Here is a 230,686-nt window from a genome sequence, read left to right as displayed (position 1 = left end):
GGGAAATTTAAAAAATCAGTGACTACAACAGACTTAAGTAATCAAAAAAATAAAGTGAGAGAAGAAGAATATCTTTATTTCAGTAAATTTTCAGTAATTAAAAAAAGTATAATAGAACAAAACATATAATATCTATTTATTATAAGTGTAATATCACTAAAAAAATATATTAAATTCAGTAAAATTTAGTTGCAAGCGGATTCACAGTGTGATAACATGTTAAAAGATCTGAAATACAAGGCCTTTTTTAAATTTATTAAGGAATTCCGAATTTTAAATGATTTTTTCAAGTAAATAATTTACTGAAAAGGAGAAGGGTTATGAAGAAAATATCGATGTTGCTTGTACTAAGTTTTTTATTAATCATTATTGTGGCTTGCTCTAATGATTCAAATGGAGATGGGGGAGCAGGTGAGGATGAAAATGTAGAATTAACGATGACAGCATACGGAAATCCTCAGGAACAAGAAATATACCAAAAAGCAGTAGATGCTTACATGGAGGAAAATCCTCACGTATCGGTAGAACTGATTCCTGCTCCAGGTGATACGTATAGACAACAATTATTTACTCAACTGCAAGGTAGTCAGGCGCCAGATTTGTTTTATGTAGGTGCAGAATACATGGGACAGTTAGCTCAAACAGATCGACTGGTTGAATTAGGAGAATTTTTAGAGTTAGAGGATAGTTACGTACAGAAAGACGAGTTTGCGGAAGGGCTTTGGGGTGATGCACAGCAAGAGGATGGTTTATATGGTGTACCTGTTGACTCGAATCCGATGTTAATCTATTATAACAAAAATGTTTTGGAGGAGTCTGGAATCGATCCAAATGAACCTCAAAAGTTGTATGAAGCTGGGGAATGGGATTGGGAAAATTTCCAACAATTAAATGAACAAGTGACTGAAGCAGGGAATTATGGTTTTGTAGCTGAGAATGGACAATTACACTATTATAGCTGGATGTGGTCTAATGGTGGGAGAGTATATGACGAAGAAGACAACATGATTTTAGGTGAAAACCAAGAAGCACAAGAAGCCCTTGGGTATATTGCAGACAACATTGCTGATGGTAACTTCACATATGCAGGCTCACTTCCCGAAGGACAAGGACCAGATGCGATGTTTATGTCAAACCAAACGGCATTTATAGCAGCTGGCAGATGGTTAACGCCAATGTTTAGTGATAATGATAGCTTTGATTTTGACTATATCCCATGGCCAACAAATACAGGCGAGGAATTAGAAATGGGTGGAATTGCGGCAGCCTACATGGCGATTGGAGAACATTCAGACAATGTGGAAGAAGCTCAAAAATTCCTATCCTATTATGTCTCTGAACAAGGACAAAGAGATCGATTGGAAGAAGGAGGAAATGCTGTTCCGTCTGTAACAACCGCAGATGATATTATTGAAGGTGTTGAAGTCCCAGAACATTCTAATTATTTATTGGATGTTAGGGATGTCGGTGTTGTGGAGCGGACGGTTGTACCTGGTTTAGATGAACAAATCAACGATACATTAGATCTATTATTCTTAGGGCAAGAAGATTTAGATACGACTGTAGAACAAATTGATCAAATCGGGAAAGAAATGATAGCAGAATATCAGAATGGAGAATAATTGTGCAAATAGGGTGAGTGATTTCACTTACCCTATGTTTATACTAAATAAATGAAGGGTGGAAGTGAACGTGCAAAAAAATAATGCAAAATGGTCACTCCTTTTTTTGACACCACAATTGCTCGGTTTAATTGCATTTGCCATTATACCATTGATTTCTGCATTTGTTATAAGCTTTATGAAATGGGATGGTTTTAGTCAGAGGACTTTTGTAGGGATTAGCAACTATGTTAATCAATTGAGCCAATCAGACTTTTGGACGGCTACCTATAATACTATTTTATATACGATTTTAACAGTACCAGTGGGATTATTGTTATCGCTAGTTCTTGCGGTGGCTTTGAATAAAATAAAGGGAAAAGAACTTTATCGTTTGTTTTTCTTTATGCCAGTGGTTACTAGTTCCGTGTCCATTTCAGTAATATGGATGTGGATTCTGAATGGTGATATTGGTATTTTGAATCAAATGCTTGCGATGATTGGTGTTGAAGGGCCGAATTGGCTAACAAATACAAGTCTTGTTATGATTTCAATCGCTGTACTAAGTATTTGGTGGCAATTAGGTTATAATATGGTTATTTTTCTAGCTGGTTTACAAGGAATATCAAAATCTTATTATGAAGCAGCGGAAATTGATGGAGCATCAAAGTTTCAACAGTTTTATAAAATTACATTGCCTATGTTATCTCCGACCACCTTTTTTTTAGCGATAATGGCGCTTATAGGTTCTTTTCAAGTGTTTGATCAGGCATTCGTACTTACACAAGGTGGACCAGGCAAGGCAAGTTATACAATGGTATATCATATATATCAAAATGCCTTTGTTGACTTTCAATTTGGAATGAGTTCAGCAGCTGCGATGATACTGTTTGTGGTTATTTTAATTATCACTTTGATTCAGTTTACATTGCAGAAAAGGTGGGTGTATTATGAAGACTAAGTTGACGTACGGAAGAGTTTTTTTGCATATTTTCTTAATTATAGGCTCCTTTCTAATGGTCTTTCCATTTTTATGGACGATCGGAAGTTCTCTGAAGGATATGACTCAGATTTTTGCTATTCCGCCGGTGTGGATTCCGGATCCAGTTGTTTGGCAAAATTATATTGATTCTTTTCAAGCGATGCCATTTGGGCGAGCCTATTGGAACAGTTTTTATATTACGGCTATTGCTGTTATAGGGCAGATATTTACTGGTTCCATGGCAGCGTACGCATTTGCTAAATTAAGATTTAAAGGTTCGGGATTCTTGTTTATTTTATTCTTAGCAACGATGATGATCCCAAAACAGGTAACTATGATCCCATTATACTTAATTATGGACTGGTTAGGTTGGTTAGACACCCACTTGCCTCTTATTATACCGGGAGCCTTGTTTAATGCATTTGCTGTGTTTTTATTACGACAGTTTATCCGAGGGATACCAAAAGAGTTAGAGGAAGCGGCTATTATGGATGGGGCAAATCCAGCTAGAGTCTACTGGAGTGTAATATTACCATTGATTCGACCTGCATTAGCTGCTATGTCTATTTTTATCTTTATGCAGACATATAATAACTTTATCGATGCATTAATCTATTTGTCCACACCAGAGAATTTTACAGTACCATTATTACTAAATAATTTTAAAGGTTTATATGTTACGAACTGGGCGTATATGATGGCGGGTGCGACTATTTCCATAGTGCCAGTCATTATAGTTTACCTGTTTGCACAACGACATATTATTGAAGGTATTACTTTAACAGGGATTAAAGGGTAATATTAAAAAATGACCTATAATTATTTCAGTAACCTGCAGTAGTTTACTCTACTGCAGGGCTTGTAATCAAGTAATAGAACAAAAGATATGTGAAAATATACCTGATTAATGCTCTAATAGTATCATCAAAAATAAAGAGGTGTTATAATAAAAATGAAGAATATGATGAACGGAATGGAATGGATTGCTAAAATTGCTTATCTCAATATTCTTTGGCTTGGTTTCTCTCTATTGGGGGCGGTTATCTTTGGTGTTTTTCCTGCAACTGTAACAATGTTTATCATTTTACGGAAATGGCTTATGGGGAATATAGATGAGTGGAATATAAAGATGTTTTATACTATTTACAAAAAAGAATTCATAAAAAGTAATGTATTAGGTTTAACCATAACAGTCACCCTCTTTTTATTCTATGTTAATATTCAATACATGTCTTTTTATCAAAATTCCTTTCATGATTTGATTAAATTTCCATTGACAATGGTTATGATCGTTGTAGGGCTTACGTTATTATATGTTATCCCGGTGTATGTACATTATCAGATCTCTTTAAAAGAAGTCTTTAAATATTCTTTCTATCTAATGTCTACTCATCCATTAATAAACTTAGGGCTGCTCATTTGTATAACGCTCACCATAGCTTTTCTGTTTGTCCTGCCAAATGCTATATTCTTTTTTTCAGGTAGTTTAATCGCTTATATCATCATGCGAACCTGTTTATTTGTCTTTAATAGAGTAGCAGAAAGACAAAAAATGCATAAACTTCGTGCAAATTATTAATCCCTTGCTCTATGGGGATACATAATCATATGAATAAAATAAATGGTGGAGTATGTATTTAGAAAGGAGAACAAAAAATATGACAACGATAAAAGATATTGCGCTAAAGGCCAATGTATCTCCTACAACGGTATCTAGGGTACTGAACAATGACCATACTCTATCGGTGACGGATGAAACACGTCAACGTATTATGTCCACAGCAAGAAACTTGAATTATAAAACGGTTCAACTTCGAAAACAAGAAGCAGTAAAGGATAACAAGTCATATCAAGTGGGTGTTTTTGTATGTCAATCGCTTGAAGAGGAGTTAAATGATCCTTATTTTCTGGCATTAAGAAAAGGGATAGAGAACCAATGTATTAAAATGGGCATGAGGACAACTGTTATATACAGAGCTGATAATTTTACTCCTGATCAGCTAAGTCAGCATTTAGATGGTCTTATTATGATAGGACAGGTAGATCCTAGTTTGGTTGTTTCATTAAAAAACAAGGTTGAACATGTAGTTTATGTTGATTATTCACCAGACGAAAGTCAGTATGATGCGGTGGTGCTCGATTTTCGAAAATCCACTAATTTGGCCTTGGAACACCTTTTGCAAAATGGTGCTGAGACTATCGGTTTTTTGGGTGGTTATATTGTAGAATACAGGGATGGTCAAGAAAGACAATTTGCGAAAGATGATCGATATGCAACGTTCGTAGAAAAGATGAAGGAAACGGGTAAATATAATGAAAAAAATGTACACCTAGGTTATTTTACTATGGTAGATGGTTATCGTTTAATGAAAGAAGCCATTGTACAAGGGAATATGCCTGATGCCTATTTTGTTGCTAGTGATCGAATGGCTGTTGGAGCATTAAGCGCGCTTAGAGAAGCGAAGCTGAGTGTTCCGAACGATGTTAGGATAGTAAGTTTTGATGATGTAGAATTAGCTCAATTTGCTAGTTGTCCATTAACTTCGGTACACGTACCTATTGAAGAAATGGGGATTACAGCTGTAAAGCTCTTGATGGATCGATTGAAAGGAAGAAGTATTCCTTTAAAAGTAACAGTCCCTACCCATCTAGTTGTAAGGGAGAGTTGCGGTGCAAGAAACGTCGCTACCAAATAATAAAACCACTATCTCGAACAATCGATATAGTGGTTTTTGATGTGTATATATGAAAGTCTAATTTATACTTGCTGAAATGATGCCTCTCTTGAATCTTAAATTGTCTGCACTTGTGTACTTCTGATGTAAGGAGGTTGAAGAGTTGTATTTTATTTATTCCGTGTTATTCAGAAGCAAATGAGAAAACTCTTTGTTTAAGAGGATGATAGACATTGTATAAGAGATGATAGCTACGGTACAAAGGGTATTCTGCTATTTCAACTGTCTAACAAAAAATCGAATAAACATTAATGAATGCGTTTTAATTGCTGTGATGGACAAGGAATGAAGTCATACCAGCAAAAAAGTATGTCGTGTTTATACCAATTATATTCTCGATTCTAATCATTGCTTGTGTTTATATTTGGAACGATTATCAGTTCGCGATCTTCTTCCTGCAGGATAAATCCGTACAGACGATGACGGTAGCTTTGTCCAGCTTCTTCGGGGAAAATGCGAATAATTTAAATCTAGTAGCAGCTGCTGCTATTATTGCAACCCTTCCGATGGCATTGTTATTTTTGTTCTTACAAAAATATTTTGTCAAAGGATTGGCAGCAGGCTCAGTCAAAGGTTAAAACAGATGCTCCGTTTGGTTATACATTTACCAAACGGAGTGTTTTTTATTACTAGGTGTTGACATATTGTCAACACCTAGATAAGATGGAGCTATTCGTAAAAAAGGAGGAAGCCGGATGAAGGAAACCTATCAAACGGTTATCAGACAAACATTGGCGGAGCAAAATATCAGTATGCGTCAGCTCGCAAAGCAAACTAATATTAACGTGTCTACCATCTCTCGTATTATCAATGGAAAACGTCAAGCGACATTGCAGCATCTTCAATCGATAGCTGCTGTTTTGGATCTGCCTTTAACGGATTTGGTTGAGAAAAAACCAGAAGAGGCGTTTATTTCTTTAGCGCATGTACGTGGGATTATTTATGATATGAAATTACCAGTAGAGGATATTTCTGAAGAGCGCCTGAAAGATACCATCACCGAGTATCAACAAAAAAGTAATACACCACAAGGGAAAACAAAAATATTGCAGCAATTTAAAGAAAAACTATCATCCATACAGGGGCAGGGGCCTATGGTCGAGCAACTGGAATCTATGTATATTGCATTTAAAGAGGGGAAAAGGCCCAGAAGTGAGCTGTTATTAATGGGTAGCGCCCTGTTTTATTTTATTACATCGATAGACATTCTCCCTGACTATTTAATTCCAGTCGGATATCTAGATGATGCATTAGTGATTCAATATGTGCTGCAATCGATATCTGTGAAATAGTGAGGGAAAACGATGCTTAAAAAGCCGGCAGGAGATTACATCATATGGATGATTTTAATTGGGTTGTTCCTCATTAGTGTCACGGCTGTATATAGCGGTACGGGACAGTATACTGGGGGAGAGTCTTTTTATTTTGCAAGCAGGCAATTGATTTGGTATGTCATTAGCGGTGTCTTGATGTTGGCTGTCGCCCAATTTGACTATGAGTTGTTAGAAAAGTGGGCACTTTATTTATACTTGGCAGGCCTTGCCTTACTATTGTTTGTCCGTTTCTTTGGTATAGAGCGTAATGGATCACAAAGGTGGATCAATCTTGGGTTTATGGAGTTGCAGCCTTCTGAATTAATGAAGATCATCCTTGTTATTTATTTGGCAGCTATTTTTCAAAAGGCAGGCGCAGAGAAAATGTCATTTCTTCAAAGCCTTCCAGTGATAGGCAAAGCGCTGCTTTTAATTGCCTGTCCCTTCCTATTGATTCTGGTACAGCCGGATTTGGGATCAGCTCTTTTGATTGCAGTGGCAGCTTTTACTATTATATTTACATCCAATATGAATAATAAGCTGCTAACTGGTATGACCTTGCTTATAAGTGGTGGCATGGTTTTCTTGTGGTATTTGTTTCAAAACCATCAGGACATCCTTTCTACCTTTTTGAAACCTCATCAATTAGGCCGTATCAACAGCTGGCTAGATCCTACTGAGTACTCCATGAATTTTTCTTATCAGTTAGATCAAGCCAAGTTGGGTATTGGGGCAGGCCATTTCACAGGTTCAGGTTTCAATCAAGGTTTTCAAGTGCAGAGCGGACGTGTTCCTGAGGCGCATACTGACTTTGTTTTTGCCGTGATTGGAGAAGAATTTGGTTTTATCGGCGGCAGTTTGTTGATCGTATTGTATTTTCTATTAATTTATCGCATTATTGTGATTGCCTTAAAAGCGAATGATCGTTTTGCTGTTTATATTTGTGTTGGAGTTGTCGCTTTGTTTGCCTTTCAAGTATTTCAAAATATCGGTATGACAATTGGTTTAATGCCTGTAACAGGCATTGCACTGCCGTTTATTAGTTATGGTGGGAGTGCGCTGATTACCAATATGCTGGCATTAGGTTTGGTACAAAGCATTTATTTACGCACGAAGAATTATCTATTTTCTTCAGAGAATGGAATGGAAACGTAAGGAGGGGGAAGATTGGGACAATGGCGAAAGGTAGATATGCCGTTATTGGTGGTACTTATATTGTTCCTCACTTTTGGCATAGTGATGGTCTACAGTGCCAGTTTTCCTTATGCTTATCTACGTTTTGACAATGCCAGCCATTATGTCAATAGACAATTATTCTGGGCGGGCGTTGGTTTATTATGCTTGTTATTAGCGTTGCGTATTCCTTATCGAATATATGGGAAGTTGAGTCCTGTACTATTGCTCGTTACCCTCCTTTTACTGGTGTTGGTGCTGATTCCACAAATAGGTATCGAGCGTAATTTTTCTAGAAGGTGGTTGGGGCTCGGCGGTTTTCAATTTCAGCCTGTTGAAATAGCCAAAATAAGTCTGCTCATCTATTTTGCTTATTTTTACAGCCGTAAACAGGCGTTGATTAATCATTTTGGTAAAGGGGTAATACCACCTCTAATCGTGTTAGTAGTCGTCTTTGGATTGATATTGGTACAACCTGATTTAGGTTCCGCAACGCTGATTGTCTGTTCCTGCAGTGTCCTGCTTTTTTTTACCAAGGTTCGGTATCGTTACCTGTTGTTTTTAATGTCTTTCGCTGTAACAGGGTTTATATTTTTTGCGGTCCGATCTTCTTATCGTCTGGAAAGACTCACTTCTTTCACCAATCCATTTGCTGATGCAGATGGGGCTGGTTATCAGCTGGTGAATTCCTATATATCGATTCATACTGGCGGCGTATGGGGACTAGGCTTAGGGCAAAGCGTACAGAAGCTTGGTTATCTGCCCGAAGCGCATACCGATTTTATCATGTCGATTATCTCGGAAGAATTAGGTCTTTTGGGGGTTTTGATAGTAGTAGGTTTTTACCTATTCTTAATGATGAAAGGTGTACAAATCGGTCGCCGTGCCCCAGATTTATTTGGTAGATTACTTGCTATTGGGCTCACTTTTCAGTTATTGATGCAAGCCATTATTAATTTAGGAGCGATCTTGGGTTTGCTTCCGATAACCGGCATTACATTGCCATTCGTTAGCTATGGAGGATCTTCATTAATGATTACGATGATAGAAGTAGGCATTCTCTTGAATATCTCGTCATATTCGCAAAAAAGTCTATCACATAACCGAAACAACAGAGAATCTAAGGATAGAAAACGATATAAGCAGTATAGGAAATCGTCTCATGTGGCAGAGTGGGGATAAAAGCGTTGGAGCTATTGCTTACTTTGCCGTTCTTGAATGCTATGATTAGTCAAGTCTTTGAGGATTTGCTATACTAGATTAGAATGAGTGAAAAGGGTTACAGTTAGCTCATGGTTAGCGAATATAAATAGGTAACTTACATAAGGAGTGGAGGAATAAAATGTTAAATGTAGCCTTATTAAGCAGATGGCACGTGCATGCCAATGATTATGCACAACAGGCAAAAGCAAATGATGGTATCCAGATAAGCGCCGTATGGGATGAAGAACCGGGACGAGGAAAGCAATGGGCAGAAGAATTAGCGGTGCCTTTTTATGAAGATTTGGATGCGTTGTTGTCGCAATCAGATATTGATGCAGTAATCGTTGATACCCCAACTAATATGCATAAAGAAGTGATTGTCAAGGCAGCGCAGTATAAGAAGCATGTGTTTACGGAAAAAGTGTTAGCGATTACCGTAGATGACTATCAGGAAATCATGAAAGCCATTGAAGCAGCAGGTGTAGAGCTGATGGTTTCCCTGCCAAGGTTAACAGAAGATTACTATTTACGTGCTCAAAAGGTGTTAGACGAAGGTCTTTTAGGTACACTCACCACTATTCGTTGTCGATATGCTCATAATGGGGCTGTGCCATCGGAGAACAGTGCAACAGGCTGGTTACCTCCACACTTCTTTGATAAAGAACAATGTGGTGGCGGGGCGTTAATTGATTTGGGTGCCCATGGCATCTATTTAAGTAATCGTCTGGCAGGACCAGCTCGATCGCTATCTGCTGTATTACAATCAACAAGCGATCAGTATGAGGTGGACGACAATGCAGCAGTATTGGTAGACTACCAATCTGGTGCGATCGGTATTTTAGAAACAAGCTTTTTGTCCAGCGGCAGTCCCTTCTTGTTAGAGTTATATGGTACAGAAGGAACGTTAATAGTAGAAGATGAATCGGTACGCCTGCGCGCAGGTGGAGAGTGGAAAGAGGTAACAGACCCGGTTTCGGCACCAATGCCAATGGAGCAATGGGTACAGGCTATTAACAAAACGGCCGAACCAAGCCTGAAACCAGAGGATTTCTATAACCTTACCGTGATGAATCAAGCGGCCGCAAAGTCCAATGAAACAGGTGAAAGGGTATTGTTGGAAGACATCATAACGAAATAATGATAGAAGGAAGCAGGGGGGAGATCCTTGCTTCCTTTTTGTACCATTTCAGACTCTCTACGCATTTATCGATCTATTCCTCGCGCACCTTTTTTCGTGTCAGATAATAGGCACTCATTGCAGCGGCAATGGGTATAACCGCTGCGACCCCTGTTCCAGAGATAAGTATCGTAATCATCTCATCACTAAACACCTTGGCGTTCACGATATCTCCAATCGAGTAATCCAAGTCCTTAAACCAAATAATTAGTCCCATGTAACCGCCGAAAAAGGCGAAGAATAACGTATTGGTACTCGTGCCTAAGATGTCTCGACCAATCCGAATGCCGGCCAAAAAAAGATCTTTTCTAGAAATATCTGGGTTTTGATCATGGATTTCCCGCATAGGTGACGTGATGGAAATGGCCGTATCCAAGATGGCCCCGATCGTACTCATGATAATAACCGAGGCCGCTATTTGAACGAAGTTAAGTCCAATGTGCACAGAGAAAATAGTCAGCGATTCGGATTCTTCCTCGCCAAAGCCTTGTATCATTGACTGCTCTGTCAACAGAATAATAAAGAATAACAACGCCACAATCGTGACAATCGACGCAAAAAAAGCAAGCACGGTTTTGTTATTGATCTCATTGATAAAAAAGAGACTGGTGGCACTGATCAATCCACATGCGACGATGGTTAACAAGACTGGGTGAGCATCAGGATCATTCATCACCAATACCGTTGCGATCACAATCAGAAAGTTAATAAATAAGGCGCTGAACGACTTAATTCCTTTCTTCCCGCCAACCCATGCCATTAAGAAAAATAGGATGATCGCTAGCAATACTAATACATTCATGATAGACTCGCCTGCTTTCTTTTGATGAAGAAGATCGAGATATAGATGGCAAGTGGAATGGTTATCACGATACCAATCCCCCCAGCCAATGCCCGAGCTAATTCAAGCGATAGATTCATCGTCAGGGTAAACCCTAGTGGCGATTCATTTTTGAGATAGAGTAAAAGCATCGGAATCGATCCACTGATATAGACAAAAAATAAAATATTCGTCATGGTTCCCATAATATCTTTTCCAACTTCAAATCCTGCTTTTTTTAAAGTGGCGATCGAGGTGCGCTGATTCTTCTCAAACATCTCGAAAATGGAGGCAGATAGCGTGATTGCCACATCCATTACTGCCCCTAATGAGCCGATCAACAGGCCTGCCATAAAGACCGTGTACGGATTACGAGTGAGAAACGACATCTCTTCATAACGCAACCCCTGCTCGCCTGTTACACGCAAGGCAATATAGGTAATAAGCAACGAGAGAAAGGTGCCAATTAGTGTTGTAATAATTGCTGTATAAGTTTTTTCATTGAAACCCGTGGCCATCAACAAAGATAATATGGTGAAAATCACGATGCTAATCCCGCTGATGACAAATAGGCTCAGGTTGCCATTTTGCAAGTAGATATCTAAAGAAACGGAGAGGATAATTGCATTTACTGCCAGACTGATCGCAGACAGAGCTCCCCTTGATTTACCTACTGCCAATAATATAAGCAGGAACGCCCATGCCGCCCAGAGTAAGTATTTATCCCGTTTAATATCACTAATAGAGCTGCCATCATTGGCCAAAAAAATCTCGGTGCCAGCAGATAGTTGATATTCAATCCCGAGGGATTCTGAATAGGTATTGGTCAGTTCTATGGTTTCGCCTTTTTCTTCGCCATTACGGATTTCTCCCGTTATTTGTTGTGTGACACGAATATCTTTGTTGTCATATTCATCTGTCGTTTCTTCTTGGCTGCTTTCCGTCACATCTGTTACCTTGACGATGGTGCGATCATAAAAATCGTGGTTATGATAGACAAAGATAAGTGATGCAATACAGCTGATTAACAAAAGGCAAACAGTTATAAGTTGTGTTTTGGTTCGTTTTTTTAACCATGTATACAATATAATCACCCTAACCGTGGTATGATGGTAGAGACTATTCGATATACTATCATAACATTTTTGGAAGTGGAGTGAGAAATAAATGTCATCTGAGCCATTAAAAGAGGTCTATAATCATGCTTTTTTGGTACAACTGATGGAAAAAATAACACAGGTTTATCCAAGCTTTGACCAAGCAGGGTTTCTTGCTGCTGTTTATCATACAGATTGGGAGACGCTTGAATTGAAACAGCGTATGCGTCGGATCACAGAGAGCATAGGTGAACATTTGCCCGCAGACTATGCAGAGGCCATTACTATTTTGTTGGGGATAGCTCCGCAATGTACAGGTTTTCCTTATTTAATTTTCCCAGATTTTGTAGAACGATTCGGTCAAGATCATTGGGAGATTTCGATACAGGCACTAGAGATGTTTACACAAGGTTCCAGTGCGGAATTTGCTGTAAGACCATTTATCAAGAATGATCCAGATAGAATGATGGCACAGATGCGGCAGTGGTCGAAGCATGATAATGAGCATGTGCGTCGTTTAGCCAGTGAAGGATGCCGTCCCAAATTGCCTTGGGCCGCTCCATTAACCTTTTTCCGTGAAGATCCCTCGGCCATTCTGCCTATTCTGGAACAGCTCAAAGCAGACTCCTCCAAGTATGTCCAGAAAAGCGTCGCTAATAATCTCAATGATATCGCCAAGGATCATCCAGACTTGGTTCAGACAATTGTTCAAAAATGGCGTGGCAAGCGGGAGGAGACGGATTGGATTTTGCGCCATGGCAGCCGGACTCTTCTAAAGCAAGGCAAACCAGAGGTGTTATCGCTATTTGGTTATCTTGACGCGGAGGCGATGGTGGTGGAAGACTTCCGTTTATCAAGCGAGGAATTGACCCTAGGAGAGACACTGACTTTTTCATTTCGAGTAATTAATCCGACTGATACAGTGCAAAAGCTGCGAGTTGAATATGCCATTGATTTTGTCAAAGCAAATGGGAAACAAAGCCGTAAAATTTTTCAATTATCCGATAAACTTTTTGCACCGGGCGAAACAGAGATCATTCGCAAGCAAAAGTTTGTGAATCTTACCACCAGAAAACATTATGCTGGTCTCCACCGGCTAACGATACGAATAAACGGTAAAGACAAGCAGAGCCAGGAGTTTCAGTTAACTGTCTAAAAGGCTTGCTTGTCATAATAAGCAGTAGGAGAAAGGCAAATAACGAATCTCACGGACAAAAAACCAGCAAACCGCAAAGTTTTGTCCGTAAGAATGGATGCACATGCATCTGTCAAGTAGACAAACGAAATTGTCCGTCATTTTTTCTTACCCTGATGATACGTAGGCCGTTTATCCGCCATCCTTGCCAGCTATTTGGGGTCGTGGTGAGGTAGGCATGTCGAATCGGGAAAAATAAAGCCTTTAAGGGCTGTCGATTCGCGCATGCAGCGTACCATGACCCATCTCTTCTAAGCTCTCGCTGGTCGGGTCCCGGGTCCCAACACAGCGAATCGCTAAGAAGAGGCATAGCTGGCAAGGACAAGCAGCTACGCTGTGGCTTTCGCTGTTCCTCTTGTGCCCCATTGACCCTCCCATCGCTCGATAAAGTGCACAGGATTTGTTTGTAATTTGGTGTGGATTCGTTTATGATTGTAATAGTGAATGTACTCGGTTATCGCGTATTGCACTTCAGATGCTGTCTTTGCGTCTTCAAAGAAACAGGCCATTTCACATTTTGCGTGACTGAAGAAGTTTTCAATACATGCGTTATCCCAGCAGTTGCCTCTGCGGGACATGGATGGTGTGAGACCCATCTCTTGGACACGCATTTGATAACCAGCGTTTGTGAATTGTGTGCCTTGATCACTATGTAGGATGGCGCCTTTCACAAACGTTTTTTCTTTTAAGCCCTCTAAAGCCTCATAGACCAATGCCATGTCTTGACGAGGTCCCACGGCATGAGCTACCACCTCATCATGAAACAGGTCCTTAATGGCGCATAAATAAAGAAATTTATTAACCCCTTGTTGGACAGGCAAGTAGGTGATGTCAATGGCAAATTTGCATCCTGGCTTTTCCGCATGAAAGTTACGATCCAAGATATTCGCTACTTTATGATGGCTGTCATGACGTTTCACATAGCGCTTTTGTCGAATCTTACAACGCAAGCCATATTGTCGCATGATACGAGCTACACGCATTTCTCCCGCCTGAATATCATAGGTTTCCTTCAGAGCTATTTTCATTCGTTTTCTCCCCAGTGTCCCACGATGCTCCTGATGCAACTTCCATAAGTAGCTATACAATTGTTCATCTTGATTCGCTTGCATACTGCCGCCTCCACGGTTTTTCCACTTATAATAACCTGCCCTCGATACATCGGTTAGCTCCACTAAGTCCGTCACCGGATAATCCTTGGCATTGGCTTCAATAAAAGCAAACTGTAGCTCTTTCTGTTCTCTCACCCCCTTTCCAACTCCAAAAGCTTTTTTAATAATTCAATCTGGAGCGCCTGACGCTCGAGTTTTTCGTCTTTAGTTAGCTCTTTCTTTTTCGCTTTTGTCTCCAGGTTTTTCCTTTGTTTGTCACTAGGTTGCTTCTTGTTTGTAAGCGCTTCATAACCTCCCTCTCGAACTCTTTGTACCCAACGTCTAGCCACTCTTCCATCACTAATATCATATGTTTGTACTAAGTCTCGAATGGCATGTCCTTCAAAATATTTCCCCACTACTTCTTTCTTCAATTCATAACTATAAGTTCTCATCTGTTCCGCCCACTCTCCTGTTGATTAAATTCCCTATTATAGTGGACATGTCTCGAACTTGTCTACTCTACTAATACAATATCAATGAATCTCACGGACAAAAAACCGCCAACCTCCGAAATTTTGTCCGTAAGAATGGATCTAATAGTCAACAAATCAACAAGAGCAGTTTTTGTACCGAGCTAGGGGAGCCTATCATACGTTCATCATCCTAGCTATCAGCGCTTTTCCAACCGGTTAATCCCATACGTAAGGTTTTTAGCAAAGTCATTTTTGTGGTAAAGTAGTTAGCAGGAAGCAGTAGAAAGGATTGTCTATTATGAGTAAAACAGTCGTAATTGCAGAAAAACCTTCCGTAGGCCGAGACATTGCCCGTGTTTTAAAGTGCAGTAAAAAAGCAAACGGCTTTATGGAAGGTTCGCAATATATCGTGACATGGGCCTTGGGTCATCTAGTAACATTAGCAGATCCAGAGGTTTATGATCAAAAATATAAAACATGGAAACTGGAAGAGCTGCCGATGCTGCCAGACCGCTTGAAATTGGTAGTGATTAAGCAGACAGGTAAGCAGTTCCAAACGGTCAAGAATCAGTTGATCCGCAAAGATGTGAAGGACGTTGTTATTGCAACGGATGCTGGTAGAGAAGGGGAATTAGTAGCTCGTTGGATATTGGATAAAGTTCGCGTCCATAAACCGGTCAAGCGACTATGGATTTCTTCCGTCACCGACCAAGCAATTAAGCAAGGCTTTCAAAACCTAAAACCGGCCAAGGACTATGAAAACCTTTATTATTCAGCGGTGGCACGTTCAGAAGCAGATTGGTATGTAGGACTTAATGCTACGAGGGCATTAACGACCAAATTTAATGCGCAATTATCAAGTGGACGGGTGCAGACACCAACGCTTGCTATGGTTGCTGCGCGAGAACAAGAGATTAAGGAATTTAAGCCGAAGAAATTTTATCAAATAAAGGCTCGTACCAAGGACAATATAAGATTAACTTGGCGTAAAAGTAATGGAGAGACTCGTCTATTTAACCATGATCAGGCGCAAGAGCTTCTTCATAAATTACAAAACCAAGATTTAACCGTTACGAAAATAGAGAGAAAACAAAAGAAAAATTATGCGCCAACCTTATATGATTTAACTGATTTACAACGGGATGCCAATAAGATATTTGGTTTTTCAGGGAAACAAACCTTGTCGATTATGCAAAAATTGTATGAGCAGCACAAGGTGTTAACCTATCCAAGAACTGATTCCAAATACATTTCAACAGATATCGTACCAACCTTGAAGGAACGTTTAGATGGTTGTGGCATAGGACCCTATGCCAAGGCGACGAATCAAATCAAGAAAAAACCGATTAAAGGCAATAAATCGTTTGTCGATAATAGCAAGGTATCGGATCACCATGCGATTATACCAACCGAGGAACCTGTCTATCTGTCCAATTTAACCGATCAAGAGCAAAAAATTTATGATCTGGTTATCAAACGTTTCTTGGCGGTATTACTGCCGCCTTATCAATTTGAACAAGTCCAGCTAACCGCGCAGATGGGTGGGGAAGTGTTTACCGCTTCTGGAAAAAATGTGATCGATTTAGGCTTCAGAGTGCTATACAACGAGAAAGAAGATAACGAAGAAGAACAGAAGATTAATCATATTAAGGAAGGTCATAGCTGGCATGGTGTCAAACTCACCTTAAATGAAGGAGAAACACAACCACCAGAGCGTTTAACAGAGGGAACCTTATTGTCTGCTATGGAAAATCCAGCGAAGTTTTTAGACGGAGAGGATAAAAAGGCGACCCAAACACTGAAGGCAACAGGTGGACTTGGTACAGTAGCTACCAGAGCGGATATTATTGAGAAATTATTTAACACCTTTTATATGGAGAAAAAAGGGAAGTATCTGTACCTTACATCGAAAGGAAGGCAGTTATTAGAGTTGGTTCCGGCAGAATTACGTTCTCCAATGTTAACTGCCCAGTGGGAAGAAAAACTACAGCAAATTGCGAATGGAAAATTGAAGAAACAGGCTTTTATTAATGAAATCAAAGGATATACCAGAGAGGTAGTTCATCAGGTGAAAAATAGTGGTGCTACTTACAAACATGATAATATGACTGGTACGAAATGTCCGAAATGCGGTAAGTTGATGCTAGAGGTCAACGGTAAAAAGGGGCGCATGCTCGTTTGCCAAGATCGGGAATGTGGTGAACGCAAGCCAATCGCCAAGAAGACGAATGCCCGTTGTCCGAATTGCCATAAGCGGATGGAACTGCGTGGTCAAGGTGACAGTCAAACCTTTTCTTGTGTTTGTGGTTACCATGAAAAATTATCCTCTTTCCAAAAACGAAAAGAAAAACAAGGGAAAAACAAGGCAACGAAACGAGATGTGAATAAGTATTTAAATAAGCAGGATGAAGGCTTTTCCAATACAGCCTTGGCGGATGCTCTAGCCAAGCTGAAAAAAGATGAATAAATAAAAAGGTGACATCACTTGGTGTCATCTTTTTTTTATGGATATGGTGTTTTGTGTCACACCATCCGCCTATGCTTTCATATAATAGAATGAATGAAGCATAAAGGGGGAGAGTGTACATGAATCCATATCAATATCCCTACTATTCAAGTTATGCCTATGATATGCGTCAGCAAACCATAGCTGGTCAGGCAACTTGGACAACAGGAGGGACAACAACAAAATGTAATATACCATGGTCGTATAATCAGCATATGACGGTGGCGGTAAGTAGTCTGTCGCCTTATCAATGTGGTCAGTTGATCAAAGTCACTAATCCGCAAAATGCTCGAGAGGTATTAGTAACAGTGGTTGATTCTGTGCCAAATGTGCCAGCTAATCAGCTGAACTTGCATCGCATGGCCTTTGAAGCGTTGGGTGTTAATCCTTCAGTAGGTGTAATCCCGATCCAATTTCAGCCATCTCCAGATCTTGCCGAGGAGAAATGGGGAAAATATCTGTTGGAAGTCATCCAAGTAGCTTATCCAAATGCTCGAGTGACGGACTATAGTTTGGTAGAACGAAGTCAGCCAGAAAACAATCAAGTGAAAGAGGTATATGATTTTGTGCTACAATCCAATCAAGGGCAATTAAATCTACGCGGCACGGTCATCTATAACCCGGTTACCGATAGAGTGATATCTTTTGATTTTAAAGAGAGATAAGAAGAAAGCACTCGTGATGGGACGGGTGCTTTTTTGGTGGCATATTATATATATTTGAATCTTACGGACCGAGGAGCAGAAATTGTTCTACCCAGACCATAAGGTTCGATCTATAGGCGCACGAAAACCACTGCCAGTTCTAATCGCCATTATGACTCCCGCCACTCTGTCACTGACTTGCTCCATCAACTATTCTGTCTCCACTCCCACAAGTCCTACCCACCCTACGCCTCCAGTCCTATTGCAAAATATATCCACAGCCCGTTTTGAAAAGCCTTGAAACCAGCTATCATATAAGTATGGAAGGAGGCAAAGCAGATGAAAACATTTTTAATCGTCAGTTTAGCGATTATCGCCGGTATTGTGTTGCTAACCAATTTAGGATCCATAATCATGCTTGCCATCAGTGTGTTAATTGCTTATTACGGAGTGAAGAAATTCATCCTGGCAGACACAACCGGTAGTAAGGTTGGTTGGGCAATCGTAGTGTTAATCGGTGTATCGATGTCACTATCCAATATCCCAGCCTTGATCGGTATCGCTGCCTTGGTCGTTTTGTATTATGCCTATAAGAAATATCAAGAAGAAAAACAGTCAAAAGACTACTTAGAATGGGAAAACATTTAATAAACTCAAGGAGGAATTTACAATGGCAAACTTATTTACTCGTATTAAAGACACCGTGATGGCAGATTTAAATGACGCTATCGATCGTAAGGAGGAAAAGAACCCAATAGCACACGTTAATCAGTATATTCGTGAATGCGAGCAAGAAGTTAAGAAAATCAAACACCTTATGGACAAGCAATATGAGATCAAACATGATATTGATCGGGAACGAAATCAAGCGAAAACCATGGTAGAAAAACGTAAGCGCCAAGTGCAGCTAGCAGAGGAAATGAATGAAACAGATCTGTTAGCAGAGGCAAAAACGGAGTTAGAACAGTTCGAGGCACGTGTAGTCCATTTGGATGAAATGTCTGATAAGTCCATTAAAGATTTGGAAATGCTCGAAACAAAATATATCCAAATGAAACAGAAATTGAAGGATCTCTATGTAAAAAGATTGGAGCTTCGCAGCCGGGAGAATGTTGCTCGCACCACACAAGGAATGAACAAGGTGTTAGAAACGGAGCTTGTTTCCAAGAGCGCTTCTAAATTTGCCGAATTGGAAAGTTATATTGAACGCATTGAGCAACGCGTCCGTTCCGACTATCGTTTACACACGTTAGACGCCCGTTTTCAAGAATTAGAAAAAAAGGCTACAAAATCAAGCTAAAAACATGTTATTCTATAATCATGGATGATGTCATGATCGGAAAGGAAAAGGTTGTTAACAAGGTGCAGCATATGCGCTGCGCCTTTTTCCTTCTATCAGAAAGGAGTATGATAATGATAAAAAGAGTGACCATGGTTGTATTGACGCTCCTGGTGGCGATTGGTCTTATCTTAGCAGGGGCGAAAAATCCAATCGGAACAAATGCTAATTCCTTCGATGAGCCATGGGGATTATGGCTAGCGATTGGGGTAGTTGTCTTTTTCTTCTTGCCCCCTGTCATATTGGCATTTTTTAATCATATTGTTGTCAAGATAGCTTCAGCAGTATATCAAGGATTTATCGCGATGTCCTTTATCGTGTTGATACCAGTAGGTTTTTTTGTTGAGGATGGTACGATGATAAGTGCCGCTGGTGTGTTAGGGGCAGTTATAAGTATTAGCAGTATCGTGGTGACTATTGTAGCGGGAACAACCAAGCCAGTCGAGAAAACCGCCTGAGCTTACCCCTATTACATAAAGAACAATCATACATAACAGGCAGTTTATTAAATAGACAAAGGGGAAGGAGGCGATCTATATGTCCAAGAAAAACAACCGCGATGTATTGCAGGTACTCATCATTGTAGGTGCCGTTTTCTTGTTATTTGAAATTTTATTTATAGATCCAGGCCTCCTTTTTTTGATTGCACTTGGGGCTGTGGGAATCTACTTGGGAAGAAGATCTTTTCATACGATGACAGGAAAAACGATCTTCTGGGGCGGAGTTGTTTTTATTTTTATTGCCGCGCTAAACACTTATGTACTAAGGCTGGTTATCTTCGCTGTGGTGATCTACTTTGTCTGGCATTGGTACCAACAAAGACAGAAAGAGGCAGAACCGGAGCCCAAATATCTTAACATCGATGAAGAATCCTTATATGAAGATCGAGTGATACAAACGGAGTGGTTCGGTAAGTATCATACCACCGATCAAGGTTTTGTCTGGCAGGATTTGAATTTTCAATCGGCCATAGGAGATGTGGTGATTGACTTAAATAATACCATGCTACCTGATGATGACGCCGTTATTGTGATTCGGCAACTAGCTGGAAAAGTAACGATTATTGTGCCTTATGATGTCGAAATTATCCTGGATCATACCGTACTTTTTGGTGACATCTATGCATTCGAGCATGAAGAAAAAAATGCCTTCAATCGACATATTCAAGTGCAGACAAAAGACTTTGAGATATCGGATCAACGCGTCCGAATTTTCACCCAAATGATAGCTGGAAAGTTTGAGGTGAAAAGAGGATGAAATTATATACACGCATGATTTTTTTAACCTGTTTATTCGCCTTTTTGTTATTGGGTATGCTGGGGTCTATTTATTATATTGCTTTTCCGATTGAGGATTGGAGTGATCTGTGGACAAATAAGGTATTTGAGATCCCGTTTATCGTGATGCTACCCATGATTACCATTCTTTTCGGGTCCGTAATTGGTATTGTGATGACCATTTTCTGGCAGCGTCGACTACAATATGTAGAGACAAGCTTGCACCATATCTTGAAAAATCAATCCTTCTCTGATCCAGTTTCTTTTGAAGAGATGGATGATGTATTAGCAAAGTTAAAAGAAGTTCAACAGTATATTCAGGAACAAACGAGACGTACGCAGAAATTGATTGAAGAACGTGCAAGTGACCAGGAAGAAACGATTAATCAAGTGATCTCGGAAGAACGTAATCGCTTGGCACGTGAGTTGCATGATTCCGTCAGTCAAGAACTATTTGCCGCCTCGATGTTAGTGTCAGCCGTGATTACAGCCAATAAGGGACAAAGTGATAAGATGACTAAGCAATTACAGCAGATTGAAGCAATGATCCAGCAGTCACAGCTGGAGATGCGGGCGTTATTACTACATCTAAGACCTGTACAGTTAAAAAATAAAACGTTAAATGAAGGTGTGGAACAATTACTAGCAGAACTCCATGCTAAGGTCCCAATGGACATCACCTGGCAATTAGAAGATATCACCGTAAGTAAAGGGATTGAAGACCAACTATTCCGTATCTTACAAGAGGCTATTTCCAACGCTTTGCGTCATGCTAAGGCTGATAAACTGGCTGTTTTGTTAATCGAACGAGAACACTTCCTCATTTTACGCATAACTGATGATGGAATTGGATTTGATGTGCAAGATAAACGAGACCGATCCTATGGATTGACGAATATGTATGAAAGGGCGGCTGAGGTCGGTGCCAATTTGCGCATGGTAAGTATTAAAGGACAGGGAACGAAGGTAGAAGTACGTGTACCACTAATCAGTGATGGAGGTGAAGAAACATGATCCGCGTTTTATTTGTTGACGATCATGAAATGGTAAGGATTGGAGTAAGTGCTTATTTAGACACACAGGAAGATATTGAAGTAGTAGCAGAGGCGGATAATGGCAAGAAGGCAGTAACGCTGGCCCTTGACTTAAAACCGGATATTATTCTAATGGATTTGGTTATGGAAGAGATGGACGGAATTGAGGCAACACGTCAAATCAAACAACAGTGGCCAGAGGCAAAGATTCTTATTGTGACTAGTTTTATTGATGATGACAAGGTGTATCCTGCATTAGAAGCCGGGGCAACCAGCTATTTATTAAAAACATCCAAAGCCGATGTGATTGCTGGAGCTATTCGCGACACTTATCATGGCGAATCGGTATTAGAAAAAGAAGTGACAGCAAAAATGATGCAGAAATTTTCAAGTGGCAGTAAAGAGTCTCAGCATGATAGTCTAACAAAACGCGAGATGGAAATTCTATTGTTGATCGCACAAGGGAAAACAAACCAAGAAATTGCTGATGAATTGTTTATCGCTTTAAAAACAACCAAGGTTCACGTCAGCAATATCCTTAGTAAATTAGAAGTGCAAGATCGGACACAAGCAGCTGTCTATGCCTATCAAAATGGATTGATCAGCTAAGGGAAGACAGCCTGTTATAGCGGTTATTGTGCGATTCCCCCTACAAACCCAATGTTTTGTTAGGGACCTTAATCCGGAAACTGATGTTATCATCTTCCAAGTTAATTTGTTGTGCCTTGACGCGAAAGTTACTCCTAAGGTTCATTTGTGTAACGGCAATGTAGATAGATTCATCCTTCGGGCTGATCGTAATCCATTCAGGTGTTCTAATTCGACTGTTCACGTATTGGAGGATACGATCCTGTGGTAATCGCAATAATCCCAACGACATACCGGTTGACTGTAATAAGATATCGCCATTCTCTTGGACAATCGGCTCAAAGGTAATATTAACAGGAACCTCTTGGGAGAAGGCCTCCACCGATCCCATCAAATGTACTTCTTCATCAAACTTTACAGCATATTGTATGTTTTCTTGTTTAGGCAGTTTATCTAAATAGGCATTGACTAGTTCATTCAAGTTTTCTTTGCTGGAGCGGATCGTGAATTCAGCCCCCGCATCATCCTCAATAAACTGTTTATCAGGCGGTGTTTCCCCAGGCACAGGCCAGAAGATGAACAGAATAACACCGAAGATAAGCACGGCGTTTACCGCTAACAATGTGATAAATAATTTTCTCCAATTGGTTAATTTTTTTTCTTCCATTATGGTCATCCTTTAGCCTTGAGCATCTTGTAAATCATTTTGTAAATAGGTAATAACGCGTTCTGCCATCAATTGGTATCCACGGTGGTTTGGGTGGAAATTATCCTCTGAGAATACTTCTTCATCCGTGTACTGAAAGATATCCTGCATCGGAATATAGTGTACCTGCTCAAAGTTATTGGTCACTTGCAGGCTGGCATTATTCCACCTGGTAACAATTTGATTGAGTTCCTCGATATCACTGAAATAGGATTCAAACGGGTTAAAGAAACCAAGTAAATAGATATTAGCATCTGGATTGGTTTCCATGATCTTTTCGAGAATCTGTCTTAGTCTATCGCTGTATGGTTGTCGTTCTTCGATAAAAGGTTCTTCTGTAAGATTCATAAAGTTATCTTTCATAATCTGCATAATATCATTGGCACCAATCGTTATTAATACCATATTAGCGTCCTCTAATGAATCGGTAATCTCCGGATTATCTTCTAATCGTCTTAACAAGTGGTCTGTTCGATTACCTCGCACACCAAAGTTATCAAAGGTTACATGGATGTTCTCCTCATCTAACTGATCTTCTAATATACCTACATACCCACCATTATCGTCTTCATCACCAACACCTTGTGTGAGCGAGTCACCAATCGCAACAATATGAGTATCACTTTGCAAAAAATTAAGTGCACCTATGACCCTGTCACGGACAGTCTGAGCAAGCGATTCTTCTTCCTCTTGCGGTTCATCCTCTGGTGTTTCTTCTTCTGTCTCCTCTTCGGTAGAGGGAGGGTTTTGCTCTGGTTGTCTCTGCTCGTTCTTATCTGGTTGTAAAAAGAGAAACAAAACTATTCCGATCACTACAATGATGATGAACAGCATAATTAATCTTTTTTTGCTCATCTGCATACACCCACAATACATAATCTCATTAATATTTTATACCCTTATCTTATCAATATTAACATGGCGGTGCACATATGCCATAATATTCTGATTTCCTACTTCAAGGATTCGTTTGAACGAGGAGACTTGTAACCGTGATCGATTAATTGAATGAGAAATATACGTTTTTTTGTGGGTGAGTGTCTGAAGCTTTCAATGATAAGAAGAATCAATCGCCTGTTTTCTTATTCTTAAAAAAACGGGCTAAAATCCGTCCGGCCCTTTACCGACCACTCAAAGTAGATACAGAACTACCGATAGGATTATGTAAAGTAGCTATGTCATTATTTTGAGAGATTGTGTGTGCGTGACAACGCTCCAGCCAACCACTTCGCTTTCCGCAGGCACGGCTTCAGCTAACTTGAAAAAGAAAAGCACTTTTTAGTTAGCTGAAGCCGGCCCCATGGAAAGCGTAGCCTATTCCTGGAGCGTTTGCTTCGCACAGATAAAACGATCAAACTCACCACTAAGGAAAGTGTGCTACTTAACATAATCCATCTTATCGGTACTCTCGTTCAAGGTCAAAATCATTCCAAGTCCTGTTATACCAAAGATTATATGCTTTCTTATCTCATTTAAAAAATAACCGCAATGATTATCTCATTACGGTTATTCTTCCTATTTTTTTGCTTGTTGCGTCAAGGTGATGAGACTAGACAACGATTATTTTCCGCGACGTAATCGATCTGCTTCTTCAAACGGACATTTATCTTCAACCACAATTTGACCGTTGGCCTCTGCCTTTGCTTTGACATCGGCGTCTGTTTGTCCTGCTGCAAACCAGACAATCTTTGCCTGATCGCTGTAGAAGTCCTGAGCTTGTCCACTATCTGTAATAAACAATAGATCAATCTCTTCTTCTGCTTGATTTGCTGCAGTGACATGGTAGCCAAGCTTTTGAAGTTTAACGGCGGCAGTCGAATGATCGATATCACCAGCTACCAGAATATTTTTCGGACGAATGTCTCCGCCTTCACGATCGAAAGGGGAAGATAGGGCCCATTCGATTGCTTGTTCCTTACTGATGTGAATAGTTGGCTCACTGTTGGTTGCCTTGGCAATCGCCTGGTCTAAATCGGCGATGATATCATCTGGAGCTTCTAAACCAACAGATAATCGGACGAGCTCTTCTTTTGTTCCGGAAGCCTCTAGTTCCTCTGCACTTAGCTGCTGCTGAGTAGTGGAAGCAGGGTGGATAATCAATGATTTGGCGTCGCCTACATTAGCCACATGAGACCATAGGGTAATGTTATCAATCAATTTTCGGCCTGCTTCTCTTCCGCCCTTAATACCAAAAGTAATCACAGAACCGTAATGGTTACGCAAATATTTCTGTGCAAGCTGATGAGAAGGGTGTTCCTCCAATCCTGGATAAGCTACCCATTCTATTTGTGGATGTTTCTGGAGATACTGAGCAACGGCTTGGGCATTCTCATGGTGACGTTCGACCCGTAAATGTAAGCTTTCTAATCCTTGTAAGAAATAGAAGGCATTTTGCGGACTTAAGGCAGGTCCGATATCACGTAATAAGTGAACCCGGAATTTCAGTGCAAAAGCAGCCGCACCAAGATCAATACCATAGCGAATGCCATGATAGGATTCATCCGGTTTGATAAAGCCAGGGAATTTTTCGTTATTCCAGTTGAAACGTCCACCGTCAATCATGATACCTCCAATTGTAGTACCATGTCCGCCAATCCATTTTGTTGCAGAGTGAACGACAATATCCGCTCCCCAACTAATCGGTTTGCAGACATAAGGTGTCGCAAAGGTATTATCAATGATTAGCGGAATATCGTTCTCATGAGCGATATCAGCCACTGCTTCAATATCGAATACATTCAAGCTTGGATTAGTAATCACCTCGCCGAAGACGGCCTTTGTTTTTGGTGTGATCGCCTTACGGAAGTTTTCTGGGTCTGCTCCATCTACAAAAATAACGTTAATGCCATAGTTCGGCAATGTATTTCTAAACAGATTATAGGTTCCGCCATACAGGTTGCTATCGGTTACAATTTCATCCCCCGAATTGGCTAGATTTAAGATTGCGAGTGTAATAGCAGACATCCCAGAAGCTGTAGCTACGGCGGCTACCCCATCTTCTAATATGGCCATCCGTTGTTCGAATGCGTCTACTGTAGGATTCATGATTCTGGAATAGATGTTACCAGTCTCTGCTAAGGCAAATAAGTTTTGGGCATGTTCGGCGTCATTAAACACATAGGATGTCGTTTGATAGATTGGCACTGCCCTGGCATTTGTCGTTGGATCTACCTGCTGTCCAGCGTGAAGCAAGTTTGTTTCATTTTTCGGAAATTGAAATGGATTTGTCATTTGTAAAAACCTCCTTGTATTGGATAAATTATCATGCCGTAAAGATTGGTTCTACTCCCCACTGTATGGTAGTGGAAAATCATTGATGTCTTAGTGAGCTCTTGTTTGTATGTACTCTCAGCATAACATAAAAACGTCCCACTAACCTTGTGAAAGGTAAGAAGGACGTATGCATTCATCAGACCTTCTCTTATCTTTCAGGTTATACCCTGTAGGATGTAGCACCATGTCAATAAAGACGGTTGCTGGGCTTCACAGGGCCTATTCCCTCAGCCACTCTCAATAAGAGCTTGTACGAATATAGAATTGATCTTAGTATACGTGAAGAACTGATGGTCGTCAACTAAAATATTCATTGATTTTCATGACTTTATACTTACTTATATCAAGAAATGAATCATAGCGCCATAGTCGAATAGAAGACAAGTGTTTAAATGGCAACTTCGTATCATTGCATTTTAATCAATAGATAGAACATGTGGATACCTTATTTTTGAAATATTGAAACAAAAGCCATTGATCATGCGTATAAAAGGGTATAGCTATATTAGGAAAAGGAGGTGCTTATCATGAAAAAAGGCACCATGATTCTAGGTTTTTTGCTGGTTATTTTTTTAACCGCTTGTTCGGAGGAGGATACATTTACGATCGATAAGGTGGACATGGACGCACATATTACAGACGATGGTACGATGGAGGTGCGTGAGCTATATACCTATACCTTTGACGGCTCTTTTGAAGGAATGACAAGAACGATCGAATCAGATGACCATCATTTTCAAGCGTATTTGGCCAATGGAGAAACGATCGATGCCGACACAAATAACCTGCAGCCATTAGAGGTGGAAGAAGATGACGATACGTGGAAAGTGCATACACCCTCCCAGAATGAGACCAAACAAGTATTATACACCTATGAGGTTGACGGTTCGGTTACGAAGTATCAGGATGTCGCCGATCTGACTTATGCATTCTTTGACGATTCCAATGAAACGGATTTTCATGATATTTCGATCCAACTCCATCTACCTAACCAAAGTGCAGAGGATTTCCATTATTTCTTAAAGGACGATGCAGATGGTGAGTTGACGGAGACAGAAGATGGTATCACCTATAGCAATGATCTAGTCAAGGCAGGAGATACCACCCAATTTCGTTTGGTTTTCCCGGCTGATCAACTCAACGCAATGGAAACAGATCAAGCGGAAATGATGGAGACTTCCATTTTGGAAGAAGAGGCACAGTTGGCGCAAAGGGCGGAGAATCTACCGGAAAAGACAGCTCCTCTTACACCAATCGTTGTGGTAGGATTGCTGCTTTTACTCGGTGTGACCATAGTCATTTATCGAGTGCATCCTAATCGTTACCGCGGATCGAAGGATACAGATCCATTAATTCGGATAGTGGAGGAAGCAGATCCATTATTACTTAGTTATATCCACAGGTGGTACAATATCGACGTCCATAGTATCAACGCTGCCTTATTTTCATTGCGTAGACGTGGAATCGTCGATTTCCAGGAAGTACCTTCCGAGAAAAAGAAAGAAGGCACTACCTATCGTTTTACATGGCACAACAATCAAGCCAACCATAGTTGCTCCGATCAACAATTACGTGAATGGTTATTTACGGAGAAGGACGAACAGGGGGAATATTTTTTACTGGAGTCGCTGCAAGATGACCCAGATATGCCGGAAAAAGAAAAAAGTCAACAGGCGAAGCAGCAATATGAACAATTTTCCGAGTGGAGCAAACAGGCGAAACAAGAAATGGAAGCAAACACTGAGCGAAAACCTGTAGCCTTTTATTCCGTGTTGTCACTAATAATGAGCTTACTAGTGGCTGGTATGTTTTATTACCAGCTAACGATTCAACCGCTGACATCGACTACCCAGCTTGTATTGACAATAATATTAGCAGCAATGACCGTGGTTAGTCTTATTTTTCATCGTCAAAAGTTCGTCTTTCCTTTGTTGTACTTGTTTGTGATCTTCGCTTCGTTAGTTGGATTTACACTGGATGCTGGAACCGTTTGGACGATTATCTTTTATCTGATCAGTTGCCTTGTGCTTGTGTTGGTACCATCGAATTATTGGGGGCAGGAAATAAGACAGCTCCGCTATGCCGTTAAACAGGCAGGTGATTTGTATCAAGAAGGCCGCTATCCAATAAGCAGTGATCAAGCTTTACTTGAAAAAAGAATAGAGAATGCGATCGTGTTAGGAAAAGGAGAGGTATTTGAACAGAAATATCAGGCGGATGTAACCCTTGCCCCTTTGTTGGTGACGATGTCTGCTCTTCCGGTTGCCTCTGCCTTTGATTCTAGTCACTTTATCCTCTATTCAGCAGCTGCCAGCTCTACTGCCGGAACAACCGGTAGTTCCCCTGGTGGAGGTGGAGGAGCGGGGGCCTTTTAAAAAAAGGCTTTTGCTCCCTTAAGGAAGGGAATGGAGATGACATGATTTTTTCTATAGGACACAAGCTCATTTTTTTGGTTGCTGCATAAACTGATATGGATACATTTATATAGGGGGTGAGCCTATGTCAGAAGACAAAAGAATGTCCGAATGGGGGGATGATTTGATTCGAAGGTTAGACGCTTTACTATACGAGAAGCCTAAGCGAAATGTGATGGAGACCATTGATCAATTCTTTGAACAAGCTAATCTTCCTCGACGTATCCCAGTAGATGTTGCCGAAACAGATCGTCAAATATTGATCCGGGTAGATTTACCAGGTCTGAAAAAAGAACAAGTACATGTGCAATTGACAGCTCCCAGTCAAATCACCATTATGATGGATTATCAAGAAGCAACCGAGTCTTATCAGGAAGAGATCCACTACCTTTACAAAGAAAGACGCAGGCAGCGCAAAGAACGGATTATCACGTTGCCTCAACCAATTGATAAGCGCACAATAAAGGCCAAATTTCGAGATGGAGTATTAGAAATTAGCGGTAATAAAATAGACAAAGAATATGATACGATAGAGGTTGAGTGAAGCGGTAGTGTTTACTGTCCGGCTGTGGGCAAGTATGCTATATTAGAAGGGATGCAAGTTAGCAATATGTAACTGAATTCCTTTTGTTTGACCGTGTTTTGGGAGGGGGGTAACATAATGGCTATTACACAAATGATTATAACCGCTGTTCTTATCTTTAATATCATCTTATCCATGGTTATTATTTTTCTAGAACGAAAAAGTGCTACTTCCTCTTGGGCATGGATACTTGTATTAACTTTCATCCCTTTAGTAGGGTTTGTGCTGTACCTTATCTTTGGCCGTCAGCTCAGTAAGAAGCCGATATTTACCTGGGATACGAAAAGTAAGCTTGGGGTCAAGACGGCTGTTCAGCACCAGCTGCGGGAATTGGAAAGTGACCAATTTGTCTTAGAAGATACTAGGCTTAATGAATATAAGGATTTATTTTATTTGCATCTGCGAAATGGTGACGCGATTTATTCTCATGATAATGATGTGAAAGTCTTCACCGATGGTAAGCGTAAGTTCCATTCATTACTGGAAGATATTGCGAACGCCAAGGATCATATTCATTTACAGTATTACATAGTCCGGTCTGATGACTTAAGCAAGCGCATCACGGAGGCATTGTCAAAGAAGGCGCGAGAAGGTGTAGAAGTTCGCTTCTTGTATGATGATTTAGGTTCACGGAGTTTTAGAAGAAAGTTAATCAAAAAGATGCGTCAGGCTGGGGCAGAAGTAGAGGGTTTCTTCCCGCCATTAATTCCAAAAGTGAACTTAAAAATAAACCATCGGAACCACCGGAAAATTGCAGTGATTGATGGTAAAATTGCTTATATTGGCGGCTTTAATATCGGGGATGAATATATTGGTAAGGTGCAGAAATTTGGTTATTGGCGAGATACTCATTTGCGTATTACCGGCAGTGCTGTGAAACATTTACAGACTCGTTTTATATTGGATTGGAATCAGGCTTCTCGTCATGATATCGAATATAATGAACGTTATTATGCAGCACAGCCAACTGGAAAAATCGGGATGCAGATTGTATCGAGTGGACCGGACTCGGAATGGGAGCAGATCAAGCATGGCTATATGAAGATGATCATGTCTGCCAAGGATTATGTCTATATTCAAACGCCTTATTTTATACCGGATGAGAGCTTGTTCGATGCCGTCAAGATTGCCTGTTTATCCGGGGTAGATGTGCGTATTATGATTCCTAATAAACCGGACCATCCTTTTGTATATTGGGCAACCTATTCCTATATCGGTGAGCTGTTGAAGTCCGGTGCTACCGTGTATACCTATCAACAAGGATTCTTGCATGCCAAAATGATAGTCGTAGACAGTAAGATTGCTTCCGTTGGTACGGCAAATATCGATGTGCGGAGTTTTCGATTGAACTTTGAAATCAATGCCTTTCTCTATAATGAAACATTAGCGGAGATGCTAGTAGACGAATTTGAAAAAGATATGGAACACTCGACAAGGCTTACCTATGAACTGTACCAACAACGTTCGGTGATGATCAAGGTGAAAGAGGCGGTATCAAGATTGATATCCCCGATCTTATAGCGTATTTGCTTGCTATGGATACATAGAACTGGAAAGGAAAGATACCATGCGTACGATAAAAGTAAATCATCTCGTCAAAACATATGGAGACAAGCCATTGCTTCAAGATATTTCTTTTTCCATATCGGACCATGATCGAATTGGTTTGGTTGGAGTGAATGGAACCGGAAAATCCACCCTATTAAAGGTGTTGGCAGGTTTAGATCAAGCAGAAAGTGGCAGCTTGGAACATCCAAATGATTATAAAATCGAATACCTGGATCAAACGCCATCACTAGCCGAAGAAGATACTGTGCTAGATCAAATTTATTATGGACATACAGCTATGATGGTTGCCTTAAGACAATATGAATCCACTGTGTTAGCTCTGGAAAAAGAGCCTAATAATGAGACGTTGCAGCAACAACTTATTCAGCGTCAAGAAAGAATGGATCAATTGGAAGCATGGGAAGCCATGACCGTGGCCAAAACGATTCTGACAAGACTGGGTATTCCTGCTTTTGATCAGCAAGTGAAACAGCTATCAGGAGGTCAACGTAAACGTATTGCCATTGCTAAAGCGCTCATTCAGCCAGCGGATCTGTTGATCTTAGATGAACCTACTAACCACTTAGATAACGATACGATTGAGTGGTTGGAAGAGTTTTTACCTTCCTATGATGGCGCGATTCTACTCGTTACCCATGATCGTTATTTTCTGAATCGAATGACCAATCGTATGTTTGAATTGGATAAGGGCAACCTATATCAATATGAAGGCAATTACCAGATATTTCTGGAAGAAAAGGCTAGGCGAGAGGAACAGGAGGTGCAAGCAGAGCAAAAGCATCAGAATATCCTGAAGAAAGAAATTGCATGGTTGAAATCCGGTGTGAAGGCACGAGGAACGAAACAGAAAGCCAGAGCCGATCGGGTAGAAGAAATGAAAGGGAAGACGTTTGCTACGAATAAGCAGTCCTTGGATTTTCAAATAGGAGCCAAACGACTAGGCAAGAAGGTGATCGAAACACAGGGGCTAAGCAAGTCTTATCAGGGTCATTTGTTATTCAAAGATTTGGATTGTTTGATTCAGCCAGGAGATCGCATAGGGATTGTAGGGGCAAACGGAAGTGGGAAAACAACCTTGCTGAATATTTTGGCTGGATTTGTCAAACCGGATAGTGGTACGATAGATATTGGGGAGACGGTGAAGATTGGCTATTATACGCAGGAACATCCAGCCCTAGAAGAATCGGTAAGGGTCATTGATTTAGTGCGCGAGGTTGCTGAAGTGGTTACCACAACAGATGGGCAGACGATTACCGCAGAACAAATGCTGGAACGTTTTTTGTTTCCGCGTTCTCAGCAGTGGACCTATGTCCGCAAACTCTCAGGTGGGGAGCGCAGACGTCTATACTTACTGACGGTATTAATGGAAGAGCCTAACGTACTTTTTCTAGATGAACCGACCAATGACTTAGACACAGAAACCTTAACCGTACTTGAGGATTATATCGAACAATTTCCTGGGGTAGTGATTACGGTTTCGCACGATCGTTATTTTCTCGATAAAGTGGTGGATCAGTTAATTGCCTTTACTGGGCAAACCACGCTGACTACTTTTTACGGTAATTATGCAGCGTTTCGGGAGATAGAACGTGAACAGCCTAAAGAAGAACAAAAGTTGTCCCACCATCCGAGACCAAAGCGTACTAGGAAAAAGTTGTCCTTTTATGAACAGAAAGAGTGGGATATGATCGAGGAAGATATTACCTCATTGGAAGAGGCGTTAGAACAGGTGACTGCAGAAATTGAGCAGGCAGGTAGTGACATTGACAAGATTCAACCACTGTATGAACAACAAAATCAATTAGAGCAAGAACTAGAAGAAAAAATGGAGAGATGGGAGACCTTATCCCTGCGAATCGAAGAAATCAAGGAGGAGTCATAATGGCAGAACGTGAATTAATGGAGAAATATGCCGAATTGGCCTTGAAAACAGGTGTCAATTTACAAAAGAATCAGGCATTAATGATTAATGCCTCGATTGAAGGAGCAGATTTTGTGCGAATCGTTGCACGAAAGGCATGGGAAATGGGGGCAAAAAATGTCCATATCAATTGGTCGGATGATGAATTGTCTTTATTGAAATTCCAAAATGCTCCGGAAGAAACTCTAACCAACATTCCTGACTGGCAGATTGCCAAACAATTATCTTTTGCAGAAGATGGAGCAGCGTTATTATCGATTAGTTCCGCCAATCCAGACTTGTTGAAAGATGTGGATCCATCCAGAATAGCTAAGGCAAACAAGGCAAGTGGCGAAGCCTTGAAAGAATTCCGTAAGTATATTATGAATGATCGCATCCCGTGGTCGATTATTTCCATACCAACGAAGGTTTGGGCAGAAAAAATATTCCCAGATTTACCAATGGAAGAAGCGGTGGAACAATTATGGGAGCAAATCTTTCATATTGTTCGTGTGGATCAAGAAGATCCGATTGCTGCTTGGGATGAACATAACCGTACTTTGAGTAAGGCTTGTGATTATTTGAATGGCAAGGCTTATCAGGCATTAGTCTTCAAATCTGAGGGTACCGACATCCGATTCGGTTTACCGGAGGGACACATTTGGAAGGGTGGCGGAGCCGTGATTCCAAACGGTAATCATTTCAATCCGAATATGCCGACAGAGGAAGTCTTCACTATGCCGAACAAGTATCAAGTAGACGGCAAAGTGACCGCCACCAAGCCGCTGGTATATGGTGGTAATCTTATCGATGGTTTTAGTCTCACTTTTAAAGATGGTAAGGTTGTCGACTTTGAGGCAGAGCAGGGATACGAGACCTTGAAGCATTTATTGGATACCGATGAAGGGGCTCAACGATTAGGAGAATTGGCACTCGTTCCACACGCTTCTCCGATCTCACAGTCTGATTTGATCTTTTTCCATACACTATATGACGAGAATGCCTCTTGTCATGTTGCCTTAGGTAAGGCATATCCAACCAATTTACAAGGTGGGTCAGATATGGATGAGCAGGAGCTGGATCAGCATGGTGTTAATGACAGCCTTGTCCACGTCGATTTTATGATTGGTTCAGCGGATTTAGATATTGATGGAGAGACGGCAGACGGAACCTTAGAGCCAGTCTTTCGTCAAGGCGCTTGGGCGATTTCATTTGATTAAAAGAAAAGATCATGAGGGAGTTATTGTCCTCATGGTCTTTTTTTACAATACAAGGAAGTTAGGTAACGTTTACTAGAAATACAACATGTTCAAGTAGATTCTTGGGAAGTGAGGGTAGTAATGATGGAAGATGAGCCGATTACATATACAAACTCGATGGAAGGAAAAAGCAAAGTCCCTGCTTTTATTACTTCTGGTATATTTGGGGTCATTTCTTTGGCCTTTCTAATCGGTGGTATTTATGTGGTTATGGATAGTGGGTTATGGCCGTTGTTATTGTTATTCTCATTCATTGGATTGATAATGGGTGCTTTGGCGTTTGTGTTTTATCCGTCGAAAAAACAGACGATCTATAGCTTTGAATTAGACAACGAGGGTCTCCATCAATACTGGGAAAATACATCCAAAGGGATAAATGACGAGAATCACATACCGTTTGAAAACATAGATCATGTGTTGATAGGAGTTTTTACATATCGAATGCCGGTACCCCAAGGGTGGAATTATTTTCGGTTCGGTTCTCTAATGATCATTATGCATCAAGGCAACTATTTTTTTAGACAATTTGAATCAAGAGATGAATGGCAGAAATGGATGAGGCGTATAGAAGATAAGGTCCCCCTTGTCACTTATACAGGCTACGATTTAAGTGAAGCACTAAGGGCACAAGCCTACAGTGAAGTGGATTTTTCAGAAGTTGAGGGGACTCGTCAGGATATCGTTAGTGAGTATATCGGAGAAAAAAGCTATCGTAATCCTTTTCAGATCTGGATGCCAGAAGAGGTAAAGGAAGAAGTTCGATCTAAGACAGAGAGAAATGTATTATGGATTTTATTTGGTTATGCGCTATTATTCGGAAGTATAATTATGCCGAATTCAGCAACAGATAGTGAAGGGATCGTCGAGATGACAGATATTATATTGTTTGGCTATCTCGGCATCAATCTATTGATTCCGTGTGTTTACGTTTTTTGGCGACGGTATACAAAGTGGTATAATCTGCTTCTCTATGCTGTAGTAGTGACGGCTGGTACTAGTATTGGTTTATTTGTTGCCTCTCTTATCATGGAAGTACCTTCTTTATATGGGTCTGCCCTTCTTTTAAACATGATGAATATACTTTTCTGGACGGTCGCTTTAATCATTATAAAAGTAATCTTAGTGATTTTCCGGTTTTGGCATAAGTATAATGTGTAAAACGAAAAGACAATGCTTTTTAAGAGCTGAGCCGAGGTGTGGATGTTCAAATAGTAGATCTGTATTTGGAGAACACAAAAAACGGTCATCCAAGAAATGACGGCCAAAATCCAGCGACGATCCGGAAAAATAGCCGTCCTCCAAGAAATGACGAGTCAAGTCCATATTATTGTGTAAAATACATTTACATGTTTTTATCCGGTTAGGGTATGGTGAATGTGTGGAGGAAGGAGGGGGTACCCCCTCCTTCCTCCACACATTTTCGCGCCGACGCTGGCGGGCTTTTAGGTACCTTTCAAGTATATTCGATTGCCTCGGTCTAATTGTTCTTCGATATCCATGAGGACGGCCCCAATTAACCGAAAAGCGGATTGAGTGTTAGGAAATATGCGAATCACTCGTTCTCTTCTTCGGACTTCTCCATTGATTCTTTCCACATTGTTGGTGGTCCGTAACTGCACGTGATAATCAACGGGTTCGTTCATAAATTGAACCGCATCATCAAATCCTTCTTCTAACAATTCTCCTACTTTCGTAAATCTTGGCTGATCTTCATACGCCTTCAAAAACTGATCTTTTAACGCTCGCGCTTCCTCTACACTGCTCGCGTTAAATACACGTTTGATCCATCTCTTGGCCTCCTCTCTCCCTTTTTTCGGCAAGGTATCGAACAGATTCCGTTTGAAATGGACCGTGCAACGCTGCCAACTCGTACCAATGAACCGTTGTTGAATGGCTTGTTTTAACCCTTCATGGGCATCCGAAATAACCAGTTTGGGCGACTGGAGACCTCTCGATTGTAAACTTTCCAAGAAACGGCTCCAGCTTTCCTTCGACTCGGCATGCTGAACTGTCATCCCGATGATTTCCCGTTTCTTTTCTTCGTTGACCCCTACCGCAATATACACCGCTTTAGAGACCACTTTATGATGCTCTCTTACCTTGATATACATGGCATCGGTATAGATATAGGGATAATACTTCACATTCAACGGGCGATTGGTCCATTCCATGACCAGGGGATCCAATTTCTTGGTGATATTCGATACCATGGATTTAGACACCCCTTCTCCACAGAGCGCTTCCATGATATTGGTGACCTTTCGAGTAGATACCCCGTTCACCACCATTTCCAGCATCGATAAGACCAAGGATTGATCGGAGCGTGTATATTTTTCAAACAAGGATGGGGAAAATTCCCCTTTCCTCGTTCGGGGAACATGTAATTTTAAGGTTCCCACAGGTACTTTATAATCGCGCTCATAGTAACCGTTGCGATAGTCCTTACGCCCTTCGGTTCTTTCGTAAGATGCTGCCTCTAGGTAGTCATCCCGTTCTTTCTCCATGAACGAATTCAGCACAATCACTAACGCTGATTTCATCACATCTTCTAAATCCGATCCTAATACTTTTTCTTTTAATTCTTCAAAATTCAGTTTAAAATGGATATGGGTCATCGTTCATTTCTCCTTTATAAGTTTTTAGTGGGATAAAAACATTATAACAGGAAATGAACGAGGCCTTTTCCTTTTTACACAATTATATGGGCTTAATCAAATGACGTCCAAAATCCAGCGAGGATCCGGAAAAATGGCCGTCCTCCAAGAAATGACGTCCAAAATCCAGCGAGGATCCGGAAAAATGGCCGTCATCCAAGAAATGACGTCCAAAATCCAGCGACGATCCGGAAAAATAGCCGTCCTCCAAGAAATGACGTCCAAAATCCAGCGAGGATCCGGAAAAATGGCCGTCATCCGAGAAATGACGTCCAAAATCCAGCGAGGATCCGGAAAAATGGCCGTCATCCGAGAAATGACGTCCAAAATCCAGCGAGGATCCGGAAAAACGGCCGTCATCCGAGAAATGACGTCCAAAATCCAGCGACAATCCGGAAGAACGGCCGTCCTCCAAGAAATGACGTCCAAAATCCAGCGACAATCCGGAAAAACGGCCGTCATCCGAGAAATGACGTCCAAAATCCAGCGACAACTCGTAAAAACGGCCGTCATCTCCATTTCATGGGATAGAACGCTGCTTGTCTTAAAAAACCACGCTGTACATTTACTAGCTGCCTAACGGTTGTTGGTTAGTGTCTTCGCTGGTGAAACATTCCATAAACAACGAACCATATTGTTCAAACTTACGCTCGCCAACCCCATGAATCTGTAACATAGCTGACTTGGTTGTTGGCTTAACATTGGACATTTCACGCAATGATTTATCAGAAAAGATTACATAAGGAGGCACTGCTTGTTCATCTGCCAGCTGTTTTCTTAATTTTCGTAACTCTTCAAAGACGGCAACATCATAATCGCCAGCTTCTGTCTTCTTCACTTTTGCTTCATAAACGAAAACCGTCTGTTCGCCCTTCAGAATAGATAAGGATTGTTCATTAAGTTGCAGAGTCGGGAATCGTCCACCGTAAGAAGTGACATAATCTTCCGCAATTAAGAACTGGATAAACGCAAGAACTTGTTTTTCCGTCCATTTACTCAGTAATCCGTATGTAGATAGCTTATTAAAACGAAATTGTTTGACTTTTTGATCGTTCGCCCCTCTTAAAACCTTGGCAACCATGGTGGCACCGAACCTTTGATTCATTCGTTTAACACAGGAAAGCACCATCTGTGCCTCCTTGGACCGGTCGATTTTTTCTGCATCTTTTTGACAGTTAGAGCAGCGTCCGCATGGCTGGATAGAAGAAATCTGATCATTAAAATAATGGAGGATATACTGCTGCAGACATTGCTCGGTATGACAATAGTTAATCATCGCTTGCAGTTTTTTATATTCCTCTGCTTTTTTGTCTTCTTCCATTTCCGATTGGTCGATCAAGTATTTCTGCATACTGATGTCCTGACCGGAAAAAAGGATGATACATTGGCTTGGTTCGCCATCACGACCAGCCCGTCCCGCCTCTTGATAATAACTTTCCAGATTCTTCGGTAAGGCATAATGAATCACATAGCGGACATTGGATTTATCAATGCCCATTCCAAAAGCATTCGTAGCAATCATTACCTTGGCATTGTCATAAATGAAGTCATTCTGGGCTTGCTTCCGTACTTCTTCCGACAATCCGGCATGATACTTACTAACGGAATAGCCCTTCGTTTCCAGGGCGTGATGCAGCTGATCCACTTGTTTTCGTGTAATCGCATAGATGATTCCCGTTTCGTTCTTATGTACATTCAAAAAATCGGCGATATAGTGGTTTCGATCTTGCCCTTTCAGTACGTCAAAAGTAAGATTCTCCCGAGCGAATCCGGTGTTGACAATATGTTGATCCTGTACTGCTAGGAGCTTCTTGATATCCTTAATCACCTCCGCCGTTGCCGTTGCAGTAAGCCCGACGATAACAGGAAGTCTGTTTAATTGCCGTACGGATTCAATGACCGTTCGATAGCTGGGGCGAAAGTCGTGTCCCCATTGAGAAATGCAGTGAGCCTCATCAAAGGCAATCAAGGAAAGTTCGATTTGATTCATCGCTCGAAAAAAAGATGGGGAGTCAAAACGCTCTGGTGCCACATACACAAAGGTATAGTGTCCTTGGCGAATCTGAGCTAGTCTTTCTGCTTGTTCTTCCGCTGTGAGTGAACTGTTTATATAAGTTGCCGCAATTCCTAAGGTATGTAAGGCGTCAACTTGGTCTTTCATCAAGGAAATTAACGGAGATATCACCAGCGCTGTACCTGTTTTCGCGAGCCCAGGAATTTGGTAACAGATCGATTTTCCGCCACCTGTTGGCATAATGGCTAGTGTATTGTGATTATCTAAAAGGTTCTGTACAATTTGTTCTTGGCCGGAACGGAATTGATCATATCCATAATAATTTTGCAGTAGTTCTAAAGCGTTCACGGTTTTTCCTCCCTTATAAGTCTGTTCCTAGGCAAAAACAATGGTTGGTCATTAAACGACGGTGGCAAACCTGACCTAACAAATACTATAACTGGATCTGGCCCCGCGCAAGGTGTAATAGTAAGTAATGAGTTACGAGGGGTCTCGTTACCAGTATCCTACTGAAATGGTTCAACTAATGCTTAAGCTGTATCGATTTATCTTTTTGTTTGTAGTTGTTTTCGAAGTGCCGCCACCTGTTTTTCAATTCGTTCTAATTCTTTTTCATTTCCCGTTGTGTTAGCTCCTACGTATACCAGCTTTTCCAAGTCTGCAGATAATCTAGCGTAGTCTGCTTTCAAATCTTCTATCTCTCTTTCTATCTCCTGTCTGTCCATTTATCATCACCTCAATTAGCTTTACGTTTAGCGTAATAGAATCAGGCACTTTTCGCAAGTCACAAATTCTCTATTTCCATTGTTTAAAAAAAGAATAATATCAGATGATTTAGGCCTCCTTTGAGGATTTTTGATTATTTTTAAGGATGTGCCATTATATATCAGAGATTTCTGCCCATTTTTTGTATTCCCGATAATTTGTCGTTTATTTACGTGTAATCAGGGTATAGTACATTTGAGTGCGTTGCAATCTTTCTGTAATATAGAAAACAACTGTTTAACAGTAAAACAGTCCTTGATTAAGGAGGAAAAACGTTGAAGGTATTTCAATGGATTGATAAGATTGTTACCAAAATAGAAGAGTTTATCCTATCCTTTGCCATTATCTTAATCACTGTCATGATTGCTGGTAATGTCATTGCGAGAGAGGTATTTTCATCCGGTGCCTTCTATTTTGCTTATGAAGTTAGTAAATTTGCTATTGTAATCGCCACCTTTATGGGCATTGCCTATGCCGCAAGAAAAGGTCGACACATTAGTATGTCGGCGTTCTACGATTTTGCCCCATTTAAAGTGCGTAAAGTGATGATGATTGTTATTAATTTCTTTACAGCTATCTTTATGTTCGTCATGGCATACTTTTGTTACAGCTTCGTGATGTTTGAATACAATACCGGAGCAATTACTACCTCGCTAGAACTGCCAAGATATTTGATGGCGATCTTTATTCCAATTGGATTTCTTTTGGCAGGCGTTCAGTTCTTACGTAATACGTATATTAATTTTACGGCTAAGGCAAAAGACAAGGTATACTTAGGCACAGATGCCGTAGATTACAACGATGACAAAGATCAAGATGTCAAATTAGAAGACATCTCTGTGTAAGAAGAAAACGAGTGGAGAGGAAAAGCCTATGTTAGCGACGTTATTATCGATAATGGTTATCTTATTACTGTTGAATTTTCCAATGATGATACCATTAATGCTGGCGCCTGTTGTGGTCATGCTGATTTTTAATCCGAATGTAAATATGGATTTATTAATGGGGCAGCTGTTAACAGGGATTGAATCCCCAGTATTACTATGTGTTCCATTGTTTATTTTTGCAGCAGATATTATGACATCTGGAAAAACATCTGAAAAACTATTAGATTTTATTGGCTCTTTTGTCGGTCACATTCGTGGAGGTTATGCTGTCACAACGGCAGCTGCTTGTTCGATGTTTGGTGCCATCTCAGGCTCTACACAAGCAACCGTTGTAGCGATTGGAAGGCCCATGAGAGAGCGTTTGTTGAAATTAGGGTATAAGGATTCAAATGCAATGGCATTAATCATTAATTCTAGTGACATTGCTTTATTAATTCCGCCAAGTATTGGAATGATTATTTATGCATTAGCGGCAGGTTCCGGTGTTTCAGTCGGAAACTTGTTTATTGCAGGTATTATACCTGGTTTGATTGTATTCTTGGCATTTTCCTTATATAGTGTGGTTTATGCGAAGATAAAGGATATTCCTTTAGCAGATAGAGTTAGCTGGCCAGATCGTTTTAAATATTTATGGAAATCTATCTTGCCTTTAGGTTTTCCCGTGTTAATTATTGGCGGTATTTATTTAGGGATTTTCACGCCGGTAGAGGCATCAGGTATTTCCGTGCTTTATGCACTTATTTTAGAGGTATTCATTTATCGCACGATTCCGTGGAAGCAGATACCAAAGATTGCTCTTTCCACTGGACTCGTAACCTCTGCAGTTTTTGTACTAGTTGCAGGTGGTCAATTGTTTACTTGGGTGATTGGATATGCTCGTATTCCACAACAAATTACAGAAGCGGTTTTAGGTACAGATCCAAGTGCAACCTATGTATTGATTATTGTTAGTATTTTCTTCTTTGTCGGTTGTATGTTTGTCGATCCGATCGTAGTTATTCTAGTATTAACACCGATCTTTGCACCGGCAGCCGAAGCAGCAGGGGTAGATTTAATCCACCTTGGTATTATTATCACCTTCCAAGCTGCATTAGGTTCCGCAACACCACCGTTTGGGGTCGATATATTTACCGCTAGTGCCGTATTTAAAAAACCGTATTTAGAAGTAATTAAGAGTACACCACCGTTTATTATTATGTTGTTGATTATTGGGGTATTGCTAATATTTTTCCCACAATTGTCATTAGTATTAATTAATTAATTAATTAATAAGGCGGGTTTTCTCCCGTTTTATATAAAATCTTTAGGGGGTAATGATTATTATTTTTAACAAGAAGCTTTTATTCATGTTTGTCTCTATCTTAGCGCTTAGCTTTGTTTTAGCAGCGTGTGGTGGAGATGATTCCGGCTCAGATGATGGTGGAGGAGAAACTGCAGATGGTGAATTCGCAGAACAAGAATGGCGTTTTGTTTCTGAAGAGGTACCAGGTGAAGTGCAGTATGAGTATACCGCTGAGTTTGCTGATCGTATTAGTGAGAAAACAGATGGTGCAATCACCATTGAACCTATTGAATATGGCGGACTAGGTAGTGAGGTAGACCAAGCACAAATGCTACAGCAGGGTGCCGTAGAATTTGCGGTCATGTCTCCAGGTTTTACAGGTGGGCAAGTACCGGATGGTCAAATTTTCTCTTTACACTATTTCTTTCCATCTGATCAAGAACAAGTACAGCAAATTTTGACTGATAGTGAAGCACTAAACGAGGATTTGCGTGCTAAATATGAAGAGCATAGTATTACGCCACTTTCCTTCTGGACAGAGGGAGCGATGGCTTGGACAAGTAATGTAGGAATTGAATCACCTTCTGACTGGGAAGGACTTAACACACGTGTGCAGGAATCACCGTTAATGCGTGAATCGTATGCAGCTTATGGTGCAACTGTTCAATCCATGAGCCAGAGTGAACTGTATACGGCATTAGATCGTGAAACCGTGGATGGTCAGGAAAACCCGCTATTTTATATTGAATCAGCCAGCTTTAATGAAGTTCAAGATACCTTAACGATTTCCAATCACAATAATTATGTGGCGATGACTACTGTGAACACAGAATGGTATAATGGACTTGATGATAGTGTCAAAGAAGTGATTGATGAGACCGTTGCTGAAATGCAAGATTGGGTATTCGAAGAGCAGCAAAGCAGTAATCAGGAAGCTTTAGATGCCATGGTTGATGATACCGAAAACCCAACGGAAGTTATTGAGCTGACAGAAGATCAAATTGCTGAATTTAGCGAAGTTGCTGAACCAGTTCACCAATACTATCGCGATGAAGTCGAGGGTATTGACCCAGAACTCTTCGATAAACTGCAACAAGAAATTGAAGACGCAACTGGTGAATAATAAATAATCGAAACCACCTTTAACTTATGGTTGAGGGTGGTTTTTTATAGGATACACCGATACGTCGGGTTATGTAAAACAGCCAAGTTTTAATTTTGAGAGTATGTATGTGCCTAACAACTTTCCAACCATCTCCTTCGCTTTTACCCTCAGGGCATAAATCTACAAGCGAATTCGTAAATACCATAAGAAAATTTGTTTCAATCTTTTGTGGACAGGGAAATAATAACACATAGGGAGTGAGAAATATATGAGAAATAAAACCTTATACAGTTTCGTTGTGCTCATATTGCTAAGTATGCTAATGGTAGCCTGTCAAGAATCATCATCAGAAACAGCACCGTCATCAGAACCGGCCCAGGATAGCTCAACAGAACAAGATAAAGATCAGGCAAATACAGATTCTCAAGCAACAGACAATGATGAAGAAAATCAGCCTAACAATAATCAGGAAGAAAGCAGTGAAGAACAGGCGGTAGCGTCTGATAAGGAAGAGAATGAGACAAAAACAGAACCAAGCAGTCACGATTCCTCTCAAGAAAAGCAAATACACGAAACAAACTATGCAAGCGAGCAAAAGGCAATGAACAGGTTAGGGCTAGAATCATATCGTGAAGTGGAGGACACCAATATAAACCTAGGGCATGGTATAGAAGGATTTGCCGAAGGGGCTGCTGGACACACTTATATTTCATGGAATGAAGGAAAATGGTTAATCGAGGTCGATGCTCCGACAGATCCATCCTATATGGTAGCAAATTATGAGGATGATGAAGCCCTGGCAAAAGCGGTTGTTGACTACTTAGAGGATAACTATCTACCCGCGCCAGATCAACGTGGTATTATAGAAATAAATGCTTTCAATGAGCACCCACAAACAACCATCAAATGGCAAAAGGGAAGCACTGTTTATATGATTGATGAGAAAGTACCGGATCCATTAACTGCCTTGGAAATTGCGGTTAATCAAGGATAATACTGCTATTAAAAAACATGGCTTATCGCATGAATCATAAGCGAAAGCCATCGTTTTTCTAATCAATTTTTATAAGTCGTTGACAGCCTTTATGTCCATCATGAAAACAAAACTGAATTCGTTTTCATTGACTTATAGAGTATTTGCTAATATACTAAAATCAAGGTACTTTCACATTTTTTGCTAAGGAGATGATGCTGTGAAAACGACTATCAGAAGGTGTACGTTAGATGACCTGCAATTGTTGCAGCAAATTGGAACGGACACGTACAATGAGACATACAGCCACTTAAACACACCGGAAAATATGAATGAATATTTAGAACAAGCCTTCAACCTGGACCAACTAAAAATAGAATTATCCAACCCATCTTCAATCTTTTTATTCCAATATGTAGACGACGTCTTAGCAGGCTATATAAAATTAAATCAAGGAGATGCACAGACTTATCAAGTTGGAGAAGATGCCATGGAGATTGAACGAATCTATGTAAGAAGCCTTTTTCATGAACAAGGTTTAGGAAAAGAGTTGCTTTTTACAGGAATTGATACAGCAATAGAACATCAGAAAAAGGAAATATGGCTTGGTATTTGGCGCAAGAATAAAAATGCCATCGATTTCCATAAGAAGATGGGCTTTGAAGCAAGAGGCACCTATTCGATTTATATAGGTGACGAAGAGCAAACAAATTATGTGATGGTAAAAGAATTAAACAATTAGATAGTATAGAACGAGCACCAGCGGACTTGTATGATGGATGCTTGGCGCAAAGCCAAGCTCTTCTAACATTAAGGTAACAGGGCTTTCGCCAATTGCTGGCGTAAAGCCACAGTAACCTTAACCTCCTTCTTTTAAAACAAATCCGGATCCTCTTCCGGCTGTTTTTTCTTCCATTCGTGATAAAAATGACTAATCGTTGTCTTGACAACTGCATAAGCAGGGATAATAAATAGCACTCCAATAAATCCTGCAATACCACCAGCCGCCAAAATCAAAGTGATAACGGTAAGTGGATGGATCGATAATTTCTTCCCCATGACATTAGGCGAAATAATATTACTTTCAATTTGTTGAGCTATCACCATAACAACCGTTGCCCATACTGCCAAGATTGGTTCTTGGAAGAAACCCACGATGATAGCTGGGATCGCTGAAAGAAAAGGTCCAATAAAAGGGACGAAATTCATAACCAGTCCAAAGAGTGCTAAAGAAAGGGAATAACGTAAGCCGATGAACGAATATCCAATATAAAGCATAATCCCTACACATAAACTTACGATGAATTGTCCTTGAATAAAGGAAGCCAGCGTGTGATTGACATTATCACTCAAAGTGCGAAAGCTTTTTGCTTTAGCAGGACTTAAAAATTGTGATACAAAAGGCACAAACTTATGACCGTCCTTAAGCATAAAAAATAAGAAGAACGGGATCAGAAAAATCGAGAATACAAAACCGAATATGCTCCCAATCGTTCCGATAATTCCTGTTGTGATAGCTTCAGCGTATGTATTGAAATTATTAGTGATACTTTCAATGGTATCATCAAATTGTGAAGGGATCACATTTTGATTTTCTTGCCATAAGTCAAATAATTTTTGTGCATTATCGAACATGTCTGGAATATTATTAATCAAGTTGGTGAATTGTCGTTGTACAATTGGCGCAATAAACATAACGATCACTGTAATAACCGCAATGACCAGTAGAAAAACAATACCTATACCGGCTAAACGAGGAATTCTCTTCTTTTCTAACCAATTAACGAACGGATTGGAGATATAAAAGATAATCCCTGCTCCGATTATAGGGACAGCAATGGCCGCCAGATAAGCAGAAACTGGTTCGAAAATAAACTTGGTAATAGAGATCAGGTAAATTAAAGCAAAAATAAGAATAAAGGTGAAAAGAATTTTATTTATTTTCTTTTCAAACACAATCATCATCCTTTCATAGGAAGCTAGTATTTGCATTTTACCACAGGTTGAATCCGGGATGATAGGGTTAACAGCTAAGCTAGTAATAGAAACATGAAAATGACTATGCTACTATGGTAGATAGTAAGTATGTAAGGAGGATGACATATGGACTGGAGAAACAATGTAAAAAAGTGGAATGCATTCGACGAGATGGAGGAACCGTTAAAACAGCAGTTAACAGAGATGATGAACCATAAGAAAGAACTAGAGGACGCCTTTTATACGAACCTAAGTTTTGGCACGGCGGGTATGCGTGGGATGTTAGGTCCTGGAACCAATCGAATGAATATTTATACGGTTCGTAAAGCAGTAGAGGGCTTGGCAAACCATATCGTGAAATATAGAGACAATGCAAGGGAGCGTGGAGTGGTTATTGCCTATGATTCACGTTATATGTCACAAGAGTTCGCCATTGAAGCAGCCAGAGTGCTAGGTGTTCATGGGATCAAGACGTTTGTTTTTGATTCGCTGCGGCCGACACCGTTATTATCGTTTGCGGTTCGCTATTTACATACTGCAGCTGGAATTATGATTACAGCTAGTCATAATCCGCCAGAATATAATGGATTTAAGGTGTATAATCAGGACGGCGGGCAAATGTTGTCTGAAGAAGCAACAGCCCTGATTGATGAGGTGCATGCTGTATCTGATGAACTGCAAGTACCAGTGAAACCTCAAAAGGAAATAGAAGCAGCCGGATTGCTCGAATGGGTAGGTGAGCAAGTAGATCAGGCTTATTTACGTCAATTAAAGGGGATTCAAAAGCAAGATCAGGAGAAGTCGTTACAGATTGTCTTTACTTCTCTGCATGGAACTGCACATGATTTGGTGATGAGAGGCCTGAAGCAAATTGGGTTTAACAATGTACACGTGGTAAAAGAACAGGCGCAACCTGATCCGGATTTTTCCACCGTTTCTTCACCGAATCCAGAAGAGCATCAGGCATTTGAAATGGCAATGGAACAAGGTAAACTGATTGGTGCAGATATTTTAATTGGTGCTGATCCCGATGCTGATCGATTGGGGGTTGCCGTCCGACGACAAGATGGAGGCTACCAAGTGTTGACAGGTAATCAGCTGGGTGCCTTGTTATTGGATTATACCCTGTCTCAATTGAGTGCTCCTCAACGAGAAAACGGTGTATTTATAAAAACGGTGGTAACTACGGAATTAGGGCGAGCAATTGCTGATTATTATCAAGTTGAAACAGTGAATACCTTGACCGGCTTTAAGTATATTGGAGAGAAGATCAAAGAGTTTGAGACAGATATCAGACACTTTTTGTTTGGCTATGAAGAGAGTTATGGTTATTTGATTGGTGATTTTGTTCGTGACAAGGATGCTGTTCAAATTGCGGTGGCTGCTTGTGAAATGGCGAATTATTGGAAACTGAAGGGTGAAACACTCTTAACTGCCTTGGAGGCTTTGTATCAACGTCACGGCTATTATCAGGAAGAATTACAAGCATTGACGCTAAAAGGGAAAGATGGTGCTGCGCAAATTGAATCGATAATGGAGGACGTTCGTCGGCAGCCATTTGAACAATTAGCGGGGTTAGAAGTTATAGCAGTTGAAGATTTTCATAGCAGCCAACGAACACAAATCCGATCAGGTGAAGTGACAACCATTGATTTACCTCAGGCCAATGTCGTGAAATTTTTGTTAGAACAGGATGCATGGGTATGTTTCCGTCCATCAGGAACGGAGCCAAAGATGAAAAGTTATTTTGCAGTCAAGTCGGATAGCAAAGAAGAAAGTGAACAGCTGTTAAAGCAAATACAAGAAGAAGTTAGTGTAAGAATTGATCGAGTTATTGATGAGAAATAAGAATAATTCACAAGAAAAACCCACGATAGGATGTTGTGGGTTTTCCTTTGCATGTAAAAATTCTTTACTTCAAAAACTTTCTCTCAATATGTTTGGGAGCTTCGACTTAAAGAGGTAAAAAAACAATTAGTTGAGACCAGTGTACCGATTAAGGAAATTATAATTGAAATCGGGTATATTGATCCTCCTAGCTTTACAAGGAAATTTAAATCATCAGTAGGTTTAACACCTAGTGAATATCGTTATACGTATCAAAAAAAATCATAATACTTACATGTTATGTCCTAAATGCTACGGAGGTAGACCATATATATTCTGATCGAGTTCGTTTGGGCTTTTTTAAACAGTATTGTCTCTTGCATTATATTGGTTCAAACAAAATGAATGAAATAAATTGGAAATGTTTAAACCATATAAGATATTCCAAAAGCCATTCTCGGTACTGTTTTGTTCCAATTATAATTTTTTGAAAATATACCTTACCAATTTTTGCTATGTTATTACTTTGTTGATTTCTTTGATGTTATGAGATAAACGTCTTTGTGCTTTAAACCAAAATGGATATAAGTGTGGTAATATTAAAAATGAAATGGTAATGATTAAGAATGATAAGAAAAGAATCTATCTCTGTAAAGGAAGGATGACATGCCTAAACATCATTATTTTCAACCTCGCCTGGTATATCGGTATATTATATCTTATATTCTTGTTTTTCTGATTCCTTTTGTTTTTATGAGTTTGTATGTTTACTACCAATCTTCTGTCAGTCTGCGAGAAGAAATAGAGAGTTCGAATGTCAATAAACTAGAACAGATAGAGAGCATTACGAATGAGCGCATCAAAGAATTAGAAAATACTGCTTCAAAAATTGCCTTTTCTCCACAACTTACCCCCTATAAGATAAGTCATAGATACTATGGAGGGGAGGCAATTGAAGAATTAAGTAATCTTAAAGATAATAATGCGATTATTCATGAACTTTTTATTTACCTTTATGAACAAGAACAATTGTTGTACTCTTCTCAAGGACCATATAGTTTTTCTGAGTTGTTGCAGCGAAGCTACCGTTTTGAAGAAGTTACTGAGGAAGAACTCAAAGTTTACTTGAATAGTGATATACCTACCGTAATGTCACCCAAAAAAGTGGAGTTTAAGAATGGTACCGAAGATAAAATGATGGCTTTTACATATCCAATTTCTCCAAGTAACCCCAATCCATACGGAGCCATTATGTATTTTGTGGAGGAATCTATGTTAACGAATTTAACAGAGAATACATTAGGTGATTTTCAAGGTAGTACGTACATAGTTGATGAAAATAATCAGTTAATTGTCTCTGCTTCAAATGGAGAGGAGGTTTCGTGGGAACAATTGAATCAGAAGTCGTTTCAACAGCAGGGTGTTCGCACGATAACAATAGATAACCGTGATTATTCTGTTTCTTCGATAACTTCTGAGGTGAGTGGCTGGACATTTATTACGGTAATGGATGTTGAACAATTTACGGAACGAGTAGTTCAACGAGAGACTTTTTTTGTATTATTAATAGTTATTTTATTCATAGTAGGTGTGATTCTTGCTATTATTATTGGGCAGAACCAATATCGGCCGATTAAACGATTGGCCTCTCTAACACAAGTAAGTAAGAATCGTTATACCCAGAAGGGGCAGAATGAAATAGAAGCCCTTCATCAGTCCATCACTGATATATTAAACGACCGGCAGCATTTAACGGAAACATTGGACCTACAAGAACCGTATGCAAAAGATCAATTGTTATCACATATCTTAAAAGGAGACATTGAACGTGAGGATACAGTTGAGCAATTAATAGAGACCTTATCGATGCCATTTGCCCATGGTCCGCATTTTGTAATAGTGGTGGAATTTATAGAAGAGACGATTCCAAAACATAAAGGAGATATATTTTCCTTATCAGACTTTAATTTATCACAAGCAACAATGAATGGGGTTGAATTATTTAATCCATATTTGTTTGCATTTATCGTAAGTTTGAGGACGGAAGGAAACAACCAAAAAAAGAGGAAGCAAATCACTAGAATTATTCAGAAAAAAATCCTTCAAGAACGCAAAATTAATATAAAGGTGATGGCAGTTGGTAACTATTATGAAAAAATAACACATATTAATCGTTCCTTTATAGAAGCGATGGCATCCCTAGAACATAAATTGACGGTTTCGCAAGGTAGCACAATTTATTTTGAAGAATTAGTTTCTAATCATCAATCAGAAGGTGGATATCCGCAAGAATCGCAAATGAAATTGTCACAAAGCTTAAGAGAAGGTGATGCAATCGTTGCAATCGAAACGCTTAATTTTATTGTGAATAGTTTAAGAGAAGCAGAAGTTTCGATGAATACATTACGGTATATCTGTTTTGACATTATTAACACGGTTATCAAAACAGCTATGGAGCTTGGTTTGACCAAGAATATTGATGATTTTAAAGCGATTGGTGATTTTGATTCCATGGAACAGATGCAAGAGTCCTTGCAGATGGTGATAATAGAAATATGTAATAGAGTGCAACAAAGAGAAGCTAGTCACACAGAACGCTTAATAAATGATATTCTCACCTATATACAAAAGCATTTTAAGGATTTTGAACTTAGTTTAGACGGTTTAGCTAATCAGTTTCACTTATCAGTCCCTTATTTGAGTAAGTTTATTAAAGATCAGACAGGGGTTACGTTCACTGAATATGTTTTTCAAATGCGTATCGAGGAGACGAAAAAACTACTAAGAGAGACAAACCATCCAATTAAACTAATTGTTGAAACCGTTGGGTATAAGGATGTATCGAATTTTACCAGGCGTTTTAAACAAGTAGAGAGTATGACGCCAGGTCAATATCGCAAACTTTTTCAATGAAATTTGTTCAAAAAGCTAATAAGATCCTTCTGACATCACAATATCAAGTTTTACATATTTATTAAATAAAACATATTTTGTGTTAACAAAAGCCTCTATTGCAAGCGTTTTTATGGGGAAGTTATCTTATATTTGTACACTCATTAAATTTCACATATTGTTTACAATACCTCATCTCCATAGAATGAAGGTTAAGTGAAAACGCCTTCAACGAAAGCGATATTCACTTACCATCATAATTATAGTAAAGAAGGAGAGGGGAAATGATGAGAGGTAATATTAGCAATTTTCTATTTGTATTAGTATTAATGAGCATCTTTTTATATGGATGTGCTTCAGGGGAGGAAGAGGAAGAAGCATCCTCATCAGATCAGTCAGATCAACCAGAAGTAAGTATTAATGAAGATGGTTTTCCAATAGTAGATGAATCGATTGACATGACCATGATGGCTCCTGGAACAGGGAAAGCAGAGTGGAAGGATATGGTTGTGTTGCAAGAGTATGAGGAGATGACAAATGTACATTTTGCATTTGACACGCCACCTTTAAGTGATTTTCAAACGAAATTGAATCTGGCTTTTGCTAGTGGAGATTTAAAAGACGTTATTTATGGAGCGGGTTCTGATAATTTGACACCAGGTATGGAGGTGGATTACGGACAACAAGGGATATTGTTACCACTAGAAGATCTCATTGAAGAACATGCGCCGAATATTCAACGACTGTTTGAGGAAGATCCAAATATTAAAAAATCTGTGACCACCGTTGATGGACATATCTATTCCTTACCTAGGGTTTCCAGAGGCCCGACTAATGCATGGGCATTGGGGCCGATGTGGTATAATGGGGAATGGTTAGATGCCTTAGGTGTAGAAGAACTTCCGGAAACAGTTGATGAGTTTTATGAACTATTAAAGCGTTTTAAAACAGAAGATCCTAATGGAAATGGAGAGGCAGATGAAATTCCTTTAAGTGATACAAAAGAGCGATATACTCGTTTATGGCTTATGGGTGCCTTTGGTTTGAAAGAGTGGGGAATTGAGGAAGTTAATGGAACAGTAAGGTATACTCCCATTACGGAAAATTATCGAGAATTTCTAGCTTTTATGAATAAATTATATGAAGAAGAATTATTGGACCCGGAAACCTTTGCGCAAACTGGTGAACAAGAAACGGCAAAAGGACAAAGTAACCGATTAGGTGTATTTCAAACGTGGTTTTCTTATTTTGCCACGGGACAGTCACCATCAGAAGCTGTTAATAATCCAATGTTTCAACCTTTAACCAGTGAGTATTCGGAGCAACCAGTTATTACACGAAATCCAGCCATTTCCCGAGGAACATTCGCTATTACCAAGGATAATCCGAATCCAGAAGCTGCGATCCGCTGGGTTGATTATTTCTATTCTCAAGAAGGCTTTGATTTCTTGGCACAAGGTCCTGAAGGATACCTTTGGGAATGGGAAGATGAAGAAGCAGGAACAAAAACATGGTATGATGAAGCGCCGGAAGGCTTTGAATCAACGGAGGATTATCGGGGTACGTTAACGCCGAATTTCGGGATTTCAGCACCGGGCTTAGTCGTTCCTATTACTGGAAAAGAGGAGAATGAGTTCGATCAGTTTGTCAGGGAAGAGACAGAAACGAAGATTGAACCCCATGCAGAAATACCGTTTCCTCTTGTGTATCTTACAGAAGAAGAGCAGGCTGAAATCAATACAATTGAGGTCGATCTAGAGTCCTATATTGAACAAATGGAGGCAAAGTTTATTACAGGTGTTGAACCATTATCAAATTGGGATTCTTATGTAAACACCATTGAAAACATGAATGTTGATCGATATGTCGAAATTCATCAGACGGCTTATGACCGCTGGGCAGATAGTTAATAATGGCATGATTACAGACTGAGTAGATCTTTTACACTATTCAGTCTGTAATCCGCTATCATTCAATAAAACATCATTTAGAATCGTGACCAAGGAGGATACATATGTCAAAAAATCAACCCAATATACTTTTTATTTTAACGGACCAACAACGAGTAGATACGCTTAATGCATATGGAGGGGAGGTATGTCAAACACCGAATATTGATCAATTAGCAGAACATAGCGTGGTGTTTGATAATGCTTATGCCAGCTGCCCGGTTTGTACCCCAGCACGGGCATCGATGCAAACGGGGTTGTTCCCGCATAATCATGAAATGAGAAATAACACTTCAGAACCTGGCTGTAGATACGATAGATTGCCTAATACGGACCGACTGTTAAGCAACCAGTTAAAGAAGCAAGGCTATCAAATTGGCTATACGGGTAAATGGCATCTCGGCTGGGGGCCGACAGAAGTTGGCTATCAGGGGGATGATTTTCCAGGCCATGGTGCGGGAGGTCATGGTTATGAGCAATATCATCAATATCTCAAAGACCACCAATTAGAAGTAAAATATGCAAATAAATTAACGGGGCATTACAAAGGACATTATGCAGCAGAAGTCGTTTCACCAGTAGAAACAACCGTTGAATATTTTCTGACAGAACAGGCAATTGGCTATATCGACCAATTTCGTCAAGCAGACCAGCCTTTCTATTTTCAATTGAATTTCTGGGGACCGCATGAGCCGTATATTGCTACTACCAAACATTTGGATCTGTATCGGGATTTGGATCTTGAACCATGGGGTAATTTTATTGATTCGTCTAATAATAAACCAGCTATCCATGATGTCAAGCGTTCCAAAAACAGAGATTGGGAAACCTTTGAACCTTACGTCAAGCATTACTTTGCTAATGTAAGCTTGATTGACGAACAGGTTGGACGCTTAATCGCATATTTGAAACAGCATGATTTATATGATAATACCATTATTGTTTTCTCAGCAGACCATGGGGAATCGTTGGGTATTCATGGTGGCTTATGCGACAAAAATTTCTTTATGTACGAAGAAACATGCCATATTCCATTGGTGGTGAAACCATTAGAGAAACTGTCAAATACTCGTCGGGAGGAGAAGTTTGTTGGTACTTGTGATTTATATGCCAGCTTCTTGAATTGGTCAGGTATACCAGAAGATGGCATTACAGGTGATGGCCGCTCTCTGGTGCCACTAGTGAATCATCAGCCTGTACCGGACTGGCCGGAAATAGCGGTAACAGAAGGTAATGGTTTAGCGGAAATTCTTTATACACAGCGAATGTTGCGCTATGGCAAGATGAAATATATCTTTAATTGTGGGGATACCGATGAATTATATGACTTAGAGCAAGACCAGTATGAGCTTGTGAATCAGATCGACAACACCGATTATCAAGAGATGTTAAGTCATATGCGGAACCTGCTGGCAGAATGGATGAAGAATCATCAGGATAGGGCATTAGAGCAATACCAAGACATGCGATTTTAAGAAAGGTGGGAAAGATGATGAGTAGACCGAATTTTATTGTGTTTTATTGTGATGATTTGGGATATGGCGATTTAGGCTGTTATGGATCGGATCAGATCAAGACACCAAATATTGATCAATTGGCGGAAAACGGTGTTCGATTTACCGACTGGTACTCGAATTCCCCTGTTTGCTCTCCGTCAAGAGCGGCATTACTTACTGGGAAATATCCAATGCGGACAGAAGTGGATCAAATTTTGAGCGGGCAAAGGGGTGCCGCAGGATTATCTCATGGTCATGAGAGTTTACCTTCGATTGCTAAGCAGCATGGTTATCGAACAGCTATGTATGGTAAATGGCATTTGGGCACAACATCAGAAACGAGTCCTAATGCTCATGGCTTTGACGAATTCTTTGGATTTCATGCAGGTTGTGTCGATTATTTCTCTCATATCTTTTACTGGGAGGGAGTACCTGTTCATGATTTATGGGAGAATGAGGAAGAGGTCTGGAATAATGGCGAATACATGACAGAATTAATTACCGAGAGGGCGGTTCAATTTATCCAAGGACAGGGCCAGGATAAAGGGGAGGATCAGCCTTTTTTCCTCTATGTTCCTTATAATGCGCCACATTATCCAATGCATGCCCCGGCCAAATATATGGAGCGTTTTTCTCATTTGCCATGGGATCGTCAAGTGATGGCAGCAATGATTTCTGCAGTGGACGATGGTGTCGGAGAAGTGATCAATGCCTTGAAACGATCTGGACAATATCAAGATACCATGATTTTCTTTTCCAGTGATAATGGTCCTTCTACCGAGGTGCGAAACTGGTTGGATGGGACGCCTGACAAGTATTATGGTGGTGATGCAGGGATATTTAAAGGACATAAAGGAAGTTTGTTTGAAGGTGGTATTCGTGAACCGGCTATCTTTAGTTATCCGGCTCAAATACAAGGTGGGCAAGTTGTAGAAGAAGCAGGTATCATGATGGATATCCTGCCTACCTTTATGGAGTTTGCTGGCATACCTGTTGCTGATCGTGCTATAGACGGAAAAAGCATGGTGGATATGTTAACGAGACAGTCAAATCCCCAGTCTCCTCATGATCAATTATTCTGGGAATATAATGATCAATTGGCCATGCGGCAAGGAGATTGGAAGCTGGTTTGGAATGGAAAGCTTGATTTTGATGAGACAGCAGAAGATGTCATTCAATTGACTAATTTGCGGAAAGACGCAGGAGAGCGCCATAATGCAGCAGATGAATATCCTGAGTTAACCGAGCAGATGAAGACAGATTTACAGACCTGGTATCAGGAAATAACTGGTTCTTCAAAAGAATAAAATAATCGTTGTGCGGCCATACTAAAAGATGACTTAATTCCAGAAGTCATCTTTCTTTTTGTTACATAGTAGAGAAGCTACAGTGGGTGTTGCAGAAATGGCCTTTTCGACTTAAGAAAGCCAAACCAATTACAAGTTTTTTCAAAAAGATGATTGACAGGCTTCACAAAAAGGCTTATAGTTATAACATCAATAAAGGGGAGTAGCTGCACAATAAATGTCGTCATTTCGAGAGACATCTCCGGCATTATTGGCAACTCAACGTTGTTAGCGAGACCTTTACCACTGTTGTTGGTAAAGGTCTCGTTTTTTGTGATCTTTGCCAACTGGTGGAGATCACTTTTTTATTCCAAGTAGATGGAGTGAAAAAGCACAATTAGCGCCGAAATATCAAAGGAGATGGGACTAGTGGAGTTACTTTTAGAGTACGGTTGGGTATTACTTGTGTTAGTCGGTTTAGAGGGGATTCTAGCAGCGGATAATGCATTAGTGCTAGCGATTATGGTCAAGCATTTATCGGAGGAAAAACGGAAAAAGGCACTCTTCTATGGATTAGCTGGTGCCTTTGTGTTGCGATTCGGTTCTTTATTTATTATTTCTTTTCTTGTTGATGTTTGGCAGGTGCAAGCAATTGGAGCGGCTTACTTATTAATTATATCGATCAAAAACCTTTACGACAAGTTTGGTAAAAAGGAAAAGTCGGATGACCAAGTGGAAAAGCGAAAGAAACAACGAGGCAAAGGCTTTTGGGCGACGGTTATTAAAGTAGAGCTGGCTGATTTGGCTTTTGCGGTAGACTCTATTCTGGCAGCTGTTGCACTGGCCGTAGCATTACCGGCGACAGGTTTAGGTACGGTTGGTAGCTTAGATACTGGTCAATTTATTGTGGTACTGGCAGGTGGGATGATTGGTTTAATCATTATGCGATTTGCTGCCAATGTATTTGTGAAATTATTGCATGATCGTCCAGGGTTAGAGATTGCCGCCTTTGTGATTGTTGGCTGGGTAGGGGTTAAATTAGTGGTTAGTGTACTGGCTCATGAAGATGTCCATATCCTTTCCCATGATTTCGCTCATTCTTTACCTTGGAAACTGACTTTCTATCTTATTTTAGTAGGGATAGCGTTAGCAGGATGGTTTCTTTCAGGGAATAAACGAAAAAAAGAAGGGCGTATGGTTTAACGTCATCAAGCTAAGCCATTATAATAAATGGTGAAGGAGTGATAAGCATGGCACGACACCATTTTACCTTAGAGGCTTCTTGGCCTGGAGGCAGAAATCAGTCAGGATATATAAAAGCTGGTAATTTAGAGACACAGATTTCCATCCCGCCAGAAATGGATGGTCCTGGGATTGGGACAAACCCTGATGAGATGTTATTAGGGGCAGCTTCGACGTGTTATTTGATTACGCTTGCGGCTATGATAGAAAGGGCAGAGCTACCACTTCAACATATGGAATTGAACTCGGTAGGCGAGGTCGATGTTACTAATGGTGTGATCACGTACAAACGAATTATCCATAAGCCGATCGTAATCTTGCAAAAAGGGGCGACGGATAAACAATTACAGCGGCTGCAAAACATCATCAGCCAGGCCGAGTCATCGTGCATGATTTCTAGAGCAATTAAGGGGAATGTAGCCGTGGAATTGGAAGAAAACCTGTCTGTTTCAGGGGTATGATGTGAAAACCATTGTATTTTGTGGGAGCAGAGATAATCGTCAAATAAAAGACCAACTCTTTTCGGAGTGGTCTTTTTTATATGTAAAGACAGTAAATAATCCTTGGTATAATAGGGCTTGGAATGATTTTGACCTTGAACGAATCAAGGGGAATAAGACGTCTTATGTAAAGTAGCCAGTCCATCTATTCCATGTGGTAAAGTTGATCGTTTGTCGGTGCTAGATGGCGCAGATAAAACGATCAAATGCACCAATCCGTAAAAGGCGCTACCTACTTAACATCACCCCTCCTTATCGGTAGTCAGTATGTTCTTTTGATGATTAAGGTGAATGAAATCATTTCTCATGGATTGGATAGGTGCTCTTGATCCATTTACAAGAATGGAACAAACAAAGTATTATCAGGAAATAATGCGAGCAAAGGCTTGCTTGTCAAACGTTTTTCGTATATTAGGAAATAGTGGGGTGAAAAGGTTATTGTGGGAGGGAAAAGAAAAACACAATCATCGACAAAATCAAATCATTCATGTAAGATGGTCACTATTGTAATTTAATGTATGAAGGAAGGAGCTCAAGAAAGTGCAATCATTTAATAAAACACCTATCATTATCGTACTTCTGACTGGTGGGTTTATTTCTATTTTAAATCAGACAACAATGATTACTGCAATTCCGCCAATTATGGAAGAAATGGATGTTACTGCAAATACGGCGCAATGGCTGACGACGGTTTTCATGCTTGTTAATGGCGTAATGATCCCTGTTACGGCGTTTTTAATGGAGCGATTCACGACAAGACAGTTATTTATTACCTCGATGATTGTGTTTGCTGTCGGAACCGCTTTTTCTGCCCTTGCGCCAAACTTTGGTATGTTACTCTTAGGCAGAACCATTCAATCTACTGGGGCAGGCGTCATTATGCCACTAATGCAAACTGTATTTTTACTACTCTTTCCAATTAGAAATCGAGGGGTGGCAATGGGGCTTGTAGGACTTGTGATTTCCTTTGCTCCGGCGATTGGCCCGGCTTTGTCTGGCTGGGTCATCACCGCTTATTCATGGCGTGCCGTTTTTCTTATCATCCTGCCTATTGCAATTATTATCATTATAGTTGCTGCGAAAGTGATGAAAAATGTGACGGAATTAACATATCCAAAACTGGATATATTATCGATTATCCTATCATCTTTCGGTTTTGGCGGATTTTTATATGGATTTACAAGCGCGGGTAACAACGGCTGGGAGAGTATTATCACGATTGCTACATTAGCTATTGGCGCTGTGTCTTTAGCATGTTTCATTGTTAGACAATTACGTATGAAGACTCCTATGCTTGATTTCAGAGTATTTAAAAATCCAATCTTCACCTTGTCGACGATTATTCCTATGATTGCGTTTATGGGACTGATTGGTGCAGAAACACTGATTCCGCTTTATATGCAAAATGGTCGCGATTTTACAGCGATGGAAGCAGGAATCGCACTTCTTCCCGGTGCACTTGTGAATGGGATGATGTCGCCAATTACGGGGCGCATATTTGATCGTTTCGGTGCAAGATGGCTTTCCATTATCGGCTTAACGATTATCACGATTGCTACTCTTGCCTTTTCTAATTTAGGTGCTTCTACATCGATGTTGATGATTATGATTTTGTATGCCATACGAATGTTTGGTTTGTCTATGGTCATGATGCCAGTGACAACGGCCGGTTTAAATCAGCTTTCTCGAGAGTTGCTTCCACATGGTACTGCGATGACCAATACCATGCGCCAGGTTTCAGCCTCGATTGGAACAGCTATCGTTATTACAGTGATGACGACAACGGAAGTAGCTGCAAAGCTTGATCCAGATATAGCTTATCCGATGATTCACGGTGTCAACCGGGCTTTTATGGTTATTACTATATTGTCACTTATCGGAGTTGTCATTAGCTTCTTTATCAAGAAAGATAAGAAACTTGCCAATGAATAAAAGTCCTATGCAACGCGAATAAAATAGGATTTAGAACGGCGTCAAAACTATATTTGGCGCTGTTTTACAATGAGTTGGTGATTTTCTACTTTGCTGGGAGAGGGTTTCAAGCAAGTTAAGGAGGATATACTTTTTATAAACTAAACCGTAATAAATCATTATTCGTTCCTATTTTCAATATCAGTTCATATAATTGACATAAGGTAGTAATGGTAGTAATATATCCATAGTAATCTTATCGGATTTATCAAACTGGTGATTTGGACATCATTTCATAAAAGGAATAGTAGCAATAATAAGTTTTAAGCCTTTGATAATTTCGAAAAACAAAAAAAGGAGGGAATACATTGGATACCTTATTTATTTTAATTAACGTTGCTATAATGCTTGCATTTATAGGTATTCTTATTTTTATGCAGCGAAAGCACGTGTCATTTAGTAAGCGTGTTTTCACTGGTTTAGGTTTGGGAATTTTATTAGGTGCCTTTTTGCAGTTTGCATATGCCGCAGACTCTGAAATCGTTAGTGCATCATCGGATTGGTACAGTATTGCAGGGAGCGGTTATATCAGGCTCTTAATGATGATTGTTATTCCACTCGTCATGGTTTCGATCATCCAATCGATCATTAACTTGGAGAAATCATCGGATTTGGGAAAAATATCGGCATGGGTAATTGGTATATTGGTTACAACTGCCATGGTTGCTGCCCTGGTCGGGGTAACCAGCGCTTCGATTTTTGATTTAAATGCCGATCAGATTGATGTTGGTCAAGAGGAGCAGGAGCGTGGCTTAGACTTAGAAGACCGATTGGGTTCTGTAGAGGATATGACTACGCCTCAGAAGATTTTAGAGTTTATTCCATCGAATATTTTCTTGGATATGACGGGTGACAGGGCAACATCTGTTATTGCAGTAGTCATATTCTCCATGCTTGTCGGTGTTGCCGTATTAGGTGTGAAAAGAAAACAGCCAGAGCAAGCCGATAAATTTATTGATCTGGTTAATACCATTTATACCGTAGTGATGCGGTTAGTTACCATTATTTTGCGTTTAGCACCATATGGTATCTTAGCATTAATGGCCAATACCGTAGCGCAGACGAATGTTGCTGGTATTATAGAGCTTGGTAAGTTTGTTGGTGCCTCTTATGTGGCCTTGATCATCATGTTTATCATTCATATGATTATCCTGGCTGTGTTCAAGTTAAATCCATTTACGTATGTTCGAAAAGTGCTGCCGGTATTAGGCTTTGCCTTTACCTCACGTTCCAGTGCAGGTACGATTCCACTATCTATCCAGGTCCAGCGAGAAAGTTTGGGTGTGCATAGCGGTACAGCCAACATGGCGGCCTCATTCGGTGCAACGATTGGTCAAAATGGTTGTGCAGGTATCTACCCAGCTATGTTGGCGGTGATGATTGCGCCAACGCAAGGAATCGATCCATTATCACCAAACTTCCTGCTATCTCTAGTTTTAATCATTGGTATTAGTTCATTTGGTGTGGCAGGTGTCGGAGGTGGTGCAACCTTTGCAGCCTTGATCGTACTTTCATCGATGAACTTACCAGTTGCATTGGCTGGTCTGCTTATTACAGTAGAGCCGTTGATTGATATGGGGCGTACAGCGTTGAATGTCAATGACTCGATCTTGTCCGGTACGATTACATCAAAGATTATGAAAAAATTAAACATTAAAACGTATAATGACAAAGAGGCGATTAACAAGGATATCGCTCTTTAATAAGAAACCCCATCAGCTTTGACCACTGATGGGGGTTTCCTTTTTATAAGTAAAGTGTATAAAACTTGGTATAATAAGACGTTGGGTCCTATACTGTTACCTTTCAGTAGAGCTCAAGGGCGTGTGAGTGGTCATTCACACGAATGGATCAAACGAGGTATTATCAGGAAATAATGCGAGCAAAGGCTTGCTTGTCACACGTTCCTTAATAAGATAAACATCATCATATCGCAAAATGGCTAACAGGTAGCGTATCATTATTGATCAGACACTTTCCTCGTTCTGCTTCTCTGTTTTGTCGCTATATACATCGCTGGCAATAATAACAAGGTTAACACAGTGGAGAAAATAATACCTGCTACAATCGAAACCGCTAATGGCGTGAATAAAACATCGCCCATGATTATAATAGGCGTTAAAGCCGCGATAGAAGTAAGGGCGGTCAAGGTAATCGGTCTTATTCTGGCGCGACCTGCCTCAATCACTGCTCTTGTCAGATCCCCTTGGTATACATCTTTGTTTTGTTCAATAAACTCGATAATAATAATCGAGTTACGTACAACCACACCAGATAAAGAGACAATTCCTAAAACCGCTAAGAAACTCAAAGGCTGCCCACTAATAAATAAACCAACAATCGCACCTGTAATTGCTAAGAATATCGTACTTGCGATTAAAACGGGTGTTAGTAAGGAATTAAACTGAATAGCTAATGTAATGTAAATCAGGAATAACACAATGATAAACAATTTGGCGACTTCGACAAAGAAAGCTGTTTCGGCACTTGCCTCTCCATCTGTCACTAGTTGGTATTCTGGACCGAGTTGATTACGAATGTCTTCTATAACCGTTTCTGTTTCGCTATGAAAGTGTTGATTCCCCTCTGCCTCATACACAGAAACAGTAATGGTGCGTTCCCCGTTCTCATGGGTAATGGCAGCCATTTGTTCCTCTGTGCGGGAAGAAATAAAGCTGTCATAACGAAACACTTCCCCTTGATTAGGCGCTACAGCAGTCAAGCTTTCAAGATCAATCCCATCTGTTTCTCCTTCATCCAGGATAAGCTCCATGTCTAGTCGATGGTTATCAACCTGTATTTCCGTCAATGGAATAGCAGCATTGGCTAACTGTAAGGTTCCGGTTATTTGATTTAAAGGAATCTGTTGTTCTGCAAGAAAGTTCTGATCGATCTGGTACGTTTTGACAGGCTGGCTGGAACCGGTATTTCGTGTTGCGATCTCCACTGTGTCTAGTTCATTTAGCTGTTCACTAAGTAGAGTCGATTTTTCGAGCAGTGTTGCTAAATCAGGTCCTTTTAGCTTCAATTCTAGTGCAGCAGACGGTGGTGGGCCAGAAACAATCGTTTCGAGAAAAAGGTCCCCATCTGGGAAGGTCTCGCGCAATGATTGCTGATAATCGGAAATATAGGCTGCAGCAGAGGTGTGATCACGATCAATGCGAATCGCAATTTGCCCTGTATTTTCTCCAGATCGATTCAAAGCCGAGTTGAAAATATTTGGTAAACCACCACCGGTATACCTTACTGTTTCTTTGACATGATCGGTTTCTTCCTGAATATACGCTTCTATTTCTGCTAATTTCTCATCGGTTGCAGCAATAGGTGTTCCCTCATCCAAGGTGAAGGACAAAGTAACCTCCTCACGGTCAGCCGATGGGAAAAATTCAAATGGTACCTTGAAAACAAGCAGGATCAGGAGTATACAGATAAGAAAACCTAATATCGTCGTAAGCCAAGGTTTTTTAATCATGTTGGGTAAAATCTTGTCGGCATAACGATTCGCGATCCATTCAAAAAAATGTGCTAATAAACCAGTCTTTGGTTTTTTTTCTCGATCTTTTGCCTTTTTGCGCACGTATTGCAAGGTAGGGATGACAGTCAAGGCAACCAAGGTGGAAGCGATAATACTTCCCATTAAAGCAATAGGCAAGGCGCGAATAAAATCTCCATTACTCCCAGACAAAAAGGTGAGAGGGAAAAAGCTGAAAATAATCAGCAAGGTAGAGGTGATAATCGATACCCTCACTTCTCTTGCTCCTTTTTGAATCCCTGCTACAGGGCCATCCCCTAACTGATAACGCCGCATAATATTATCATTCATTACGATGGCATCATCGACTAATATACCAATGGCCACAATAATTCCAATGATAGAGATCTGGTTGAGATCTACCCCAGCGTAGGGCATGGGAATAAGTCCGATAAGAATAGAAACTGGGATAGCCAAGGCAACCAAAATAGCAGAAAATAGAGGTAACCCAAGCACCATAATGATGATCACAGAGATAAAAGATAAGACAAAAGATATTAATAAACTGCGATAGACCTCATCAATGATTTGACTCTGTGAATAGTATTTCTCTGTTGATATATGGTCTGGCAGTTCTTGCGTCAGCTCTTCTATCTGTTGATCAATGTTATCTTGTAGGCTGGTAATATCGGTGCCGTCTTCTGCAAAGACAGTTACCGATAAGGCAGCATGGTTTCCGACTGTTATTAGATCTTCTAATGGTTCCTCTTCTACAGATATAGTGGCAACATCGGATAATTGAAGGGATGCTTCATTTGCTCCTGGCAAATAAATTTCTCCCAATTGATCGAACTGATTCACTTCTTCCACATGTAATAAAATCTGCTGCTCTTCATTTTTCTCTACGCCTAAGGGAGATGGGCTTGTTGCTTGTTGAATCGCCTCTATTACTTGATTTGGCTGAAGCTGAGAGGCCATTAAATCCTCTTGCTGGAGAGATACGACTACCTTTTGTTCCGGGAGCCCTTTGATAGAAATCGATTGTACCCCAGGGTTCGTCGTTAATGTGTCTTCCCAGTTCGTCAGCTGTTCTCTTAATTGCAAGAGTTTTTCTCTGTCGTCGCTTTGTAAATGATAGGTAGCAACACTAGATGATACCAAATCCGTGTCAACGGTTGTGGAGACCACCTCGTCAGGGAAATCCTGCTGAACATCTTGTACGGTCTGTCGAATAATGGCATAGACCGCCTCGGTGTCGGTTTGATCAGCTAAAGAAATGGTGACATTAGCAAATCCATTGGTAGAAGTGGAATTCACCTGATCAATGCCAGCCAAATCGACCACTTCCTCTTCGATAGGATTAGCAATTGTTTTCTCTACCGTTTCTGGATTGGCTCCAGGGTAGGCAACGGAAACAGAGGCCATATGCTGCTCTATTTCAGGAATATCTCGCTTGGGTGTTTGTAGGTAAGTGAACAGACCGACAATAATAAATAATAGAACAAATACCCAGACGATTTTTCTGTATCGAATCACTCTTCTCAATACGACCACCTCGCTTGTCATGAATTGATGTCACGTTTATTCTTATCTCTGCAGGACATGTCTCGCCTAAAAGTCCTCTGTTTATCATATCATACATTCATCATTTTCATTACAGCTTTACTAATAATTGCAGCTTGATAACAGTACATTTACAAAGTGATAACAATCGGCCAAAACGCTTTTGCTTCATTTAAAAAGGGGGTATCATGAAGAAGAATAGTTAAAAGAAAGAGGGCGAATGGGATATGAAACGAGAGGTTTATTTTGATAATGCTAAACTCTTGTTTATCTTCTTGGTTGTGTTTGGACATTTGATTCAACCTTTAAAAGATAACATTGAGGTAGTTGGTGCTTTGTATCAATGGATATATTTATTTCATATGCCAATCTTTATCTTAGTCAGCGGTTTCTTCGCAAAAGGCGCAGGAGACCGTGGTTATATAATCAAACTAGCAAAACGAATCTTACTACCATATTTTATGTTTCAAGTTTTTTATTCTGTTTATTTTCTTACAATTGGGAAAAGCAGCTGGGATCAAGCAGTGTATGATCCACAATGGGGGTTATGGTTTTTATTGAGCCTGTTCAGCTGGCATATGCTGTTAATTGGTTTCAAAAAGATCCAGCCAGTTATTGGTATTCCACTTGCCTTTTTAATCGGAATCGGGGCGGGTTACTTACCGTTTATTGGTCCGGATTTTAGTTTGTCGAGAACATTTGTATTCTTTCCATTTTTCTTGATTGGGTATTGGCTCCATTCTGCGCAGTTATATAAATGGCAAACGATTCCAAAGAAAGTAACAGCGGCTGGATTATTATTTGCCGTATTTGCAATAACATATGTGACGCCAAGAATACCGGTACAATGGTTGTTTGGATCGCAATCTTATAATGGAATGGATGTTGCCATGACCGGTGGACTTTACCGAGCGTTGTTATATGGAGTCGCTCTTTTAATGGTGTTTGCGGTACTGATGTTAATTCCTCGTAAAAGCTTTGGTTTTTCCAACCTAGGTCAAAACACAATGTATGTGTATTTGTTGCATGGGGTGATCATTCAATATGCACGAGAGGCAAACTTGTTAGCAGTAGATCAAAACTTAGATGTACTAGGATTGGCTGTCATTGCAGCTTCGATTGTCTGGCTATTAGCCTCCAAATGGGTGGTTACTTTTGCACAACCGATCGTAGAAGGGAAGAACGATCTAATGCAAACATGGCTGCAAGAGCGAAGAGGACGGCAAAAGGCATATCAAATGAAAGAAAAATCATCTTAATCAAGTCAGATCAAAAGGGCTGTTGCGCTAAAAAAGGCAACAGCCCTTATTTAGTAAGGTAGGAAAGTTTATAATTCTTGATATTAGCATGTGCAAGCTTAGCTATTTATCAACATAACGCTTGAGAATTCGGTCGACACTGCCCCCATATCCTTCGCCAAAGATATTCAAATGGACCAGTAAATAGAACAACTGATAGAGAGGTTTAACCTCCTGATAATAATCTTCTAATGGGAAAATATCCTGATAATGATGATAAAAATCGACCGGGAACCCGCCAAATAGTTCGGTGAAAGAAAGTTCAAAGAGATGATCGCCATAAACAACGGAAGGATCGATGATATAGGGTCTGCCATGTGGACCGGTCAGCCAATTTCCTCCCCATAAATCTCCATGTAATAAGGAAGTTCGCGGATGGCTTGGCAGATAATTCTCCAATTGATCAATTAGCGCCGTCAATCGAGATCTTCTTGCTTGAGGCATTCGGTTTTGCTGGACAGCCAATTCCATTTGTGGCAGCAACCGCTTTTCGCGATAATAATCCACCCAGTTATCGTACCATTGATTCAATTGTGTTAATTCCCCAACAAAAGTAGGTTGATTGTACCCATATTGAGCAGTGTTCTTGGCTAAATGCATAGCAGCTAGCTGTTCACCAAGTTGTTGACTGGTAGCTGTGGTTTTTTCACCATCTATCCATTCCATAATCAATACCATGTCCTCGTCTGTTGTTTTTTGATCATAATAGTAAACATCGGGAACGGCGATGGTTTGTGTAGCACGGATGCGTTCTAATCCATCGGCTTCTATCTGGAAGAAGTTACTGGACACCTTTCGATTTGCCTTAATGAAATAGTCTTGTTTCTCCGTTGCGACATAGTAGGCTTGATTAATATCACCGCCAGATACAGGTTGAATCTTGCGTATTGATGTGTCGTCACCTAATTGTCTTAATTTCTCTTCCATGTTTATTACCTCCCTGTATTTCAGTATATCATGGTCACGTTTTGAAAAAAATAATCGACTTTAGTATACAAGAAGTGGGTTTGTGTTTTGCAACGGTCTACAACCATTGTATAATGAGTGGAGAGAGGATGAATTCAATGGCTATTACCAATCAACAAATATTACAAAAAATAATCGCCGAGTGTGAACAGGCGTTACAAAATGAAACAAAAGTACGAGAGCATGCCAGGGCGGTTCAGACATTGACAGATTTATTACTGGAACATGATGCGCCAATCAGCTCTTCTGTTAAAAAAATTGAGGATATGGAGTGGCAGAAGATGGTTGGACAACCTGCGCCACCACCCATCACTAAATCAACACAAAAGTCAGATGATGAAGCAGGCACCAGTGATTCGTTATTAGATTTTTAATAAGGGAGTGTACCAAGAAATGAAATTGTTTTTATTATTAGGGGCGCTAAATGGTTTTATCGCCGTTGCATTGGGTGCGTTTGGCGCACATGGTTTGGAAGGTAAACTGTCGGAGAAGATGATCGACACATGGAATAAGGCGGTACAATACCAGATGTTCCATACGGTGGCATTGTTTGTAACAGGGTTGCTGATGCAGAAAATCACGGCAGGGAGTATCGTGTCTGCCGGCTGGTTTTTCTTGGCGGGGATTATCCTATTTTCCGGCAGCTTATACATTTATTCTACGACACAAATCAAGACCTTTGCCATGATCACACCATTGGGCGGAGTAGCCTTTTTAATCGGTTGGATCTTATTAGGTTATGCTGTAATGAAATATACTTAAAGCGTGAGAGGTAATGTAACAGACTAAAAAAGCTAGTGCATTCACTGCGAATGCACTAGCTTTTAAATAAAGAGGATCAGCAGAATTGTCCCGATCAAACCTAACCCCCTTACAAGCGATTGTGAAAAGAAGTACGTATTCCCTTGCCGCCATTCTTTAAAGGCATCGATAAAAAGGTTAATGCTCAAACTAGTAAGAGCGATCATGGCCAACAGCATAGAGCTGTAGACCCAGGCAATCATAATGAGCGCTAACGTCATGCAAAAACAGGCGATGTGTATGTCGTCAATCGTAGCTTTCATCCGTGTCCTGCCTTATTAGCGAGGAGAATTGTTAGCCATATTATAAGGGTAGTCATAGGCAATTTCTTCATCAAATGTAATGTAATCCAAATAAACCATTAATAGAATGTATCTTTTTCCTGTCTCCGTGTCACTTAAAATAATGTGATCCCGCCCAGCTGCCTCAATAATTCCTTTAAATATTTTGGCATTCCAACGGTCATTATTTTCGAAGGTCATGTAAACGGTCGCCTGTTTGCCTCTATTAAGTCGCAAAATGTTTTCAATATAGGATTGTTCGACGGGCAACATCCCAGGAGGATTTAGCGATTGTTGCTGCTGTTGCTGTTGTTGCTGTGTCATCGGAGCTGTCTGCTGATTTTGCATAGGAAATTGCTGCATGCCATTACCATTGTTATAAAAGTTTTGCGGGTAAAAAGGCTGTGCCTGAAACTGGCCTTGGTTATCATATTGATTCATCCATAAAACCCCTTTCGATAGTCAAGCATCGGTCTGCTAACTTATCTATATGCAACGAAAAGGGTGAACATTCCAATAAACTAAAACTTCATGCAACAGGTGGTTTTTCCACTGCAGATTAGTAGAATCCATCAAAACCAAAAAGCCGGCTTAGGGTCTCCAAGCCAGCCATTTCACTTATTATACTGCTAGATAAGCGGGTACATCCTCCGTCTTGAGGATATTTCCCACATAAAAGGAACCAAATTCACCATAGCGTGCACTAACGACATCAAAACGCATTTCATAGACTATTTTCTTGATTTGTAGAACATCTTTGGCGAAGAGCGTTACACTCCATTCCCAATCGTCAAATCCCATAGAACCGGTAATAATCTGCTTGATCTCGCCTGCATACTTCCTGCCGGTGAAGCTATGTTCATACATAAGCTGACGACGCTCATCAAAAGGAAGCATATACCAATTGTCATCCCCTTGTCGACGCTTGTCCATTGGATAAAAGCAAATGTGATCCCATTGTGGTAATTTTGGTGCTAGTCGTGCACGCACACCAGGGTTATCTTCAGGATTATCATTCTCTTTTGACATATATTTCGATAATTCCACAACAGATACATAAGAATAACTAGGTATAGTGAACTCAGCGAACTTGGACTTGTTGAATGTTAATTCAATGTCACTGAGTTCCTGCATAGTAGGGCGTAGGATCATCAAGATAATATCAGCCTTTTGCCCAATAATGGAGTAGAAGGCATGACTGCCATCCCTGTCTTCAGCTACCGTCTCCCATTTGCGCAACATGTTTTGTAATTCTTCTACTGCTTGTTTGCGTTCTTCTTCGGTTGCCTTTTTCCACTTGGTCCAATCTATTTTGCGTAAATCATGTAAACAATACCAGCCATCCATCGTTTCTACCGCTTCTGGCATAAGAATTCACTCCTTTTTTTCATTCCTTTGCTTTACTATAACATATTGTAGGAAAGGTAAGCACGAACCTACTATGTAAATTGACTAATAAATCCCAAAAAAATGAATAAATAAAGAACCTTTTCTGAGTAGAGATTGGCAAGAGTGGAGCAAGTAAAAGCGTTTTAAGTTGAAGGTATTAGGGAACGATAGTTATGTATTGTCTAAATATTTGATTGGAAACGGATATCATATTTACTTTTCATGTTACACGAAATAGTGTATCATATAATACAGATAATCAAATGGAGGGTTATATGCATGAGCGATTTATTTGCAGATATTAAGAAGAGGTTGCAAGGAAAGTCTAACAGAATCGTATTACCAGAAGGGCTTGACGAACGAATTATCACAGCAGCAAGTCAATTAAAAAAAGATGAACTAGTCGAACCTGTACTAATTGGATTACAAGAAAAAATAGAACAGAAGGCGAAAGAAATCAATGTTTCTATCCAAGATGTGGAAGTGATCGATCCAAGTACTTACCCAGCGTTTGAAGAAATGGTTACAGCTTTTGTGGAGCGTCGTAAGGGAAAGGCAACAGAAGAAGACGCGCGAAAAATGTTATTGGATGAAAACTATTTTGGAACGATGCTGGTTTACATGAATAAAGCTGATGGGTTGGTAAGCGGGGCTGCACATTCTACAGCAGATACGGTAAGACCAGCTTTGCAGATTATTAAAACGAAACCAGGGATTAAAAAAACATCTGGCTGTTTTGTGATGGTGCGTGATGATGAGAAATATGCCTTTGCAGATTGTGCCATTAATATTGCGCCAGATAGTCAGGATTTAGCAGAGATTGCCGTTACGAGTGCTAAGACGGCTGCTTTGTTTGACATCGATCCTCGGGTAGCTATGTTAAGCTTTTCTACTAAAGGATCTGCCAAGTCAGAAGAAACGGACAAGGTGGCAGAGGCAGTAGCGATCGCTAAGGAAAAGGCTCCAGAATTAACGATTGATGGTGAGTTCCAATTTGATGCCGCATTTGTCCCTTCTGTAGCGGAGAAAAAGGCACCAGGTTCTATATTAAAAGGGGATGCCAATGTCTTCGTCTTCCCGGGTTTGGAAGCAGGTAATATCGGATACAAAATTGCTCAGCGCCTTGGCGGATTTGACGCAGTAGGTCCGGTCTTACAGGGATTGAATAAACCAGTAAATGACCTATCAAGAGGTTGCAGCAGTGAGGATGCCTATAAATTGGCTCTGATCACCGCTGCCCAATCTTTAGACGCACAGTGAATTTTGCTGTGCGTTTTCTTATATATGAAAGCATGTCATCTCTGCTACAATAGATATTGGAATGGTCTTGATCTTGAAATAGGCGATGGCGACCAAAAAGCAGTGACATCCTGAGAAAACGGTCGTCATATTGGTAATGACGACCAAGATCAAGCGGAATTTCAAAAAAATAGTCGTCATATTGGTAATGACGACCAAACGGAAAGAAAGGACTATCTTATGACGCTATCATTCACCAAGCTTCGTCTCTACCGTCAGGCGCTACCACTGAAACACCCATTTCAAAACAGCTCCACCATTGTAACAGAAAAAGACGTACTGTTTGCTGAACTCATCGATCAAGATGGTCTGCGAGGATATGGGGAGTGTGTCGCATTTGATTCACCATGGTACACAGAGGAAACGGTTGAGACGGCACAACACATGATTCAACAACATTTGTGGCCGCTGCTCCAATCACAAGAGATCACCCACCCACGTGAGTTGAATCTCGATTCGGTACAGCGCCATCATATGGCAAAAACGGCACTGGAGGGAGCGGTTTGGGATATCTATGCAAAAAAAATGAAGCAGCCGCTCTATCAAGTGTTAGGTGGTAAAACGAACCAAGTAGCAGTAGGTGCAGCTATTGGCATACAATCCGATCTACCAACCTTGTTAACAAAAATAGAAGAAGCACTTGCCAGCGGCTTTCAACGAATAAAATTGAAAATAAAGCCAGGGTATGATCTGCATGTATTGGAGCAAGTGCGCCGTCATTATCCCGATATACCGCTTATGGTAGACGCCAATAGTGCATACACCTTACAAGATACGGCATTGCTTCAGCAGATAGATCGTTTTAACTTATTGATGATCGAACAACCATTGGGATCGGATGATTTGCTTGATCATAGTATCCTGCAACAAGAGCTAAAGACATCTATTTGCTTAGACGAAAGTATTGATACGCTGGCAGATGTTCAGGCTGCGTTAGCGCTGAAGAGCTGTCAGATCATCAGTATCAAGCTTGGAAAAGTAGGGGGATTCAATCAGGCGCGTGCTATTCATGATTACTGTCAAGAGCGCGGCGTGCCGGTATGGTGCGGCGGGATGCTGGAAGCAGGCATCGGCAGGGCACAGTCTTTGGCGCTAGCCACTTTACCTAATTTCTATTATCCTGCCGATCCAGGGCCATCGAACCGTTATTGGCAGCGAGACATCATTCAACCGGAAATCGGCATGGAAAAAGGTATGATCACGTTACCAGAACAACCTGGTATGGGCTATCAAGTTGATTTATCTACAAGTGAGCAGGTGTATAGCAGTTAATATCAACTAGCGTTGGATAAGAAAATAACAAACTTATCATCCCATTGTTTTATTTTGAGCAGATGTAAAAAGAATGAATCAAGATAACTCAAAAACTGACGTTATCGGTCCGATTGGTAAAAAGCAACCGTAGTAGCTGCCATTTTAAGGATTTTATGGTGCAATTCTTTCGGCTTCCTCACCTTGATTTGATCGGCAAATCCTAGTATATATCCCTTTGCCTCTTCTTCTGTATCAAAAGAGAGCGTAACAGGTATCCAGCCGTCTTTTTCGCTGTTTCCTATTTCTATAATCCGTACAAAACGTCCGCTGAATTGCAGTCTTGGCAAAATAGAGGCTGTAACCAATATGTTGACTTCGTAGCTGGGTAATTTTTGGACAAAAGCTTTGGTTGAGTCCCTCCAGTATTGTGCTAGGGAAAATTGTTTCGGTCTTGTAAACGTTTCGGAAACTGGAGCGGCTTCTTGGATTCGAGTAATCCTATAATTGCGCACCTTTCCATTTTCTTTAGAGGCAACTAAGTACCAATTCTCCCCCTTAGCAACCAATCCGAGCGGTGCTACGAGGTATTCCATGACTTCTCCATCAGCACGCTGATACAATATATTCAATTTAGTATCTTTCCAAATGGCCTGTTTTGTTACGTCAAAGACAGCCATTTTTTCTTTTGGTTTCCGCCACGAACTGGTGTCAATATGGATTCGGTTCCAAACATCCTTCGCATTTTCCCGATATATGGATGGAAGAGAGGCGATGAGTTTATTTCTGGCGTCCTCGGAAGTATGACTTAGCCCTAAATCCTCGAGTACTTGGATAGCAGGTGAAACCAACAGGGAATGTATTTCGGTTTCTTTCAACCCGGTTAGCTTTGTCTGGTAGTTTTCCAATAAGGACCATCCCCCGTTCGTACCTCGTTCTGCCATGATGGGGATACCTGTACCGCTCAACGCATCCATATCTCTGTATATGGTTCTTTCCGAGACTTCTAATCGTTCTGCCAATTGTTTGGCTGTCATCTGTCCATGTGTTTGCAACAATAACAAAATGGATATCAAGCGATCTCCGCGCATCTTACATTCCTCTTTTCTTAAAGTGGCTAGTTTTTCAATAGGTGCATATTTCTTATTTTAACAGAAAGGACATGCAAGCATTCTTTATTTCTTGAAATATGACACTTGTTGTCAAGAATGGTTCGGTATAATCACGATAACTCATGTAGAAGGGTAGGAAAAGCGATGAAACCACTTGAAGGAAAAATAGCACTTGTAACAGGTGCCAGCAGAGGAGCAGGAAGGGGGATTGCTATAGAGTTGGCACAAGCTGGGGCAACGGTGTATCTGACGGGGCGCAGTACTAAACATAAATCCATTAATAATTGGCCGGGGACGATTGATGACACAGCTTCTAAAATAACATCTGATGGCGGAAACGCTATTGCTGTTCGCTGTGACCATACAAAGGATGTAGAAACAGAAGCCGTTATTGATAAAATCCGACAAGAGCAAGGCAAATTAGATATCCTGGTTAACAATGTGTGGGGGGCGCATGATCTAGGGGTAGAAGCAAAACCATTTTGGCAGTTATCTTTGAAAAATTGGGAGACAATGTTTACAGCCGGTGTACGGGCACAATTAGCAACCAATTATTTTGCTGTACCATTGCTTCGCAAAAGTGAACAAGCTTTGATCATCCATACCACCTTCTGGGATGATAATAAATACACTGGGCAATTTTATTACGATTTAGCAAAACAAGCATTAATCCGCATGTCCTATGGACTATCTATAGAACTAAAACCGGAAAATATTGCGGTTATTGCTGTTTCACCAGGGTTTATGAGGACGGAGTTAGTTTTGCAATATCATGCATCAGATGAAGAAAATTGGCAGGAGGCGGAGGATTTAAGCAGAACGGAAACACCGCATTATGTTGGAAAAGGAGTAGCTGCCTTGGCAGGTGATCCAACCAGGTTGGAGAAGACAGGTCGGGTGTTTAGGAGCGCTGATTTGGCAAAAATGTATCAATTTACTGATATAGATGGACGGTTTATTCCGCCTTTCACCCTATAAAAGTCAATGGAAAAGGGTGTATCGCAAGCCCCTTTTCCATCATATAGAATGCATTTTACCCAAGTGCCTTCCGATTCCGCTCGATCATTTGTTTCATCCGCCGTTCAAAAATAGCAAGCTCCTCTCCAGTAAGATCTGACTCAACCACACGGCCCAGTTGTTTTAACACACGTTCTATCGCATTCTCTACGGTCAAATCCGCACCAAGCAATTCCGACAACGACCGCATGGTGTCGGGTTTAATAATCGGGAATTCAAAACGCTTGTCTGTTTTGGCTTTCCCGGCTTGGTAAAAATCACGAATCAATTCCGCTCGTTTGGCGCCGCTGCCACACATGCATATATATATTTGCACGGCAATCCCTTTTTTTACCCGTCGTTGTGAGATGCCGGCAAATTTTTTCCCGCCAATACTCAAGTCATAGTCACCTGGGCAGTATGAGCCGGTGATTTCATAGGCCTCGATTTCATCGGTTAAATCACGGTACATATCCTGGACAAATGCCGTCATTAGCTGATAGCCTGAGTGAATCCCCAGCTCTGGTAGATCCGGCAAAATAAAAGAAAAATTAAGGACATCCCGATCCAATGCAACCGCTAAGCCACCGGAATTCCGCACGATCACCTCATACCCTTGATCTTGTAAAAAGGAGACAGCGTGCTCGATCTCAGGCAGTCTGGTATCAATGATTCCCAGCACAACTGTCGTATCATGCACCCAAAAACGGCAAGCTACCTGATCTATCGTACCTCCAATGGATTCACATAAGGCGTCATCAACGGCAAAAGAAGCCATCGCTGTCGTCAGCACCTGTGGATCACGATGGTCCACGAGCCGAATATGTTTATCTGCGAAAAAATATTTCCAATCGTTCATCAAGTTTCCTCCAGCTTCTTACATCACGAAATTTTGAAGATCGTTCTGAACTATATTATACTAATAGAAAGTAAAAAGAGGAAGGTATTTGCCATGGCTTATAAAGATGAACAATTATATGAAGAGAAGGTGTTTAAAGACCCGGTCCATCGCTATGTCCATGTTCGAGATCTCGTCATCTGGGATTTGATTGGCACGCGGGAATTTCAGCGGTTAAGAAGGATTAAGCAGTTAGGCACTACCTTTTTAACCTTTCATGGCGCCGAACATAGCCGATTTAATCATTCATTGGGTGTTTATGAGATCGTCCGGCGTATTTTGATTAACTTTGAGGATCGCCCCAATTGGAATCGTGAGGAGCGGCTGCTTTGTTTATGTGCCGCATTACTGCATGATTTGGGGCATGGTCCATTCTCCCATTCCTTTGAAAAGGTCTTTAAGCTCGACCATGAAGAATATACAAGGGCGATTATTTTGGGGGATACCGAGGTACACCAAATTTTGGCCGAAGTAGGAGCAGACTTCCCGCAAAAAGTAGCAGATGTAATTAATAAAACCTATCATGATAAATTAGTGGTTAGTCTGATTTCCAGCCAGATTGATGCCGATCGAATGGATTATTTACAGCGTGACGCCTATTTTACAGGGGTGAGTTATGGACATTTTGATATGGAGCGTATTTTGCGCGTGATGCGCCCGCTAGAGGATCAAGTGGTTATCAAGGAATCCGGGATGCACGCGGTAGAAGACTATATTATGAGTCGATACCAGATGTACTGGCAAGTGTATTTTCACCCGGTGACAAGAAGCGCCGAAGTGATCTTGACGAAAATTCTTCATCGAGTGAAGGATTTATATCGTGAAGGGTATCAGTTTCAAGTGAAGCCAACCCCGTTCATCTCTTTCTTCGAGGAGGATGTTTCCTTATCGGACTACATACGACTGGATGAGGCCGTTGTCGTCTACTATTTCCAAATGTGGATGGAGGAAGATGACCCGGTCTTAGCCGATTTGGCTGATCGTTTTATGAATCGTCGTCTATTTAAATATATTGAATTTAATCCCAATCTACAAATGAAGGCATGGATGGAGCTTTATCAGCTTTTCCAACAAGTAGGTATAGACCCAGAATATTACTTGATTGTCGACTCGTCATCGGATTTGCCTTATGATTTCTATCGGCCAGGTGAAGAAGAGGAGAGATTGCCGATTCATTTGTTGATGCCAAATCAGGAGTTAAGGGAACTATCACGGCAATCCGACGTGGTGGAAGCTATTTCTGGTAAGAAACGAACGGATCATAAACTTTATTACCCGAAGGATGCTATCGAACAGTTAGCAGATGATCGGCCAGAGAAACTCAAGATACAAAGAATACTAGAACAATAACCATTAGGGGAATAACTGTTCAAAAAAAGTTTGATAAATACAAACGCTAGGATTGTTTTTGAACTGCCTCTTAAAGAACTGGAGTGTTTGCATTGCTAGATAACCATGCTAGATTAGTGGAAGTCATCGCTACGGCAGATGGAATCGTAGGACGTAAGAAATTGCAGAAAATGATTTATATCATGAAGCAGTTAGGATTCCCTTTTGAGGAGAAGTATACCTTCTATTTCTATGGACCTTATTCTGAGGAACTTAGCCTGCGGATCGAAGAACTTACTAACCTAGGATTCGTCTCAGAAGTAAAGGAAAAGCGAAGTAATTACTATCAATATCGCTATCAAGTGACACCGGAAGGGGAAGATTTTCTAAAGCATTCTCAGGCAAAACTTTCGATTGCCTCTACCTTGTTGCAGGATATGAAACAGCGGAGCTCACGTTTTTTAGAATTGGTCGCAACGCTGCAGTATTTTGATCATTTAAGTGAAGTAGAGATAGAAAAGAAAGTCGCAGAAGTGAAAAAGAAATCTAACTATACGAAAGAAGATATTACGGAAGCGCGGACGTTTATTCAGCATTTAAGACAAGCCATATCTTAATTTGGCAGGGTCTACTCATCAGAAAGGGAGAAAAACATGAAAAATTCATCCTATTTCTATTTAAAATTGGAGACACATCGCTTAACTATGCCTTATAAAAACGAAAAACGACGTATCCGTGTTCTATTGCCAAAAGACTATCAAGTGGAAGAGGACACCCACTATCCCGTTGTATATATGCATGATGGACAAAATGTTTTTTACAGCAGTGAGGCCTACAGTGGCCATTCATGGAAAGTGATTCCGGCGATTAAGCGCAACCCTGATTTACCGAAAATGATCGTGGTAGGCATAGATAATGCCGAACAAGATCGAATCGATGAGTATACCCCGTGGAAAATAACGGAAAGCCCACTTCCAGAAGATATTGCATTAGGCGGTGGTGGTGCGGAATTTGCCGAGTTTGTCATCGATGTCGTCAAGCCGTTTATCGATCAACATTACCGTACGAAACCAGATAAGTCACATACCGCCATGATTGGCAGTTCGCTAGGTGGTAATATCACCGCCTTTATGGGGATTGCCTGTAAAGACCAAATTGGTGCATTGGGTGTTTTTTCACTGGCCAATTGGATTGCCAGCGCACCCTTTGACCATTATATTACAAAAGAAGAGCTGGATCCTGAGCAACGGGTATATATTCAAGTTGGGACACAAGAAGGGGATGAGACCGATCGGCAATTGATGTACGGTAATATGAAGCAAGCCTATATTGATTGCTCGCTTGCGTATTATCGGCAACTTCTACAAGGAGGCCTTCCAATCGATCAGCTTCGTTTGCGTATATTTGCTGACGAAGAGCACGATGAAGTAGCTTGGGCGAAGCATTTGCCGGAATGTTTACGATTTTTAAGTGAAGAATGGCATTCATAAGAGCTGAAAGAGGAACGGTAGAATATTGCGTCTATTATTGTCAGATTTTTTCGAAAATTTAGATTGATTTTCTGTTGGTGTAATGGTATTTTAAAGGTAATATGAACCCTTTTTAAAAAGCTGCGAGAGGAGCTCTCTGATGAATTATATATTAATTTCTCCCTATTACCCTCGCAATTTTCAGCCATTTGCTACGCGTTTAAAAGAGGCTGGTGTCCATGTTTTAGGCATTGGTGAAGAGCCATATGAGCAGTTAGACGCGGCTTTACAACTGGCGTTATCTGAATATTTTCGCGTGAATGATCTAACTAATCTGGATGAAGTGAAACGCGCCGTTGCTTTTTTGTTCTATAAACATGGTCCGATTGACCGAATAGAATCAAATAATGAGTACTGGTTAACGTTGGATGCGACTCTGCGTGAACAATTTTATGTGTATGGGAATAAGCCAGATGATTTGAAAAAGGTAAAATATAAATCCGAAATGAAAAAACTGTTTAGACAAGCAGGGGTTCCAGTAGTAGATGGCAAGGTGGTACGCACGAAAGCGGAGTTAGCTCAGGCTGTTGACGTGTTAGGTCTTCCAGTCATTGCCAAGCCTGATAATGGTGTGGGTACGGCAGCTACCCATAAGCTCGATACAAGAGAGGCTGTCTCCCGTTTTGAAGAAAAATGGGATGAAACGGTTGTTTACTTCTTGGAGCAATATGTCGAAGGCAAGCTTTGTACCTTCGATGGATTAGTGAATCAGCAAGGGGATATTGTCTTCCAAACAAGCTTCACCTATAACGTCCCCACACTGGAACTGGTTACAGGCCAGCTCGACTTAGCATATGTCATTCAGAAGGAAATCGATCCCAAGCTTGAAGCGTATGGCAAGGCAATAGTACAGACTTTTGGCATGAAGGAGCGTTTTTTTCATATTGAGTTCTTTCAATTAGCCAATGGTGATTATGTGGCACTTGAGTATAATAACCGTTTGGCTGGAGGTTATACGGTTGATATGTATAATTATGCGTATTCAATCGACTTATTTGCCCAATATGCTTCCCTTGTAACGGGTGGTTCATTCCGCGAGCCTGAGGTTGATAATCAGTTTTGCGTTGGTGTCACACAACGTGATGTGTACGTCTATCAACATGATACAAAGGCGATCTATCAACGTTTTGGTGCTAAAGTGAAATTTGTCCAGCGTATACCAGAGGCATTTGCTGAGCTCCAAGGGAATCAATTTTATGCGATTAATGCCGATTCGCAGGAAGAAGTTGACGATATCGTTCGATTTGTACATGCACGAAAAATTCAAGGATAGGGGTTTTCGTTATGTATATGGAACAGCTGAGTCATTGGAGTGGGGAATTAGGACGTGAAATGCCAGTAAACAGGTATGGCCATAGCGGTATGCCGATTGTGGTGTTTCCTTCATCCGGGGGCTCGCATGTGGAATATAGTGATTTCGGAATGATCGATGCTTGTCATGATTTTATCGAATCAGGGCAATTTCAATTTTTCACCTTAGCTAGCATCGACAGTGAAAGTTGGCTGGATGATGGGAAATCACCACATGATCGAGCAAAAGCCCATGAGGCATATGATCGTTATCTGATATCAGAGGCAGTTCCGCTTATAAAGCACCAAACAGGCTGGTTTGATCCGATGATGACAACGGGGTGCAGTATGGGCGCATATCACGCGGTCAACTTTTTCTTGCGGCATCCAGACGTCTTTCAAACAACGATTGCCTTAAGCGGGGTATACGATGTACGGTTCTTTTTTGGGGAGTACGGCAATGATCCGCTTGTCTATGAGAATTCGCCTAGTGACTACATTTGGAACCAGCATGACGGCTGGTTTATCGATCGCTATCGTTCCGCCAATATTATTGTTTGTACCGGGTTAGGAGATTGGGAGCAGGATGGACTTCCCTCCTATTTTACGTTAAAAAAGGCCTGTGCTGAAAAACAAATCCCTGCATGGTTTGATGAGTGGGGAGATGATGTCGCCCATGATTGGGTATGGTGGCGTCGTCAAATGCCCTATTATTTGGGGAAAGTAGCTGAATCATTCTAAAAGACACCATAGACTTGGTGTTTTTTTATGAAGAAAAAGAATGGGAAACTTCATCATAGAGCAGTGAACAGCGTGATTAACCATTGCGACTTATAGATTGAAAACAAATGATGGCCAAAATCGAAGGGAAAATCGCTGAAATGGGCGTCATCACGGAAATGACGGCCAAAATCGGAGAGGAAATCGCTGAAATGGGCGTCATCACGAAAATGACGGCCAAAATCGGAGAGGAAATCGCTGAAATGGGCGTCATCACGGAAATGACGGCCAAAATCGGAGAGGAAATCGCTGAAATGGGCGTAATCACGAAAATGGCGGCCAAAATCCGAGGGAAAAGCACTGAAATGGGCGTCATCACGGAAATGACGGCCAAAATCGGAGAGGAAATCGCTGAAATGGGCGTCATCACGGAAATGACGGCCAAAATCGGAGAGGAAATCGCTGAAATGGGCGTCATCACGGAAATGACGGCCAAAATCGGAGGATAAACCGAAAAAACGGTCGTCATTCCTAAGGAGACGGGGGTTCCACGAGAAAAGGAGTTCTACAGCTAACCAGACAACTCCCATCAAAAGAGCCGAGCCGAGATCAATCTACAGAACACGGAAAAGCCATTATTTGCAGATGAGGATGTATATCATGTAAAGTAAAAGGTGAACATAGAAAATGAAATGTAGAAAATAACGATGCTACAATAAGAGAGAAAATTAGTATGAGGAGGAACTTGCTCATGAGTGATAATAAACCCAAAAAATCGAATCAATTTACGATTATGAAGGATGATCCTAACGACGGTCATGGCGGCTATGGTGTTGGCTCCATCAGTCTGGAAAACATTTCTCCCGTTATTATCGATCCAAAGGAAGATCGTGCCTTCATTGACATAGGAGCCATGCATGGCAGAAGTGAAGTGGAGCGACGAGTGAAATTTCTGCCAAACAAAGACGAAGTACCTAATGGCAAACTATATTGGATTGTCTGGGTTACGGTAGAAAAAACGGAAAAAGGTCCATTCTATTATGGCGTAACTGCTTGTGAAATTATCGTGGACCGCCCGATTAAACGCGCCTATAAATCGATGCCAGAGCATGTTAATCGTATGGATAAATCGATGAAGGGCCATGTGATTGTGGATCATATGGATGAAAAGTCTAAACAACTATTAGGAGATTTCCTGCGAGAGTTTGATGCTAGCATGTGGGAACTTTCATCAGATGAATTAAAGCAGGCATTACCGGAATAGCAACATATCACCAAGCATTTTAGCAGTGAATTGTGCAGAAAGAGAATATGAACATTTTATGAACTTTTAATAAAAGGGCAAATTAGACTTGTTCTTAGCGTTCAATATTAATAGAATAGATACAAGGTAACTCTTAGTTACTAGGACCGTAAGAGGGCTGGGCATTGTGCTCAGCCTTTTTACGTTAATCCAACAGTCACCTTCGATATAAAATTACTCTTCACCGGTCCAAAGCCACTCCCACCAGTTCTCTAACAAATGATCCTCAGGAATAGTCTCCTTTTCAGAGTCCTTATGGCAATATTCGGTCGGTTCCGTACCACGGACGAATAGCATGGTATGGCTTGGTCCGCAGCCCTCCGCTGCTAATAGTCCTGTTTCTAAGTCGATCTCCGCCTCTGTGATATTATCCGGTTTTACCACATGTGTATCAGCATGGCCGGTGTGGGCTTTTTCCATAAACTTGGCCCAGACTTCTTTGGCATATTGCTGATCCTCAGTACTGACAATTTCTCGGTTATCATCATAGCCAACCCAGAACCCCGCAGCCAGAGCAGGACTGTAGCCGACCATCCAATTATCGACATTGGTTGTGCCTGATTTACCGGCATACTCATGAGTTAATTCATCGGCAATCGAAGCGCCGGTTACTCGCATATATCCATTCAATGACTCATCAAACATACCTTTCATTAAATCGCTAAGAATATAAGCGTAGCTTGGATTTAATACTTGCTTATCGTCTTTTTTACGAAGAATATTCCAGCCACTTGTCTCTTCCACCGCTTTCTCTCTTTCATATAAAACAGTGCCAAAGCCATCGGTTACCTTGGTGATCGTATGAGGATGAATCTTTTCACCGCCATTTGCAATGATACTGTACCCGGTTACCATCTCTTTGATGGTAACGACCTCTGTGCCCAATGCCAGGGAAGCGACAGGGTCTAAATCGCTGGTGAATTGAAATTTTTCTTTGGTTGCTTGGGCAAAATGCTCTGGAGTGACAAACAAATTCGTCTTAACAGCAAAAATATTATCCGATAATGCCAATGCTTGTGCCAAGGTAATCGGCTTATTCGCATAGTAATCGTGATAATTGCTTGGCTGATAACTTTTTCCATCCTGCAATTCAAAGGTAGTCGGCTTGCTCATTAGTGCTGTAGCAGCTGTCATTCCACCCTCCAAGGCATTATAATATAAAAAGGGTTTAAAGGCAGATCCCGGCATTCGCTTTGCCTGAGTAGCACGATTAAAAGAAGAATCCTGATAATCTTGTCCGCCTATTAAGGAGGTGATTGCTCCGGATTCGGGGTCCATAGCCATTCCACCAATCTGTATTTCCTGATTGTTGATAACCTGCTCCGCCGTTTCCTCTAAAAATTGTTGCTGCTGGGCATCTAGTGTGGTGTATACCTGATAACCGCCAGAACGGATCTCTTCTTCGTCCACGCCTAGTAATTCTTCCAATTCATGGCTGACCACATCTTGAAAATAAGGAGCAATCGCTGCTGTCTGGTTTTCTTCTTGATTTGCAAAAGCCAGTGATTCGTTGATCGACCTTTGGTAAGTCGCTTGATCAATCACTCCTTTGTCGTTTAAATTTTTCAAGATCCATTCCTGTCTTTCCTTTGCGCGTTTCTCGTTATGAAAAGGGGAGTAATGGGACGGGCCATTCGGGATGCCAGCAAGCATTGCAGCCTCTGCCCAGCTGAGATCATTGGCCGATTTATCAAAAAAATGTCTGCTGGCAGCTTCAATGCCATAGGCACCATGTCCATAATAGATCGTGTTTAAATAACCTTCTAATAATTCGTCTTTATCATAAAACATTTCTAAACGAATCGTATAAAAAGCCTCATACAGCTTGCGTTTCCATGTTTTTTCATGCGTTAAAAAAAGATTTCGTGCATACTGCTGGGTAATCGTACTTGCACCTTCTTTTAAGGACAAAGTGCGAATATCCTTCCAAATCGCGCTTAATAGTCGTTTGAAATCAAAGCCAACATGCTGATAGAAATGCTGATCTTCTGTCCAAACGGTTGCCTTTTCTAATTTGTCATCAATTTCAGGTAATTCCACCCAATAACGTTTTTCCGAGCCGGATGTTTCCCCGATTACTTCCTCGGTATTACTGAAATAGATGGTATTCTGTGATCGATCCAGTGAAGGGGGACCAAGCAGAAAACAAGCAATCATCAACACAGTAAAGCAAGAAATCATCATCATTAATAGAAAAAAAAGAACCTTCGCCAGGCGTCGCATTGCTCTCCCACCCCATTCTCTTCATTACTAGCAGTATGGCTTAAAAAACACATAATAAACATGCATTTTTTGGGAATTTAACACCAAGAAAGTGTGGAATAGAGCTATCAGATGAAAAAGTTTCAATTAAAACGATTGCTTTCATCCCAACCTGTGTCATAATATGATAAAATGTTGTATAGTAAAAGAATTGCACAAACATACTTGTAACCTCTAGACAGTCATTTAGTAAAAAAAGATTAGGAGATATTCTATGGAACGTAATACAATTGTGGAAGACTTTAAGTTGAATAAGAAGGAAATACCGTTGTATGCCGTCTATCGTCAACTAGAAAATCAACCTAATGAATTACGCGATATGAGTGAGATCTGTTTGGCGAGTGAGCAAGCAGTAAATCAGTGTGTCGCAATGGAGTACTTATATATAAATGGATTATACGAAGAGTTAAGGCAGCTATTGGAGAAGGTTCGTCAAACTGATCAATCCTTCTGTCGAAAAGTAGCCAAGATCTATCAAATCATGTACGAGCGCAAAACATTAGGGAAAAAACAGCTTAAGCCAGATGCGCCAGTCCAATATTTGAAGAAGCTACATCGTATGAAGATGCAGGAAGAGGATTATTTTCTGAGGATATTGAGTGATCTTGTCCATATTTATTGTTACTTTGATATGTACCAATATGGCATGATTGGCACGTTTAACCAAACCATCAAACAACATTTAAGCAAGATCAAAGATCCATTATTATATCGGTTGCTTGATCTCCGTTTGCAAGAAGCTTTGTTTATTTATCATTGGAAGCGTAATGAGCTAATTCTTTCCCGCAAGTATGGCTATCAGTTATTACAATCGATTAATAACCCTAGGAAGAAAATTGATATCCACAATATTTTGGCGCAAGGGTACATTTATGAGAGTTATGATCAAGCCATTCATCATATTCATACAGCATTCAAGATTGCCAAAGATATTGATAATGAACGAGCTGTTTACGGTTTGAAGAATTATACCTTGGCGTTTATCTCCGCCTATCATGGGAAAAACGATGGTATAGAGACGGAGGACAAGGCAGAGCAAGCTCATCTTGCTTTAGCGGATAACCGAAATGAGGAATGCATTGAGATACTGAATAGCTTTTCCAGTTTAACCCCTTTTCAACAATATTATTTGGGCTTGGCGAAAAAGGATAAAGAATTGTTGCGGGCTTCTTATCAACGATTTATCGATGAGCGGGATGATTATTTTTACGCCAGATTACCATTAGAAGCACTAAACAGACTTGATAAATAAAAGGATGCATGATAACGTGAATAAATCTATCGTGTCCGTCAAGATGACGATGGAGATCATTGACCAGGATCAACAAGAAGTAACCGTAGTAGAAGAAGAGGGTCAATTGATGGAAAGAGGTAATTTGACTGTGTTAACCTTTCGTGAACAGCATCATGAGGAAGAACCGATTGATTCCCTCATCACGATACAAAAGGACAAAGTAACCGTGAAGAGGAACGGGGGGATTTCCATGGTTCAGCGGTTTATCGCAGGTCAAATAACCGAGAATATATATAAACACGCGTATGGTTCTATGCATATGGAAACCACGACTGAACAAGTTTACTTTGACCGTCCTCTAGGGGAAAAGACGGGTAAGCTGTATGTAAACTACCAAACGAGTTTAAATGGCGAGGAGCCGAGGCAGCATAAGCTCACCATTTTATTGAATTATAGAGATTAGTGGAGGTAACCAATATGAACGTGATGCAAGAGCTACAAGAGAAAGTAAAAGCGGAAATTAAACAGGCCGTAGTAAAAGCGAAGTTAGCGGCAGAAGCAGAGGTGCCGGATATTATTTTGGAAAAACCAAAAGACAAGGCACATGGCGATTATGCCACAAACATTGCCATGCAGCTTGCCCGTATTGCCAAAAAGCCGCCACGTCAAATTGCGGAAGAACTGACAGCTCAATTGGATACAGCAAAGGTATCGATCAAACAAGTGGATATTGCAGGGCCGGGTTTTATCAATTTTACGATGAATAATCAATATCTGGCGGAGTTAATCCCAGCTATTTTAAATGAAGGTCAAGATTATGGCACTTCTGATTCTGGCGCGGGACAAAGGATTCAGGTGGAGTTTGTCTCAGCGAATCCAACGGGAGATCTCCATCTTGGTCATGCCCGTGGTGCCTCTGTAGGGGATTCGTTGTGCAATATTCTGGATAAGGCTGGTTACAAAGTACAACGTGAATATTATATCAATGATGCTGGTAACCAAATCGATAATCTCGCGCTATCCATTCAGGCACGTTATATGCAAGCATTAGGTAAGGATTTTCCTATGCCTGAGGACGGCTATCATGGACCAGATATCATCCAAATTGGCGAGACTTTGGCAGAAGAGCATGGTGATTCCCTTGTAGAGAAAGCAGAACAGGATCAACTTGTTTTTTTCCGTACTTACGGCTTGCAAGTTGAATTGGATAAATTGGCACATGATTTAAAACAATTTCGCGTGCCTTTTGATCATTGGTTTTCCGAAACGTCACTATATGATGAGAATAAAATTGTCCCAGCGATCGAGCTATTAAGAGAAAAGGGATATATCTTTGAAGAAGATGGTGCAACATGGTTTCGTGCCACTGCATTTGGGGATGATAAGGACCGTGTACTAGTTAAACAGGATGGTTCCTATACTTATCTCTCACCAGATATTGCCTATCATAAAAATAAACTTGATCGCGGCTTTGACAAGCTGATCGATATTTGGGGAGCTGATCACCACGGCTATATCCCAAGAATGCATGCGGCGATTCAAGCATTAGGCTATAACGCCGATACCCTTGAAGTGCAGATTATTCAAATGGTCAATCTATTTGAAAATGGTGAAAAAGTGAAAATGAGTAAACGGACAGGAAAAGCAGTCACCCTGCGTGAGCTTATGGAAGAGGTAGGCATTGATGCGATGCGTTATTTCTTTGTAATGCGCTCTGCCGATTCTCACTTAGATTTTGATATGGACTTGGCAAAATCGCAATCGAACGACAACCCAGTTTATTATGTTCAATATGCCCATGCGCGGATTTGTACGATGCTAAAACAAGCACAGGAAAAAGGGATCGACTGGTGCGATTATGATGCGAGCTTATTGCAATCGGAAAAGGCCGTAGATTTACTGAAGAAGCTCGGTGAATTTACTCAAGTGATTGCCGATGCCGCAGAAAACCGTACACCGCATCGCGTCACACAGTATGTGTTCGATCTGTCTGCCCAGCTCCACAGCTTCTATAACGCGGAAAAAGTGATCAATCAAGAAGACCTGATGGCGACTAAAGCCCGTTTAGCCTTAATGGAATCGGTGCGCATTACCATCGCCAACGCCGCAACATTAATTGGCGTTCAGGTACCAGAAAGTATGTAAAACAATCCCCTCTTCACCAATAGCGTGAAGGGGGATTTTTTACGGCGCTTCTAGTTGACATAATACGAAACTGACCGGAAAGGAGCTGAAACCGTCCGGAAAGAGCGCAAAACTGTCCGGGAAAAGTCTCGAACCGTCCGGAAAGAGCGCAAAACTGTCCGGGAAAAGTCTCGAACCGTCCGGAAAGAGCGCAAAACTGTCCGGGAAAAGTCTCGAACCGTCCGGAAAGAACGCAAAATCGTCAGGAAAACAGCTAAAACTGTCCGGAAACACTTCATGAATCTGATCGCTACCTACTTATAACAGGCCTCGAATTGGAACAGTCAGCCAAGCAAGCAATCTTAAATAGAGCGGTTGATGCTTCAACCAGCCCTTCGTCAAGCTTTTGCTGATCAGGACGTCTTGCCAAAAGGCATGATAAAGCTTGTCATATAAAGAGGACGTACTAGGCGCGATGATATTCAGTTCCTGGTTAAGCTGCCAGCTGCGTCGATCAAAATTTGCGGTGCCAGTGAGGCAGAACTGTTCATCAATAAAGATTACTTTTCCATGAAAAAAGCCATCCTTATACAATCGAATGATTGCCCCTTGTTGCGCCATACGCCGTAAATATGGTAGAGCCGCTGCTTTTGTTAAGGGATGATCGGCCTTGTCAGGGATTAAAATGGTCAATTGGACTCCTCTTTGTAAGGCAGTAGTGAGTGCCTTTTCTATCATACGGCTCGGGATGAAATAGGGGGAGCCAATATCAATGGAATGCTCACTGTTTTCGATATAATGCAGTAGCAGCTGTTCTAAAGTGGTTGATTCCGAAGCTAACACCTCTATATCTCCATGATCACTTACCATTGCATGTTCGCTGTCTTTTTTCCAATCATTAAGAAAGCTTTCCTGTAGTACATCGACTATATCTCCAGTTACACGGATGTGATAATCACGCCATTTGCCTAATGCTAAATCCTTGCCCAGGTATTCATCACCCAAATTAAAACCACCAGCATAACCGATTTGACCGTCAACAACTAATACCTTGCGATGGTTGCGGCGCTGCAAATGATAAAAAAGTGGGAAGGCAGGACCATTCCGTTTTTGAAAGGCGAATTTATCTTGCAACCATTTTTTGCGAAACCGAATGCTCCCACCCCAATCGGTTAAAAAACGTACCTTAACACCTTCTGCTTGTTTTCGTGCTAACAGACTGTAAACTTGATTGCTCAGCCGATCATTACGAATAATAAAAAATTGAATATCAATGGTATGCTTGGCCTGTTCTATATCGGCACAGATTGCCTTGAATAGATTGTTTCCTGTTGTGAACACCTCTACATCCTTAATCGATGTTTGCCAGCTTTTACTATGATTTTGTCCTGCTGCTAGTCGTTTCCCTAATTGAAAATCGAGCCAAATAAGTAGCAGCAATAATAGGATCCATAACATGCCATATCCCCCGCTTTTTATCTTAGAATGCCCAAAAATGATAATTTATTAATCAAGAATTCCATTTTCACAGCAGAAAAAAATCGGAACAAGTCTCGTCTATAGCTTGATCATACAGAAAGGAATAATTAGATAAACTTCCCTTTGAATCCTAGTTGCTGAGAATCATAGCGACATGCTTATCAGCGCGTGACCTATAAAAGCCTAGTATATTTCTTGTAACCATATTAAATTCCCAAATATTATGATAGTATGGAAGCTGTTACATCATGTCAGGGAGGTGATCAAGCGTGGAATTATCCATTTCATTCCTCATAATTTCCGCTATTATTTTTTTCGTATTATTGTATATTGTGATAGAAACAGCTGTAAGAAGAGGGATAGACGCATCGGATACGAAACAAATCATTGAAAAAATATATCAAAATGAAACCGACAGGTATTAACTCACCATTTGAAAGGTTTTCTGGCATGTGTCAGCTGTGCTCCTCGATATCAAGCATATTACGTCCACTATGATCAGGGGGTATCTCTGCTATTTACATTTTCGAGATGTGAAAGCTGAGTAACATAAGGGGTGCGTTTTTGTTCAGAATACGTTAACATATTAACAGAAGATAAATGTAGAAGAGGTGTAAACTTGTGCAAAGATTAGTTTTTTTTGTAGGTGTAGCAGGGACAGGAAAATCAACAGTAGCAGAGGAAGTTGCAAAACATGTCCCTTGTGCTTTTTTGGATCGTGATACCGTAGGAGGACGTTTTGTTGAGCGTTTTCTGGAAATGAATGGGGAGGATCCCAATGATCGCGATTCCCAGTTTTATAAAGAAAATCTGCGGGATCTAGAATATAATGCAACGAAGGATGTATGTATGGAGAACTTGCGGGTTGGACAAAATGTGTTTATGATTTCTCCTTTCACGACAGAACTCAAAAGCCAAGCGTGGTTGGATGGAGTGATTGCGGCAAGCGGTAAGACAAGAGCAGAGATCGATATCAAGGTTATTATTGTTACATTGCAAGATGTTGAACAACAACGTAAGCGTATTGAAGGGCGCGGTACCGTACGTGATACATGGAAGCTTGATAATTGGGATTCTTATGAAACTAGGGTAGACTTTATCCCGACCATTAATTGGGATATCCCATCCAAGCATATTCATGTGTTTGAAAATTCGGGGGAAATAACGTCAGACAAAGTCGAGCGCCTAGTCGATTTTATTAAGGCATAGACGGACTTGAGGAAACTTGACAATCAATCAAACACTGAGTATTGCATTTCCATGAACAAAGCCATATAATATGGTGATAGACTACATCATCATGTGCTTGGATTTACATATAGAAGCTATTTAAAAAGGGTGTTCACCAAGCTTTTTTGAATACGCACATAGAGATGGATGAAAAAAAGGAGTGCTTAGCTGTGAAGTTACAGGATTTATCTAAAGAACAGATAGATGAAATGGCTATGATTGATATTGCATCAATGATTTTAGAATCCGAAAATAAAGCATTAGATTTTCGCGATATATTTGATCGAGTGGCAGAATTGAAAGGTTTCTCGGAATCCGAAAAAGATGCCTGGATTTCTCAATATTATACCGACTTAAATATTGATGGACGCTTTTTGACAAAAGGGTCTAACCTTTGGGGATTGAAGAAATGGTACCCTGTAGAAGACATCGATGAAGATATTACGGTAGCACCAAAAAGGAAAAAGAAAAAAGCCAAGAAAAAGAAAAAGCAAGAAGAAGAAGAGGTACTGGATGAAACCGAGGATCTTGACGAAACGATCGTTGGTGCAGTTGAGGATCTTCATGACCTTGATGACGACGATGAATTAGTCGACGATGATTTAGAGGATGACGATTTCAATCTGGACGATGAGGAAGACGAAGAAGAGATCGAAGGCGACATCGATGATGAGTTCACTAATGACGACGATTTAGAAAAATAGTTCTGTTAGGCACTTGACTTTCGAGAAGCTTCTAAGTAAAATTTTTATTGGGCTCTATTCATAATAGAAATACATAGCGTTCCCTGCTCAAGGGGAGCGCTATTCTTTTTTTGTGTTATACGAACAATAATAGACACCTTGTGGGCTAGATCTAATATAGAGTGATTAAAATATAGAAAGAGGGATATAGTGTGACCAAGTATATTTTTGTAACTGGTGGTGTTGTTTCTTCCATTGGAAAAGGTATCACGGCTGCGTCATTAGGCCGATTGCTAAAGAATAGGGGATTGAAAGTGACGATCCAGAAATTTGATCCCTACATCAATGTAGACCCAGGGACGATGAGCCCTTACCAGCATGGAGAAGTATTCGTAACCGATGATGGAGCTGAAACGGACTTAGATTTGGGTCATTATGAACGGTTTATTGATATCAATCTGAATCAATATAGTAATATTACGACAGGAAAAATATACTCCACCGTTATTAAAAAAGAACGTCATGGTGATTACTTAGGAGGGACCGTCCAAGTCATTCCGCATATCACAAATGAAATTAAAGACAAGGTTTTTCAGGCAGGCAAGCAAACCAATGCCGATATTGTTATCACAGAAATCGGTGGCACGGTAGGTGATATCGAGTCTTTACCATTTATAGAAGCTATTCGTCAAATCAAGAGTAATATTGGCAGGGAAAATGTCATGTATATCCACTGTACCTTGGTTCCCTATATTCAAGCGGCTGGGGAATTAAAGACGAAGCCGACCCAGCATAGTGTGAAAGAATTGCGATCCTTAGGTATCCAGCCTGATGTCATTGTATTACGGACAGAACACACCATCAGTCAAGAAATGAAAGAGAAGATTGCCTTATTCTGTGATATAGACGAGAAGTCCGTCATCGAAGCGGGTGATGCAGATACGCTTTATCATGTACCGCTTGATTTACAAAAGCAACATCTTGACCAAATTACGTGTGATCATTTTGGCCTGGACTGCGGTGAGGCTGACATGACGGAATGGAATCAATTAGTCCAGCGTGTCTTACAGCTTTCTAAGAAAATAAAAATTGGTCTGGTCGGGAAGTATGTTGAACTGCCAGATGCTTATATTTCAGTAGTAGAGGCGCTGAAACATGCCGGATATGCGCATGATGCAGATGTAGATATTAAATGGATTAATGCAGAAGGAATTACTAGCAGTAATGTGTCGGATGAATTAGCCGATGTGGAAGGATTACTAGTACCAGGCGGATTTGGTGATCGAGGAATCGAAGGGAAAATCGCTGCGATTCGTTATGCTCGTGAGAATCGACTTCCTTTCTTGGGCATATGTTTAGGTATGCAGCTGGCAACTGTTGAATTCGCCCGCAATGTAGTTGGATTGACTGGAGCCAATTCCTTTGAGATTGATCCCAATACACCACACCCTATTATTGACTTGTTACCAGAGCAAAAGGATATTTCTGACCTTGGTGGTACCTTGCGCCTTGGAATTTATCCATGCCGTCTGCAAGAGGGAACAAAGACCAAAGAGGCATATGGCGCCGAAGATATCGTTTATGAACGTCATCGTCACCGTTTTGAGTTCAATAATGTATATCGAGAGCAAATGGAAGATCACGGCTTTGTATTCTCTGGTACAAGCCCGGATAAGAAATTGGTAGAAACGATTGAACTAAAAGATCATCCTTGGTTTGTTGCATCTCAATTTCACCCAGAATTCAAATCAAGACCTACTCGTCCACAACCATTATTTAATGGATTTATCCAGGCGGCCGTTCATGCAGAATAGCAGAAAAGGCACCGTAGTTCAGCTGAACTATGGTGCCTTTTTGTGTTTTTGTATATGAAAAGGATATTAAAGGTTTGTTTAAAGGAACGAAATTGCTATTAATAATGTAAAAAAAGTGAAAATGATGCAGGAATTTCACCGGAAATAGCGAATTACAATATATAATTGTCGTTAAATCTTTGACTATTTTTAGACAATGGAATCAACTAGACGAGAAAACGGTAGAAGGGGATAATGAACATGACAAAAACAGTGTTAGTGGTAGATGATCAAGTAGGGATACGCCTCTTATTAGAGGAAGTGATCACGCAGGAAAGCTATCATGTAGAACTTGCCGTCAATGGTAAGGAAGCCTATGAAAAGATAGTAGACAAACAGCCAGATTTAATTATGCTCGACTATAGGCTGCCCATTATTGATGGCCCGAGATTGATTGAAATGTTAGCGGAGAAAAATTATCAGATCCCGATCGTGATGATGAGCGGTTTACCGGATAAGGCGAGGGAAGGGGTAAAAAATATTGATATGGTTTGTGAAATTGTGGAAAAGCCCTTTCAATTAAACGATATACGGGAGATGGTAAGCAATATCTTGAAATAATCAGTCATTCGCCATGATAAACATCTATCCAGCGAAGAAGATAAAAAAGCGTTCAGATAAGGGTTTTCTTATGCAAAAATAAACGACATTGTAATGATTAATAAGATGGAGAACGACACAACTGGCTAAGGAATGGCTGAATAACGTTCGGCGTTTATCCTTCAATATGAAAGAACTCTCAATTCCAAATTTGTTATAAAATGGAACAATGAGCATCTTTTAGGGACTGCCAGTACTTCGAATATATGGCACTTCCATACGCAATATAAAATAATCGAAAGAAATCGCATAAGAAAGCGGTTCACTGAAAAGTTTTGTTGCACCTTTCTGTCGGAATTGGTATTCTATATATTAGGTACAATCATTCACAAACGAACGAATGTTTATATCAACAGAGTTTACATACTTAAAGGAGGAAAAAAGAATGCCATTAGTATCAATGAAAGAAATGCTTATTAAAGCAAATCAAAATAGCTATGCCGTAGGCCAGTTTAATCTTAATAACCTGGAATATGTACAAGCTATTCTTCAAGCGGCAGAAGATGAACAGTCCCCAGTTATTTTAGGTGTATCTGAAGGTGCAGGACGTTATATGGGTGGCTTTGGTGTAGTAGTAGCAATGGTAAAAGCAACAATGGAAGCACAGGGTACTACCGTGCCAGTTGCCATCCATTTAGATCATGGTTCTGGCTTTGAAGCTTGTGCAAAGGCTATTCATGCTGGATTTACTTCGGTAATGATCGATGCCTCTCATGATCCATTTGAAGAGAATATTGCCGTGACTTCTAAAGTAGTGGAGCTTGCCCATTTCCATGGTGTATCTGTTGAAGCAGAGCTTGGTACCGTTGGTGGTAATGAAGATGGAGTACAAGGTGGTATTATGTACGCTGATACGCAAGAGTGTAAAGAATTAGTTGATCGTACGGGAATCGACTGTCTTGCTCCTGCGCTAGGTTCTGTGCATGGCCCTTATCAAGGAGAGCCTAATTTAGGTTTCAAAGAGATGGAAGAGATAAATGTGGTTGCTGGTGTGCCGTTAGTACTTCATGGCGGAACAGGTATTCCAACACAAGATATTCAAAAGGCCATTTCGTATGGTACTTCTAAAATCAATGTAAATACGGAAAACCAGATCCAACAAACAAAAGTAGTTCGCGAAGTATTAGAGGCGAATCCAGAAATGATTGATCCGCGTAAATACCTAGGACCTGGTAGAGATGCGATCAAAGAAACAGTTGTAAGTAAAATGCGCGAATTTGGATCTTCTAACCAAGCGTAAGGTATATTAGAATAGGTAAAAAACACCCTCTTATCGGTTTTCCGAAAGAGGGTGTTTTTTTATGGGACAAGAAAGCATAGAAGCTAAACTACAATGGTATATTAAAAACTATTTCTAACTTTGGAACAAGTATATGTAGACCTATTTTAAGGGGCAAAGTACACAATAGATTCCCTTACCTTTGTTTTTGTCCAATTGATGGTATAAACAACAGGTTTTCCTCCATTGCTCACCCTCTTCCGATGAGAGATAATTGGCTAGTGGATTTATACCTTCAACAAGAGGACTTTGCTGATCACTTAAAAAAATCAAGTCTTTCTGAAACCGATTTATACTGCATATTGGTAGTTCTTCTTGTTTCATTTTTCGGTTGATGGAGGCAATCCTAACAGCCACATTTTCCCATAATATAGTTTTTTTCAACCTTGTTTGTTGATGTAACAGTTCAATTAATGGAGAAATAATCTGCTGCAACAACTCTTGTAGTTTTGCTTGACGCTCTTCTGCATGCTGAACAGATTTATATCCTAATTGGTTGTCTTCACTCGTTAAACGATTTTGATTTGTCCATTTGAGTTGATGGAGTGTAAATTCAGGTGCTTTCTGATAAACAGCCATACAATATAAAGTTGAAGATACCATCATAACAGCTAGGCGTTTCACTAGCATCGAGGCAGCAATACTTGAATGAGAAGCTCCCCATCTCTGCTTTAGTTCTTCTAAAAAATCTTCACAGCTGGATTGCTGCCAAATATCGATTAACCATACACCATTTTCTACTTTATTCCCTTGATCAATGAAAAAACGTTCTAAGTTTAACATCTTTTGTTTTCTCTCCCTTATATATAACGATTTCTATAGAGTAAATAAATAAAAAACGGTGCACCAATACTTGCTGTGAATACTCCAGCGGGAATATCCAATGGCATAAAGGCTATTCGACCAATTAGATCAGCACTCATTAGCATGAATCCACCAATCATTGCGGTAATAGGCAGTAAATGCAACAAGGAATAAGGAACGATTTTCTTCGCTATATGCGGTGCTATCAAACCAATAAAACCAATTCCGCCTGCAAATGCAACCGCGGCTCCTGCTAGACCCACGCTAGTAAACAGTAATGCACAACGTAATAATTGCACTCTAACCCCTAAACTTGTAGCTAATTCATCTCCCAGTTCTAATACTTCCATCGTTTTCGCAAGCAATAGAACTACTATGAATAAGCTGCTAAACCAAATTGACATTTGCCATACTTCAGTCATTGCTGCACCATATAAGCTACCAGTCAACCATAGATAAGCTTTTGTTGTCACCGCCGTTTCGCTAAAAACCACCATGAAAGTTACTAAAGCACTCATTCCTGCTGCTATTCCAATTCCTATCAGAACAAGTCTCGTCGGTGTTACTCCATTTTTCCATGAAAGCAGATATACAAGTGTAGCAACCAAAGCAGCACCGATAATGGCTGCAAGAGGTAACCATTGAATACTAAACATATCTAGCAAAAAGACTATGAAAAATAGGGCTCCAAATGAGCCACCTGATGTAATTCCAATGATATCTGGAGAAGCAAGCGGATTTCTGATAATCGATTGTAGAATTAAACCAGCTGTTCCAAGTGCCGCTCCGACTAATAATGCCAGTAAAGCTCTAGGCATTCTTAATATATTGATTGTAAATACATGCTGATCAGATTGGTGTGTGATATGCTGCCATAATTCTTGGATAGGAATCAGTGTACTCCCAGTAGATAAACTAAGGAGGAATAGAAGAATGACAAGGGTAAGAATAACAATATATGCTTTCCAATTCATCTTGTGTTTAACGGATTGAAGATTTTTCAATTATTTCAACCCCTTGCGTGCGATATAAATAAAAAAAGGTGTTCCGATCATGGCTGTCATAACGCCAATTGGTACTTCTTGAGGCATTATCACTATACGTGCAACAACATCAGATAATAGTAATAAGCTTGCTCCCAAGATAGCGCTTAAAGGAAGGAGCCAACGATGATCCGGACCAATCAGCCCCCTAGCTATGTGCGGCACAATTAATCCAATAAAACCAATGGCGCCTCCAATAGCAACAGAACCTCCGGCTAGCAATACAACGACTATGCCAATCAGTATTTTAATCAGCCAGACCTTTTGTCCAAGTCCTTTAGCTACATCCTCCCCTGAGAGCAGGATATTGACAGATCCGCCCAAAAGTAACGCCGTCATCCATCCTGCGCATAAAAAAGGCAATATAGGCAACAACATATCCATTTCTCGTCCTGCTACTGAACCTGCCAACCAAAACAACACACTTTGCAATCTTTGTTCATCTATCACTAATAGGCCCTGGGTAAACGAAATAAACAAAGCCGAGATGGCGGATCCCGCTAACACGATTTTTATCGATGAAAGACTATTGTTGCCGATAGCCCCCAAACTATATACAGAAACCCCCGCTAGTCCAGCCCCAATAAACGCTATCCACATAAAATGAACAAGTGAATCTAAAGAGAAAAAAGTGACAGAAAAAACAATAAAGAAAATAGCACCAGCATTGATTCCTAAAATATCTGGAGCAGCCAAAGGATTTTTGGTCAAAGCCTGCATCAGCGCTCCTGCTAAAGCTAAACTGGAACCTATTACCATGGCGATAACGGCTCTTGTTAACCGTGAAGTATGTACAATAACATGTTCGGTATTGACTGCATCATAGTGGAACAATGCTTCTAAAGTTTCCGAGAAGGTAATAACTGTTTGTCCTGTCGATATACTTGCGAGAAACGAAAAAATTAACAGTATGCCGCTTGCGATAACGCATATAAACTTTATCGTTATATGATTAGTGGTATGCATCATTCGAACGTCCTTTTCTACGAATTGAGAAAATAAGGAAAGGTTTTACGGTTCCTTTTCAACACATCAAAACATAATTGGAAGGATACTTTCTTGGCTTCTATACTCTCGCTAAGAAACCCACAATCCAATTATAGGTTAATAATTCTTACGTTTACATAAGATCATTCATTTTGTCTTACTATTTTTCTAAATCAAGACGGTCATAGATATCATCTAACATCAGGTTGGCAGCATGAATTCCCCCACCCAAATTCCAGGTGATCTCATCTACTTGATATACTTGATCTGATTGCACGGCGTCTAATTCCTGCCATAGTGGATGCTCTGTCCATTCGTCATAGGTTGTTTCCGCTGCTTCATCTTGAATAAAATAGTAAAAAACATCTGCATTCATCTCTGGGATACTCTCTTTGTCCGTTAGCTGAATGATATCTTGTGTATCATCTGATAATTGCTTTGGCGGCTGAAAACCTAGTTCTTGAAGAATAGAACCAGCAAAACCTGTTAAATAAATCCTAGCGTGGTCTGCTCTAAAATTCAGCACGGATACGTGGTACGGCCAAGTGTCTGCAAATTCAGTTTCTGCCTTATTTTGAAAATCAGTTACCCTATCATTCCATTCTGTTAGAATTTCTTCTGCCTTATTTTGTTCCCCTGTTGCTTCTCCTATTAAATGAATTGTATCTTTAAATGCAAAAACAGTTTCTTCCATGACGGTTGGTGCAATGGCTGATAATTGGTCATAGATTTCCTCATGTCTTACCTTTGAAGCAACAATTAAATCTGGCTCTAATTTATTTATTTCTTCCAGATTAGGTTGTGTTTCTTGCCCTACATATGTAACACCTTCCAAATCATCCTTTAGATAATCGTACATGGGTTGTTGCTGCCATGACTCAACTGCACCTACTGGAGTAATCCCAAATGATATCATTGAATCTGTTGCTCCTTGATAGAGGGTAACAATTTTTTTGGGGTTTCCCTCTATAGTGGTTGTTCCCATTGCATGGGTAACCTCACGAACATCCTCTGCATTCTCCTCCCTATCTGATGAATCCATTGAATCTGTTTCTTGGCTACAAGCTACTAATATAAGTAGTAAAGCCAGTAATCCACCCAATATCCACGTTTTTCTCCTTGTTTGCATGAGAAATCAAACTCCTTCTTTTTGATATTGATAATCATTATCATTTATAGAGTTTACCTAAACTTTTAGTTCGGTGCAAGTTATTTTATGGTAAGTTTGTATATATTGGTTCAAAGAGGTGTAGATAAGTCGAATCTTCGAATCAGTCATAAATAGATAATAAAAAAGAAATATTCTCTTACAAAGGGGGGATAAGTAGAGTAAGTCTCCTAACTCATGCTACACTCAGCAAAATTAACACCATTCAGTGGAATGAAGAAAAAACTAGTGGGGGAATTTCGCTTATTAAGTCAGACCTCCTATTTGAATTCCTCTTCAAATAAGCTATAATAGTATTGATTGAAAAAAGGTTACATAAATATGGTAATCATCGTACAAGCTAATTATAAAATCAAGATAACGATCAAAGGTATAGATAATAGAATGAAACGGAATGGAACTTGAAGAAAGTGAGGATAACATCATGCATAAATTGCTTGTTGAGGGTGGACATCAACTAAGAGGCAAGGTACGTGTAAGTGGAGCGAAAAATAGTGCAGTCGCATTATTGCCTGCAGCTATTTTAGCCGAATCAGAAGTGGTCATTGAAGGACTCCCGGATATATCAGATGTAAAGACATTGAGTTATTTGTTGGAAGAAATCGGTGGTACTGTTGAGCGAAAAGGGCATACGGTACATATCAATCCCGTTAATATGACAGCCATGCCATTACCAAATGGACGCGTAAAAAAATTAAGGGCCTCCTATTATTTCATGGGGGCCATGCTGGGACGTTTTAAAGAAGCCGTCATTGGTTTGCCAGGAGGCTGCTATTTAGGTCCGCGTCCCATTGATCAGCATATTAAAGGATTCGAGGCATTAGGGGCAACCGTGACAAATGAGCAGGGTGCTATCTATTTGCGAGCGGAGAAGCTGACAGGAGCTCGGATATATTTGGATGTAGTCAGTGTGGGAGCTACGATTAATATTATGCTGGCCGCTGTACGTGCAGAGGGACGGACGGTCATCGAGAACGCAGCCAGGGAACCAGAAATTATTGATGTGGCAACCATTTTAACCAGTATGGGAGCGAAGATTAAAGGTGCCGGGACCGATGTGATTCGTATCGATGGAGTCGAACGATTAACCGGTTGTATGCATACCATTATTCCTGATCGAATTGAAGCAGGCACTTATATTATTATGGCGGCTGCTAAGGGAGAAGATGTGATTATAGATAACGTTATTCCACAACACTTGGAACCACTACTAGCTAAATTGAGAGAGATGGGCGTATATATTGAAGAAGGGGAAGAGCATTTACGTGTGCAACGTCGTGCGGACTTACAATGTGTTGATATTAAAACCTTGGTACACCCTGGATTTCCGACCGACTTGCAGCAACCCTTCACCGCCTTATTAACGCAAGCGAAAGGGACTGGTGTAGTTACTGACACCATCTATCAAGCCCGATTTAAGCATACTGATGAACTAAGACGGATGAATGCGCAAATTAAAGTGGAAGGCAGCTCTGCCATTGTACAAGGACCGACACCGTTGGAAGGTGCCAAGGTGAAAGCAAGTGACCTGCGAGCGGGCGCCTCGCTTATTGTAGCAGGACTGCTTGCGAACGGTGTCACGGAGATTACCGGCGTGGATCATATTGACCGAGGATATGCTAATATTACCGAGAAACTCAAAAGTCTCGGGGCAAATATTTGGCGAGAAGAGATGTCTGAACAAGAAATTCAGCAATTTCAGAATTCTTAGCAGATGATAAAGACTGTGGATACACAAGGGCGTTGCTTGAGTGTTTTCCGCAGCCTTTTTTTCGAAAATTTCATATTTCTTAAAAAATAAGTTGAATATCTAGACCGTACCATGTACTATAGAAAATAGTAAGGGCTTAATACGTGCTTCGTATCGTCATCTATACACAGATAGGTGAATGTGGCTCTCATCTCAAATTCTTCTTGAGGTTTTAAGTGATCTCTGTGCTTCCAAAATAATGTTATCCAAATGAATGAAACATTACATAAATGATTCCAAAAAGATTGATTGAGGATTTTTACATGTGTATAAACAGAGAAGAAAAGCAATAGCAAATCCGCTTTGTTGCGCATCACGCAATAGTAGTGTTTGCAAAGCGGCTAAGTCTTGCACTTCCACGCTTTGTGTGTTTTTGCTGTGCAAGTCAGGGGAATGGTTTATGTAGAAAATTTTTAAATCTGTAAGATAAACAAATATTATAATAAATATAGGTGTGGTGATTTTGTGAGTGAAGTAACCATTTCAGAATTAGAGTCAATGACATTGAAAGAATTATATGCCCAAGCAAAAGATTTCAAAGTATCCTATTATGCGAAATTAACCAAAAGGGAATTGGTATTTGCTATTTTGAAGGCACAAGCAGAAAAAAGCGGTTATCTTTTTATGGATGGAGTTTTGGAGATTATTCCTACCGAAGGATTCGGTTTCTTACGCCCGATTAATTATTCGCCGAGTGCCGAGGATATTTATATTTCTGCCTCACAAATTCGTCGTTTTGATTTGCGCAATGGGGACAAAGTATCTGGTAAGGTACGCCCCCCGAAAGAAAATGAGCGTTATTATGGCTTATTACATGTCGATGCCGTTAATGGAGAAGATCCCGAGGCTGCCAAAGAACGAGTGCATTTCCCTGCATTAACCCCTCTCTATCCTGATCGATTAATGAATTTAGAAACAGGACCAAAGTTAATTTCAACACGTATTATGGATTTATTAACACCGGTAGGTTATGGACAGCGCGGTTTGATTGTTGCTCCTCCGAAAGCCGGTAAAACTATGCTGTTAAAGCAGATTGCCAACAGTATTACTACAAACCATCCACATACGAAATTAATTATTTTATTAGTGGACGAGCGCCCGGAAGAGGTTACGGATATTGAACGATCGGTTGGTGAAAACGTAGACGTCGTTAGTTCCACTTTTGATGAAGTACCAGAAAATCACATCAAAGTAGCAGAACTCGTTTTGGAACGTGCCATGCGTTTGGTGGAGCATAAGAAGGATGTTGTGGTTCTGATGGATAGTATTACACGTCTTGCACGTGCTTATAACCTGGTGATTCCCCCAAGTGGAAGGACGTTGTCCGGCGGGATAGATCCAGCGGCATTCCATCGACCGAAACGTTTCTTTGGTGCAGCAAGAAATATCGAGGATGGTGGTAGCTTTACCATATTAGCGACAGCCTTGGTGGAAACTGGATCTCGCATGGATGATGTTATTTATGAGGAATTTAAAGGAACAGGCAATATGGAACTTCATTTAGATCGGAATTTGGCACAACGTCGTATTTTCCCAGCGATCGATATTTTACGTTCCAGCACGAGAAAAGAGGAACTGCTCGTGTCGAAAAATCATTTGGAAAAAATGTGGGCGATCCGTAAGAGTATGCAGGATTCACCAGATTTTCTGGAACGCTTCTTGCGAAAATTACGTTCGACCAAAAGTAATGAAGAATTTTTGACGGCCCTTGATGAAGAAATGAAACGAAAAGGAACAAAAAAATCAGTTTAATGTAACTTACTCTTGCAAACCATGGTTCATACTGATATAATTCTTCTGTGTGACATGCGTGTACGAACGCATGTGAATTAACTCTGTTTCCAAGGGATTCAGGGCAAAAGGAGTGGATAGATATGAGAGACGGAATTCATCCAGAATACCGCAAAGTTGTATTTCTTGATACAAGCTCTGACTACAAATTTCTAACCGGATCAACGACAACGTCCGATGAAACAATCGAATGGGAAGATGGCAACACCTACCCATTAATCCGTGTAGAGACTAGTTCAGCTTCTCACCCGTTCTATACTGGTAAGCAAAGAGCTGACAAAGTCGGTGGTCGTGTAGATCGATTCAAGAAAAAATACAACCTTAGCTAATCGGTATTTTAAAAAAACGATATAAGGTTTAGAAACAGACAAATGGTTACTCATTTGTCTGTTTTTGTTTGAGTGAAGGAAAGAACCTAGAACGGAAAAAAATCCGAGGGAAACGACCGTCATCACGAAAATGACGGCCAAAATCCGAGGAGTAAGCGCCGAAATGGGCGTCATCACGAAAATGACGGCCAAAATCCGAGGAGCAAGCGTCGAAATGGGCGTCATACCGAAAATGACGGCCAAAATCCGAGGGGGAAGCGCTGAAATGGGCGTCATACCGGAAATGACGGCCAAAATCCGAGGAGCAAGCGTCGAAATGGGCGTCATCACGGAAATGACGGCCAAAATCCGAGGGGGAAGCGCTGAAATGGGCGTCATACCGGAAATGACGGCCAAAATCCGAGGAGCAAGCGTCGAAATGGACGTCATCACGGAAATGACGGCCAAAATCCGAGGAAAAAACAAAAAACCGTCCGTCATTCACATGCCATGGCAGGAAAATGATTGACGATGTTCTTATTCGAATTCTTTTTTCTCAATCAAGAGTGTACTCGGTAACGATGCAACTCACACAACAGAAGAAGAAATCTACATATTCCATGATCATTCGTGGTAAAATGAGAGGGTATGAACGTTGGAGGGAGTATGAAACATGCATATTATGAAAAAGGCTGGTTGGATCGAATTAATATGCGGGGGTATGTTTTCGGGAAAATCAGAGGAATTGATCCGCAGAGTACATCGCGCTACATATGGTAACCTAAGTGTGGCTGTCTATAAACCCCAATGGGAAGATCGTTACAGTGATGAATGCGTAGTCTCACATAGCGGTATTGAGGTAATTGCCAAACCAATTCAAAAGCCATTGGATATCTTAATGGATGTAGCAAAAAAAGTTGACATGATTGCGATCGATGAGGTGCAATTTCTAGATGATGAGATTGTACCGGTTGTTTCCGAACTGGCTGATCGAGGATACCAAGTGGTACTCGCTGGATTAGATACAGATTTTCGTGGAGAGCCTTTTGGCCCGATGCCGAAGCTATTAGCCATTAGTGAATTTGTGACGAAATTAAACGCTGTCTGTCCGATATGCGGATCTCCCGCTAGCAGAACGCAGCGTCTCATTGATGGACGTCCAGCTTCCTATGATGATCCGGTTTTTTTGCTAGGTGCTACCGAGAATTACGAACCAAGATGTCGCCACCATCATGAGGTGCCGAACCATCCTAAGGAGAAATTGAAAACACATTACCGGTAGTTTTTGACGGCTTCCTGTAAATTCTATATACTATTTATATAGGCGAATCGGAGAAAGAGGTGAGATACGTGTTAGATCGTTTAGCATCGCTAGAAGCACGTTATGATAAATTAAATGAATTATTGAGTGATCCAGAGGTAATTAATGATACGAAAAAATTAAGGGAATACTCAAAAGAACAATCCGATCTTCAAGAGGTAACTACAACGTATCGAGAATATAAAGAGGTAACCCAACAATTGAGTGAAGCCAAAGAAATGTTGGAAGAGGATCTGGATGATGAAATGCGGGAAATGGCTAAGGTCGAGATTAATGAATTATCTAAGCATCAACAGGAATTAGAAGAACAGATGCGCATTTTACTGCTTCCTAAAGACCCCAATGATGATAAGAACGTTATTATGGAGGTTCGCGGAGCTGCAGGTGGTGATGAGGCTGCTTTATTTGCGGGAGACCTATTCCGCATGTATTCCCGCTATGCGGAAGCGCAAGGCTGGAAGATGGATGTCATGGATTCCAATACAACAGGAGTTGGTGGTTTTAAAGAGGTTGTTTTTATGATTAATGGAAAAGGCGCTTACTCCAAACTGAAATACGAAAACGGTGCTCATCGTGTGCAGCGTGTACCAGAAACCGAATCAGGCGGACGTATTCATACCTCCACTGCCACGGTTGTTGTTATGCCGGAAGCTGAAGAAGTGGAAGTAGATGTACATGAAAAAGATATCCGTGTGGACACGTTTGCCTCCAGCGGCCCTGGTGGACAATCGGTTAATACAACGATGTCAGCGGTGCGTTTGACGCATGTACCTACAGGAATTGTTGTTTCCATTCAAGATGAAAAATCACAGATAAAAAACAAGGAAAAGGCAATGAAGGTATTGCGTGCTCGTATTTATGACAAATTTCAACAAGAGGCACAGGCAGAATACGACCAGACGCGTAAATCAGCGGTTGGTTCAGGCGACCGCTCGGAACGTATTCGGACGTATAACTTTCCGCAAAATCGTGTGACTGATCACCGTATTGGTTTAACGATTCAGAAGCTGGATCAGATTTTGGAAGGAAAACTGGATGAAGTGATCGAAGCCTTAGTTATTGAGGAACAAGCGAAAAAAATGGAAGAAATCGGTGAATGATAATGGTGAAAACAATTCACGAGGCCCTGAATAGGGCTTCTTCTTTTTTAGAGGAGTCTGAATGTGAGACCAAGGTAGCTGAGATCCTTTTGTTAGACCAATTACAATGGACAAAGACAGAATTGATCACTCGTTTAAGAGATCCAATTGCAGCGCAAACTTATCAACAATTTATGCACAAAGTGGAACAACATGCTAGGACAAAAGTGCCTGTACAGCATTTAACGGGAAAAGAAACTTTTTTTGGCAGAGAATTTTACGTGAGTTCCGATGTGCTGATCCCCCGTCCAGAGACGGAAGAACTAGTGCAACAAGTCTTGCAGCAAGTGGAGTATCCTTCTTTTACTTGTGTGGATGTTGGGACTGGAAGTGGTGTGATTGCGATCACCCTAGCAAAGGAGTGGGCGCAAGAACGACAAGCAGACTTACTGGCTGTGGATATATCGGATAAGGCACTACAAATCGCAAAGAGGAATGCAACGTTATTAAAGGCACCTGTGTGCTTCTACCAAGGAGATTTTTTAAAACCGCTTATAGAACAAGATATAAAAATAGATATATTGGTTTCCAATCCTCCCTATATTTCCTATCAGGAGAAAGAAGAGCTGACAGAAACCGTTCGTCACTTCGACCCTGAGCTGGCCCTTTTTGCTGAAAACAACGGCTTATATGCCTATCAAAAAATTATCCAGCAGGCAGCTTATGTGATGAATCCAAACGGCTGGCTCTTCTTTGAGATTGGTTATACCCAAGCACAGTCGGTGACAACCCTTATTCAAACCAAATTTCCTATGAGTAAGGTGACCGTCTTGCAAGATATCAATGGAAAAGACCGTATCATTCAAGCAAGACTATAAAGGGAAGAAACGTTACGATATGCCAAGGTGAAGGCTAACGATAGCACTACAATGGAATGTGCAGCTAGAATCAGAGAGGAACTTCCATAAAATAATAGATAGCAAGTTTAAAAGTTTTCGATATTGTCCACAATGGGGATAACAAACGATCCACAGGGGGATAATCATGCGAAAACTTATTTTATTTACTGTACTTATTGGCTTAATCATTGGTTTTTTTCCACAAAAGGTAGCAAGTGAACAAAGTGGTCCACAGGTCATTCCAGATGAGGCGATTCGTTTACGTATTCTAGCTAACAGTGATTCAGATGAGGACCAGGCGTTAAAACATCAGGTGCGCGATGCGGTAAACGAGGAAGTAACCAAGTGGGTAGCAGATATTCGTAATATAGAAGAGGCGAGAGAACTAATTAATGAACGAATTGATGATATTGATCAGATAGTGGCAGAAACGGTCGGCAATGAAGATTATCAGGTAGATTACCGTGAGGATGTTGCCTTTCCTGTCAAACTTTATGGCGACTATCTTTATCCAGCTGGTGAGTATGAAGCGATTCTTATTACACTCGGTGAGGCAGAAGGATCCAACTGGTGGTGTGTCGTGTTCCCACCTTTGTGCTTTTTAGACTTTTCTTTCGGTACCACGGTAGAGGATGATGAGGGTCAGGAGAAAGAACCAGAAGTAACGGAAACGTCAGAAGAGGAAGTGGAATATACTTTTTTCTTTTTAAAATGGTTTCAGTAATCATATATCTATCATTTTTCACATAGATTAACACTAATAGAAAAATGATAGAGGTGAATTGAAATGGAGCTAAAAGCAACCAAATATTTAGATGATCAGGAATTCCAGGCTTTTTTTGATGAGACAATGCCAGGGGTAGAACAGGTGCAGCATAAAGAACATGGCTATTTTCTTTATGATCACGATCTGCCCATCGCCTTTTTTACATTGATAGAGATGGAGGATCAGGTTTGTTGGCTGCGTAGCTTACTGATCAAACGTCAAGCCCATATTTTGCTGCCAGTCAGTTTAATTCAGTCTGCGGAACAATTAGCAGCAAATCGTCAAGCGTCCCATTTAGTTACCCACAGCACCAGTCAAATACTTGATGAGTTATTCACACAATTGGGTTATAAACCGTCAAATCAGGCATTAGATCAATCTATAGAAGCAAATTGGTGGATAACTTCACTGGAAAATGTGGATAAAACAAGCAGTTATACACAAAGTTAGGCTTAGCTGTGCATGGATATGTGTATAAATAGAATGTATCAAACTAGTAACAAAAAAGCGTTAGTGAAAGTGTGGATAAGTAAGGTATTTATGCACAAGTTACAAGTAACTTGTGCATAAATTTGTGGATAAGTTATCTTGCTTGCACATTTGTGTGAGCCCGTTCATAATAAAGCGAGACGATCATTAGTCAAGGCTTGCTATGCATCCTAATAGATAAACATTTTAATACCTGTTATGCCTGCTGTTAAACGGCAGCAGGGGGTAACAAATAGTGCAATGAATAGATCGAGGGATAATATGAAAACAGAAAGATTAACTGCAGCTAGCGACACACTAGCAGAAGCAGCAGCTTATATACAACAACAGGAAGTCGTAGCCTTTCCTACCGAGACAGTGTATGGACTAGGGGCAGATGCCACAAGTGAAGCAGCTGTGGCCAAGATTTTTGAGGCGAAGGGACGCCCAGCGGATAACCCGTTGATTGTGCATGTTCATGAACCAGGACAGATCAAGTACTACACGGAGACGATACCTGTAATGGCACAACAACTGATTGATCAATTTATGCCTGGTCCTTTTACCATTATCCTGAAAAGTAATGGAAAGGTAGCACCAACCGTATCGGCCGGTTTGGATACTGTGGCAATCCGTGTACCGCAACATCCGGTAGCACAGGCCTTAATACAGACTGCTAATTTACCGCTAGCCGCGCCGAGTGCTAATGTTTCTGGTAAACCAAGTCCTACTACTGCGGATCATGTTTATCAAGATTTGTGTGGCAGGATCCCTTGTATTCTGGATGGGGGGGCGACAGGAGTTGGCTTGGAGTCAACGGTTGTCGATGCGACAGGAGAGGTACCTGTCATTTTGCGTCCAGGAGGCATTACGAAACAAGCAATCGAAGCGGTTATTGGTGAGGTGAAGTTGACCAAGTCATTAGCGGCAGAAGCTCAACCGAAATCACCTGGTATGAAATATAATCATTATGAACCAGAAGCCCCTTTATATTTAATAGAAGGAGAAGCGGCTTTCTTTCAACAACAAATTATCCATTTTCAGCAAGCTGGTAAGAAAGTTGGGGTCATGGCCACGACCCCGTTGATGACGAAACTTACAGCGGATGAAGCTTTCACGATGGGAGAACAGGATAATTTGAAAGAGGTGGCAGCAAACCTTTATACAGGTTTGCGCTATTTTAATCATAAAACGGTCGATGTTATTTTATCTGAGTGTTTTCCTGCTCAAGGAATGGGAGCAGCCATTATGAACAGGCTTGACAAAGCAGCAACCGATCGAATCCAACACATATAATCCACTCCCCCTGCATAGAAATGGGACAAGAAGTAGTCGTGTTTGTCCATTTTTGTACAGGGGGTTTTTATGTGGGAGAATTGTTGTCGATTAGCTGTATTGCGCTTGCCTTATCAATGGATGCCTTCTCCGTAGGACTAGCTATTGGCATGCAAGAGATTAGATTAAAGCGCATTGCCTATATTGGATTTATCGTTGGTTTGTTTCATGTGATGATGCCATTTGCGGGTCTCAGTTTAGGTTCCATTCTATCTGATAAAATAGAAGGTATTGCTCATTTAGCGGCGGGATTATTGTTATGTGCGATTGGTTTGCAAATGATTTTGCAAACATGTTTAAAGCGAGAAACACCGATGCTCGCTCCAGCAGGGCTTGGTCTCTTGATTTTTGCCTTTACTGTCAGCCTGGATAGTTTTTCTATTGGTCTGTCCCTTGGCTTGTCTGGTGTAGTGACCTTATTGGCGCTTCTCTTATTTGGATTGTTTAGTATGGTCTTCACTTGGCTTGCCTTATTGATCGGTCGGAGGGCCCATCACTTATTGGGGGCTTATAGTGAGGTGGCAGGTGGCGTTATTCTTTTTTTCTTTGGTTTACAAGTCTGGTGGTAAGGCAACCCTTCTGATGTTGCGTATCATAAACGTACACGATATAGTAGATAAAGAAGTGAATGAATAAATGGAGGCAGCAAGAATGAAGATATTATTTGTTTGTACTGGAAATACATGCCGAAGCCCGATGGCTCAAGCCATTCTACAGGATAAGACAGAACACGATGTGCAATCTGCTGGTATTTTTGCTGGGGAAGGACAACCTGCCTCAGACGGAACACGTATGGTATTGGACGAGCATGGGATCGATTTTCGTCATTCTTCACAACCAGTTAATGAAGAAATGATCGCATCGGCAGATTTGGTCTTGGCTATGACGCAAGGTCATCGTGACATTCTTAAACAACAATACTTTCCCTTTGAGGAAAAAATCTTTACCTTAAAAGAATATGCAGATCCGCAGTTTCAAAAGGCGTGGGAACAGTTGAAGAAGGCCTATGCTGCATTAGAAGAGGCCAAGTTATCAAATGATGAACAGATAGAAGAAAAACAACAAAAAATTAATCAATTAGAGAAAATCGTGCAAAATATCGATATAGCTGACCCTTTTGGTGGTAATATCATGACTTATCAAAAAATTTATCAAGAAATCGATAATTATCTTGAATTATTGGTTAAAAAGATAGACAATAGAAGTAGATAAAAAGTCATGGTTCAGGAGGGGAAGGAATGGCAACACAACAAAAGAAAGGAATTAATTTGGGGATTAAGTTGGTCCTATTTACTACTACATTAGCAATTATTACATATTCCACAAGTGCATTTTTTATTTATGTGCTTCAGGAGAGGATTCAAGCATATATTGATATTCCCGAACTTGTATTTGTGTTAGTTACATTATTATTAGGGATTATTTGGTCTGGCATTCTGGCCTTTGTGGCAGCTGGTGTCATCACCAAACCGCTAAAACGCTTAAAAAACATTGCAACGAGAGTAGCAGAAGGGGATCTGAATCAAGATATCTCCTCACCGCGCACAACGGATGATGAAATTGGTGCTTTGACCATTGCCTTTCAGAAAATGGTGTATCATTTACGAGCTGTATTAGAAGAGATTAATCAGCATGCACAAACAACCTCTGCTTCTGTACAACAAATGAAAGAAGCAACTATGAAAACGAAGGAGCAAACCACGGCATTGGAAGATACGGTTGGGCAAATTTCTTCAGGTGCGGAAGAAACTTCAGAAGCCATTCAGCAAACAGCAGAGGCCGTAGAGAATTCCACAAGATTGGCTACACAGGTGGATCAGAAGGCAGAGGACTCCCAGGTCAAGTCCAATGAAATGGTAGCACAGCTTCAAGAATCAAAAGCAGTGATCAGTAAGTTGGTGGCGGGGATTAGCGGGTTGGCAGACAATCAAGAAGCGGCTCTTCAAGATGTCAATCAATTGTCGCAAAAGGCGAAAGAAGTAGAGAATGTCATTTCGATGGTTGGTGATATTAGTGAACAAACCAATTTACTAGCATTGAATGCCTCCATTGAAGCCTCAAGAGCGGGAGAAGAAGGAAAAGGATTTGCCGTGGTGGCGGAGGAAGTGCGTAAATTGGCAGATCAGAGTTCTGAGGCAGTCCAAACGATCTCTGCCTTGATTAAGACGATGCAACAGGATGTCAATGTAGTAGTCGATACGATCCGTCAGCATGTGGATGGCACACATGCCGAGGTGGAAAAAGGGGAACAAACAACGATCGTGATTGATCAAATGGCCACTTCTATCAATGAGGTAGTTTCTTCGATTCAAGCCATTTCGCAAATAGTGAATACACAATTACAGGAAATCGAAGCGACCCAAGCTAAGTCTGAGAATGTGGCGGCGATTGCTGAAGAAACGTCAGCTGGTGCCGAGGAGATGCATGCAACGATCACGGAACAGGCCGATTTTGCGGAACATTTAGAGGAGTTGGCAGTCACCCTGGATCGTCAGGCACAATATTTACAAGGGAAAATTAGTCAATTTAAACTGAATTAATATCGTTTTGCCTATGTTTCTGTTAGCCTTTTCAAACAGAAGGACGTTTTGTATTGAAATGTTGAAACAACCTCTAAAAAAGAAGTATTTTGTTGCTAAATATGATAAGATAGCCTATATAAAGGATATTAATTAGGCAAAGGAGCATTATAACATGAAGGTCATTTTAGCATCAGATCATGGAGGCATTCATTTGGCAAAAGAAATTGTCTCTTTATTAGAGGAGTTAGCCATCCCATATGAGGATATTGGTTGTCATTGTACTGACTCCGTAGATTATCCGGATTATGGCATACCTGCAGCCGAGCGTGTGGCGAGCGGGGAATTTGATCGGGCTATTTTAATTTGTGGGACGGGTATTGGTATGTCGATTGCTGCTAATAAGGTGAATGGGATTCGGGCAGCGCTTGTACATGACCTATTCAGTGCCAAAGCAACACGGGAGCACAATAATTCCAATGTATTGACAATGGGAGAGCGTGTCATAGGGGCAGGTCTTGCCCGTGAAATTGCCCGTACATGGTTAACCACTGAATTTCAAGGTGGACGTCATGCTAATCGCGTCGGCAAAGTAACAAGTTACGAAAATCAGTAATGTGGCAGTGCCTGACAAGAGGATAAAAAAACAAAGCGTTTCGATACATGTATGAAAAGGAGAAGAGGAACTATTCATGCAACTAGAACAATGGCAAACAGAAGTAAGAACGATGGTAGATGAATGGATATCACTCGATTTTCTAACAGCAGGTGATTTGTTTGTAATTGGCTGTTCTACCAGTGAGGTAGTTGGTGAGCATATTGGAACAGCAGGCAGTGAAGAAGTGGCAGCAATGCTGTATGATGCGTTCAAACATCTGCAGGATATAACAGGCGTTCACCTATGTTTTCAGTGCTGTGAGCACTTGAATCGCGCCGTCGTAGTTACAAAGCAGCTAGCACAGGAGCGGAACCTCACTCAAGTTTCTGTACAACCTGTTCGTCATGCTGGTGGATCAATGGCTGCCTATGCTTATCAACATTTGCCTGAAGCGGTAGTGGTAGAGGCCTTACAAGCAGATGCAGGAATAGATATTGGCGAGACAATGATTGGCATGCATTTAAAGCCGGTAGCCGTTCCGCTTCGTTTAACGCAACGTTATGTCGGTCAAGCACGAACAACCCATGCTCGCACAAGACCGAAGTTAATCGGCGGACCGAGGGCGGTTTATCCGGTCTCTCCATGAACTGCTTTATGATAGATGGATCTTTATTTACGAATAAAGGTGCATCTTTTCTTTTTAACATTCGTAAAAAGTGCTAGAATTTTCTTCAAAATCATGTTATTTTAGAATAAGTTGCACGAAATAACGAATGGTTTACACACTATCAATAATGAATACAGGGGGAAATCATCCATGGAGCACTTGAAAAATTTTGATCCAGAGATCTATCAATCGGTAGAGTTAGAACGTAAACGTCAGCATGATAAAATCGAGTTAATTGCCTCAGAAAACTTTGTTTCTCAAGCAGTAATGGAAGCGCAGGGTTCTGTATTAACCAATAAATACGCAGAAGGATACCCAGGTCGACGTTATTATGGCGGTTGTGAATACGTGGATGTGGCGGAAGATTTGGCACGTGATCGAGCAAAAGAAATCTTTGGTGCAGAATATGTCAATGTGCAGCCACATTCTGGGGCACAAGCAAATATGGCTGTTTATTTCACAGTGTTGGATCCAGGTGATACAGTGCTTGGAATGAATTTGAATCACGGCGGCCACTTGACACATGGTAGTCCAGTTAATTTCAGTGGTAAGTTATTCCATTTTGTCGATTATGGAGTAGATAAGGATTCCGAGAGAATAGATTATAACCAAGTGCTAGCAAAGGCAAAAGAAGTAAAACCAAAATTGATCGTTGCTGGTGCAAGTGCTTATTCACGTGAAATAGACTTCAAGAAATTTCGTGAAATTGCGGATGCTGTGGATGCCTATTTAATGGTAGACATGGCACATATTGCAGGTCTAGTTGCGGCAGGCTTACATCCAGACCCTGTACCGCATGCCCATTTTGTAACGACAACGACACACAAAACATTACGTGGCCCGCGCGGTGGTTTGATTTTGTGTAAAGAAGAGTATGGTCGTAAAATTGACAAAACCGTTTTTCCAGGAATGCAAGGCGGCCCATTAATGCATGTGATCGCAGCGAAAGCTGTGTCTTTCAAAGAAGCTCTATCACCGGATTTTAAAGTGTACGGTGAAAATATTATCAAAAATGCGAAGAAATTTGCGGAGGTACTGCAAGCAGAAGGTATTCGCATTGTTTCAGGTGGTACAGATAATCATTTATTATTATTAGATGTTCGTGATTTACAGCTAACAGGAAAAGAAGCCGAGGCAGCCTTGGACGAAGTGGGTATTACTACGAACAAAAATACGATTCCATTTGATCCAGAAAGCCCGTTTGTTACATCTGGTGTTCGTGTTGGTACTGCTGCTGTTACTACTCGTGGTTTTGCTGAAGCAGAAATGGAAGAAGTAGCAAAAATTATCGCCTTAACGCTAAAGAACCCTTCCGACGAAGCAACGTTAACGGAAGCTCGTGATCGAGTAAGTGCTCTAACGGCAAAATTCCCCTTATATCAATAAATAATAGCAGACTCGTCTTTTGGATGAGTCTGCTTTCGTCTGTGCACATGGATTATTAGGAAGGTGCTTGCATGACTGGTGTTTTTTCTGTACAATTTGAACGATGATTCGTTTGAATATCGACAAAATTTAATAGGGTAAAGGAGTTTTTCGCATGAGTAAGTTATTTGTTCTAGATCATCCATTAATCCAGCATAAATTAACGTATATTCGTAACAAAAATACGGGGACCAAGGAGTTCCGGGCCTTAGTTGATGAGGTTTCGACCTTAATGGCATTTGAGATTACTAGAGATCTTCCATTAGAAGAAACAACCATTCCAACCCCCGTCCAGGAAACAACATCACAAGTCATTAGTGGTAAAAAAATCGGTGTTATCCCCATTCTAAGAGCTGGTTTAGGGATGGTTGACGGCATTCTGAAATTAATTCCAGCGGCAAAAGTCGGACATGTTGGCTTATACCGAGATCCAGAAACATTAAAACCAGTTGAATATTATTTGAAATTACCAAGTGATATCGAAGAACGTGAATTAATTGTCGTAGATCCAATGCTTGCTACTGGCGGCTCAGCGAATGACGCGATCCACTCTTTGAAAAAACGTGGTGCTGTCAATATCAAATTGATGTGCCTGCTTGCCGCTCCTGAAGGGGTAGAGTTGGTGCAAAAAGAACATCCAGATGTCGATATATATTTAGGTGCATTAGATGAAAAACTAAACGAAAAAGGCTACATCGTGCCAGGTCTAGGCGATGCCGGTGATCGATTATTTGGAACGAAATAAATGAGGAGGCAGTTTTGTCGCAAAAGGCAGTTTATGCGAGACAAAGCTGCCTTTTTTATAGCTTAAAAAAGAATACCATCCTTGGTATAATAGGGTATGGAATGATCTGGACCTGGAACGAATCAGGCTGCAAATAAAAAAAGATAGCATTACTCAGCCATAATGGAAAAATAGATCTAACAGACACAAAACCGCCCAAACGCGAAATTTTGTCCGTAAGAATAAATCTCGCGGACTGTAGCGAGAAAATCTCGTTCCACAGTCCATAAGAATGAATCTCGCGGACTGAAGAGATTAAATCCCGTTCCACAGTCCATAAGAATGAATCTCGCGGACTGAAGAAAGCAAATCCTGCTCCACAGTCCATAAGAATGGATCTCGCGGACTGAAGAGATCAAATCCCGTTCTACAGTCCATAAGAATGAATCTTGCGGACTGAAGAGATCAAATCTCGTTCTACAGTCCATAAAAATGGATCTCGCGGACTGAAGAGATCAAATCTCGTTCTACAGTCCATAAGAATGGATCTCGCGGACTGAAGAGATCAAATCCCAACCATCAAAATCTTCCACTCAGACAGCTATAAGACGAAAAATAAGCATGGTGTACATATCTAACCAGGAAGTAACACATACTACTCCTATTTGAAAAAGGAGTGCTCACTATGTCGTTTTTACTATCACTAATGCTGTTCACTGGCTCTGAAGATTATTCATTAATTATCGAAGTAGAAAATGACCCTCATGATGCTGCAGAACAAATCGAAACATACTACCCTCAGATAGACATTCTCGCAGTGTACGATACGATATTTAATGGGGTGGCGATTAAAACCGATCAACGCAACCTAAAAAAGTTGGAGCGGCGATCTTTTATAAAAAAGAGCTATCCTGTTCAAACCTATCAAACACAAACGGTTACCAGCAATATAAACGAGAGCATTCCATTTTTAATCCCGGATGATCTTCCTTACAGTGGTAAAGGAGTGAAGGTTGGAGTAATTGACACAGGAATTGATTATAGCCATCCAGATTTGCAAAAGAATTATCAAGGGGGCTATGACCTTGTCGATTTAGACGACGATCCGATGGAAACAAAAGTGGAGGACGGTCTTCCAACAAATCACGGCAGTCATGTGGCAGGGATTATTGCGGCGGATGGAGAGATGCAAGGGGTTGCTCCAGATGCAGAGCTGTATGCCTACCGAGCGCTTGGCCCTGGGGGGACTGGATCCTCGATTCAAGTGATGGCTGCGATTGAACAAGCCGTCAAGGACGAAATGGATATTATTAACCTATCGCTTGGCAACTCCATTAATGGTCCTGACTGGCCGACCAGTGTAGCCGTTAACCGAGCAGTGGAGCAAGGGGTATCTGTTGTCATAGCGAATGGGAATACAGGTCCGGAACTATGGACGGTAGGCTCACCTGCAACGGCGGACCATGTAATTTCGGTAGGTGCCTCCACGCCAGAACTTCAGCAGCCTTATTTGTATGACCGTTTTCAAGATAAAACAATCGAATTAGCTCCTATGCAAGGATCGGCAGAATGGGAATTAGAGAAGGACCTTAAAGTAACTACCAATCAAAAACAGCTAAAGCATCATGACCGTATTTTAGTAGTCAAAAGAAGTGATGTTCCCTTTGCTAAACTGGCGTTGGAGGCAGAACGTCAAGGGGCGACGGCTTTATTAATTGCCAATAAAGAACCGGGCTTCTTTCAAGGGGCGGTTGAAGCGGAGGTTTCCATTCCAGTTGCCGCCATCTCACAGGAGGACGGAGAATGGCTGGAAAAGAACCAAGGTTATCTCCAGATAAAGCAGAATTCAGTTTCCGATACGATTACCGATTTTAGTTCCAGAGGACCAGTAACGGTAAACTGGGCGATTAAACCGGAGATTGTTGCCCCCGGGGCAAATATTCTTAGCACCGTGCCTGGTGGGTATCAAGCTTTGAGCGGAACTAGCATGGCCTCTCCACATGTAGCCGGCGTATTAGCCCTGATAAAAGAGGCACACCCGGATTGGACACCTGCTCAATTAAAAGCAGCCGTTTTAACCACTGCAAAACCCTTACCTGATTATCTGCCATTGGAACAAGGGGCAGGAAAGATAAACCCAAGGGCCGCTATTGAAACAGCTACATTGTTGGACCACTCTTTATTATCCTTTGGCAAAAAAACAGAACAGAGTGAACAAACAACGGAAACAATTACGGTGTATAATGTATCCAATCAAACCCAGCAATATGCTTTTCATCTGCCGAAACAAAAGCAGGCCATTCGCTTTCAATTACCCAAAAGTTTTACCCTTGAACCAAATGAGAGCAAGCAGATCAACATAAAAGCGACCATTAGACAGACTGGGAAGCCAGAGCCGATTAATCAAGGTTACTTATTTCTCAATGATCAGCCACTACCTTATATGTATGTCAGTAATAACGCCGATATCCCACAGGCAATGGGATTAGAGTTAGATATTATCCCTTTTGAGGACAGCTATCAATATCAGCTGTATTTAGTGGAAGCAGCCAATAAAGTAACCATCGATCTTTATGATCCGGTGACTTTCGCCTTTGTAACAACGGCGGCAGAAGTGAAAGACGCGCCACAGGGAGTGTTGGAAGGTGAAATCAACCAGACGGAGCTATTAGAACATGCCTATATTGCAAATGTCACGGTGGAAACAACAACGGGACAGACCTATCAATATCAAGCAAGCTGGGGAGAGTAACTCTCCCCAGTTCCATTATTTCGGTGGACGAAACAATTGTCACATTTCATTCAAAGAAGAAGAATGAACTTGTAAAAGAGAAGTTAATCTAGCATATTTCGAAAAAAAGAGCAAAAGAATCATTTATTTTGGGTTTTTGTCCTAAAATTCGATTGACAACAATGGGTCTCTATTGTATTCTAATCTAGTATGGATGATAAGGGTTTCAGCTTTGTGATAAAATATTTGCATAAGTTATGCGTTTGTTGCGTACATACATAAATAGTTACTTTTTAGCATGACAGCATGGTGTAACGTATCACTCTACCGTCCTTTAAACTTGTGCTTGATTAAATGAGGTGAGTAGATGTCACCACCTAAAGGGAAAATCTACAACGGTTTTGCAATTTATTCTGCAATTTTGTCACAGCTTGTTGGAGTACCGCTTTTGGGACTCTTCACAGGAAAGTATCTTGACAACCACTTATCAACCTCACCACTTTTTTTAATCATTGGACTTCTTTTAGGGTTAGGAGCCGGATTATATGGAACGATTCTTTACGTAAGAGACGTAACGGGAGACGAATAAATGATGAATCAATACAAACAGATGATAACCCGTCAGCGTAAATGGATGTTCTACCTTCTTGCATTATTTGTTCTTGGCTGGGGTTTTACACCTTATACAAGAATATTCCTCGGACTCCTTCTAGGAACAGCATTAAGCTTTTACAGCTTATGGACAATGCAACGGAAGATCGATCGTTTTGGACAGGCCGTTGCTCAAGAAAATCGAGCAACAGGAATCGGAACGTTCACCCGTTTAGCCACCGCCGCATTAGCCGTCATTATTGCTATGCGCTTTGAAGAACAATTCCATTTGATGTCCGTTATTTTGGGATTAATGACAACCTATGTTGTTATTATGATAGATTTTGCAATATCTACTTATAGAACTAGCAAAGGGAAGTGAGGTGAAGGAATTGGATCACGAATCACCGATGTTGAATGATGTATTTGGTATACCATGGCTGGATTTTGACTTATCAACATCACTTATGACGCTTATCTCTTCTATCATTGTGTTTATCATTTGTACCTTAGCAGCGAGAAACCTCAAGATGAAGCCTACTGGTTTTCAGAACTTCATGGAATGGATTGTCGATTTTGTTAAGGGGATTATTGGAGATACAATGGATTGGAAGACAGGGAAGGTCTTTCTCCCATTAGGGTTAACCTTACTTGTGTACATTTTTATCAGTAATATTCTAGGTGTTATTACCATGGGAGTATGGGGGCATACGTTGTGGTGGAAGTCACCTACCTCGGATGCAACACTTACATTATCGCTATCTGCGTTGGTCATTATTTTAACGCATTATTATGGGATAAAAACAAGAGGGGTTGGCGAATACCTGAAAGATTACATCCGCCCTGTACCATTTTTATTACCATTCAAAATTATTGAGGAATTTACAAATACCTTAACGCTAGGTCTGCGTCTTTTCGGTAATATCTTTGCTGGTGAAATTTTATTATCACTTATCACGAAAATGGCGATGATAGCTTTCCCGCTTACCACCATCGTCTCTATTGTACCGATGATGGCATGGCAAGGTTTCAGTTTATTTATTGGGGCTATCCAGGCATTTATTTTCACCATGTTAACAATGGTTTACATGTCTCATAAAGTGAGTTCAGACCATTAATATAATTTAATCTTTATTACTTATACATTTTAAAGGAGGAAACACACAATGGGAGCTTTAGCAGCTGCAATAGCAATTGGTTTGGCGGCACTTGGTGCTGGTTTAGGTAACGGTATGATCGTAAGTCGTACAGTAGAAGGGATTGCTCGTCAACCCGAATTAAGAGGTCCACTTCAAACGACAATGTTTATCGGGGTAGCGCTAGTAGAGGCGATTCCAATTTTCGCCGTAGTTATTGCCTTTATGGTAATGTAATTATTATTTAAATGAAGAATAGAATGGCGAAGTTCGTCTAAGACAACCTTCGCCATTCCTTTGTAAGCAGTTATTGGATACTTAACGTGGAATGAAATGAATGGTGAAATAGATAACTAACGGTAGGAAGGAGTGAACACGGTGCAACTTTTAACAGATGGCCTTGTTTTACAGGCAGCAATTGGTGGATTGCAAGGTGGAGATATGGCTTTTGCGATTATCAGCTTTTTAATTTTGCTTGCATTATTGAAGAAGTTTGCGTGGGGCCCGTTGATGAACAAGATGGAAGAACGAGAGAACCACATTGCCAATGAAATTGATACGGCAGAAAAGAATCGCAGAGAGGCTGAAAAGTCCGTATTAGAAGCAAATGAGCAATTGAAATCAACTCGTCAAGAGGCACAGAAAATTATTGAAGATGCGAAGAAAGCAGCCGTTGATCAGGAGCGCTCGATTGTAGAGGCGGCTAATCAGGCAGCTGTTCGTATTAAGAAATCAGCTGAAGAAGATATCGCGCGTGAAAAAGAGAAAGCAGTGGAAGCACTTCAAGCACAGGTGGCGACCTTATCTGTTCAGATTGCTACCAAGGTAATTGAGAAAGAAATTAACGAAGAAGATCAAGAACAATTGATTCATGACTACATTAAAGAGATAGGAGAAGAGCGATGAGTAAAGCAAATGTAGCCAAACGTTACGCAGAAGCTCTTTTTCAAATAGCTCAAGAGAAATCAACAACGGATATGTTAGAAGAAGAATTAGCTACAGTGAAGGAAGTATTTCAGGCAAATGCAACGTTCCTTGCCTTTCTACAACATCCTCAAGTAGCTGGTGAAAAGAAAAAACAACTTCTCTCAGAAGCGTTCTCCGGTTTTTCCAAGGATGTATTACATACTCTTTTCATCCTTGTTGACCGCCATAACGAGGAGATTGTGCCTGAAATTGTCGATCACTTTATCACGTTTGCCAATGAAGCAAAGGGTATCAAAGAGGCGACTGTATACTCGGTTAGAGCATTGACAGAAGTAGAACAACAAGAGATTGAACGTGTATTTACGAAAAAATGGAATGTAACATCGTTAAAGATAAATAACCAAGTGGATCCAACGGTTATTGGCGGTATTCGAATTAAAGTCGGCAATACGGTATATGACGGTTCGCTTAAAGGTAAACTAGATCGCTTAGAGCGACAAATAACAGTAGCAAATTAAGGACGATAGGGGTGAAATGGCATGAGCATTAAAGCTGAAGAAATCAGTGCACTGATTAAGCAGCAGATCGAGAGCTATGAATCAGATATTGAAGTAAGTGATGTGGGTACGGTTATCGAAATCGGTGACGGTATTGCACGTGCACATGGTTTGGATAACGTCATGTCTGGTGAGCTTGTCGAATTTTCAAATGGTGTCATGGGTATGGCACAGAACTTAGAAGAATCTAATGTCGGGATTGTAATCCTTGGACCTTATACAGAGATCCGTGAAGGTGACGAAGTTCGTCGTACGGGTCGTATTATGGAAGTGCCAGTTGGTGAGGAACTTATTGGTCGTGTCGTTAATCCATTAGGGCAGCCAGTAGATGGTAAGGGGCCAGTGGAGACGGCAGCATCACGTCCATTGGAGTCACCTGCACCTGGTGTTATGGATCGTAAATCGGTGGATGAGCCACTACAAACAGGGATTAAGGCAATCGATGCCTTGGTGCCAATTGGTCGTGGTCAGCGTGAGTTAATCATTGGTGACCGTCAAACAGGTAAAACAACGGTAGCAATTGATACCATTTTGAACCAAAAAAATGAAGATATGATTTGTATTTATGTGGCGATTGGACAAAAGGATTCCACCGTCCGCAGTACGGTTGAAGTACTGCGCAGATATGGGGCGTTAGATTATACCATTGTCGTTTCTGCAGGTGCCAGTGATCCTGCACCACTTCAATATCTAGCGCCATATGCTGGAGTTTCCATGGGAGAAGAATTCATGTATAACGGTAAGCATGTCTTGGTTGTGTATGATGACTTAACTAAACAGGCTAACGCATATCGTGAACTTTCTTTGTTACTACGTCGCCCGCCAGGTCGTGAGGCATTCCCTGGTGATGTGTTCTATTTACACTCTCGTTTATTAGAACGTGCAGCAAAGCTTAGTGATGCGAAAGGCGGAGGTTCTTTAACAGCACTGCCATTCGTTGAGACACAAGCAGGGGACATTTCAGCGTATATTCCAACCAACGTGATCTCGATTACCGACGGACAAATCTTTTTACAGTCAGACTTGTTCTTCTCGGGTGTACGACCAGCGATAAATCCTGGTTTATCCGTATCACGTGTTGGTGGTTCTGCCCAAGTCAAGGCGATGAAAAAAGTTGCTGGTACACTTCGACTCGACTTAGCATCTTTCCGTGAACTAGAGGCATTTGCTCAGTTCGGTTCCGATTTGGATAAGGCAACCCAGGCCAAACTGAATCGTGGTGAACGAACCGTTGAAGTCTTGAAGCAAGGACTTCACAAACCATTAGTAGTTGAAAAGCAGGTTATGATTATCTATGCCTTAACGAAAGGCTTTCTGGATGAGATTCCTGTTGTGGATATTACACGATTTGAAGAAGAATTTATGACTTGGTTAGATAATAACAAGCCTGAATTGTTAGCAAGTATTAGAGATACAGGTGCATTACCAGATGCCGATGAGATGAATGGAGCCATTGAAAGCTTCAAACAAACATTCGTAGCGTCAGAATAATGGGATTCCAAGCGTCAACCTTGAAGGAAAGGGTGGTGAAACGAAGTGGCATCGTTAAGAGATATTAAAACTCGGATTACCTCCACACAAAAGACGAAACAAATCACTAAGGCTATGCATATGGTATCTGCTTCTAAATTGTCCAGGGCGGAAGAGTTCGCAAAGGCGTTCGATCCGTACAGCAATAAGATAAAAGAAGTTGTTCATAGTATCGCTGGGAGCGGGGAAGCAGAACACCCGATGTTACAGAGTCGTGAAGTGAAAAAAACAGCTTATTTTGTGATCACTTCCGATCGTGGTCTGGCTGGAGCTTTCAACAGTGGAGTTCTTCGTGAAGTATATCGTACGATTCAAGAGAAACATCAATCAACAGATGAATACGCCATTATTGCAGTAGGCCGTATTGGTCGTGACTTCTTCAAAAAACGTCAGATGCCGATTCTAAAAGAGATAACAGGTCTTTCTGATCAACCAAACTTTGCAGATATTCAAGATCTAACATCAGAAACGGTACAGCTTTTTGTAGAGGAAGAGATTGATGAATTGGTAATTTTTTATAACCACTTTGTTAGTGCGATTTCGCAAAAGGTAACCAATAAACAGCTTTTACCACTTACTGAGTTGGCAGAAGAGGCGAAAGGTGTACAAAGTGCTTATGAATATGAACCAAACCAACAGGAAATTTTGAATACATTATTGCCACAATATGCAGAAAGCCTGATTTTTGGAGCATTGCTTGATAGTAAGGCAAGTGAGCATGCCTCACGTATGACCGCTATGAAGAGTGCAACAGATAATGCAGATGATCTAATTGATGATCTTTCACTGCAGTACAACCGTGCAAGACAGGCGGCTGTTACACAAGAAATTACGGAAATTGTTGGTGGCGTAGCAGCATTAGAATAGAAGAAACGGTAAGGATTGATTATGATAGGAGGGAAATCGATGGCTACAGGACACGTTATCCAAATCATGGGGCCGGTTGTTGACGTGAAATTCGCAGACAGCAACCTCCCGGAGATTTATAATGCGTTGAAAATTCAATATGATGTCAACGGTGAAGCAAATGAACTTACAGTCGAAGTAGCGCTTCACCTTGGAGATGACGCCGTACGCACGATTGCTATGGAATCAACGGAAGGTGTAAAACGTGGAGCAGAGGCAATTGACCAGGGAGCGCCAATCTCTGTACCAGTTGGAGAAGAAACATTAGGTCGTGTCTTCAACCTGCTAGGTGATAATATTGATCTGGATGAGAAATTGAGTGACGATATACGTCGTGATCCGATTCATCGTCCAACACCTAAATTTGAGGAATTAGCAACAGATACCGAAATCTTAGAAACTGGGATTAAGGTAGTAGACTTATTAGCACCTTATATTAAAGGTGGTAAGATCGGTTTGTTTGGTGGTGCGGGTGTAGGTAAAACCGTACTTATTCAGGAACTGATTAATAATGTTGCCCAAGAGCATGGTGGTATCTCTGTATTTGCAGGGGTAGGTGAACGAACACGGGAAGGGAATGACCTTTATTATGAAATGAAGGATTCCGGTGTTATATCAAAGACAGCCATGGTGTTTGGACAAATGAACGAACCACCTGGAGCGCGTATGCGTGTTGCCTTGACAGGCCTGACTATGGCGGAATACTTCCGTGATGAACAAGGGCAGGACGTGTTATTATTTATCGATAACATTTATCGTTTTACCCAAGCAGGTTCAGAGGTATCTGCCTTACTTGGTCGTATGCCGTCAGCCGTTGGTTATCAGCCTACACTTGCAACGGAAATGGGGCAGTTACAAGAACGTATTACGTCAACGAATAAAGGTTCTGTTACCTCTATCCAAGCGGTATACGTTCCTGCCGATGACTATACGGACCCGGCCCCAGCAACTACCTTTGCACACTTAGATGCAACAACCAACCTTGATCGTAAGTTATCCGAACAAGGTATTTATCCTGCGGTGGATCCACTTGCTTCTACTTCACGTGCATTAGACCCGGAAGTAGTGGGAGACGATCACTACAACGTAGCGCGAGAAGTACAGCAAACTTTACAAAAGTATAAAGAATTACAGGATATTATCGCCATCTTAGGGATGGATGAATTGTCAGACGAAGATAAGCTCACAGTAGCTCGTGCACGTCGTATCCAATTCTTTTTATCACAGAATTTCCACGTGGCTGAGCAGTTTACTGGCCAGGAAGGTTCTTATGTCCCTGTTCAGGAAACAGTACAAGGTTTCCGTGAGATTCTCGATGGTAAATATGATGATCTTCCAGAGGATGCCTTCCGATTAGTTGGACGTATTGAAGAGGTCATTGAAAAAGCAAAACAATTTGCATAGTAGAAGATCTGTCTTATTTCAGTGTAATGGCTGTAAGACTCCCACTACAAGAATGAAGGAAAAGTGTGATGCTTGGGTGGAGGATCCAACAGCCAATAACGGCCCGAATGGTTCAACTAACATTCAGTTTATAACAGTCTAAGGAGGGGTTCTGTTGAAAACAATAACGGTAAGTGTTGTTACTCCAGATGGCCCTGTTCTGGAAGAAGCTTTTGAAATGGTTAGCTGTAAAGCAGAAAATGGTGAGTTGGGTATTCTACCTGGTCACATTCCGCTCGTTGCTCCATTATCTATTAGTGGTGTGCGATTGAAGGGTGACAATCCTCAACGTGTAGCAGTTAGTGGAGGTTTCTTGGAGGTTCGTCCTGATAAAGTGACCATCTTAGCTCAATCAGCGGAACGTCCCGACGATATTGACGTCAAACGAGCACGAGCTGCGAAGGAACGAGCTGAAAGTCGTTTACAAGCTAAACAAGATGAAATAGATTTCAGAAGGGCAGAATTAGCACTTAAGCGTGCCTTAAATCGAATTGATGTTGTGGAAAACAGGTAAGACAACGTTTTTGCATACTGATTTTCTAATATAATAACATTAGAGACTGTCTCAATATTAAAATTGAGACAGTCTCTTTTCTATTCAAAAAACAATAGGGTTGAACGATTTTGAACGGGAGTAGAAGACGATTCCAGAAAATTAGCATCACTTCCGGTCAAAGTGCTGATAAGACGGATTATGTAAAGTAACAAGTCCATCTATTCCATGTAGTAAAGTTGATTGTTTGTCTGTGCTAGGAAATGCTTCGGAAATAGGTTCCGCTTTGCTAAAATGTAGGATTCTAGGCACCATTATCATGCTAGATAAACTTGTTCAGAGCATGATTCGATCATACATTATGGTTTTTATAAATGCAAGAACCATTTTGTAGCATGATCCATGACATATCCGAAAAATCAGTTGACGATTTTCTCCTTTTACTACAACACTGGCTTGGTACCTAAGCTGCTTCATCCTTGCAGTAACAACCATTGTTGTACGTATATCTAGCGCAGCATATTCCCGCAGCGCTTGCTTAGCACAAATAAAATGATCAAACTCACCACTAAGGAAAGTGGGATACTTTACATAGTCTATCTTATCGGCAGTTCAGTGACTTCTTTAAGTGGTCGGTAAAGGAACGGGCGACATTTGCACGATTTTTCTTGTTAATGATTGAAAAATTGACAACATATCAAGTCGAAATTTCCCGGGAAATAAAGAAGAAACGAATCAAGACACGAAGACACAAATATGTTAAACTAAAACCAAAAGTGAATGAATGAGGGATTTCAAATGATGCAAACCGTTGCCCAAGAAGGGCTAATATCGATTATATCGCACATTATTTTTATTGTTATTACTTGGCGGGTGATTCAATCCGTCAATTTTGATGATTTTTTTCGCAAAGAAAGAGTATTTGAGGCACGTATCTTGATCATTTTAATTACTATTGTGATAGGCACTACCGTTAGTAACTTCTTTCTCGATTTTCTGCAATGGTCTCAGCAGCTTATCTATCTTTTTGAATAAAAATGCATAGTAAGACCATGTAATAAAGTAACAAAGAAGTTATGAAGAAGGCTTCCTTTTTGAGAAAACGAATTCGATTATCACACGTATAAATATCTTATTTCCTGCCAACACTTTTAAAAAAGAAAGGGTGAATGGGGAATGAGGTATTTATTTTTTTTATGTAGTATGATGCTTGCTTGGAATTTTATACATGCGCCAGGGGACAAAGCCGCCGTGAACGAAGAGGAAATAGGGGATATGCTGGCCACCTTCCAGACATATGACCTGAATCTAGCAAACTTGCAAACCACGATCAAAGAAACAAGAAAAATTTCGGAAATGGACCGTTTTATAGAAAGCATGAAAGGGTATCACATGAATATAGTGGAAAATGAAAAAAACATCCGATTTGAATCAGCTGATAAAAATAAGATGACAACACAAGAAACATTATTATTAGTACCAACAGCAAAGGATTCAACATACCAAATCATTTATACGATCTCGTCACCTTTAGACCAGATGAAAGTACTTGATACCTACCATTTGAAAGTAAAAAAGGTTACTAATGAATTATTTTCACAAAATGCTCAATATTTCTCTTGTCTAGAGGCATGGAAAGATGATATTATAGATATTGTTTCTTTTATAAAATTTGTAAAAAAACAATTAGATATAACAATTATTGACGAAATAAATGAACCCGAATTTTATACATGGACAGGTTATACGAAACAATGGACGAATAAATTAAAACAGCAGGATGACGATATCAATGTACATATTGCTGTGAGCGAAAGGATAGGCGATAAAACCAATATCACAATTGGCACACCTATCCTTATTACTGAATACTAATAATAATGAATATGGACACAGAGGAGAATGAACTTTGGAAAATATCATCGTTCGTGGCGGAAGAAAAATGGAGGGTACAGTTAGGGTTGAAGGTGCAAAGAACGCTGTACTACCTGTTATCGCTGCAAGTATACTAGCAAGTGAAGGCAAAAGTGTGATTCATGAAGTACCTGCATTGGCAGATGTAAACACGATAAACCAAGTATTACGACATATGAATGTAGATGTAGTATATGATAAAAATACCGTAACCATTAATGCAACAAAAGAAGTATTAACAGAAGCTCCTTTTGAGTATGTACGAAAGATGCGCGCTTCTGTATTAGTGCTTGGTCCATTATTAGCCCGATACAGCCATGCGAAGGTAGCTTTACCTGGAGGATGTGCCATTGGATCAAGACCTATTGATTTGCATTTAAAAGGGTTTGAAGCAATGGGGGCCAATGTCAATGTCGGAAATGGCTTTGTCGAGGTTTCGGTACAGGGAAGACTGCAAGGGGCGAAGATTTATTTAGATATGCCAAGTGTAGGTGCAACAGAGAATATTATGAGTGCAGCGGTACTGGCAGAGGGAAAAACAACGATTGAAAACGCAGCAAAAGAACCAGAGATAGTAGATCTAGCAAACTATTTAAATAAGATGGGCGCTAATGTGGTAGGTGCAGGCACAGAAACCATTAAGATCCAAGGAGTAGATAAATTAGTTGGCGCCGAACATGCGATAATCCCGGATCGTATTGAGGCGGGAACCTTTATGGTGGCTGCAGCTATCACCGGTGGAAATGTGTTGGTAGAGAATGCCGAGATAGAGCATTTACGTGCCTTGGTTGCAAAGATGGAGGAAATGGGTGTTGAGGTATACGAGGAATTGACAGGTGGTATTCGTGTAATTGGACCTGATTATTTAAAGGCCACCGATATTAAAACACTTCCACATCCAGGTTTTCCAACTGATATGCAATCACAGATGATGGCGTTAATGCTTGCTGCTAACGGCACAAGTGTCATTACGGAAACGGTTTTTGAAAATCGCTTTATGCATGTGGAAGAATTTCGCCGTATGAATGCCAAATTGAAGATTGAAGGCCGTAGTGTGATAGTGGAAGGGCCTGTTTCATTACAGGGAGCAGAAGTTGCTGCGACAGATCTGCGTGCTGGTGCTTCCTTAATATTAGCAGGATTGGTATCCGATGGATATACCCGGGTAACCTCGCTTTATCACATTGATAGAGGTTATGTAAATATTACTGATAAATTTGCGCAGCTTGGTGCCGATATTGAACGTGTGGAAGTGGAATCTACGCCAATTAACACGATGCAGGAACAAGCAGAAGTATAGTAACAGGCAAAAAGGATAACTTATGAACTGGCAGTAAGAAAGGTTTGTGAAAAGTTATCCTTTTTCTGCTTGCAGAGGAATCTAATAACGTTATACAGCGTAGCTACGCCCTGTTAAGCAGAGGCGTAGCTTCGGCATGGGGTCCATTTTATATGGAAAATATCAGAAGATTGGGCAATGTAATAAGTTCACTGATCAGTTCTAATCTCTTAGCTTACAGAATAAGATAGAGTAGAAACGAACAGAGGAGGTTATTCATGCTGCGACGGCCGAACAAAAGCAAGCAGAAAAACTGGAAAACACCTAGTCTAATCTTTATTTCTATCTTATTTACCTTTATGTTTGTCATTCCTACCGTGATTGTCTTACCTTTTGCTGGTGGTGAGGAGTCAGAGGTGTCCAAGGAAGCGGAGCCAGTCGTCCAAGAAGAAAAGCAGGCAAACCAAAAGCTGGTATCACCTTTTGATGTCCGTGTTCTCCGTACCGAAGAGGATACAGTGGAAGAAATCCCACTAGAAGACTATGTCGTACATGTAGTGGCCTCGGAAATGCCTGCAGATTTTGAATTAGAGGCGTTAAAGGCACAAGCTTTAGCCGCGAGAACTTATATCGTACGCTTTCTGACATACGAACAATCAGAGGATTTACCAGACAGTGCCGATGTAACAGATACGGTTGATCATCAAGTGTATAAAAACACGGATGAACTAAGACAGATATGGGGCAGCGACTATCATTGGAAAATTGACAAGATTGAACAAGCGGTAGCTGCTACCCAGGGCACAGTTATTACGTATGAGGACCAACCGATTACACCAGCCTTTTTCTCTACCAGTAATGGTTATACAGAGAATTCAGAGGATTATTGGGAGAATGAATTACCTTATTTGCGTGCCGTTGAAAGTCCCTGGGATGAGGATATATCTCCTAAGTTCCTTGATCAACAGGTATTTACTTCGGCAGAACTAGAGAATAAGCTACAGGTCAGTCTGTCCAATCAGTCAGATCAATTTCAGCTAACCAGGACAGATAGTCAACGGGTAGATCAAGTAGAAATAGGCGGTCAGACATTTAGTGGTAGGGATATACGCGAACAATTAGGGTTATCATCTAATGATTTCACGATTAGTAAGAAAAATGATCACTATGTCTTTACAACAAAAGGTTTTGGGCATGGAGTGGGAATGAGTCAGTACGGTGCAAACGGTATGGCACAAGAGGGAAAGACATACGATGACATTATTGCTTATTATTACAAAGGGACAGAATTAAACACTTTAGAACAGGCTACGCCAACTCTTTTAGTAAAAAAATAAAAAAACATGTATATTTATTCCTTCATTTGATCACAATGGTTGCTGAGGTGATGTAAAATGAAGGAAAACAAAAGCGTTCCAAAAAATAAGTGGAAACGTCTATTCCAGAAAAAATGGTTTTTTCCTGCGGTATATCTGGTGGCAGCGGCATTTGTTCTGACAGGGGTATTATGGTATCAGCAGGTCATTACGGATACACCAGACATAGCAGATAATGCAAGAGAGAATGTTGGTGATTCAAGACATGATCAGACAGATGATGAGTCAGCACCTGTTATGCAGCAGCAAGAAGTATTGCAAATGCCTGTCGCAGAAAATCTGCAAACTGAAATTGTGACCAAATTTTATGATTATGGCGCAGATGTAGAGGATCAGCAAGACGCACTGATTTTACACGAAAATAAATATTATCAAAGTGACGGTATTGCGATCTCTACGTCTGACCATGAGGCTTTTGATGTGATGGCCTCTCTTTCAGGCACAGTGACAGAAATTAAACACGATCCACTGTTGGGTAATGTGGTGAAGATGGAGCATGAGGAAGGAATCTCCACTTATTATGCAAGTCTTGACGATGTTGTAGTAGAAGAAGGCAGTGAATTGAAGCAAGGTGATTCTTTAGGAACAGCTGGTCAAAATACGCTGGGACAAGATAACGGCGTACATGTCCATTTTGAAGTAAGAAAAGATGGCACACCGGTAAATCCAGAAGAATTTATCAATCAGCCGATTCAAAAGATTACGGCACCTGAAAAAGAAGAGGAAGAGCAAGGTGAAGTAAATCAAGAAGAAGTGGATCAGGAAGAGTCTGGACAAGAAGAGAGTGCACCAGACGAGAATGAGAATGCAGATAATCCGGCAGAGGATAGTGAGCTAGAAGAAGAACTGCCAAACCAAGAACCAACAGAAGAAGAAACGGATGAAGAAGCAAGTCAAGAACTTTCGTTTCGCTCGGAAGAACGAGTATAATAAAAACGGGGCTGATTCCAAATGGAACCAGCCCTATTTTTGTAAGAACAAAAGAGTACCAGTTTCACTAGAAAAATAAAAGGTCATCTTAATGTGCGTTATCTAGCTTGGGTTATGCCACTATAATAATGTTATGGTAGTTTGCTTGTGGATCACTAAATATTTCTATCATGTTTCCATTTAAACAATCAAATTCGCTCATAATCAGTGCACTTCCCATACTACAAAGTATACAACTGCTAAAATGTCGATTTGTCTAGTTATTTGACGAACGATTTTGGTTGCATATTTGACTGAATATGAAATAATAATAGTATGCTAAAATTCACAGAAATATACATCAAAGGTGAAAAAAACCTTAGTAAAAGCATATTTCAGTAGATCTTTTATAAGAGATCATAGTTTACCACAAAAGGAGGGATCATATTTTTCAATGAGAAGAAAGTAATGACAAGTGCAAGTTAAAAGGTTTGGCAAAAAGAAAGAATCGTCGAATCAGTGAAAGCCGCACGTACGCTTTTAAACCAAATAGCGCTCTTGCACACAGTGTGTTCTATTATACTTTTTGAACAATCGCTATCATGGCAAAACGTTCGTTGATAAGTATGAATGTTGCACGTCTTTCTAAAAGTTACCACTTAAAGCCTGATAAATAGATTTAAAAGATTCTAATTTTAGGATGGGAGAATAGGTGGATGAATGTATTGAAAAAATGTGATCCAGATTATGGTGATATTGGTTAGTAAAAAGTGATGAGTTGCTCATCACTTTTTTTGATTGCGTTTTCATTATGCAACGATCTAATTCTACCCTTGACTGCAACAGACTACTTCCCCACAGCTTGTCCTGACATAGGTTGATGTAATTACAAGTCATATTGTTTACTGCTCTGTAATAAGATGTTAGCAATTATCTTTTTTTAAAAACGTCTAAGGCAACATTTATTATACACAGCAATTATTCCGCCTTTATCAGAACACCTTGGACGCTGACAACTTTGGGGAGGCGAGCAAACAGTGCATGATTACATCAAAGAAAGGACATTAAAGATTGGCAGGTATATTATTGAGACAAAAAAAACGGTTCGGGTCATTGCAAAAGAATTCGGTGTGTCTAAAAGTACAGTGCATAAAGATTTAACCGAACGATTGCCTGAACTACATCCAGAGCTTGCTAATGAAGTAAAGTTAATACTCAGTCATCATAAGGCGATTCGACATCTCCGAGGAGGAGAAGCAACGAAACTCAAATATCAGCTCCATAATCGTAAAGCACCGCCACAACAGGAATTATTGACCAAATAGCTATTTGATCCTCTCTATCGATCTATTATCTTTCCTTTCATCTTATCCATTATTTCGCCATTTTCATTCAAAAAATAACAACATTTTCTCAGAAAGATATGTCCGTTCTCATGTGTTTATGATATGATATAAGTTAGAGGTATTATGTACTATAACAACTATGATCAACGGGAAAAATAGAATGGATTTTCACTAATAATTGACATAAAATTCAACTAATGTGACGGAATAGGGAGGATTAATGTTCATGTTTTCAAGGGATATTGGAATTGATTTGGGTACAGCAAATGTGCTTATTCATGTAAAGGGAAAAGGAATTGTACTGGATGAACCGTCTGTAGTAGCGATGGATCGTAACACGGGAAAGGTTTTAGAAGTTGGGGAAGAAGCCCGTCGTATGGTTGGACGGACCCCTGGCAATATTGAGGCCATTCGTCCGCTTAAAGATGGTGTTATTGCAGATTTTGACGTAACGGAAGCCATGTTAAAATATTTTATTAATAAAATTAATGCCAAAGGTTTCCTATCCAAGCCGAGAATGCTGATTTGCTGTCCAACCAACATAACAAAAGTAGAACAAAAGGCGATTAAAGAAGCCGCAGAGAAGTCTGGCGGAAAAAAAGTATACTTAGAAGAAGAACCAAAAGTAGCGGCGATTGGTGCGGGAATGGACATCTTTCAGCCGAGCGGTAATATGGTAGTAGATATTGGTGGTGGGACGACAGATGTTGCTGTCCTTTCTATGGGAGATATTGTAACCGCTCAGTCGATTAAGATGGCTGGCGATAATTTTGACTCCGAAATCCTGCAATATGTCAAACGCAAGTACAAACTATTAATTGGCGAACGAACGGCAGAAGATATTAAGATTAATGTCGCTACGGTTTTCGAAGGGGCCCGGGATGAAGTCATTGATATTCGTGGACGTGACATGGTCTCTGGTCTGCCACGTACTATTACGATTAAGTCAACAGAAGTAGAAGAGGCGTTAAGAGAATCGATTGCTTTGATTGTCGACTCGGCCAAAAGTGTATTAGAAAAAACACCGCCAGAATTATCAGCTGACATTATTGACCGAGGTGTCATTCTGACAGGCGGGGGTGCCTTGCTGCATGGTTTGGATCAATTATTGGCAGAAGAGTTAAAGGTACCGGTATTGCTGGCTGAAGAGCCAATGAATTGTGTTGCCAAAGGAACCGGTATTATGTTAGACAATATCGACAAATTAGAACGTTCTGTCGTGTGAGCTTAGGTTATTCTGAAGGGAGTAAAGGATATGCTTAGAGGTTTTTACACAGCCATTAACGGGATGATGGCACAACAAAGAAGGCAGGAAGTGCTTTCGAACAATATCACTAACGTACAAACCCCAGGATACAAACAGGATCAAACCACTTTACGTGCTTTTCCAGAGTTACTGATTAATCGCATGGAGAATCGAGATATCCCTACTTCTCAGAATACGAGTGTACCAAGCATGAATGAGATTGGTGCGCTTCACACCGGTGTTTATGTACAAGAAACGATCCCAGATTTTGTGCAAGGAAGCTTGCGTGAGACAGGAATAAGCACTGATATGGCATTGGTTCAACAGACGACACCTGACGAGTTAGGGATGGCCTTTTATACCGTACAGAACGATGAAGGGGAGATTCGTTATACTCGGAATGGTAATTTTACGGTGGATGGGGAAGGGAACCTAACCACCAATCAAGGTTATTATGTGCTTAATCAAGCAGGCGAACCAATCCAGACTGATAACCAGGCGTTTTCCGTGACACCTGAAGGACTGATAGAATTACCAGATCAAGCGATTGCTCTTGGAATAAGCTATAGCGAAAATCCCCATGACCTCGTAAAAAATGGACAGGATTTGTATGAACTAGAGGAAGGGGAGGCTTTGGGTGACGCCAGGGCAGTTGATGGACTACAGTTTCAAGTATTACAGCGTCAATTGGAGAATTCCAATGTTGACCAGACACAAACAATGACTGATATGATGCAGGCTTATCGCAGTTTTGAGGCGAATCAGAAGATCGTACAGCAATATGACAGAAGTCTCGATATGGCAGTCAACGATATTGCACGACTTGGCTAATGAGGATGTTCAAGAAGGGGTTCGATATACATGTCAAGAATGACTTTACAAGCAGCTGTTGCGATGGGACAACTGCAGCAACAGCTAGACAATATCAGCAATAACATTGCCAACTCTAATACGACTGGATATAAGCAACGCAATGCGAATTTTTCGTCGTTACTTGCGCAACAGTTCAATACCGAACCAGACCCATTGAATCAAGCCGGTCGACAAACGCCAGAAGGCTTTAGATTGGGAGCAGGTTCACGGCTGGGGCACACGAATTTCCAGTTTAGTCCAGGTTCGTTGCAAACAACAGACCGTAATCTGGATGTTGCTTTACAAGAGGATCATCAATTTTTTCAAGTGCGTGCTGTTGAAAATGGACAGGAAGAAGTCCAGTATACAAGGGCGGGAAACTTTTATTTATCACCTGTAGCCGATGAACAGTTGATGCTGGTCACCGCAGAAGGTCAGCCAGTGCTTGGTGCTAATCAAGAGCCGATTGTATTGGCCAATGACATGGATGATCTTAAAATAGAGGCAAATGGTGAAATCAATGTTACTCGAAATAGCGTGCAAAATGTGGAAGGACAATTAGGAGTCATAGCAGTGGACCGTCCTAGGCTGTTAGAGGCATCTGGTTCCAATCAATTTCGTTTATCAGAAGACACCCTAGAAAACTACCCAATCGACGAAGTTATAAATGAAGTAGCAGCGAATCAGATGAACTTACAAAATGGTGCATTAGAAAGTTCTAATGTAGATATTGCTAAGCAAACGACAGATATGCTGGAATCACAGCGGGCATATCAATTCAATGCAAGAACTATCTCGATGCACGATCAGATGAATGGTTTGATTAATCAATTGAGATAAGCTAGTAAGGAGCCATCATGTATGACACAGGAAAAACAAGCGAAAGAAAACAGCAGGAGTCAAAAGAAACAAAAAGAAAAACAGCAGGATAAGCAACAGAAAGAAAAACAGCAAGATAAGAAGCAACGAAAGAAACAAAAAAAATATGTACGCCGACTGATACCAGTCTGGGCAAAATTCCTCCTCATTGTTATTTTGAGCTTATTTGCCCTGTTGATTGGTCTAATGATAGGCTTCAGTATACTTGGAGACGGAAATCCCTTAGATGTACTGAAATGGGAGACATGGCAGCACATTATTGATTTTGTAAAAGTGGACTAGGCTACGTAGCTGCTTGTCTGTCACGTTTTAAACATTCAAGCCGTTGTAGTAGTATTAAATAACTTGGAAAGGAGCTGACATAATGGATATAGAAGAAATTAAAGCAACGATTCCGCATCGCTATCCTTTTTTATTAGTGGATGTCATTACGGAACAAGAGGAACAACGAATCACAGGAAAAAAGAACGTAACCATTAATGAACCTTTTTTCCAAGGACATTTTCCCGATTACCCAGTGATGCCTGGGGTATTAATTGTGGAAGCATTGGCGCAGGTTGGTGCTGTCGCTATTTTGAATAAAGAAGAGAACAAGGGCAAAATCGGTTTTCTTGCAGGGATCGATAAGTGCCGTTTCAAACGCCAAGTGAAACCAGGTGATCAGCTTCACCTTGAGGTAGAAATTATTCGTATCAAAGGACCAATTGGTAAAGGAAAGGCAACCGCAACCGTAGATGGGGAATTAGCTTGTGAAGCAGAAATCACCTTTGCTGTAAAATAAATAAAAGATGGAAAGCCTAGAGATATTTTCTCTAGGTTTTTTATTAGCTAGGAAAGTATATAAACCTTGGTATAATAGGAATTGATAGGATTAAAAAAAGAAAAACGACCAATATCATTATATCGCATAACATCAAAGCAACACCTTTGACCAGAGTACCGATAAGATGGATTATGTAAAGTAGCCCACTTTCCTTAGTGATGAGTTTGATCGTTTTATCTGTGCGAAACAAGCGCTCCGGGAATAGGCTACGCTTTCCATGGGGCCGGCTTCAGCTAACTAAAAAGAAGAGCACTTTTTAGTGGATCTTCAGCTCGTCCTGCGATGCACAGGACGTGCAAGTGCAGGCGTTGCAACAGGACGTTGCGATTTTAGCCTGTAAACCACCACCTATTCCCTCCGCTAAGGTACAGTACAACAATGATTACTACTGCAAGGATGAAGTGTTATCGATACTGGGAGGATTTCCTATTATGAAAAGGAAAATAACTAACTGTCTGGCATGGTTCAAACGTCTATGTTGAAATGCATTTTGTTCCTTGTCTTTTTTAAAAATCAGGCATATCAATTGGCTTTAGAATCCATAGTACCCTCCTGCTATTTCTTGCAAGAAGTGTAGAACGATTACTTAGCGGAAGCCAACCACGTAGACTCCTGCAGGAACAGCACGAGCTGAAGATCCACTTGGAAAAGTGCTTTTCTTTTTCAAGTTAGCTGAAGCCGTGCCTGCGGAAAGCGAAGTGGTTGGCTGGAGCGTTGTCACGCACACACAATCTCTCAAAATAATGACATAGCTACTTTACATAATCCATCTTATCGGTAGTTTCGTATCTACTTTTCATTAGTTATAAAGATAAGAGCGGGCTTTGCTCCGTTTTTTTATCAAAAAATGAACTTTTGATCCTCCCCATTTGTATAGTAAGTAACTAAAGAAAAAAGGAAGGAGAGTAAGATGACACTATACATATATCATAGATAGGAGGAGTCAGATGGGAACAGGAATTATTATTTCTTTTATCGTATCAGGAATCTGGCTGCTGTTGATTTTGGCAATTATGATTCCCTTTCATCGCAAACATGTGATCAAAGAGAATGGTAAGATAAATTATAAAAAAACAACCGTTTACCTGCGTTGGAATGTATTCGATACGTTGACAATGGTCTTAGCGGTTTATACCGTTCTATGTGCTCAAATTTTATTTTTCCTGCTGGCAGATGGGGAAACGGGAAATAACAACTGGGTGCAATTCTTTTCCAATCAAACACAGGGCTGGGTTCTTATCTGTATCATTTACCTAGTTTCCCGTGTTTCCCTTACGATTAAATCGGCAAAAGCTCATCTAGAGGACTTAACAGATGAAGAGCAATGAAGAATGGATGAGGGTCTATCAAGATGGAGATGACACGGGACTTATCGAACTGTACGAGAGACTACATGAACCACTCTATTGCTTCCTATATCGGTATACACACGAAGAACAATTGAGTGTAGATATCGTGCATGATACTTTTGAACGGTTGCAAAAGCATAAACAAGCTTTTGACCATGATAAGGGTACCGTCAAATCCTATCTATTTCAGGTGGCTTATCGTTTATTAATCAATAAACTAAACAGGAGAAAGAAGTGGTTATCTTTGCTTCCTTTTCTTGTGCCTATACCGAATAAAGAAATGGATGTAGACGAAAAAATCTTGATTCAACAGTCTATAGCTGAACTGCCAGATAAACAAAGGGCGGTGATTTTATTGGTATATTATGAGGATCTTCCACAGAAAGAAGTCGCACAGATATTGAACATTCCAGAAGGTACCGTAAAATCGAGATTACATCAAGCCATACAGAGCTTGAAAGAGGGCATAGAGGAGGAGTATCGTGTGGAAAGATGAATTTAAAAAGGAAGACAAACTAAAGCATGCATTGGATCAGTATCATGTTACGGTGCCGAGAGATAAACTAGCTAAGAAAATCACGCCATGGCAACGATTGATTCAGTACTTGGGATCGCCAGCGCAAGATCCATTTGAGAAAGCAACGGAAACAACGAAAGGTTTACATTTAACGAAGGTTATTCCTTTGGGGGTGGCTCTAGTTATCAGTATTATTCAGTTATTGATTTTTGCGTAATTCCTTGCTAACAGAGAAAAGTTAGAGAAAGAACGTTAGCTATTTGATGTTTATGATAACCATTTTAAATGATGTATATCACAAAGAATTTTCTCAATAAGTAATATTATAGAACGATTAAAAAACTAAATGAAAGGGATGAGTTATTCTATGTTATGGATTATTAGTCAGGATAAACAAAGCCTCATCAATCCAAAAGAGGTTACAGTAAACAAGAAAAAAATAAAGGGTATTGTCGGTACGAAGGTTAGATATGACTGGAGCAAAGATTTGGGGAAGTATGAAACAGAAGCTAGAACTTTAGAAGTTCTGCATGAAATATTTATGAAAATCGAAGAAAGTAATGGTGCTTCTGTTACATTCGCTATGCCTGAAAAATAAGTGCTTAGCTAATAGTAGTTTGAAAAAAAGATCCTCTAAAGACTATACCTGAATGGTTCCTATTTCTGTTAGGTGAGAACCAATCAACGAATAGCTGGTTTTTGACTGTCTTGATAAAAAAGTGAGGTATGAAGCATATTTCTAGCTAGAGTGGTTATGCTACCTATCGAAGTAACAAAAAGGAGGCCATAACATGAAATCTAGCTATTTCAAATATCTTGCTGCGTTCCTTGTTTCTGTTGGATTGCTCGTGGGTTGTGCTACCAATGATAATGAAGAACAGCCTGCAGAGGAAGAAGTGCCGATGGAAGAAGCTCCTGCAGATGAGACAAACCCCAATGACGATAATCCGGTAGATGAAGACATGGAAGGCGATGCGCAAGATCGTTTAGATGAAACAGAACAAGAAGTAGAAGAGAACACGACGGAAGAGCAAAAACAAGAAGAAGAATAACGAAGAAAAGACCAATTCAGTAATAATAGGGATTGGTCTTTTTACATGGTGCAATATTAAGGCATGGAGGCAATCCGGCTTTGTACAATAAAATGATTCACATGATCCGCTCTCCACTAAATTCCCATCCCAATGTTATTATCACTTGTTTTTCTAAGCCTTAAGTCTTACTCCAAAATATATCCCCAGACCGTTTGCTGGAAAGTCATCCTTTAGTAAGCTGTATAAAGTGAGACTGTTATTCAAAAGTCATCTGATTTCTTTCTCTTGTCGTAATAACATCAGTACAAAGAGAAGGGGACTTTACTGAATCAGTAGTCAGCCTTTTTAACAATTAAACTTTTTCCCCCAAATTATAAAGCCTTATCCATTGAAAAATAGTGATTAACATGGTAAATTAACATAGTGACTGACTGGTCATCCATGAAAAAATGAAACCAATCGAATGGATAAGACGTATAAAAAAGGAGCTGCTGGCTGGTGGATAGTAAGAAGGAACGTATTATACAAGAAAGTGTAAAGTTATTCTCAGAGAAAGGGTTTCATGCTACTTCCATTCAAGAGATTGCCTCCAGAAGCGATGTTTCCAAAGGTGCCTTCTATTTACACTTTGTTTCCAAAGATGACTTATTGGTGGACATCTTCAAATATTATACCGATATGTTGATGGGGAAAATAGGAGAAATAAAACAGACAGCCGATGATCCTAGCAAGCAATTCGCGCAGCAAATAGAAGTATTTTTGCAAATTTTCAATGAGCATCGAGAATATATTTTGATTCAAATTCGTAATCAAGTTCATCTTGGTGATAAAATGGATCAATTAATCTTCAATTTGCACAAGGAAAGTTTTGAATGGATGCGGGAACAGTTATTTCTCATTTATGGTGAACAGATTACGCCTTATATTGTGGATATAGCGATTCAATTAGAAGGCATGATGAGCAGCTATATGCAGTGGAGTGTCTTGCATGACATCACCTTTGTTCCCTCGCGATTAGCGGATTACATAGTGAATCAAATCGATTGTCTAGTCCGACAAGTGATAACAGGGGCAGAGAAGCCGATTTTCTGTTTGGAAGATCTCTCAAGATTTTACGTCGAAGAGACGCAGGGTGCATCGCAAATTATCGAAGAAATGAAACAAATGATGAAAAAAACCAGTAGTAAGGAGAAACAACAGATGGAAGAAGCCCTCCAAGCGTTAGAGGAGGAAATAGAAAAGCAAGAACCAAGGCAAATCATTATTCAAAGTATGCTTGCCCATTTAGAGTCTTATCCATCCTTCTATACTGCTGTTCAAAAATTAAAGAAAACGAGAGGGGACATGAAATGAAACGATTATTAGCTGTGTTCGTTATGATCACAATAGCGCTAGTGGCTTGTTCACAAGAGCCAGAAGAGCAAGAAGAAACAGAAGTAGTAGTACCAGTTGAAACAGATGAGGTGACACAAGGAGATTTGATGGCCGATCGCGTTTTTTATGGTCGGGCGATGCCGGATCAGACCATTCCTGTGATGCCTCCAGGAGCTGGTGAAGTGGATGAATTAAACGTTGAAAATGGAGATGAAGTAGAAGAAGGGGATGACCTTGCTACCATCACTACACAGCAAGGTAATGTTACGTTGGAGGCCCCGGCTGATGGTACAGTATCTCAGTTAGAGGCGCAAGAAGGATCGGTTATTTCCGATCAAGATCCTTTTGCAACGGTAATTGATTTAGATCAGTTGACGATTCAATTGGAGATGCCAGATAATCAATTGGATTTGTTTGAAACAGGGCAGGAAGTCAACGTATCCCTCACCAACGCTGATGATGAAGAAGGTGTGGCGGAAGTCACTTCGATTGGCAATACGGCAGGTGAATCCGGGTTATTCACTGTTGATCTAACGTTTGATAATACAGATACGAATCATCGAGCAGGTACAGTAACCAAAGTGGTTGTGGAAGAAAATATCCTACAAGATAGTTTAATTATTCCGACCGCTGCCTTAGTAGAAGAAGATGACGAAACATTTGTTTATATAGTGGATAATGATACGGCGAAGCAAGTGGATGTAACCGTACAAGAAACGCACTCCAATCAAACAGCGATTGAGGCGGATCTAAGCGAAGGAGATCAAATTATTGTAAGTGGTCAATTAACCCTTGCAGATGGTAACCAAATTAGTATTGTAGAGGAGGATTGATCATGAAGCTTATTAAAACATCCGTAAAACGGCCAGTTGGCGTTATCATGATTGTCCTCGCTATCATTGCCATGGGTGTGATATCGGTTCGAAATGTAGCCATTGACTTGTTTCCAGAGATCGATTTACCGATTGCTGTTGTTGCCACCAATTATCAGGACGCAGCACCACAAGAGGTAGAACAATTGGTGTCAGAACCGTTAGAAGGAAGTCTGAGTTCCATTGAAGGGGTAAATACGATTCAATCTCAGTCACAATCAGGCTCATCCTTGGTTATTTTGATGTTTGAGAATGGAACCAACCTTGATAATGCCTTGCTCGATGTTAGGGAAAGCGTCGACCAGGTGAAGGGTATGCTGCCAGAAGGGGCAGATGACCCTAGTGTTCTCCGTTTTAACCCAAATCAAATGCCGATTATGTGGGTCGGTTTAACCGGTGCGGACACAACTACCCTTCAATCCGTAGCAGAAAATACAGTACAGCCTTATTTTGAACGACAAGGCGGCGTTGCTTCTGTTGGTATTGAAGGTGGAGAAGAACGAGTGATTGATCTAGAATTAGACCGTGCTGCTTTAGATCAATATGGCATAACGACGCAAATGGTGCAACAAGGTCTGCAAGGTGCTAATCAGTCAGGCTCTGCCGGCACCATTCAAAAAGGGGATCAGGATTTACAATTGCGTGTCGATGGCACGTTTACCTCTGTTGATGATATTGCGAATACGATTATTCAATCCCCACAAGGCGGTCAGGTGAAAATCTCTGATATTGCCAATGTGAATGATACCTTGCAACAGAATGGAACGACCTTGGTTAATAATGAGACATCGGTCGTACTAAACATTTTGAAGCAATCTGATGGCAATACCGTTGATGTATCTGACAACATTCTGGGTTCAATCGATAATTTGAATGAGGAATTGCCAGAGGGTGTGGAGTTACAAGTAGTTGTCGATACCTCTGAGTTTATTAAACAGTCGGTCGACTCGGTGATTCAAAATATGATTTTCGGTGGAATTTTTGCTTTATTGGTATTGCTCTTATTCTTTAAGAGTATTCGAGCTACCTTTGTTATTGGATTGTCGATCCCTATTGCGATTGTCTCCACCTTTGTGCTGCTTTACTTCACAGGAGAAACGCTGAATGTCTTAACGATGGGCGGTCTGGCCCTCGGAATTGGGATGATGGTCGACAGTTCGATTGTTATTTTGGAAAATATAGTGAGTTACCGACAGCAGGGTTATAAATTGAAAGAAGCAGCGGTGAAAGGGGCCTCGGAATTAGCACCTGCCGTGATTGCTTCCACCACAACAACATTGGTCGTCTTTTTACCAATTGTGTTTGTCGATGGGATTGCTTCTGAATTATTTACACCGTTAGCCTTAACGGTAGCCTTCTCGCTGATTGCCTCGTTAGTTGTTGCGGTAACCTTGGTGCCGATGTTATCTTCCAAGCTGCTTACGAGGATTACGGACGAAAAAAATCGCCGTTATTGGTTCAATCGCTTCTTGCAAAAAGTGATTAACTTCTACCAGCGAGTACTGGAAAAAGCGTTGAAATTCCGTAAGACAACAATAGCTCTCACGCTTGTGGCGATTATCGGAAGTATTTCCTTGACACCATTGATGGGTGCTGCATTTATCCCAGAAGGGGATCAGGGGCAGTTATCGATTACCGTAGAAACACCAACGGGAACCAATGAGGAAAAACGCTTGGATATTACCGAAGAAGTGAATGAAAAGCTATCAGGATATGATGATGTCATTGATGTCAGCTATGTAACAGTTGGCAGTGGAAATCCTGAAGAAGCTCTGATGGGAGGTGGTGGCGCTGCGACCTATCAGATCCAACTTGTGCCACCGGAAGAGCGAGAGCAAACAACGAGCGATGTAGTGGCGGAATTAGATGAGGAACTAGCTGCCATTGCTGGCGCTGAGATTTCCGTCGACGATGTTAGCTCTGGTGCTGCCGGATTAGGAGATCCGATTCAGATTCAAATCTCTGGACCTGAAACAGAAGTATTGCAAGAATTGTCGGACCAAGCCCTGCATATTTTAGAGGATGTGGAAGGGGTACACAATCCAACCTCGTCCTTGTCTGATACGCAATCAGAAATGGAAGTGCAGGTAGATCGAGATATGGCTGCTCAATATGGATTGACTTATCAGGAAGTGATGAGCCAAGTACAATTATCATTCACTGGTCAAACGGTCATGCAGTATCGTGAAGATGGTGAGGAAATGAATGTACGACTGATGTACCCAGAAGACGAACGTACAACCATTAATGACCTGGAGAATATTACAATTCAAAATCAGCAAGGTACTCAAGTGCCGTTAACAACGATCGCCGATTTTGAACAGGTGCAGAGTGCAGCGACTATCACTAGACAAAATCAACAGCGTCAGGTAAATATCTCTTCCGGCATTTCGGGTAGTGATTTAGGTACCGTTTCGCAGGAAGTAGATAACGCCTTAAGCTCCTTGAACTGGCCAGATGATTATGATTACTCCATTGGTGGTCAGGCTGAGGATATGGTGGATGCCTTTGTCGATTTAGGCTTGGCCTTGCTGCTGTCGATTTTCTTAGTATATGCCGTTATGGCTGTGCAATTTGAGAACTTCTTGCATCCATTTATTATCATGTTCTCGATGCCATCAGCTATTGTAGGTGTACTTGGCGGCTTATTTATCACTGGTCAACCATTGTCCGTAACGGCATTGATTGGGGTGATTATGCTCGCCGGCATTGTCGTCAATAATGGGATTATCCTGGTTGACTATATCAATATCCTCCGTGATCGAGGGGTGGATCGTCATGAAGCCATTGTTGAAGCAGGCAAATCAAGGCTGCGTCCGATTCTGATGACAACATTAACCACGATTCTCGCTATGATTCCATTAGGACTTGGTTATGGAGAAGGGGCAGAGATGCAACAGCCAATGGCTATTACCGTTATTTTTGGTTTAGCTACATCGAGTATCTTTACCCTTGTATTGATTCCAGTCGTATACACTTACTTCGATAATTTATCAGAACGAGTGAAAGGCTGGTTTACGAAAAGAAGAAAAAAAACAGTAGATAATGAAGGCTGATTGATGAATAAAACCCGTGGCGCATGCATGCTGCGGGTTTTGTTTTAAGTTAAGAAAGTTTTTTTAAAAGATAAGAAAGTACAGAATTCTGAGTATGATAGGATGTGGACAGATTTTGATCTTGAACGAATGGTGGTACCGATAAGATAGATTATGTTAAGTAGTCCACTTTCCTTAGTGGTGAGTTTGATCGTTTTATCTGTGCAAAGCAAGCGCTCCGGGAATAGGTTCCGCTTTCCATGGGGCCGGCTTCAGCTAACTAAAAAGAAGAGCACTTTTTAGTGGATCTTCAGCTCGTCCTGGTCCCATAGGAGTCTACACCTATTCCCTCCGCTAGATAAACATACAACAATGGTTGTTACTGCAAGGATGAAGCGTTCTAGGTACCTAGACACTGTTGTAGCAAAAGGAAAAAATCGTCAACTGATTCTTCAGCTGTGTAATGGATCATGCTACAAAATGGCTCCTTCATTTTATAAAAGTCATAATGTATGATCGAACCGTTCTCAGAAAAGGTATGCAGTTTACTTATTGGCAGAAATATAGTGTCTGGAACACTTCATCTTCGCAGCCATTCGATTGTAGTGCTACTACCCAGCGGAACCTATTTCCGGAGCGCTGTCTAGCACTGACAAACAATCAACTTTACTACATGGAATAATGGAACTAGATACTTAACATAATCTATCTTATCGGCAGTTCGGTGACTTCTTTGAGTGGTCGGTAAAGATTTATCGGTCTCTAGTTGACAGGATAACGGCATTTATCCATGGTTGTTACATAAAAAATTTAAATCATTATTTGACAAATTTCATGAAAGTGATTACACTACAGTTAAACGTTTAATTTTTAAGTTGTGTACATGGAGGTGAGGCTTGTTTGAACGTGACGTTGAAAGAAGTAAGTAAACATTGCGGGCTGTCTACGGCCACTGTGTCTCATGTGATACATGGCACCAAGCCCGTCAAGAAAGAAACGAAAGAACGAGTATTGCGCTCGGTGGAAGAGTTAGGATATATACCGCATGAATCAGCCCGCCAGCTAAAGGCAGGATCCAGTCGTCTGATCGGCGTTTTGACCATTGGCTATAACCAATTTTTCACTAATATTCTCCGAGGCATTCAAGAACAGGCGGAGGCATTAGGTTGGAAGATTATTGTAGGTAGTACCGATGAAGATTTACAGGCACAGCAATCTTTCCTTGATTCCTTGATGCAAAAAAGGGTAGAAGGCATCATTATGGCACCTACAAAAGGCTGGACAAAGGAAAAGCTAGGCAGATACATGAAGCATACCGCAATGGTCTTCATCGACCGAAAAATATCAGGTTTAGAAGATTATGTAGTTGCTACGAATAACCTGCAAGTTTCTCAAACCGTAGTGGAACATCTGATTCACCAACATGCCTACCGTGAGATAGGTCTGATTTATGCAGATACGAAGGTCTCCTCGATGGAAGAGCGGAAACAAGGTTATATCAAGGCTATGAATCATGCAGGTTTATCAGTGAAAGGTTACTTGATGGCTCAAGCAGATGGAAGTATTCAAAGCGGACAACAAGCCATGAAACAGTTGCTAGAAGAGCATCCCAAGCTGGAAGCGGTTTATATAGCTAACAATAAATTATTGTTAGGAGCCTATCGAGAATTAAAAATAAGACAGATGAAAATCCCAGACGAACTGGCAATTATCGGATTTGATGTTGAGCCTTGGATGGAATTTCTTCATCCTGCCATTTCGATTGTAGAACAACCTGTTGAAGACATGGGAAAACATGCTATGCAAAAATTGATTGATGTAAAAAACAACAAAGTGACACTTAGTGAGGATTTAAACAACCAGTTTATCATTGCCGAAACATGTGGCTGTCGAGAATAGTGGATAAGAGACAGTTGAGAAAAGCAAAGGGAGCATCAAGCCCCTTGTTTTTCTACACTTAAAAGTTAAACGTTTACCTTTTGTCAGGAGGGAATGTATAAAGTCGTTATATATCACGAACAATAGAGTTGAGTGGTGAAAGCTACACACGAAAAGGAGAAAACGACAGTTAAGCATTTGCCAAAGTAAAGGAGTGGGAGACAATGAAGAAGATTATCTGGATGGCGAGTTTGTTTCTTTTTCTATTGATACTGGGGTGTAGTCAGGATGACAATGGTGCATCTAACCAAGATATTAGTGAGCCAGTAGATTATTCGAATCCAGAAGGTAAAATCGTCTGGTCAAGCGGGAGCTTATCTGGTCTTGGTTTGCGACAGGAATTAATAGAAGGGTTTGAAGAGAAGTATCCGAATGTAGAAGTAGAATTACAAGAGGCTCCTTCTACCACGAATCAGTCGCAAACTTATTACACGACAACGATTGGCGGACAAAGCGAAAAACCGGATATCTACAGTGGCGATTCCAATTGGCCGGCACAATTCGGCAATGCCAATATTGCTTTAGATTTGTCAGAGATCATGCCGGATGAATTTTGGGATCGTTTTCCGGATACCTTAGTCGACTCTGTTACCTACGAAGGTGGAATTTACGGTGCACCATTCTACGATAACATTGGTGTGCTTTATTATCGCAAGGACATCTTAGAAGAGGAAGGCCTTGAGGTGCCTAGCACATGGGAAGAGTTGCAGGACATGTCGATTGAACTGAAAGAAAAAGGGTTAGTAGACTATGGTTTTGTTTGGCAAGGCGCCTCGTATGAAGGGCTTACTACCAATTTTCTAGAATATTTACATGCCGCTAATGGTGAGGTATTAGACGAGAACGAAGAAGTGAATATCAACACCCGAGAAACGGAAAAAGCCTTATCATTTATGCAAGAATTGGTGAATGGCGGGGCAACACCAAGTGCAGTAGCTACCTTCCATGAAGATGAGGCAACTACGACCTTTAGTTCAGGCTCTGCTGCCTTTTTGCGAAATTGGATGAGCTATTATGGTCAGTTGAAAGATCCGGAAATGTCGGCAATGAGTGAGAATATCGGAATTTCTGCCTTGCCTGCCTTTGAGGGAGGAGAGCGACATACGACGCAATCCGGTTGGAACGTCTTTATCAATCCAAACACACAGAATTTAGAGGCATCCTTGGCTTTTATGGATTATCTAACCGGTGAGGAAGCTCAGCGGATCATGTTAGAAGGACACGATATGATCCCAACAAATACGGCGGTCACGGAAGATCCAGAACTGATTGACGAGTACGAAATATTAGAAATCTATCAGGAGGCTATTACTACACCAAGGCCAAAGACACCTAATTACAATGCCTTATCTGAAGGGATTTACATGAACGTTAACGAAATGATCGTGGAAAATAATGACGTACAGGATATCTTAGATACAATGGAAGATCAGATGAAGTCGGCTAACGATTCCGGACTATAAGAGGTCCAGCACTATAAAAAAACAGTAAGAAATAGAGGAGTGAGGTGCAGGTATGTCAAAACGAACAAATGGGTCTAACCGTTCTTTGCGAGAGTCTTGGAGACTGAATCGCCCGGGGTATTTAATGGTACTGCCAACCGTTCTGGCACTTGCTGTTATTATGTTCTATCCGATTTTCTACACATTGCGGATGAGTTTAAGCGATGTGGGAATTTCGAGTGATGGTTATACGTTTGATTTTGTTGGGTTACAACATTACATCAATATTTTTACCAATTCGGTTTATTGGGATAGTTTATGGTTCACCTTTTATTTTGCCTTTGTAACGGTAGCAGTGGAGATTGTGCTTGGTTTATTGATTGCCTTAGCGATCAACAAAGTAAAACGATTATTGAATGTATCACTAGTAATCATGTTGATTCCATGGGCATTGATCACCGTGGTTTCAGGACAGATGTGGGCTTATATCTATAATGCGGTGTATGGGGTATTAAATTATCTCCTGGAAGCCGTGCATGTAATCGATTCACCAGTCGCATGGCTGGCAACTCCAGATACGGCTGTTATCAGTATGATGGCCGCTGAAATTTGGAAAACGACGCCTTTTGTTGTGATTATTTTATTAGCTGGTTTACAGATGGTGCCGAAAGATCAGTATGAAGCAGCGGCAATGGATGGTGCCAATCGTTGGCAGACATTTTGGAAGATTACCTTACCAGCGATCAAAGGAAGTATTGCAGTATCGGTCATTTTCCGTTTATTACAGGCGTTTGGGGTATTTGATTTGCCGTTTGTATTAACGGGCGGGGGACCAGGTAATGCAACACAGCCTGTCGCGATGCTGGCCCAAAAGTCTCTATTTCAGAATTTGAATTTTGGATTAGGTTCAGCGATTTCTGTGAGTGTAGTGTTTTTCATTATCATGCTTTCGATCACCTTTTATCCGCTGATTCGATCCGTTGTGAAAGGAGAGTCATAACTTATGCGTTTATCAAAAGTAGGTCGTTACCTAGTTTTAATAGCGTTTCTTATTCTCATTATTTCGCCGTTCTATTGGATCGTGATTACCTCCTTTAAGCCAGGCTCTGAATTAGGAGATTATCCACCAGGATTTTTGCCGGAAACGTGGACATTAGAACATTATCGGGAGGCGATAGTGGATCATGGCTTCTTAACCAATATGTTTAACAGTATGGTTGTATCTATTTCGGCAACGATTATTGTCTTGATCTTTTCTAGTATGGCTGCCTTTGCAATTGCCAAACTGCCATTGCCGAATAAATACCCAATGATGGTGGGCTTGCTTATTCTATCCATGTTTCCACCGGTTACGGTTGCACCAGCGATTTATATTATGTTGAATAATATGGGGCTGTTAAATACGTACACCGGTCTGGTGATCCCGTATATTGCCTTTAACCTGCCATTTGCCGTTTGGTTGTTACGGAATTACTTTGCACAAATCCCGACCGAGTTGCTAGAAAGTGCTCGGGTAGATGGGGCAAGTACGTTTTATACCTTTTACAAAATCTATTTACCGTTAGTCAAGCCAGGTCTTTTTACAGCCGCAATCTTTACGTACATTGCGACATGGATTGAGTTTTTCTTGGCGCTGATTATCAATTCGGATCCATCGATGAGGACGGTATCTGTAGGGATCGCATTGTTTAGTGGTCCATACTCGATTCCATATGGCACGATTTTTGCAGGCTCCATCATTGCGATGTTGCCAATCGTTATCCTGACAATCATTTTCCGTAAGGGGATTATCTCTGGTCTTACAGGAGGAGCGATTAAAGGTTAGATAAATAGTTAGAAAAAATAGGGAAGGATGAGAAAGATGTTTACATTAGATGGAATTGAAAAATTAAAAAATAATAAGAGCCGGTCGATTAATCCGGAAAATCCTACTGGTGCACCAGGTAGGGGTGGGACAACAGATAGTGACCTTGGTCCCAGCCGAAAAGGGAATCCAAAAATAGACTTAAAAAGTGGGGAAACAGCTACACTAGCAGAAATAGAAGGACCAGGTACGATTCGTCATATCTGGATGACGGTAACAGAGGCTACCACACATGGTAGTTTCGTCTTGCGCGACTTGGTGCTGCGTATGTACTGGGATGGAGAAGATACTCCTTCTGTAGAATCGCCGCTAGGAGACTTTTTCTGCAATGGGTTTGGTGCCCGTTGTGAAGTGAATTCGATGCCGATTGTCGTCAATCCATCCGGTGCGATGAATAGCTACTTTCCGATGCCCTTCCGTGAGAAGGCGCGTATTACGATAACCAATGAACATGAAGGGGATATCGAGGCTTTCTTTTATACGATCAATTATACCGTAGAAGATGAAATCGATAAAGATACCGCCTATTTCCATGCACAATGGCGTCGGGAAAAGTACACCAAGGAAGCCGTTGATTATACGGTAGTCAGTGATATTAAAGGAAAAGGGCATTATGTAGGAACGTACCTTGCTTTGACTGCTTTAGAACGTTATTGGTGGGGCGAAGGCGAGTTTAAATTCTATATCGATGACGACGAAAAGTATCCGACCATTTGTGGTACAGGCACAGAGGATTACTTTGGCGGTGCTTGGGCGTTCCATAAGAAGCATGATGATGGCACGATTAGTTCTTCCACCTATAATACGCCGTTTATGGGCTATGCCTTTCAATCGACGGAAGATCATACAAGGGATCATTTTCCGCGTAAGGATAGCATTCCAACTCACGGTTTTGGCCGGGATGCCTTACCAATGCATGGCCTGTACAGATGGCACCTGCCTGATCCGATTCGTTTTGAAGAAAACTTGACGGTCACGCTTCAGCAAATTGGCAATGATGATATTGGCTTGTTTGAACGAGCGGATGATATTGCTTCGGTTGCCTATTGGTATCAAACCAAGCCGCACCAGCCTTTTCCAGAACTACCGGGAGTGAAAGATCGACGTCCGCGTTAAGCAAATCAAAGAAGAGGTTATCTGTTTTTGGCAGATAGCCTTTTTTTCATTTCAACTAATAAAAATAGGAAGAAAATTACGAAGATAAGTTTTACATTATGTATTTGGGTTGTTAGTATACCAATAACAAGAAACATGATGTAAATATTGTTATAAATTGGAGTGGTTGACGTGTTTGTTATAGTGACCGTGGTTTCTAGTGTGGTTTTAATGACCTATTCATTATATGGGCTATTTTTTGATGTGAATGAACTTTATTATTATTATGTAAGCGCTACACTTTTTGTTATTATTTTAGCAAGTCTTGGTGCAGAGGAGATAAGAAAGAATCATAGAAAATTTGGGATGACTTTATTAATTTTGTCGATTGTTTTAATCTTGATTTATTCACTAAAATTTTTCACTCATGTATAAGTTATGCTAACATGTAAAAAGAAAATGTTATCCTATTGTTAAGAAAGCGTCATCGTGGAAATGGCGACCAAAATCCAAGTGTGAAAACTAAAAAACGGTAGTCATCTGGAAAATGACGACCAAAAATGGACTGGAGAATCAGGGGTGCATTACATGGTGAAAATAATGCTGGAATTGTCATCTCTTATATATGATATTGAGGTACATGAAAGGAGACGATATGGCACTAGGAAATATTTGGACTTTTTGAGTGAACAGAAAGGAAGAAGGATTAGAAGAGGGTATAACAAAAGGCGCAGAGAAACGGAATAAAGAATAGCCTTGAAGTTGATAGCTAGCTTATCGGTCCGTAATCCAACCAATAGAATCGAAAATTTGTTTTCCATAAAAAAGAGTGAGCCGCTGTACTGTAAGCAGGCTCACTGCATGGTCCTTATTTTAACTCTCCATTTCCACAGAAAGCTGTTCACCAGTTTCTGCATCTATCGTCACTTCTACTTCTTGTCCTTCCGTATCTTTAAAGGTAATCTCGTAAGCGATCACGCCATTATCTTCATCTAAGCTCCAGCTTGTAGTGGTTAAGTTGTCTGCTTCTGGTGCCTGCTTTGCCGTTATGATAGCATTTTCGATCGCCACGTAATCTCCCATAGCGAGCGCTTGCGGTTGATCGTCAGCATCCAAGGCTTCTTCCTCTTGATAAATAACTTCTCCAGAACCGTCGATATGTGCTGTATATTCATTCGTATCATCAAATCCATCTATTTCGTAAATCAATTCGCCATTTTCTTCATCTAGGTCAATCGAATCTACTTGCGTATCGGGAAAAGTTTGCTGATAGAGATCCAAGGCTTCTTTTACAGATAAGGCAACCTCGTCAATGGATAAGTGTTTTCCATTGGTGTTGGTTTCTGTTATATCAACGTCAGGGTCATTGTAATTCTCATTGGCTGGTCGTTCATCGACAGTGTCATTATTATCGTTGTTATTACAGGCCGCTAAAAGCAACAATAGTAGTAGCGTTAACCATACAATACCTCTTTTTTTCATGATCAATCCGGTCCTTTCTGTTTCTATCGTTTCGTCATTATCATAAAGTATGCCCTTTTGTCTTCCTTTTATGCGGTAGAAACATGTTATAATGGTTGTAAGAAATAAGTAGGATAAGGAGGCTAAACCATGCGTACAGAAGAAGAAATGATGCAGCTGATTTTACAGGTTGCTAAAGATGATCAACGGATTCGTGCCGTGGGGATGAACGGTTCACGAACCAATCCGAGGGTACGAGCGGATATTTTTCAAGATTATGATATGGTCTATGTAGTAGAAGATATGGAAGCGTTTGTTCAAGATTCAAGCTGGGTTGGTGCCTTTGGTGAACGCATTATCATGCAAACACCAGAGGCAATGGAGCTTTTTCCGCCGGAATTAGGTGGCATGTTCTCTTATTTAATGTTATTTACTGATGGCAACCGCATCGATTTGACATTGTGTCCGGTTGAGCGTGCAGAGGAATGGCATGGGGGAGATCGATTGGCGAAAGTGTTACTAGATAAGGATCATCGCCTACCTTCTCTGCCAGAGCCAAGCGATGTAAATTATTGGGTAAACAAACCAAATCAGCAGTTATTTGATGATTGTTGTAATGAGTTTTGGTGGGTATCTACGTATGTGGTCAAAGGACTGTGGCGTCGAGAGATTATTTATGCACAGGATCACTTGCAGATTATCCGAGAAATGCTTTTGCAGATGTTAAGCTGGCGTGTAGGAATCGAAACCGATTTTTCCTTGAGTGTGGGAAAATCGGGCAAGCATTTGGAGCAATTGCTCACTGCCCAGGAGTGGGAACAGCTGATGGAAACCTATGCTGCTGGTAATTATCAGAGCGCTTGGCGGGCACTGGATGCCATGTGTTCCCTGTTCCAGCAAACCGCTAAATATGTGACAACCTCATTGGATTTCCGATATCCGACGGCAATGGTGGAGCGAGTGCGGTCTTATCTGGATCATATTCGTCAATTGCCAGCTGCTGCGAAGGAAATTTATTGATAATGGGCGTGGTTAAAACAGGTGAGGACGAATAATGATCATTTAGTTAATGGTCTATCAAGTTATCAGACAAGCTTCATTCTTTTGAAAAAGTAGGTGATCAAATGACTCTTCCACAAGGGATTTATATTATAACAGGAATTATGGCTTCCGGAAAAACGACGGTGGCACAGAGGTTGGCGGAAAGAATCGATCATAGTGTGCACATAAACGGCGATATCTACCGAAAAATGATTGTAAACGGAAAAGAAGAGATGACGAATGAGCCCTCTTCCCAAGCCATAGAACAATTAAGATTGCGCTATCATTTGACAGCCATGGCTGCAGAAGCCTACTATCGTGCCGGTTTCACCGTAATAGTACAAGACAACTATTTAGGCAAGGAAGCTTATCATTTTTTACGAGAATTTCAGACCAAGTCGCTTTACTTGATTACACTTCATCCAAGTTTAGCCGCTGTGCAAACACGGGAACAGACTCGAGATAAGACAGGATATCATACATGGGATGTGGCGGCATTGCAAGAAGTGCTAATCAAGGAGAATCCTCGCATTGGTTTATGGATTGATTCGACGGAGCTGACTGCTGAGGAAACGGTGAAAGAGATTATGAATCGAGGAGAAAAAGAAGCACGGATTAATTTATGAGGGGTGTGATGAATGATCAATATTACATCAGAATTAGCTAAGCAGTTGGTGGCAGAGCAGTTTCCGGAATGGTCGGCATTACAAGTGAGACGGGTGAAAAAGGGTGGACATGACAATCGCACGTTTCGGTTAGGGGAGACAATGAGTCTGCGGCTGCCTAGTCATCAGGCTTATGCCGCAGCGATTGAGAAGGAGGCCAAATGGCTGCCATATCTAGCACCGCGATTAGATATGGCAATCACTACGCCGATTGCCAAAGGAGAGCCCTCTGCTATTTATCCGCTACCGTGGTCGGTTAATAATTGGTTAGAGGGAGAAGCGTTGTCAGTTGCTCCTGTCGATATGCCCCAATTTGCCGTAGATTTAGCACAATTTCTCACGCAACTGCAATCGCTTGATGCGGAAGATGGTCCAAGTGCAGGTGCTCACAGCTTTTATCGTGGAGGAGATTTCGCTGTTTACAGGCAGGAAACTGAGGAAGCCATTCAGCAATTAGCAGATGTAGTAGATACGGATCGATGTCAACAAATCCTCGCTAACGCATTAGCAACTAAATGGACAAAAACACCGGTCTGGGTGCATGGTGATATCGCTAGTGGAAACTTGCTGGTAAAGAATCGTCAATTAGTTGCGGTGATTGACTTTGGCACATCAGCAGTTGGCGATCCAGCCTGTGATTTGGTGATGGCCTGGACCTTCTTTGATCAGAAAAAGCAGAGAGATTTTTAAGAAATACCTGCCGTTGGATGAGGCCACTTGGCAGCGGGCAAAGGGCTGGGCACTGTGGAAGGCACTGATTACTTACCATGCAGAAGATCAAGACGTGCGACAATCGGCACGCCATACCTTAGATGCCATCTTATCTGAGTAATAGCAATACTTCTGTTTATATAACATAGTTTTACGCTTCGCCCAGCCACTATGCCTGAGTGGGCGGAGCGTTTTTCGCTCACCCTTCCATATCCCGTTGTCGGTAGCCGATAAAACCAAACAGAATCAACAAACAACTGATCAACAGAAACAGGAGGCATACCGATAACGAAAAATCTTCACTAGGATAAGCAGGTATATGCTCGTAAAGGGAGAGATTTTTCACCCCTTTTGGTAAATCTAATAAATCCCCAAGATAAATTACAATAAAGCCATAGATCACTAGAATCCAGCTGATCGATGTAAGCTTGGGCAGCCATCCCAGCAAGCAGAGGGTAATACCAGCAACAACCAGCAGAGCAGGGATGTAAATGATTGCTGAACCGAAGACATCCTGCCAAGACATCATATTATCGGTGGTCAAGGAACCTATTCCCCAGATACTGAACGCCAGCAACACAGGGAAAATACAGACAATCAAGATGGCTAGTAATGTGTAGCTCATGTACCATTGCAGCCGAGACAAAGAACGACTGTAGAGTAATTCTGTCCGCTGTGCTTGTTCTTCTCCACGCAGCTTCAGGATAGACAGGATCACAGGAGCAGTTATGAAAACGGCCATCATCGCCATCAATAATAGCACGAATTGCTCGATCAGGCTTCCCTCCGCCGTTAATAATTCCTGGATCGTTTCATTTTCTGCTAAAAATACCTCTAACTCATTTAATATGGCAGCAAAGGCACTACCTATTAATAGAATCCCAATTAACCAAGAGAAGATCATGGTCCTTTGCAGGTGAAATACAAACCCGAATGTTGTTTGTAAGATAGGGGAAGCCGTCCTGCGTCCTTTGCGCTCGGGAAGAAAACCAGCGTCTATGTCTCTGATCGATTGCAGGTAATAGGTAATCAGTGTTAGGACAACTGCTGCTATGAGTAAAGCAACAACCGGCCACCAATCATTATCGGTAAATACATAGGCGCGTGACAGCCAGCCTAAAGGACTGATATAGGAAAGGGCGGTAAATTGTACATCTCCAATCGCGCGTAATATATAACAGAAAAACAATATCCCCAGTGAAAAAGTGATCGTACTTTTCGATGTCTCTACCAGCTGGGCACACCATGCAGTAAGACTACCGAAAAGTATACCAGTTGCCCCTAGTACACTGCTGTATAAGAAAGCACCTTGCCAATCCATACCGTCGATCTGTAAGACAACGATGCCAACGGTTAGTAAGACGGTTAAGAGCATATTAGTTACCAGCATTAGCAGCAAAGAGACGTGTAAGTAACTTAATCGCCCCACAGCCCGCGAACGGACCAGCTCCAATATCCCCCTCTCTTCATCATCTCTTGTAGCCTTGGCCATTAGCAGAATATTCATGATGGCAACAGTGACAGCAGAAAATAGTAACATTTCCATCGCAAACAAACTGCCGATGATTTGATAATCATCATAACCAATCCCTAACATCGCCACCATGGTAGGGTTATCCATTGTGAAACCATAAGCCTCTCGGTCAGCCTGATCTTCATACATAGAAGGGTAAGCAGAGGCGACAGAGACTATAACGACGGTGAGCCCGGCAAGCCAATAAAACAGGCGCATTTTATGCTGACGCAGTAAAATCGAGAACAGCCAATGTGACCCTTGAAGGTGGCGCATTATCTTTCCCCTCCGTTTCCACTTTGTTCATAGTGACGCATGAACAAGTCTTCCAACGTCGGCGGGCTGCTGTCCAAGCGGATGATTCCTTGCTGGCTGATATACTGCATAATCGTATCCAACTGCTCCATGTCAACTTGGAAAGTAACGGCAGCCCCATTTTCCTCGATGTCATGGATTCCTGGATAGGCAGGTAGGTCGCCCAAAGCTTCACATGTTTCCACGGCAATATGCATGCGCGTTAAGTGACGTAATGCTTGCAAGGATCCTTGCTCGATAATACTTCCTTGACGGATAATAGCCACGCGATCGCAGAGTTTTTCTACCTCGGATAATATATGACTTGAAAGTAGTACCGTTTTACCATTATTTTTCACTTCTTGTACACCCTGTTGAAAAACATGCTCCATTAACGGATCCAATCCAGAAGTGGGTTCATCCAAAATATACAAGTCTGCCTCAGAGGCGAAGGCGGCAATGAGGGCAATCTTTTGTCGATTCCCTTTGGAATAGGAACGGCATTTTTTGGAGGGATCAAATTGAAACCGTTCGATCCACTGATTTTTTAATGATGTATTCGAGCTGCCGTTCATTTTCATTAGTACATCAATGACTTCTCCTCCGGTAAGATTGGGCCAGACATTGACATCGCCTGGAACATAGGTGCACCGTTTATGGATAGCAGCGGCCTCCTTCCAAGCATCCATTCCAAATACCTCTGCTTTGCCGCTAGTAGGTTTTAACATACCTAAAAGGATGCGAATCGTCGTTGATTTGCCAGCACCGTTAGGACCAATAAAACCATAAATCTCCCCTGCTTTTAATTCCATGGAAACCTGGTTCAAGGCTTGGAAACGTCCGAATCGTTTGGAAATTTGTTCTAACTGGAGTATGTTCATAGGAAACCCTCCTCTTGGAAATATGAAATATTATATGTTTTATATTTCATTTCTTATGATATGCTCTTTGTTTGAGATTGTCAATAAGTTTTGAAATAAAATAATTAAAATATTTCAAAATTTTTATGTTAAAATAGGTATAATAAGAGTGAAATGATGGGTTGATGAAGAAACGAGGGAAGAAAAAATGAACGGATTTGAACGAAGGAAATTACAAAAAAAACAAGCGATTTTAGAAACAAGTCTGCGGTTATTTCAAAAAAAAGGATATAAAAAGGTCTCGATCGCAGAGATTGCCAAGGAAGCAAATGTATCACAGGTAACGATCTACAATTACTTGGAAAGCAAGGAGAAATTGTTAGAAGAAGTGATCGTTTATTATATGGACCAGATGTGGCAGAGGTATCAGGCTTTAATGGAAGAGGACATGTCATTCGAGCAGAAAATCAAGCAATTATTTTTAGATGAAATCGAGATAGCGAATGAAGTCAGTGAGGAATTTCTGCAATTTATCATGCAGTATTATACAGAAGAAGGGAATTATATCGAGAAAGTCTATCAAGAAAAGGTGCTACCTGCACTGATTAAACTGCTGCACCAAGGAAGAGAAGAGGGCTATATCCATGAACAAATCAGCGATCAAACCTTGTTGCAGTATCTACAAATGTTTACCGACTATCTTCAAAGAGAAGGCGTCATGCAAGAGATGCTACCTGTTTCAATGGAATTTAGCCGCTTATTTTTCTACGGTATTGCAGGCGAAAATCCTGGGGATAAAGAACAATAAGGAAACAAAGGGTCTTGAACTGAGAAAGGTTTCCAGATACTATTTGTTGGGATAATGATGAGTAGTTAACAGCGATACAGGATACGTCGCCCTGTCTAAGGTCAATTTTTTAATACGCTATCACTCCAAACGCCATTTGAACGGTATGTACCGGTAAATGGCGTTTTTAAATGGTGCCTTGACAAAAACATATCAGTAATATATTATTTACTTAAGTAATATATTTTTAACTTAAGTAAAAATGATCTAACGAAGGAGTGAGTTTGTGAAAAAAGAAGAAGGAATACTTCGTAATAACTTGTACATCTTAAGAGCGGAAAAGCGTTGGCCACAAAAATATGTTGCAGAACAATTAGGTGTGACAAGACAAACCGTTCATTCTTTAGAATCAAACAAATATAATCCTTCTTTGAAATTAGCTTTTGAAATAGCGTTATTATTCGATAAGCAGATTGAAGACATTTTTGATTATACTAGAAAGGGTGATACGAAGTGATTAATATAATGATTGTCTTATCCATTATTATTGCTAGTTTTGGTTTAGGGAGATATATTACTTTTTCCTCTAAGGAGGGGAAGGATGAGCGAGGAGAATCGATACTTGCTAAATCTTCACATATCACAGTAGGTTTGTTATTTCTTATTTATGCGATTTTCATTTTAATTATCTCTTTTTCCAATATCTCAGCTGAAGTACTTGGTTTAATGGTTGTTATTGGATTATCTGCCCTGATTCTTATTAATGGTTTAGCCATTATGTATTTCCGTAAAAAGATATAGAAATCCGCTTAGGCGTATTCGAAAATGTATGTAGGTTCCCCTGTATATTGATAGATCTGTAAAGCACGCTAAATACTAATAGACAAGAAATATAAAATTCTCAGCAACCCTGCTTCTAATGGAAGAATCACGATTCCACTAGAAGCAGGTTTTTTAAAAGATAAGAAAACATAGAATCCTTAATATAATGGGATTTGGGACGATTTGACCTTGAATGAACCAGAGTACCTTTCACATAATCCATCTTATCAGCAGTTAGTAGCTAGCTTCGGGTGGTCATAAAGAACCGGCGGATTTCAGCCCGGTTTTTCTGATTTTATCTAAAAAACAATTGACTTTTTCATGTTTATGTTATATGGTTAGTTGCATAAGTAATTAACCAATTAAGGAATGAGGCTAATGAATAAAGATTGGGATGAAAGCAAACCGATTTTCCTGCAGGTCAAGGAACAGATTGAGGATGCTGTGATGGATGATTCGTTAAAGGCGGGAGATCGTGCCCCGTCTACTAATGAATTTGCCAGCGTCTATCAAATCAATCCGGCGACGGCTGGGAAAGGGATTAACGAGCTAGTCGCGGAAGGTATTTTGTTAAAGAGGAGGGGTGTGGGGATGTTTGTGACAGATGAAGCAAAGGAGATTGTTATCGAAAAACGGAAGCAAACCTTCTTTGAACATTATATGCTGCCGTTGAAACGAGAGGCGAGAAAGCTGCGCATGAATGAACAGGAATTAATCGATATGTTAAGAAGAGAGGGTGATTTGGATGAAGATTGAGGTGAAGCATTTAAGTAAAAAATATGGAGAGACATATGCTCTAAACGACGTCTCGTTCACGTTGGAGGAGAACAAGATATATGGCTTGCTCGGTCGAAATGGGGCGGGGAAGACGACGTTTATGGACATTTTAAGCGGCCAGATTCTTGCTAGTTCAGGGGAGATTACCATTGATGGTGAAAGGCCGTTTGAAAACCAGCGTTTAACCGAATCGATTTGTTTGATTAAGGAGGCCGATAACTTCAGCCCGGAATTGCGCATTAAACAAGTGCTGAAGATCTTTGCTTATTTTTATTCGGGCTGGGATCAAGCAATGGCAGAAGAATTGCTGGAGACCTTTAATCTAAAACCATCGATGAAGATCAAAACCTTATCAAAAGGGATGGAATCGGCCTTGGGCATTACGGTGGGATTGGCAAGCAAGGCACCGATCACAGTATTTGATGAGCCGTATATTGGAATGGATGCCCCGTCACGTAAGGCGTTTTATCAGATTTTATTGGATGATTATCAAGAAAATCCTCGAACGATTATTTTTTCAACCCATTTAATTGATGAGGTGAGCTTGATGTTTGAAGAAGTGCTGATCTTGCAAGAGGGTGCTTTGATTTTGGCAGAGGATGCGGAGACATTGAGAGAGAAAACCGTTGGTGTATCAGGTCCAAAGGCAAAAGTAGATACCTTTTTAGAAAACAAAGAGGTGATTCAGCGGACCGACTTAGCGGGTCATTCGATGGCTTATGCTTATGGTACGAGGCAAGAAGCGGAAACAGTGGGGCTGCAGACAGAAGCGGTTCCGATTCAAGAACTGATGATACATTTAACAGAAAAGAAAGGGGGATAATCGATGAATCATCAAATCAAAGGCATGCTTTATTATTATACGCAGGGTGTACTTCATTCTACGAAAATATTTTGGACGATACTGGTGGCCATTATACTGACCATGAATATTATTTGTTATCTCTTATTAGATGTTGCGGACTTTGAGATGTATTTCGCTATTCCATTTGCTACGTATACCAATGTGGCGATTGTTTCTTACCAGTTGATTAAAGGAAATGTGCCATTTGGCCTGAAGATGGGCGCAACCAGGAAAAATATCTATATCATGCAATTGTATTTTATGGTATTGTATTCCTTTGCGATGGCTGTTGCTGCCAGCACTTTTCGTCAAATCATCGAATGGTTACAGCAATGGGCTGGCATTACGAATTATCAATTTGTTCACCCAGCGATGGCGTTAACGGATAATTGGGCGATGCGAATCGTGGTAGATACGCTGGTGATGTTCTTCTTGATGGCTGCATTATACTTGATTGCACTTATCTTTTATCGAACCGGTCTGTTAGGCGGTGGTATTCTGCTAGGTGCCATGTTAGTCACCGTATTGTTTGGGGTGTTTGAAGGCTGGATGATAGATTTGGTAATGAATGTAATTCCTAATGTTGATTTTATGTCTTTCGTTATCCTATTTGCGATTGGGATTGTCTTCTCTTTGATTGGTTTTCCATTTATGCGCAGGATTACGATTGTGCAGACACGTTAATATAGGCTGTGGAGAAACGGTGTCCAACTAGGACGCCGTTTTTTAATGAGGTTGCAATGTTAGATAATTTATAGTATTATTTAACTGATCAATCAAAAAAATGGTTATACAGTTAAAAAGGGTGGAGAGATTATGCAACAGGAAACCGTCGTAGGGTTATCAAAGTTAGATAAAGGGATTCTGATCGTCCTATCACCGCTAATTGGCGCATTGTTGGGCTGGTTTATTCCAGTAATAGCGGATTGGCTGGTGATGGTACCGTTTATCCCGTTTGATCCATTCTTTCGCTGGATTGCAGCTTGGGATAATGTTTGGGTTCCTGTCATTGGACTCGTTATTGGGCTGATTGCTGGAGTCATTTTTATCATATATGCCTTTAGCGAATCGTTGAAAATGACGATGACCGATCAAGGTGTTACGCTTAAAAAGCTTGGTCAGCAAGAGTACTTAGAACGAGAAGCGCTTTCTGCTGTTTACCTGGATCGCAAAGAGATTGTCTTTTTAGGAGGGCAAGGACAGGAGTTATACCGTGGGGAGTCTGAAGCGAAGGTAACGGCAATCGAAAAAGCCATGCAGGACCACCGATTTCCGTGGCAGAGAAACGATCCATATGCTGGCCACTATCAGCGTTGGGTAGCGGATCACCCTGACTTTTCCAGTGCCATTAATGCCTTACTATCTGCTAGGGAAAAGGCATTGCAAGCGGATGATTCTAAAGAAGCGAACACCCTACGCAAAGATCTGGCAGCAGAAGGCATCGTTATTCATGATGAAGATAAACGCCAATATGTAAGAATAGCTGGAGGGACGACACAGTGACACAAGAGCAATCATTTATTGGAGCAGCTCGCCGTGAGCAAATCATCAAGGCAGCTATCGAGGTATTAAATGAAATCGGCTATGTCAAGGTCAGTTTAGCCAAAATCGCGAAACAGGCAAAGATAAGCACCGGACTGATTTCTTATCATTTTTCAGATAAAGAGGATGTATTGAACCAAACTTTGATGTATGTCGTTACCACCCAGATCCATTATATTAATGAAAAGGTGGAAGCAGAAGAGGGTCCATATCAGAAATTACTTGCCTTTATACAGGCTAGCCTCACCTATCAAACAGAATATTATAAGTATAATGTAGCCATGCTGGAGATTATTTTTAATGGCCGGACAGCGGACAATATCCCGTATTACAAACTGGCAGGGGATGACGAGGATGCTTTATATCTACAATTAGAGGAGATACTTGTTCAAGGTCAAACGGAAGGTATATTTTCGTCCGCCATCCAGCCGAAGACAGCAGCTATACTGATCAATGGAGCGATTAGCGAGAGCTTGTTGCTGCAGAATGATTCGTTTGATATGGCTAGCTACCAGGAAGAGTTAGTGGTGCTGGTGACGCGGATGGTGAAGGAGTGAGCAAAAAAATTCTCCAATCAGGTAAATGAAGCGTCAACAATATTTATAGTAAGCAGAAATAAAACACCTCTTTATCCCTTTTGATATAATAAGAGTGAAGAGGTGTTTAGTTTTGTCGTTTTGAATGGAAGCATGTTTGAATTTTTCCTGAAAATCTGTTACATATAAATGAAACCAACCACTATTTCCATTCGTAACTATTTTATAAGGAGTGATAACATGAATACAGGATCAGGTTGTATGAAATGCGGCAGTCGAAATGCCGATCAAAAAGAGGTGGCGATGACAGGAACGGGACTATCGAAAATGTTTGATGTACAGCATAACCGTTTTATTGTGGTTTATTGTACGGATTGTGGTTACTCGGAGTTTTACAATAAAGAAGCCTCTACAGCAGGTAACGTGCTTGATTTATTTTTTGGATAAGGTCAGCCATTATCTTTCCATCCTTTGGAATGATAAAGGATGGAGAGATATCAACGATCCCCTTGACAATGACAGATAAGCGAGGTAAAATAAAATCACTATCTGGTTATACAAGATAGAAAAAGAGTGAATAGCTAATGACACAACAAAGGGTATTAGCTTTTTTTATCACCAACTATCTTGTTTAACAATATAGTGAATGGAGTTGATTAGATGTCGATACGGAGTCAGCTATTGAAAGGAATACTGGATGGTTGTATTTTATCGGTTATAGCAGACGAATCGGTATATGGTTATGAGCTGTCGAAGAAGTTACAGCAAGTCGGATTAAGTGACGTAAGTGAGGGAACGATATATCCCGTCTTATTACGCCTGCAGAAAAATGGCATGATTAAAGGCGAAATGAGACCATCTGCTTCTGGTCCTAATCGTAAATACTATGATATTACCGAGCAAGGGGAAGAAGCGCTAGAAATTATTCAAGAGGAATGGGATTTATTAGTAGGTCCAGTTAGTCAATTATTGCAAGGAGGGGAAACGCCATGAACGCAAAACAATTGATCGAGGAGAATAATCAGAAACGGGAACAACTCAACGCTGAAAATGAAACCTATTATGAAGATTTGCTACTGTATATTCGAACCGATTGGCATGTGTCAGAACAACAAGCAGAGGAATTATTGCTGGAATTACTCAATCATTTGCTAGAAGGACAACAAGAAGAAAAAACGGCTGCCGAGATATTCGGCGATAATCCAAAGACCTACGCCGATCAATTAATCGAACAATTGCCTCAGGAAGAGAAGGGATCCCGATTTGATTTTGTGACTTCTTTGTTGTTACAGATGGGTGCTTATGTCTTGATCATACGAGGGGTGCTACTACCGGTATTGTCATTATTTACAGAGGTGAATAGCGAAGTGAATCTCTTTTCCTTATTGCTGCAAGTGCTGGTGATTGCATTCATGGTCTTTGGAATCATACGGTATATCTTTTATGTGATGCATAAATCGGTGTTTACGGTTAACCGCGCAGCGTGGAAGGAATATGTCAAAGTTGGTGTGACGGCTGCTTTTGGTTCGTGTGTGGTCGTTCTAGGTGTTATCTGGCTGCCTGAAATCGGTCCATCATTTGGGTTTCCTTGGTGGTTATCACTACTATTGGGGGTTGTTGTGGCTTGGGCTGCTAAGATGATGAAAAGAAAATAAAAATAAAAAGGTCTATCCGTTGGTGATAGACCTTTTTATTATTCAAACCATGTCGCGCTTTCCTCTTGATGTGATTCTATGAGCTGTTTCACTTCTTTTTCGTTATTCAAATCGCCGAGCTTCGTATCATACCATTTCTCAAGTTCTGTTCGTGTGAGTGTGTATGATTCATCCTTAAATGCAAAGGTTACCTTCTCCACATTTTGTACGAGTGTAAAGAGAAAGGTAGCATTGTAAAAGGCCGTGTATTGATATTCTTGCTCGAGATTGTCTGCCATTATCTCTTGGTAGTGTAAGATAATCTCATAAGGTTCTTCTTTTGTTTGCAGCTCCATTGATTCAAAAGAGTCTGCATTTGGCAGTTGAAAAACAATCGAGGAAATAGCGTTATTATCCCCCACAAAGGAGTCATTCCATTGAAAAATGCCCTGTTCTTTCCCTAATGATTGACAGGCGCTAAGGATAAATGTAATGCATAGTAAGACAGCTGTAGTCAAGATAAGCTTCTTCATAAGCAACCCCCTTCACTTGTCCTGTGTTTATTATACCATGCTAATGTAAAAGGGAGAAGTATTTTTATCGTTATTTTTACGTACACATTGTTCATCGTACGATCGTTTTTCTAAGCAAATAAGTGCACCAGACTAAGATCAATCCAGATAATATCATTACACTGCAAAATAGGAGGATCCCTATGGTTATCATACTAAATAACAGCACTCCACTAATAAGAAGCAATAAACCAATCAAAGTGCAAGTCCTGCGAAACCACAGCATCTTCTTGCGTAACATGGTAAACAAGCTTAACATGAAACAGTATAAACCAGACAGGAGACAAACGATAGGAAAAAAGCTGAAAAATTTAATAGCATAAACCAAGAAATCCAGCGCAGAGATATCTGCCGGGAATATAGGATGTTCGTGCAATAAATGAGTAAACGGCGTGGTGTGCTGCCATTCAGATTTATCTTCTAGTAAATAACTTCCTTCATACAGTGCCGCCAATAAGGAAAGTACAAAGAAACCAAAACTAACGAGTAGTTGCACGAATAACCTGCTTTTTAAAAGGAATAATTGGCTTATTTTTGCAGGGATGGACCAAACCATAAAGAGCCTCCTCGTTTGATTGTCTGCTATTTTTAAATGTGGATAAGCAGTACAAGATATGCGTTGGATTCATTGATTATGCTTAGTAAGCGTATACTTTTTATCTTTAGCTTGCTTGCATCGAAAGAAAAAGTGGAGTACAATGAAACACATAAGGTCATCTGATGACTATTTTTTTACTATTTGCATAAGGGCATACGAGTATATGGAGTGGAAGATATGGAATATAAACAGATTAAATCGGAGAAGTTATATGAACAAGTAGCTGCTTCTTTAATGGATATGATGAAGCAGGGGAGCCTTGCCTCAGGTGATAAATTAGATTCTGTGGAACAGTTGGCTCGTCACTTCGGAGTAGGGAGATCTGCAGTACGAGAAGCACTCAGCGGTTTACGTTCGATGGGGTTAGTGGAAATGCGCCAAGGAGAAGGTACCTACATCAAGGATTTTGATCCAGAACAATTTACCTTGCCTGTCAGTGCCGCTTTTCTGATGAAACAAGATGATGTCAAAGAATTGTATCAAGTACGAAAGATTTTAGAGGTTGGAACGGCTGGGTATGCGGCGACAGGTCATCAAACAGCTGATCTAGCAAGAATCGAGCAAGCGCTTCAATTAATGGCAGATGCTAACGGAGATGATGCCTTAGCCGAAAAAGCCGATATTGATTTTCATATCGCGATTGCAGAGGCCACCCATATGGATTTACTCCTTCATTTAATGGGTAGTGTATCCGACCTCATGTCAGAAACGATCCGGGAAACCCGTCGAATTATTCTATATGCAGCAGGGCGGGCAGATACCCTTTTTCAAGAACATGAACGAATCTATCAAGCGATTAAACAACGTGATAGCCAGCAAGCAAGGGATGCGATGTATGACCACTTAGAAAATGTCGAGCAATTATTGTTTCAACAACTAGATAAGTAGAATAAAAGGGGTGGGGAGAAATGAAGGTATCCTTATTTATTACCTGTGTAAGTGATATCGTATTTGCCGAAGTAGGAAAGGATTCTGTGGAATTACTAGAAAGATTGGGGTGTGAAGTAGACTTCCCTGACTCACAGACATGTTGTGGTCAGCCTGCCTATAACAGCGGGTATGTGACCGAGGCGAAAAAAGGGATGAAGCAAATGATCAGGGCTTTTCAAGATTCCGACTATGTGGTTGGTCCGTCCGGCTCCTGTGTCGGCATGCTGCGCGAGTATCCCAAACTATTTAAAGGAGATGCAGAATGGGAACAGCCAGCGAAGGAATTAGCGGAGAAAAGCTATGAAATTAGCCAGTTTATTGTGGATGTGCTGGGAGTAGAAGACGTCGGCTCTACCTTTAAAGGAACAGTGACCTATCATCCATCCTGCCATATGACGCGTGTCCTTGGAGTGAAGGAGGCGCCGCGTAAATTATTAGAACATGTGCCTGGCATTGAGTTTATCGAATTACCGGTGGCAGAGGATTGTTGTGGTTTTGGTGGAACCTTTGCCGTGAAAAATGCCGCTATCTCCCAAGAGATGGTCAAAGAGAAATCCGAGCATGTCTCGGAAACAGGAGCAGAATATCTGGTCGGTGGCGATATGGGCTGTTTGATGAATATTGGGGGAAGAATGCGACGTGAAGGCAAAGACGTCAAGGTAGTTCATATCACGGAAATCTTAAATACACATGAGTTGGGAGGGGAGAGGGTATGAGCATTAAGATTAGTGAGACTTCTTATAAGGAACGCGTCGATCAAGGCATCGACAATGATTTTATGCGCCAAGCCGTCTCTTCTGCACAAGGTCGTTTTCGTAAAGGGCGCTTGTCGCAGGCAGAAGAGCTGGGCGATTGGGAAGATTGGCGCCAGTTAGGATCAGAAATTCGCAGCCATACACTAGAGAATATTGATTATTATTTGTATCAGCTTAGTGAACAAGTTGAAAAACGTGGCGGGCATGTCTTTTTTGCTGAAACGGCAGAGGAAGCGAATGACTACATCGAAAATGTGGTGAAAAAGAAAGAAGCCAAAAAAGTAGTCAAAACGAAATCGATGGTGACAGAAGAAATTGGTTTGAATCATACCTTAGAACAGGCCGGAGCAGACGTGGTCGAATCAGATCTTGGGGAATGGATTCTGCAATTGGATGAAGATCCGCCATCCCATATTGTGACACCGGCTTTGCATAAAAACAGACAGCAAATCCGGGAAACCTTTGCCGACAAAAAGGGATATGATCAAACCGATGTGCCAGAGGAACTTGCGGCTTTTGCCCGACAACAGCTTCGGGAAGAATTTCTTAGTGCAGACGTGGGGATTACCGGATGTAACTTTGCGATTGCCGATTCGGGTGCGGTCACGTTAGTTACGAATGAAGGGAATGCCGAAATGGTCACCTCCCTGCCAGATACCCAGATTACGGTGATGGGGATGGAGCGGATTGTGCCATCATGGGAAGATATGGAGGTGTTGGTTAGTCTGTTAACCCGTGCAGCGGTTGGACAAAAACTAACTAGCTATATTACCGCGATTACCGGTACACGTCTAGAAGGGGAAGTGGATGGTCCAGAAGACTATCATTTGGTCATTGTTGATAATGGCCGTTCCAAGATTCTAGGCACGGAATTCCAGTCTGCCTTGCATTGTATTCGTTGTGCCGCTTGTATCAATGTTTGTCCGGTCTATCGCCATGTCGGCGGGCATGCCTATAATTCGATTTATCCGGGTCCGATTGGTGCCGTATTAACGCCGCTTCTGGATGGTTATGACGACCATAAGGAATTACCATATGCTTCCTCTTTGTGCGCGGCCTGTACAGAGGCATGTCCCGTGAAGATTCCGTTACATGAGCAGTTGATTCGTCATCGCGAGATTATTGTTGAGGAAGAAAAACGCTCACCAGCAATGGAACGGATTGCGATGAAAGGATTTGCGCAATGGGCCTCCCATCCGGCTGCTTATAAATTAAGTACCAAAATGGCGAGAACCGCCTTGAAACCATGGACCAAAGAAGAGTATGTCGAGGACGGGCCAGGTCCATTAAAGGGTTGGACGGATGTCCGTGATTTTCCAGCACCTGGTAAGCAGTCCTTCCGCTCTTGGTGGAGTAATCATCAAAAGGGGGAAAAGACGAATGGCGATTCATAATCGAGATGCCTTTTTAAGTAAATTAGCAGCTAATCTGGGACGTCCCCAGCGCAGGGAAGGCGTCGAACGACCGGATTATTCAGTACAGCCGCAGCAGCGGGTGTTTCAAAACTACACAACGGAGGACTTGATCGATGTACTACAAGAGCATTGTCAGGTGATTCATACCGATTTTGTCCGGACATCAAAGGAAGAATTGGTGCCTACACTAAGAGAAGTACTAGATAAATATGAGGCAAAGTCACTGATTGCTTCAAAGGATCCACGCAATCACGCATATGGTTTGGATCGTGCTTACCAACAGTTTGCCGAGGATATCGATGTCCATATCTGGGACGCTTCACTTGGCAAGGAAAATCAAGTGATTGCGGAAAGAGCGGATGTCGGCATTTCCTTTAGTGATATGACGTTGGCGGAGTCTGGCACGGTAACTTTATTGACTAATAAGGACAATGGCCGGTCGATCAGCCTGCTGCCGAAAAGCTATATCGCGATTATTCCTAAAGATACGATCGTTCCCAGGATGACGCAAGCGGCACAACAAATCCATCGCGATCATCAAGCCGGTCAAGATCCCGCTTCTAGCATCTGTTTTGTGACAGGACCAAGTAACAGCGCCGATATTGAAATGAACCTGATCGTCGGGGTGCATGGTCCCGTTCATGTAACCTATATTGTAGTGGATTAATGAATCATATACTCCCGTGAAGACATGGTTTCGTTGTATGTTTTTATGGGAGTTTTTTGTGAATCCAACGAGCAAGGAATAGATCTTGGCTCCGTAAGAATGGATCTAACGGACAAAAAACAGAGGGATCGCAAAGTTTTGTCCGTAAGAATGGATCTAACGGACAAAAAACAGAGGGATCGCAAAGTTTTGTCCGTAAGAATGGATCTAACGGACAAAAAACAGAGGAATCACAAAGTTTTGTCCGTAAGAATGGATCTAACGGACAAAAAACAGAGGAATCGCAAAGTTTTGTCCGTAAGAATGGATCTAACGGACAAAAAACAGAGGGATCGCAAAGTTTTGTCCGTAAGATTATATAAAAAACAAGTTCATACGGAAGAAAAATTCACTTATTCACAGACAGGAAAATTTTACTGTTGGGCGTTACGTTTTTTTGATTTATGATTGGATTTTGGTCATCATTTCTCAAATTTTAAATGGAGAGTTGAATAGTAAAGCTATAATTGTTAACATTTGAATAAATATCTAGAAAAAGTGGGGATCGGATGAAAAAAATTATTTGTACCATTGCACTTTTTATGGTTGTTGCATGTTCCCCCAAGATAGAGAATGATGAAAATAATTTACCTACGATTGAAAGCGATAACATAAAAGATGTAACAGCTTCTGTAAAAGATTTTGAATATCAGAATGACTCTATGATTACTAATATGAATTTGACACTTACAGCAGAAGAAATAGAACAATTCGTCAGCATTTATAATAGTATACCTAATAATAGGGCTACTAAAATAGATAATATTCAAGGTAATGTTAATGTTGGTTTCATAATATACTTAGAAAATAACCAAGAAATTAGAGTTCAACAAAATTCAGACATGGAGATTTTCACTACTGTTTCAGATAAATACTCCGTTAAATATCCTCAAATAACGGATTTTATTATGGCTTTAATAGAAAAAATGAAGGAGAATGATTAAATGGCATTTTAGCAAGTGGCTTAAGTATGGGCTTTTGCTATTCCCGTTAATATTTCTCACATTTGCGAATCCTAATAATTCACAACTCTGCTGCCATAAGAACCATCGAACACCCTCTATTTTATCCTCTCTCTTTTTTAGCTAGTTCCTATGCTCAAAGATATACCGACTTGCAAAAAATCACCAAACCCTTTAAACTAAATAATAGATAAACAAAGAACGGAGGTGAGGAGATGTTTGATCAAACTGTTTTGTTGCGCGGCTTTTGGACGGAATTCTTGTTTTTAAACCGTGCAAAATTTGCGGATTTAGTTGTTAACGGGATACGTGTGTCCTTTTTGAACAACTAAATAGGTAAACAAAACAGAGAAAACATCTCTACACCATTATTTAACAGACGTTGGAATGGAGGGGCTTTTTCATGCTCCTCTTTTTTCGTGATGTACCAGCTGTTGGAGATTCATCAGCAAGGAACAGCACGATTGGTTCAACGAATAGTTCACAATAGGTCATGGAGAAGTACGTCTTCTCGATGGCTTTTTTTACATTGAAGGAGGTAAGAGGCATGATCGTTTGCAGTGCCCAACAAATCAATAAAAATTACGGGGGAAGTCCCGTTTTGGAACAGATATCGATGGAAGTAAAAGAAAAGGAGCGGATAGGCCTGGTTGGGAGAAATGGCAGTGGTAAAACAACACTGCTTCGTTTGTTAACCGGAGAAGAAACGCCGGATAGCGGTCAAATCCATTGGCAAAAGGAAGCGAAAATCGGCTATCTTCAACAAATAGCAGATGTTGAGAATTCCACCACGGTTTATCAAATGTTGCAACAGGCATTTTCTCATTTGAAAAAAATAGAAAATCGCATGCAGCAATTAGAACAGAAAATGAGTCAGCCGGAAAATCAAAAACAGCTAACGCAATTCATCGCAACATATGGTGCCCTACAGGAGCAATTCCTCGAAAAAGGCGGATACGAAATCGAGGCAATGATCCGCAAAGTGGTCAGTGGTCTGCAGATCAAGGAGTTGGTTCATCAGCATTTTGGTTCTTTAAGCGGGGGAGAACGAACCAAGGTAGGTTTGGCAACACTGCTCCTGCAACAGCCGGATTTACTATTCTTGGATGAGCCAACCAATCATTTGGATCTCGCAGCCGTGGAATGGTTAGGGAACTTCATCCGTCATTATCAAGGGGCAGTCGTACTTGTATCCCATGATCGTTATTTTCTAGACGAGACGGTGACGCAAATTATCGAGTTGGAGGATGGCGGCATTCATACGTATCATACCAATTATTCCGGTTTTGTGCAGGAACGGGAAGAGCGGCTGCTTAGAGAATTTCAAGCATACCAAGAACAACAAAAAAAGATCAAAAAAATGAAAGAGGCAATCAAACGTCTGCGAGATTGGGCAAACCGTGCTAATCCACCCAATGCTGGACTGCATAAACGAGCTCGAAATATGGAACGGGCTTTAGAACGAATAGAGAAACTGGAGCGGCCGGTATTGGAACGCAAAAAGATGAATCTGGACATGAACTTAGCCAATCGCAGTGGCAATGATGTGGTCATCATGGAAGAAGTTGCTAAAGGATACGGGGATCAACCGCTTTTTCAAGAAGTAAACATGAAGATTTCCTATCAACAAAAGGTGGCAATCGTCGGCGAGAATGGTACCGGCAAATCGACCTTATTAAAACTGATATTGCAAGAAATAGCACCAGATGATGGAGAAGTGAGAATCGGCAGTAATGTAAAGATGGGCTACCTGTCCCAACATACATTTGCAGATGTCAAAGATCAAACGGTCTTGCAGGTATTCCGTGATCAAGTCCAGCTCACAGAAGGGCAGGCGCGTCATGAACTAGCCAAATTTTTATTCTATGGTTATGATGTCTTCCAGAAAGTAGAACAGTTGAGTGGCGGAGAACGGATGCGTTTGCGGCTGGCACAATTGATGCATCAGGATACCAATTTGCTGTTATTAGATGAACCGACCAATCATTTGGATATCGAGTCCTTGGAAGTATTAGAAGAAGCCCTTAGTGATTATGCAGGCACGATTATCGCCGTATCCCATGATCGATATTTTTTGAATCGATTATTTGAAAGGATTTTTTGGGTGATCAACCAGCATGTTCACTGTCTGGAAGGGAATTATGACTGGGCAAAAGAAAAAATAAGCGAAACCGAATAAAAAAATACAATAATGCGTTTAATTTTTATGAGGTTCTTTCTCTTTATAAATTAGCAACACTTAAAAAACGAGAGACATGATCTGCCATGTCTCTCGTTATCCTATCATGGATTTCTATCCAATATGGCTTGTTCTTCTTCTTCGGTTAGCAACCGTGTCGCCTCACCAACCGTACCGCCTTGCAGATTCCAGACTCTGTTATGGTCCGAAACCGCTTGGGAAAAGTCGCCTGCTTCCCATCTGTCTAAAATATCCCGATATACGTCCTCATGTGGATAATCTTGTGTATCCAATACTTCAAGCAAAAACGCAATTCTTTCAGGCGTTATCTCATAAAAACCCCATATTTCTTCAGCGTAAATCTTCTGATGGGCCATATAGTTGAGATATTTTTGCAGTTCTTTCTCTGTCAACTCCTCTTCATTCATCGCATCACCGAAAGGATTGAAAGATTCACCTGCTTCGTTCGACTCTTCTTTTTCTTCAGACAATTCTACTATCTCCGATTCTTTAGGCTCTTCTTCCTTCTGCTGAGCTTCTTCTGTGGAGGCTTCAGGTTTAGAAGTTGCCCCGGATTGTATATCTACTACAATATAAACAACTACACCAATAAGTACAAGCAGAAGAATACCTAGTAACCATTTGTAGATTTTATGCCACATCCCTTTTATTCATTGATCAGAGGTGGTCGTCTAAGATGATGGTCTTCCTTTTTTTGATCAAGTAGTATCGATTATTTTCTGGTTATATCGTACCATCATCAGCAATTATCGTCAAAGAGAATTTGCAATGGTGATCAATCTGAACCAAACATATAGGTCTTGGTGCGGTAATATATATTTAGGGCAAGACCAATAGCTAGTAGATAGGTCAAAGTAGAACTGCCCCCATAGCTGATAAAAGGCAGTGGCAGTCCAGTAATAGGCAAGAGATTGATTGACATACCAACGTTTTGAAAAATTTGATAAGTGAACATTCCAATCATACCTGCCATTACTAAGCTGCCAAAAGGATCAGTACTTTGTAACCCAATTTGTATCAATCGATAAATCAACATAAAAAATAGTAAAATCAATAGACTCGAACCGATAAAACCGAACTGTTCAGCAATCGCAGAAAAGACCATATCGGTTTGCCGCTCTGGTATGCCAGGGACTTCTAATTCACTAAGACCCTTGCCGGAAAGCTGACCAGAACCAATCGCGCGCATCGTCAGATTTAACTGGTAAGAATCCCCTTGTGTATTGCTGTCTGGATCTAACCAGGCACTAAATCGGCTCTCGACATGATCAAAGCCATAATCGTCAGCAAATTGACCGATCTCCTCTGGAAAACTGATATATAAGAAAACAAATGCCCCGATAGCAACGACTGCCGTTATGCATAAAGTGAGGAGGACCTTCCATTGTATTCCAGAGACTAAAATCATACAAAGCACAATGGCGACGAGCACTAAAAAGCTGCCCAAGTCAGGCTGTAAAGCGATTAGAATCATCGGCGGCAATGAGAGTAACGCTATTTTAACTAATAACCAAAGGTCACGTAAGACGCTTGCTTGTTCGAACTTTTCTTTATGGGCAATGACGATGTGCGCTAAATGGATGATCAGAAAAACCTTCATGATTTCAGCTGGCTGCAGCGAGAAAAAGCCGAAATCAAACCAGCTCCAGGCATTATTTACATTACTAGCAATCCCTGGTGGAAAGTGAAAATAGAGCATTACCAAAAGTAGTACTCCAAAACTGTAAATAAACCAAGAGACTTGGAGAATACGGTCATAGTCAATAAACATGACTACTCCAATAAGGATTGCTCCACCAATATACCAAATGATTTGTCTAAAATAATAGTTTTCTCCTAAATAAGGTTGTAGTGTGTATAATGTAAATATACTCACAATCCCGAGCAAGATCACGATAAATATCAGCATATAATCTATTTTTTTGACGTGAGAACTAGATTCTTGCATTGATTGAATCACTCTTTCTAGATAGTCTATCTTCGGTTTAGTATACAGGAAATCCGATAAAATGATAAGGAGAAACCATTTCGATTTCTATCCATTCCCTCAAGTGATCTCCTTAAAACATGCAAGAAAACAGTCAGCTGGTCATTTGTTATCTGTTTTGTATTTTTTGCTGGCGTCTGTCATACTATGGCTAATAAGATTGACAAGGTGGTGAAACGGTGGAGGAACAGACGCTTTTTTTAGTAGAAGACGATGAGAGAATGAGTAGAGTCATTCAAGAAGAACTGCAGAAATGGGGATTTGACGTAGCTATACCAAATAATTTTCAACATATTATGGAAGAATTTCAGACTATTCAACCAAAGTTGGTGCTGATGGATATTTCACTTCCTTATTTTAATGGCTATCACTGGTGTCAGGAAATCCGTAACTTATCAACAGTTCCAGTTATTTTCCTTTCATCAGCCAGCGATAAAATGAATATGTTGATGGCGATGAACATGGGGGCAGATGATTTTATGGCCAAGCCTTTTGATATCGATTTATTAGTAGCTAAGATACAGGCTTTATTACGGCGCACCTATGACTTTGGCGATAAAGAACAAGTGCTGTCCTATCAAGATATCCATCTATCTTTATTAGAGGGAGAGCTTAGCTATCAAGATCGTATCGTGCTATTAACACCAAACGAAACCAAAATCTTGGCGATCCTGTTCAATGCTGCCGAGAAAAAGGTGACAAAAGAGGCAATCATGGAAAAACTATGGGAAGATGAGGCCTTTATTAGTAAGAATGCCTTGACGGTAAATATAACCAGACTACGAAAGAAAATAGCCGCCAGTGGTTTTCCGTCCTTGATTCATACCATTAAGGGAATTGGCTATATGTTGGTAAAAGAGGATGAATAAGATAACAGAAATTCTGGTTTTTATCGGACGTTTCTTACGAGAAGATTGGTGGTTCCTACTCACTTATCTTGCCATCCTGTGCTTGATGGGCAGCACCTTTTTTCTATACGATGTAGAGGTGGAAGTGTATACTGATGTCATTCTCTTCACCTTCCCCGTGTTTATCGTCGTACTTGGTTATCGCGGCCTAAGGCTTTGGCGCAAACACCGATTACTAGTGAATATCAGACAGCAGGACTGGTTTCATGTTGCTGCTGAGAATTTTCAAAAAGCCGGCTTGCTGGAACAGGATTACCAAGCGTTGTTGAATAAATTAGGGAGCCAAATGGACGAGCTGCGTGACAAACATCAAACACAAGAAAAGGAATGGCGTGATTATTACGCTTTATGGAGCCATCAAATCAAAACCCCGCTGGCCACCTTGAATCTACTATCGGAATCAACAGAGGCTGCTGTAAAAAAAGAAATGAAGGAAGAAATTTTTAAAACGCAGCAGTATTTGGATATGATGCTGCAATATTTGCGGCTGCAGTCGATTCACCATGACTTTCGTTTTGAGGAGATATCATTGCAAGCATTAGTGAAGCAAACCATTAAGAAATATGCCACCTTTTTTATTCGTAAAGACTTGGAAGTAGCGTTGAACCATATCAATGGGATGATTATTACGGATGAGAAATGGTTACAATTTATCTTAGAACAAGTCATCTTCAACGCGATTAAGTACACGAAGACGGGCGGGATCACGGTTTATTCTCCGAAGCAGCAGCCTGATGTACTATGTATTAAGGACACGGGACAGGGAATCTTACCAGAGGATCTACCACGCGTCTTTGAAAGGGGTTATACGGGTTTTAATGGTCGAGAAAATGAAGCCTCCAGCGGACTTGGGTTATATATGTGCAAGGAAATTGCCAATCAGCTGGGCATTCGCTTATCGGTTACCTCCGTCATTAACAAAGGAACCGAAGTAACCATCGATGCCACCCAACATGTGCGTGTAATAGATTGAATTCTACAGGAAGAAGGCCTTAGCAGGTACTTCTTCTTTTTTGTGTAAGGTAAGAAAGCTTAGAATTATCGATATAATAGGATTTGGAACGATTTGACCTGGAATGAACCGGCAATTCAGTGACTACTTTGAGTGATCGATAAAGGACCGGGCCTCCTCTGCCTGGTCCTTTATTATTACTCGAACCGAGATACGGCACCTCAGTTCGTTCAAGATCAAAATCATTGCAATCGGTAAAGGTTACAAAAATGTAGTATGAAGGCAGCGGATTGTAACTGTTTTTTGGCAAAAAAGTGCTCTACACTAGGATTATAAGAAAAAAAGGAGTGAGACATAATGACACTACTACAAGTTAACAGAGTGAAAAAAATTTATCGGCCTCGCCTTAGCAGTCATGAAGTAGAGGCATTAAAGAATATTACGTTTGATGTGGAGCCCGGTGAATATATCGCGATTATGGGGGAATCTGGTTCAGGAAAAAGTACACTACTGAATATACTGGCAACCCTTGACAAGGTGACAGAAGGAGAGGTGAAGCTGCAACAGCAAAGTCTAAATGATATTCCAGAAGGGAAATCCGCTCAATTCCGGCGGCAGCATCTCGGTTTCGTCTTTCAAGATTTTAACCTACTTGATACCTTTAATGTCAAAGATAATATATTTTTGCCGCTTGTGTTATCCAAGCTACCTCGCAAAGAAATGAAGCAGCGGTTAAATCCTTTAGCAGAATCGTTAGGCATTACGGACTTGCTGGAAAAGTTCCCTTATGAAATTTCAGGTGGACAAAAGCAGCGCGTCGCCGTGACGAGAGCTTTAATAACCAATCCGGACTTGGTATTGGCCGATGAGCCAACAGGTGCGCTGGATTCACAGGCTTCCCATAATTTATTGAAATTGTTTCATCGCATGAACCAGGACGGACAAACGATCTTAATGGTCACGCATAGCGCGATAGCGGCCAGCCATGCCAACCGCATTCTCTTTATAAAGGACGGTCAGATTTTTCACCAGCTTTTTCGCGGGGAGAAAAAAAGTGAGGATTTTGTACACGACATTACGGAAACAATGTCCGTGCTGTTAACGAAGGAGGTGTAGCCGATGTACTATTTGAAATTAGCGGCAACCAATATCCGCACCAATAAATCTACCTCTTATCCTTTTTTAGGTTCCATGATTTTTCTAGTCATGCTGAATCTGCTGATGCAGATCATTGTCAATAACGATGGGATGGAGGCGATGCCAAACGGGGAGACTCTGCGGAATATGTTCATTCTGGGAAACGTTGTGATTGTCTTGTTTTCGATTATCTTCGCCTTTTATACCAATGGATTTTTGATGAAAAGTCGTCAGCAGGAATTAGGGCTATATAATGTGTTAGGAATGGACAAAAAGAATATCGGCTGGCTGTTATTTGTAGAAAATCTGTTAAATATGCTGATCGCCTTATTGATTGGGATGACGATCGGAGGTGCCTTTTCCAAATTTCTTTTCCTCGTCTTGCAAAAAATTACTGGTTTTGGAGGAGGGTTTGATTTCCAATTGAAGACGGAAATGTTACTGATAACTGCGGCGATAACCGTAGGAATATTTGTTTTACTGTACGGCTATAACACGATTAAATTAGCAAGAATAAACCCAATTGACTTATTACATGGCAGTAAAGCAGGAGAGAAAGAACCCAAAACCCATTGGATTGTCAGCATCCTCAGCTTTGTCTGTTTAGGTACAGGTTATTATTTATCCTTATCAATTACCTCGCCAACGGAAGGTCTACCTATTTTCTTTTTGGCGATTGTGTTGGTGATCATTGGTACGTATCTATTGTTGATTGCCGCCAGTGTAACTATTCTTAAATTTTTACGGAATCGCGAGCGTGTCTATTATCGCCCTAAGGCGTTTGTTAATATTGCTGGTATGATTTATCGCATGCGGCAAAATGGGACCGGGCTAGCGAGTATCTGTATTCTCAGTACGATGGTGTTAGTGACGATTTCTTCCACCGCCGGTTTATTTGTTGGATTAGAAGAAGGGGTGAGAGATAGAAACCCTGTTGATGTGAAAATAACCAGTCAGCTGCCCGATGATCAGTTGGAGACTTTGGTAACGGAATTGGCAGAGGAGCATCCGGTGGAGGTAGAAGAGATCTTTAATTTACAGGGTACCTCGATGTTTCCGCAAATGAAACAGACAGAAAATCAGTTCACCGCTGCCACCGAACAAGATTTCCTGCAACAGCAATCGCAAGGAATGGCTGGGGAAGGTGGTATGGCAGAAATCGAGCTGATTCCACTAAGTGCCTATCAGTCTGTGACGGGAAATGAAGAACAGTTAGCGGCGGATGAAGTCATGGTCTTTGTTCGATCAGGCGAACTGTCATATGACGAGATTACGATAGGTGGTCAAACCTTTACCATCAAGGCAAAGTTAGACAGTCTGTCTTTTTCGGAACGAACGACCCAGGAAAGTATCACAGGTGGAGAGTACATTTTTATTGCCAATGATCGACAGACGATTCAACAAGTGATCGAAGGGGTCAATCAGGATAATCAGTATACCCAGGCGACATTTGGCAATTTGTTAATGATGAATATTTCCGGGGCAAGGGAAGAACGATTGAATTTCACCGAAGATTTGCTAGCTCAGGTAGATGTTAAGAATCAGGAGACTTCCAATCAACAGCTTCCTAATGAAAACCGAAACTATCTATCGGTGCAATCGATTGATGATGATCGTGCAACGACGCAAGCGTTGAATGGCGGCTTGCTATTTCTTGGATTAGTATTTAGCTTAACCTTTATTATTGCTACGGCTTTGATCATTTATTACAAGCAGATCTCAGAAGGCTATGAAGATGCCTATCGTTTTGAAGTGATGCAGAAGGTAGGGATGAGCCACAAAGAAGTCCGGCAGACGATTCATAGTCAAATTCTGATGGTATTCTTGTTTCCAGTTGTTCTGGCGGTGATTCATTTACTGTTTGCCCTGCCAACGATCAAAAAAATATTGCTGATGTTCGGGCTTAATAATGACGAGTTTTTTAATATGGTGACCATTTTTGCTGTTGCCATTTTTGGATTGTGTTATTTGTTGGTTTACTGGCAGACGTCCCGTGTTTATTTTGGTATTGTGCGCAGACAAGGCTGATAGCTTTATCTTACAACATTGTAAGGAAACAGAAAGGGTAATCGATGTTTCCTTTTGATAAAAAACGATATATTGGAAAGGTGAGGATAAAATGAAAGCACTACGGTGGATGCCTGCAACGATGGCCTTTTTATTATTGATGGGGTGTGGCGGGACAGGATCTGACGAGGAGAATATATTCACAGAGGGTATTCGGAAGGCAGGGGACACCATTACTCATTGGTTTGGTGATGATGCCCTTACCTCAGATAGATCCTTAAAGGGAGAGCGGACTTTTGAGGAAGGCAAGTATACCGGAACCTATCAGGCAACCTATCAACAGTTCTCCCAATCGGAAAATTTATTCGGTGGTGCCTCGCTCGATCAGGAAGCTGATGGAACACTCACTATCACTTTTCAAGCCGATATACAGCATGGGGAAGTCAGAATATATTGGAATACAGTCGATTCGGGAAAAAAGGTATTGTTCGATGAGGCAGGCGAGCATACCACCACTATTGACTTAAATAGCGGCTGGGAGTATCTAAGTATAGAAGGAGAAAATCTTGACGGAGAAGTACAGTTAGAAGTGGAGTAAGCTGGCCGAAAAGATGGAGGGAGAGATAACGTGATGTTTGAAAAAATGGTCGAGCAATTTCAAGCGATGATGTATTATACAGCCATGCAAGTTGTCAAAGATAAGCAAAAGGCAGAGGATATCGTTCAAGAAGCATGGATCAAGGTGTTCAGGCAAGGCCCTCAGCTTACTCAAGTAGAAAAGTTAGGATCATGGTTAAAAACGATTACGAAGAGGACGGCAATCGATCAGTTGCGTAAAGATAAACGGCATCAGATGTATTTGTTTGAGGAGCCCGGCTGGATGGAGGAAATGACATTATTAGCTCGAAACTTTGTTGAAGAAAGCTTAAATAGTTCCTTGATGTTAGAAGAAATGGAACAATGCCTTGGCAATCGTCCAAAATTATTAGCTGTTTTCCATTTGAAAATCAGCTTAGAACTAGATGACCAGCAAATTGCCGATCGTCTGCATATCAGTCAGGGAGCGGTTAAGACTAGGGTGTTTCGCGTAAGACAATTGTTGAAAGATTATTATATTGAAAAAGATGAGCTAACCCTATCAACCAGTGCATAGAGGTGGGGTCATTATTGGGCCGGGAATGATCTCAATCGTTAAAATCACTAGCTCGTGAAATGTTGTCCATAAGAATGGATTCTTACGGACAGCATTTCGTGATTGCACGATTTTTTGTCTGTAAGATTCATTCTTACAGACAGAATTTCACGAATGCACGATTTTTTGTCTGTAAGATCCATTCTTACGGACAGCATTTCGTGATTGCACGATTTTTTGTCTGTAAGATCCATTCTTACGGACAGAATTTCGCGAATGCACGATTTTTGTCTGTAAGATTCATCTCGTGGACTGTGGGGAAGCGCCAATCGCATTCCCCAGTTCATAAGAACGAAAGCCCCGTCTTCCCTCCCCCCATTTTACAAAAAAATAACTATTTAGGTATTGCAATCTCCCACATGAAAGGGTATACTTTCTTAAGAATAAAGAAAAGGAGGTCACGTTCACGATGATTAATCGAACAAAGAAACACGTCAATCAATTGAATAGGAATCATTATTGCGTGACCACATCCGGAAACTGCTGACGTTTATATCCATTCTTTAGTATAATTGTCATATCTTTGGTCGCGTAAATAACAGGAAGCGCGGCTTTATTTATTCGTATGGATGCAACACATCTGGCCACGGTCAGGTGTGTTTTTTATGTATAGAAAAAGGGGGAAAGCAAAATGTTTAGTGTGATGAGAAAGTTATCTTGGTATTTCAAAGAGCAATGGCTGCGTTATACGCTGGCGATTATCGCCATCATTGTCTCTAGTGTGTTATTTACGATTCCTCCTATGATTGCAGGCGATGTTATTGATGGCATTCAGTCCAATCAATTAACGCAAGCAAGCCTAATGAAATCCGTGTGGCTGTTTGTTGCCTTGATGGTGATTATCTATGTACTCTCGTTCTTTTGGGGGCACGCTTTATTTGGTAGGGCTATTCTATTGGAAAGAAAGATGCGTTCGCGTTTAATGAATCACTTTATGAAGATGACCCCGTCCTTTTACAGCCGATATCGAACAGGCGACCTGATGGCGAGGTCCACCAATGACCTGCGTGCCGTAGGGGCAACGGCTGGTTTTGGAATCCTGACCTTGATTGACTCCACCGTCTTTATGGCGTTTATTATCGGAATTATGTTTATTATCATTGATTGGAAATTAACCCTGGCAACGTTACTGCCGCTTCCGATTATGGCATACATTGTGCAAAAGTATGGCGCGAAAATTCATCTGCGTTTTATGGAAGCACAGGCCTTATTTAGCGAGTTAAACAATAACACACTAGAATCGATTCAAGGTGTGCGGGTCATTCGCGCATTTGTGCAGGAAAAATCGGATGAACAGCGATTTAACGATAAAGCGGAAGAAGTGTTTCAAAAAAATATCGCCGTCGCCCGATTGGATGCCTTATTTGAACCTACGATTAAAATATTAGTAGGTGTGTCTTACACGATAGGCTTAGGTTATGGTGCTTATTTAATTATTCAGGGAGATATCACGATGGGACAGCTGGTTGCCTTTAACGTTTATTTAGGAATGTTGATTTGGCCGATGTTTGCGATGGGAGAACTAATTAATGTGATGCAAAGAGGGAATGCCTCATTAGATCGAATCGACAATGTGTTACGGCAAAAGGCAGACGTCAAAAATCCGGAACAGCCCATCGACGTGGTAAGACCAGATAACATCACCTTTCAAGATATTACTTTTGAATATCCAACTGCTACCATGCCGTCATTGCAGCAGATTAATTTAGACATCAAGCGTGGTGAGACGATTGGTGTGGTTGGATTAACTGGTGCAGGAAAAACAACACTGGTGAAGCAGTTATTAAAAGAATATCCAGCAGCAGACAAGGGAGAGTTGCGGATTAACCAGGTACCAATTGAGCGAATAGCTTTGGAGAAAACACGCCAATGGATTGGTTATGTGCCACAAGATCATATCCTATTTTCCAAAACTGTCAAAGAAAATATTCTTTTCGGAAATCCGCAAGCTACCGATGCGGACATTCAACAAATTTTAGAAAAAACCGCACTTCAGTCTGATATAGAGAACCTGCCTGATGGTCTAAATACAATGGTTGGAGAGAGCGGTGTTACGCTATCTGGTGGGCAAAAACAACGGGTGTCATTAGCGAGAGCACTTATCAGAGATCCAGAAATATTGATTCTCGATGATTCCTTATCGGCGGTGGATGGTAAAACAGAAGCGAATATTATTGATCACTTAAAACAAGAGCGTACCAATAAAACGACGATCATTGTTGCCCACCGCCTGTCTGCCGTGACCCATGCTGACCAGATCATTGTTCTGGAAAATGGAGAAATCACCGAACACGGCGGGCACCAACAACTAATGCAGGAACGTGGCTGGTATTACCACCAATTCCTGATCCAACAGATGGAAGAAGGTGAGAACTGATGGAAAAACAAACAACAGAAAAGCGGTTATTTCGTTATGCTTTATATTTCAAGAAAACCATTATGATTGGGCTTGTTTGTTTGATTTTTGCGGTAGGTCTGGAGTTATCAGGACCGTTTATTGCCAAGCATTTGATCGATCAGCACATCACCGGGGTTGCCAATCAATATGTGGAGACGGATGACCAGACTGGTGTAGAATGGCAGGGCCAATATTACCAGCGCATCGATCGTATCGAGCAAGAGGATGGTGCAATGATTACCCTTTTTCAAGATGGTCTGCATTATTATTTACTGGAAGGGGAGGTACCGCTAGAAGCTGCCTTTGTCGAAGCAGATGAGACAAAGATTACCTTAGACTATCAAGGAGAACAGATCGAAGTGAATGGCAGTCAGCTCTCTACAGGAGAAGTATTGTCCTTTTTCCAAGGGGAGGTGCTGCCGATTGTCGGGCTGTTGGCGCTATATATCGGCCTGATCTTAATTGCTTCCATCTTCATTTATTACAAGACGTATTTGCTACAGTACGCCTCTAATCGGATTATTCAGAAAATGCGTAAGGATGTCTTTCATCATATCCAGCGTTTACCGGTTAAATATTTTGTCGATCAGCCGGCTGGGAGGATTCTGGCAAGGGTGACCAATGATACGGAAGCGATTAGGGAACTCTATGTCAAGGTGTTGGAGGTGTTTGCCTCTGGAAGTATTTATATGCTGGGGATTTTTGTTGCCTTGTTTATTTTGGATGTCAAGATTGGCCTGATTGCCTTGGTGCTTGTACCAATACTGGTAATTTGGATGCGCGTCTATAAGAAAATTGGCGGGCATTACAATCGGGTGATCCGTGAAACGAATAGCCATATTAATGCGAATATTAACGAATCGATTCAAGGGATGACGATGATTCAAGCCTATGATCAAACGAACCGTATGATGGGTGAATTTGAAACATTAAATGAGAAGCAGCGTACCTATCAAACGAAAATGAATACTTTTAATGCTGCAACTTCATTTAATTTAGTCGATTTGTTACGAAATGTTGCGTTTGTGGCCTTCATCCTTTATTTTGGAAATGTGGCGTTGGACGGTACAACACTTATATCGGCAGGTTTATTGTACGCCTTAGTCGATCTGATCAACCGTTTATTTGAACCAATGAATCAAATGGCTAGTCAGCTGGAACAGTTGGAGCAAGCAAGAGCCTCTGGCAGCAGGGTATTCCACCTGCTTGATGAAGAAGGGGAGCCGATGAATCATCAAGCAATCCCTCGTTATCAAGGCAAGGTTGTCTTTGACCAGGTTTCTTTCGCCTATAAAAAAGATGATTATGTGTTGCAAGAACTTGATTTTTCCATTCAGGCAGGAGAAACAGCTGCCTTTGTCGGTCATACCGGTTCTGGAAAAAGTACGATCATGAACCTACTGTTCCGCTTTTATGATCCGGTGCATGGTCGTATTCTGATCGATGGAGAGGATACACGAAACTATTCCAAACAACAGATGCGTCAGCACATTGGTATCGTGCTGCAAGATCCATTTATTTTTACCGGTACGATTTTGTCCAATATTACGATGAATGATCCAGCCGTCAGTCGTGAAGCAGCCATTGCGGCATTGAAAGCCGTTGGAGCAGATAAGTTTATTGAAAAACTACCAAGACAATATGATGAACCGGTCAAGGAAAAGGGAAATGAATTTTCTACCGGACAGCGACAATTATTATCCTTTGCCCGTGCTCTGGCCTTTGATCCGGCTATCTTGATCCTTGATGAAGCCACTGCCAATATCGATACTGAAACCGAGGGAATGATTCAACAAGCATTGCAAGTCTTGAAAAAGGGAAGAACCACGCTTGTGATTGCCCATCGCTTGTCAACGATTCAACAAGCAGACAAAATCTTTGTATTGCAGCATGGCGAAATTATTGAGCAAGGTAATCATGTGTCCTTGTTAGCGAAAGAGGGCGAATACTTCAAGATGTATCAAATGCAGTTGGGCAAAAATAAGCAGCATATTTCTTAAATGGTGCATTCTCTGAAAGGGGACAGTTAGGTGATGCAAAAAATAATGCAACAAACCATCGAACAAAACTATGGACTGAAAATAAAACAGATAAGGCAAGTGACAGGCGGATGGGCTGCACTTGCCTTTCTGCTTATTACGGAAGAGGAGAAGAAATATTTCTTAAAGGTTTATGAACAACAGCGCGCCTCCACACCTGTATTAACAGCGAGCATTGCTGACTATGTACCAGTGACAAAATGGTTAGATCAGCATAGCAGACTAGCGGGGAAAATGGCAGTATCTCTTCAAACTATTAAGGGTGAATACAGCTGTGAAGATCAGCATGGCGTTTATTTGTTATATCCGTTTATTGATGGCTTCACGGTAGGAGATCGAAAACTAACCAATCCACAGGTTAGTGAATTAGCCTCCATGGTGAGTGAACTTCATCGTTATGGAAAAGAAATTTCGGTTGAGACAGCACCACTTAAAGAGGATTTCCATCTTCCTTATCCGGACTTATTTCAAACGATATCTTCAGGGAAGATACCAAAAGAGCTTCAAGTCATACTGGCTCCTCATTTTGAAACATGGAACAGCTATTTTAAGCTGGTAACCAAGCTGTCACAAAGATTAATCGTTGATCCGCCACGCATGGTGCTTTGTCACACCGATTTGCATCATTGGAATTTGATGCAAACAGCCGAAAATCTGATCCTTATTGATTGGGAAGGATTAACTCTGGCTCCACCAGAAGCGGATTTGTTTCATATGATTGATCGACCTTATTCATCTTATTTTTTGCGAATCTATCAAGAGGCACATCAAGGATTTGAGATCGATCAAGTAGCGCTCCAATTTTATCAAATAAGACGCTCCTTAGAGGATATCGCTGAATTTTGTGAGCAATTATTGTATGATAGATTAACAGAGGAAGAATACAGCGAGATTCAACAAGCATTGTTACAGGAATTTCGGCAGCTAGAGACTTGAGAAGAAAGGAGGGGCAGAATGGCGGTTTTCATTCGATATCAAACAACCTCAGGAGAATGGCAGGAAACAACTAAAGAGAAAGACATTCCTCTGGACGCGTCTTTTGTATGGTATGACTTTGTGCAGCCTACTAAGGAAGAAAATCAATTATTATCAACTAGTTTTCACTTTAACCCATTGGAAATTGAGGATACAGTAAAGACAATCACTCGTCCGAAATTCAAATCATACCAAGACTATCAATTTTTGGCGTGTCAGGCTATTGATGGTCATGATTATACGGCAAAAGCGATTAATATCTTTATGAAGCAGCACTTCCTTGTTACCTATCGTCAAGACCAACAGGGTGGATTAAGTAATTTGGAGCAAGTCCTAAAATCCTTTGACCAGATATCGTTAACACCGACAGACGCCGCCCTCATCATCTTGGATCAGGTGGTAGATAACTATTTTGATTATGTGTATCAGGTAGAGGATGATGTATTTTCCTTTGAAGAGCGTCATGTTGATGTTACGATAAGTAAGGATTTAATGGACGACGTCTTCCGGATTCGCTCCGTTATTATCAGGCTGAAGCGAGTGCTGCATCCGATGTTTGAATTAATTGATGGTTTAAAGCAGGAAGAAGACTTTGCCCAGCCGGATAAGCAGCAGGCCTATCTTCATCATATTGAGGATCATATGATTAAACAAATGAATATGATTAAAGCAGCACAGGAGATGACCGGTGATATTCGCGACAATTATGCCTCGATTAATTCGTATCGCATGAATCGTGTGATGCAGCTATTAACACTGGTATCAGCTATTTTCCTGCCTTTATCGCTGATCACGGGTTTTTACGGCATGAATTTTCAATATATGCCAGGGGTGAATTGGTCATATGGTTATATAACGATTGTGGCTGCTATATTGATTATTAGCGCGTTGTTAATTTTATATTTTAAACGAAAGAACTGGTTTTAAGAGAAAGCCCCTCGTCATCAAGTACGAGGAGCTTTTTTACGGTCATTATCCATTTGCTGCTTTACTTTAGAGATATGAATATCATGTACGATAGAGATCACTGGCCGAATCAACATTTGCACACTACCTATCACAAATAGAATTGTTCCGTAAAAGGTGGTCGATTCACTGAAAAATAGGAAACTGCCAATTAAGAAAATAATACCCAGTATCAAATCATTGATTTGGTAGAGAAATTTATAAAAGCTGGTGATGCGTAACTGGACATTCCTTAAATTTAGGTCAAGTTCGTTGTCAAATTGAAGTTTCATTGATAGTCCCCTTTCCATTGTAACCATATTAATCAATAACGTGCTTGGAGAAACTGCCCCCGCGAACCTCTGAAGTGTCATAGACGGTGACGAAAGCCTTCGGATCAATTTCCTGAATAATTTCCTTCATCTTGCTTTCCTCTAAGCGGTTGACTACACAAGATACCTCGACAAACTCTTCTTTGGAATAACTACCTTGTACTGTTTTATAAGTCGATCCTCGTTGCAAGCGGTCAGCAATCGTTTTTGCCATAACCTCTGGCTGATCGGTAATGATATTGAAGGTTTTGGTACCGCTGAGGCCTTCTTCTACAATATGAATCACCTTAGAAGCGATAAAATAAGCGATAGCGGATAGAATAGCACCTTGGAAGCCAAATACAGTAGAAACAATGATAAAGACGAACATATTTAAAAAGAGAATCAAATCACTTGTGCCAAAGGGAGATTTTTTTGATAGAAGCACTGCTAGCATATCAATGCCATCTAGTGCCCCGCCATTCCTAAGCGCAAGCCCCATACCGAAACCAATAATAATGCCCCCAACCACGGTGATTAGCAGCGTGTCCCCTTCGATAATGGTAGGGATATGGTGCATGAGATTGGTACTGACGGCCAGTGAAATAATTCCAATAATCGAGTAGATCGCAAAGTTTTGTCCAATGCGTTTATAACCGAGAATAATAAACGGGATGTTGAGCAAGGTGATCAGAATCCCCAACTGCAATCCTGTCCATTGCGAGCCGACAATACTAAGACCAGTCACTCCCCCATCTGATACATTATTAGGTATCAAGACAGCTTCTAATCCGTAGGCTGTAATAAAGCCGCCAATGGCAACCATTATTCCACGCACTACCGCCATGACTTGTTGTTTTTTTGTTTTCTTCATGATTTACCTCGATTCTTAAATCATTTATTTGGAGCACGTTTTTTATTATACGCATTTGTCAAGCGTTTGAAAAGTAAGTAATACCCGTTTTCTTCCTATATTAATGTGGTATACTTTATGTAAAATATAGAGGAGGTTCTATCATGTATGCTTTTCTTGCCAACTATCAAATGAATGAGAGTAGACTAATCATTATGGATGAGTTTGGAGAACAGATTGCAGTTCGGCATGTTCATCTCCCTTTAGAGCGGTTAGTAGCTTCCTTGACAAGTGAAATGATTGACCTTTCCCACCACTATAATCTTTATCATGAGGATATTGCTGCAATTGGTTTGGCGGTAAATCTAGATAGTATCCCTTATTCCACAACAGATAAATTGATAGAGGAGCTAGAAGAAGCCTTTCATTTCAAAGCAATAGTTGATGAAGAACTGGAAAGCACAAAACAGGCAGTTTTGGCTTATATGCAGGAGGAGAATCGATGAGTGAGAAAACGTTAAGAATCTGTGACAAGGGGCATCGTTACTATAAAAGTAGTGATTGCCCTACCTGTCCAACCTGTGAAGAAGAAAAGAAGCCGACGACAGGTTTTCTGTCTGAGGTCAGTGCACCTGCGAGAAGGGCATTGATAGCCGAGGGTATTGACACGCTGGAAGTCTTATCTAGGTACTCGGAAAAACAGATATTAAGGCTTCATGGTATAGGAAAAGCCTCCTTGCCGGTATTAAGGAAAGCATTGGCAGAGGAAGGACATGGTTTTCAAGATGCAAATAAGAGAGGATTAAATGGAAATAACTAGTTTGTTTTTATTACTATAGATGAAGGGGGTATCGATGCCATCTCGTTGAATTTGGGTGAACAATACACCTTATTCCATTTATTCATACCTAGAGCATTGGAATTGCTTGCCTTTATCTTATTAGTAATAGGCTTATTTCGTTTGTTACGGGGGCAAGTTGGCGACAAACAAGAATAACAGCAGGCAATCTGCTGTTATTCTGTTAAAGTGATACGATAAAGCTGATCATCATCTGCTTGCGGGGAACCACGGCCATCGGTATTATTGGTGATAAAATAGAGTTCGTCATCCTCTATATAAATATCACGAATTCGGCCATATCCTTCCAGGAATGTTTGCTGTGTATTGGCATCTAAGTCAAACTCCAGTAACGCTGTTCCTCGTAAAGCCGCAACAAATAATTTATCATTATAGAAATCCACACCAGAAGGGGCCCAAGTTACCTCTGTTCCCGAGGTGAATAGCGGGAATTCCATGTCTTGTTGCGTTTCTTCTCCTTCAATATGAGGCCAGCCGTAATTTTGCCCTGCTTCGATTAAGTTGACCTCATCATTGGCATTATTGCCATGTTCGGTAGCATACAGCTGGTCTTCTGAATCCCAAACCAAGCCTTGTGGGTTACGGTGGCCATAACTATAGATGTAAGAATCATTAAAAGGATTGTCCTCGGGGATCGAGCCATCCAGGTTTAAGCGTAGAATTTTTCCAGCCAATGACTGGACATCTTGCGCTAACTCGGGTTGTGCTGCGTCACCGGTTGTGGCGTAGAGCTTATTATCTGGGCCGATGGCAAGCCGGCCGCCATGATGAACATTACCACTTGGAATCTGATCAAGCAGCACTCGCTGTTCTTCCCAGGTATCATCAGTCAATTGCAACGAGACAATTCGATTATAGGCATTGCCATCCTCTTCATATGTATAATAAGCAAAAGCCGTTTGTGACTCAGCGAAATCAGGTGCTAAGGTAAAGCCTAGGAAGCCTGCTTCTGACGCAGTAGATATAGATTTTTCCAAGTCTACTTCTTGTTGGACAGATTGACCATCTTCTATTTGGACGATGGCACCAGGGCGTTCTGTAAGGTATATGGTATCTTCGTGTTTGGCTATGGTCCATGGGGTATCCAGATTATCCGCTAAACTTTCTACAGACATTGCTTCTGTTTCTGGGTTGACTGGTGTTTCTTGGCTGTCTTCTTGTTCTTGTGATGGGTTTTCTGAGCAGCCAATTAAGAACAAAATAGTTAATACGTAAACAAAAATTCGCATCCGCTGACCCTCCTTCACCATACGTGTACCCGTTTATGATAGGAAGTATTCATCATTTCTTGTAGTTGATGGTTTGCAAAAAAAGGGATTGCAAGGCGCTGGTATTGGTGACAGATTGGATCATGGCGGTGATATAAACTTCCCGGGTGATCGTTTCATAGTGCCAATCAATCTGACGCGCCTTGGCATAGTCATGGATGAACATACGTATCACGCGACCATTGCCCTCTCGAAAGGGGTGCAGCATGTTAAGCTCTGCCTTAAAATAGGCCAATCTTTCTACGGCAATGGCTAAAGAAGGCCATTCCGGTTCGTGAAGTAACTGGTTAAACAATGTCTTTGCATAGGACGAAAGGAAGGCTGCTTTACAAAATTGTGTATCTCCTTTGGCTAAGTCAACATCCCGGTATTCTCCTGCAAAGGAATAGACATCTTGGAAAAGGTGCTGATGGAGGCCTTTGAAATCCTCTTCGGTGAAGCTAGTGAGAACGTGCTTCGATTTCACAAATTCCGCTGCTCGTGCAGCAAACGCCATTGCTTCTAAATCCTTTAGCTCTTGGAAAGTTTCAGCCCCAATAAGGTTATGGGTTAGTAGATACTGGTCATTATTGGTAGAATGATACTTATCCACGTTGGTACAACTCCTTTATTTTAGCTGGGGTTATCTGGTCTCCAGCATTCAGGAGATCGAGGATTTTTTTCTGATTGGCGCTGGATATTTGCAAGTCTTCGATGTGTAAATTATGCAAGATCTGTTGAAACTCGACAGAATGTATCGTTAAATGCTTCATTAATTCGATTCTCCTTTATTACAACGTGTATCTTTCAAGAAACCAAGTAATAGATTCTTTTTAAACGGAAGGAATGAATTTTCCGTTTTTTGTTGTTGGTCATTCCTATATCCTGGTGTCCTTATCCGTAAGACCTTACTTCCAGAGTTGGAGTATACTCAGAAGAACCAAAGTGGGGATCACTGATGACAGTCTTTCTTTATTATAACCGATTGCAAAAATGACATCAAAAAAAGAAAGGCCTGTGACGTATGCACAAACCTTTCTTAGTAAAAACGAGTGAGTACTACTCGATTTCCTTCTTATTTTACTGACTGAATCGCTTCTTCCACGGGAGTCTGTCCACCTACCACTTGGAATCTCTTGCCAATGGTGGAGTCGTTATTCAAGCTGGTATAAATCACTTTGGCGACATCCTCTCGAGGTACTTCGCCTCTTGCTACCTTGGCTCCAAGTTTAACTTGATTGGTGCCAGGGTCATTGGTTAACATGCCCGGATGAATGATTGTATAGTCTAAGTCGGTGTTTAATAGCCATTCGTCGGCATAATGTTTTGCTACGACGTAAGGCGCAAATGATTCAGGCGCCGCTTGAATGGCTTCACGGCTAGTATCAAACGAACTGATCATAATAAAGCGTTTGATGTTGTTTTTTTCAGCTGCTTGAATGGTTTTTACCGCACCATCTAAGTCAATCATCAAGGTTTTATCTTTTCCAGTATTACCACCGGACCCAGCTGTAAATACAACCGCGTCAACACCTTCAGCTGCTTTTGCGATTGCTTCGACCTCATCTTCTAAATTGACAATAGCAACCTCGGCGCCTAACTCTTTAAAGTAATCAGCCTGTTCTTCTTTGCGAATAAGTGCTCGTGCCTGATCTCCATTTTCTTGAATCTGCTTGACTAAGTGTTTACCTATTTGTCCATTTGCTCCAACTACTAAAATATGCATAACATTCACCCTTTCTTTTTAATTATCTCTTATCATTGTAAAGCTTTCAGGAGAAGATGTTAAATAATTGGATTGTAGAAAAAAGCTACTGTACAATTGGAAGAAGAGTCCTTTGATAAGAAAACTGTAAGAAAAATAGTAGTTCTTCAGCTCAAAAGAACGAATCTCGCGGACTGAAGAGAACCGCCCACTGCACTCCTGAGTCTATATGAATCCCCCACACAACAACTAAAAGAACCACGCTTGTTATCAACGTGGTTCACTCTAAAAACTAAAATAATTTTTTCTCTGCCTCTAATATATCATAGTAAACATCCCAATAGTCTTCGCTCTGTACCCATACTTGCATGGTATACTCGGTTGTTGCATCCTGATGAGATGACAATCGAACAAACGGTGCGGGATTGGATAATACAGAAGGATGCTGTTCCGCTATTTGGCTCAGCTTAAGGATAACGTCATTAACTGCCAAATCTCCGCTGATTTTAAAGGTGAAATCAACCCGGCGTTGCTCATTGGTAGAGTAATTGACAATACCAGCGTTAGATAGGCTGCCATTTGGAATGAAGACGACCTTATTATCTGCTGTTATTAATTCGGTATAAAGGATTTGAATGGCTCGTACCGTTCCGGCATAGCCACCTCCTTCAATATAATCCCCGACATTAAATGGCCGAATTGTTAAGAGCAGAACCCCGCCAGCGAAATTGGCCAATGACCCTTGAAAAGCCAATCCAATCGCAAATCCTGAAGCTGCAATCACAGCTACAAACGAAGTAGTCTCCACACCTAAGGTTTTAATAATGGCAATGGCCAATAAAATTTTCAAGGTGGCATTAATAATAGAGACAAAGAATGGTTTTAGGCTAGGATCTAGTGCCGACTTTTCTAATTTACGTTTGATCATAGAGGTTAATAGCTTGATCACAAACAACCCAATAATTAAAATAACAAGGGCTAAGGCAATATTTTTGATAATAGGTAAGGATAGTTCCATCCAATCCATCGTTTTTCATCCTCTCTTTCGCTTCGCTACATATATTTGATTATACTGAAAAAAGTATATCTGTAAACTACTTTTGAATCAATTAAATGAAACACCCCCTCACTTTCCTGGATGAAATATAGTATAGTATATAGTGGATATATTAAATAGGTAGCCAAATGTCAAGGAAAGAGGGGATGGCAGTGAAAAGAAGTCTGCTGCTGTGGTTGAGTATGATTATACTAACAAGTGGCTGTGCGAGTGAACAACGTACTGTACAATTAGAGAATAAAGACTTCGCTGATTTGTTATACGTACAAAAGATAGAAAAATCTGTTGCCTCAGAACAACAGACCAAAATAGTAACAGACCTAGAGGAAATCGAAAATGTACTGACAGAACTCGATGGAATGGAGACAGAAAACATCGACCGAGAAGAATTAATGAAAAAGTTAGAACAAGAAGATAATTACTATGTATTCGGATTTTTTGACGATGCAGAAATGGGGAGTACAAGCAAAGGGAACTATGCCTTTCAAATATTTGCAGATGGAACGGTTTTGTTTAGCTATGACGAGCCGAATAGTCCTGGTCAGCCCCTTAAAGCTGTCGAAAAACATCCGGATTTAATCGAAACTTATCGTGCATTACTCGATATGAATTTTTGAACAGGAGGAATGAGAGAATGGTACAGGCTATTGCTGTATATTGCGGTTCAAGCGCTGGCACCGATGCTATTTATATGGAAGAGGCGCGAAAACTTGGCATACTTATGGCTGAACAACAAATAACGTTAGTTTACGGCGGATCCAATGTGGGATGTATGGGCGCCGTTGCTGATGGTGTATTGGAAAGGGGAGGCAAGGCTATTGGTGTCTTACCTCAAAAACTGAAAAGTGTAGAAATAGCACATGACTCCCTGACTGAGCTGCACATCGTGGATACGATGCACGAACGAAAGGCATTAATGTCCAACCTTGCCGATGGATTTATTGCCTTGCCGGGAGGGACGGGTACCCTGGAGGAATGGTTTGAAGTATTTACTTGGCAACAGATAGGTTACCACCAAAAACCATGCGGCCTTTTGAATGTAAACCATTATTATGATCCGATTATCACCTTATTTGATCACATGATTGAACAAGGCTTTGTTCGTCCCGAATTTAAGGAGCTTGTTCTGCTTGAGGATCAGCCGGAACCATTATTGAATCAATTAAAGCACTATCAAGGCAAATATATCAACAAATGGCAGTAATTACTTTTTCCTTATACGAAGACCAATCAAGACAATCAAGGGCAAGATAAGCCCTGCCAATATTGATAATATAATAACCGGCCCATTGGTGAAATCTTGTGATGCATAGGGATTAGGGGCGGCCATGATCCCCGAAAAAAAGACAAGCAAAGCTATTGGTATAGTTACAATTTGTGGGTTATGTAACTTGACTAAGTATTTTAACCCTTGGGATAGTACGTAAAAAGAGATACACAATTTAAAAAAAATAGTGAAGAACCAAATGAAAGCCACGATGATTTCAATTCGTTCAATGAAATTAAAAAGGCTGATCCGCTGTCCTAGGGCGTATACTGGATAAGAAGAGTCAGCAGTTCCTTGTGGTCCTAATACAAGAATACAAGCGCTGGTGATCGCAAACAGAATAAACCCACTAAACCCACCGCCAATGAAGAAGGCTCTTTTAGCCGCTTGTTTTTCGTTAACGGTATGGGTGATGCCTACCAGAATGAAAAGCTCTAAGAAAGTGATTGACACCATCGGTAAGATACCAGCAAACGTACCAGTACGATTCAATTGGAATATAGGTAGAAGGTTTTCAACACTGGCTCCCTTTAATACTAAGAGAGTTAACAGAATAGCGCACAACATCGTAAAGGGAAAAAAAAGCTCTGCCGTTCTGGCAACTACCTCTAGTCCATAGCTAACTGCGATACCCACTGTCAGAATGATGAGGAACGTGATCACTTCAAATGGGGTTTCCATCAAGATTTGAATGGAGAGGAAGTCACCAACTGCCCAGAGATTGGCCCAAAGATTCATAAAAATAAAACCAATAAATAGTAAACTAAGGAGCCATCCAGCCCGTTTGCCAATGGCTTGCTCTATGGTGTGGAATAATCCGCGGGAGTCTTGATGGGTAATAATCCGATTATAAAGTAGAATAAGCCCCATACCAGTGAAAACCACAAGGGCAATGGAGAGCCACCCATTCTCTTTCGCCATGCGTGCAGCAATACTGGGAATATAGATGATGGCTGCACCTAGGGTATTCATAATAACTAACACGATAAATTGTTTACTATCGATTCGTTCTTTTATCATGAGTCAGCCTCCTAAGGGGAGTGAAAATGATTAATCCAGTTTCTCAACGATCCAGAGAGTGGTTGAGTGAGTGTGTCTAGTACATGAACTAAATAGGGAAAACGAACGCCAAAAAAATATAAAGTGAAGACTGTTAAGGCAACTATCATCAAAACATTATAAACGATGAAATCCCATTTATGAACATGTTGTTTCCTGACCGTCACAAAATATAAGATGCCAAAAATGAAATAGAAAACCAACATTTCCCACATGGTTAATTCCCTTCTTTTTGTTGTTTTTTTCGTTGTACGGCGTCATATATCGGCTGCGCAATTATGCCAGCATTTTTGATTTCTGTACTTACTTCAATATCGACAGTGAGGTTGGAAAAGTGGCTTGGCCAATCCCCTTTTATTTTGTCCCATATTTTTGGGTGAGACCGTTTCATGACTTCCCCAAATCCAAAGATATCACTTTCATACTCTTTCGCGGTAAGAATACTTGTTTCCACTAATGCTTTAATACTTTTATCCGCACCTTCACGAAGTGCCAATATATTCTCTTCCTTGGTTAAGTCAATGACACATTCAGCATCCGCGATATTTGCCTCAAGATTAATCGTGATACCTATCTGCGGAGTTCCATCCTTCCACATTCCTTTTAATTTTGTTTTACTGCTGGTTACTTCCAGTGCTAGCTTTCCACTTTCCCCACAATTGGTTTGAATGGAAGTACTTGTGATGTTATCGGTGATAAAATTATAGCCCTTTCCTTCATTCGTACTTAACCACCCTTGCAATTTGTCATCTGAGAATACACCAATTCCATCAAGAAGCAGCTTCGTAGGGGCAGTGCCACTTTCAGCATTTTCAATTTTAGGACCAAAATTTGTATCTCCTTCTACATAGACACTGTTTAATACTGCTTCCTTTCCTTCAGCAGAAATAGACTCAACTAATTCACTAAGCTGCACTACCTTGGTGGAAGCAAGAAAATTCTGTGACGATTCCAGACTAGTTTTGATTTTGGTCGCTGGTATTCGTTCTAATGGGGTAAGAATACTTATTAATTCTTTGCCTCGTGTTCCTTTGGCTACAATAATATTAAAGTCTGTACGTAATTCATGATCTCTAAGTAGCAGATCCAATGTTTTCCCAATTCCGTCTCGTGCTAATTCTTCTCCATAAACAATCAACTGTAAATGACTGAGGTTCACTTTCCTAGGTGAGGTCTCGGTAAGTTTTCGGACAGCTTCGAACATCGTTTCTCCTACAGCAGAATAAGAGGAAACAGTTGCTCGATTGGAAATCTTATCACCGGCTATTTCATTAGGATTAAGCACTTGGATCGTCACCATGTATCCTTGCTCATCTTTATCAATAGCCAAACTGGTAGCCAGAGAGATATCTGTTAGTTCATTTGCGCTCCAACAACCTGTGAGAAAGCAGCAGTAAAGGACAAAAGAAAGACATTTGATTGCATAAGACATGGATTTACCTCCCTGTGTGAAGTTTATCGTTTATTAGCCGGTTTTGGTTTTGGCGTATCCTCTTTAGTGATATCTCGTTGATTAATTAGTCTTGGACGGGTAAATAATGCCCAAAACGGCTTTCGAATGACGGCATCTTTTTGATCACTCGGTATAAATGGAGCAAATGGTGATAAATAGGGAATTCCAAAAGATCGTAAGCTGGAAAGATGAAGAGCCATCAATAATATCCCAATGAAGATACCGAATAAACCTAAGGTGGCCGCTAATATCATAAAACAAAACCGCAAGAGTCGAACACTAATGGCTAAGTTGTAGCTAGGGAAAATAAAACTACAAATCGCCGTTAAGGAAACAACAATGACCATCGTAGCCGAGACAATACCGGCGTCGACCGCTGCCTGCCCAAGCACAAGTGCCCCCACAATAGAAATAGCCGAACCGACAGGGCTGGGCAGGCGAATTCCTGCTTCACGTAACAATTCAAAGGTAACCTCCATAATGAGTGCTTCCACTAAAGCTGGGAAAGGTATCCCTTCTCTCTGTGCCGCTAAACTGATCAATAATGTCGTCGGAATCATTTCTTGATGAAAGGTGGTTAATGCGATATAAGTAGACGGTGTTAACAAAGCGAAGAAAAATGCAATAAATCGCAATGTTCGGATAAATGTAGCAATATCATGCCGTTGATAATGATCCTCGCTAGAATGGAGAAAGTCTACTAGTAAAGCGGGTACTAACAATACAAAAGGAGTTCCATCTATAAATATTGCAACCTTTCCTTCCAAAATTCCAGCGCTAATGGAGTCAGGTCTCTCACTATTGAAAACGGTGGGGAAAGGAGTGTAGGTTTTGTCTTGAATCAATTCTTCAATATTCCCACTTTCCAAAATAGAAGCAACATTGATGCACTGCAGTCGTTGTTCGACTTCTTTGACAATTTTCGGTTGAACGACACCGTGTAAATAAGCAATCGTTACTTCCGTATGTGTCTTCTCCCCCAATTGAAACGATTGGAACCATAAGTTTGGATCCTTGATTCGTTTCCGTACCAAAGCTGTATTGACAGACAACGTCTCCGTAAAGGCATCCTTAGGCCCACGGACTACCTGTTGGGTTGTTGGCGCTTCTACTCCTCGCTCTTTAAGACCGTAAGATCCGACGGCGAACCCTTCTGCATATCCATCTATTAGCAAAATGGTGTCTCCCTCTAATAAATGGTTCACTAATGTCTCGAAGTTGTTGAGACTTGAGAGTTCAGCAGTTGAGATGGATGAGGATTGTAGTAATTGATAAAGCTTGTCGGGTGATTCATCCTCAGTATTCCATTTTAATCCAATTAGGTTTTCAATCAGGTAATGCTGGATGACGTCTTTATTAGCGAGGCCATCAATAAATATAACCGCGGCCTTTTTTTCTTGAATGGTTAATTCTCTTATATTGATATCAGAACTCTCCCCTAAACGCTGGGAAATTTCTTGTTTGTTCGCCTCCAGATCTGTGTAAAGAAAGGGGATGTTAACCATTTTATCCTGTTTTTCATGCTTCGATTGTTTGATAGTTCTTCGCTTCATAAAATAAGTCCCTCAGTTCATGGCTGCATCTGATAATGACCCTAGTTTTAGTAATATGCGGTCAATTTATACATTTTCTCCATTGAGATATAACAGCTTTTCTGTGTGAAGCTTTACCACCCGTTTTACAGAGGAGAATATAGCCATTTTTTACTGCGTATAGCCCAAGACAAATCAGGTTACCAATAACGTTAGAGGCATGTTTCGAAAGATACCACCCAAAGGATGCCAAGCATTTACTTTTATGCCAACCTCAAATAAAGCGGCGAAGGGAGAATCCTATACAATGAAAAAAGGCAATCGAATCACGTGGGTGGCGCTCTATATGCTTATGTGGGCAACGAGTAATTTTTTGCCTGAGGCATTTATTGATCCTCCGGTTTTTAATATTGCACACCGAGGGGCATCAGGCCATGCTCCTGAACATACATTACCTGCCTATCAGCAAGCGGTTGAGATGCAAACTGATTATATAGAGATCGATCTTCAGCAAACGACGGATGGTTCATTTGTGGCTTTCCATGATGAAGAATTGTCTCGTACTACTTCAGGACAAGGAAAGCTGAAGGACATAACAATAGATGATTTGAAAGCACTGGATGCAGGAAGTTGGTTTAATCAGCTTTATCCTGAAAAATCCAATCAAGACTATAAAGACTTGCAGGTGCCTTTATTAGAAGAAATTATTCAATGCTTACATCCTGATGTTTCCTTCTATATAGAGATAAAAGAAACAAAAGAAGGAGCTATGGATCAATTGCTTGCTCTGCTAAATAAATATGAATTGATCGAGTCGAATAGAGTAGTGCTCCAATCGTTTGATGAGGACATACTGAAAAAGATGCATGAACTGGAACCTGCTATTCCATTGGTGCAATTGATTCATCAAGATCGATTATCAAGTATAGATTATCAACAGGTGTATGAGTATGCGATTGGGGCAGGGGTTGCGCATAGCCTCCTCAACCAGCAGCGGGTTAAGCAAATAAGACAAGCAGGTTTATTGGTTTACGCCTATACGGTAAATAAAGAAGAAGATATGAAACGATTAATGGAATGGGGAGTGAAAGGACTATTCACCGATTACCCAGATCGTTTGGAACACGTAAAGAAAAGCCTGGACAAGCCTTGATAGGTTGAGATATCAATTCAGAGAGGAAAAACAAAACGAACGTTAGTTTTGTAAAATGCGGCACCTTGGCACTCACCTGAATCTAACGGACAAAAGATAAGGAAATTGCTTGATTTTTTCCGTAAGAACAAATTCAAAAGACAAAAAATAGGAAAAATGAAATTCTGTCTGTAAGAATACCCTTTCACAAATATAACCTGGAATCTTTATTATGCATAACACCATATGGTAAAATCATCAATTATTCATAATTAAGAACATAACAAGGGCAAACTGTTTTCTAAAAAGCACAAATCATGTGACAAATCAAGACATCATTATTACAAAACCAATACAATTAAGTGAAAAACGTGTAAAATAAAGCAAAAACAAAGATTAAAGACCTAAAAAAAAAGACCTAATATATAATTCTCACTACACTTAAGTCTTTTTAATCACAACGGTTAAACCAGTACGTTATTATTTAAATTGTTAAAAACAATGGAAAATTAAACCTAAAAACGGATATTTAATAGAATTGTTCGGAAAATATTCGTTTTTAGGATGTTTTTTTACGTTTTCACATCAAAAAATAACCAAAATATCTTGAATTCAATATAATTTCACATGCACCTCTAGGTCAAATCAACTGTTTTTTGGTTTTCCTCTTATCATCTTGTGACAATTTTAGTAACATTATAAAAAGTAAAACTATGCCTAGATTTTATACAACATAAGGAAGTGAAGTATATGCATAAAATTAATTTGGTGCTTTATACATTTGACGAATCCTATGCTGCTTATTTCTCGAGTTACATAAGAAATCCTGAAAATGGCATGAAGTTCTCTGCCAAAATCTATACAGACAGCGAGGCATTTCGTAGCAACGTGCGCAACCAAAAACAACATATCTTATTAACCGATGTAACAAGGAAGGATGATGATCCAACCAACTTTGATAAGATAATTTGGTTAGCTGACGATCAGGCTACAGCCCCGGAAGATTTGGAAAGTGTGTTTAAGTATCAACCGTTAAAGCAATTGTTATCGCAAGTTTTAGTAGCGTTTTATGAGGCGCATGGCAAGACGGATACGTTAATGAATGGCAAACAGAAGGAAAAGGTGATTAGCTTTTACAGTGGAAGTGCCAGTGCTGGTAAAACACTAACCTCGCTTTGTTTGGCAAGGTACTTGGCACAACAAGGAAAGCGCACCTTTTATTTGAATTTAGAACATATTCATAATACTGACTTATTCTTTCAGGAAGAGAAGCCATCAGCCGTTGAAGTCTTTTACTACTTAAAGAATAATGTAGAGAAATTAATCGCCAAAATTGAATCGTTAAAATCTAGTGACAGCTTAACGAATATTGATTATTTCGCTTTGCCAATCTTACCTGAGGAAATGGATCAAATAAAAGGGGAAGAGGTAGAGGCATTAATACAGGCGCTGAAAGATTCAGAAAGCTATGATTATATTATTATCGATTTGGACGCCACCCTGCATGAACGAAATCAAGCAGCGATGAGAGCGAGTGATGATATCTTCTGGCTGCTTAGCTCCGACCAAAGCAGTTTTGCCAGATCCCAGTATAAACTAGATCGTGATATCTTTGATGAGGGTATTGATAAGACAAAGATTCATTATGTGTTGAATAAAGTTGGTGCAACAATGTTTGAAGGCTTTAATGACTATAACTTCAGCATCGAAACACATATACCTTTTCGCCCACAATGGTTAACGGTGAATGAACAAACGAAAATGCTTGAGGATACAGTTATTGGTGAAGAACTCTATCAGTCTATTGCTGAGAATGATGACATCTATATGGAGGTGTCGCTAGTCGATGGCTAATCAAACAACCAAGAAGAAACCAGAAGAAGAAGAGGTATTGCCGCAAACGGAAGACGATATTACCAATCTATTGATTGAAAAACTGCGTGAAGTGCTGGATTTTATGCACTCCACTACCAATGAAGAATTGTTAGAGATGGTAGAAGAAACCGTCATTGAATATGCGAAAGAACATCAAATGACTTCGCAAATGATTAAGCGAATTGTCGATCGCATGTATCATGCTTTCCGTGGTCTAGGTGTACTCCAGCCAATCTTGGATGATCCCTCGATTACGGAGATTATGATCAATAATCATGAAGAGATTTTTATTGAACGAGCAGGACAAGTTTACGATGCTGGCGTCAAGTTTGAAAGCAGGCAGAAGCTGGAGGATACCATCCAAACGATCGTATCCAAGGTAAACCGGGTGGTTAACGAGGCAAGTCCAATCGTCGATGCTCGGTTAGAAGATGGTTCACGTGTTAACGTTGTGTTACCGCCTATCGCCTTAAAAGGACCGGCGATGACGATTCGTAAGTTCCCCGAACGACCGCTTATGATTGAAGATTTAATTAAATTTGGCGCCTTGGACGAAGAGGTCGCTTATTTCCTTCAGCAGCTGGTGGAAGCGAAGTTCAATATTTTTATTAGCGGAGGAACTGGTTCAGGAAAAACAACTTTCTTGAACGTACTATCGAATTTTATTCCAGAAGATGAGCGCTTGATCTCCATCGAGGACTCCGCCGAGTTACAGATTCAAAATATTCCGAACTTGGTCAGCTTGGAGACAAGGAATAAGAATACGGAAGGAAAAGGGGAGGTAAGCATTCGTGATTTGATCAAAGCTTCGTTACGGATGCGCCCATCACGAATAATCGTTGGGGAGGTACGTGGCGGTGAGGCGTTGGATATGCTTCAGGCGATGAACACGGGTCATGATGGTTCTTTATCAACAGGCCACGCCAACTCGATCAATGATATGTTAAGTCGTTTGGAAACAATGGTGCTTAGCGGTGCCGAATTACCGATTGACGTGATCCGTAAACAAATTAGTTCCGCCATCGACATTATGGTACACCTTTCCCGCTTTCGAGATCACTCTAGAAGGGTGGTGCAGGTTTCCGAAGTGTTGGGCATGGAGAATGGCGAGATTATCACCGCGCCTCTTTATCAGTTTGTGGAAGAAGGAGAAGACTACCGTGGTAAAATCATCGGTAAACTGAAGAAAACGGATCATCCGCTGCAAGCTGTCAACAAATTGAAGCTAGCTGGTAAGAATGAAGCAGCAGAACAGTTTACCAAATCGTAACCGAAAGTTGGTTGAAGCATGAATATAGAACAAATCATCGGATCGATTGTGATTGCCATTTTGTTAAGTGTGCTAGTTGGTCGTCGGGTGATCAAGCATAGGAAAGCAAAACAGCAAGAAAAAGAAATCGAGAAAAAAGAGGGAGAAATCAGAGAGAAAAGCATGACGGTTATCCGCAAACGAACCATTGGCGGAGAAGCTTTGGTTGATTATGCCATCTATGAGATGACCTTACAAGAGAAGGTGAAATATTCTTTGATTGCTGCCGCTGTTATCTTCGGTATCTCTTATCTCTTTTATGATAATTGGATCGTTTCCCTCATTGCGGCATGTTTTGGAATGATTTATCCAAAATTCAAGAAGAAAGATTTACGCAATAAACGGCAAGATGAGTTAAGTTTACAATTTAAAGAGGCCATTTCTTCCCTTGCCTCTTCCATGGCGGCCGGACAGTCGATTGAGAATGCCTTCCGCGATGTGTTAAAAGACCTGAAGCTGCTTTACCCAGATGAAAACACTTATATAATCAAGGAATTTCAGTTAATCAACCGGAGAATTGAGAATGGGGAGATTATCGAACGGGCATTAGATGATTTTGCCAAACGTTCCGATATCGATGATGTGAAAAATTTCTCCGACGTATTTATTACCTGTAAACGTACAGGTGGTGATTTGGTAGAGATTATCAAGCGAACCGCCGATATTATTTCCGATAAGATCGAGATTCAACAGGATATCAAGGTGCTGGTTTCACAAAAGAAATTCGAATCAAAAATTATGGCTATTGCGCCATTAGGGATTGTTGGTTTTCTCCGAACGTCATCACCAGACTTTGTAGCACCACTGTACGAATTTGGTTCACCAGGCCCCATCGTGATGACGGTTGTGTTGATTTGTGTTGGCTGTAGCTTATTGATTAGTCAGAAGATTATGGATATCAAGATTTAAGAGGGGAGGGGTTACATGGTAATAAGAATAACGATTCTGCTGCTGATTGTGATTATTCTATTGGTTGTTTGGAGGAATAAGAAAGTATATGAGTCATTCATCGATCAATATAAAGAAGATATCACCTTACCAATCATTGCTCCTCTTGCCTTTGCTATGATTGACAAGTTGAAATTATATAGACGCCTGCCAAAGTTAATTAATGCGATTCACCAGAAAATGATTATTTTACGAGGCAGTAAGCTATCGGGGGACTATACCAAGATCTATCTGGCAAAAATTATTACACTGCTTACCGTGATGCTACTATTTACCATGGTATTAGTGGAGGTGAGTGATGGCGGCAATATCAACCTTATTTACGGATTGATCTTAATGGTGGTAGTAAGTGTCTTTCTGGTTAAGGATTTAGATAAGAAGGTAAAGCAACGGAAAGATTCGATTATTATTGAACTACCGGAGTTTGTGAATAAGATTATTTTATTGGTAAATGCTGGGGAAACCGTACAAGGTGCGATGAAAAAGAGTGTTGATCAACAGAAGAACCGAGTGCTTGAATCCCCGTTGTATTTTGAGTTGAATGAGGCCGTCAATAAAATGACTGCCAATACATCCTTTCAAGAAGTGATGAAAGATTTGAATTATCGTTGTGGTATTCAGGAAGTGTCCATCTTTACCACAACCGTTATGATGAATTACCGCAAAGGTGGTTCGCTGCTTGTGCAGTCATTAAACGAATTATCTGTATCATTATGGGACAAACGGAAGACTGTTACCCGAATTAAAGGGGAGGAAGCTTCTTCTAAGTTAGTATTTCCTATCATCTTTATATTCGCAGCAGTACTTCTGGTTGTAATATATCCAGCCATAGCTTCATTTTAAAAAAATTAAAGGAGAGGTTTTATATGAATAACGTACAAACATTTTTTAAGAATTTCTGGAATGACGAGGAAGGGTTAGAGACGATCGAAATGTTATTGATTTTATCCGTACTTATCGCCATTGCGATTATGTTTAAAGGGAAAATTGAAGAATGGGTTAAAAGTTTATTTACCGATATTGATAACGAAATTTTGTAACTAGTTTGAATGGGAAAAGGCTAGCTAGAGAAATATGTTGATTGTTTATCTCTTTAGAAGGGATCGTCACTGATAACCCTTCTAAGGGGGACTTTCTGTTATGAAGCAAAACACACATTGGGACAAAAGTAAATGTTAATTGGTAAAAGTGAAAAGCAGGTTGTTATGTGAAAGAAAGAAGAGAGAGCTTACCTGTTTTTAGGAATAGGAAGGGACTGTCTATGATGAAAAAATGGAAACACTGGCTATTGCCGACAGTATTATTGTTAAGTTTAGGCCTGGCAGCTTGTTCTAATGGGGAACCTGAAGAAGAAGCAGAATCAACAGATACAGCACAAACCGACAATGAAACAACAGACGATAATATGGAACAAGAACCCGATGAGCCAGCAACGGGAGAAGATGAAGAAGAGACAAATAACGATGAACACATTGAACATCAGTTAGGATTAAGTATTGGGGATACGGCGACAGTAGTTAGTTCACCAGATGATTTGACATATGAAGTGACCATCAATGAAGTAAGTTATCGCGATGAATTAGAGAATGTTACATTATACGACGATACTTTTGTTTTGGTGGATGTAACAGTGGAAAATGTAGATGATAAAACCTTCGATGCTGCTGATATCTTTACACCAGCTATAGGGGAGTTAGATTCTGAAGAATATGTACCAGCCGTTGATTCAGAGTATCTACAAAATACTTCAGAAATTACAATGGTGGAAGGTGAATTAGCTCCTGGTGACTCTGTCGAAGGCACCTTTGTATTTGACGCGATGCAGGTAGAACAATACAATCTTGCATTTGGTCATGCAGGTGACCAGATTACCACCCGTGCAGAATGGGAATTTAATTCAGATGAAATACAGTAGAAGAAAGAATGCGATGAAGGAGCAGCTAACATGAGGTTATTTCTTAAAGAGGATAAGGGTAGTTTTACAATTGAAACTACTCTTGTCTTTCCCGGGCTTTTAATGTTCACCTTGGTTGGAGTGTTTTTTTGTATTATTATTTTTCAAATGGGAACAGCAGGCTACATGGCTCATAAGGTGTCAGGTGAGCTCGCTTACACATGGAATAGTACAAATAAAGATATTAAAACCGGAGATATAACTGTGCAGGAATATACAGGAATGCCAAGTGGGGACGGATTATACTGGAGAATAACTGATAATGATATTTTGGGTTTTTTTAATTTATCTGGCTTTACTGGTGATGATGTCGTAAATGAAAAAAAAAGAAAGGCAGATGTCTACCAAAATGCTATGTCACTAAAGGTGGATTACAATAATAACTTAATCTATAGTGAAGTTGAAGTCGAAGCAACGTCCAGTTTATTTATCCCTTCTTTTATAAAAACATTAATAGGTAGCGAGGTGCAAGCCTCATCCAGCCATGTGGTGACGGAAACGCCGGAATTAGTTAGAACAGCTAATTTTGCCAAGTATTTATGGAGTGAATTTGGTATCAGTGGAGCGTTGGGAGACGCAGTCGATTCTATAACTAGCTTTTTTGGTGGTGAATAATGGTGAAAAAGAAAATAAAACGGCTTTTTTTTAAAGATAATGGTTCCGTTTCGGTTTACGCCATTATGATCATCTTGCCAATCTTTTTGTTAAATGCGCTATTAATTGATACATTACGAATTCTTAGTGCAGAGCGTCAAATAGATAGTGCAATGGAAACAGCTTTACGCTCTACGATGTCGCAATTTAGTTCGGATTTGGCAGGTGTAGGATTGTTTGCATATGATGGTGAGGCAGCTGGCGATAGTTTTGATTCTTACATGAATAATCAGTTTTATTCAAGTGGTGAATTAAGCGGAACTCAGAATCTATCAAGACCAACATTGACAAGTGTAAATGCAAACTTTGATAATTCAAGGAATCTAGTGGATTATGATGTGTTTAGACACCAAGTAGTAGAAAGTATGAAATATCAGGCACCAGTGCAGGTAGGAAAAGATCTTTTTGATTTGTTGACGGGAAATGATGTATCGGTAGAAGAAGTGGAAGAAGCAGAAGAGCTAGTCGAAAATTACGAAGAGATACTAGATTTGATGAAAAAGCGGAATCGTGAAATTGATAAGGCGATTACCCAATTAAATCAATATAAGAAAATAGTTAAGGAAGACATTGAAAATGATATTATTGGCAGTCAGGTAACCGGAGATACGGATCCGATACCTGATGGAGTTAGAACGTTTCGTCAACTTGTTTTTTATCATGACAGATATCAAGAATTAAAAGATAAACAGGAAGATGAAGAGGAAGAATTAAGTTCTGATGAAGAAGATGAAATGGAGCACTATGAAGAAGGAATGGAGGCAGACATCTATCAGGATGCTGCAAAAAGCCTGTTTGATTTAGAAACTTATCATCGTGACATACCTAAATCTTTAATAGGTGCTAACGGAAGTATGAACAATCCAGAAAGTGGAACAGCGAAGGATTATAATGATCAAATCAATGAGTTGATGAATGGTAGTGAGTTACTGGAGGAACTAGAAGAATTCACTTTAACTGATGAATTCTTTACAGAGATCCTAGACAATTCGGATACCATTTATGAAGCGGTGCGTATTGATCAATCCTTAGGTGATAATCCTGATCCGGGAAACGCACAAGCATTTACGGTTGGTCAATTATTTCCGTTATTCTATATTGCCATTAATCAAGATACAAAATCAAACGCTGAGTTGGTTATTCAATCGTTAGTTAGTAAATTAAATAATTTAAAAGAAAATCAAGTCGAGAAAATTGAAACTCAGATGGACAAATATGACAGAATCAAGAGATCGTTAGAAAGTGTTGATACAAAAGAGGAAGAAGAGCGGGCAGATACTAGCTTTGGCGAACTATGGGCACAGTTGAATAGTTTGAATGATATTAAGGGTCAAATTGAGGGGGATAATGCCCTGTATCAAGAATTGGACCAAATTATAGCAGAATATAATGGAACAACCGGGAATGCAGGTGACACAGAGGAACCAAGTCGTTTACAGTTCATAAAAGATGCCTTTGATCGCTTTAAAGAATTTATTGAATTTATGCAAGGCTTTCCGAATTCTGTCCGTAATGAATTGTATGTTAATGAATATATAATGGCTAATTACGGTAGTAAAGCTCCTTATGAATTAACCAGTGCAGAATCTTATGCATTTTCCACAAAAAAAGCAGAATATATTACTTATGGATACAATGTAGCGGGCATGAATTATTTTATGTTCCTCAAAGATATAGCATTGATTTTATTTGTGGGTAATTTAATTGGTCAAGGTTTACAGGGAGGTTTTGCTGGTCCATTAGGCTTTTTTAAAGCTATAGCAGGTGCATTGATTACAACGGGAAGTGATTTAATCAATTTAACTAGCGATGGTAGTATTCAATGGAATCCGCTTAAAGCTTTTGGAGGAAAAGGTATCCCAGCAAATATGCCAATGTTTTTGAGAATACTAATGGCTATGAAATCTACTGGTGAGACGTATAATAACGAAAAAACAAGAAGGTTGCAAGCCGTTATTACCAAAGAAACAGGTGTTAATTTAAATGATAGACCATCCTATATCGAAGGAAATGTTGAAGCCGAGCTTAAGCTTTGGTTTATTCCACAATTAGCAGAAGTATTGCCTGGTAGTGTGGAAGGTAATTACTATAAATTTGAAAAACGAAGAGTATATACTTACTAAGACTAGGAGGCATTGAAAGTGAAAAAAATATTAATATTACTATTTGCGGGATTGCTATTAGCAGCATGCAGTGATGGTGGAGAAGCAACAGAAGATACAGGAGAAGAGAATACAAATTCTACTACAGAAAATGATACAGAAACAGATTCTGAAACTTCAGGGGAAGAAGACCAAGATCAGAAACAAGTATACCAAATAGGAGAAACAGCTACTATTACTAGTGATATGTATGAATTCGACTATGAAGTAACAGTGAACGATTTTAATCTAACGAAAGAAGTCGATGGTAATACGATTGAAGATTATATAACTGGTGCTAGAGAACAAGATGTATTTGCTGTTGTAGACGTTACGATTAAAAATATTAGTGATGAAAGCTACGTACCTAATCAAATGTTCTCAGCAAACCTTTCTGCCATTGATGAAGATGGAGGAGATACTTCTTATGATGAACTTTTTCCTGAAGGAGAGGAAGAATTAGCTCCCGGTGATGAAGTGAATGGGCATGTAGTTTATACAACAACCACAGATTATGCTGATACTTTCTTATTAAAATATGAATTCATGTCAGACCAAGAAACCCATTTTGAACTTCCAAACCCTGGGAATTAAGGATATTCTTTGCGAAGAGAAACCTTATCTCTTCGCTATACTCTTTATTACTATCTTGATCCAAGGAGTGTTTTATATTGAAAAAGATATGGCTAGCAGCAAGCATCATTATCTTTGCATTGTCTGCTTGTGGCAGTAGTGATTCGGAGTCTGGAGGCGAGGCAGAGCCTCAAATGCATATAGAAGACCTAGACAAGGATAAGGCCAAAGAAGCGATTGTAGCAGAAGCAGTGAATATGAATTCTCAGGGTGAAGAATATCAAGCAGAAGATATTGTTAATATAGAAGTGTGTGAGGCATTACAGATTGATCATAAAAATGATGGGTTCACCGGAAAGTTTATTAGCTTTTGGGAGACAAGTGATGGGGATCATCAACAGCACTTCCTCCTTAATGATCAATATGAAGTAGAACGAATAGCGAACTATGATAGGATTGAGGATCGTTGTGTTCAAATAGACTAACAATAATCAAAAAAGGGAGGAGTTAATGTTGAAGTTTCTTAAAAAGGATAACGGAAGTATCACTGTAGAAGCGACATTGATTATCCCTATCTTCCTTGCATTCATTTTGGCGTTAACCACCTTTGTGAAAATTTCTATAGCAGAAATGGCTTTGCAAGACGCTGTAGATGAGACTGCTCAAGCAGTTGGACATTATTCCTATCTAGCTATGCTTGCACAAGGCCAAATTCAAGATCAGACCGATGGATTTGTTGATTCTTTGACAGAAGGTGCTGCTGGTAAGCTAGGAAATAACGAGGTTGCTGAAGCTATCTTAGATAAATTAGGGGAAATTGGCAAAGATGTTATTCCTACATCAGGGGACGCCTTAAACCATTTTTCCAATGACATGTATCAAGGAATCGTTCAGCGTAAATATGAGGAAAATGTGTATAGTACGAATTTTTTTAGTCCAGATACGGTTACCGTAACCAATTCATCTTTCCCACACGGAACATCTGGTGAGGCAGCGGATGTGAAGATTGAAGCAGAGAACTCGATGAAAATGGTGATCCCTTTCATGGAGAAAGATATCAAGATTAAGAAAGTAGTAGTAGAAAGGGGCTGGGTTGGAAATGGATAAGGAAGGTGGCTACAACATTGCAAGGACATTTTATCATCTTAATTATTTTCCTTCTGGTAGTAGCATATTTTGATATAACCAAACACCGCATCCCAAACTGGTTGAATGTTTCTGGGGTGCTTGTAGGTATTTTATATCATGTGTTTGTAAATCAGATTGACGGTTTTCTGCAGTCCATTTTCGCTGTATTAGCAGGGGGGGGCATCATGCTGGTTCTCTATATTTTTAAGGCGATCGGTGCCGGAGACGTTAAGCTTTTTGCTGCTATTGGAGCGATAACTGGGGTATTATTCACGCTTTATGCGATCATGTACTCCATTATTTTTGCTGGTATCATAGGACTTTTTATATTGCTATTTACTAAAACAATATTTATCAATTTACTATTAGCTTTCTTACATATTAAGGAGAGTATTCAAAAGAGATCACTAACCCCGTTGGATGAATTTAAACAAAATGTGTCGAATCGATTTCCGTTTATATATGCCGTCATTCCCGGTGTAATTACTGCTTTTTATTATATGTTTGTTGCTTAAAAATAGAAGGCTATTAATAGGTGAAGGGAAGGGTATTGTTTATGGACTAAATTAGCGACTGACAGACAACAGCACCCTTGAGATGTATAGGTAAGTGATTTTTCTAAGGAAATAATTCATTAAAAATGTCTTTGATAGAATCAGAGAATCCATTGTTAAAAAGTATATGAGAAAGACAATAGTCACACTTATTTTATTACTAGTAACAGGACTGTATTTAGTAGCTTGTTCAAGTGATGATTCTGAGAAACAAACGAATTCACCAGGGTCTATGACTCAGCAAGAAGAGGAAACACATACAGTTGATACGAATGAGGGAGAAACAGATACTGTGGAAACAAATGAAGAGGATAAAGCTTTTGAAGAGGTAGAAGACAGCATTGATGAATATGTAGAGCACCAGACCGGTATTCAAATCAGAGAGACGGGTACAGAGGAAGTAGATGGGCTTTCCTTAGAAGATATTAATTTTCCTGCTGAGGATGGAGGACGATTCTTAGTAGCTAATGTAACGATTAAAAATACGGGAGATAGTCCCATTACACCGAAAGAGCAGTTATCGGCACAATTATATGATGAAGATACCTCCTTGTTAATGTCGGAAGATCAAACATTTCCCGAACGGGAGGAAGAATTAGCGCCTGGAGATGAAATAACTGGAAATTTAGTATACACCGACAGTATTTTTCAAGATTACGATTTACTCTACTTAACGTTTGAAGCAGAAGCAATCGACGATGAAACAAGATTTGAAATACCGATACCAAGTGAATAGCTAATTCGTACTGCCAAACAGCAAATAAAAAGGAGGAACACCACGTGTCAAACCCATTGGATACATACCATATAGATCATTTGGAAGCAAATGGCGGCTATATGAAGCTGCAGCCATCAGGAGACAAAGGGTTTACGACAAATGATTTTCAAGATTTGCAATTGAAAATGATTCAGTCGAATAACATTCCCAGATTGCTCCCGATTAGTTTAGAAGAAGTAAACGGGGAAACATCCATCTTTTATAAAACAGAAGGTTTACGCAAGCTGCGTCCTTTTGCGAAAGAACGCCCCTTATCGATGCAAAATTATTATTCGCTATTTATTAATATTATTCAGGCGCTCCAAGATTCCAATAATCATATGTTGAGTGACGATCATTTTATTCTGGATGAGGATTATATTTTTATTGGCAATGGCTATCATCAAGTCTACTTAACCTATGTCCCATTGAAAGAAGTGCCGAATAACCAAACCGTTCATGAAGGGTTGAAAAAACTATTACTCAACTTAGCTAGTGAAGTGCAGGGGTTGAATGGGGCACAATTTAAGATGTTATTAAGCTACATTAAAGACCCAGGCTTTAGTCTTCATGGCATTAAACAATTACTCAGCCAGTTGCAGCGGCAAACTCAGTATGGGGAAGAAGAAGAACAAGAGGAACAGGAAGAAACCCAACAGCCAAAAGAAATCACCAAAATCAAGAAAGTACGTAAGCTGCCACCATTAACAAGTAAAAATAAGACGTACTCCATTTTAATGGGTGTCATTATACTAGCCATGATTTGGAAGTTGTATAGTGATGGACCTACTTCCTTTTGGTTAATCGTGTCGTCGATCCTATCGCTGATCGTTATCGCAGGTGTCTTGGTTTATTGGTTTGTCTGGAGACCAGGTGTCGAACCAACCATTACCGAAAAAGAGGTCAAGGTGAAGAATAAGCAGGCGAAACAATTAACAACACCGAAGAGTAAACCAGCAAGTGAAACCAAACAACAGGAAGCAGCCGATTCATTCCAAGCGGCTCAGACCATGCCCGCGATGGAAGGACAACAGCCAGCACCAGAAATGCCAGCCAGTCCATCCTTTACACCGGAACCAGCATTTCCATTCGAGACACCCGATGAAGAGGAGATACCATCGAACGACCAAACGATGTTATTAGATGAAGAAAAAGTCGCCCCGAAACCGAATAAGAAAGCAGTGGTTAATTATCTAACGGTGGATCGCGATGGCATTGAGGAAGAAATCCAATTAGATAAAGACAGCTTTACCATCGGCCGAGCGGAGAAAGGTACCGATTTTGTTGAAAAAGGAGTCGGCATTTCTCGTTTGCACGTTGAGTTCGTCAAATTGTCGGACACGTATGGCATCAAGGACCTCGGTGCAAAAAATGGTACCTATGTGAATGCAGAGAAGATCATTCCTTATAAAATCCATGAACTGTCCGATCAAGATACGATTCAAATTGGCAAAACGGTCTACACGTACAGGGTGACAGAATGACGAATACAGAGATGAAAGCGCACGTTCAGCAGGGTAAATTTAGTTTCAGGCCAAGCACAGACCGACCGAATCAAGATTCGATCGGCGTCTCGAGCGAAAACTTATCAACTGGCCAAGCGGTCCATCTTTTTGTGATAGCAGATGGGATGGGCGGTCATGAGCTTGGTGATGCAGCCAGCTATTTCGCCGTTGATTACGTATTAAAATGGTGGCGCAGTATGGTATGGATGAATGAGAAACCGGCTGACTTTTTGCCGGCATGTAAAGCACAAATCATTGACCTGTTTGCTGAAATTAATACACAACTGATGGAGATCGGCCGACGGGAACAGAAAGATATTGGCACTACCTTAAGCGTATTGATGGTTGTCGATGATCAGTATTTTATTTGTCATATCGGTGATACACGTATTTATCGTTATCGCGCGCAAATTACCGATTTGGAAGAACCAAATGGAGATACGATTGACTTGAATAAGGAAAAAAGGTTCGTGCAGTTGTCGGTCGACCATTCCTTCGCTTCGATGCAGGTGGAGAAAGGGCTGATGACAACCGAGGAGGCTAAGTCTCACGATAAGGCCCATTATTTAACACAGTGTATGGGGATTAAAGGGGATGTAAAGCCTTATACGGCATCAGGTACCTTCACGAATGTGGATTACTTTTTGTTATGTACAGATGGGTTCCATGGCTTGTTTACCGAAGAAGAGCTGAGTCAGCAATGGACGGCCCAGCTGGAAAAGAAGCAAACACTAGAAGCCATCACGGATCATTTCTATCACGTGGCGAAGGACGACAAACATCCGACAGATGATGTATCTATTCTAACCGTCCATATGGAGACTAGAACGGAGGGGTAGCAATGTGGAAAAAGCAGGAGCTTATCCAAGACAAATATGAGATCCTTGAGTACCTAACATCAGGTGGTACCTCCCTTCTCTACCATGTGAAGACACCAGGTGGAAAGCAGGCATTATTAAAGGTTGTCAAAAGTCCAGATACCCTATTTAATCAACAGATTGATAATGAAGCTGCCACGCTGGCGGCCATCGATCACCCCAGCATTCCTAAGCTATTTGATAAATTCATCGTGCATAACCATTACAAGGCGATAGTGATCGAGAAGTTTGCAGCAAAAAGCCTGTCCGACTTGATGGAGGAGGAAGGAAGAACCTTTACCTGGCAGGAAATTAGTGAGATTGCGCGACAACTCGCGGGGATTATTCGCGTTTTTCATGATCATGATCCAGCTCTGGTGATCCGTGATATGAAACCATCTAATATTTTGCTTGGCGAGGATAATACCGTTTATGTGGTTGATTTCGGTATTACCGCTCCCGTTGATGCTGTTGGACAGGTGAGGGCATTAGGCACGATTGGTTATGCCGCACCGGAGCAATTCGAGGATGGTGTCGTCGATTTACGCTCAGACTTATTTTCACTTGGTGCCGTCCTTTTTTACCTGACAAGCAATGGAGAGAATATTTATACAAGTGATCATGAAACGATTTTGAGGGAAAGACTGCCCAAACATTTTGCCCAGATGATTATGAAATTAACTAATACCAATCCCGATAAGCGCTATCCGAATATAGCGAAGGTAATGCAGGCCACAGCAAAGGTCAACCGTTCCTATACCGAGCGAATGAAGGCATTTATCCATGCTTATCAAGGATAATTAATTTACGGAGGTGAATAGATTGCAAGGTATTAACGGCTATATAAAAGAAGAAGTAGACCAGGTTATCTATGAAATACCTAAGTCACAAACCAATGTGATGGAAGCAGAACAGCTGGATGAATTAAATAAAAAAGATGCCCTTTTCTTCGATGTCCAGCGCTATACCGTAGAGGATGACATCGTGCGTATTTATTATAAGAAACCACAAGACTATACCGCTTTGTCAAGCCTTTCTTCCACCGACAGCTCATTAAGACGCAAGGTCGCCATAAATATACTTGAGGTGGCAAGGCTGGTTGGCACCCAATATACAACGATGATTCACCCAGATAATATATACGTCAATCAGCAAGGGGATGTGAAATTTGCCCAGCGAGGGATCCGTTTTGTACTATCTACTGATGAGCTAACCAACCAACAGGTGATACGGGATTTGAGGTCGCTTACAGCTTCCATTTTGACTGGCGTCCGTTATGCCGATATTAAGCAAAGCAACATAAACGAGCTGGCCGTTCGTTATCCCTATGTGCGAGATATTCAGCAAGCAAAGACCGTCGATCAACTACGTCATGCGATTGATCAATCTGCCTCAGTCGCTGTAACGGCAAAGCCAGGTGTGTCAGAAGCAGTTGAAACCAAACCAAAAGTGGAGAAACCAAAAGCAGAGAAGCAAGAAAAATCTTGGCGAGAAAAAATGCAAAAGTATGCCACCTTGAAAGTGACGGTACCCGCAGGCATTGTCCTTGGTATGGTGGCGGGCATGTTACTGCTGTATATGATTAAGGTAGTTCCAATGGCAGAAGCAACTACATCAGAAAATGATCAACAGCAGCAACAACAGGAAGAACTCGAGCAAGAAAAGGTAGCACTCGAAGCAGAACTTGCAAAGGATGACAAGCTATTGGAAGGATACCGCATGGCAGTGACCGGAAAGACCGAAGAAGCGATCACTAGCTTTGAAAGTGTGGAGCAATTAGATGAAGAAGCGCAGCGTACCTTGGTGGAACAATATATTGACTTAGGCACCGTCGAGAGCTTAACGCAGGCCAGTCAACTAGATCCTTCTTATAATGTACAAATCGTTGACAAGTTGAAATCGATTGAAGGTCAAGAGTCTAAGGAAGCCATCCTGGCACTGGAATCTGACGCCCCAGAAGTAACCATTGAACAAGCATGGGTGAACAAAGACTTTGACAGTGTGGTCGCCATTTATCAGGATATCAGTGATAATGACCGCGCCAAATACCTAGCTGGAAGAAGCTATGTGGAACTGAAAAAGGATAAAGAGGCACTGGAGATTGGCAAGGAACTAAATAATGAAGGCATTCAAGTCAATAGCTTAAATATCCAGAAAGATAAAATCAATAACAACGATGACTTGGATGATGATGAAAAAGAAGAACGAATCGAAAAGATAGATGAACAGATTGATGATATACAAGGATAGACTGCATTTGAGGATGCAGTCTTTTTGTTTGAGAAAAAATCGATATTTTTACTCAACAGCTGTCCTTTTATAGTACAATAGAATAAAAGAATTCTCGCTGAAAGAAGGAGTACGAATGAATCGCAACTTTTTGATGAGTCTGTTAATTATTCTATTATTAGCGAATGGTTGGGCCATCTTATATTTTCAATTTCCATTTTACTTATTAGCTGTTGGTTTGTTAATCGTTTCTGTATTAAATATGGCACTCATGCATGAACGTTTTGTGTTCTTATATACCATTATAATGGTTATTGGTTATGCGGCATTGTTAACGGTAGCGGCCTTTATTAATAATCAACCAGTAGAGACGCAATTATTATATATATATGATCACGTGTTATTCACCAGCTTTATTCTGATGTTTTGGGTTTTGAATCACTACACGAAAAGGCTTGGTTATGAAAATGTGGATTTACGAAAACAAGTAAAGGAATTACAAAAACGTCAGCCGAACACGAGTATCTTAACGATGAACGAATTCCAGGAACAAGCAAAATGGACGTTGGCATCGGTGCAAAGAAATAACAAACAGGCATGGCTGGTAGAACTGACCATCGATGAGAAAAGCAAATCGATTCGTCGAGTAGTACAGGAAAAAATAGAAGAGGCAGGTCTCCGATCGATACGCAGTAACTTTGATTTAATTACCTCTTCTGGATCAACGATATACGTATTACTCCGGGATACCGAACATTACGGAGTAGAGATTGTACTTCATCGAATCGAGCAGAAGTTAAAAGAAATCTTGAACTATATCGACCCACCATACCAAGTACGGGTGGAGCAGATAGATAGAATTGAAAAAATACAACAAATAGGGGCGTAAATAAACCATGATTATCTTATTAATCATTATGACGTTTTTTTGGTTGATGCTGATGTATTATTCAGCAATTAATATAGCAGGAATCTGGCATCGACTGAAGAAAAAAGAGGCGCCTGAACTTTTGCATTATCCTAGCGTTGCCATCTTTATACCAGCTCATAACGAGGAAGTAGTAATTGCCGATACATTGCGGGCAATGGCAAGACTTCAATACCCTGGTAAGCTGGATATTTATTTATTGAATGACAATTCATCTGACAGAACAGGAGCTATTGCTGATGAATTTGCCCGAGCCTTTTCAAGTATTCATCATATTCCTGTGCCAATGGGCGAACCAAAAGGAAAGTCTCGAGTGCTTAATTATGGTTTGAAGATTTCCCAATCTGATTATTTCGCCGTATACGATGCTGACAATGAACCAGAACCTGATGCCTTAAAGAAATTGGTGGAAGCAGCTGAAAACAATGAAAAAGCAGCAGGGGCAGTTGGTTATGTCAAAACAAAAAATATGGCCAAAAATGCCTTAACACGCATGATTGGCCTAGAATTTCAAGTGTTTCAACTGCTAATGCAATGCGGACGCTGGGCATTATTTCGGTTAGGCTCACTAGCAGGTACCAATATGCTGGTAAAACGTCAAGTGGTGCAGGAATTGGGAGAGTATGATGTACGGGCATTGGCAGAGGATGCAGAATTAACGGTAAGAATCACGGCTATGGGATATCATTTACCTGTCGTACCAGCTTCTCGCACTTGGGAGCAGGAGCCTGAGAAAATAAAGACTTTTGTTCGGCAAAGGACTCGGTGGCTGACTGGGAACCTATATTTATTGGAAAAGTCGATTCATGATTTGTCTCATTGGAAAGGTCGTACCTTTGCTTTATCCTTGCAGCATGTATTCACTTATCTATTCTTTGCTGTCTTATTGCTGGTGTCAGACATCTTCTTCATCATGGGCCTATTAGGTTTTACTTTACCTGATATGCGCGCGCCGATCTTGATTTTATGGTTTATGAGCTATATTGTTTATACCTCACAACTATTAAGTGCGTTAGTAGTAGATGACAATGTGTCTGTAAAGAATGTTTGCTTTATCCTGCTGATGTATTTTACTTATGCGCAGCTTTTTATTATCTTGTTATTCCGCAGCTCCTTGAGTTATATATGGAATCGTCTTAGAGGACAGACCATTACATGGGATAAGACGGAACGATTCAAAGGAAGGGAAGAAAGCCTTTGATTGGTCGTAAATCTTTATTGTTTTTTATTAGTTTATTATTTTTATTGGCAGGATGCCGTGTGTCGATGGATGAATCAGTGCAACAGCAGGTGGAAGATGCGTACATGAGTGAGCAAGGTTTGATTCATGCTTATCCCAATCAGGAAGATTCTCAGTATCTATCGGAGAGCGTAGGGCTCTATTTAGAGTTTTTATTACAGGTGGAGGATAAGGATCGTTTCGCTGAACAAGTCGCCTTGCTGCAAGATTATTTTGTGCAAACCAGTGATGGGGCGAGTTTTATTGCTTGGGAACTGACAGATAATACACAGGTGAATGCTTTAATTGATGATGTACGAATCATTAAGGTCTTAAAAGAAGCAAGTGATACATTTTCTGAGCCAGCATATGACGAGCTTGCTGAGGATTTGTTGATGGTGATCAAACAGACACAAATATGGAAAGATGTATTTGTGGATTACTATGATTGGGAATACCAAACGACCGCCAATCGAATCACATTAAGCTACTTAATCCCGGCATTCTTTCAATTCTTCCCGGAGGCAGCAGCCAATCGTCTGATTTTGGAAAATGCTTCAGGAGATCCTGTATTTTATCCGGAGTATTTTGAGCTATCTACCCAGACCTATCAATTTGATGGGGAGGCGCATATGGTCGATCAGTTATTAATTGCACTAAATAAGGAGCAGGTCAATATGGCTTTTGAAGACTGGATCATCAAAGAATGGGAGCGGGAAGATCGTCTTTATGGAAGATATGATAAGGAAACCTTAGAGTCAACGGTAGAGTACGAGTCATTGGCTGTATATGGTTATTTGCATCGCTTTTTCATGAAGATAGGCGATGAAGATTTAGCAGAAGAAGTCTTTCAGCGGGCTGAAGTATTAGCTCAGGAGTCGGCTGGCCAACTTCATTTTTTTGATTTTATTCATTGGGAGTTGATGAAGAAAAGAGGTTAAGCGCCTGATGTATAAAATAGTAAGCTGGGGAATTCAGTGTTTATAGTGGAATATGGCTGGACTATCGCAGCAGTTTAGCCATATTCCAGATTGCTCTTTGTTCAACAAAAGCGCCTGATTGCTAATTATAAACAGACTGTGATTGTAACATCTTCAATATGGATATATGTATTTTATTTCTTATGATTCATCTTCTTTGGTATAGATCTGGATTCCAACTACTGTTCATAGATTCAACCGTTATAGACTGTTCATCAGAAGAAAGTGTAACGATCAAGGGTTCCGATTTATTAGATACCTGACCGTCAAAATTAAGATCTATACTATTCTCGTTTTCCGTCCATTCCCCTTCGTACTCAGTACCACCTTCATTGTAAATAGCAGCCCCATTTTTATCGATAGTGATTTCTATCTTGCTCCCACTAGTACTAGTTCCTCCATATGTTCCTACCCACTTACTAGATCCGCCACAAGCAGATAGATTTATTATTGCAAAAATAAGTAAAACACCAACAAGCCACTTTGTCTTCATATTCATTTGAAATCTCCTCTAATATATATTTTTTTATAGATAGTCGTAAGCAATACGGCTCAATTGTTGAACAAAGAATAATCTGGAATAGTGGAACAAGATTTAATATGTAATGTTTCAATCCACGCACCCAAAAGGAGGCGACAGCAAACATCAAAAAGCCTGTACTATAAATGGTATTAGTCATAAGAATGCAAGCCTAAATTTTCTATTAATTAAAGAATAAAAATCACAAATTAACCCTTAATAAAACGAATTATGTAAGAGGTACTAACCTCCTTGGTATTACATGTGCCTAAGGTTAGCATCAGATTAAAAATCAATGGTCCTTCGAAATAAGCGCTTTTGTTCCGATGTATCCAGTTTTTTTCTATTACTTGTTATTTCATAATTAAAATATCGTACATATTAAAAATAATGAGCAATATTGTCTTATTTCATATCATTTTTTTCATGTAACTTTGCACTCAAGTCTACTTTTAGAAGTATAGATTCTATAAACGGGTGCTCGATGGTTGGTGTTTTGCTAATTTTTAGGGATAGATCACTTAAATCAAGACTAATTTCCCATCGTTTCATTAATTATAGTTCTATTTTATCATATATGGTTCGTGAAGGGGCGAATAAAAATAAAAGTTACAGAAAATAATGATTGTAAAATGGTCTTTAAAGCATTTAATGTGTTGCTCTATTCATCACATTTTAATCCTTTTAGACCTATTAAAGATTTCCTCTATCTGAGTTAATGCTGATGTTATCTCTTGCTAAATCGGCTAATTTTTACTTAGGTTTTATTTACGCACATATTGCCTCTGTCGATTTCCATTTAAAGCACAACAGTTCATTATAATCAGTTCTTCTATTATTAAATATTAGAAAAATTGAGGTAGCCTACCATGAGTAAACTACTGCTTCAGACGTGTAAATGGTGTAAAATCCTTAATCAGTAAAGAAGTAATCCATATTTTCTGATATAATTTAATTCAACCTTATCACAATGCAACACAATAACCGATGAAATGTTCATGATCAATACTAGTAACTGCCCTTTAACAACAGAAAAGAAGTGAAGCAGCTTGACTTAGAAACAACTGTTTGATAATCATATTCTAGATAGGGTTGCCTGTAACCAATCGCAGACGCTATCAGGAAATAGTTTCCCTATTAAGAAATATGCTGGATTATACAGGTGGCAAGCAAAAAATAATGGAAATAACGAAAAAATGACGTTTTATCTATGACAACCGATGGGCGATGATTTATGAATTACGTAAACTATAGCCGTTAAATAGGAAGGTGACAAAATGATCAACAACGTGCGCGAACATTTACAAGACAAAGTGAAATATAGAATGTGGTTGTTTTCCGATCTGCAACAATCGGTGCCGGAACAGGCGGAGTATTGCTTGTCGACAGCGGTGGATGACTTTAAATCTTTAGATCTGACCTGTGATTACATATGGTATCTTGGTGATGCGGTAGAAGGTAACAACCAAGAACAATTGCGAAAAATGACGGAGATCCAATTGAATTTGCTTAAGCCTTTGAATATTCCAGTGCGGTTCGTGCTAGGGAATCATGATTTCGATTATATCTGGGACAATAGAGACAGCTCTGAACAACTGCCCGTCTTTTTTCACGAGGCAGTGGCAAACACAGAAGGATGGAAAACGATTGATCAGCTAACCTCCTTTTACTTTAGCGAAGACATAGGGGATTACAAAGTTATTTTTCTATCCGATCATGGGGATCCAGCGGGCGAGTGGATATCTACGCATGGACTTGTTCACGGAAATGAGCAGAAATATCCTTATACAAAAGATGATTTGTTAGCATTGAGACAGGAGATTGCCCAGAGTTCTAAAAAGGTGATTACCGTTTCTCACGGAGCTTTTGCGGGAGGGAACCGTGCTTTTCCATTATGGGATCCTTTGTTACCATTGCCTGAAACGGTAAAAGTCCATTTTTATGGACATTCACATATTGGCGATGTGGTGCAAGGCAAGGAAAAGGTTTATCGAAAAATTGCTTATGTTGACCATGAGAAAACCCCACAAATTAATGTTTCTTCACTAGAAAATCGTCGAGGTGACGAGGTTCGTTCGGTTATTCTGGAAATCTATCAAGATGCTACAATGGGGATTTATTTTCGCGACCATGAAAAGAAGATTTGGGCTGATTTGTATATGATTGATGATAAAAGGTGAGAAAGAATCAGAAGCAACAGGAAGGTGAGTAGGGTGAAGATAAAATTAGATGTTGTGATAGAGACGATTGAACTAGCAAGTGATGAAATGGATTGTTATTATAACAGAGAAACAGGAGAATTCATTCTATATGGAGGTTATGCACTTTCAAGAGCCGAACAAGAAGATTTTCTGGAAGAGTTAGAGGCGGATGAGGAAGATAAATATGTAAAGTTTCCTACCCAATTTGAAATTGATGATTATGATATTATGGAGAACTTTATTTGGGCCATGCCTGAAGGTGACGCCCAAAATAAATTGGCCAGTGCGATCCGTGGTCGAGGTGCTTTTCGCCGGTTTAAGGATGAAGTCCAATACCTCGGTTGGGAGCAACAATGGTTTGACTATCGTGATAAGGAATATCGGCAAATCGCTATCAATTGGTGTGAAGAGAATGATATCGAATATTGGGAAGAGTAATGTTGGGCGAATCCATTAACATGATGGATTCGCCTTGTCATTATCTGTTTTATGTGTGGAATCATATTTTTAATCGAATAGAACGTCTTCAAGATCCAACAGTCGTATCTTTTGGATCATTAGTGCCGTCAATGATAAATGAAGTATTTAATGCTTGTGATATTCGTAACAATGTAGTTACTTTAGGACTGGTTAGCCCTGCCTCAATTCGACCAATCGTTGATTTTGGGACACCTGCCAGATCAGCCAATTGTTGTTGTGATAATTGTAAATGCTGTCGTTTTGTTTTTATCTGTGCGGCAATCTTCCCTTCCAATTGTAAGCTCTGTACTTGTTGTTTACCACGTATTTGAGCGTAGCGATTAAAGAAATCGGTCATGTTAATCCCTCTCTTCTAATATAAATTCGGGTCATACTCACAGTAATTTGCGTAGTTATTTTCAGCGGGGAGAATATCCCTTTGTTTTATTAAACCATTATAAGATTTGTCAAAGTAATGAAGCAAAATCACTTTGTGGTAGTTATGAATGTCGTAGATAATACGATGATTACCAGTTCTTCCACCTTTTAAATCCCATCTGTAAAAATTAGTATGCTCTGTGTTTTTTATAATATGTTTGAGAGAAGGTGTACTTTCGTCAAAATCTGTAATATCTGCTATTTCCATATCGGGGTACGGATTAAGAGAAATAATAGTGAGTTGTCTAGTGTAAATATCAGCAATTCTACACCAAATTCCTTCCTTACCAATTCGTAATTCTTGTTCTGCTTGATGTAAAAGATATGTCTCGAAAGTAGATGTGTTACCTTTGTATATTATTTGATATGCTGCCTCGTTCATAGAAAATTTCCTCTGTAATTATAGTATGTTAATGATAGCATAAATGCTATCATTTTTCCAGATTATTAAAAGTGAAGCATTAGGAGAATGATAACTGTTCGTTTTTTTAAGCAGTGCGTTTGGAGAAGGCCTATTGAAACAATACGTGAAAAAAAGATTGCTTACTGATATAGTTATGGTATGAGAAGGTATGATAAAAAAGCCAAATAGGAGTGTTTTTCCATATAACAATTTGAAATAACATTGTTGGCAGGAGATTAATTGTGGGTCTACCATAAATTTACTTTGACAAGTTTGGCAAATTGAAAAACACTTCAACAAACGAATAGAAAGGAGAATAACATGAATCAACCAAACGTTTTACTGATTATGACCGATCAACAAAGGTGGGACGCGTTAGGCTGTTATGGCAATGACGTGATAGAAACACCGAATTTAGACTGGCTGGCGTCTCAGGGAACCATATTTGAAAACGCTTACTCGCCAAGCCCCTCTTGCGTGCCGGCGAGAGCTGCTTTACTTACTGGCATGGACCCATGGCATACAGGGATATTAGGGGTGGGGAGCAGTCAAGGACCAATGGGAGTAGGCTTTTCTCATACATTGCCGGGAGAGTTGGCTAAGGCTGGTTATCACACTCAAGGAGTTGGGAAGATGGGCTTTCGGCCACAGCGAGCGTTGAATGGCTTTCATCAAACAGTCTTGGATGAATCCGATCAGGAAATCGATCGCGGATTTTATTCCGATTACAAGCAATGGTTTGATAAAAATAAAACGGGAGATTATGGTATTGTTGATCACGGGATTGGTTGGAATTCGTGGATGGCTCGTCCGTATCATGCGCCAGAATTTTTACATCCTACCAATTGGACGATCAATGAATCCTTGGATTTTTTGAAGCAGCGTCGTGATCCCAGTAAGCCATTTTTCTTAAAGACTTCTTTCACCAGGCCGCATTCTCCTTACGATGCACCAGATTATTATTTTCATCGATATGCAGAGGCCGCCGCTATACCGAAGGCTAAGGTAGGTGAGTGGGCGTCGATGCACGATGTAAAGGAGGATGCTGTTAAGCCTGAGACGTGGCGCGGTGTAAGGAGTGATCAAGAGATTCATCGTGCCAGGGCAGGGTATTATGGTTCGATTCATCATATTGATCACCAGATTGGCAGGCTGTTATCCTACCTTGTCAAAAATAAACTTTTTGATAATACGCTGATTATTTTTACTTCTGATCATGGCGATATGCTTGGGGATCATCATTTATGGCGGAAAACCTATGCTTACGAAGGATCTGCTCATATCCCCTTAATCGTGAAACTGCCGAATGCTTATACCCCAATGGAAAAAAAGGTAAGTGAACCGGTTTCGTTGCAAGATATTATGCCAACGATATTGGACAGTGTCTCATTAGCCATACCGGAAAGCGTGGATGGGAAAAGTATGGTGCCTTTAATAAAAAGGGAGCAAGTACCATGGAGAGAATACCTGCATGGAGAACACAGCACATGTTATGCCGAGGAGCAGGAGATGCAGTATCTAACCGATGGTGTTTATAAATACATTTGGTTCCCGCGTACAGGGATGGAGCAGCTATTCCACCTACAGGATGACCCCTATGAATGTGAAGATTTGTCGGAAGAGCCAGTCTTCGCATCTAAGTTAGATAAATGGCGGCAGCGTCTTGTCTCCATTTTAGAGAAAAGGGATAAGGGGTTAACGGAGAATGGACAATTAGTATGTCAAAAAGGGCGCCCTTTCTTAACTTCACCTCATTATCGAACGAGGATGGAGAAGACACGGATGTTTAATGATTCGGCTTTTTCTAGTTGATGGGTAGAAAAAATATGGTCAAGTGATTATTTGTGGTTTAGGTTCAGACTACACCAATTCTTTTTTATGATTATCAGAAATGTCTTACCTAGAGATATGCCATTTAAAAAAACAGTGTCAGTTTATATGACAATATCAGAGACACGATTAATGAAAAGATTTATACTATAAAAATGAATACGAGTTTAGTACAAATTATTTAAATTCACCATAAATAACCGTTACAATCATGCCAAAGGTTATTTATGGTGTGAGCTATTATATTGAATAATTTAGTTTGAATGTATATTTATCAGGGTTGAAATATATTTTTGTATATTCAAACATAATATCATTCTTTAATATCGAATGATGCTTCATTAATAGAATAGGGACTTGCTTATCTAGTTGGAATAACTCAATCAAATCATTATCAGGCATGATTGGTTCTAACTCACCCTGTCTTTGGCTGACTTGATAACCTTTTTTGTGAATGTGTTCATACAAGGATTGTCTCATAATATCAACAGATAATTCAGGAAGAAGTTTTGCTGGTATATGAGACTCTTCTAATATATAAGGTTCCTCATTGACATAGCGTAGTCTTTTAACAAAAAAGATTTTTTCATCATCATCAAGTTTTAATAGGCTTTGGATATATGGAGTAGGGAGTGTGTAATTGAATGCCAAGATTTCGTTGTAAAAATCTGTATTTTTCTCAATCATTTCAGCAGTAAAACTCTCCATATTTAAAATATCGTACTCCATTTTATTTTTTTTTATGTAGGTTCCACTTCCGTGAATTCGATAAAGTAAATTCTCGTCTATTAGTAATTTGATCGCATGTCGGATAGTGACTCTACTTGCTTGATACATCTCCGAAAGCTTTGCCTCAGAAGGTATCATATCTCCAGCAACTAGTTGTGAAGAGATGATGTCTTCTTTTATTTTGTTGGCAACCTCTTTATATAAGGGTAACGATTTATTCCACATGAAAACCCAACCTTTCTCCAATACTATCTATAAATATAACATGTATCCAATGAAATTGATATATTTAATACAAATATAATACATGTATGTTGATTTTGTTTTTAATAAGTGTTAAAGTTGTATTTAATAATTGATCAGGAGGTATTGTTTATGTATTTAAAAAAGCTGTTGAATAAATCGTGTACTTAAGCAAGATCTTTGTATACCTGTTTTAACTGTGCAACACCACTGATTTAGTGTGGAAAATACTATTTTATTATCATTGTATCTACTGGAGAGAGGAGACATTCAGACATGAGAACGATGATCCAAAAGTTTGGGAGAACTTTATTGGGTCCTCTATCTATAATTATTGCTTCCGGTTTACTCTTAGGGATTGTATCTATTTTGCAAAATCCAAGTCTTGTAGGAGAAACCATATCTGAGGCCTATTACGTACAAACCTTTATAGATGGAGTCCAAGCGATTGTTTCAACGATGTTTAGTTTATTACCAATTCTATTTGCTATTTCGGTAGCGACTGGTTTAGCGAGAGACGACAAAGAGATAGCGGGGCTTGCTGTTGTTATAGGTTTTATGTTATTTAATGTCGTAATTAGCTTTCTATTAGAATTAAACGGCATAACTGGTGCAACAACTTCTGTAGAATATTTGATGGATCAGGGTCACTCGGAAGTGGAAGCATTCCAAATTTCATCTGCTTATGAAACCGTACTAGGTGTGTTTACCTTCCGAATGAGTATTTTTAGTGGGATTTTGGTAGGATTGTGGACAGCGTTTATTCATAATAAATTTCATACACAGCAACTGCCAGCGGCTTTCAGTTTCTTTAGTGGCAACCGTTTTGTTCCCATTATGATTATCGCGACTATGCCATTTGTATCAATTGTGATGTATTTTATCTGGCCATATTTTAATGAGGTAATTAATAGTCTGGGTAGTTTAATCAGTACATCAGGGGCATTTGGAACGTTTCTTTATGGTTTTTCAGAGCGTTTATTAATTCCAACCGGTTTACACCATGTATTGAATCAGCTGCTTCGCTTCACTCCATTTGGAGGTACCGCGGAGATTGATGGTCAATTAGTATCCGGTGCACTCAACATATTTAATGCACAGCTGTCTTTGGATAATCCTGATATGGGTATCATGAGAGACGCAACACGTTTTCTATCACAAGGTGTTCATGCATTCCAAGTATTCGGACTTCCTGCCGCAGCGTTTGCGATGTACAAAGCGGCTAAGCCTGAAAAACGCAGAAAAGTGAAAGGGATGTTGATTGCAGCTGGATTAACGACATTTGCAACGGGTATTACCGAACCGATTGAGTTTGCCTTTATTTTTATTTCTCCAATCTTGTGGATATTCCATGCTCTTATGGCCGGGCTATCCTTCATGTTAATGACCCTATTTGGAGTGGCCGTCGGGAATGCCGCTGGGGGATTAATCGATTTAACGATATTTGGTATATTACAAGGTACCTATACGAAATGGCCAATCATTGTTGCTGTCGGTTTATGTTATTCTGTCATTTATTATTTCGTATTCAAGTTTGTGATTGAGAAATTCAATATCAAGACACCAGGAAGAGAAGATAGTAATGGTGATGATGATACAGACGAAGATACCATGGAGAGTGCCTCTGAAAGCACGATGGATAAGGATGACTTAGGAGTCCAAATTATGGAGGCGATCGGTGGAAAAGAAAACATTACTGACATTGATAACTGTATATCCAGATTAAGGTTAGTTTTAGAAGATACGAGTTTAGTCGACGAAGCTAAGGTGAAACGAACTGGATCAATGGGGATAGTAGTCATTGATAAAAATAATATTCAAATAGTGTATGGAGCAAAAGTGGAACAAGCGGCTCGAGCATTGAAAAGTGCCGTAAAAAATGCCTAGTATATTGGAATGGAGAGTGCTGAGCAATCCATTTCCGATAGAAAATAAATGAAAATAGAAGGAGGGAAAACTCACTAAAATACAGCATATTTTAGTGAATAATATGGAAGTAATTTATGTAAAAGACTATGAAGAAATGTCACAAAAAGGATTTGAACAAATCAAGAAAGTAATGGAAACAAAAGAATCACCAGTTGTTTCTTTAAATACGGGGGGGACACCAAAGGGGCTATTTCAATATCTTGTTGAGGCGATCAATCAAGGGTTAGATATTAGCGATGCAACAATCATGAGCTTGGATGAATACATCGGACCTAAAGATGCTGTTTATACGGTTCGAAATTTCATGAACCAAAGGTTGTTCAATAATATCGAGCAACAACCGAAACATCTCTTTTTGATGGATGGTTCGACCGACGATGTAGAGAGTGAAATCAAGCGATATAAAGAGTTATTAGCAACGTATCCTAGAGACATTCAGTTGCTAGGCTTGGGGACTAATGCCCATCTGGGAGCGAATGAGCCAGGTACACCATTTGATACCACGATGTTTTTAGCAGAGCACCATGAGTCTACTATCCAATCAACGATGAAAGAGTATGGTATTACGCGTGAAGAAGCACCAACTGAAATGCTGACATTAGGATTAAAAGAGATCACAGAAGCAGAAACAGTACTGTTATTAGTATCCGGTAAGCATAAAGCTCAAGCAGTGAAGGATTTAGTGGAAGGAGAGGTCACTCCTGATTGCCCTGCAAGTGTTCTGAGAAATTGTGAAAATGCTGTGGTAATTGTAGATGAGGACGCAGCTTCTTTATTAACCAAGGAATAAGGGGAGGCAATCAGTTAGTTGTAACAGATTTAAATGGAGGAAACATCATGCATACAAATTTAGATAGAATCATCAATGATATTGAAACATTAGCAACGTACACATCCACTCCAGGAAAGGGTGTGACAAGATCTTCCTACAGTAAAGAGGATCAAATGGCAAAAGATTACTTAAAAAAAGAAATGGAAAAAATCGGACTTGACGTATATGAAGATGCCTTTGCAACGGTATTTGGCCAGCGAGAAGGTAAAAATCCTGATGCGCCAACGATTATTATCGGGTCACATTATGACTCTGTCGTAAATGGTGGTCGTTTTGATGGAACAGCAGGGGTGATTGCCGCTTTAGAAACGCTTCGTGTATTGGAAGAAAATCATATAGAGAACGACTATCCGATAGAGATCATTGCCATGAACGCGGAAGAAGGAGAAACCTTTGGCCCAGGAAGTGGGGTTTCAAATTCAAGGGCAATGGTAGGTACACTTACCGAAAAAGAATTGGATATGGCGACCAATAGATTCGGCGAAACCAAACGAGAAGCAATGAAAAATTATGGTTTGGAACCTGATTTAGAAGCTGCTAAGAGAGAGATGAGCCAGGTTAAATCATTTTTGGAACTTCATATCGAGCAAGGTCCCAACTTGGAAGCACAGCAAACAGATATTGGATTAGTTGAATACCTTGCTGGAATTGGCAGGTATATGATTCGTTTTCATGGTAAATTTGAAGATTCGACTGCTGCGATGGATACTAGACAAGATGCGTTAATTGCTGCCTCTAAATTTATATTGGCACTGGATGAACTGGTAAAGGGACTAGGAGATGGGATTACCGGGACAGTTGGCATGATTAATGTGACCCCAAACTCCAATCAATATGTACCTGAATTTGCCGAAATATCAGTGGAAATCCGAACAATGGATAAAGCTATTCTAGATAAAGTAGACGTATTAGAGGAACTCAAGAAGATTGTGGAAACTATTGAAATGGACACAAATGTGAAAGTGGAAATAACAGAGAGAGCTCGAATTGGGTATCCAAATCCTACTCCTCCAAGTGTTATGGATAAAGAAACTGTGAAATTAATGGAAGAAGTATGTGAGCAGCTAAATTATAGCAGCATGATTATCAATAAAGGAACGGGTCATGACGCGATGATCACCGCAGAATACGTGCCAACAAATATGATCTATGTACCAAGTAAAGATGGGATTAGTCATCACCCTGATGAGTGGACTGACTATGAAGATTTGCAAAAAGGTATAGAGGTCATGCTGCATACTGTGAAGAAACTTTGTCAACAAGATTAAGTTAATCAGGTAAACAGGTCAATCGGTTGTTTGTAGTGCATATTTAAAAAGTTTGATCTTACGGACTAAACAGGAAGGGAAACGCCACTTTGTCCGTAATAACCTCTGATAGATTGATAAGATGATACAAACGGAGGCGTTGAATATATGTTTTTTAATAAAAAGAAAAAGAAGAAAGAACTTACCATCTATAGCCCTTTAAACGGTGAACTTATTCCATTAGAAGAAGTCCCTGACCCAGTATTTTCGCAAAAAATGATGGGAGAAGGAGTAGGCTTTATTCCGACTTCAGGAGAAGTATTTTCTCCTATAGCAGGTGAAGTGGCCCAGGTTTTCCCTACAAAACATGCTGTTGGACTGATAACGGATGAAGGTGTGGAAGTGCTTTTGCATTTAGGTCTAGAAACGGTTGAACTCAAAGGAGAAGGATTCCATATCGAGGTCAGTGAAGGTGACAGATTGCAAGTCAACGATAAAATAGGTGATTTTGATTTAGCTCTAATAGAGGAGAAGGGTAAAAAGACGACGACTGTTCTAGCATTCACCAATTTTGTCGATAAGATCGAAGAGCAGGCCGTTGCGCAAAAAGGAAAAATAGAACGGGGAAAAGAAATTATTGAGTTAAAATTGAAATAAACAAAAAAGAACAGTACATCATGAAGCCTGAATTCATTATTGATATGAATTCAGGCTGATTGTGTTTGTAATGAAAATTCGCCACGGGGCTTTCCTCTGCTAACTATTTGCCCTATGCATCGCATCCAATAACCGATACGTCTTATCACACTTATATTCCCAGAACATAATGCCAGCTAATCCTTCCAGATGAACATAGTGGCATTTATGCGTAATCGATACTTCATCATCATAGGAAATAAAAGTACTACCGTCAAATAGGAATGGTGCCTTAGCTTCGTCATCCCAGAATCGAGTAAATCCATTGGTATCGATATAATCTGAAGCAAGTTCAGTAAAGGAAGGACCATAACCTCCAGAACCGGGTGACATTTGCAAGTAACCATTGTTTTTATTCGGTACATCCTTCCACATACGGGAATAGAAGGCGGCACCAATGACAATCTTGTGGCGTGGCACACCTGCTTCGACAAATAAACGGACGGATTGATTGACACTGATCCGGAATAAATCTCCTGTTGGTGTATAGAGGTTGGTATGATGTCCGGTAAGTACTTGAAATCCGCCACGCATATCATAGGTCATGAGTTGAATATAATCTAGATACTGCTCAACCTTATCCATCTCTGTCCCATCGATATAATATTGATCGGCGCCTGTCGCGATGGTTAGTAAGGCATGTTTATCCAGTCCATCTAATGCTTCTCTGATTTGTTGTAAAAGATAGGTGAAGTTCTCTTTGTCAGCTGGAGACGAACCGATACCAGCTTCGTCATAACATGGATATTCCCAATCCAAATCAATGCCATCTAGGGCTTCGTACTCGCTTACAATGCGTGCAGCACTTGCTGCCATCTTTTCTCTTCCAACAGCAGTAGCAGCCGCTTCAGAGAATCCACCCGCACTCCAGCCGCCCACTGAGAGCAAAATAGTAATTGCTGGATTGATCGCTTTGATTTTTTTCAATTGATCCAGATGTTTTAAATGAGTGATACTGATTTCATTGTGCTTTACATGCCCAAAAGCAATATTGATATGGGTTAATTTAAGAGCATCCTCTTCGCGTAATTCTGGTAATTCGTTATCCCCAACATAGCCGATGATTTTATATTTATTTTCCATATTTATTCTCTTCCTTCCCCATGTTATTTTTTTGTTTGATGGAGGTTATCTGTTTTCCATTAAAGCTATATTATACCAAAAGGAGACAGGATTCAATACATGTCTAGAGTCTGGGCAGAAGCGAAAAAATACCGTTTGAATCAACTGGATATTCAAATGGCCAAAGAACAGAGAATGACACCAAAAAGTTTAATCAAGAATATGCCTGTTCCATCACAACAATGAAAGGAGCCAGTAAAGATATGGATTCGAGACTTATACGAAAAAAAGTTTGGAAAGGTGTTGTCATGATATGACAGATGACAGACTTCCTGAAACAGAAATTTTGGTGATTTTGTGTGGCGCCGATGAGATTATTGCGCAAGGCGGTGACCTTTTCATTGATATTTAACAAAGACAGGAACCTCACAACCCATCCACCTTAGATAGAGTTGTGAGATTTTGTTTTACAAATCAAGCATTCGAGGAAGGAACAGACTGATCTCCGGGATATAGGTGATCACCATTAATAGCACAAACATCGCTATATAGAATGGCATCAATGGTTTAATCAAATGCTCTACTTTTTCTTTTCCAACCATTGCCCCGACAAATAGCCCAGTTCCAACTGGTGGTGTGATCGTACCAATACACAAGTTCAAGATAAAGAACATCCCGAAGTGTAGTGGATCAATGCCAAGCCCTTCCGCAATCGGTAAGAAGATCGGTGTGAATATCAGAATAGCTGGTGCAATATCCATAAACATACCGATTAGCAGCAAGATGAGATTAATCATCAATAAGATCACAATAGGGTTGGCAGATAAATTCAGGATAAATTGACTGAGAGCACCCGGAATACCGGTAAATGACATCGCGAATGACATCATCGATGAAACCGCGATAAGCAGCATCACAACACCAGACATTTCGACTGCTTTGACCAATACGGCGGGTAATTGTTTGATTGTCAAGGTGCGATGATATACTAATGCCAAGAATAAGGCGTATACCACACAAATAGCCGATGCCTCGATGGCTGTGAAAATACCAAATAAGTCTGTTGACCTGCATCCACTTACAAGTAAAAGAAAACAAGCGCTCATTAGTAACCATATGATTGTTCTCAAAAAAGTGTAAAAAAACTGTTCGCCGATACTAAAAAGAAAGCAATCAACACACGAAACGCTGTCCAAAATACTACGTAGTACAGCGACTTGGTTGATTACTATTACATCTATCCTTCCTAATGGCAAAAGGCTATCTTTGAAAAGCTAATCTCAGAAAATTTCACAAATCTATTAATTAACAAAAGAACTAATATTTACAATTACCAGAGGTAGTCTGAAAAACAGTTTTCTACCCATTAATTGAAAGATTGTCAGATTATCTTTCAACTATATAGATGTAAAAAGACACAATCATTATACTAGAGTTGGTCTTTGTAACAATTCCAGTATAAGTATGTCCACCCCTAATTTTTTGAAATAAAAAACATAAAGATTTAACCCCACTAAATGATCATCATATTATCTTAAATAAAAACAGACAATTTTCAAAAAAATTTGACAAATTAACCGAATTAAATTAATCTGTTTATAACAATTGTGGAGAAATTAATGGTGTATAAACGAATTAATCGTTAAATTTTGGTTTTTTTGAAGTGTTTTTACTTTAATTTATACCAATTTGTTAATAAGGGGATGGATATGGAAGTTAA

General features: G+C 40.5%; 223 protein-coding genes, 3 pseudogenes and 1 riboswitch (1 of these 227 cut by a window edge). Of the genes and pseudogenes, 179 read left to right on the top strand and 47 right to left on the bottom strand.

Going from position 1 to position 230,686, the window contains the following annotated elements; genetic code table 11:
* The first annotated feature begins 320 nt into the window (after nt 1-320).
* The 10 genes and pseudogenes from BN6556_RS05850 to BN6556_RS05805 all read left to right on the top strand — a co-directional run bounded on the left by BN6556_RS05850 (nt 321) and on the right by BN6556_RS05805 (nt 10,145).
* The gene (locus BN6556_RS05850) at nt 321-1,622 is read left to right on the top strand and encodes an ABC transporter substrate-binding protein (RefSeq protein ID WP_066188299.1); all 1,302 of its coding nucleotides are present in this window, start codon (nt 321-323) and stop codon (nt 1,620-1,622) included.
* A 64-nt stretch (nt 1,623-1,686) separates the two neighbouring features.
* Nucleotides 1,687-2,562, top strand: coding sequence for a carbohydrate ABC transporter permease (locus BN6556_RS05845; RefSeq protein ID WP_392388584.1), 876 nt, complete (start codon nt 1,687-1,689; stop codon nt 2,560-2,562).
* A complete protein-coding gene (locus tag BN6556_RS05840) occupies nt 2,552-3,382 on the top strand; it encodes a carbohydrate ABC transporter permease (protein WP_066188295.1) in 831 nt (276 codons plus the stop codon). Before BN6556_RS05845 ends, BN6556_RS05840 begins: the two co-directional genes overlap by 11 nt.
* A 153-nt stretch (nt 3,383-3,535) precedes the next feature.
* A complete protein-coding gene (locus BN6556_RS05835; protein WP_066188294.1) occupies nt 3,536-4,162 on the top strand; it encodes a YesL family protein in 627 nt (208 codons plus the stop codon).
* Between the two features lie 79 nt (nt 4,163-4,241).
* Entirely contained in the window at nt 4,242-5,279 is a 1,038-nt protein-coding gene (locus BN6556_RS05830; RefSeq protein ID WP_066188292.1) for a LacI family DNA-binding transcriptional regulator, read from the top strand.
* A 362-nt stretch (nt 5,280-5,641) separates the two neighbouring features.
* A pseudogene (locus BN6556_RS05825) lies at nt 5,642-5,896 on the top strand (carbohydrate ABC transporter permease); the annotation flags it as partial.
* Nucleotides 5,897-6,013: 117 nt separating this feature from the next.
* Nucleotides 6,014-6,610, top strand: coding sequence for a helix-turn-helix domain-containing protein (locus tag BN6556_RS05820; RefSeq protein ID WP_066188288.1), 597 nt, complete (start codon nt 6,014-6,016; stop codon nt 6,608-6,610).
* A 12-nt stretch (nt 6,611-6,622) separates the two neighbouring features.
* Nucleotides 6,623-7,786, top strand: a complete 1,164-nt coding sequence (gene rodA, locus BN6556_RS05815; protein ID WP_066188286.1) for a rod shape-determining protein RodA — start codon at nt 6,623-6,625, stop codon at nt 7,784-7,786.
* A gap of 36 nt (nt 7,787-7,822) precedes the next feature.
* Complete coding sequence (gene ftsW / locus BN6556_RS05810; RefSeq protein ID WP_078059970.1) at nt 7,823-8,986, top strand: putative lipid II flippase FtsW; 1,164 nt, start codon at nt 7,823-7,825, stop codon at nt 8,984-8,986.
* 160 nt (nt 8,987-9,146) lie between these two features.
* On the top strand, nt 9,147-10,145 hold the full coding sequence (locus tag BN6556_RS05805; RefSeq protein WP_066188282.1) for a Gfo/Idh/MocA family protein: 999 nt from the start codon (nt 9,147-9,149) through the stop codon (nt 10,143-10,145).
* Nucleotides 10,146-10,218: 73 nt separating this feature from the next.
* On the opposite strand, the gene BN6556_RS05800 is transcribed toward BN6556_RS05805, so the two are convergent.
* Both BN6556_RS05800 and BN6556_RS05795 read right to left on the bottom strand, forming a co-directional pair.
* Complete coding sequence (locus BN6556_RS05800; protein WP_066188279.1) at nt 10,219-10,986, bottom strand: YibE/F family protein; 768 nt, start codon at nt 10,984-10,986, stop codon at nt 10,219-10,221.
* Entirely contained in the window at nt 10,983-12,089 is a 1,107-nt protein-coding gene (locus BN6556_RS05795) for a YibE/F family protein (protein ID WP_148436673.1), read from the bottom strand. Before BN6556_RS05795 ends, BN6556_RS05800 begins: the two co-directional genes overlap by 4 nt.
* An 82-nt stretch (nt 12,090-12,171) precedes the next feature.
* On the opposite strand from BN6556_RS05795, the gene BN6556_RS05790 reads away from it, so the two are divergent.
* Nucleotides 12,172-13,257, top strand: coding sequence for a DNA alkylation repair protein (locus BN6556_RS05790; protein WP_066188275.1), 1,086 nt, complete (start codon nt 12,172-12,174; stop codon nt 13,255-13,257).
* A 368-nt stretch (nt 13,258-13,625) separates the two neighbouring features.
* Here BN6556_RS05790 and BN6556_RS05785 read toward each other — a convergent pair whose 3' ends face one another.
* Together BN6556_RS05785 and BN6556_RS05780 are read right to left on the bottom strand one after the other, a co-directional pair.
* Nucleotides 13,626-14,543 (bottom strand): IS3 family transposase, encoded by a 918-nt coding sequence (locus tag BN6556_RS05785; protein ID WP_066187785.1) that lies wholly within the window; start codon nt 14,541-14,543, stop codon nt 13,626-13,628.
* Nucleotides 14,540-14,842 (bottom strand): helix-turn-helix domain-containing protein, encoded by a 303-nt coding sequence (locus BN6556_RS05780; RefSeq protein WP_066187788.1) that lies wholly within the window; start codon nt 14,840-14,842, stop codon nt 14,540-14,542. Before BN6556_RS05780 ends, BN6556_RS05785 begins: the two co-directional genes overlap by 4 nt.
* A 319-nt stretch (nt 14,843-15,161) precedes the next feature.
* Between BN6556_RS05780 and BN6556_RS05775 the strand changes: the two genes are divergently transcribed.
* The 8 genes from BN6556_RS05775 (at nt 15,162) to BN6556_RS05740 (ending at nt 22,272) form a co-directional block, all read left to right on the top strand.
* Nucleotides 15,162-17,330 carry a DNA topoisomerase III gene (locus tag BN6556_RS05775; RefSeq protein ID WP_066188272.1) on the top strand — a complete coding sequence of 723 codons (2,169 nt, stop codon included), beginning with the start codon at nt 15,162-15,164 and terminating at the stop codon, nt 17,328-17,330.
* A 119-nt stretch (nt 17,331-17,449) separates the two neighbouring features.
* Complete coding sequence (locus BN6556_RS05770; RefSeq protein WP_066188269.1) at nt 17,450-18,034, top strand: DUF3889 domain-containing protein; 585 nt, start codon at nt 17,450-17,452, stop codon at nt 18,032-18,034.
* Between the two features lie 318 nt (nt 18,035-18,352).
* Nucleotides 18,353-18,661 carry a lmo0954 family membrane protein gene (locus BN6556_RS05765; RefSeq protein WP_066188267.1) on the top strand — a complete coding sequence of 103 codons (309 nt, stop codon included), beginning with the start codon at nt 18,353-18,355 and terminating at the stop codon, nt 18,659-18,661.
* Nucleotides 18,662-18,683: 22 nt separating this feature from the next.
* Nucleotides 18,684-19,313 carry a PspA/IM30 family protein gene (locus BN6556_RS05760; RefSeq protein WP_066188265.1) on the top strand — a complete coding sequence of 210 codons (630 nt, stop codon included), beginning with the start codon at nt 18,684-18,686 and terminating at the stop codon, nt 19,311-19,313.
* A gap of 113 nt (nt 19,314-19,426) precedes the next feature.
* Nucleotides 19,427-19,810 carry a hypothetical protein gene (locus BN6556_RS05755; RefSeq protein ID WP_066188263.1) on the top strand — a complete coding sequence of 128 codons (384 nt, stop codon included), beginning with the start codon at nt 19,427-19,429 and terminating at the stop codon, nt 19,808-19,810.
* Nucleotides 19,811-19,889: 79 nt separating this feature from the next.
* Complete coding sequence (gene liaF, locus BN6556_RS05750; RefSeq protein ID WP_066188261.1) at nt 19,890-20,609, top strand: cell wall-active antibiotics response protein LiaF; 720 nt, start codon at nt 19,890-19,892, stop codon at nt 20,607-20,609.
* Entirely contained in the window at nt 20,606-21,643 is a 1,038-nt protein-coding gene (locus BN6556_RS05745; RefSeq protein ID WP_066188259.1) for a sensor histidine kinase, read from the top strand. The genes liaF and BN6556_RS05745 overlap by 4 nt, the downstream gene beginning before the upstream one ends.
* A complete protein-coding gene (locus tag BN6556_RS05740) occupies nt 21,640-22,272 on the top strand; it encodes a response regulator (RefSeq protein WP_066188257.1) in 633 nt (210 codons plus the stop codon). The genes BN6556_RS05745 and BN6556_RS05740 overlap by 4 nt, the downstream gene beginning before the upstream one ends.
* Before the next feature lie 40 nt (nt 22,273-22,312).
* On the opposite strand, the gene BN6556_RS05735 is transcribed toward BN6556_RS05740, so the two are convergent.
* The 3 genes from BN6556_RS05735 to BN6556_RS05725 form a co-directional block, all read right to left on the bottom strand.
* On the bottom strand, nt 22,313-22,918 hold the full coding sequence (locus tag BN6556_RS05735) for a YpmS family protein (RefSeq protein WP_066188255.1): 606 nt from the start codon (nt 22,916-22,918) through the stop codon (nt 22,313-22,315).
* Between the two features lie 12 nt (nt 22,919-22,930).
* A complete protein-coding gene (locus BN6556_RS05730; RefSeq protein WP_066188254.1) occupies nt 22,931-23,812 on the bottom strand; it encodes an SGNH/GDSL hydrolase family protein in 882 nt (293 codons plus the stop codon).
* Nucleotides 23,813-24,517: 705 nt separating this feature from the next.
* A complete protein-coding gene (locus BN6556_RS05725; RefSeq protein WP_066188250.1) occupies nt 24,518-26,188 on the bottom strand; it encodes a PLP-dependent aspartate aminotransferase family protein in 1,671 nt (556 codons plus the stop codon).
* Between the two features lie 187 nt (nt 26,189-26,375).
* Nucleotides 26,376-26,477: riboswitch (SAM riboswitch) on the bottom strand.
* A gap of 280 nt (nt 26,478-26,757) precedes the next feature.
* On the opposite strand from BN6556_RS05725, the gene BN6556_RS05715 reads away from it, so the two are divergent.
* The 6 genes from BN6556_RS05715 (at nt 26,758) to BN6556_RS05690 (ending at nt 35,113) form a co-directional block, all read left to right on the top strand.
* The gene (locus BN6556_RS05715) at nt 26,758-28,605 is read left to right on the top strand and encodes a DUF2207 domain-containing protein (protein WP_066188247.1); all 1,848 of its coding nucleotides are present in this window, start codon (nt 26,758-26,760) and stop codon (nt 28,603-28,605) included.
* Nucleotides 28,606-28,729: 124 nt separating this feature from the next.
* Complete coding sequence (locus BN6556_RS05710) at nt 28,730-29,188, top strand: Hsp20/alpha crystallin family protein (RefSeq protein WP_066188243.1); 459 nt, start codon at nt 28,730-28,732, stop codon at nt 29,186-29,188.
* A gap of 117 nt (nt 29,189-29,305) precedes the next feature.
* The gene (gene cls, locus BN6556_RS05705) at nt 29,306-30,748 is read left to right on the top strand and encodes a cardiolipin synthase (protein ID WP_066188237.1); all 1,443 of its coding nucleotides are present in this window, start codon (nt 29,306-29,308) and stop codon (nt 30,746-30,748) included.
* 46 nt (nt 30,749-30,794) lie between these two features.
* Entirely contained in the window at nt 30,795-32,678 is a 1,884-nt protein-coding gene (locus BN6556_RS05700; protein WP_066188236.1) for an ABC-F family ATP-binding cassette domain-containing protein, read from the top strand.
* The gene (locus BN6556_RS05695) at nt 32,678-33,916 is read left to right on the top strand and encodes an aminopeptidase (protein ID WP_066188234.1); all 1,239 of its coding nucleotides are present in this window, start codon (nt 32,678-32,680) and stop codon (nt 33,914-33,916) included. Before BN6556_RS05700 ends, BN6556_RS05695 begins: the two co-directional genes overlap by 1 nt.
* Nucleotides 33,917-34,036: 120 nt before the next feature.
* Complete coding sequence (locus tag BN6556_RS05690) at nt 34,037-35,113, top strand: hypothetical protein (RefSeq protein ID WP_066188231.1); 1,077 nt, start codon at nt 34,037-34,039, stop codon at nt 35,111-35,113.
* Nucleotides 35,114-35,397: 284 nt separating this feature from the next.
* Here the strand turns inward: BN6556_RS05690 and BN6556_RS05685 are convergent, their stop codons facing one another.
* On the bottom strand, nt 35,398-36,570 hold the full coding sequence (locus BN6556_RS05685) for an IS256 family transposase (protein WP_066188229.1): 1,173 nt from the start codon (nt 36,568-36,570) through the stop codon (nt 35,398-35,400).
* Between the two features lie 100 nt (nt 36,571-36,670).
* On the opposite strand from BN6556_RS05685, the gene BN6556_RS05680 reads away from it, so the two are divergent.
* Nucleotides 36,671-37,189 carry a hypothetical protein gene (locus tag BN6556_RS05680; RefSeq protein ID WP_148436671.1) on the top strand — a complete coding sequence of 173 codons (519 nt, stop codon included), beginning with the start codon at nt 36,671-36,673 and terminating at the stop codon, nt 37,187-37,189.
* Here the strand turns inward: BN6556_RS05680 and recQ are convergent.
* Complete coding sequence (recQ, locus tag BN6556_RS05675) at nt 37,178-38,971, bottom strand: DNA helicase RecQ (RefSeq protein WP_066188224.1); 1,794 nt, start codon at nt 38,969-38,971, stop codon at nt 37,178-37,180. The genes BN6556_RS05680 and recQ overlap by 12 nt on opposite strands.
* Before the next feature lie 197 nt (nt 38,972-39,168).
* Nucleotides 39,169-39,348, bottom strand: coding sequence for an SE1832 family protein (locus BN6556_RS05670; RefSeq protein ID WP_066188222.1), 180 nt, complete (start codon nt 39,346-39,348; stop codon nt 39,169-39,171).
* Nucleotides 39,349-39,663: 315 nt separating this feature from the next.
* On the opposite strand from BN6556_RS05670, the gene BN6556_RS05665 reads away from it, so the two are divergent.
* The 5 genes from BN6556_RS05665 to BN6556_RS05645 all read left to right on the top strand — a co-directional run bounded on the left by BN6556_RS05665 (nt 39,664) and on the right by BN6556_RS05645 (nt 44,377).
* Nucleotides 39,664-40,233: a TRAP transporter small permease gene (locus tag BN6556_RS05665; protein WP_066188220.1), complete on the top strand. Its 570-nt coding sequence runs from the start codon at nt 39,664-39,666 to the stop codon at nt 40,231-40,233.
* A 28-nt stretch (nt 40,234-40,261) separates the two neighbouring features.
* Entirely contained in the window at nt 40,262-41,536 is a 1,275-nt protein-coding gene (locus BN6556_RS05660) for a TRAP transporter large permease (RefSeq protein WP_066188218.1), read from the top strand.
* Nucleotides 41,537-41,621: 85 nt separating this feature from the next.
* Nucleotides 41,622-42,680: a TRAP transporter substrate-binding protein DctP gene (gene dctP / locus BN6556_RS05655; RefSeq protein WP_235817458.1), complete on the top strand. Its 1,059-nt coding sequence runs from the start codon at nt 41,622-41,624 to the stop codon at nt 42,678-42,680.
* 250 nt (nt 42,681-42,930) lie between these two features.
* Nucleotides 42,931-43,656, top strand: a complete 726-nt coding sequence (locus BN6556_RS05650; protein ID WP_066188215.1) for a hypothetical protein — start codon at nt 42,931-42,933, stop codon at nt 43,654-43,656.
* Nucleotides 43,657-43,855: 199 nt separating this feature from the next.
* Entirely contained in the window at nt 43,856-44,377 is a 522-nt protein-coding gene (locus tag BN6556_RS05645; protein ID WP_066188213.1) for a GNAT family N-acetyltransferase, read from the top strand.
* Nucleotides 44,378-44,508: 131 nt separating this feature from the next.
* Here the strand turns inward: BN6556_RS05645 and BN6556_RS05640 are convergent, their stop codons facing one another.
* On the bottom strand, nt 44,509-45,597 hold the full coding sequence (locus BN6556_RS05640) for an AI-2E family transporter (protein ID WP_316245313.1): 1,089 nt from the start codon (nt 45,595-45,597) through the stop codon (nt 44,509-44,511).
* Between the two features lie 141 nt (nt 45,598-45,738).
* On the opposite strand from BN6556_RS05640, the gene BN6556_RS05635 reads away from it, so the two are divergent.
* The 10 genes and pseudogenes from BN6556_RS05635 (at nt 45,739) to BN6556_RS05585 (ending at nt 60,478) form a co-directional block, all read left to right on the top strand.
* On the top strand, nt 45,739-47,460 hold the full coding sequence (locus BN6556_RS05635) for a phospho-sugar mutase (RefSeq protein WP_066188209.1): 1,722 nt from the start codon (nt 45,739-45,741) through the stop codon (nt 47,458-47,460).
* Between the two features lie 78 nt (nt 47,461-47,538).
* A pseudogene (locus tag BN6556_RS22800) lies at nt 47,539-47,727 on the top strand (helix-turn-helix domain-containing protein); the annotation flags it as partial.
* Nucleotides 47,728-48,105: 378 nt separating this feature from the next.
* On the top strand, nt 48,106-50,352 hold the full coding sequence (locus BN6556_RS05630) for a helix-turn-helix domain-containing protein (protein ID WP_066188207.1): 2,247 nt from the start codon (nt 48,106-48,108) through the stop codon (nt 50,350-50,352).
* A gap of 263 nt (nt 50,353-50,615) precedes the next feature.
* A complete protein-coding gene (locus tag BN6556_RS05625) occupies nt 50,616-52,241 on the top strand; it encodes an extracellular solute-binding protein (RefSeq protein ID WP_066188204.1) in 1,626 nt (541 codons plus the stop codon).
* A 104-nt stretch (nt 52,242-52,345) separates the two neighbouring features.
* Nucleotides 52,346-53,755 carry a sulfatase-like hydrolase/transferase gene (locus BN6556_RS05620; protein WP_066188202.1) on the top strand — a complete coding sequence of 470 codons (1,410 nt, stop codon included), beginning with the start codon at nt 52,346-52,348 and terminating at the stop codon, nt 53,753-53,755.
* Nucleotides 53,756-53,769: 14 nt separating this feature from the next.
* Entirely contained in the window at nt 53,770-55,083 is a 1,314-nt protein-coding gene (locus BN6556_RS05615) for a sulfatase-like hydrolase/transferase (protein ID WP_316245312.1), read from the top strand.
* Nucleotides 55,084-55,491: 408 nt separating this feature from the next.
* A complete protein-coding gene (locus BN6556_RS05605; protein ID WP_392388583.1) occupies nt 55,492-56,265 on the top strand; it encodes a TerC family protein in 774 nt (257 codons plus the stop codon).
* Nucleotides 56,266-56,312: 47 nt separating this feature from the next.
* A complete protein-coding gene (locus BN6556_RS05600; protein WP_066188193.1) occupies nt 56,313-56,765 on the top strand; it encodes an OsmC family protein in 453 nt (150 codons plus the stop codon).
* A 579-nt stretch (nt 56,766-57,344) separates the two neighbouring features.
* On the top strand, nt 57,345-58,736 hold the full coding sequence (locus tag BN6556_RS05590) for an MDR family MFS transporter (protein ID WP_066188190.1): 1,392 nt from the start codon (nt 57,345-57,347) through the stop codon (nt 58,734-58,736).
* Nucleotides 58,737-59,083: 347 nt separating this feature from the next.
* Entirely contained in the window at nt 59,084-60,478 is a 1,395-nt protein-coding gene (locus BN6556_RS05585; RefSeq protein WP_066188188.1) for an L-cystine transporter, read from the top strand.
* A 257-nt stretch (nt 60,479-60,735) separates the two neighbouring features.
* Here BN6556_RS05585 and BN6556_RS05580 read toward each other — a convergent pair whose 3' ends face one another.
* On the bottom strand, nt 60,736-63,783 hold the full coding sequence (locus BN6556_RS05580; RefSeq protein ID WP_235817466.1) for an efflux RND transporter permease subunit: 3,048 nt from the start codon (nt 63,781-63,783) through the stop codon (nt 60,736-60,738).
* A 254-nt stretch (nt 63,784-64,037) separates the two neighbouring features.
* On the opposite strand from BN6556_RS05580, the gene BN6556_RS05575 reads away from it, so the two are divergent.
* A complete protein-coding gene (locus tag BN6556_RS05575) occupies nt 64,038-65,069 on the top strand; it encodes an acyltransferase family protein (protein WP_066188184.1) in 1,032 nt (343 codons plus the stop codon).
* 102 nt (nt 65,070-65,171) lie between these two features.
* Here the strand turns inward: BN6556_RS05575 and BN6556_RS05570 are convergent, their stop codons facing one another.
* The gene (locus tag BN6556_RS05570; RefSeq protein ID WP_066188183.1) at nt 65,172-66,035 is read right to left on the bottom strand and encodes a fructosamine kinase family protein; all 864 of its coding nucleotides are present in this window, start codon (nt 66,033-66,035) and stop codon (nt 65,172-65,174) included.
* A 137-nt stretch (nt 66,036-66,172) separates the two neighbouring features.
* On the opposite strand from BN6556_RS05570, the gene BN6556_RS05565 reads away from it, so the two are divergent.
* Together BN6556_RS05565 and BN6556_RS05560 are read left to right on the top strand one after the other, a co-directional pair.
* Nucleotides 66,173-66,448, top strand: coding sequence for a YwdI family protein (locus BN6556_RS05565; protein ID WP_066188182.1), 276 nt, complete (start codon nt 66,173-66,175; stop codon nt 66,446-66,448).
* 19 nt (nt 66,449-66,467) lie between these two features.
* The gene (locus BN6556_RS05560; RefSeq protein WP_066188181.1) at nt 66,468-66,836 is read left to right on the top strand and encodes a DUF423 domain-containing protein; all 369 of its coding nucleotides are present in this window, start codon (nt 66,468-66,470) and stop codon (nt 66,834-66,836) included.
* 62 nt (nt 66,837-66,898) lie between these two features.
* On the opposite strand, the gene BN6556_RS05555 is transcribed toward BN6556_RS05560, so the two are convergent.
* From BN6556_RS05555 to hemQ, 3 genes are all read right to left on the bottom strand, one after another.
* Complete coding sequence (locus tag BN6556_RS05555) at nt 66,899-67,138, bottom strand: hypothetical protein (RefSeq protein ID WP_066188179.1); 240 nt, start codon at nt 67,136-67,138, stop codon at nt 66,899-66,901.
* Between the two features lie 15 nt (nt 67,139-67,153).
* Nucleotides 67,154-67,597 carry a spore coat protein GerQ gene (gene gerQ, locus BN6556_RS05550; RefSeq protein ID WP_066188178.1) on the bottom strand — a complete coding sequence of 148 codons (444 nt, stop codon included), beginning with the start codon at nt 67,595-67,597 and terminating at the stop codon, nt 67,154-67,156.
* 180 nt (nt 67,598-67,777) lie between these two features.
* Nucleotides 67,778-68,524: a hydrogen peroxide-dependent heme synthase gene (gene hemQ, locus BN6556_RS05545; protein ID WP_066188174.1), complete on the bottom strand. Its 747-nt coding sequence runs from the start codon at nt 68,522-68,524 to the stop codon at nt 67,778-67,780.
* Between the two features lie 300 nt (nt 68,525-68,824).
* Here hemQ and pta point away from each other — a divergent pair, with 300 nt between their 5' ends.
* Together pta and menC are read left to right on the top strand one after the other, a co-directional pair.
* Nucleotides 68,825-69,805, top strand: a complete 981-nt coding sequence (gene pta, locus BN6556_RS05540; protein WP_066188172.1) for a phosphate acetyltransferase — start codon at nt 68,825-68,827, stop codon at nt 69,803-69,805.
* A gap of 219 nt (nt 69,806-70,024) precedes the next feature.
* Nucleotides 70,025-71,116 carry an o-succinylbenzoate synthase gene (gene menC, locus BN6556_RS05535; RefSeq protein WP_066188170.1) on the top strand — a complete coding sequence of 364 codons (1,092 nt, stop codon included), beginning with the start codon at nt 70,025-70,027 and terminating at the stop codon, nt 71,114-71,116.
* 101 nt (nt 71,117-71,217) lie between these two features.
* On the opposite strand, the gene BN6556_RS05530 is transcribed toward menC, so the two are convergent.
* Nucleotides 71,218-72,186 (bottom strand): helix-turn-helix transcriptional regulator, encoded by a 969-nt coding sequence (locus BN6556_RS05530; protein WP_066188168.1) that lies wholly within the window; start codon nt 72,184-72,186, stop codon nt 71,218-71,220.
* A 165-nt stretch (nt 72,187-72,351) separates the two neighbouring features.
* Between BN6556_RS05530 and BN6556_RS05525 the strand changes: the two genes are divergently transcribed.
* Complete coding sequence (locus BN6556_RS05525) at nt 72,352-73,185, top strand: SDR family NAD(P)-dependent oxidoreductase (protein WP_066188164.1); 834 nt, start codon at nt 72,352-72,354, stop codon at nt 73,183-73,185.
* Between the two features lie 55 nt (nt 73,186-73,240).
* Here BN6556_RS05525 and BN6556_RS05520 read toward each other — a convergent pair whose 3' ends face one another.
* Nucleotides 73,241-74,062, bottom strand: coding sequence for a lipoate--protein ligase family protein (locus BN6556_RS05520; RefSeq protein WP_066188162.1), 822 nt, complete (start codon nt 74,060-74,062; stop codon nt 73,241-73,243).
* A gap of 93 nt (nt 74,063-74,155) precedes the next feature.
* Here BN6556_RS05520 and BN6556_RS05515 point away from each other — a divergent pair, with 93 nt between their 5' ends.
* The 7 genes from BN6556_RS05515 (at nt 74,156) to BN6556_RS05485 (ending at nt 80,233) form a co-directional block, all read left to right on the top strand.
* Nucleotides 74,156-75,451, top strand: a complete 1,296-nt coding sequence (locus tag BN6556_RS05515) for an HD domain-containing protein (protein WP_066188160.1) — start codon at nt 74,156-74,158, stop codon at nt 75,449-75,451.
* 92 nt (nt 75,452-75,543) lie between these two features.
* Nucleotides 75,544-76,047, top strand: coding sequence for a YwgA family protein (locus tag BN6556_RS05510; RefSeq protein WP_066188158.1), 504 nt, complete (start codon nt 75,544-75,546; stop codon nt 76,045-76,047).
* A 36-nt stretch (nt 76,048-76,083) separates the two neighbouring features.
* Nucleotides 76,084-76,920 (top strand): alpha/beta hydrolase, encoded by an 837-nt coding sequence (locus BN6556_RS05505; protein WP_066188156.1) that lies wholly within the window; start codon nt 76,084-76,086, stop codon nt 76,918-76,920.
* A 139-nt stretch (nt 76,921-77,059) separates the two neighbouring features.
* Nucleotides 77,060-78,232 carry an ATP-grasp domain-containing protein gene (locus BN6556_RS05500; RefSeq protein ID WP_066188154.1) on the top strand — a complete coding sequence of 391 codons (1,173 nt, stop codon included), beginning with the start codon at nt 77,060-77,062 and terminating at the stop codon, nt 78,230-78,232.
* An 11-nt stretch (nt 78,233-78,243) separates the two neighbouring features.
* Nucleotides 78,244-78,990 (top strand): esterase family protein, encoded by a 747-nt coding sequence (locus BN6556_RS05495; protein ID WP_066188151.1) that lies wholly within the window; start codon nt 78,244-78,246, stop codon nt 78,988-78,990.
* Between the two features lie 107 nt (nt 78,991-79,097).
* Nucleotides 79,098-79,478 (top strand): hypothetical protein, encoded by a 381-nt coding sequence (locus tag BN6556_RS05490; RefSeq protein ID WP_066188150.1) that lies wholly within the window; start codon nt 79,098-79,100, stop codon nt 79,476-79,478.
* A 242-nt stretch (nt 79,479-79,720) separates the two neighbouring features.
* A complete protein-coding gene (locus BN6556_RS05485) occupies nt 79,721-80,233 on the top strand; it encodes a YwhD family protein (RefSeq protein ID WP_066188149.1) in 513 nt (170 codons plus the stop codon).
* Nucleotides 80,234-80,446: 213 nt separating this feature from the next.
* On the opposite strand, the gene BN6556_RS05480 is transcribed toward BN6556_RS05485, so the two are convergent.
* Nucleotides 80,447-82,495 (bottom strand): transglycosylase domain-containing protein, encoded by a 2,049-nt coding sequence (locus BN6556_RS05480; RefSeq protein WP_066188147.1) that lies wholly within the window; start codon nt 82,493-82,495, stop codon nt 80,447-80,449.
* A 253-nt stretch (nt 82,496-82,748) separates the two neighbouring features.
* Between BN6556_RS05480 and BN6556_RS05475 the strand changes: the two genes are divergently transcribed.
* From BN6556_RS05475 to argS, 3 genes are read left to right on the top strand one after another with little or no spacing between them, the layout of a single operon-like run.
* Nucleotides 82,749-83,786 (top strand): AimR family lysis-lysogeny pheromone receptor, encoded by a 1,038-nt coding sequence (locus BN6556_RS05475; protein WP_066188145.1) that lies wholly within the window; start codon nt 82,749-82,751, stop codon nt 83,784-83,786.
* A 16-nt stretch (nt 83,787-83,802) separates the two neighbouring features.
* Nucleotides 83,803-84,231: a DUF1934 domain-containing protein gene (locus BN6556_RS05470; protein ID WP_078059938.1), complete on the top strand. Its 429-nt coding sequence runs from the start codon at nt 83,803-83,805 to the stop codon at nt 84,229-84,231.
* Nucleotides 84,232-84,245: 14 nt separating this feature from the next.
* Complete coding sequence (argS, locus tag BN6556_RS05465) at nt 84,246-85,913, top strand: arginine--tRNA ligase (RefSeq protein WP_066188143.1); 1,668 nt, start codon at nt 84,246-84,248, stop codon at nt 85,911-85,913.
* Between the two features lie 297 nt (nt 85,914-86,210).
* On the opposite strand, the gene BN6556_RS05460 is transcribed toward argS, so the two are convergent.
* Nucleotides 86,211-87,350, bottom strand: coding sequence for a phospholipase D-like domain-containing protein (locus tag BN6556_RS05460; protein WP_066188141.1), 1,140 nt, complete (start codon nt 87,348-87,350; stop codon nt 86,211-86,213).
* A gap of 642 nt (nt 87,351-87,992) precedes the next feature.
* On the opposite strand from BN6556_RS05460, the gene BN6556_RS05455 reads away from it, so the two are divergent.
* The 5 genes from BN6556_RS05455 to fba all read left to right on the top strand — a co-directional run bounded on the left by BN6556_RS05455 (nt 87,993) and on the right by fba (nt 92,977).
* Nucleotides 87,993-88,580 (top strand): AAA family ATPase, encoded by a 588-nt coding sequence (locus BN6556_RS05455; RefSeq protein WP_066188139.1) that lies wholly within the window; start codon nt 87,993-87,995, stop codon nt 88,578-88,580.
* A gap of 191 nt (nt 88,581-88,771) precedes the next feature.
* On the top strand, nt 88,772-89,305 hold the full coding sequence (gene rpoE, locus BN6556_RS05450; RefSeq protein WP_066188137.1) for a DNA-directed RNA polymerase subunit delta: 534 nt from the start codon (nt 88,772-88,774) through the stop codon (nt 89,303-89,305).
* 191 nt (nt 89,306-89,496) lie between these two features.
* On the top strand, nt 89,497-91,098 hold the full coding sequence (locus BN6556_RS05445; RefSeq protein ID WP_066188135.1) for a CTP synthase: 1,602 nt from the start codon (nt 89,497-89,499) through the stop codon (nt 91,096-91,098).
* A gap of 240 nt (nt 91,099-91,338) precedes the next feature.
* On the top strand, nt 91,339-91,698 hold the full coding sequence (locus tag BN6556_RS05440) for a response regulator (RefSeq protein ID WP_066188133.1): 360 nt from the start codon (nt 91,339-91,341) through the stop codon (nt 91,696-91,698).
* A gap of 424 nt (nt 91,699-92,122) precedes the next feature.
* On the top strand, nt 92,123-92,977 hold the full coding sequence (gene fba / locus BN6556_RS05435; RefSeq protein WP_066188132.1) for a class II fructose-1,6-bisphosphate aldolase: 855 nt from the start codon (nt 92,123-92,125) through the stop codon (nt 92,975-92,977).
* A 141-nt stretch (nt 92,978-93,118) separates the two neighbouring features.
* Here fba and BN6556_RS05430 read toward each other — a convergent pair whose 3' ends face one another.
* The 4 genes from BN6556_RS05430 to BN6556_RS05415 all read right to left on the bottom strand — a co-directional run bounded on the left by BN6556_RS05430 (nt 93,119) and on the right by BN6556_RS05415 (nt 96,979).
* On the bottom strand, nt 93,119-93,799 hold the full coding sequence (locus BN6556_RS05430; protein ID WP_066188130.1) for a ferric iron reductase: 681 nt from the start codon (nt 93,797-93,799) through the stop codon (nt 93,119-93,121).
* A gap of 17 nt (nt 93,800-93,816) precedes the next feature.
* Nucleotides 93,817-94,824: a FecCD family ABC transporter permease gene (locus tag BN6556_RS05425; protein WP_235817456.1), complete on the bottom strand. Its 1,008-nt coding sequence runs from the start codon at nt 94,822-94,824 to the stop codon at nt 93,817-93,819.
* Nucleotides 94,825-95,832: a FecCD family ABC transporter permease gene (locus tag BN6556_RS05420; RefSeq protein WP_066188128.1), complete on the bottom strand. Its 1,008-nt coding sequence runs from the start codon at nt 95,830-95,832 to the stop codon at nt 94,825-94,827.
* Nucleotides 95,833-96,010: 178 nt separating this feature from the next.
* Complete coding sequence (locus BN6556_RS05415) at nt 96,011-96,979, bottom strand: ABC transporter substrate-binding protein (protein ID WP_066188126.1); 969 nt, start codon at nt 96,977-96,979, stop codon at nt 96,011-96,013.
* A 463-nt stretch (nt 96,980-97,442) separates the two neighbouring features.
* On the opposite strand from BN6556_RS05415, the gene BN6556_RS05410 reads away from it, so the two are divergent.
* The 52 genes from BN6556_RS05410 (at nt 97,443) to BN6556_RS05155 (ending at nt 148,147) form a co-directional block, all read left to right on the top strand.
* Nucleotides 97,443-98,729 (top strand): UDP-N-acetylglucosamine 1-carboxyvinyltransferase, encoded by a 1,287-nt coding sequence (locus BN6556_RS05410; protein WP_066189016.1) that lies wholly within the window; start codon nt 97,443-97,445, stop codon nt 98,727-98,729.
* 504 nt (nt 98,730-99,233) lie between these two features.
* Nucleotides 99,234-100,520 carry a transcription termination factor Rho gene (gene rho / locus BN6556_RS05405; protein WP_078059937.1) on the top strand — a complete coding sequence of 429 codons (1,287 nt, stop codon included), beginning with the start codon at nt 99,234-99,236 and terminating at the stop codon, nt 100,518-100,520.
* A 122-nt stretch (nt 100,521-100,642) separates the two neighbouring features.
* Nucleotides 100,643-100,888 (top strand): type B 50S ribosomal protein L31, encoded by a 246-nt coding sequence (locus BN6556_RS05400; RefSeq protein ID WP_066188124.1) that lies wholly within the window; start codon nt 100,643-100,645, stop codon nt 100,886-100,888.
* A 163-nt stretch (nt 100,889-101,051) separates the two neighbouring features.
* Nucleotides 101,052-101,396, top strand: a complete 345-nt coding sequence (locus tag BN6556_RS05395; protein WP_066188118.1) for a hypothetical protein — start codon at nt 101,052-101,054, stop codon at nt 101,394-101,396.
* A gap of 144 nt (nt 101,397-101,540) precedes the next feature.
* The gene (locus BN6556_RS05390) at nt 101,541-102,149 is read left to right on the top strand and encodes a thymidine kinase (protein ID WP_066188117.1); all 609 of its coding nucleotides are present in this window, start codon (nt 101,541-101,543) and stop codon (nt 102,147-102,149) included.
* Between the two features lie 68 nt (nt 102,150-102,217).
* On the top strand, nt 102,218-103,288 hold the full coding sequence (gene prfA / locus BN6556_RS05385) for a peptide chain release factor 1 (RefSeq protein WP_066188116.1): 1,071 nt from the start codon (nt 102,218-102,220) through the stop codon (nt 103,286-103,288).
* A gap of 2 nt (nt 103,289-103,290) precedes the next feature.
* Nucleotides 103,291-104,145, top strand: a complete 855-nt coding sequence (prmC, locus tag BN6556_RS05380; protein WP_066189010.1) for a peptide chain release factor N(5)-glutamine methyltransferase — start codon at nt 103,291-103,293, stop codon at nt 104,143-104,145.
* 166 nt (nt 104,146-104,311) lie between these two features.
* A complete protein-coding gene (gene spoIIR / locus BN6556_RS05375; protein WP_066188114.1) occupies nt 104,312-104,890 on the top strand; it encodes a stage II sporulation protein R in 579 nt (192 codons plus the stop codon).
* Between the two features lie 63 nt (nt 104,891-104,953).
* Complete coding sequence (locus BN6556_RS05370) at nt 104,954-105,382, top strand: hypothetical protein (RefSeq protein ID WP_066188112.1); 429 nt, start codon at nt 104,954-104,956, stop codon at nt 105,380-105,382.
* Between the two features lie 279 nt (nt 105,383-105,661).
* Nucleotides 105,662-106,696 (top strand): L-threonylcarbamoyladenylate synthase, encoded by a 1,035-nt coding sequence (locus BN6556_RS05365; protein WP_235817455.1) that lies wholly within the window; start codon nt 105,662-105,664, stop codon nt 106,694-106,696.
* A 20-nt stretch (nt 106,697-106,716) separates the two neighbouring features.
* On the top strand, nt 106,717-107,304 hold the full coding sequence (locus BN6556_RS05360; RefSeq protein WP_066188110.1) for a manganese efflux pump MntP: 588 nt from the start codon (nt 106,717-106,719) through the stop codon (nt 107,302-107,304).
* An 82-nt stretch (nt 107,305-107,386) separates the two neighbouring features.
* Nucleotides 107,387-107,947, top strand: coding sequence for a low molecular weight protein arginine phosphatase (locus BN6556_RS05355; protein ID WP_066188108.1), 561 nt, complete (start codon nt 107,387-107,389; stop codon nt 107,945-107,947).
* A 26-nt stretch (nt 107,948-107,973) separates the two neighbouring features.
* Nucleotides 107,974-109,275, top strand: coding sequence for a methyl-accepting chemotaxis protein (locus BN6556_RS05350; protein ID WP_066188106.1), 1,302 nt, complete (start codon nt 107,974-107,976; stop codon nt 109,273-109,275).
* A gap of 154 nt (nt 109,276-109,429) precedes the next feature.
* Nucleotides 109,430-109,870: a ribose 5-phosphate isomerase B gene (gene rpiB, locus BN6556_RS05345; protein ID WP_066188105.1), complete on the top strand. Its 441-nt coding sequence runs from the start codon at nt 109,430-109,432 to the stop codon at nt 109,868-109,870.
* A 76-nt stretch (nt 109,871-109,946) separates the two neighbouring features.
* Nucleotides 109,947-110,498 (top strand): TIGR01440 family protein, encoded by a 552-nt coding sequence (locus BN6556_RS05340; RefSeq protein ID WP_066188104.1) that lies wholly within the window; start codon nt 109,947-109,949, stop codon nt 110,496-110,498.
* A 171-nt stretch (nt 110,499-110,669) separates the two neighbouring features.
* Nucleotides 110,670-111,905, top strand: coding sequence for a serine hydroxymethyltransferase (locus BN6556_RS05335; RefSeq protein ID WP_066188102.1), 1,236 nt, complete (start codon nt 110,670-110,672; stop codon nt 111,903-111,905).
* A 154-nt stretch (nt 111,906-112,059) separates the two neighbouring features.
* Nucleotides 112,060-112,689 (top strand): uracil phosphoribosyltransferase, encoded by a 630-nt coding sequence (upp, locus tag BN6556_RS05330; RefSeq protein WP_066188098.1) that lies wholly within the window; start codon nt 112,060-112,062, stop codon nt 112,687-112,689.
* 664 nt (nt 112,690-113,353) lie between these two features.
* Nucleotides 113,354-115,420, top strand: a complete 2,067-nt coding sequence (locus tag BN6556_RS05325; RefSeq protein ID WP_066188096.1) for a S8 family serine peptidase — start codon at nt 113,354-113,356, stop codon at nt 115,418-115,420.
* A gap of 346 nt (nt 115,421-115,766) precedes the next feature.
* Complete coding sequence (locus BN6556_RS05320) at nt 115,767-115,988, top strand: AtpZ/AtpI family protein (protein ID WP_066188094.1); 222 nt, start codon at nt 115,767-115,769, stop codon at nt 115,986-115,988.
* Between the two features lie 3 nt (nt 115,989-115,991).
* Entirely contained in the window at nt 115,992-116,372 is a 381-nt protein-coding gene (locus BN6556_RS05315; RefSeq protein ID WP_066189005.1) for an ATP synthase subunit I, read from the top strand.
* Nucleotides 116,373-116,382: 10 nt separating this feature from the next.
* Complete coding sequence (atpB, locus tag BN6556_RS05310) at nt 116,383-117,108, top strand: F0F1 ATP synthase subunit A (protein WP_066189002.1); 726 nt, start codon at nt 116,383-116,385, stop codon at nt 117,106-117,108.
* Nucleotides 117,109-117,156: 48 nt separating this feature from the next.
* The gene (atpE, locus tag BN6556_RS05305; protein WP_066188092.1) at nt 117,157-117,363 is read left to right on the top strand and encodes a F0F1 ATP synthase subunit C; all 207 of its coding nucleotides are present in this window, start codon (nt 117,157-117,159) and stop codon (nt 117,361-117,363) included.
* Nucleotides 117,364-117,504: 141 nt separating this feature from the next.
* Nucleotides 117,505-118,032: a F0F1 ATP synthase subunit B gene (atpF, locus tag BN6556_RS05300; RefSeq protein WP_066188089.1), complete on the top strand. Its 528-nt coding sequence runs from the start codon at nt 117,505-117,507 to the stop codon at nt 118,030-118,032.
* Nucleotides 118,029-118,571 (top strand): F0F1 ATP synthase subunit delta, encoded by a 543-nt coding sequence (locus BN6556_RS05295; RefSeq protein WP_066188087.1) that lies wholly within the window; start codon nt 118,029-118,031, stop codon nt 118,569-118,571. The genes atpF and BN6556_RS05295 overlap by 4 nt, the downstream gene beginning before the upstream one ends.
* Nucleotides 118,572-118,592: 21 nt before the next feature.
* Entirely contained in the window at nt 118,593-120,101 is a 1,509-nt protein-coding gene (gene atpA / locus BN6556_RS05290) for a F0F1 ATP synthase subunit alpha (protein WP_066188085.1), read from the top strand.
* Between the two features lie 45 nt (nt 120,102-120,146).
* Complete coding sequence (gene atpG / locus BN6556_RS05285) at nt 120,147-121,007, top strand: ATP synthase F1 subunit gamma (RefSeq protein WP_066188082.1); 861 nt, start codon at nt 120,147-120,149, stop codon at nt 121,005-121,007.
* Between the two features lie 39 nt (nt 121,008-121,046).
* On the top strand, nt 121,047-122,450 hold the full coding sequence (gene atpD / locus BN6556_RS05280) for a F0F1 ATP synthase subunit beta (RefSeq protein ID WP_066188080.1): 1,404 nt from the start codon (nt 121,047-121,049) through the stop codon (nt 122,448-122,450).
* 154 nt (nt 122,451-122,604) lie between these two features.
* Nucleotides 122,605-123,003, top strand: coding sequence for a F0F1 ATP synthase subunit epsilon (locus tag BN6556_RS05275; RefSeq protein ID WP_066188078.1), 399 nt, complete (start codon nt 122,605-122,607; stop codon nt 123,001-123,003).
* 777 nt (nt 123,004-123,780) lie between these two features.
* Complete coding sequence (locus BN6556_RS05270) at nt 123,781-124,017, top strand: DUF1146 family protein (protein WP_066188076.1); 237 nt, start codon at nt 123,781-123,783, stop codon at nt 124,015-124,017.
* A gap of 141 nt (nt 124,018-124,158) precedes the next feature.
* Nucleotides 124,159-124,857 carry a YwmB family TATA-box binding protein gene (locus tag BN6556_RS05265; RefSeq protein ID WP_066188074.1) on the top strand — a complete coding sequence of 233 codons (699 nt, stop codon included), beginning with the start codon at nt 124,159-124,161 and terminating at the stop codon, nt 124,855-124,857.
* Nucleotides 124,858-124,891: 34 nt separating this feature from the next.
* Nucleotides 124,892-126,196: a UDP-N-acetylglucosamine 1-carboxyvinyltransferase gene (murA, locus tag BN6556_RS05260; protein ID WP_066188073.1), complete on the top strand. Its 1,305-nt coding sequence runs from the start codon at nt 124,892-124,894 to the stop codon at nt 126,194-126,196.
* A gap of 257 nt (nt 126,197-126,453) precedes the next feature.
* Complete coding sequence (spoIID, locus tag BN6556_RS05255; RefSeq protein WP_066188072.1) at nt 126,454-127,512, top strand: stage II sporulation protein D; 1,059 nt, start codon at nt 126,454-126,456, stop codon at nt 127,510-127,512.
* A 57-nt stretch (nt 127,513-127,569) separates the two neighbouring features.
* Nucleotides 127,570-128,481: a M23 family metallopeptidase gene (locus BN6556_RS05250; protein ID WP_066188068.1), complete on the top strand. Its 912-nt coding sequence runs from the start codon at nt 127,570-127,572 to the stop codon at nt 128,479-128,481.
* A gap of 1,016 nt (nt 128,482-129,497) precedes the next feature.
* Nucleotides 129,498-129,785, top strand: a complete 288-nt coding sequence (gene spoIIID / locus BN6556_RS05245) for a sporulation transcriptional regulator SpoIIID (RefSeq protein ID WP_066188066.1) — start codon at nt 129,498-129,500, stop codon at nt 129,783-129,785.
* Between the two features lie 247 nt (nt 129,786-130,032).
* Nucleotides 130,033-131,031 (top strand): rod shape-determining protein, encoded by a 999-nt coding sequence (mreB, locus tag BN6556_RS05240; RefSeq protein WP_066188065.1) that lies wholly within the window; start codon nt 130,033-130,035, stop codon nt 131,029-131,031.
* A 30-nt stretch (nt 131,032-131,061) separates the two neighbouring features.
* Complete coding sequence (locus BN6556_RS05235; RefSeq protein WP_066188063.1) at nt 131,062-131,883, top strand: flagellar hook-basal body protein; 822 nt, start codon at nt 131,062-131,064, stop codon at nt 131,881-131,883.
* Nucleotides 131,884-131,913: 30 nt separating this feature from the next.
* Nucleotides 131,914-132,744, top strand: a complete 831-nt coding sequence (locus tag BN6556_RS05230; RefSeq protein ID WP_066188061.1) for a flagellar hook-basal body protein — start codon at nt 131,914-131,916, stop codon at nt 132,742-132,744.
* Nucleotides 132,745-132,765: 21 nt separating this feature from the next.
* Nucleotides 132,766-133,065 (top strand): DNA-directed RNA polymerase subunit beta, encoded by a 300-nt coding sequence (locus BN6556_RS05225; RefSeq protein ID WP_066188060.1) that lies wholly within the window; start codon nt 132,766-132,768, stop codon nt 133,063-133,065.
* Between the two features lie 82 nt (nt 133,066-133,147).
* Nucleotides 133,148-133,564 (top strand): 3-hydroxyacyl-ACP dehydratase FabZ, encoded by a 417-nt coding sequence (gene fabZ, locus BN6556_RS05220; RefSeq protein WP_078059936.1) that lies wholly within the window; start codon nt 133,148-133,150, stop codon nt 133,562-133,564.
* 989 nt (nt 133,565-134,553) lie between these two features.
* Complete coding sequence (locus BN6556_RS05215; RefSeq protein ID WP_066188049.1) at nt 134,554-134,934, top strand: group-specific protein; 381 nt, start codon at nt 134,554-134,556, stop codon at nt 134,932-134,934.
* 7 nt (nt 134,935-134,941) lie between these two features.
* Nucleotides 134,942-135,451 carry an RNA polymerase sigma factor gene (locus BN6556_RS05210; RefSeq protein WP_066188999.1) on the top strand — a complete coding sequence of 170 codons (510 nt, stop codon included), beginning with the start codon at nt 134,942-134,944 and terminating at the stop codon, nt 135,449-135,451.
* Nucleotides 135,438-135,689: a hypothetical protein gene (locus BN6556_RS05205; RefSeq protein ID WP_066188048.1), complete on the top strand. Its 252-nt coding sequence runs from the start codon at nt 135,438-135,440 to the stop codon at nt 135,687-135,689. Before BN6556_RS05210 ends, BN6556_RS05205 begins: the two co-directional genes overlap by 14 nt.
* Before the next feature lie 150 nt (nt 135,690-135,839).
* Entirely contained in the window at nt 135,840-136,070 is a 231-nt protein-coding gene (locus BN6556_RS05200; RefSeq protein ID WP_066188046.1) for a hypothetical protein, read from the top strand.
* 193 nt (nt 136,071-136,263) lie between these two features.
* Nucleotides 136,264-136,524, top strand: a complete 261-nt coding sequence (locus tag BN6556_RS05195) for a hypothetical protein (RefSeq protein WP_066188043.1) — start codon at nt 136,264-136,266, stop codon at nt 136,522-136,524.
* Nucleotides 136,525-137,004: 480 nt separating this feature from the next.
* Nucleotides 137,005-137,859, top strand: a complete 855-nt coding sequence (locus tag BN6556_RS05190) for a TetR/AcrR family transcriptional regulator (RefSeq protein WP_066188042.1) — start codon at nt 137,005-137,007, stop codon at nt 137,857-137,859.
* Nucleotides 137,856-138,713, top strand: a complete 858-nt coding sequence (locus BN6556_RS05185; protein WP_066188041.1) for an efflux RND transporter periplasmic adaptor subunit — start codon at nt 137,856-137,858, stop codon at nt 138,711-138,713. Before BN6556_RS05190 ends, BN6556_RS05185 begins: the two co-directional genes overlap by 4 nt.
* Before the next feature lie 2 nt (nt 138,714-138,715).
* Nucleotides 138,716-141,808, top strand: coding sequence for an efflux RND transporter permease subunit (locus BN6556_RS05180; protein ID WP_066188039.1), 3,093 nt, complete (start codon nt 138,716-138,718; stop codon nt 141,806-141,808).
* An 885-nt stretch (nt 141,809-142,693) separates the two neighbouring features.
* Complete coding sequence (locus BN6556_RS05175; protein WP_235817465.1) at nt 142,694-143,686, top strand: LacI family DNA-binding transcriptional regulator; 993 nt, start codon at nt 142,694-142,696, stop codon at nt 143,684-143,686.
* A 203-nt stretch (nt 143,687-143,889) separates the two neighbouring features.
* Nucleotides 143,890-145,188, top strand: a complete 1,299-nt coding sequence (locus BN6556_RS05170; protein WP_066188035.1) for an ABC transporter substrate-binding protein — start codon at nt 143,890-143,892, stop codon at nt 145,186-145,188.
* 52 nt (nt 145,189-145,240) lie between these two features.
* Nucleotides 145,241-146,167 (top strand): carbohydrate ABC transporter permease, encoded by a 927-nt coding sequence (locus BN6556_RS05165; RefSeq protein WP_066188033.1) that lies wholly within the window; start codon nt 145,241-145,243, stop codon nt 146,165-146,167.
* Nucleotides 146,168-146,170: 3 nt separating this feature from the next.
* Nucleotides 146,171-146,992, top strand: coding sequence for a carbohydrate ABC transporter permease (locus BN6556_RS05160; protein ID WP_066188031.1), 822 nt, complete (start codon nt 146,171-146,173; stop codon nt 146,990-146,992).
* 36 nt (nt 146,993-147,028) lie between these two features.
* The gene (locus BN6556_RS05155; protein WP_066188029.1) at nt 147,029-148,147 is read left to right on the top strand and encodes a glycoside hydrolase family 172 protein; all 1,119 of its coding nucleotides are present in this window, start codon (nt 147,029-147,031) and stop codon (nt 148,145-148,147) included.
* Between the two features lie 852 nt (nt 148,148-148,999).
* Here the strand turns inward: BN6556_RS05155 and BN6556_RS05145 are convergent.
* Entirely contained in the window at nt 149,000-149,608 is a 609-nt protein-coding gene (locus tag BN6556_RS05145) for a PepSY domain-containing protein (protein WP_066188996.1), read from the bottom strand.
* 129 nt (nt 149,609-149,737) lie between these two features.
* Between BN6556_RS05145 and BN6556_RS05140 the strand changes: the two genes are divergently transcribed.
* The 3 genes and pseudogenes from BN6556_RS05140 to BN6556_RS05130 all read left to right on the top strand — a co-directional run bounded on the left by BN6556_RS05140 (nt 149,738) and on the right by BN6556_RS05130 (nt 152,125).
* Complete coding sequence (locus BN6556_RS05140) at nt 149,738-150,607, top strand: aminoglycoside 6-adenylyltransferase (RefSeq protein WP_066188024.1); 870 nt, start codon at nt 149,738-149,740, stop codon at nt 150,605-150,607.
* Between the two features lie 104 nt (nt 150,608-150,711).
* A complete protein-coding gene (locus BN6556_RS05135) occupies nt 150,712-151,254 on the top strand; it encodes an AAA family ATPase (RefSeq protein WP_066188022.1) in 543 nt (180 codons plus the stop codon).
* Between the two features lie 12 nt (nt 151,255-151,266).
* Nucleotides 151,267-152,125 (top strand): annotated as a pseudogene (locus tag BN6556_RS05130) (aminoglycoside phosphotransferase family protein).
* 78 nt (nt 152,126-152,203) lie between these two features.
* On the opposite strand, the gene BN6556_RS05125 reads toward BN6556_RS05130, so the two are convergent.
* Both BN6556_RS05125 and BN6556_RS05120 read right to left on the bottom strand, forming a co-directional pair.
* Entirely contained in the window at nt 152,204-153,793 is a 1,590-nt protein-coding gene (locus BN6556_RS05125; RefSeq protein ID WP_066188020.1) for an ABC transporter permease, read from the bottom strand.
* Complete coding sequence (locus BN6556_RS05120) at nt 153,793-154,692, bottom strand: ABC transporter ATP-binding protein (RefSeq protein ID WP_066188018.1); 900 nt, start codon at nt 154,690-154,692, stop codon at nt 153,793-153,795. The genes BN6556_RS05125 and BN6556_RS05120 overlap by 1 nt, the downstream gene beginning before the upstream one ends.
* 187 nt (nt 154,693-154,879) lie before the next feature.
* Here BN6556_RS05120 and BN6556_RS05115 point away from each other — a divergent pair, with 187 nt between their 5' ends.
* From BN6556_RS05115 to BN6556_RS05065, 11 genes are all read left to right on the top strand, one after another.
* The gene (locus tag BN6556_RS05115; RefSeq protein ID WP_066188017.1) at nt 154,880-155,479 is read left to right on the top strand and encodes a TetR/AcrR family transcriptional regulator; all 600 of its coding nucleotides are present in this window, start codon (nt 154,880-154,882) and stop codon (nt 155,477-155,479) included.
* Nucleotides 155,480-155,744: 265 nt separating this feature from the next.
* A complete protein-coding gene (locus tag BN6556_RS05110; protein ID WP_066188016.1) occupies nt 155,745-155,975 on the top strand; it encodes a helix-turn-helix transcriptional regulator in 231 nt (76 codons plus the stop codon).
* Complete coding sequence (locus tag BN6556_RS05105; protein ID WP_066188014.1) at nt 155,972-156,259, top strand: hypothetical protein; 288 nt, start codon at nt 155,972-155,974, stop codon at nt 156,257-156,259. Before BN6556_RS05110 ends, BN6556_RS05105 begins: the two co-directional genes overlap by 4 nt.
* Nucleotides 156,260-156,658: 399 nt before the next feature.
* The gene (locus BN6556_RS05100; RefSeq protein WP_066188012.1) at nt 156,659-157,036 is read left to right on the top strand and encodes a GntR family transcriptional regulator; all 378 of its coding nucleotides are present in this window, start codon (nt 156,659-156,661) and stop codon (nt 157,034-157,036) included.
* On the top strand, nt 157,026-157,880 hold the full coding sequence (locus tag BN6556_RS05095; RefSeq protein WP_066188010.1) for an ABC transporter ATP-binding protein: 855 nt from the start codon (nt 157,026-157,028) through the stop codon (nt 157,878-157,880). The genes BN6556_RS05100 and BN6556_RS05095 overlap by 11 nt, the downstream gene beginning before the upstream one ends.
* Nucleotides 157,881-157,883: 3 nt before the next feature.
* Entirely contained in the window at nt 157,884-158,585 is a 702-nt protein-coding gene (locus BN6556_RS05090; RefSeq protein WP_066188008.1) for a hypothetical protein, read from the top strand.
* A 132-nt stretch (nt 158,586-158,717) separates the two neighbouring features.
* On the top strand, nt 158,718-159,404 hold the full coding sequence (locus BN6556_RS05085; protein WP_066188006.1) for a YqeB family protein: 687 nt from the start codon (nt 158,718-158,720) through the stop codon (nt 159,402-159,404).
* Nucleotides 159,401-160,000 (top strand): TetR/AcrR family transcriptional regulator, encoded by a 600-nt coding sequence (locus BN6556_RS05080; RefSeq protein WP_066188004.1) that lies wholly within the window; start codon nt 159,401-159,403, stop codon nt 159,998-160,000. The genes BN6556_RS05085 and BN6556_RS05080 overlap by 4 nt, the downstream gene beginning before the upstream one ends.
* A 219-nt stretch (nt 160,001-160,219) precedes the next feature.
* Nucleotides 160,220-160,426 carry a zinc ribbon domain-containing protein gene (locus tag BN6556_RS05075; protein ID WP_066188002.1) on the top strand — a complete coding sequence of 69 codons (207 nt, stop codon included), beginning with the start codon at nt 160,220-160,222 and terminating at the stop codon, nt 160,424-160,426.
* A gap of 213 nt (nt 160,427-160,639) precedes the next feature.
* On the top strand, nt 160,640-160,972 hold the full coding sequence (locus BN6556_RS05070; protein WP_066188000.1) for a PadR family transcriptional regulator: 333 nt from the start codon (nt 160,640-160,642) through the stop codon (nt 160,970-160,972).
* Nucleotides 160,969-161,634, top strand: coding sequence for a DUF1129 family protein (locus tag BN6556_RS05065; RefSeq protein WP_066187998.1), 666 nt, complete (start codon nt 160,969-160,971; stop codon nt 161,632-161,634). The genes BN6556_RS05070 and BN6556_RS05065 overlap by 4 nt, the downstream gene beginning before the upstream one ends.
* Nucleotides 161,635-161,672: 38 nt before the next feature.
* Here BN6556_RS05065 and BN6556_RS05060 read toward each other — a convergent pair whose 3' ends face one another.
* Both BN6556_RS05060 and BN6556_RS05055 read right to left on the bottom strand, forming a co-directional pair.
* Complete coding sequence (locus BN6556_RS05060) at nt 161,673-162,146, bottom strand: DUF4825 domain-containing protein (RefSeq protein WP_066187995.1); 474 nt, start codon at nt 162,144-162,146, stop codon at nt 161,673-161,675.
* Nucleotides 162,147-162,237: 91 nt separating this feature from the next.
* Nucleotides 162,238-162,741: a DUF4306 domain-containing protein gene (locus tag BN6556_RS05055; protein WP_066187994.1), complete on the bottom strand. Its 504-nt coding sequence runs from the start codon at nt 162,739-162,741 to the stop codon at nt 162,238-162,240.
* A gap of 219 nt (nt 162,742-162,960) precedes the next feature.
* Between BN6556_RS05055 and BN6556_RS05050 the strand changes: the two genes are divergently transcribed.
* The 7 genes from BN6556_RS05050 (at nt 162,961) to abc-f (ending at nt 169,730) form a co-directional block, all read left to right on the top strand.
* Nucleotides 162,961-163,671, top strand: coding sequence for a FadR/GntR family transcriptional regulator (locus BN6556_RS05050; protein WP_066187993.1), 711 nt, complete (start codon nt 162,961-162,963; stop codon nt 163,669-163,671).
* Nucleotides 163,672-163,691: 20 nt separating this feature from the next.
* Entirely contained in the window at nt 163,692-164,429 is a 738-nt protein-coding gene (locus tag BN6556_RS05045) for a (Fe-S)-binding protein (RefSeq protein ID WP_066187992.1), read from the top strand.
* A complete protein-coding gene (locus tag BN6556_RS05040) occupies nt 164,426-165,862 on the top strand; it encodes a LutB/LldF family L-lactate oxidation iron-sulfur protein (RefSeq protein ID WP_066187991.1) in 1,437 nt (478 codons plus the stop codon). Before BN6556_RS05045 ends, BN6556_RS05040 begins: the two co-directional genes overlap by 4 nt.
* On the top strand, nt 165,849-166,550 hold the full coding sequence (locus tag BN6556_RS05035) for a LutC/YkgG family protein (protein WP_066187989.1): 702 nt from the start codon (nt 165,849-165,851) through the stop codon (nt 166,548-166,550). Before BN6556_RS05040 ends, BN6556_RS05035 begins: the two co-directional genes overlap by 14 nt.
* Nucleotides 166,551-167,098: 548 nt before the next feature.
* Nucleotides 167,099-167,533, top strand: coding sequence for a hypothetical protein (locus tag BN6556_RS05025; RefSeq protein ID WP_066187985.1), 435 nt, complete (start codon nt 167,099-167,101; stop codon nt 167,531-167,533).
* A gap of 233 nt (nt 167,534-167,766) precedes the next feature.
* Nucleotides 167,767-167,883 carry an RAxF-45 family protein gene (locus tag BN6556_RS22720; protein WP_286171750.1) on the top strand — a complete coding sequence of 39 codons (117 nt, stop codon included), beginning with the start codon at nt 167,767-167,769 and terminating at the stop codon, nt 167,881-167,883.
* Nucleotides 167,884-168,098: 215 nt separating this feature from the next.
* The gene (gene abc-f, locus BN6556_RS05020; RefSeq protein ID WP_066187984.1) at nt 168,099-169,730 is read left to right on the top strand and encodes a ribosomal protection-like ABC-F family protein; all 1,632 of its coding nucleotides are present in this window, start codon (nt 168,099-168,101) and stop codon (nt 169,728-169,730) included.
* A gap of 104 nt (nt 169,731-169,834) precedes the next feature.
* Here the strand turns inward: abc-f and BN6556_RS05015 are convergent, their stop codons facing one another.
* Together BN6556_RS05015 and BN6556_RS05010 are read right to left on the bottom strand one after the other, a co-directional pair.
* Nucleotides 169,835-170,392 carry a DUF6241 domain-containing protein gene (locus BN6556_RS05015; protein WP_066187982.1) on the bottom strand — a complete coding sequence of 186 codons (558 nt, stop codon included), beginning with the start codon at nt 170,390-170,392 and terminating at the stop codon, nt 169,835-169,837.
* A 134-nt stretch (nt 170,393-170,526) separates the two neighbouring features.
* The gene (locus BN6556_RS05010; RefSeq protein ID WP_066187979.1) at nt 170,527-171,699 is read right to left on the bottom strand and encodes an FtsW/RodA/SpoVE family cell cycle protein; all 1,173 of its coding nucleotides are present in this window, start codon (nt 171,697-171,699) and stop codon (nt 170,527-170,529) included.
* A gap of 218 nt (nt 171,700-171,917) precedes the next feature.
* Here BN6556_RS05010 and BN6556_RS05005 point away from each other — a divergent pair, with 218 nt between their 5' ends.
* The 10 genes from BN6556_RS05005 (at nt 171,918) to corA (ending at nt 184,273) form a co-directional block, all read left to right on the top strand.
* Nucleotides 171,918-172,607 carry a response regulator transcription factor gene (locus tag BN6556_RS05005; RefSeq protein ID WP_235817452.1) on the top strand — a complete coding sequence of 230 codons (690 nt, stop codon included), beginning with the start codon at nt 171,918-171,920 and terminating at the stop codon, nt 172,605-172,607.
* The gene (locus BN6556_RS05000; RefSeq protein WP_066187977.1) at nt 172,600-173,619 is read left to right on the top strand and encodes a sensor histidine kinase; all 1,020 of its coding nucleotides are present in this window, start codon (nt 172,600-172,602) and stop codon (nt 173,617-173,619) included. The genes BN6556_RS05005 and BN6556_RS05000 overlap by 8 nt, the downstream gene beginning before the upstream one ends.
* Before the next feature lie 336 nt (nt 173,620-173,955).
* Nucleotides 173,956-174,714: an ABC transporter ATP-binding protein gene (locus BN6556_RS04995; RefSeq protein ID WP_066187975.1), complete on the top strand. Its 759-nt coding sequence runs from the start codon at nt 173,956-173,958 to the stop codon at nt 174,712-174,714.
* A gap of 3 nt (nt 174,715-174,717) precedes the next feature.
* Nucleotides 174,718-176,763: an ABC transporter permease gene (locus BN6556_RS04990; RefSeq protein ID WP_066187973.1), complete on the top strand. Its 2,046-nt coding sequence runs from the start codon at nt 174,718-174,720 to the stop codon at nt 176,761-176,763.
* Nucleotides 176,764-176,854: 91 nt separating this feature from the next.
* Nucleotides 176,855-177,340 carry a hypothetical protein gene (locus BN6556_RS04985; protein ID WP_066187971.1) on the top strand — a complete coding sequence of 162 codons (486 nt, stop codon included), beginning with the start codon at nt 176,855-176,857 and terminating at the stop codon, nt 177,338-177,340.
* 33 nt (nt 177,341-177,373) lie between these two features.
* Nucleotides 177,374-177,895 (top strand): RNA polymerase sigma factor, encoded by a 522-nt coding sequence (locus BN6556_RS04980; RefSeq protein WP_066187969.1) that lies wholly within the window; start codon nt 177,374-177,376, stop codon nt 177,893-177,895.
* A 670-nt stretch (nt 177,896-178,565) separates the two neighbouring features.
* A complete protein-coding gene (locus BN6556_RS04975) occupies nt 178,566-180,311 on the top strand; it encodes an ABC transporter ATP-binding protein (protein WP_066187967.1) in 1,746 nt (581 codons plus the stop codon).
* The gene (locus BN6556_RS04970; RefSeq protein WP_066187965.1) at nt 180,311-182,332 is read left to right on the top strand and encodes an ABC transporter ATP-binding protein; all 2,022 of its coding nucleotides are present in this window, start codon (nt 180,311-180,313) and stop codon (nt 182,330-182,332) included. The genes BN6556_RS04975 and BN6556_RS04970 overlap by 1 nt, the downstream gene beginning before the upstream one ends.
* A 33-nt stretch (nt 182,333-182,365) precedes the next feature.
* The gene (locus BN6556_RS04965; protein ID WP_066187963.1) at nt 182,366-183,307 is read left to right on the top strand and encodes an aminoglycoside phosphotransferase family protein; all 942 of its coding nucleotides are present in this window, start codon (nt 182,366-182,368) and stop codon (nt 183,305-183,307) included.
* Nucleotides 183,308-183,325: 18 nt separating this feature from the next.
* On the top strand, nt 183,326-184,273 hold the full coding sequence (corA, locus tag BN6556_RS04960; protein WP_066187962.1) for a magnesium/cobalt transporter CorA: 948 nt from the start codon (nt 183,326-183,328) through the stop codon (nt 184,271-184,273).
* Between the two features lie 17 nt (nt 184,274-184,290).
* On the opposite strand, the gene BN6556_RS04955 is transcribed toward corA, so the two are convergent.
* Together BN6556_RS04955 and BN6556_RS04950 are read right to left on the bottom strand one after the other, a co-directional pair.
* Nucleotides 184,291-184,584: a YrhK family protein gene (locus BN6556_RS04955; RefSeq protein WP_066187960.1), complete on the bottom strand. Its 294-nt coding sequence runs from the start codon at nt 184,582-184,584 to the stop codon at nt 184,291-184,293.
* Nucleotides 184,585-184,612: 28 nt separating this feature from the next.
* Nucleotides 184,613-185,476: a YitT family protein gene (locus BN6556_RS04950; protein WP_066187958.1), complete on the bottom strand. Its 864-nt coding sequence runs from the start codon at nt 185,474-185,476 to the stop codon at nt 184,613-184,615.
* Between the two features lie 143 nt (nt 185,477-185,619).
* On the opposite strand from BN6556_RS04950, the gene BN6556_RS04945 reads away from it, so the two are divergent.
* Both BN6556_RS04945 and BN6556_RS04940 read left to right on the top strand, forming a co-directional pair.
* Entirely contained in the window at nt 185,620-185,961 is a 342-nt protein-coding gene (locus tag BN6556_RS04945) for a hypothetical protein (RefSeq protein WP_066187957.1), read from the top strand.
* The gene (locus tag BN6556_RS04940) at nt 185,958-186,275 is read left to right on the top strand and encodes an RNA polymerase alpha subunit C-terminal domain-containing protein (protein ID WP_066187955.1); all 318 of its coding nucleotides are present in this window, start codon (nt 185,958-185,960) and stop codon (nt 186,273-186,275) included. Before BN6556_RS04945 ends, BN6556_RS04940 begins: the two co-directional genes overlap by 4 nt.
* A 194-nt stretch (nt 186,276-186,469) precedes the next feature.
* Here the strand turns inward: BN6556_RS04940 and BN6556_RS04935 are convergent, their stop codons facing one another.
* From BN6556_RS04935 to BN6556_RS04920, 5 genes are all read right to left on the bottom strand, one after another.
* A complete protein-coding gene (locus BN6556_RS04935; protein ID WP_066187953.1) occupies nt 186,470-187,543 on the bottom strand; it encodes a PQQ-dependent sugar dehydrogenase in 1,074 nt (357 codons plus the stop codon).
* A 52-nt stretch (nt 187,544-187,595) separates the two neighbouring features.
* Nucleotides 187,596-188,174: a Fic/DOC family protein gene (locus BN6556_RS04930; protein ID WP_066187951.1), complete on the bottom strand. Its 579-nt coding sequence runs from the start codon at nt 188,172-188,174 to the stop codon at nt 187,596-187,598.
* Nucleotides 188,167-188,334 carry a Zn-dependent hydrolase gene (locus BN6556_RS21865; protein WP_130859247.1) on the bottom strand — a complete coding sequence of 56 codons (168 nt, stop codon included), beginning with the start codon at nt 188,332-188,334 and terminating at the stop codon, nt 188,167-188,169. The genes BN6556_RS04930 and BN6556_RS21865 overlap by 8 nt, the downstream gene beginning before the upstream one ends.
* Before the next feature lie 302 nt (nt 188,335-188,636).
* Nucleotides 188,637-189,287 (bottom strand): SDR family oxidoreductase, encoded by a 651-nt coding sequence (locus BN6556_RS04925; protein ID WP_066187949.1) that lies wholly within the window; start codon nt 189,285-189,287, stop codon nt 188,637-188,639.
* A 271-nt stretch (nt 189,288-189,558) separates the two neighbouring features.
* Complete coding sequence (locus BN6556_RS04920) at nt 189,559-190,293, bottom strand: mechanosensitive ion channel family protein (RefSeq protein ID WP_066187947.1); 735 nt, start codon at nt 190,291-190,293, stop codon at nt 189,559-189,561.
* A 176-nt stretch (nt 190,294-190,469) separates the two neighbouring features.
* On the opposite strand from BN6556_RS04920, the gene BN6556_RS04915 reads away from it, so the two are divergent.
* Nucleotides 190,470-190,940, top strand: coding sequence for a hypothetical protein (locus tag BN6556_RS04915; RefSeq protein WP_066187945.1), 471 nt, complete (start codon nt 190,470-190,472; stop codon nt 190,938-190,940).
* A 17-nt stretch (nt 190,941-190,957) separates the two neighbouring features.
* A complete protein-coding gene (locus tag BN6556_RS04910; protein ID WP_066187943.1) occupies nt 190,958-191,527 on the top strand; it encodes an LOG family protein in 570 nt (189 codons plus the stop codon).
* On the opposite strand, the gene BN6556_RS04905 is transcribed toward BN6556_RS04910, so the two are convergent.
* The 3 genes from BN6556_RS04905 to BN6556_RS04890 form a co-directional block, all read right to left on the bottom strand.
* Nucleotides 191,528-192,610 (bottom strand): GerAB/ArcD/ProY family transporter, encoded by a 1,083-nt coding sequence (locus tag BN6556_RS04905; RefSeq protein ID WP_066187942.1) that lies wholly within the window; start codon nt 192,608-192,610, stop codon nt 191,528-191,530.
* Nucleotides 192,611-192,866: 256 nt separating this feature from the next.
* Complete coding sequence (locus BN6556_RS04895; RefSeq protein ID WP_066187939.1) at nt 192,867-194,081, bottom strand: Ger(x)C family spore germination protein; 1,215 nt, start codon at nt 194,079-194,081, stop codon at nt 192,867-192,869.
* Nucleotides 194,082-194,104: 23 nt separating this feature from the next.
* Nucleotides 194,105-195,655, bottom strand: a complete 1,551-nt coding sequence (locus BN6556_RS04890) for a spore germination protein (RefSeq protein ID WP_066187937.1) — start codon at nt 195,653-195,655, stop codon at nt 194,105-194,107.
* Between the two features lie 286 nt (nt 195,656-195,941).
* Between BN6556_RS04890 and BN6556_RS04885 the strand changes: the two genes are divergently transcribed.
* The 21 genes from BN6556_RS04885 (at nt 195,942) to BN6556_RS04790 (ending at nt 216,338) form a co-directional block, all read left to right on the top strand.
* The gene (locus BN6556_RS04885; protein WP_066188990.1) at nt 195,942-196,787 is read left to right on the top strand and encodes a glycerophosphodiester phosphodiesterase family protein; all 846 of its coding nucleotides are present in this window, start codon (nt 195,942-195,944) and stop codon (nt 196,785-196,787) included.
* A 729-nt stretch (nt 196,788-197,516) separates the two neighbouring features.
* Nucleotides 197,517-198,620 carry an AAA family ATPase gene (locus tag BN6556_RS04880; RefSeq protein ID WP_066187935.1) on the top strand — a complete coding sequence of 368 codons (1,104 nt, stop codon included), beginning with the start codon at nt 197,517-197,519 and terminating at the stop codon, nt 198,618-198,620.
* Nucleotides 198,621-198,723: 103 nt separating this feature from the next.
* Nucleotides 198,724-199,911 (top strand): CpaF family protein, encoded by a 1,188-nt coding sequence (locus tag BN6556_RS04875; protein ID WP_066188987.1) that lies wholly within the window; start codon nt 198,724-198,726, stop codon nt 199,909-199,911.
* 18 nt (nt 199,912-199,929) lie between these two features.
* Nucleotides 199,930-200,859, top strand: a complete 930-nt coding sequence (locus BN6556_RS04870; protein WP_078059930.1) for a type II secretion system F family protein — start codon at nt 199,930-199,932, stop codon at nt 200,857-200,859.
* A gap of 15 nt (nt 200,860-200,874) precedes the next feature.
* Nucleotides 200,875-201,741: a type II secretion system F family protein gene (locus BN6556_RS04865; protein WP_066187933.1), complete on the top strand. Its 867-nt coding sequence runs from the start codon at nt 200,875-200,877 to the stop codon at nt 201,739-201,741.
* A 23-nt stretch (nt 201,742-201,764) separates the two neighbouring features.
* On the top strand, nt 201,765-201,938 hold the full coding sequence (locus tag BN6556_RS21500; RefSeq protein ID WP_078059929.1) for a Flp1 family type IVb pilin: 174 nt from the start codon (nt 201,765-201,767) through the stop codon (nt 201,936-201,938).
* Between the two features lie 221 nt (nt 201,939-202,159).
* Nucleotides 202,160-202,813, top strand: a complete 654-nt coding sequence (locus tag BN6556_RS04860) for a DUF4352 domain-containing protein (RefSeq protein ID WP_066187931.1) — start codon at nt 202,160-202,162, stop codon at nt 202,811-202,813.
* Between the two features lie 30 nt (nt 202,814-202,843).
* On the top strand, nt 202,844-203,467 hold the full coding sequence (locus tag BN6556_RS04855; protein WP_066187929.1) for a TadE family protein: 624 nt from the start codon (nt 202,844-202,846) through the stop codon (nt 203,465-203,467).
* Nucleotides 203,467-205,629, top strand: a complete 2,163-nt coding sequence (locus BN6556_RS04850; protein WP_066187927.1) for a hypothetical protein — start codon at nt 203,467-203,469, stop codon at nt 205,627-205,629. Before BN6556_RS04855 ends, BN6556_RS04850 begins: the two co-directional genes overlap by 1 nt.
* A gap of 18 nt (nt 205,630-205,647) precedes the next feature.
* On the top strand, nt 205,648-206,241 hold the full coding sequence (locus BN6556_RS04845) for a DUF4352 domain-containing protein (RefSeq protein WP_066187925.1): 594 nt from the start codon (nt 205,648-205,650) through the stop codon (nt 206,239-206,241).
* Nucleotides 206,242-206,318: 77 nt separating this feature from the next.
* Complete coding sequence (locus BN6556_RS04840) at nt 206,319-206,705, top strand: hypothetical protein (protein ID WP_066187923.1); 387 nt, start codon at nt 206,319-206,321, stop codon at nt 206,703-206,705.
* Between the two features lie 25 nt (nt 206,706-206,730).
* Nucleotides 206,731-207,327, top strand: coding sequence for a TadE/TadG family type IV pilus assembly protein (locus tag BN6556_RS04835; RefSeq protein WP_066187922.1), 597 nt, complete (start codon nt 206,731-206,733; stop codon nt 207,325-207,327).
* Nucleotides 207,328-207,344: 17 nt separating this feature from the next.
* Nucleotides 207,345-207,863: an A24 family peptidase gene (locus BN6556_RS04830; protein ID WP_078059928.1), complete on the top strand. Its 519-nt coding sequence runs from the start codon at nt 207,345-207,347 to the stop codon at nt 207,861-207,863.
* A 166-nt stretch (nt 207,864-208,029) separates the two neighbouring features.
* Nucleotides 208,030-208,638 (top strand): DUF4352 domain-containing protein, encoded by a 609-nt coding sequence (locus BN6556_RS04825; RefSeq protein WP_078059927.1) that lies wholly within the window; start codon nt 208,030-208,032, stop codon nt 208,636-208,638.
* A 44-nt stretch (nt 208,639-208,682) separates the two neighbouring features.
* Nucleotides 208,683-210,143: a DUF6382 domain-containing protein gene (locus BN6556_RS04820; protein WP_066187916.1), complete on the top strand. Its 1,461-nt coding sequence runs from the start codon at nt 208,683-208,685 to the stop codon at nt 210,141-210,143.
* Nucleotides 210,140-211,003, top strand: a complete 864-nt coding sequence (locus BN6556_RS04815; RefSeq protein ID WP_066187914.1) for a PP2C family protein-serine/threonine phosphatase — start codon at nt 210,140-210,142, stop codon at nt 211,001-211,003. The genes BN6556_RS04820 and BN6556_RS04815 overlap by 4 nt, the downstream gene beginning before the upstream one ends.
* 2 nt (nt 211,004-211,005) lie before the next feature.
* A complete protein-coding gene (locus tag BN6556_RS04810; protein WP_066187912.1) occupies nt 211,006-211,821 on the top strand; it encodes a serine/threonine protein kinase in 816 nt (271 codons plus the stop codon).
* A 22-nt stretch (nt 211,822-211,843) separates the two neighbouring features.
* A complete protein-coding gene (locus BN6556_RS04805) occupies nt 211,844-213,271 on the top strand; it encodes a type VII secretion protein EssB/YukC (RefSeq protein ID WP_066187911.1) in 1,428 nt (475 codons plus the stop codon).
* A 115-nt stretch (nt 213,272-213,386) separates the two neighbouring features.
* The gene (locus BN6556_RS04800; RefSeq protein ID WP_066187909.1) at nt 213,387-214,139 is read left to right on the top strand and encodes a hypothetical protein; all 753 of its coding nucleotides are present in this window, start codon (nt 213,387-213,389) and stop codon (nt 214,137-214,139) included.
* 7 nt (nt 214,140-214,146) lie between these two features.
* Entirely contained in the window at nt 214,147-215,379 is a 1,233-nt protein-coding gene (locus tag BN6556_RS04795) for a glycosyltransferase family 2 protein (RefSeq protein WP_066187907.1), read from the top strand.
* Nucleotides 215,376-216,338, top strand: a complete 963-nt coding sequence (locus tag BN6556_RS04790; RefSeq protein WP_066187906.1) for a hypothetical protein — start codon at nt 215,376-215,378, stop codon at nt 216,336-216,338. Before BN6556_RS04795 ends, BN6556_RS04790 begins: the two co-directional genes overlap by 4 nt.
* A 187-nt stretch (nt 216,339-216,525) precedes the next feature.
* On the opposite strand, the gene BN6556_RS04785 is transcribed toward BN6556_RS04790, so the two are convergent.
* Complete coding sequence (locus BN6556_RS04785; RefSeq protein WP_066187904.1) at nt 216,526-216,876, bottom strand: hypothetical protein; 351 nt, start codon at nt 216,874-216,876, stop codon at nt 216,526-216,528.
* A 1,298-nt stretch (nt 216,877-218,174) separates the two neighbouring features.
* On the opposite strand from BN6556_RS04785, the gene BN6556_RS04780 reads away from it, so the two are divergent.
* Together BN6556_RS04780 and BN6556_RS04775 are read left to right on the top strand one after the other, a co-directional pair.
* Complete coding sequence (locus tag BN6556_RS04780) at nt 218,175-219,077, top strand: metallophosphoesterase (protein WP_066187902.1); 903 nt, start codon at nt 218,175-218,177, stop codon at nt 219,075-219,077.
* Nucleotides 219,078-219,110: 33 nt separating this feature from the next.
* The gene (locus BN6556_RS04775) at nt 219,111-219,536 is read left to right on the top strand and encodes a UPF0158 family protein (RefSeq protein ID WP_066187900.1); all 426 of its coding nucleotides are present in this window, start codon (nt 219,111-219,113) and stop codon (nt 219,534-219,536) included.
* 88 nt (nt 219,537-219,624) lie between these two features.
* On the opposite strand, the gene BN6556_RS04770 is transcribed toward BN6556_RS04775, so the two are convergent.
* Nucleotides 219,625-219,915 (bottom strand): helix-turn-helix domain-containing protein, encoded by a 291-nt coding sequence (locus BN6556_RS04770; RefSeq protein ID WP_066187898.1) that lies wholly within the window; start codon nt 219,913-219,915, stop codon nt 219,625-219,627.
* Between the two features lie 15 nt (nt 219,916-219,930).
* A complete protein-coding gene (locus BN6556_RS04765) occupies nt 219,931-220,377 on the bottom strand; it encodes a hypothetical protein (protein ID WP_066187897.1) in 447 nt (148 codons plus the stop codon).
* Between the two features lie 342 nt (nt 220,378-220,719).
* Between BN6556_RS04765 and BN6556_RS04760 the strand changes: the two genes are divergently transcribed.
* The gene (locus BN6556_RS04760) at nt 220,720-222,210 is read left to right on the top strand and encodes an arylsulfatase (RefSeq protein ID WP_066187895.1); all 1,491 of its coding nucleotides are present in this window, start codon (nt 220,720-220,722) and stop codon (nt 222,208-222,210) included.
* A 258-nt stretch (nt 222,211-222,468) separates the two neighbouring features.
* On the opposite strand, the gene BN6556_RS04755 is transcribed toward BN6556_RS04760, so the two are convergent.
* Nucleotides 222,469-223,182 (bottom strand): GntR family transcriptional regulator, encoded by a 714-nt coding sequence (locus BN6556_RS04755; protein ID WP_066187893.1) that lies wholly within the window; start codon nt 223,180-223,182, stop codon nt 222,469-222,471.
* 294 nt (nt 223,183-223,476) lie between these two features.
* On the opposite strand from BN6556_RS04755, the gene BN6556_RS04750 reads away from it, so the two are divergent.
* The 4 genes from BN6556_RS04750 (at nt 223,477) to BN6556_RS04735 (ending at nt 227,865) form a co-directional block, all read left to right on the top strand.
* Complete coding sequence (locus tag BN6556_RS04750) at nt 223,477-225,087, top strand: PTS transporter subunit EIIC (RefSeq protein ID WP_066187891.1); 1,611 nt, start codon at nt 223,477-223,479, stop codon at nt 225,085-225,087.
* Nucleotides 225,088-225,190: 103 nt separating this feature from the next.
* Nucleotides 225,191-225,919, top strand: coding sequence for a 6-phosphogluconolactonase (locus BN6556_RS04745; RefSeq protein WP_066188980.1), 729 nt, complete (start codon nt 225,191-225,193; stop codon nt 225,917-225,919).
* A 47-nt stretch (nt 225,920-225,966) separates the two neighbouring features.
* Entirely contained in the window at nt 225,967-227,229 is a 1,263-nt protein-coding gene (locus BN6556_RS04740) for a Zn-dependent hydrolase (RefSeq protein WP_066187888.1), read from the top strand.
* Nucleotides 227,230-227,376: 147 nt separating this feature from the next.
* Nucleotides 227,377-227,865, top strand: a complete 489-nt coding sequence (locus BN6556_RS04735; RefSeq protein WP_066187886.1) for a PTS sugar transporter subunit IIA — start codon at nt 227,377-227,379, stop codon at nt 227,863-227,865.
* A 99-nt stretch (nt 227,866-227,964) separates the two neighbouring features.
* Here the strand turns inward: BN6556_RS04735 and BN6556_RS04730 are convergent, their stop codons facing one another.
* Nucleotides 227,965-228,987 carry a glycoside hydrolase family 18 protein gene (locus BN6556_RS04730; protein WP_066187883.1) on the bottom strand — a complete coding sequence of 341 codons (1,023 nt, stop codon included), beginning with the start codon at nt 228,985-228,987 and terminating at the stop codon, nt 227,965-227,967.
* Between the two features lie 99 nt (nt 228,988-229,086).
* Here BN6556_RS04730 and BN6556_RS22610 point away from each other — a divergent pair, with 99 nt between their 5' ends.
* Nucleotides 229,087-229,212: a hypothetical protein gene (locus tag BN6556_RS22610; protein WP_262361278.1), complete on the top strand. Its 126-nt coding sequence runs from the start codon at nt 229,087-229,089 to the stop codon at nt 229,210-229,212.
* A gap of 221 nt (nt 229,213-229,433) precedes the next feature.
* Here the strand turns inward: BN6556_RS22610 and BN6556_RS04725 are convergent, their stop codons facing one another.
* Complete coding sequence (locus tag BN6556_RS04725) at nt 229,434-230,072, bottom strand: TRAP transporter large permease subunit (RefSeq protein WP_235817451.1); 639 nt, start codon at nt 230,070-230,072, stop codon at nt 229,434-229,436.
* Nucleotides 230,073-230,675: 603 nt separating this feature from the next.
* Here BN6556_RS04725 and BN6556_RS04720 point away from each other — a divergent pair.
* On the top strand, nt 230,676-230,686 hold the 5' portion of the coding sequence (locus tag BN6556_RS04720; RefSeq protein WP_066187881.1) for an ROK family transcriptional regulator. Its footprint extends 1,144 nt past the window's final position; 11 of the gene's 1,155 nt are visible here — the first part of the coding sequence; it begins with the start codon at nt 230,676-230,678; its stop codon lies beyond the right edge, outside the window.

The sequence above is a fragment of the Gracilibacillus timonensis genome (assembly GCF_900086715.1).
Classification (GTDB): Bacteria; Bacillota; Bacilli; order Bacillales; family Amphibacillaceae; genus Gracilibacillus; species Gracilibacillus timonensis.
The sequence above is the reverse complement of the archived record's forward strand: the minus strand, read 5'-3'. Positions and strand labels throughout refer to the sequence as shown.

Coding starts and splice junctions, on each gene's coding strand:
- BN6556_RS05050 (WP_066187993.1), top strand. CDS start 162,961: ATGGAATATAAACAGATTAAATCGGAGAAGTTATATGAACAAGTAGCT.
- BN6556_RS05155 (WP_066188029.1), top strand. CDS start 147,029: ATGTTTACATTAGATGGAATTGAAAAATTAAAAAATAATAAGAGCCGG.
- BN6556_RS05365 (WP_235817455.1), top strand. CDS start 105,662: ATGAATAGATCGAGGGATAATATGAAAACAGAAAGATTAACTGCAGCT.
- BN6556_RS05350 (WP_066188106.1), top strand. CDS start 107,974: ATGGCAACACAACAAAAGAAAGGAATTAATTTGGGGATTAAGTTGGTC.
- BN6556_RS05640 (WP_316245313.1), bottom strand. CDS start 45,597: ATGATTGTGTTTGAAAAGAAAATAAATAAAATTCTTTTCACCTTTATT.
- BN6556_RS05340 (WP_066188104.1), top strand. CDS start 109,947: ATGCAACTAGAACAATGGCAAACAGAAGTAAGAACGATGGTAGATGAA.
- BN6556_RS05400 (WP_066188124.1), top strand. CDS start 100,643: ATGAGAGACGGAATTCATCCAGAATACCGCAAAGTTGTATTTCTTGAT.
- BN6556_RS04955 (WP_066187960.1), bottom strand. CDS start 184,584: ATGAAACTTCAATTTGACAACGAACTTGACCTAAATTTAAGGAATGTC.
- BN6556_RS04910 (WP_066187943.1), top strand. CDS start 190,958: ATGGTACAGGCTATTGCTGTATATTGCGGTTCAAGCGCTGGCACCGAT.
- BN6556_RS04725 (WP_235817451.1), bottom strand. CDS start 230,072: ATGAGCGCTTGTTTTCTTTTACTTGTAAGTGGATGCAGGTCAACAGAC.
- BN6556_RS05685 (WP_066188229.1), bottom strand. CDS start 36,570: ATGACCCATATCCATTTTAAACTGAATTTTGAAGAATTAAAAGAAAAA.
- BN6556_RS05525 (WP_066188164.1), top strand. CDS start 72,352: ATGAAACCACTTGAAGGAAAAATAGCACTTGTAACAGGTGCCAGCAGA.
- BN6556_RS05555 (WP_066188179.1), bottom strand. CDS start 67,138: ATGAAAGCTACGATTGACGACATACACATCGCCTGTTTTTGCATGACG.
- BN6556_RS05095 (WP_066188010.1), top strand. CDS start 157,026: ATGAAGATTGAGGTGAAGCATTTAAGTAAAAAATATGGAGAGACATAT.
- BN6556_RS05065 (WP_066187998.1), top strand. CDS start 160,969: ATGAACGCAAAACAATTGATCGAGGAGAATAATCAGAAACGGGAACAA.
- BN6556_RS04985 (WP_066187971.1), top strand. CDS start 176,855: ATGAAAGCACTACGGTGGATGCCTGCAACGATGGCCTTTTTATTATTG.
- atpA (WP_066188085.1), top strand. CDS start 118,593: ATGAGCATTAAAGCTGAAGAAATCAGTGCACTGATTAAGCAGCAGATC.
- BN6556_RS05120 (WP_066188018.1), bottom strand. CDS start 154,692: ATGAACATACTCCAGTTAGAACAAATTTCCAAACGATTCGGACGTTTC.
- BN6556_RS05695 (WP_066188234.1), top strand. CDS start 32,678: ATGGCAGAACGTGAATTAATGGAGAAATATGCCGAATTGGCCTTGAAA.
- BN6556_RS04735 (WP_066187886.1), top strand. CDS start 227,377: ATGTTTTTTAATAAAAAGAAAAAGAAGAAAGAACTTACCATCTATAGC.
- rpiB (WP_066188105.1), top strand. CDS start 109,430: ATGAAGGTCATTTTAGCATCAGATCATGGAGGCATTCATTTGGCAAAA.
- BN6556_RS05235 (WP_066188063.1), top strand. CDS start 131,062: ATGCTTAGAGGTTTTTACACAGCCATTAACGGGATGATGGCACAACAA.
- BN6556_RS04995 (WP_066187975.1), top strand. CDS start 173,956: ATGACACTACTACAAGTTAACAGAGTGAAAAAAATTTATCGGCCTCGC.
- BN6556_RS04980 (WP_066187969.1), top strand. CDS start 177,374: ATGTTTGAAAAAATGGTCGAGCAATTTCAAGCGATGATGTATTATACA.
- BN6556_RS05480 (WP_066188147.1), bottom strand. CDS start 82,495: ATGCGACGCCTGGCGAAGGTTCTTTTTTTTCTATTAATGATGATGATT.
- BN6556_RS05360 (WP_066188110.1), top strand. CDS start 106,717: ATGGGACAAGAAGTAGTCGTGTTTGTCCATTTTTGTACAGGGGGTTTT.
- BN6556_RS05010 (WP_066187979.1), bottom strand. CDS start 171,699: ATGCAAGAATCTAGTTCTCACGTCAAAAAAATAGATTATATGCTGATA.
- BN6556_RS04795 (WP_066187907.1), top strand. CDS start 214,147: ATGATTATCTTATTAATCATTATGACGTTTTTTTGGTTGATGCTGATG.
- BN6556_RS04765 (WP_066187897.1), bottom strand. CDS start 220,377: ATGAACGAGGCAGCATATCAAATAATATACAAAGGTAACACATCTACT.
- BN6556_RS05200 (WP_066188046.1), top strand. CDS start 135,840: ATGTTATGGATTATTAGTCAGGATAAACAAAGCCTCATCAATCCAAAA.
- rodA (WP_066188286.1), top strand. CDS start 6,623: ATGCTTAAAAAGCCGGCAGGAGATTACATCATATGGATGATTTTAATT.
- BN6556_RS05505 (WP_066188156.1), top strand. CDS start 76,084: ATGAAAAATTCATCCTATTTCTATTTAAAATTGGAGACACATCGCTTA.
- BN6556_RS05395 (WP_066188118.1), top strand. CDS start 101,052: ATGGGCGTCATCACGAAAATGACGGCCAAAATCCGAGGAGCAAGCGTC.
- BN6556_RS05780 (WP_066187788.1), bottom strand. CDS start 14,842: ATGAGAACTTATAGTTATGAATTGAAGAAAGAAGTAGTGGGGAAATAT.
- BN6556_RS04740 (WP_066187888.1), top strand. CDS start 225,967: ATGCATACAAATTTAGATAGAATCATCAATGATATTGAAACATTAGCA.
- BN6556_RS05090 (WP_066188008.1), top strand. CDS start 157,884: ATGAATCATCAAATCAAAGGCATGCTTTATTATTATACGCAGGGTGTA.
- BN6556_RS05075 (WP_066188002.1), top strand. CDS start 160,220: ATGAATACAGGATCAGGTTGTATGAAATGCGGCAGTCGAAATGCCGAT.
- BN6556_RS05530 (WP_066188168.1), bottom strand. CDS start 72,186: ATGCGCGGAGATCGCTTGATATCCATTTTGTTATTGTTGCAAACACAT.
- BN6556_RS05145 (WP_066188996.1), bottom strand. CDS start 149,608: ATGAAAAAAAGAGGTATTGTATGGTTAACGCTACTACTATTGTTGCTT.
- BN6556_RS04800 (WP_066187909.1), top strand. CDS start 213,387: ATGAATCGCAACTTTTTGATGAGTCTGTTAATTATTCTATTATTAGCG.
- BN6556_RS05440 (WP_066188133.1), top strand. CDS start 91,339: ATGACAAAAACAGTGTTAGTGGTAGATGATCAAGTAGGGATACGCCTC.
- BN6556_RS05180 (WP_066188039.1), top strand. CDS start 138,716: ATGAAGCTTATTAAAACATCCGTAAAACGGCCAGTTGGCGTTATCATG.
- BN6556_RS05755 (WP_066188263.1), top strand. CDS start 19,427: ATGATAAAAAGAGTGACCATGGTTGTATTGACGCTCCTGGTGGCGATT.
- BN6556_RS05775 (WP_066188272.1), top strand. CDS start 15,162: ATGAGTAAAACAGTCGTAATTGCAGAAAAACCTTCCGTAGGCCGAGAC.
- BN6556_RS05195 (WP_066188043.1), top strand. CDS start 136,264: ATGAAATCTAGCTATTTCAAATATCTTGCTGCGTTCCTTGTTTCTGTT.
- BN6556_RS05520 (WP_066188162.1), bottom strand. CDS start 74,062: ATGAACGATTGGAAATATTTTTTCGCAGATAAACATATTCGGCTCGTG.
- BN6556_RS05135 (WP_066188022.1), top strand. CDS start 150,712: ATGACTCTTCCACAAGGGATTTATATTATAACAGGAATTATGGCTTCC.
- BN6556_RS05390 (WP_066188117.1), top strand. CDS start 101,541: ATGCATATTATGAAAAAGGCTGGTTGGATCGAATTAATATGCGGGGGT.
- spoIIR (WP_066188114.1), top strand. CDS start 104,312: ATGCGAAAACTTATTTTATTTACTGTACTTATTGGCTTAATCATTGGT.
- BN6556_RS05635 (WP_066188209.1), top strand. CDS start 45,739: ATGGACTGGAGAAACAATGTAAAAAAGTGGAATGCATTCGACGAGATG.
- BN6556_RS05270 (WP_066188076.1), top strand. CDS start 123,781: ATGATGCAAACCGTTGCCCAAGAAGGGCTAATATCGATTATATCGCAC.
- BN6556_RS05770 (WP_066188269.1), top strand. CDS start 17,450: ATGAATCCATATCAATATCCCTACTATTCAAGTTATGCCTATGATATG.
- BN6556_RS04865 (WP_066187933.1), top strand. CDS start 200,875: ATGGTAATAAGAATAACGATTCTGCTGCTGATTGTGATTATTCTATTG.
- BN6556_RS04935 (WP_066187953.1), bottom strand. CDS start 187,543: ATGCGAATTTTTGTTTACGTATTAACTATTTTGTTCTTAATTGGCTGC.
- BN6556_RS05215 (WP_066188049.1), top strand. CDS start 134,554: ATGGGAACAGGAATTATTATTTCTTTTATCGTATCAGGAATCTGGCTG.
- BN6556_RS05725 (WP_066188250.1), bottom strand. CDS start 26,188: ATGACAAATCCATTTCAATTTCCGAAAAATGAAACAAACTTGCTTCAC.
- pta (WP_066188172.1), top strand. CDS start 68,825: ATGAGCGATTTATTTGCAGATATTAAGAAGAGGTTGCAAGGAAAGTCT.
- BN6556_RS05320 (WP_066188094.1), top strand. CDS start 115,767: ATGTCACCACCTAAAGGGAAAATCTACAACGGTTTTGCAATTTATTCT.
- BN6556_RS05210 (WP_066188999.1), top strand. CDS start 134,942: ATGAGGGTCTATCAAGATGGAGATGACACGGGACTTATCGAACTGTAC.
- BN6556_RS04940 (WP_066187955.1), top strand. CDS start 185,958: ATGAGTGAGAAAACGTTAAGAATCTGTGACAAGGGGCATCGTTACTAT.
- BN6556_RS04925 (WP_066187949.1), bottom strand. CDS start 189,287: ATGCATATTTTAGTAGTTGGAGCAAATGGACAAATAGGTAAACACTTA.
- argS (WP_066188143.1), top strand. CDS start 84,246: ATGAACGTGATGCAAGAGCTACAAGAGAAAGTAAAAGCGGAAATTAAA.
- BN6556_RS05100 (WP_066188012.1), top strand. CDS start 156,659: ATGAATAAAGATTGGGATGAAAGCAAACCGATTTTCCTGCAGGTCAAG.
- corA (WP_066187962.1), top strand. CDS start 183,326: ATGGCGGTTTTCATTCGATATCAAACAACCTCAGGAGAATGGCAGGAA.
- BN6556_RS04915 (WP_066187945.1), top strand. CDS start 190,470: ATGGCAGTGAAAAGAAGTCTGCTGCTGTGGTTGAGTATGATTATACTA.
- BN6556_RS04975 (WP_066187967.1), top strand. CDS start 178,566: ATGTTTAGTGTGATGAGAAAGTTATCTTGGTATTTCAAAGAGCAATGG.
- fba (WP_066188132.1), top strand. CDS start 92,123: ATGCCATTAGTATCAATGAAAGAAATGCTTATTAAAGCAAATCAAAAT.
- BN6556_RS05410 (WP_066189016.1), top strand. CDS start 97,443: ATGCATAAATTGCTTGTTGAGGGTGGACATCAACTAAGAGGCAAGGTA.
- abc-f (WP_066187984.1), top strand. CDS start 168,099: ATGATCGTTTGCAGTGCCCAACAAATCAATAAAAATTACGGGGGAAGT.
- upp (WP_066188098.1), top strand. CDS start 112,060: ATGAGTAAGTTATTTGTTCTAGATCATCCATTAATCCAGCATAAATTA.
- BN6556_RS04875 (WP_066188987.1), top strand. CDS start 198,724: ATGCACTCCACTACCAATGAAGAATTGTTAGAGATGGTAGAAGAAACC.
- BN6556_RS04835 (WP_066187922.1), top strand. CDS start 206,731: ATGTTGAAGTTTCTTAAAAAGGATAACGGAAGTATCACTGTAGAAGCG.
- BN6556_RS05160 (WP_066188031.1), top strand. CDS start 146,171: ATGCGTTTATCAAAAGTAGGTCGTTACCTAGTTTTAATAGCGTTTCTT.
- BN6556_RS05790 (WP_066188275.1), top strand. CDS start 12,172: ATGTCATCTGAGCCATTAAAAGAGGTCTATAATCATGCTTTTTTGGTA.
- BN6556_RS04745 (WP_066188980.1), top strand. CDS start 225,191: ATGGAAGTAATTTATGTAAAAGACTATGAAGAAATGTCACAAAAAGGA.
- BN6556_RS05560 (WP_066188181.1), top strand. CDS start 66,468: ATGAAATTGTTTTTATTATTAGGGGCGCTAAATGGTTTTATCGCCGTT.
- prmC (WP_066189010.1), top strand. CDS start 103,291: ATGGTGAAAACAATTCACGAGGCCCTGAATAGGGCTTCTTCTTTTTTA.
- BN6556_RS05185 (WP_066188041.1), top strand. CDS start 137,856: ATGAAACGATTATTAGCTGTGTTCGTTATGATCACAATAGCGCTAGTG.
- BN6556_RS05420 (WP_066188128.1), bottom strand. CDS start 95,832: ATGATGCATACCACTAATCATATAACGATAAAGTTTATATGCGTTATC.
- BN6556_RS04750 (WP_066187891.1), top strand. CDS start 223,477: ATGAGAACGATGATCCAAAAGTTTGGGAGAACTTTATTGGGTCCTCTA.
- BN6556_RS05730 (WP_066188254.1), bottom strand. CDS start 23,812: ATGAGCAAAAAAAGATTAATTATGCTGTTCATCATCATTGTAGTGATC.
- BN6556_RS22720 (WP_286171750.1), top strand. CDS start 167,767: ATGTTTGATCAAACTGTTTTGTTGCGCGGCTTTTGGACGGAATTCTTG.
- liaF (WP_066188261.1), top strand. CDS start 19,890: ATGTCCAAGAAAAACAACCGCGATGTATTGCAGGTACTCATCATTGTA.
- BN6556_RS05000 (WP_066187977.1), top strand. CDS start 172,600: ATGAATAAGATAACAGAAATTCTGGTTTTTATCGGACGTTTCTTACGA.
- BN6556_RS05670 (WP_066188222.1), bottom strand. CDS start 39,348: ATGGACAGACAGGAGATAGAAAGAGAGATAGAAGATTTGAAAGCAGAC.
- BN6556_RS04760 (WP_066187895.1), top strand. CDS start 220,720: ATGAATCAACCAAACGTTTTACTGATTATGACCGATCAACAAAGGTGG.
- BN6556_RS05850 (WP_066188299.1), top strand. CDS start 321: ATGAAGAAAATATCGATGTTGCTTGTACTAAGTTTTTTATTAATCATT.
- BN6556_RS04880 (WP_066187935.1), top strand. CDS start 197,517: ATGCATAAAATTAATTTGGTGCTTTATACATTTGACGAATCCTATGCT.
- BN6556_RS05415 (WP_066188126.1), bottom strand. CDS start 96,979: ATGCAAACAAGGAGAAAAACGTGGATATTGGGTGGATTACTGGCTTTA.
- BN6556_RS05040 (WP_066187991.1), top strand. CDS start 164,426: ATGAGCATTAAGATTAGTGAGACTTCTTATAAGGAACGCGTCGATCAA.
- BN6556_RS05565 (WP_066188182.1), top strand. CDS start 66,173: ATGGCTATTACCAATCAACAAATATTACAAAAAATAATCGCCGAGTGT.
- BN6556_RS04945 (WP_066187957.1), top strand. CDS start 185,620: ATGTATGCTTTTCTTGCCAACTATCAAATGAATGAGAGTAGACTAATC.
- atpE (WP_066188092.1), top strand. CDS start 117,157: ATGGGAGCTTTAGCAGCTGCAATAGCAATTGGTTTGGCGGCACTTGGT.
- BN6556_RS04850 (WP_066187927.1), top strand. CDS start 203,467: ATGGTGAAAAAGAAAATAAAACGGCTTTTTTTTAAAGATAATGGTTCC.
- BN6556_RS04785 (WP_066187904.1), bottom strand. CDS start 216,876: ATGAATATGAAGACAAAGTGGCTTGTTGGTGTTTTACTTATTTTTGCA.
- BN6556_RS05715 (WP_066188247.1), top strand. CDS start 26,758: ATGAAAAAAGGCACCATGATTCTAGGTTTTTTGCTGGTTATTTTTTTA.
- BN6556_RS05805 (WP_066188282.1), top strand. CDS start 9,147: ATGTTAAATGTAGCCTTATTAAGCAGATGGCACGTGCATGCCAATGAT.
- BN6556_RS05710 (WP_066188243.1), top strand. CDS start 28,730: ATGTCAGAAGACAAAAGAATGTCCGAATGGGGGGATGATTTGATTCGA.
- cls (WP_066188237.1), top strand. CDS start 29,306: ATGGCTATTACACAAATGATTATAACCGCTGTTCTTATCTTTAATATC.
- BN6556_RS05315 (WP_066189005.1), top strand. CDS start 115,992: ATGAATCAATACAAACAGATGATAACCCGTCAGCGTAAATGGATGTTC.
- mreB (WP_066188065.1), top strand. CDS start 130,033: ATGTTTTCAAGGGATATTGGAATTGATTTGGGTACAGCAAATGTGCTT.
- BN6556_RS04815 (WP_066187914.1), top strand. CDS start 210,140: ATGACGAATACAGAGATGAAAGCGCACGTTCAGCAGGGTAAATTTAGT.
- BN6556_RS05035 (WP_066187989.1), top strand. CDS start 165,849: ATGGCGATTCATAATCGAGATGCCTTTTTAAGTAAATTAGCAGCTAAT.
- gerQ (WP_066188178.1), bottom strand. CDS start 67,597: ATGAATCAATATGATAACCAAGGCCAGTTTCAGGCACAGCCTTTTTAC.
- BN6556_RS04825 (WP_078059927.1), top strand. CDS start 208,030: ATGAGAAAGACAATAGTCACACTTATTTTATTACTAGTAACAGGACTG.
- BN6556_RS04810 (WP_066187912.1), top strand. CDS start 211,006: ATGTGGAAAAAGCAGGAGCTTATCCAAGACAAATATGAGATCCTTGAG.
- BN6556_RS05165 (WP_066188033.1), top strand. CDS start 145,241: ATGTCAAAACGAACAAATGGGTCTAACCGTTCTTTGCGAGAGTCTTGG.
- BN6556_RS05460 (WP_066188141.1), bottom strand. CDS start 87,350: ATGTTATGGATCCTATTATTGCTGCTACTTATTTGGCTCGATTTTCAA.
- BN6556_RS04905 (WP_066187942.1), bottom strand. CDS start 192,610: ATGATAAAAGAACGAATCGATAGTAAACAATTTATCGTGTTAGTTATT.
- BN6556_RS05680 (WP_148436671.1), top strand. CDS start 36,671: ATGACGTCCAAAATCCAGCGAGGATCCGGAAAAATGGCCGTCCTCCAA.
- BN6556_RS05125 (WP_066188020.1), bottom strand. CDS start 153,793: ATGCGCCACCTTCAAGGGTCACATTGGCTGTTCTCGATTTTACTGCGT.
- BN6556_RS05830 (WP_066188292.1), top strand. CDS start 4,242: ATGACAACGATAAAAGATATTGCGCTAAAGGCCAATGTATCTCCTACA.
- BN6556_RS05835 (WP_066188294.1), top strand. CDS start 3,536: ATGAAGAATATGATGAACGGAATGGAATGGATTGCTAAAATTGCTTAT.
- BN6556_RS04950 (WP_066187958.1), bottom strand. CDS start 185,476: ATGAAGAAAACAAAAAAACAACAAGTCATGGCGGTAGTGCGTGGAATA.
- BN6556_RS21500 (WP_078059929.1), top strand. CDS start 201,765: ATGAATAACGTACAAACATTTTTTAAGAATTTCTGGAATGACGAGGAA.
- BN6556_RS05355 (WP_066188108.1), top strand. CDS start 107,387: ATGAAGATATTATTTGTTTGTACTGGAAATACATGCCGAAGCCCGATG.
- BN6556_RS05485 (WP_066188149.1), top strand. CDS start 79,721: ATGAGTGATAATAAACCCAAAAAATCGAATCAATTTACGATTATGAAG.
- BN6556_RS05370 (WP_066188112.1), top strand. CDS start 104,954: ATGGAGCTAAAAGCAACCAAATATTTAGATGATCAGGAATTCCAGGCT.
- BN6556_RS05840 (WP_066188295.1), top strand. CDS start 2,552: ATGAAGACTAAGTTGACGTACGGAAGAGTTTTTTTGCATATTTTCTTA.
- BN6556_RS05430 (WP_066188130.1), bottom strand. CDS start 93,799: ATGTTAAACTTAGAACGTTTTTTCATTGATCAAGGGAATAAAGTAGAA.
- BN6556_RS05325 (WP_066188096.1), top strand. CDS start 113,354: ATGTCGTTTTTACTATCACTAATGCTGTTCACTGGCTCTGAAGATTAT.
- BN6556_RS05620 (WP_066188202.1), top strand. CDS start 52,346: ATGTCAAAAAATCAACCCAATATACTTTTTATTTTAACGGACCAACAA.
- BN6556_RS05625 (WP_066188204.1), top strand. CDS start 50,616: ATGATGAGAGGTAATATTAGCAATTTTCTATTTGTATTAGTATTAATG.
- BN6556_RS05115 (WP_066188017.1), top strand. CDS start 154,880: ATGAACGGATTTGAACGAAGGAAATTACAAAAAAAACAAGCGATTTTA.
- BN6556_RS05630 (WP_066188207.1), top strand. CDS start 48,106: ATGCCTAAACATCATTATTTTCAACCTCGCCTGGTATATCGGTATATT.
- BN6556_RS05600 (WP_066188193.1), top strand. CDS start 56,313: ATGGCACGACACCATTTTACCTTAGAGGCTTCTTGGCCTGGAGGCAGA.
- BN6556_RS04855 (WP_066187929.1), top strand. CDS start 202,844: ATGAGGTTATTTCTTAAAGAGGATAAGGGTAGTTTTACAATTGAAACT.
- spoIID (WP_066188072.1), top strand. CDS start 126,454: ATGCTGCGACGGCCGAACAAAAGCAAGCAGAAAAACTGGAAAACACCT.
- BN6556_RS04965 (WP_066187963.1), top strand. CDS start 182,366: ATGCAAAAAATAATGCAACAAACCATCGAACAAAACTATGGACTGAAA.
- BN6556_RS05055 (WP_066187994.1), bottom strand. CDS start 162,741: ATGGTTTGGTCCATCCCTGCAAAAATAAGCCAATTATTCCTTTTAAAA.
- BN6556_RS05070 (WP_066188000.1), top strand. CDS start 160,640: ATGTCGATACGGAGTCAGCTATTGAAAGGAATACTGGATGGTTGTATT.
- BN6556_RS05615 (WP_316245312.1), top strand. CDS start 53,770: ATGATGAGTAGACCGAATTTTATTGTGTTTTATTGTGATGATTTGGGA.
- BN6556_RS05575 (WP_066188184.1), top strand. CDS start 64,038: ATGAAACGAGAGGTTTATTTTGATAATGCTAAACTCTTGTTTATCTTC.
- BN6556_RS05515 (WP_066188160.1), top strand. CDS start 74,156: ATGGCTTATAAAGATGAACAATTATATGAAGAGAAGGTGTTTAAAGAC.
- BN6556_RS05225 (WP_066188060.1), top strand. CDS start 132,766: ATGACACAGGAAAAACAAGCGAAAGAAAACAGCAGGAGTCAAAAGAAA.
- BN6556_RS04920 (WP_066187947.1), bottom strand. CDS start 190,293: ATGGATTGGATGGAACTATCCTTACCTATTATCAAAAATATTGCCTTA.
- BN6556_RS05765 (WP_066188267.1), top strand. CDS start 18,353: ATGAAAACATTTTTAATCGTCAGTTTAGCGATTATCGCCGGTATTGTG.
- BN6556_RS04990 (WP_066187973.1), top strand. CDS start 174,718: ATGTACTATTTGAAATTAGCGGCAACCAATATCCGCACCAATAAATCT.
- BN6556_RS04780 (WP_066187902.1), top strand. CDS start 218,175: ATGATCAACAACGTGCGCGAACATTTACAAGACAAAGTGAAATATAGA.
- BN6556_RS05490 (WP_066188150.1), top strand. CDS start 79,098: ATGATGGCCAAAATCGAAGGGAAAATCGCTGAAATGGGCGTCATCACG.
- BN6556_RS05250 (WP_066188068.1), top strand. CDS start 127,570: ATGAAGGAAAACAAAAGCGTTCCAAAAAATAAGTGGAAACGTCTATTC.
- BN6556_RS05495 (WP_066188151.1), top strand. CDS start 78,244: ATGTATATGGAACAGCTGAGTCATTGGAGTGGGGAATTAGGACGTGAA.
- BN6556_RS05800 (WP_066188279.1), bottom strand. CDS start 10,986: ATGAATGTATTAGTATTGCTAGCGATCATCCTATTTTTCTTAATGGCA.
- atpD (WP_066188080.1), top strand. CDS start 121,047: ATGGCTACAGGACACGTTATCCAAATCATGGGGCCGGTTGTTGACGTG.
- BN6556_RS05265 (WP_066188074.1), top strand. CDS start 124,159: ATGAGGTATTTATTTTTTTTATGTAGTATGATGCTTGCTTGGAATTTT.
- BN6556_RS05745 (WP_066188259.1), top strand. CDS start 20,606: ATGAAATTATATACACGCATGATTTTTTTAACCTGTTTATTCGCCTTT.
- BN6556_RS05475 (WP_066188145.1), top strand. CDS start 82,749: ATGGAACGTAATACAATTGTGGAAGACTTTAAGTTGAATAAGAAGGAA.
- BN6556_RS05230 (WP_066188061.1), top strand. CDS start 131,914: ATGTCAAGAATGACTTTACAAGCAGCTGTTGCGATGGGACAACTGCAG.
- BN6556_RS04730 (WP_066187883.1), bottom strand. CDS start 228,987: ATGGAAAATAAATATAAAATCATCGGCTATGTTGGGGATAACGAATTA.
- BN6556_RS04860 (WP_066187931.1), top strand. CDS start 202,160: ATGATGAAAAAATGGAAACACTGGCTATTGCCGACAGTATTATTGTTA.
- BN6556_RS05760 (WP_066188265.1), top strand. CDS start 18,684: ATGGCAAACTTATTTACTCGTATTAAAGACACCGTGATGGCAGATTTA.
- BN6556_RS05170 (WP_066188035.1), top strand. CDS start 143,890: ATGAAGAAGATTATCTGGATGGCGAGTTTGTTTCTTTTTCTATTGATA.
- BN6556_RS05335 (WP_066188102.1), top strand. CDS start 110,670: ATGGAGCACTTGAAAAATTTTGATCCAGAGATCTATCAATCGGTAGAG.
- BN6556_RS04770 (WP_066187898.1), bottom strand. CDS start 219,915: ATGACCGATTTCTTTAATCGCTACGCTCAAATACGTGGTAAACAACAA.
- BN6556_RS05740 (WP_066188257.1), top strand. CDS start 21,640: ATGATCCGCGTTTTATTTGTTGACGATCATGAAATGGTAAGGATTGGA.
- hemQ (WP_066188174.1), bottom strand. CDS start 68,524: ATGCCAGAAGCGGTAGAAACGATGGATGGCTGGTATTGTTTACATGAT.
- BN6556_RS05025 (WP_066187985.1), top strand. CDS start 167,099: ATGAAAAAAATTATTTGTACCATTGCACTTTTTATGGTTGTTGCATGT.
- BN6556_RS04970 (WP_066187965.1), top strand. CDS start 180,311: ATGGAAAAACAAACAACAGAAAAGCGGTTATTTCGTTATGCTTTATAT.
- BN6556_RS05045 (WP_066187992.1), top strand. CDS start 163,692: ATGAAGGTATCCTTATTTATTACCTGTGTAAGTGATATCGTATTTGCC.
- BN6556_RS05500 (WP_066188154.1), top strand. CDS start 77,060: ATGAATTATATATTAATTTCTCCCTATTACCCTCGCAATTTTCAGCCA.
- BN6556_RS05085 (WP_066188006.1), top strand. CDS start 158,718: ATGCAACAGGAAACCGTCGTAGGGTTATCAAAGTTAGATAAAGGGATT.
- menC (WP_066188170.1), top strand. CDS start 70,025: ATGACGCTATCATTCACCAAGCTTCGTCTCTACCGTCAGGCGCTACCA.
- BN6556_RS04895 (WP_066187939.1), bottom strand. CDS start 194,081: ATGTCTTATGCAATCAAATGTCTTTCTTTTGTCCTTTACTGCTGCTTT.
- BN6556_RS05295 (WP_066188087.1), top strand. CDS start 118,029: ATGAGTAAAGCAAATGTAGCCAAACGTTACGCAGAAGCTCTTTTTCAA.
- ftsW (WP_078059970.1), top strand. CDS start 7,823: ATGCCGTTATTGGTGGTACTTATATTGTTCCTCACTTTTGGCATAGTG.
- BN6556_RS05690 (WP_066188231.1), top strand. CDS start 34,037: ATGATGGAAGATGAGCCGATTACATATACAAACTCGATGGAAGGAAAA.
- BN6556_RS05140 (WP_066188024.1), top strand. CDS start 149,738: ATGCGTACAGAAGAAGAAATGATGCAGCTGATTTTACAGGTTGCTAAA.
- fabZ (WP_078059936.1), top strand. CDS start 133,148: ATGGATATAGAAGAAATTAAAGCAACGATTCCGCATCGCTATCCTTTT.
- dctP (WP_235817458.1), top strand. CDS start 41,622: ATGTTTGTCTCTATCTTAGCGCTTAGCTTTGTTTTAGCAGCGTGTGGT.
- BN6556_RS05735 (WP_066188255.1), bottom strand. CDS start 22,918: ATGGAAGAAAAAAAATTAACCAATTGGAGAAAATTATTTATCACATTG.
- BN6556_RS05060 (WP_066187995.1), bottom strand. CDS start 162,146: ATGAAGAAGCTTATCTTGACTACAGCTGTCTTACTATGCATTACATTT.
- BN6556_RS05660 (WP_066188218.1), top strand. CDS start 40,262: ATGTTAGCGACGTTATTATCGATAATGGTTATCTTATTACTGTTGAAT.
- BN6556_RS05650 (WP_066188215.1), top strand. CDS start 42,931: ATGAGAAATAAAACCTTATACAGTTTCGTTGTGCTCATATTGCTAAGT.
- BN6556_RS05820 (WP_066188288.1), top strand. CDS start 6,014: ATGAAGGAAACCTATCAAACGGTTATCAGACAAACATTGGCGGAGCAA.
- BN6556_RS05015 (WP_066187982.1), bottom strand. CDS start 170,392: ATGTGGCATAAAATCTACAAATGGTTACTAGGTATTCTTCTGCTTGTA.
- BN6556_RS05570 (WP_066188183.1), bottom strand. CDS start 66,035: ATGGAAGAGAAATTAAGACAATTAGGTGACGACACATCAATACGCAAG.
- BN6556_RS04885 (WP_066188990.1), top strand. CDS start 195,942: ATGAAAAAAGGCAATCGAATCACGTGGGTGGCGCTCTATATGCTTATG.
- BN6556_RS04870 (WP_078059930.1), top strand. CDS start 199,930: ATGAATATAGAACAAATCATCGGATCGATTGTGATTGCCATTTTGTTA.
- BN6556_RS21865 (WP_130859247.1), bottom strand. CDS start 188,334: ATGAAGCATTTAACGATACATTCTGTCGAGTTTCAACAGATCTTGCAT.
- BN6556_RS04890 (WP_066187937.1), bottom strand. CDS start 195,655: ATGAAGCGAAGAACTATCAAACAATCGAAGCATGAAAAACAGGATAAA.
- BN6556_RS04755 (WP_066187893.1), bottom strand. CDS start 223,182: ATGTGGAATAAATCGTTACCCTTATATAAAGAGGTTGCCAACAAAATA.
- BN6556_RS22610 (WP_262361278.1), top strand. CDS start 229,087: ATGTCTAGAGTCTGGGCAGAAGCGAAAAAATACCGTTTGAATCAACTG.
- BN6556_RS05700 (WP_066188236.1), top strand. CDS start 30,795: ATGCGTACGATAAAAGTAAATCATCTCGTCAAAACATATGGAGACAAG.